The organism is Ottowia massiliensis (assembly GCF_900240305.1).
GTDB classification, from domain to species: Bacteria; Pseudomonadota; Gammaproteobacteria; order Burkholderiales; family Burkholderiaceae_C; genus Ottowia; species Ottowia massiliensis.
Map to the genome: position 1 here is coordinate 1,857,084 of NZ_LT964854.1, position 163,994 is coordinate 2,021,077.

The window sequence follows — 163,994 nt, forward strand, 5'->3', positions numbered from 1 at the left end:
GGACTACCCGCGGCGTGCGTTTGTAGGCATAAGCTCGTCGGCAGCGTCATACGTCGATAGGAGCCAGGTGCGCTATCTTTTTTGATGGTGAAAGGGCGGGGCAGGGGGCGGTTCAGAAGTAGCCGTCGCGCTTGCGCTTTTCCATGCTGGCGTCGCTGGTCTGGTCGTCCATGCGGGTGGCGCCGCGTTCGCTGACGCTGGCGGCCAGGGTTTCCACAATGATGTCGGCGGGCGTGGCGGCGGTACTGGGCACGGGGCAGGTGCAGGTGATGTCGCCCACGGTGCGAAAGCGCACGCTGCGTTTTTGCACGGTTTCGCCCGGTTTGGGCGGCGTCAGGGGCGTGACGGGCACGAGCAGGCCCCGGCGTTCGATGACGTCGCGCTCGTGGGCGTAGTAGAGGCTGGGCAGCTCGATGTTTTCGCGGCCGATGTATTGCCACACGTCCAGCTCCGTCCAGTTGCTGATGGGAAAGACGCGGAAGTGCTCGCCGGGGGCCAGGCGGGTGTTGAACAGCGTCCAGAGTTCGGGCCGCTGGGCTTTGGGCTGCCATTGGCCGAAGCTGTCGCGGTGGCTGAAGATGCGCTCTTTGGCGCGGGCTTTTTCTTCGTCGCGCCGCGCGCCGCCCATGAGGGCGTCGAAGCGGAATTCTTCAATGGCTTCGAGCAGGGTGACGGACTGGTGGGCGTTGCGGCTTTCGTCGGGGCGGGCCAGGCGCACGGTGCCGCGCGCGATGCTGTCTTCCACGCTGCGCACGATGAGTTCGGCCCCCAGTTCGGCGGCGCGCTTGTCGCGCAAGGCGGTGACTTCGGGGAAGTTGTGGCCCGTGTCAATCATGAGCAGCGGGTAGGGGATGCGGCCCGCGCCAAAGGCTTTTTCGGCGCAGCGCAGCATGACGAGCGAGTCTTTGCCGCCGGAAAAAAGCAGCGCCGGGCGGTCAAAAGCGGCGGCGGCTTCGCGCAGGATGAAGATGGTTTCTTCTTCCAGCGCGTCCAGATGGGCGGCCGAGAGGTGGTGGGCAGGTGCGTTCATGGGCGTGGGAGGCGTGAGTGGCGGTGTTGGGGAGAAAGGCCGGGCGGCGGGCGCTTGGCGCGCGGGGTTCCGTGCGGGATTCAGTGCGCCAGGTGCAGGCCGCATTCGCGGCGCTCTTCGGCTTTGGTGGGGTCGAAGTAGTCAAAGTTGTTGGGCAGGCCGTGGGTCTGGCAGTAGGCGTGCAGGTCTTTGGCGCTCCAGTGCAGCAGGGGGGCGACTTTGATGAGGCCGTCGGGGTTGAGGCTGACGGGCTGCATGCGGGCGCGCTCGTCGCTGTCGCTGGCGCGCAAGGCGGTGAGCCAGATGCGGGGGGCCATTTCGCGCAGCGCGCGCGCAAAAGGCTCCAGCTTCACTTCTTCGGTGAAGGCGGCGTGGCGGGGGTCGTCCAGCGCGGGGGCGGGGCCTTCCAGCGCTTCGCGGTGGGCGCGGGTGCGGCGCGGCAGGTAGGCGTGCAAATTCAGGCCCAGCTGGCGCGTGAGCGCGTCGGCGAACTGGTAGGTGGCGGCGGTGTTGTAGCCGCTGTCCATCCACACCACGGGCACATCGGGCTGCACGCGGCAGGCCATGTGCAGGATGACGGCCTCGAAGGGCCGGAAGTTGGTGGTGACGATGGCGCGCAGCCCCAGGCGCCGGCCCAGGCCCAGCGCCCAGGCGGTGAGGGCAGGGGCGTCATGGCCCAGCTCATCGCTCACGCGGGCCAGCTCTTCGGCGCCGGGCATGGCCGGGGCGGCTGTTGCGGCGGCGCGGTTCATTCGGCCTCCCGTGCGAAGTGGGGGCGGGGCTGCTGCGCGTCGCCCTGGTAGAACTCGTCAAACACCACGAACTGGCGCGGGGCGGCTTCGGCGTTCACGCCTGCGGCCAGCACGGCGCTGGTAAAGCCGCTGCGCTGCATGAGCAAAAGCTGGTCGATGAGCACGTCGCCCGTGGCGCGCAGCTCGCCGGTAAAGCCCAGGCGGCGGCGCAGCAGCACGGCCTGGCTGTAGGCGCGGCCATCGGTGAATTTGGGAAAGTTCAGCTCGATGCAGGTGACGCCCTGCAAAGCGCCTTCGGCGGCCAGCGCGAGCACGTCGGCGTCGTTGGCGATTTGCAAAACGCCGGGCGCGGCGCTGGCGGAAGCAGCGCTTTCAGAGGCGCTTTCAGCAGTGTTTTCTGCGGGGTTTTCAGCGGCGCTGCCCGCCGGGGCTTCGCTTTCGGCGGGGGCAACGATGCGGATGGTTTCTTTCATCGCGGCGCTTTCTTTGTTGTGCCGGGCCGCTCGCTCAGGCCACGGCGGCGGGCTGGGCCGCAGCGGGGGCGGCGGCAGGCTTGGCGGGCTTGTCTTCGGGCCGCGCGTGGCGGGCGGCGTTGGCGGCGGCCTTGAAAGGGTCATGGCCCAGGCGGCGCACGGTGTCGATGAAGTGCTCTTTGCCGTCGCGCAGTTCGCGGTAGGTGTTCAGGATGGCCTGCACCACGTCGGGCACTTCGGCGGCGGAGAAGGCCGGGCCGATGATCTTGCCCGGCCCCTCGCGGCCCGACAGGTGCGAGCCGTCGCTGCCGCCCAGGGTGATCTGGTACCACTCCTTGCCGTCTTTGTCCACGCCCAGAATGCCGATGTGGCCGCTGTGGTGGTGGCCGCAGGAGTTGATGCAGCCGCTCATGTTCAGGTCAATCGGCCCCAGGTCTTCGGCCTCGTCGATGTCTTCATACAGGGCCATGAGCGCGGCGGCAATGGGAATGGAGCGCGCATTGGCCAGGGCGCAGAAGTCGCCGCCGGGGCAGGAAATCATGTCGGTAATCAGCCCGATGTTGGGCTGCGCCAGCCGCAGTGCGCGCGCCGCTTCGTAAAGAGCGGGCAGATCGGCGCGGCGCACCCAGGGCAGCAGCAGGTTTTGCTCGTGCGTGAGGCGCACTTCGCCCGCCGAAAAACGGTCGGCCAGATCGGCCACGGCGTCCATCGTGGCGGCGTCGGCGTCGCCCGGGGCCATGCCCAGGCGCTTGAAGGAAAGATGCACCACGGCCAGGCGCGGGTCGCGGTGGGCCTGCACATTGCGCGCCAGCCAGCGCTGGTAGGGCAGGGCATTCACATCAACCGGCTGCTGCGGCGCCACGGCGGGCGCGTCTTCGCCCGCCAGCGCGGGCGGCGCAAAGCACGCGGACACGCGCTCCAGCTCGGCTTGCGGAATGGTGTGCGGCGCGCCGTCGTGCTCGACGATGGCGCGGTATTCGGCCTCCACCGCGTCAATGAAGCTCTGCCCTTCGGCCTTGACCAGTATCTTGATGCGCGCCTTCCACACGTTGTCGCGGCGGCCATAGCGGTTGTAGACGCGGATGATGGCTTCCAGATAGTTCAGGATCTGATCCCAGGGCAAAAACTCGCGCAGCACCGCGCTGATGACCGGCGTGCGCCCCATGCCGCCGCCAGCGCGCACCTTGAAGCCCAGCGCGCCCGCATCGTCTTTCACCAGTTGCAGGCCCACGTCGTACCAGCCCAGCGCCGCGCGGTCCTCGGCCGCGCCGTTCAGGCTCACCTTGAACTTGCGCGGCAGAAAAGCGAATTCGGGATGCAGCGTGCTCCACTGCCGCAGGATTTCGGCGAAGGGGCGCGGATCGGCCAGCTCATCGGGCGCAATGCCCGCCAGCGCGTCGGTGCAGATATTGCGGATGCAGTTGCCGCTGGTCTGAATGCCGTGCAGCCCCACGGTGGCCAGCAAGTCCATCACGTCGGCGCTCTTGGCCAGCGGAATCCAGTTGTATTGCACGTTGGTGCGCGTGGTGAAGTGGCCGTAGCCGTAGCGCAGCGGCGGCGCATCCAGCGTCAGCCCCGGCTGGCGGGCCTGCAAGGCGTCTTGCTGGGCCTGCGCCTCGGCAAACAGGCCCGGCTCCGGCTGATCGAACTCGCGCGCCACCCGCGCCAGCACCCGCATCTGCGCGCTGCTGATTTCGCCATAAGGCACCGCCACGCGCAGCATGGGCGCGTAGCGCTGCACATACCAGCCGTTTTGCAGCCGCAGCGGCTTGAACTGGTCTTCCGACAGCTCCCCGCGCTGCCAGCGCGAGAGCTGATCGCGAAACTGCGCCGCCCGCTGGCGGATGAGTTGCAAATCGAATTCGGTTTTGACGTACATGGTGGGCTTTGTGGGAAGCAAGCCCGCCCACGGCCTGGCCGCGAGCGGTTTTGCGAAAAAACAAGCCCCGCACTGTAGGCACGCGCCGCGCCAAAGGGAACGATTTTTTGGTTAGTGCCTTATGCGCCAAACGGCATAAAGCGCCGCCGCCTGCCAACATAGCCCCAGGGTTGGCGGACGTGGCAGCAGGCAAGGCCGGGCCGGGCGGCGGGTGCATGAGAGCCGGGCCTGAATCGCAGGCGCTGCCCGTCTGGAAGCACCAAAAAGAGGAGCTGATTCAGGGGGCCAAAAATGCCGGTTCCCGCAGTTTCCACCAGGACATCATGCTATGAATGAAGGAGCGAAAGTAGCGGCCAGCGTTCCGGCCATGCCTTGCCTGGTCAGTCTTCTTTCAGCCCGGTCAGCGGCTGGCGCTGGCGCCAGAGGACGGTGACGGGCGGATGGCGGCCCTGGCCGCGCTGCACGGCGGCGGTTTCCTGCAAGGCTACGTCATCCAGCCGCAGGCGGCCCTGCACTTCAAAGAAGCTGGAGAGCACGTCGCACCACTGGGCGGGGCATTCGCGCACTGGCTGCTGTGCGCCGCCGGCGGCCTGGGCGGCGTCGGCAATGCTTTTGAACGGCCTGGCGGCGCGCGCGGCGGCCATGCGCTGGGCGCTGGCCAGGTCGATGCCGGTGACGGCGTGGATGACTTCGGCGCTGGCGGTGTTCAGATTGACGGGCGTGCGCTGCGGCAGCAGGGTGATGTGCGGCAGCAGCGCCGCGAGCGTGGCGGGCGGCACGCCCAGCCAGCCGAGCTGATCGGCGCGCAAGGGCATGGGCGCGGCCAGCGCGGCCTGGCCTTGCTGGGCGGGCTGGGCCAGGGCGCTGGCGGCTTTGTTCAGGTGTTCGGCGAGGGCGTCCAGCTCATGCGCGGGCAGGCCCAGCAGGGCAAACAGGCGCTCGAAGCGCTGGCGGCTTTGCTGCGCCTCTTGCGGCGGGGCGCCAGCCTGGGGCACCAGGTGCAGCACGTTCATGCGGGCTTGCAAGTCGGCTATGCCGCCGGAGAGAAAGGCGTCGCGCCCCAGGTCGCTGGTGTCGGCGCCAGCGGTGAGGAAGGTGGAGATGCGCGCTTCGGCCAGCGGCACGGCCCAAGGCTCGCCCAGGTGGTCGGCCTGGCGGTCGTCGTCCACGCGCAGGATGAGCCGCCCCCAGTCGAGCGCGCCGCCCAGCAGCCAGGCCGATTGCACGCGCGCGCGCTCGGCCGCTTCCACTTCCACGCCGCGCCATTGCTGCCACATGGCGGCGGCGGCCAGCGTGGCCACCAGCGCGACGGTGAGCATGGCCGCCAGCAGCGCCGCGCCGCGCTGCGCCGCGCCTGGCCGGGAGACGGCAGCTTCGCTGGCTGTGAAAGGGCGTTTTTTCATGGGCGGACGGGTTTTTTTGCTGTTGATGGCAGGCGGGTTTCAGGATTTTTTCAAGGCGGGCGCTATTGGACTATTGGAAGCAGGGCGGGAAAACGGGGCGATTTGAAAAAAGCATTTTGAAAAAGGGCGTTTTGCGCGCGGGTTGCCGCCTTTGCTGCGATTTTTCTTTCCGGGGGTTTCAAGGGGCTGGATTCAATATTCACATGCCCGCCGTGGGCGTGAAAGTGGGCGAAAGCCAGTCCAGCATCACGGGGCCGGTCAGCGACTGCCCTTCGGCCAGGGTGAGGTTCAGGCGGATGGCTTCGGGCACGCGCGCCAGCTGCGCTTCGCCCTGGGCGGAGCTGGACAGGGGGTTGAACCAGGCGTTGTCCAGAAAGTAGTAGAGCTGCCAGTCTTGCAGCGCGGCAATGGCCACGGCCTGCCCGGCGCTGACGGGGCGCTCGGGCGTCTGGCTCCAGCCTTGCGCGGCCTGCCAGGCGCTGGCCCATTCGTTCCAGGTGCGCACGGGGTGCGATTGCCAGCGCCACCACTGGCCGCTTGTGGCGCTGGCAATCGCACCCCGTGCGCACCTGGAACGAATGGGCCAGCGCCTGGCAGGCCGCGCANGGGAGCGTGTGTGGGCGGTGACGTCGGGACGTGGCGGGGAACCGAGAGTGCAGTACAGTCTTTTGTTGTATTTTTTTGTTAAGGGAGCCGGGCCCCCCCGAACTTTACCCGGGTAGGTCGTCGGCCGCGGTAGGTTGTTTATAGGGGCCAGGATTGCCGGATGGGCTGCCGGATGGGTTGCCCGGGGGCGTTTGCGGGCTGGCCGGCGGGGCTGCGGCGGCGGCCAGTTGCTGGGGCCAGACCATCATGGCGTCCAGATCGGCGTGCCACTGCGCGAAGGCCGCTTGCAGCGCCAGCGTGCCGTCGGCATGCGCGCGCGCCCTTTCTTGCGCGCGCGTCATGCCGTCGATGGCCTGCCAGCTCATGACGGCCATGACGGCCATGATGGCCAGCGCCACCAGCACTTCGATCAGGGTGAACCCCCGGCAGGGTTGCATGCGGGCCGCCATCGCTTGCCTCAGTAACGCCCGATGAGCGTGGAAACCTGCACCACCGTGAGCTGCTGCTGGCGCACGATGGCCTCGACGCGGCGGAAGTTGGGGTTGGGCGTGGCGCGCACGGCCAGCGTGACTTCAAACGCCTGCCCGGCCTGCTCGCAAGCCAGCGTGCTGTCGCCCGCGCCGGGAAACTGGCGCGTGAGCTTGAGTTCGATCAGCGCGTTTTCGGCGCAGATTTGCCCCAGCATCACGCGACTTTGCCGCGCCGCGTTGTCCGCGAGCGCGCCGGCGGCCTTCAGCCCCGCCACCAGCGCGATGGCGGTGATGGACAGGGCCACCATCACCTCCACCAGCGTGAAGCCGCCGCAGACCGCTCTTTTGCCGCGAGTGAGGGCGAATGCAGGCATGGCCGGGCCTCGTTCAGGGCTGGCGCGCATCGGCTGGGCCGCCCAGGGCGCTCACGGCAAAGGGGCGCAGCCCGTCGGTGGCCACTTGCAGCGTGGCCGGGCTGCCCGCGCGGTGCAGCGCCACGGCCTGCGGGCCGATGATGGGGTCAGGCCCCAGCAGCAGCGCCGCGTTGCCCTGCGCGGCGGTGGCTGCGTCCAGCCACTGCGTGGGCCAGGGGCTGCCGCCGGGCGGCACGCCTTCAAACACAAAGCCTTGCGCGGCGGGCCGCCAGGTCACTGCCACCCCCGTGGCGCGCGAGAGGGCGCGGGCCGATTCCAGCAGCGCCGCCAGCCGCGCTGCGTCGCGCTCCAGCGCCGAAGCCGCGCTGTCGCGCAGCGCAATGGCCGCCAGCGAAACGCCCAGCGCGATCACGGCGACGGTGACCACCAGCTCGATGAGGGTAAAGCCCCGGCTGCGGCAGTGCGCGTGTTCGGCGGGCATGCGGTTGGGCATCAAGATTGGGCCTCAAAAAGAGGAGCGAATTCAGGCCGCTGAAAAGGCATCTCGCGCAGATTCCTCTAGGACATCATGCTATGGAACCAGGAGCAAAAATATGCCTTCTTACTGCCAGCTGCCAATGTCGGCGTCGCGCCCCTCGCCGCCGCTTTTGCCGTCGGCGCCAAAGCTCATCACGTCCACCTCGCCCTTGACGCCCGGGTTCAGGTACTGATACGGGTTGCCCCACGGGTCATTGGGCAGCTTTTCCAGGTACACGCGCCAGTTGCGCGGCTCGGGCGGCGCGCTGGGGCGGGCGATGAGCGCCTGCAAGCCCTGCTCGGCGGTGGGGTAGCGCAGGTTGTCCAGCTTGTAGAGCTTGAGCGCCTGCACGATGTTGTTCACGTCCGTGCGGGCGGCGGTGGCGCGCGCGTCGTCCGTGCGGTCCAGCAAATTGGGCACGATCAGCGCGCCCAGCACGCCAATGATGACCAGCACCACCATCAGCTCGATCAGGGTGAAGCCAGCCCCGCGCTGGCGGGCGCGGGAACGGGCGCTGAGATGGGCGCGGGAACAGGTGCGGGAAAGGGCGGAAAAGGCAGTGTTCATAAGCGAAAAAGCGCCGCAGCGCACGCCTGGAGCAGGGCGGAAGTGCACCCAAAGCGGGCCGGGAATCAGCCGGAAACGGATCAGAAAAGAAGGCCGCGAACAGACGGCGGACGGGCCGCCATCAAGAGTGCGCTCAATGATAATCGGCGCATGTCTTTGCCCCTGTTCAGGAGCGCCGCCCGCCGGTCTCCGTATTTTTCCTGATGGCACGCCCGGCGCTGAACCGATTCGCCCCCGCCCTGGCCGCGCTGCTGCTGTGGGCGCTGGCCGCTGGCAGCGCGCTGTACTGGGCGCTGCACGCTGCCAGCAGCGCCCCGCCCGCTGCGGCCGCCACAGCCGCGCCCGGCCTGCCCCCGCTTGACGCGCAGGCCGTGGCCCGTGGCCTGGGTGCGGCAGATGACGCCCCGCCAACGGTTCAGGCCGCGCCGCCTGACGCCCGCTATGCGCTGGCGGGCGTGGTCGCTCACGGCAGCGAACGCGGCGCGGCGCTCATTGCCGAACAGGGCCAGCCCCCCAAGCCCTACCGCGTGGGCGCGAAGCTGCCCGGCGGCTGGACGCTGCAAGCCGTCTTGCGCCGCAGCGCGGTTCTGGACGCGGGCGATGGCCGCCAGATGCGCCTGCAAATGCCCGAACCCGCCCCGCCCGCGCGCCGCGCGCCCTGACGCCCCTTACGGTCAGATCATGAACAGGCGCCTGGCCCGCAGGCCATGGTGAAATGGGCGCAGGCCGCTATTGATTCAAGAGCGAAACGCATCTGCCGGGCCGGGCGCAGGGGCGCGGCGGCCTGGGGAAAAGCGGCGGCCGGGCGCGCCTGATAATCCGCCGCCATGCGAGTGCGCTTTACCAAAATGCAAGGGGCGGGCAACGATTTCGTGGTGCTTGACGAAACGGCCGCGCCGCTGAACCTGACGGCGGATCAATACCGTTTTCTGGCCGACCGCCACTTTGGCGTGGGGGCCGACCAGATTCTGAGCGTGCGGCCCGCGCCCGCGCCGGACGTGGATTTCGAATACGTCATCCACAACGCCGATGGCGGCGAGGTGGAGCACTGCGGCAACGGCGCGCGCTGCTTTGTGCGCTACGTGCGCGGGCAGGGGCTGACGGCCCGCAACCCTGTGCGCGTGAAAGTGAAAAACGGCGTGATCGAACTGGCCGAGCAGCCTGATGGTCGCGTGCGCGTGAACATGGGCGCGCCGGTGTTTGATCTGCCCCGCGTGCCTTTCGATTCCGCAGGACTGACGCCGCTGGCCGAGGGCGGCTGGCAGGTGTGGCCGCTGGCGCTGAAGCAGGCGGGCGGGCGCGGCGCGGCGTGCATGGTTTCTGTCGCCGTGCTGTCCATGGGCAATCCGCACGCCGTGCAGGTGGTGGCGCAGGCAGATACCGCCCCCGTGGCCGAGCAAGGCCCGCTGATTGAAACGCACCCGGCCTTTCCGCGCCGCGTCAATGCAGGGTTCATGCAGGTGCTGGATCGCCGCCAGATCCGTCTGCGCGTGTGGGAGCGCGGCGCTGGCGAAACGCTGGCCTGCGGCACCGGCGCTTGCGCCGCCGTGGTGGCGGGCCGCCGCCTGGGCCTGCTGGATGAGCGGGTGGATGTGCACGCGCGCGGCGGCCTGCTGACCATTGAATGGGCAGGCGGCGAGCGCGATGCCGTGTTCCTGACCGGCCCGGCGCAAACCGTGTTTCACGGCGAAATCGATCTTCCCGGCGCGCCGCAGCCGCCCGCGCGCTGACGGGAAAAAAGGAAAACCCGAGATGACCGAAAACCACAACCCCCATCCTGAAGTGCATGACGGCGTGGACGAAAACGCCATCGCCCAGTACCTGCTGGCCGAACCCGGCTTTTTCGAGCGCCATGCCGAGCTGCTCACCCGCGTGCAGCTGGCCAGCCCCAACGGCGGGCGCACCATCAGCCTGCAAGAGCGCCAGGCCGAGGCCCTGCGCGAAAAAATCGCCCTGCTGGAGCGCCGCCTGATGGAGATGGTGCGCTACGGCAACGAAAACATGCTGATTGCCGACAAGCTCCAGCGCTGGGCGCGGCAGCTGTTTCTCGCGCACCGGCCCATTGATCTGCCCGCCGTCATGGTCAGCGAGCTTCAGGCGCAGTTCGGCGTGCCCCAGGTCGCCCTCAAGGCGTGGGAGGTGGCCAGCGTCTATGCGGGCGAACCTTTCGCGCAGGGCGTCAGCGATGACGTGAAGAGCCTGGCCGCCTCGCTGGCCGCGCCTTATTGCGGCGTGAACACCGGCTTTGATGCCGTGCAGTGGCTGCCCGCGCCGCAGGAAGCGGCCTCGCTGGCGCTGCTGCCGTTGCGCAAGCCAGGCGCGAGCCAGGGCGCTTTTGGCTTGCTCATCCTCGCCTCGCCCGACAGCCACCGCTATGAAGCGGGCATGGCCACGGATTTTCTGGAGCGCATCAGCGAAATTGCCAGCGCAGCGCTCTCGCGGCTGCGCGATGAGGACTGACGGGCGCGTGCGCCAGGCAGCGGCCCGGCGCGTGAACCCGCCCGCCCGAAGGCCCGCCCGTGCGGCAGGCAGTTTCTGCCGGGCGGCATCAGAAACAGGAGCGAATTTGTAGGGGTCAAAAGGCCACTCCGCGCTGCATCCACCAAGACATCTTGCTACGAATAGCGGAGCAGAAATGGCGCGGCGCGTTCAGCCCCGCGCGCATGCCGCCTTGCCATGAAGGGCTGCAGGCCGGGGGCGCACTTTCGCGCCATGGACAAACTGTGAACAGGTTCTCAAGTCTTTGCTCCCAAATGTGACAATCGCCGCTTTTCACTGCAACCGATGAAAGGGAAATGCCTATGACGACTCTGACGTTCAACGCGTACTACACGCTGATTGCGGCAGTGCTGGTGCTGCTGCTGGGCAGCTGGCTGGTGCGCAAGATCAAGTTCTTGCAGGATTTCAACATTCCGGAGCCGGTGGCTGGCGGCCTGGTGGCTGCGCTGGTGCTGTTTGGCGTGCATACCGTGCAGGGCGTGAATTTCCAGTTTGAAAAGCCCTTGCAGGATGCCTTCATGCTGGTGTTTTTCTCGTCCATTGGCCTGTCCGCCGATTTCGCGCGGCTGCGCCAGGGCGGCAGGCCGCTGGTGATTTTCATCATCGTGGTGTCGGCTTTCATCATCGTGCAGAACGTGGTGGGAACGGTCATGGCTTCGATGCTGGGGCTGGATCCGCGCATCGGCCTGGTGGCCGGCTCCATCACGCTCACGGGCGGCCACGGCACGGCGGGCGCCTGGGGCAAAGACCTGGAAGCCGCTGGCGTGCAAGGCGCCATCACGCTGGGCATGGCCTGCGCCACGTTTGGCCTGGTGATGGGCGGCCTGCTGGGCGGCCCTGTGGCACGGCGTTTGATTCGCGGCAAGCCCACGCCGGGCCTGGCGGGCATTGATGACAGCAAGCCTGCCGTCGGCGATCAGGAAGTGGTGTTCGAGCGCCCGCACCAGCAGCGCCTCATCACGGCGGAGTCGGGCCTGCAAACGCTGGCCATGTTCGCCGCCTGCCTGGCGTTTTCCGACATCATGTTCAAAGTGGCGCAAGGCACGTCCTTCCAGTTGCCGCAATTCGTGTGGGCGCTGGCCGGCGGCGTGCTGGTGCGCAATGGCCTGGTGCTGATTTTTGGCGTGAACATGTTTGATCGTGCCATTGACGTGTTCGGCAACATCGCGCTATCGCTGTTTCTGGCGATGGCCCTGCTTTCGCTCAAGCTGTGGGAGCTGGCTGGGCTGGCCGTGCCGGTGATGTTCATTTTGGCCGTGCAGACGGTGGTGATGGCGCTGTACGCCACGTATGTGACCTACCGCGCCATGGGCAGCGACTACGACGCCGCCGTGCTGGCTGCCGGCCACTGCGGCTTCGGCCTGGGCGCCACGCCCACGGCGGTGGCCAACATGCAGGCGCTGACCGACCGTTTCGGCCCCTCGCACAAAGCCTTCCTGATCGTGCCGATGGTGGGCGCGTTTTTTGTGGATATCGTCAATGCGCTGCTGCTGCAAGGCGCTCTCAAAGTCATTGCCTGGGTGAGCTGAACGCCCCGCAAGCGGCCTCAGCCGCTGAAAGAAAAACGGCGCGCCAGATGGCGCGCCGTTTTTGTTTGCCGTGGATGAGGCCGGGGGCGCCTTCAGCCTGCCTTGCGGCGCAGCGCCAGCGCCAGCAGCAGCACTGTGCAGAAGGCAAACCACATGAAGGACCAATTGGCGATGCTGCCGCCCAGCAGCGTCCAGTCCACGGCGGCGCAGTCGCCGCTGCCTTTGAAGATGGATGGCAGCAGACGGCCAATGGGCATGGATTCGATCATGCCGTAGAGGTCGCCTCGCCCGCATGCGGAAAACGCGGGCGGATTCCATTGCAGCCAGCTTTGCCGTCCGCCCGTGAAAGCGCCCAGCACGGCAAACAGCAGCGCCAGCACGCCAAAGCCGCGCTGCCAGCCGCCCGGCTTGCAAGCCGCCGCCAGGGCGCTGAACACCGCCACGGCAATCAGCGCCTCGCGCTGCACGATGCACATGGGGCACGGTTGCAGGCCCACCATGCCCTGGAGGTAGAGCACGCCAAAGGCCAGCATGCCCAGGCAGGTGGCGCTGATGGCCAGGTAAAGGCGGCGCGGAGCGGCGAGGATTTGTCGGATGAGGTTCATGGTCATTCAAAGCGAGTGTGAAGCGTGGCGTTTGGAGCGGGGGCCTGGCAGCGGGTTCCGCCAGCCTGGCTGGTGCGGCGCTTGCGTTTGCCCATCGCAGCCTTCTGCTCGGCCCTCCGCCATCTCAAGCTTGCGCGCACCAGACAAGGCAAACCGAACTTGTCGAAAAGAGACGTCTTTTTGCTCTTTTAATCACGCATAAAAGAACGGAATCAGGCGTGTAAACAGAACGGGAACGCAAGCTCAAGGAGCGCAGGAGGTTTTCTGAACAGGCGCTCACGCTCCTTCGCGGCTGGCGCGCTTGCGTTCGTGCTCTTTGAGGTGGCGCTTGCGCAGGCGGATGCTTTTGGGGGTGATTTCGACGAGTTCGTCGTCTTCGATGAATTCCACGCCGTATTCCAGCGTCAGCTCGATGGGGGGCGTGACTTTGATGGCGTCTTCCTTGCCGCTGACGCGGAAGTTTGTGAGCTGCTTGGTGCGCGTGGCGTTGACGACGATGTCGTTGTCGCGGTTGTGAATGCCCACGATCATGCCTTCATAGACCGGGTCGCCCGCTTTCACGAACATGCGGCCCCGGTCATCGAGCTTGCCCAGGGCGTAGGTGAAGATTTCGCCGTCGTCCATGCTGATGAGCACGCCGTTTTTGCGGCCGCCCACGTCGCCCTTGAAGGGTTCGTAGCCGTCGAAGATGTTGGAAATCAGCCCGCTGCCGCGCGTGAGGTTGAGAAATTCGTTGGAAAAGCCAATGAGGCCGCGCGCCGGTATGCGGTATTCCAGCCGCACGCGGCCGCGCCCGTCAGGCTCCATATTCACCAGCTCGCCCTTGCGCTCGCCCAGTGCCTGCATCACGCCGCCTTGGTGGCCTTCTTCAATGTCGGCTGTTACCAATTCGATCGGTTCGCACTTCTGTCCATCAATCTCGCGAAAAACCACGCGCGGTTTGCTTACGGCCAGCTCGTAACCTTCGCGGCGCATGTTTTCCAGCAGGATGGTGAGGTGCAGCTCGCCCCGGCCCGAGACTTCAAACACGCCGTCTTCGGCCGTTTCCCGCACGCGCAGGGCCACGTTGCTTTGCAGCTCTTTTTGCAGGCGGTCCCAGATTTGGCGGCTGGTGACGTATTTGCCCTCGCGCCCGGCCAGCGGGCTGGTGTTGACGCAAAAGTTCATGGTCAGCGTCGGCTCGTCAATCTTGAGCATGGGCAGCGGCTGCGGGCTGGCCGGGTCGGTGACGGTGGCGCCAATGTTGATGTCTTCAATGCCGTTGATGAGCACGATGTCGCCCGGGTAGGCCTCTTTCACCTGCACGCGGTCCAGCCCCTCGAAGGTGAGCACCTGGTTCACGCGGCCCTTGGTTTGCCTGCCTTCCGGGCCTTCCATGACCAGCACGTCCATGCCCGCCCGGATGGTGCCCGCGTTCACGCGGCCCACGCCAATGCGGCCCACGAAGGTGGAATAGTCCAGCGCCGAAATTTGCAGTTGCAGCGGCGCGTTGCGGTCGCCCTCGTGCGGGGGCACGTGCTTGAGAATGGTCTCGAACAGCGCCGTCATGTCTGGCCCCCACTGCTCGCCGGGCGCGCCTTCTTCCAGCGAAGACCAGCCATTGATGCCGCTGGCATACACCACGGGAAAGTCCAGCTGCTCGTCCGTGGCGCCCAGCTTGTCGAACAGGTCAAACGCGGCGTTGATCACCTTGTCCGGATCGGCGCCGGGCTTGTCCACCTTGTTGACCACCACGATGGGTTTCAGCCCCAGCGCCAGCGCCTTTTTGGTGACAAAACGCGTTTGCGGCATGGGGCCTTCCTGCGCGTCGATGAGCAGCAGCACGCCATCGACCATGCTCAGGGCGCGCTCCACCTCGCCGCCAAAGTCCGCGTGGCCGGGCGTATCGACGATGTTGATGTGCGTGCCCCGCCAGGAAACGGCGCAGTTCTTGGCCAGGATGGTGATGCCCCGCTCGCGCTCGATGGCGTTGCTGTCCATCACGGTATCCACCACTTTTTCGTGGTCGGCAAAGGTGCCCGACTGGCGCAGCAATTGATCAACCATGGTGGTTTTGCCGTGGTCCACGTGGGCGATGATGGCGATATTGCGAATTTGGGAAGACATGAATCAGAACTCAATCAAAAGAAAATAAAGCGGCGATTGGACGCAAAAATGAATCAAGAATCAGGCGCGCCCTGCCGGAATGAAAAAAACGGATCCATCATGCCCGCGCTTGCCGCGATCCACATGAAGAAAATAGGCGATATGGCGAATGATGCGAAGCATGAAAATCTCTTCAGAAAAATCAAATCAGCCGCTGGTAAATCGCCAAATCGACCGGGCTGAAACAGCAGAAAATGATTTCGTGTAGCTGCTCCAGCGCCGGATGGGCGCGGACGGCCTGAAGGGCGATTTCGGCGGCCGCTTCTTTCGGATAGCCATAAACGCCGGTGCTGATGCACGGAAAAGCCAGGGTTTTGAGGCCGTGCTGCGCGGCCAAATCAAGGCAGTGCGTGTAGCAGCTGCGCAGTTTTTGCGCCTCGCCCGCATGGCCGCCATGCCAGACCGGCCCCACGGTGTGAATGACGTGGCGGCACGGCAGGCCGTAAGCGCCGGTGATGCGGGCCTGCCCCGTGGGGCAGCCGCCCAGCTGGCGGCACTCTTGCAGCAATTCAGGCCCGGCGGCGCGGTGAATGGCCCCATCCACCCCGCCGCCGCCCAGCAGCGACGAATTGGCGGCATTCACAATGGCATCCACGGCCAGCGTGGTGATATCGGCCTGGAGGGCGCGGATTTTCGGGCTGGTTTTCATGAGGGGTTCACTTTGCGGGTTCATGGCAGGCGTTGAAAATGAAAAACGCTTTTTCCACATTTGCTCCGCGTCTGCGCGGGCATGGTCAGCGGGCAAGGGCGTGCCTGGGCAGAAAGAAGGGCTGATTTAGCTCCTGTATCAATAGCATGAGGTCCTAGTGGAAAGAGCGCGAAAGCCGTTTTGACGCCCTTGTATTTGCTCTTGCTATTGAAGCATGTGCATGCCCTCTCCGGCCAGGCGGCCCGCGGGCTTCGGCCCTGAACGCTCTTCAGCCGCACGCATGACGCCAGATATTCATGGCTTTTTCGAGCATTAACCTTTTTGTTTTGATTCAAGGCATTTTCAAGACAGGCCTTCCGATAGGCGGCCGGCGCAGATTGATTCAATGCATCCATTCAAATGCTCCCAAACATTTGCGCGCCTGGCTGGTTCAGGATTTGCCCGATTTCCACGGGCGAGAGCAAGCGGGTTGCGATCAGTTCGCCTGCTTTCACGCGCGCCGTGCCGAGCAGGGCGCGGGGGCGGTCGCCATAGACGGCGATGTGTTCGGCGTCGGGCCAGGGGCCCCGGCGGCGCAGGCCGGTCAGAAAGCGGGCGGCGTCGTCATGGCCGAGGGTGATGGCGGCAAAGCCGGGCAGCAGGGCTTGCACGGGCAGCAGGGCAGCGAGGCGCTGGTCTTCGGGCAGGGCTTGCAGCGCTTCCAGCGTGATGCACTGCGCGAGCGTGAACGGGCCGGTGGCGATGCGGCGCAGGGCCGTCAGGTGGCCGCCGCAGCCCAGGGCGGCGCCGATGTCTTCGCCCAGGGTGCGGATGTAGGCGCCTTTGCTGCATGTCACTTCCATTTCAATGGCGGCCCGGCCTTGTTCATCCAGCGACAGGGCCAGGTTCAAGACATGCACTTGCACTTCGCGCGCGGCGCGCTCCACTTGCACGCCCGCGCGGGCGTATTCGTAAAGCGGCTTGCCGTCTTTTTTCAGCGCGCTGTGCATGGGGGGCACTTGGGCGATGCGGCCCAGAAAGCGCTGGCGCACGGCTTCGAGCTGCGCTGGCGTGATAGCGGGCACGGGGCGGCGGGCGGTGATTTCGCCTTCGGCGTCGCCCGTGGTGGTGGTGGCGCCCAGGCGCAGCGTGGCGGCGTAGGACTTGTCGGCGTCCAGGTGCCCGGCGCTGAATTTGGTGGCTGCGCCAAAGCACAGGGGCAGCACGCCGCTGGCCAGAGGATCCAGCGTGCCGGTGTGGCCGGCTTTTTCGGCGCGCAGCAGCCATTTGGCTTTTTGCAGCGCCTGGTTGCTGGACAGGCCCAGCGGTTTGTCAAGCAGCAGCACCCCGTGCACGGGACGCCGCTGCACCCGTGCGCGTGGGGCGGCGGTCATGGCGTGTCGTCTTCCTTGGAACGCGAGGCCACCGCCTTGGCGATGAGGGCGTTCAGATCGGCCGCGTGTTCGGTGGTGCGGTCAAAAATGAAATGCAGCGTGGGCACGGTGTGGATGTGCAGGCGCTTGAAGAGCAGGTTGCGCAGGTGGCCGGCGGCGTGGTTGAGGGCGTCTTGCGTTTGCTGGGCGTCGCCGGTGAGCAGGCTGAAATAGACCTTGGCGTGGGCGTAGTCGGGCGTGATTTCCACGGCGTTGAGCGTGAGCATGCCAATGCGCGGGTCTTTGACTTCGCGCGCGATCAGCTCGGCCAGGTCGCGCTGAATCTGGTCGGCGATGCGAAAACTGCGGTTGGGTGTGGAGTGTTTCCGGTGCATGGCTGGATGCGCGTGGCGGGCGCGTTAAAAGTCAAAGGGCAAGAAGGCAAGCGCCTCAGCCTGTTTGCGGCCTGGCTGCGGGTTGATTATTTGAGAGTGGCTGCCGTACGTTCTCTGATCGCTGCCGCCGTGCATTTTCAAAGGCTGGCGCCGGTTTCCAGCCTGCTTCAGGGCGGACAGATTCCGGCCTGGAATCCCTTCAGGGTCTGTCCGTGGGCGCAAAAGCGCAAACCGGATACGGCCTTGTGCGCAGCACTCTGTTTTTGAGAGCAAATTGAGGGCCTTGAAAATGCCTCCATCGCACAGTTTTATAGGACTTCCCACTATCAAACTGGTAGCGAAATAAACGGTGGTTTCCAGGGCAAGGGCAGCTGCAAGAACCGGTGCACGGGCGGATTCTGGACAGGTTCTTACAGCGTGCGCGCGATTTCCTTGATTTCAAAGAATTCGAGCTGGTCGCCTTCGCGGATGTCGTTGTAGTTCTTGAGCTTGATGCCGCACTCGAAGCCTTCCTTGACTTCGCGCACGTCGTCTTTCATGCGCTTGAGCGATTCAAGCTCGCCGGTGTAGATCACCACGTGGTCGCGCAGCAGGCGGAAGTGGGCGTCGCGCCGCACCACGCCGCTGGTGACGTAGGAGCCGGCGACGGTGCCGATCTTGGAGGCCACGAACACGGTGCGGATTTCGGCAGAGCCGATGACTTCTTCCTTCTGCTCGGGCGCGAGCATGCCGCTCATGGCGGCTTTCAGGTCGTCCACCGCGTCGTAGATGATGTTGTAGTAGCGGATTTCGACGTCGTTGGCCTCGGCCAGCTTGCGCGCGCCCGCTTCGGCGCGGACGTTGAAGCCCAGCACGATGGCATTGGAGGCAATGGCCAGGTTCACATCGCTTTCGCTGATGCCGCCCACGGCGGCATAGACCACCTGCACTTTGACTTCATCCGTGCTGAGCTTGAGCAGCGAGGCGGACAGCGCTTCCTGCGAGCCTTGCACGTCGGCCTTGATGATGATGGGCAGCTGCTTGACTTCATCAGCCGACATGTCGGCGAACACGTTTTCCAGCTTGGCCGCCTGCTGCCGCGCAAGCTTGGTGTTGCGGAACTTGCCGGCGCGGTAGGTGGCGATTTCACGGGCGCGGCGCTCATCGGCCAGCACCATGAATTCGTCGCCGGCCTGCGGCACGTCGGCCAAGCCCTGGATTTCGACTGGGATGGAGGGACCCGCTTCTTTGACGGGCTTGCCGTCTTCATTCAGCATGGCGCGCACGCGGCCGGAGGTTTGGCCGGCCAGCACCACGTCGCCCACTTTCAGCGTGCCGGACTGCACGAGGACCGAGGCCACGGGGCCGCGGCCTTTGTCAAGCCGCGCTTCGATCACCAGGCCCTTGGCGGCGGCGTCCACCGGGGCCTTGAGTTCCAGCACGTCGGCTTGCAGCAGCACGTTTTCGAGCAGGTCGTCAATGCCCATGCCGGTTTTGCTGGATACGGCAATGAAGGGCGAGTCACCGCCGTAGCTTTCGGGCACGACTTCTTCGGCCACGAGTTCGCTGGTCACGCGCTCCACATTGGCTTCGGGCTTGTCGGCCTTGGTCAGCGCCACGACGATGGGCACGCCCGCCGCCTTGGCGTGCTTGATGGCTTCGCGCGTTTGCGGCATCACGCCGTCGTCGGCGGCCACCACCAGGATCACGATGTCGGTGGCCTGCGCGCCGCGTGCGCGCATGGCCGTGAAGGCTTCGTGGCCGGGCGTGTCCAGGAAAGTGACGATGCCGCGCGGCGTCTTGACGTGGTAGGCGCCAATGTGCTGGGTGATGCCGCCCGCTTCGCTGGCGGCCACCTTGGCGCGGCGGATGTAGTCAAGCAGCGAGGTCTTGCCGTGGTCCACGTGGCCCATGACGGTGACCACGGGCGCACGCGGCAGGGCCTCGGCGGACTGGGCCTGCACTTCTTCGTCGGTGAAGGCCTCGGGGTCGTCCAGCGCGGCCACCACGGCGGTGTGGCCCATTTCTTCGACGACGATCATGGCCGTGTCCTGGTCGAGCGGCTGGTTGATGGTGACCATCTGGCCCATCTTCATCAGCGTCTTGATGACTTCGGATGCCTTGACGGCCATCTTGTGCGCCAGCTCGGCCACGGAGATGGTTTCCGGCACATGCACTTCCAGCACGCGATGCTCTGCGGGCGCTGCTTGGGCGGCCTGCTGGCTGTCGCGTTCGCTGCGGCGGCTTTTTGGGCCGCTACGCCAGTTGTTGCGGCCCACGCCGCCGGAAGCATCGCCGCGCGTGGGAATGCCTTTTTTCTTGCCAGGCTCGCCCGCCCAGCTGGAGGACAGCTTGGCGGATTTGACTTCCTTGCTGCCGCCTGCGGGCGCGCTGCCCTGGCGGGCCGAGCTGGCGCCGCCTGTCTTGGCAGGCTTGCCGCCGTCTTTGGACGCTTCAGCCGCTTTCTTGGCGCTTTCGGGCTTCTTGGCCACCAGCACTTTGCGCGGCTTGTTCATCATGCTGCGAATGGCTTCGGCTTCAGCCATGGCCTTGCGGCGGCGCTCTTCCTGCTCGCGCTGGCGGGCGGCTTCTTCTTCCGGGCTGGGCTTGGCGGGTTCTGCTACTGCGGCGGGCGCTGTAGCAGATGAAGAGACAGGCTTGGCCGCGCCGCCTGTTGCAGCCTTCCGGGCCGCAGGAGCGGCGGTTTCCTTGGCCAGAGCAGACCCGGAAGCGGGTGCAGCGGAGGAGACGGTTTCGGGAGCGGTTTCGGAAACGGTCTCGGGTTCAGCCGTCTTGGGCGGCTTGGTCTGGGTTGCGGCGGGCGCGGAGGGCGGCACGGAATCCGCAGCCGGCGCTTGCGGCGCAGGCGTTTGCGGGGCGGCCGGCGTTTCTTGCGGCTTGGCTTCTTCCGGGCCAGGCTGGGCGGCTTCAGCCTGGCGGCGCGCATCCTGCTCTTCGCGCAAACGGCGTTTTTCGGCAGCTTCGGCTTCCTGGCGGCGCAGCAGCTCGGCGTGGCGGCGCGCTTCTTCCTCGCGGCGGGCAGCTTCAGCCGCGCCAATCACTGGCGACGCGGGAGCAGCGGCCGCAGCAGGTCTTGCAGCCTCGGCAGCGGGGGAGGGTGAAGGTGTTTGGGGCGCGGCGGCCGGCTCGTCATCGCGCTTGATGAAGGTGCGTTTTTTGCGCACTTCCACCTGAATGGTGCGGGCTTTGCCGGTGGCGTCAGCCTGCTTGATTTCGCTGGTGGTTTTTTTGGTCAGCGTGATTTTCTTGCGGGCGGGCGCGACGGTGCCGTGGCTGCTTTGCAGATGGTCCAGCAGCTTTTTCTTGTCCGCTTCGGTCAGGACGTCGCCGCCCGAGGATTTTTTGACTCCGGCCGCCTGCAACTGCTCCAGCAGCTTGCCCACGGAGCGTTTGAGTTCATTCGCCAATTCAGCGACTGTGATGTTCGACATATTCTGTGACTGCCTCCATGCCCGTTACGCTTCATCGCTGAACCAGTGCTCACGCGCCTTCATGATGAGGGCGCGGGCTTCGTCCTCCGTCTGGCCGGTGATGTCGGTGAGTTCGTCTACGGCCAGATCGGCCAGATCGTCGCGCGTGCGCACGCCCGCTTCGGCCAGCGCGGCCAGCAGCTCGGCGTTCATGCCTTCCAGCCCGCGCAGGTCTTCGGCCACGGCCTCCACCTTTTCCTCGCGCGCGATTTCAAGGGTCAGCAGCGCGTCTTTGGCGCGGGCGCGCAGCTCATTGACGGTGTCTTCATCGAAGGCTTCAATATCCAGCATTTCCTGCAAGGGCACGTAGGCCACTTCTTCCAGGTTGGTGAAGCCTTCCTCGATCAGGATGTCGGCGATTTCCTCGTCCACATCCAGCTTTTCCATGAACAGCTGGCGGATGGAGCCGGTTTCGGCCGCCTGCTTTTCGGCGGATTCGGCGGCGTCCATGATGTTGATTTTCCAGCCCGTGAGTTCGGAAGCCAGGCGCACGTTCTGGCCGCCCCGGCCAATGGCGATGGCCAGGTTTTCCTCGTCCACCACCACGTCCATCGCGTGCTTTTCCTCGTCCACCACGATGGAAGAAACATTGGCCGGAGCCAGTGCGCCGATGACGAACTGCGCCGGGTCTTCGCTCCACAGCACGATGTCCACGCGCTCGCCGGCCAGCTCGTTGGTTACGGCCGTCACGCGCGAGCCGCGCACGCCCACGCAGGTGCCGATGGGGTCAATGCGCTTGTCGTGGCTCACCACGGCAATCTTGGCGCGGCTTCCGGGGTCGCGCGCGCAGCTCTTGATTTCCAGCAGCCCCTGTTCGATTTCGGGCACTTCCTGGCGGAACAGCTCCACCATGAATTCAGGCGCGGCGCGGGAAAGCAGAATGGGCGCGCCGCGCAGCGTCAGGTCCACTTCCATGATCATGGCGCGCACGCGGTCACCATTGCGCAGGTTTTCCTTCGGAATCATCTCGCTGCGGCGAAGACGCCCTTCCACCCGGCCGGATTCGACCAGGATGTCGCCCTTGTCCATGCGCTTGACGGTGCCGGAAAAAATCTTCTCGCCCCGGCTCATGAAGTCGTTGAGCAGCATCTCGCGCTCGGCGTCGCGGATTTTTTGCAGGATGACCTGCTTGGCCGCCATCGCGCCAATGCGGCCGATGGAGACGGACTCCACAGGCTCCTCGATGTATTCGCCAACCTCGATGTCAGGAATCTGCTCGCGCGCCTCGAATTGCAGGATTTCCTGATCAGGCAATTGCAAGCCCGCTTCATCCGGCACCACGTGCCAGCGGCGGAAGGTTTCGTAGTCGCCCGTTTCGCGGTTGATGGCCACGCGCATGTCCACATCGCCCTCGTACAGCTTTTTGGCGGCCTGCGCCAGCGCGGCTTCCACCGCGCCAAACACCACGTCGCGATCCACGTTTTTCTCGCGCGAGATGGCTTCCACCAGCATCAACAGTTCACGGTTCATGATTCATCCCCAGTCCTTGGGCGCTTGCCCTTGAAATCCACCACCGGAGCCAGCCGCGCCTCGCGCAGCTCCTCCAGCGCAAAACCCATCACGTTCAACGGCAGCGCCGCCAGTTTCCTGGCGCTCACGCGCTGGCCCGGCTTGGCGGGCGCCGGTTCGTCGCGCCACGCAATTTGCCATCCGCCGCTTTCGGCGCGTTGCAGCTGGCCGCGAAAGCGCTTGCGATTGGCGCTGATCTGCCCTGTGGCGGCTGCGCCGATGGGCGCTTTCAGCGTCAGATCCACCATTTCGCCCTCAAACCGCTCGAAATCCGCCGCATTGCGCAGCAGCCGGTCGATGCCGGGCGAAGACACTTCCAGCCGCCTGTAATCCACGCCTTCCACTTCCAGCGTGAATTGCAGCTGGCGCGTCACGCGCTCGCAGTCATCCACCGTCACGGGTGGCGCAGGCGGCTGCCCTGGCGCCCAGGGAAAGTCGATCGTCACCCGCAGCAGTCCGCCTGCGGAGCGCTCCAGCTCCACCAGCTCATAGCCGAGGCCGCTGACGGTGTCTTCAATGGTCTGATGCAGTGTCACGCCTGAGAACGAAAAAGCAAAAAAAAATGGGCGGTTGGTGCAACCGCCCTTTTTTGGTCGTTGTAAGAGTGCGGATTATAGCGCAAAGCTTTGTAAAAACCGCGCTGCGGCTTGCGCGATTTCAGGTGCTGATCGCCCGCAAGTCCTGATGAAACGGGCGCTGGCAGCTATCTTTTCAGGAGCTAAAGCGGCTGGGCTGCAAACGGCTCCGAACTTGCTCAGAGTCTTTTGAGAGGCATGGCCAAGAAAGAAAAGGATGGTCTGCAAAACCCAGGCTAACGCGGCCGTTGTCGATTGATATTCCAGATGACGAGATTTTTCGGCTTTCAAAGGGTGAATCCGGGCGAGATTCAGTTTCGCTTGTGTCCGCTGCTCTGGCAGGCCCTGCGATAATTTCGCCCGACCCGCGCCCGCCGTGTTTTTACTTGGCGGGCGCTTTTCCATCCGCTCAACACACAAGGAACCGCCATGGCCGAGCAGCAACAAGAACCCGTTTTCCAGATTCAGCGCGTCTATCTGAAAGAAGCCTCGCTGGAGCAGCCCAACTCCCCTGCCATCTTGCTGGAGCAGGAAGCGCCCACGGTGGATATCCAGCTGCAAATCAGCTCCGAAAACGTGGCCGACGGCATTTATGAAACCGCCGTCACCGCCACCGTGCAGACCAAGATCAAGGACAAAACCGTGTTTCTGGCCGAGTGCCGCCAAGCCGCCATCTTTGAAATCCGCAACCTGCCCGAAGACCAGATGGGGCCTGTGCTCGGCATCGCCTGCCCGCAAATCGTCTATCCCTACCTGCGCGGCAACCTGGCTGACCTGATCACCCGCGCGGGCTTTCCGCCCGTGCATCTGGCGGAAATCAACTTCCAGGCCATGTACGAGCAGCAGCAGGCCCAGCAGCAGCAAGAAGGCGGCGATGCCTCCGCCGCGCCCGCCGCGCAGTAATCAAGGCTGCCGCCCCGGCAAAAGCCGCGCCGCATGCTGCCCGTGCCGCGCGGCTTTTTCATGCCCTGGCGCAAGGCGCTCGAAATACACAATCCGCCCGCACCGCCTGGCCGCCAACGCCAGCGGCGGCCAACGCCGTTTCCGCCCCCTCAAATCCGCCCCTTTTTCTGATGCCACCTCGTTTGCCCGCCCCGGCCATCGCCCGCCCGCGCCCTGAGCTGCTTGCCCGGTGCGGCCTGCTGCACAACCTGCCGGGCCGCGCGTCATGAACATCGTCATCTACGGCGCAGGCGCATGGGGCACGGCCCTGGCCATCAGCGCCAGCCGCAGCGGCCACGCCGTGCAGCTGTGGGCGCGCAGCAGCGGGCAGGCGAGCGCCATGCAGGCCGCACGCGAAAACGCCCGCTACCTGCCCGGCTGCGCGCTGCCGCCCACGTTGCAAGTGCGCGCGGGCGATGCAGTCCATCTGGCTGAACATCTGGCGGCCTGTCTCGCCGCGCGCTCCACCCTAGCCGCGCCGGGGCCGGAAATCGCGCCTGATCTGCTGGTCATCGCCACCCCCACCGCCGCCCTGCGCGACACGCTGGCCGCCTTGCGCCACAGCCCTGCACCCGTAGCCTGGCTTTGCAAAGGCTTTGAAGCGCCGCGAGCGCCTGATGCCTGCGGCCTGCTGCCGCATGAAGTGCAGCGCCAGGCCGCTCCCGCCTTGCGGGCCGGCGCCCTGAGCGGCCCCAGCTTCGCGCAAGAAGTGGCGCGCGGCCTGCCTGCCGCCCTCGTAGCCGCCAGCGCTCATGCCAGCGTGCGGCAGGCGCTGGTGCAAGCCTTTCACGGCCCCGCCCTGCGCGTGTATGCCAATGACGATTTGCCCGGCGTGGAAGTGGGCGGCGCGGTCAAAAACGTGCTCGCCATCGCCACCGGCCTGGCCGACGGCCTGCAACTGGGCCTGAACGCGCGCGCCGCGCTCATCACGCGCGGGCTGGCCGAAATCACGCGCCTGGGCCTGGCGCTGGGCGCGCGCGCCGACACTTTCATGGGCCTGTCGGGCCTGGGCGATCTGGTGCTCACCGCCACGGGCGATTTGAGCCGCAACCGCCAAATCGGCCTGCGGCTGGCGGCAGGCCAGTCCCTGTCCGAAGCCGTGCAGTCCCTGGGCCACGTGGCCGAAGGCGTCTATAGCGCCCGCACCGTCTGGCAGCGCGCCCAGTCGCTGGGCGTGCCCATGCCCATCACCGAGTGCGTGGTGGCCCTGCTCGATGGCCGCCTGCGCCCGGCCGATGCGGTGGCTGCCCTCATGAGCCGCCTGCCGCGCAGCGAGCCGGTGTGAGGGCCTGCCCCCAAAGTCTGTCCGCGCTTTCGCGCCTGCGCACAGGCATTGGCGGCTTTTAGCACGGGTTTGTTTAGCCCGGCGGCGGTTCAAGGTGTTTTGCCCGGCGCGACATAATCGCCGCGGATGATGGCCGAGTTAAGATAAAGGCCGTCTGAAAAAAGCGTAGGTCGGGCATTGATGCCCGACGATAACGGTTTATAATGCTTTGTCGGACATCAATGTCCAACCTACAAGCTCAAATTAGGAGGAGACCATGAACCAAAAAGTAAAAAATCTGCTGGATGATTGGCAAATTAGTAATCCTGCCTTGTATGAAATAGCCAATAGTGTGCGCACGAAAATACGGCAACTGGTAGATACAGTAGGCGAAGAAGTGAAATATGGCGGTATTTTGTTTGCTGCACCCGAACCGTTTTGCGGCATTTTTGTTTATAAGCACCATATAACTGTGGAATTTGGTCATGGTGCCGAGATGGCAGACCCGCACGGTTTATTGGAAGGCAAAGGTAAAGGCCGTCGTCATTTGAAATTACATACGCTTGAAGATATAGAAAATAAGCATTTGACGGATTACTTACGATTGGCGCAAAAAGCAGCAGAATAAAATGCAGTCTAAAAGAGCAAGCTGTAGTTTAGCTCCTCTATCCATAGCATGAGGTCCTAGTGGAACGAGCGCAAGGGCGGTATTTCAGCCTCCCAAATTCGCTCCTGTTTTTGATGTTTTCCGGCCTGCGCGGGAGTCTGTCTGCGGGCTGGCTGCAAGGCGCTGGCGAAGCTCACGCCGCGAAGTGGTCAAAGCCGCGCGTTTCGGCGGGCAAGGGGCACAGTGCGCCGCTGGCCGCGCGCAGGAAGATGGATGCGGGCGCGGCGGCTTCGGCCCGTGTGACGCGGCCTGCGCGCGTCACGGGCGTTTGCGCCGCTGCGGCGGCGGCCAGCACGGCCTGGCGGGCGCCGGGCGCGGCGGTAAATAGCAGCTCGTAGTCATCGCCGCCCGCCAGCGCGGCTTGCAGGCGGGCCGCCGCGTCCAGCGCGCTTTTGCCGCATGCGGGCTGCGTTTCTTGCTCCTCCTGTGCCTCTTGCGCCCAGGGCGCCGTCAGGCCGATGAGCGCTTGCTCGTCCAGCTCTGCGCCCAGCGGCTGGCCTGCCGCCTGGCTGCTGGCTTGCAGAACGTGGGGCAGATCGCCCGCCAGGCCGTCGCTGAGGTCGATGGCGCTGCGGGCCACGCCGCGCAGCGCCAGGCCCAGCGCCACGCGCGGCGCGGGGCGCTCCAGCCGCTGGCGCGCGGCGGCCAGCGTGGCGGGCGGCAGGGTGATCCGGCCTTGCAGGGCGTGCAGCGCCAGGCGGGCTGCGCCCAGGCTGCCGCTGATCCAGATGTCGTCTCCGGCTCTTGCGCCCGCGCGCGTGAGCGCCTGCCCGCGCGGTGTTTGCCCGAAGATGGTGATGCACACGTTGAGCGGCCCGCGCGTGGTGTCGCCGCCCACCAGCGGGCAGCCGTGCCCGCCCGCCAGCGCCAGCAGCCCCTGGCTGAAGGCGGCCAGCCAGGCGTGATCGGCCTGCGGCAGCGCCAGCGCCAGCGTGAAGGCCAGCGGCTGCGCGCCCATGGCCGCCAGGTCTGACAGGTTCACGGCCAGCGCCTTGTGGCCCAGCGCGGCGGGGTCGGCGTCTTCAAAAAAATGGCGGCCCGCCACCAGCATGTCGCTGGAGACGGCCAGCAGCATGCCCGGCTGCGGCGCGAGCAGGGCCGCGTCGTCGCCAATGCCCAGCTCTACGCCGCCGCCAGACGGTGCAGGCGGCGCAGACGGCAGGAAGTAGCGGCGGATCAGGTCGAATTCGCCGCAGGGGCGCGGGGCATGGGCGGCAGGCGCGGCGGCGGACGTGGCGGCAGGCATGGCGGCAAGGGGCGTGAATGGGCGCAGGCGGCTTTCAGCGCGCGGCGGCGAAGCCTTCGGCCAGCGCCTGCGTGATGTGCGCTGCGGGGGCGCTGCGGCAGGCGCTGGCGTTTTCGCCGCACCAGAAGAATGAGAAATCGGCGCGGCCCTGCTTTTCAGCGGCGGCGCGCAGCCAGGCGGCGGCGGGCGCGGCCAGTGGAAAGGCGGGCGCGGCGGGGTTCAGCGGCCCCAGCTCGCGCGTCAGGCGGTTGGGCAGGCCGCGCGCAGGGCGGCCCGTCATCAGCGTGGTCAGTGCGGTGTGCGCCTGCCCGCTGGCGGCGGCGGCCAGCAAGGCGGCGCGGTACAGGGGCGAAGTGGCGGCCTCATCCGCGCACAGGTAGGCCGTGCCCGCCTGCACGCCCGCCGCGCCCAGCGCCAGGGCGGCGCGCACGCCCGCCGCCGTGGCAATGCCGCCTGCGGCAATCACCGGCACGCGCACGGCGGCCACCACTTGCGGCAGCAGGGCGAAAAGGCCGGCCTGCCGCGTCAGATCGTCAGACAGAAAGTGCCCCCGGTGGCCGCCCGCTTCCAGCCCCTGGGCGATGATGGCGTCGGCCCCGTGCGCTTGCAGCCACAGCGCTTCTTCAACCGTGGTGGCGCTGGAGAGCACGAAAGCGCCCGCGCGCTTGATGCGCTCCAGCGCCTGCGGCGCAGGCAGCCCGAAGTGAAAGCTCACCACCGGCGGCCTGAATTCGGCCACCAGTGCGGCGGCTTCGCCGTCAAACGGCTGGCGGCCCGGGCCGGATGGAATGTGCGCCGCATCCAGCCCCAGCTCGTCGAAATACGGCTTGAGCAGCGCGTGCCAGGCGGCCTGCCTTGGGGCGTCAGGCTGCGGCGCGGCGTGGCAGAAGAAGTTGGCGTTCCACGGCAGGCCGCTGCCCCGCATGGCCTGCATTTCTTCACGCAGCCTGGCTGGCGGCAGGGCTGCCGCCGGCAGCGAACCCAGCCCGCCCGCGCGGCTGACGGCCAGCGCCAGCGCGCTGCCTTGCGCGCCCGCCAGCGGGGCCTGAATGAGGGGGTAGCGGATGTTCAGCCGGGTGTTCAGCGGTGTGGCGGGCATGGCTTTTTCTTCTCTCCAGTCAATGGGGCGCAAGCGGAGCTAAGCGAAGGGCGGCATTGTGGCGGAAGGGGCGCAGCGGGCGCGCCGCATCAGAATTCACTAGGACATGATGCTATTGATAGAGTAGCGAAACTGAAGGCTACGGCGCTTTGCCCCTTCATCCGCTCGCCCGGCCCGGCGGGCGGAGGCCGTCTCTATCATCCTTGGCCTTTTTGCAAGGAGAGATGTGACATGACCGCCCCGGAAATCGTGCTGCCCGTGCTGTTCACGGATGAGGATGGGCGCGCCCGCTGGAGAGAGCAGGCCGTCAGCCTGCGGGCGGACTCGCCGCAAGTCTGGCTTTCGGCGCTGGCGGCGGCCAGCGGCGTGCAGTGGCGCGAAAGCCCGGTGGGCTTTGCCAGCGGCTTTCACTGCACCACGCAGCCGCAGTGGCTGGTGGTGCTGCAAGGCGTGATGGAGATTGGTCTGCGCGACGGCTCATGGCGGCGCTTCGGGCCAGGCGAATGCTTTTATTCCGGCGACACGCTGCCGCCCGGCGCCGCGTTTGACGAAACGCTGCACGGCCACCGCAGCCGCCAAAGCGGCAGCGAGCCGCTGCGCACGCTGTTCGTGCGCGGGCCGCTGGCGTGATGAGGGCTGTTTTTGCTCCCTGATTGATAGCATGAGATCCTGGTGGAAAGGGCGCGGGAGCTGTTTTTCATCCTTTGAATTCGCTCTTCTTTTTGATGCGCTTTATGCCTTTGTCCTCGCCTTTGTTTTCAGCTTGCGGGCAGCGCGCGCCTCATGGCAGAAAAAGCTGCTGCAAGTCGCTCAGGAAATCAAAGCCTTTGGGGGTGGGGCGGATGTGGCTGCCCTGGCGCTCGATCCAGCCTTTTTGCGCGGCCTGCTCCAAAAGCGCGGCGATGGCGCTGATGGGCTGGCCGGTGCGGGCGGCGTAGTCGGCCAGATCAAAGCCTTCGCGCAGGCGCAAGGCGCCCAGCATGTATTCAAAGGGCAGGTCGGCGCGGGGCACATCGTTTTCTTCGGCCACGGCGTAGCCGGCCAGGGCGCGCTCCATGTAGTGCTGGGGGTTTTTGGGGCGGCTTTGGCGCACCACGCGCTGCGGGAAGCTGATCTTGGCGTGCGCGCCCGCGCCGATGCCCAGGTAGTCGCCAAACTGCCAGTAGTTGAGGTTGTGCACGCACTGGTGGGCGGGGCTGCGGGCGTAGGCCGAGACTTCGTAGCGCGGCAGCCCCGCTTCGGCCGTGAGGCGCGTGAGGGCGTCGAGCATGTCCCAGGCGGTGTCTTCGTCGGGCAGCGCGGGGGGGCGCTTGGCAAAGTGCGTGCCCGCTTCGATGCTGAGGTGGTAGATGGACAGGTGCGGCGGCGCCCAGGCCAGGGCGGCGCGCACGTCGGCCTCCAGCTCGTCCAGGGTTTGGCCGGGCAGGGCGTACATGAGGTCGAGGTTGAAGGTCTCGAAAACGCGGGCGGCTTCTTCCAGCGCGGCGCAGGCCTGCTGGCTGCTATGCACGCGGCCGATGGCTTGCAGGTGGCGGTCGTTGAAGCTTTGCACGCCGACGGAAAGGCGCGTGACGCCCGCTGCGCGGTAGGCGGCAAAGCGCTCGCGCTCGAAAGTGCCGGGGTTGGCCTCCAGCGTGATTTCGGCAGCGGGTGCCAGCGGCAGCAGCGCGCGCACGCCGCCCAGCAGGCGGTCAATGGCTTCGGGCGAAAACAGGCTGGGCGTGCCGCCGCCCATGAACACGCTGATGACCTGCCGGCCCCACACCAGCGGCAGGCAGGTTTGCAAATCGGCCAGCAGGGCGTCCACATAGCGGCCTTCGGGCAGGCCCTGGCGGCTGTGCTCGTGCGAGTTGAAGTCGCAATAAGGGCATTTTTTGAGGCACCAGGGAATGTGGATGTACAGCGCCAGCGGCGGCAGCGCGGCCAGTTGCAGCAGGCCGGGCCGCATGTAGTGGCGAATGTCGGCGGGCGCGAGCGGATCGAGCGGGTTGCGCGCCTGCGGCTCGCTGGCGGGCTGATGGGGGCGGATGGGTATCACAGCCAGCGCTCGCGCATGAGCGCCAGCATGGCCTGCGCGGCGCGGCCCCGGTGGCTGTGGGCGTTTTTCACTTCGGCGGGCAGCTGGGCGAAGGTTTGGCCGAATTCGGGCAGGAACATGACGGGGTCGAAGCCAAAGCCGCCATCGCCCACTGGCTCGCGCGTGATTTCGCCCGCCACGCGGCCCGTGGCAATGAGCGGCTCCGGGTCGTCTGCCGAGCGCAGGGCGACGAGGGTGCTGACCATCGCGGCGCGGCGGTCTTGCACGCCCTGCATTTGCTCCAGCAGGGCGCGCACATTGTTGGCGTCGCTTTTTTCGTAGCCGAAGCGGGTGGCGTAGTAGGCGGTGTCCACGCCGGGCTGGCCGCCAAAGGCGTGCACGCACAGGCCCGCGTCGTCAGCCAGGGCGGGCAGGCCGCTGGCGGCGGCGGCGTGGCGGGCCTTGGCCAGGGCGTTTTCCACAAAGGTGCGGTGCGGCTCCGGGGCCTGCCCGATGCCCAGCTCGGAAAGCGGCAGCAGCGTCATTTGCAAAGGCGCCAGCAGCGCCTGCAATTCAAAAAGCTTGCCGGGATTGCCGGAAGCAAGAACGATTTTCTGCATGGTTGGATTTCAAATCATGAAAATCAGCGGCGAAATGAATGGGCGGACAGGAACAGAAATATCCTGAAATGCGGCAAAGCGCATAGGCTCGATTGAATGGCCGGAGTATGTGAGCGGAGAAACAAAAAACCCACGGGCCAGCCGTGGGCATTTTGTTTTCAGGCGCTGATGGCCGCCTGGATGGCGGCTGCCTCATTGCAGCCGCCTTATTGCAAGCGCACCTCCACGCGGCGGGCGGCGGCGTCGCTGCCGCTGGCATTGGCCTCGGCGGCTTCGGGTTTTTGCAGCGTCACCTTGTCTTCGCCCACGCCCAGCTCCAGCAAGGCGGCGCGCACGGCCTCGGCGCGCTTTTTGGCCAGCTCGGCATTGAAGGCGGCGTTGCCCGTGGCATCGTGAAAGCCGCTAACCACGGCGGTCTGGCCGGCGGCCACGCCGCGCACGATGTCGGCCAGCGCCTCTTTCGCGCCTTCGGCCAGGTCGGCCTTGCCGGTGGCGAAATAAAACTTCACCACGCCTTCTTGCACCTGCACGGCGGGGCCGTCGCCGATCACAACCGTCTCTTGCACCACGGCGGCCGCAGGTTCGGCCTGGGGTTCAACCGGCCGGGGCGCCGCGCCCGCGCCATCCACGCGCGCCTGCAAAACGGGGCGCCCCAGGGCGGCTGCATCGGCCTTGCCGCGCTGCCAGGCGCGAGAGGCCAGCACGCCGGCCGTCATGAGCACGGCCAGCGCCAGAGCGCCAAAAATGACGATCCAGGCCACGATACGGTCCTGCCGGTCGCTGAAGCGGCTGTCTGCAAAGCCAGGCTGGCGCGTTGGCCGTATGGGTATCGGCAAAATGGGTTTTTCCCGCTCGTCTGGTGTGCTCATGAAATCGGTACTCCGTCAAATGAATGCCAAAAGAGCGCAAATTGTAGACTTTGCCCTCTTTGCCCCGCGATGGAGGTTTTGCATTCATGAACCAGGATATTGCCAGCCTGCGCAAAAGCTATGAGCGCGCCGAGCTGAATGAATCGGCCAGTGAAGCCGATCCCTTGCGCCAATTTGCCCGCTGGTTTGACGAAGCCCGCAAAAGCGGCGTGCCCGAGGCCAACGCCATGACGCTGGCCACCGTGGGCAGCAACTTGCGCCCCAGCACGCGCGTGGTGCTCATCAAGGATTTCGACGAGCGCGGCATCGTCTGGTACACCAACCGCCAAAGCCGCAAGGGCCGCGAGCTGGCGGGCAACCCCTGGGCGGCCCTGCAATTTCACTGGGTGGAGCTGGAGCGCGTGGTGCGCATCGAAGGCCGCGTGCGCGAAGTGGACGACGCCGAAAGCGACGCCTACTTTGCCAGCCGCCCGCTGGACCACCGCATCGGCGCCTGGGCCAGCCCGCAAAGCCAGCCCATCCCGGGCCGCGCCTGGCTCGTGGCCGAAGCCGCCAAATACGCCGCGCGCTTCATGCTGGACCCGCCCCGCCCGCCGCACTGGGGCGGCTACCGCCTGGAGCCAGACTGCTGGGAGTTCTGGCAAGGCCGCAAAAGCCGCCTGCACGACCGCCTGCGCTACCGGCTCGAAAGCGGCCAGTGGATCCGCGAGCGGCTCTCGCCTTGAGAACCGGTTCAAAGTGCCAAGCATGGGCGGCTGAATTTTGCTCCTTTACCAATAGCATGAGGTCCTAGTGAAATGGGCGCGGAAGCCCTTTTCAGGCCTCCATATTTGCTTCTCTTTTTGATGTTTCCCGGCCGCCGCTGAACCTGCTCATGGCCTGCGCGGCGCAAAAAATCAGGATTCGCCGCAAGAGACTGGGCGGAGCCTTTCATTTTTTTGACGCCGCCCGCTGCACACCATCAATCGAAAGCAGCGCCAGCGCAAAGCCCAGCAGCGATTTGCCATCCATGCCTTGCCCCAGAAACAGCCAGCCCAGCGCGAACGCGCATACCGGGCTGAGCAGCCCCAGCGACGACACCACGGCAGGCGACAGCCGGGCAAGCCCGCTGAAAAACAGCACATAATGTTTTTTGGGCTGCTGATGCGGCAGCCTGCACGTTAGGAACAGGGTGCAGGCTGCTTTTCAGGCAGTCCGACAAGCCTGCCCCCGTTTGGAGAACGAACGGATTGCCGCCGACCCTAAAGCAGCCTGCACCCGCATAAAAAGATTTAAGCTGCCTGAAAACGAGGTTTCCGAAGGAAGCCGAGTTTCTGCGAAGCTAAAACGCAGGCGGCAACGGGGATTAAAACAAAGTTGCCCAAGTAAGCGGGATTTCGGTGCAGCGGAAACGCAAAAAGCAGCCTGCACCTTTTCAGGTAGCCCGTTATCCCCCAAGGAGACCCGATGAACCACCAAACCATTATGCAGAACGCCGAAGCGCGCCGCTCCGTGTACGCGCTCAACCGCAACCTGCCCCTGCCGCCCGAAGAAATCGCCGCCATCGTCCGCCACGCGCTGCAATACAGCCCCTCGCCGTTCAATTCCCACTCCGTCCGCCTGCTCGTCCTGTTCGGCGCGGAACATGAAAAACTGTGGGACATTGCCGCCGAAGTGCTGCAAGCCGCCGTGCCGCCCGAAACCTTCGCCAAGCAGACCGCGCCCAAGCTTGCCGCCTTCCGCGCCGCCGCAGGCAGCATCCTGTTTTACCAGGACACGGACGTGGTTTCAGACTTGCAGCAGCGCATGCCGCTTTACGCCGACACCTTCCCCGTGTCCGCCGACAAAGAATTCGCCATGATGCAGTACGCGATTTGGACCACCTTCGCCGCCGCCCAAATCGGCGCGAACATCCAGCATTACAACCCGCTGATTGACGAAGCCGTCGCCCGAGCGTGGCAGGTTCCCAGCCACTGGCGGCTGCGCAGCCAAATGGTGTTCGGCGGCATTGCCGCACCCGCCGCCGAACGCAAATACGCCCCCATCGAACCGCGCCTGCGGATTTTCGGGCTGGATGGCGGCAACTGACGAAATTGCTGTTTCAGGCAGCCCGAACGCACGGGCGGCAATGGCGGTAAAACGAAATCCCTGCGAAGCGGAAATGCAAAAGCAGCCTGCACCTTTTCAGGCAGCCCGTCCGCACGCCAGCACTGCGCCAAACAAACAGAGATAGAGGTAGCCGCCAATGTTGGCCAGCGTCAATGCCGGCAGGGGCGGCTCCGCCAAAAGCGCGGCGGGCAGCAGGCACAGGCCGCCAACCAGCAATTGCCAGCCAGCGAATGCCAGCACCGGCAGGCTGGTTCTGCGGTGTTTTGACAAATACACGCCCAGGCTCATGGAGGCCGCGCCCGACAGGGCAGCAGCGATTCCCCAGGCGTCATAACGGGCCTGCGGCGAAAGCACCATGAGCGCAATGCCCGCAACGCCTGCCGCTGCCCATAACCAGGCCGCTTTGGGTGGCATGGTTTTGCCAATCAGCCACGTCAGCAATAAAACCATCAGGGTTTGCGTGGAACTGAGCACAGCCGCCAGACCGCCCGGCAGCCGGTAAGCGGCCACAAACAGCATGGCCTGGAAAAAGCCGATATTGAGAATGCCCAGCAAAATCACCGTGCCCCATTCGCTGCGCCTGGGCAGCACGCGTGCGTACATCAGCAGCAACAGGCCCGCAGGCAGCACGCGCAGCAGCGCTGCGGTCAATGGCCGGTCCGGCGGCAGAAATTCGGTGGTGACAAGGTAGGTGCTGCCCCATATCAGGGGAGCGCAGGCGGTGGTGAAAATGGCTGCGGCGCGGGAATGGGCCATGAGAATCTGTTCAGAAAATAGGCGGAAGCGGCGTTTTTCAGCGGGGATTCAGCCCGAAAGCCGGTTTCCAAAAGTGAAAACCAAATGCGATTCGCCGGAATATATCCACTGCAATCGCGAAACGCCGCGCTGGTACAAAACCATGAACGAATATCCGGTGAAAATGCAATGAACGCGCAATAAACATGCGGCGCGTGCTGAATCAATCTCTTTTTTCCGTGCCCGGCCATGCGGAAAAACCTGCGCGGGCCGCCGCATAATTTGCGCCTTCTTTTTTTCTCGCACGACGCTGGCTGCCATGTCTTCCGCCGCATTCAATCCTGCTTTTGTCCCGTGGTTTCGCGCCGTGGCGCCCTACATTCACATGCACCGGGGCAAGACGTTTGTGGTGGGCGTGGAGGGCGAGGCCATTGCGGCGGGCAAGCTGGGCGGCATCGTGACCGATTTGGCGCTGATTCAAAGCATGGGCGTGCGCATCGTGCTGGTGCATGGCTTTCGCCCGCAATTGACCGAGCAGCTGGCAGCCAAGGGGCATGAGGCGCGGTTTTCGCACGGCATGCGCGTGACCGATCCGGTGGCGCTCGATTGCGCGCAGGAGGCGGCGGGGCAGCTGCGCTACGAAATCGAGGCCGCTTTCAGCCAGGGCCTGCCCAACACGCCCATGGCGGGTGCCACGGTGCGCGTGATTTCGGGCAACTTCATCACGGCGCGGCCCGTGGGCATCATCGACGGGGTGGATTTCAGACACACCGGCCTGGTGCGCAAGGTGGACGTGGCGGGCATCACCCGCTCGCTGGACGCGGGCGCGCTGGTGCTGCTCTCGCCCTTTGGCTTTTCGCCCACGGGCGAGGCGTTCAACCTGACCATGGAAGAAGTGGCCACGCGCGTGGCCACCAGTTTGCAGGCTGACAAGCTCATTTTTCTGACGCAAAAACCCGGCGTGGCCATACGCCCCGAGGAGCCGGTGAGCGAGGGCAACCCGGTGGATACCGAAATTCCGCTGGCCGAAGCGCGCCGCATCGTCGCGCGCCTGCCCCGGCCTGAAACGCCGCTGGACACGGGCTACTACCTCAGCCGCTGCATCACCGCCTGCGAGCACGGCGTCGAGCGCAGCCACATCCTGCCCTTTGCCGTGGACGGCGCGCTGCTGCTGGAAATTTATGTGCACGACGGCATCGGCACGATGGTGGTCGATGAAAAGCTGGAAAGCCTGCGCGAGGCCACGGCCGACGATGTGGCAGGCATCCTGCGGCTGATCGAGCCTTTCGAGCAGGACGGCACGCTCGTCAAGCGCAGCCGCACTGAAATCGAGCGCGACATTGGCAACTATTCCATCGTCGAGCACGACGGCGTGATCTTCGCCTGCGCGGCGCTCTACCCCTACCCCGAGGCGAAAACGGGCGAAATGGCCGCCGTCACTGTTTCGCCCCAGAGCCAGGGCCAGGGCGACGGCGACAAGCTGCTGCGCCGCATCGAGCAGCGGGCCAGGGAAATCGGGCTGGGCAGCATCTTCGTGCTCACCACGCGCGCCATGCACTGGTTCATCAAGCGCGGTTTCCGGCAGGTGCCGCCCGACTGGCTGCCCGAAGCGCGCATCCGCAAATACAACTGGGACCGCAAAAGCCAGGTGCTGGTCAAGCAACTATGAAAACCATAGCGGCCTGCGCTGATTCCACGGGGGCTTGCGGCCCATCTGGCTGGTAAACGCCCCGCAAACGCCCCGCAAACGCCCCGCCTTTTCATGTCCGCCCCGCCGCCTGCCATGCCGCACGCCTTCGCCCCGCCCGCCGCCATCGCGCAACTCGCGGCCCCGCCCGCGTGGCGGGCCGTGGACTTCATTGCCGATCTGCACCTGACCCCTGCTGAACCTGCCACCGTGGCCGCCTGGCAGCGCTACATGCTGGGCACGGCAGCCAGCGCCGTCTTCATTCTGGGCGACCTGTTTGAGGCCTGGGTAGGCGACGACGCCGCCCGCCAGCCCGGCCTTGAAGCCCAGTGCGCCGCCACACTGCGCGCCGCCGCCGCCCGCCGCCCCGTGCACTTCATGCGCGGCAACCGCGACTTTCTCGTCGGCCCCGCCTTTCTGGCCGCCTGCGGCGTACAGGATTTGCCCGACCCCGTCACGCTCATTTTTGGCGGCCAGCGCTGGCTCCTCTCGCACGGCGACGCCCTGTGCCTGGATGACGCGCCCTACCAGCAGTTTCGCCAGCAAGTGCGCCAGCCCGCCTGGCAGCAGCAGTTTCTGGCCCGCCCCCTGGCCGAGCGGCAGGCCATTGCGCGCCACATGCGCGGCCAAAGCAGCGCCCGCCAGCAGGCAATGAATCAGTGGGCCGATGTCGATGCCGACGCCGCCCGCGCCCTGCTCGCCGCCGCGCGCGCGCCCGTGCTCATTCACGGCCACACGCACCGCCCGGCCAGCCACACGCTGGGCGCGGGGCTGAGCCGCGTCGTCCTCTCCGACTGGTGTCTGGACGCCCCCGCGCCGCGCGCCGAAGTTCTGCGCCTGCGGCCCGGCCAGCTCCCCGCCCGCATCAGCCCGCAAGCCGCCCTGACGCCCGAGGCCTGAAAACCAGCCCCGCGCCTTCCAGCCCCTCTCTTTCCGCTAGCACGCTGCTCTTTGGCTGCGCAGGGCCTTATTCATCAAAAGCAATAGCAAATTGAAAGGCCAATAAAACGGCATTTGCGCACGTTTCACTAGGACATCAAGCTCTACTTTCAGGAGCTGAAAAAGGCCTCACAGGCAGTTCTTTCGCCTGGCCGGGCCTGTTGCGCAGAGGCGATTCAGTGGTTATGAATTCACGCCAGCTTTGACTGAAGCGTTCCCCAGGACTGCCCGCATCCGGCGCGTAGGCAAGGCGCTGGCTTGAGCCTGGCGGCAGATAGGGCGCCTGCCGGGCCTCGCGCCCTACACTGCCCGTCCATGCGAAGCAATCCTTTTTTGGCGCCGCAAGCGCCTTGGACTGACCGGTGGAAGCGCTTGCTGGGGCAGGAGCGCCTGGCGGCCATTGCGCCGCTGGCGGCGGTGCTGCTGTTTTTGGCCACGATTGCGGCGGCGTTTTGGTATCTGAGCGCGCAAGACGCTCAGCGCGAGCTGGCGGCGGCGCGGCATGACCTGGAGTTCAGCCAGCAGCAGTTGCGTTTGCACTTGCAGGAGCAGGCGGGGGAGCTGGAGCGGCTGGCGCGCGCCGTAAGCGGCGGCAACATGGGCGCGGCGCAGTTCGCGCAAAGCGCGCGGGCGCTGGCCGGGCGCTGGCCGGAAATGCGCGATATGCGCTGGCTTGATGCGCAGGGGCGAACCGTGGCGCGCCTGCCGCCCGAAGGCAGCGCGGCCGGGTTTGCCGGGCCGCAAAGCGAAGGCGCTGACGAGTCTGAAAACGCCAATGAACTGGGCCAGGCAGGCCAGATGCATGGCGCGCCGTATGCCGTGCCCCTGCCAGCGGGGGCTGGCGAGGCGGGCAGCCTGCGGGTTTATGTGCCGTTGATGAACGAAGGGCGGCTGGAAGGGGCCTTGCTGATCGTGTATGACGCCAGCCAGCTCCTGCACCACGGCCTGCCGCAGCGGCTACAGGAGAAATACGCCTTCAGCCTGCTGGATGAAACAGGCGGCGTGCTGGCGGGGCTGGCATCCGCCAGCGGCCGCCCGCAGGCGGATGAAGGCTGGCCCTGGGCGGACCGCCGCTCGCAGGCGCGGAGCCTGCCGCTGGCGCTGCCCTGGGCCGGGGGGGCGCTGACGCTGCAAGCGCAGGTGTGGCGTGCGCCCGAGGGCGTGGTGGGGCGGGCGCTGTTCTGGCTGGCAGCGGCGCTGTCGGCCATGACGGTGTGGATGCTGGTGGTGAACTGGCGTTTCGTGCGCTGGCGGCAGCAGGCGCAGGCGGCGCTGACGGCGGAAACAAGCTTTCGCCGCGCCATGGAAAACTCCATGCGCACCGGCATGCGCGCGCTGGATTTGCACGGGCGCATCACGTATGTGAATCCGGCCTTTTGCCGGATGACGGGCTGGAGCGAGGCCGAGCTGGTGGGCCAGATGCCGCCTTATTCCTACTGGCCCGAGCAGGAACATCAAACGCTGATGCGCGTGCTGGCTGACGAGCTGGCGGGCCGCGCACAGGCGGCGAGCCGCCAGATTCGCGTGCGGCGCAAGAGCGGCGAGCTGTTTGATGCGCGGCTGTACATCGCGCCGCTGATGGACGGGCATGGGCAGCACAGCGGCTGGGTGGCGTCGATGACCGATATTTCGGAACCCAACCGCGTGCGCGCCGAGCTGGCGGCGGCGCGCGAGCGCTTCACGCTGGTGCTGGAGTCTCTGGAGGCTTCCGTCTCGGTGGCGCCGCTGGGCAGCAAGGAGCTTTTGTTCGCCAACAAGCGCTACCGCCGGTGGTTTGGCGACACCACGCAGGGCCACCTGGGCATGGTGATCAGCGCCAGCTCGCTGCGCACGGCCCCTGGCGAAAGCGGCGAAAAAATGCGCCCCGACAACGCTGAAATCTATTTGCCCCCGCTGGACAAATGGCTGGATGTGCGCTCGCGCTATCTGACCTGGGCCGATGGCCGCCTGGCGCAAATGGTGATTGCCACCGACGTGACGGCCCGCCGCGCCGCCGAGGCCCGGGCCGAAGAGCAGGCCCGCCTGGCCGAAGACGCCAGCCGCCTGATCACCATGGGCGAAATGGCCTCCAGCGTGGCGCACGAACTCAACCAGCCGCTCACGGCCATCAGCAACTACTGCACCGGCATCATCTCCCGCGTGCAAGCGGGCGGCCTGGCGCAAGAAGACTTGCTGGGCGCGCTGCGCAAGACGGCGCGGCAGGCGCAGCGGGCGGGGCAGGTCATTCAGCACATCCGCAACTTCGTCAAGCGCAGCGACCCGAAGATGCAGCTGGGCACGGTGGCCGCCATCATCGAGCCGGTGCTGGAGCTGGCCGAAGTGGAAGCGCGCCGCCGCCAGGTGCGCCTGGGCAGCAACGTGGCCCCGAATCTGCCGCAAGTGCTGGCCGACCCCATCCTCATCGGGCAGGTGCTGCTGAACCTCATCCGCAACGCCGCCGAATCCATAGAGGCCGCGCAGCGCCCGCCCGATGAGCGGCGCATCACCTTGCTGGCCAGCCTCATCCTGATTGAAGACCAAAGCGCCGTGCAATTTGCCGTGGAAGACACCGGCTGCGGGCTGCCGCCGGGCGTGCAAGAGCGCCTTTATGAAGCCTTCTTTTCCACCAAGCGCGAAGGCATGGGCATCGGGCTGAACCTGTGCCGCTCCATCATCGAGGCGCACCAGGGCCGTTTGCGTGCGGTCAATCTCTACAATGGCGGACAAACCGTGGGATGCCGTTTTTCCTTCTGGATACCGGCCGCTGCGGCCGCCGCGCCAGCGCAGGCGCGACCCCTCAACCCTGAAGAAACCTGATCCCATGAGCCTGATTCCCCCCAAAGGCGTCGTTTATGTGGTGGATGACGATGACGCCGTGCGCGACTCCGTTCAATGGCTGCTGGAAGGCAAGGGCTACCGCGCCCGCTGCTTTGAATCAGCCGAAGCCTTTCTCAAACGTTACGACCCCCGCGAAGTAGCCTGCCTGCTGGCTGACGTGCGCATGGACGGCATGAGCGGCCTGGAATTGCAGGACAAACTGGCCGAAAGCCACTCGCCCCTGCCCGTGGCCATCATCACCGGCCACGCCGACATCGCCCTGGCCGTGGACGCCATGAAAAAAGGCGCGCTGGACTTCGTGCAAAAGCCCTTTTCCGAAGAGCAGCTGCTGCCCCTGGTCGAACGCCTGCTGGAGCAGGCCCGCGCCTCCTTCGCCCAGCACGCCCAGGCCGCCAACCGCGAAGCCATGCTGGCGCGGCTCACGGGCCGCGAGGCGCAAGTGCTCGAACGCATCGTCGCGGGCCGCCTGAATAAGCAAATAGCCGACGATTTGGGCATCAGCATCAAAACCGTGGAAGCGCACCGCGCCAACATCATGGAAAAACTGCACGCCAACACCGTGGCCGACCTGCTCAAAGTGGCGCTGGGCGCCGACGCCCCCAGCCAGGAGCGCTGAGAACCCGCCTGCACCCTCCTTCGCAACCCTTCATCCGCCTTCCCATGACCGCCCAACTCATCGACGGCAATGCCCTTGCCGCCCAAATCCGCGCCGAAGTCGCCGGCCGCACCGCCGCCCTCAAGGCGCGCGGCATCCAGCCGCACCTGGCCATCATCCTCGTAGGCGACAACCCTGCCAGCCAGGTCTATGTGAAAAGCAAAGCGGCCGACAGCGAGCAAACCGGCCTGAAAGCCACGCTCGAGCGCTACCCGGCCAGCCTGCCCGAAAGCGCGCTGCTGGAGCGCATCGCCGCGCTCAATGCCGATGCCGGCGTGCACGGCATCCTGGTGCAGCTGCCCCTGCCCGCGCACCTGAACGCCAGCCGCGTCATCGAAGCCATTGCCCCGGAAAAAGACGTGGACGGCTTTCACATCGCCAGCGCCGGCGCGCTCATGACCGGCCAGCCCGGCTTTCGCCCCTGCACCCCTTATGGCTGCATGAAGATGCTGCAAAGCATCGGCATGAATGACCTGCGCGGCAAAAACGCCGTCGTCATCGGCCGCAGCAACATCGTCGGCAAGCCCATGGCCCTCATGCTGCTGGCCGCCAACGCCACCGTCACCGTCTGCCACAGCGGCACGGCCAGCCTGGCCGCCTTCACCCGCCAGGCCGATGTGATCGTGGCCGCCGCCGGCCAGCGCAAGGTGCTCACCGCCGACATGGTCAAGCCCGGCGCCGTCGTCATCGACGTCGGCATGAACCGCGACGAAAACGGCAAGCTCTGCGGCGATGTGGACTTTGAAGGCGTCCGGCAAGTCGCCGGCTGGATCACCCCCGTGCCCGGCGGCGTCGGCCCCATGACGCGCGCCATGCTGCTGGTCAACACCATCGAAGCAGCGGAGCGCGCCAGCCAGAGCGCCAGCCGCTGAACCGCCCCAGGCCGGGCAAAAGACCGCTGCAAACGGAAGGAGCAGGCTGCGCCATCTTGCTCCTCAACCAATAGCAATACGTCCTAGTGGAATGGGCGCTGAGCCGCATTTCTGGCCATTCAATTTGCTCCTGTTTTTGAGATTCCAGGGCCAGTCCAGCCCCCACAGGCTCGCCGGTTTCATGCGCATCTGCCGCGTCCGCCTTCGGGCCTGCGGGGCGGGCTGGCTCCGCTTTCGCGGCCCGCCAGCGCCCACGCGCCGCCTGCGCACAGCAAGGCCGCGCTGGCCAGGCACGCGCCGTAGCCCATGCGCTGGGCCAGCCAGCCGGCAGCCAGGCCGGCGGCGGCGGCAATCAGTGCGTCGGCGCTCTGAAACAGGGTGAAATCCACACCCGGCTGCAAGGGCGAAGCGGCCTCCATCAGCGCCGAATACAGCGCCACCCACAGGCACCCGGCAGTGGCAAAGAGCAGCCCCGTAAAGACGGTCAGCGCTGTCACGGCCAGGCTGGCGGGTAAAGCAGCCGGCACGGCAGCGGGCATGGCGGATGGCACGGCGGCTACGGCCATGGCGGTCAGCCCCGCCAGCACGGCGGCCAGTGCCGCCAGCGCCAGCTGCGCCGCGCGCCAGCCGGGAGCCAGCCGCGTGAGCCAGCCGCCCGCCAGCGCGCCCGCCAGGCCTGCCAGCAGGCTGAATGCGCCCAGCACCCAGCCCAGCCGCTCCAGCTCCATGCCCGCATCCAGCAGCAGGGGGCCGGGCAGGCCCATGGCCAGCCGCAGTCCGGCCATGCACAGCGCCACGCGCCACAGGCCCTGCTGCACGGCGGGCCTGCGCAGCGCGTGCAGCAGGCCGGGCCGGTGGGCGGCTGGCCCGCCGTCTGTTTTCGCTGAAGGGCCTGCCGCCGCATCTGCCGCATTCGCCGCGCATGCCGCCTCTGGCCTGGGCGGCTCGCGCACGGCCAGCAGGGGCAGCGAAAGCAGCGCCATCACGCCCGCCGCGCCCGCCAGCGCCAGCGGCCATCCCACGGCTTGCGCCGCCAGCAGAAAGCCGCCGCCGCCCAGCATGGCGCCCACGTAGCCGCCGCCCACTTGCGCCACGTTGCCCCAGCCGCGCTGGCGGCGGGCGAGCTGGTCGATGACAAAGCCGTCACAGGCCACGTCGCCTGCCGATGACACCAGCGCTGCCAGCATGAGCAGCGCCAGCGCCCACGCGCCGCCTGCCAGCGTGAGCGCGCGGCCTTCGCTGGCCAGGCCCGCTGCGCCCATCGTCAGCAAAAGCAGCGCCAGCGCCCATTGCGTGCCCAGCAGCAGCGGGCGGGAACGCCGCTCGCGCCGCCCCGGCGGCAGCCGCAGGCGCTCCACCCATGGCGCCCAGACGAATTTCAGCCCCCAGGGCAGCCACCACAGCGCCGCCAGGCCCACGGCTTGCAGGGAGGCGCCCGCTTCGCGCAGCAGTGCGGGCAGCGCCTGCGTGGTCATGGCCGTCAGCAGCGTCTGGCTGATGTAGATGCCCGCAATGGCAGGCAGCAGCAGATGCAATGGAATGTGTGTGGGCATGGTCTTGGCTTGCACTTTCAAAAAAGGATTCGGAGCGCCGCTTGTGCGCCCCGGCCGGGCGCTGGGCTGCATCAAAAACAGGAGCCAATTCAGCGGGCGAAAAAAGCCGTCTGCCGCAGCTTCCACGGGGAGTGCACGCTATTGGAAAAGGAGCAAATCTGGCGCGCCCCGTGACCCGTTGGCCCGCTGTTGAGCGCGTGAGTTGCGCCGCCTTCGCCGTGCGGCTGGCAGCGGGCCGTCTGCTCAGTACATGAATTCCACCGACACCCCCGCCGCGCGGCCGGCGGCCAGTTGCGCCAGCGGCAAGCCGCCAAAGGTGAAGCCGTAGTTGCGCACGGTTTTGCCCGTGAGGTTGCTGACCCAGGCGCGCACTTGCACGGTGGGCGCGGGCTGCCAGGCCAGGGAGGCGTCCAGCAGCGTGTAGCCGCCCTGGCGCAGGGTGTTGGCGTCGTCAAACCAGTGCGCGCCCACGTAGCGCGCGGCAATTTGCGGGCGCAGCACATGGCGGCCCGCCTGAAAGCGGCCCGTGAGGGTGGCGTTCAGCCCCGCGCGGGGCGTGTGGGGCACGCGCTTGCCCGCGCAAGCGGTGCAGCCTGCGGCGTAGTAGGCGGTGTAGGTGGCGCGATTGACGAAGCCGCCCGCGCCCAGCTGCCAGCGCGGCGACAGCGCCCATTGCGCCTGCGCTTCCACGCCGCTGGAGCGGGCGTGGCCTACGTTGCGCAGCACCTGCTGGCCGATTTCGCTGGTGTATAGCTGCACGTCGCGCGTGCGGATGCGGTAGATGGCAAAGCTGGCCTGCACGCGCGGCGTGTTCAGGCGCACGCCGGCTTCGTAGCTGAGGGCGCGCTCGCGCCTGAAGCCTTGCGTATCCAGCGGGTTGGACGGAGCGAGGTTGTAGCCGGCCGGTTTGTAGCCCTGCGCCACATTCACGTAGCCGCGCCACTGCGGGCTGAACTGCCAGCCGGCGGCCAGGCGGGCCTGCCAGGTGTTTTGCGCCTGCCGCGCCGCGCCCGCGAAGGCCGATGCGCCTGCGCCGCCCGCAAAGCGCGTGCGGCTTTCGTCGCGCGAGAGGCGCACGCCCGCGCCTGCGTCCAGCCGGGGCGTGAGGCGCCATGAGACATCGCCATAGGCGGCCAGCGACTGGCGGTCGTTGCCCGAGCGCGTGGCGGGCATGGAAACGGGCACAGTGGCCATCGTGAACTGGCTGGCGCGCTGCTGCTGCGCGCGCTGGCGGAACAGGCCGAAAACGGCGTCCCACGGGCGCGTGCGCCCCGCTCCATCGCCCGCTTCGCCGCCCAGCGTGGACAGGCGCACTTCCTGCGTGTTCTGCTGCCATTGCTCCGGCTGGCTGGAGTGATAGGGGCCAATGGGAAAGCCCCGCTCGAAATGCAGGCGCTGGCTGCTGGCGGTGGCCGTCAGCCGCCAGCCGTTGCCTGGGCTGCCCCAATCGCGCTGGCCCTGTGCAGCCACGCTGTTGGCGCAGCGGCGCATGTGAAAAAAGCGCCAGGGCGCGGCCACGCGTGCGTCGGCATAGGCCTGGCGGGGGCGGATGTCGGCAAAGGGCACATACACATCTTGCGGGCCGCTCGTGCATTCGCGCGCGGCCCACGCGCTGGCCTCCCAGGGCTGGCCTTGCGGGGCCAGGCGCAGGCGAAAGCGCCCCAGGCCGTCTCGTGCGCCGCCCAGGCGGCTTTGCGCCAGCGCGGCGCTGCTCACATCGCCCGGCGCGCTGCGCTTGCTGACCATGGCCGAGCCATACAGCAGCCCCGGCGACAGCGGCCCCGCCGCCTCGGCCTGCGCCACATGCCCGCCACGGCTGGACAGGCCCGCCAGCAGCGAAAAATAGGGCGCATCGTCCGGCGTGCGCGTGCTCACGTTCAGCACGCCGCCCAGCGCGCTTTGGCCATACAGCGTGCCTTGCGGCCCCTTGAGCAGCTCCACGCGCGCCGCGCCCGCCAGCGACTGCGCCGCCATCACGGGCAGCTGCGGCACGCCATCCACATACACCGTCAGCGCGGGGTTGTAGAAGTCTTGCGCCGAAGTCATGCCCCGCACGGTGAAGATGGGAAACATCACATTGGCGCCGTAGCCCGTGTAAAGCCCCGGCAGCGCCTTGTCCAGCGCCAGCGTGCCGCCCGCGCCCGCATCGCGCAAAGCCTGCTCGTTCGCCACCGCCGCCGCGCCATTGAAGCGCGCCAGCGGCTGCGCCCGCTTGGACGAGGTAATCACCACTTCCGGCAGAGCGTTTTCGCTGGCGGCATGGCCGCCGCTGGCCAAAGCGCCATCCGGGCCGTGATTCACGCCGTGATGCGGGCTGCGATCCGGGCGGTGATACGCGCCGCTTTCCGCGCCGCCAGCTGGCGCGCCAGCCAGCAGCAGGCACGCCGCCGCGCAAGCTGAAACAAGAAAAGGGGCGGCCCCGCCGCGCCGCCAGATGCAGGGTGCTTGTGCGCGCATCCGAAGTCTCCTTGGCAAATGAAATTTTGTTGAGAGTTCCTGTCAATCAAAATCATTGGCCAGCGCCCCTGCGAAAACCGGCGGTTTTCAGCCGCCGCACGCGGTTCCGGGAATTTTTTGCAGGGCGAGACGGCAAGCTGATGGGGCTCCTGAATCCATCGCGTGATGTCCTGATGGAACGGGCGCAAACGCCGTTTTTTTGTTGGTTGAATTTGCTCCCTTTTCTCAATACCGAGGCCTTGCCCATGACGACGACGCGCCCTGTTTTGCGGATGGAATCGCTGCTGCGCCAGCCTGGCTTGCACCTGCCCGAAGAGTGGGCTTGCGGCATGCGGCTGCACGCGCCAGGCACGGGGCTGCGGCTGGCCTGCCTGGATGTGCGCGCCAGCCGCCCATGGGAGTGCGAGGCGGAAGGCCCGCCTGCCACCAGCCTGTGCGTGTTGCTGGAGGGCCGGATGGAAACCGCCTTGCGCGGCGGCCCCATGCTGCGCGCAAGCGGCGGCATGTGCGTTTTCATGCACGGCAGCGGCGCGCGCAATGCAGGCTTTCACTGCATGCACGCGCAGCAGCGCCTGCGGCTGGTGGAGATTCGCCTGACGCCACAGGCGGCGCGGGCGCTCAGGCCCGCGCTGGCCGCGCATTTACCCGGGCATCCGTCTGCGCAAGAGGGCGAGGGCGGCGGCGCTGGCTCCAGCCTGGCGGCAGCGCATGCCCCGGCGGCGCTGCTGCGCGCGGCGCGCGACATCCTGGCCTGTCCGCTGCCAGACGGCGCAGCACGCGCGCTGTGGCTGCGCGCCAAGGCGCTGGAAGCGCTGGCCGTGTTCGCCAGCCAGCCGCCCAGCCCTGCCGCGCAGGCGCCCTGCCACGCGCCGGTCCACGCGGCCGATCTGCCCCGCCTGCGCCGCGCCCATGCCTTGCTGCAACGGCACTGCGGCCAGCCGTGGACGGCCGCCGCGCTGGCGCATGAGGTGGGCCTGAATGAAAAACGGCTGCAAGCGGGCTTTCAGCATCTGTATGGCCAGAGCGTGCACGCGCGCCTGACGCATTGGCGCATGCAAACCGCCCGCGCCCTGCTGGCAGCGGGCCGCCCCGTGGCTGAAGTGGCCTGCGCCGTGGGGTTTGCCAGCGCCAGCCATTTCGGCAAAACCTTCCGCCAGCACGCGGGCGCCGCGCCCAAGGCCTGGGCGCTGGCCAGCGCCCAGCAGGATGAGCGCGAGGCAAGCCGCATAGGCCATTTGCCCGCATGAGCGCTTTGGGTGAGGCCGGGCGCGGCATTGGCCGGGCGGCCTTGACCGAGCTGTTTCACTGATGGTTTCTGATGACGGCCCGCTCCGGCGCGAAGGCGCGCCTGCGGCTTGCGGCAAGGGGCGCTTCCGGAACCGGTTCAGAGTCCGTTTGAGCCAATCCTCGCCGGGCGGCAAACAGCAAGCCCCGTCTGCGCCTTGCAGCCCATCCCGATCCGCGCTGGGCCGACGCTTGAGCACTCTGCAGCGTTGCTGCGCCAGCTTTCTTGCGCGCCCTCACGCCCGCTTGCAGGCAGGAGCATGCCGCTTGGCCCAGCCGCCAGCGTTCGGCGGCGGCAAGGCATGGGCGCGGCTTCGGGCGCAGGCGGCTTCCTAGAATCCGCCCCCTTTGCCTGTTTCCCCGGACCGCTTCCGGTTTTTTCCCCTTGCGCCTGCCATGAACCTGCCCGCCTACACCCGCGCCCAAGACTTGCCTGCCACTTTGAGCAAGCGCCTGGTCATTCTGGATGGGGCCATGGGCACCATGATTCAGCGCTTCAAGCTGGACGAGGCGCAGTACCGGGGCGAGCGCTTCAAAGACTTCGCGCGCGATGTCAAGGGCAACAACGAGCTGCTCTCGCTCACCCGCCCGGATGTGATTGCCGGCATTCACGACAAATACCTGGCCGCCGGCGCCGATCTGATTGAAACCAACACCTTCGGCGCCACCAGCATTGCGCAGGAGGACTACGGCATGGCCGATCTGGCCCGCGAGATGAGCCTGGCCTCTGCCCGGCTGGCGCGCGCCGCGTGCGATCGCCACGCCACGCCCGAACGCCCCCGCTACGTGGCCGGGGCGCTAGGCCCCACGCCGCGCACCGCCAGCATCAGCCCCGACGTGAACGACCCGGGCGCGCGCAACATCACGTTCGAGCAGCTGCGCGCCGCTTATCTGGAGCAGGCGCTGGCGCTGATTGAGGGCGGCGCGGACGTGCTGCTGGTGGAGACCATCTTCGACACGCTCAACGCCAAGGCTGCGCTCTTTGCCATCGAGCAGGCGTTTGACGCCACGGGCGAGCGCCTGCCCGTCATCATCAGCGGCACCGTCACCGACGCCTCGGGCCGCGTGCTCTCGGGGCAGACCGTCACGGCTTTCTGGCACAGCGTGCGCCACGCCCGCCCGCTGGCCGTGGGCCTGAACTGCGCGCTGGGCGCGGCGCTCATGCGCCCCTACATCCAGGAGCTGGCCAAGGCTGCGGCCGACACCTTCATCAGCTGCTACCCCAATGCGGGCCTGCCCAACCCGATGAGCGAAACCGGCTTTGACGAAACGCCGGAAGTCACCAGCCGCCTCGTGCACGAATTTGCCGCCGAAGGGCTGGTGAACATTGTGGGCGGCTGTTGCGGCACCACGCCCGATCACATCAACGCCATTGCCCGCGCCGTCATGCCGCTGGCGCCGCGCGGCGTGCAGGCGGCGCGCTTTTACGCGGCGCAGGCGTGAGAGCCTGCTCTCGGGCAGCGTGGTGAACAGGCCCCAGGCAGGCGTCCGCAGGGGCGCGGCCCCGATCAGCCCATGCGTGAATGGCGGCCCGCAAGAAGAAGCCGCCTTTCAGGCGTGCGGCCTCCGGCTTCTGTTTTACAGCAAAAACAGGAGCGAATTCAAGGCATTGAAAAGTGGCTTCTGCGCAGATTCCACTAGGACGTATTGCTATGTAAAAAGGAGCTGAACAAGGCGGTCTTGCCTTTTGCTTTCATTCCGTCTTCGTTCTGCCTTTGCGGCGCAGAAAAGCGGCGCCCAAGCCGCGCGGCGCTTCAGCTGCACCTGTCTGCCTGGCGCATTGGGCCGTGCCTGCTTTCCATTCACCCGCCCGTTTGCCGCCGTGGGCACGCTTGCCGCCGGGGCCTGTCCGTGGCCAGATGGCGGTTACTTGATCAGGGCCTGCCAGTCGCGGAAATGCGGGTGTTCGGCGCTGCGCAGCCATTCAAAGCCGACCATTTCGGTCGTTGCCAGTTCCGCGCCTGCGGCGGCCAGGCGGTCGTAGGCGGCGTCGCGGTTGCGCTCGGTGCGCGAGGCGCAGGCGTCGGTCACGACCCAGACGTCCCATTCCTCATCCAGCAGCGCCAGGGCTGTTTGCAGCAGGCACACGTGCGCCTCGCAGCCAGCGATGACGATGGAGCTGCGCTGCGGCGCGGGCGGCTCGGCGGGCTTTTGCAGGTGGCGGGGCAGGCTGCGGGCATTGCCGCCGCGCGCGGCGGGCTGGGGCGGGCGCGGCGGGTTGAGCAGGGGCGCGAGTTCGGCTGCGCCGCCAAAGGCGGTTTTGGGTACGGCGCGGTCCAGCAGGCCAGCCAGCTCGGGGGCGCTGCCGCCAAGCTTGGCAGGGCATTGCTCGGTGGCCCAGACGGGCACGCCCAGCAGGCGGGCGAGCTTGGCCAGGCGCACGGCGTTGGTCAGGGCGGCGTCACCCTCGAAAAGCGCGGCCATCAGGCGCGGCTGATAGTCGATGAGCGCCAGTTGGGAGTCAGTGGCTTCAAGCAGCATGGCGGTGGTTCCTCATGGGAAGAAGGGAAAGCGTGTTCAGATGACGGGTTGCAGCGGGGCTGGGCTTTTGCATCAGAAAGAGGAGCAAATTCAAGCCATAGCAAAATGGCTTTCGCGCTCATTCCACTGGGACATCATGCTATTGATACAGGAGCATGCAAAGGGTGGGCGCGGGTTGCGTGCATCGGGGGCTTGTCATGGCTCAAGCCAGCTCGCGGAAGGCGGCGCGGGCGGCTTGCAAGGTGGCGGCAATGTCGTCTTCGCTGTGGGCGGCGCTGACGAAGCTGGCCTCATACAGCGCCGGGGCCACGTAAACGCCGCGCGAGAGCAGGCCGTGGAAAAAGCGGTTGAAGCGCGCGGCGTCGCTTTGCATGACTTCGCGGTAGTTTTGCGGCAGGCGGGGCAGCAGGAAAAAGCCGAACAGGCCGCCTTCGCTGTCGGCGCAAAAGGGTACGCCTAGTTCTTGCGCGGCGGCCCGAAGGCCATCCACCAGCGCGCGGGTGCGGGCCGAGAGGGCTTCGAAAAAGCCGGGCTTGCGGATTTCGCGCAGGGTGGCCAGGCCGCAGGCGGTGGCGATGGGGTTGCCCGAGAGCGTGCCGGCCTGATAGACGGGGCCGAGAGGGGCGAGCTGCTCCATGACATCGCGCTTGCCGCCAAAGGCGGCCAGGGGCATGCCGCCGCCTATGACTTTGCCCATGACGGTGATGTCGGGCGCAAAACCCGCAATGGCCTTGGCGTGCAGGCTTTGCACGCCGCCCAGCGCGGTGCGAAAGCCGGTCATCACTTCGTCATAGATGAGCAGCGCGCCGTATTGGGTGCACAGCTCGCGGCAGCGGCGCACGAAATCAAGGCTGGCGCGCACGAAGTTCATGTTGCCCGCGATGGGTTCGATGATGAGGCAGGCCAGATCGCGCCCGTGCAGGGCAAAGGCTTCTTCCAGCTGGGCGAGGTTGTTGTATTCGAGCACCAGCGTGTGCTGCACCACTTCGGGCGGCACGCCCGCGCTGGTGGGGTTGCCAAAGGTGGCCAGGCCGGAACCGGCCTTGACCAGCAGGGCGTCGGCGTGGCCGTGGTAGCAGCCTTCAAATTTGATGATCTTGCTGCGGCCCGTGGCGCCGCGCGCCAGGCGGATGGCGCTCATGCCCGCTTCAGTGCCCGAGGAGACGAGGCGCACCATGTCCATGCTGGGCATGAGCGAGAGGACTTCTTCGGCCAGCTCCACTTCGCGCTCGGTGGGCGCGCCAAAAGACAGGCCGTCTTGCGCGGCGCGGCGCACGGCTTCCAGCACGGCCGGATGGCCGTGGCCGAGGATCATGGGGCCCCAGGAGCCGATGTAGTCGATGTAGCGCTGGCCATTGGCGTCCCACAGATAGGCGCCCTGCGCGCGCTGGATGAAGCGTGGCGTGCCGCCAACAGCGCGGAAGGCGCGCACCGGGGAATTGACGCCCCCCGGAATGACGCGGCGCGCGCGCTCCATCAGGGCACCATTACGATCGTTTACAGAATTTGTCATGAGAGGCTGGGTAAATGTTCACGCTGGAAAGTTGAGACAAGGCCGCCTGTGTGTTGCAAGTCTGTCACGGCGGCATTGACTTTCTCTCCCAATTTTGCCAGAGCGCCCTTGGACGGCTGCGGCCCGCCCGGGCCATTGGTTTTTGAGATGGCTCAGGTAGAGTGCGTATAACTTATAGATACAATCGTTGCACTCCATGCGACATTGGCATAAGCTTGCACCGTCTCTATGCCCTTTGTTTCATGAGGGCGGCGTGGCTGACTGCCGCATTGAATGGCAGCGGGCAAGCCGCGCGGAGAGCTTTGCTTGTGGGCGGCGCGCCCGCAGGCAGGAGAGAAAACAGACTTTCCGGGTTTGCTTCCCGGCTTGAAAACAGTTTCGAGAAAATCATCCATGAAAGTACTGATCATTGACGATAGCAACACCATCCGCCGCAGCGCCGAGATTTTTCTCAAGCAGGGCGGCCATGAGGTCATGCTGGCCGAAGATGGTTTCGACGCGCTCGCGAAAATCAGCGATTTCCATCCGGATCTGATTTTCTGCGACATTTTGATGCCGCGGCTGGACGGTTACCAGACCTGCGCCATCATCAAGCGCAATGAAAAATTCTCGACCACGCCCGTGATCATGCTGTCTTCCAAGGACGGCGTTTTCGACAAGGCGAGGGGCCGCATGGTGGGGTCGCAGGAGTACCTCACAAAGCCCTTCACAAAAGACCAACTGCTGCAAACCGTGCGGGATTTCACTGGACAAGCCAATTAAGGAGAACATGATGGCCATCCGTAACGTGCTGATCGTGGATGATTCCAAGACCGAACTGATGTTTCTCAGCGAATTGCTGAAGAAAAATGGATTTTCCGTGACAACGGCTGAAAATGCGGAAGATACCTATAAACGCCTGGCCGAGGCCATTCCAGACTTGATTCTGATGGACGTGGTCATGCCCGGACAAAATGGTTTTCAGCTGACGCGCGCCATTACGCGCGATCCGAAGTACGCCAATGTGCCCGTGATCATGTGCACGAGCAAGAACCAGGAAACGGACCGCGTGTGGGGCATGCGCCAGGGCGCGCGCGACTACATCACCAAGCCGGTCAATCAGGCCGAGCTGCTGGCCAAGATCAAGGCGCTGGGATAAGCGGTCATGTCCGACAAACAAGCTTTGCGCGACTTCCAGGGGCGCCTGGCTGAGCGTTTGCAGGCGGCGACTCAGGCCAGCGGCGCAGAAGCCTCGTGGCTGGCCGTGGAAGCTGGTACGGCCCGGCTGCTGTTTCCCCTGGATCACGCGGGGCAGATTTTTCCGTGGTCGGCCATGCAGCCGGTGCCTTACGTGCGCGCGTGGTTCATGGGTGTGACCAACCTGCGCGGCAATCTGTGCGGCGTGGTGGACTTGGCTGCATTCATGGGTACGGCTCCCGCCAAGCCGCGCAGTGAAATGGCGCTGGCCCAGTGCTGGCTGGTGGCCTTCAATCCTTTGCTGGAAACCAATTGCGCCTTGCTGGCGGATCGTCTTTCCGGGCTGCGAACGATGGAAATGTTTACCGAATCAGCGCCCGCGCCCGACGGCGCGCCTGCGTATTTCGGGCATCTCTATACCGACAACCAGGGCGTGCAATGGCAGGAAATCAATTTGCAGGCTCTCTCGCTTGATGCGTCGTTTCTGAGCATCGGCACGACATCTTCTGAAAGCTGAACATCATGGCCTTTTCCGACTTGTTGAAGAAGAAAAATACGGACGCGGACGCATCCGGCGGAAATTCAACCCAAAGCCCCAGCGGCTTTGGCCTTTCGACGACGACCGCCATCATGGAAGGCGAGGGCGCTGCCGCAGGCGCTTCTTCTCCAAAAGATGGCGCTGCGCTGTATCTGTCTGACTCATTCCGGATGCCGGTGCTTGGGCAAGGCACGGCGGAGCGCCATCAGCGCGTGCTGTTCGTTCTGCTGGGGCTTTGCGTGGCCGTGTTGGCCGGCATGGTGGCCTGGACAGTTTTGAGCACGGACAAGGTGGCCAAGCAGGTGTCCGCCACGGGCAATGCGCTGATGCAGTCGCAGCGGCTGGCCAAGTCGGTTTCGCAGGCCGCCGTGGGCAATGCTTCTGCGTTTGCCGAAGTAAAGGAAAGTGCAGACGAGCTGGATGCCTCGGTTGCCGGTTTGCAAAAAGGCAGTGAAACCGTGCCCCGGCTTGGCGCGGGCTATGCGGAAAGCATGAACCAGATCGTGCCTCTGGTGGAGCGCGCCCACAAGAACACGCAGATCGTGCTGGGCCAGGAAAAAACGCTGACGCAGGTGGGCGTTTCCCTGCGCAAGATGAGCAGCAACTCCACGGAGCTGCTGTCCATTGCGGAAAATATTTCTTCTCTCAAATTGCAGGCCAATGCCCCGGCGGCAGAGATGTCGGCCACGGGTCAGCTGGTGATGCTGACGCAGCGCATCAGTAAATCCGCCAATGAGTCGCTCACGCTGGACGGCATCAACCCCGAAGCCGTGTTTCTGCTGGGCAAGGATTTGAATACCTTCAAGGAAATTGCCGAGGGCTTGCTGAACGGCAACGCGGATCTGCGCCTGGCGCCCGCGCGTGATGACCGCGTGCGCGAGAACCTGCAATCGCTGCTGAAGGTTTATGAGCAGACCCGCGCGGATGCCAGCGGCATTCTGGGCAATTTGCAAGGCCTGGTGGCCGCCCGCGAGGCGCAAAACAGCATCGTGGCTGACAGCGAACCCCTGCGCAAGAGCTTGCAGGCGCTGGAAGGCAAACTTTCGTCCACCTCGGGCCTGCGTCCCGAGCACTTGCTGGGAATGATCATTCCAGGCCTGCTGGCCTTGCTGGCTGCGGCCGGGCTGGGCTACGTGCTGCTGCATGAAAGCCGCCAGCGCCAGTCGCTCGCTGAAGAGCAGCGTCATCTGGCCGAACTCCAGCAGCAGGAATCCAAGCGCGTCAATGACGCCAACCAGGCGGCCATCTTGCGGCTGATGAACGAACTGCAAACGGTGGCCGAGGGCGATTTGACGCAGGAAGCCACGGTGACGGAAGACATCACCGGCGCAATTGCCGACTCGGTGAACTACACGGTGGAAGAGCTGCGCTCGCTGGTGGGCAACGTGCAAAGCACGGCTACGCGCGTGGCGCAGACGACGAGCAAGGTGGAAAGCACTTCCAACGAGCTGCTTAACGCCTCCACGCAGCAGCTGCACGAAATCCGTGAAACTGGCCAGTCCGTGCTGGACATGGCGGCCCGCATCAACCACGTTTCAACGCAGGCGCAGGAATCGGCGGCCGTGGCGCGCCAGTCGCTGGTCGCTGCGGAATCGGGCCTGACGGCCGTGCAAAACACAATCGGCGGCATGAACGCCATTCGCGACCAGATTCAGGAAACGTCCAAGCGCATCAAGCGGCTGGGCGAGTCTTCACAGGAAATTGGCGAAATTACCGAGCTGATCGCCGACATTACCGAACAGACCAACGTGCTGGCGCTGAACGCCGCCATTCAGGCCGCTTCCGCTGGTGAAGCAGGCCGGGGCTTTTCCGTGGTGGCTGAAGAAGTGCAGCGACTAGCGGAGCGCTCGGCCGATGCCACGCGCCAGATCGCTTCGCTGGTGAAAGCCATTCAGACCGACACGCAGGACGCGGTGGCCGCCATGGAGCGCTCCACGCAGGGCGTGGTCGAAGGCGCGCGCCTGTCCGACAACGCCGGAACGGCCCTGTCGGAGATCGACAGCGTGTCGCGCCGCCTGGCCGAGCTGATTGAGCGCATTTCCGCCTCGGCTTCCAAAGAGGCGCAGCAGGCCAATGAAGTGGCGCGCAACATCCAGCATATCTTTGCCGTGACGGAGCAAACAGGCGAAGGCACTCGCTCCACAGTGGCGCAGGTGCGCGATTTGACCCGCATGGCGGATGAACTGCGCCAGTCCGTGGCGCGCTTCAAGATTGCCTGATCGCCGGGCCAGAGGAGTCGTCAATTCATTTCCCGGCTGCGGCGGACACGATCCGGCAGCCGGGGCCGCGCCTGATAAGAAGGGCGCGGCCCTCAAAACAGAACAATCTTGGGAGTTCACATCGTCATGGCACTGAACCCGGCTGAGGCCAGCGCAGGGACCCACATCAATACTGGCGACCTTGGGCCGCTGGCATGGGTTCTTGACGAAACCAGAAAATCGCTCGAAGCAGTTACCAAGGCGCTCAGGCGCTTCGTCAGCGATGCGGAAACCGCGCGCGGGGTTGATTTGTCCACCATCGACAGCGGCCCACTGCGCCTGGTGCGCCAGCAGCTGCACCAAGTGGTTGGCGCGCTCGAAATGGTGGGGCAGGACGTGGCGGCGCACATGGTGCGCGGCATGGAGGGCGTTGCCCAGCAGTTTGTCCAGCATCCCGAAAAATGCACGGAAAAGGCTGTATCCGTTGTCGAAAACGCCGGATTCGCCCTGGTTGAGTATCTGGAAGGGCAGCTGGGAGAAAACCCGCGCCCGGCGCTGGGACTGTTCCCCCAGTTTCAGGAAGTGCAGCAGCTGGCGGGCGCTGACCGCATTCACCCGGCAGATTTGTGGCCCGTCAGTTGGCGCTGGGTCAATCCGGCAACTCCGGCGGCCCTGCAAAAACTGCATTACGACACGGCGGTGCGCCAGCGCGTGGATCACGGCACGCTCAAGATCATGAAGACGGCCGATGCCAACGCCGCAGAGGAGCTGTGCGTGGTCAGCCTGGGGCTGGCTGACGGCGAAACGGCGCTGCATCCCGGCATTTTCTGGAAGCTGTCATCGGGCTTTTTCGAGGCATTGGGGCATGGCCTGCTCAAGCCGGACGTGTATATCAAGCGCGCGGCCTCGCGCATTCTGGTTCAGTACACCGCGCTGGCGCGAGGCGAGCGCTCCGTTTCCGAAAGGCTCGCGCAAGACCTGCTGTTTTTCTGCTCGCAAGCCCAGCCGAAGGGCGAAGAAACCCCGGTGCTGAAAGCCGTCCGCGCGGCATGGGGCTTGCAGGACAGCGAGCCTGTCGATTACCAGACAGCCGTCTTCGGCTTGTTTGACCCTTCGGTGCTGGCGCAGGCGCGCCGCCGCATTGACACGCTCAAGGAAGCATGGTCTGGCCTGGCGGGCGGCGATCTGGCGCGGCTCAAGAGCAGCGTGGACCAGTTCGGCCTTGTGGCCGATTCGCTGCGCCGCCTGCACGCGCATGGCAAACCCCTGGCAGACGCCTTTGTTCATGTGGCCCGTCATGTGGCCAAGTCCGCCGCCGTTCCGTCCCCCGACCTGGCGATGGAAGCGGCCACGGCCGTGCTGTTTCTGGAAGCGTCCTTCGTGGATTTCCGCCCTGGCGATACGGTGTTCGCCGCGCGGACGCGGCAGCTTGCTGACCGTCTTGAGGCCATCTTGCATGGCGGCGTGCAGCAGCCTCTGGACTCCTGGATGGAAGAGCTTTACCGCCGCATCAGCGACCGCCAGACGCTGGGCACCGTGGTCAGCGAGCTGCGCGTGACGCTGGGCGAAGTCGAGCAGCAGCTCGATCAGTTCTTCCGCAACGTGACCGACCGCGCGCCATTGAGCACGGCGCTGACGCAGATGGTGCAAATGCGCGGCGTGCTGCTGGTGCTGGGGCTGGATCAGGCAGCGCAGGCCGTGGCGCGCATGCGCGATGTTGTCGAAAACATCACGCAATACGATGGCGAAGACATCCAGCAGGCGCACGCGCAAGACTTCGAACGGCTGGGCAACAGCCTGGGGGCGCTGGGTTTTCTGATCGACATGCTCAGCTACCAGCCCGTGCTGGCGAAAAAGCTGTTCACCCTGGACGAGGAGACGGGCGAGCTGCGCCCTATCATGGGCCGTACTGCGCCGGCCCACCTGCTGCAAAGCGCAGACGAAGCGCCATCGCTGCCAGCTTCGGACGATGATGGCGCGCAGCCCGCCATTGCCGACCTGATCGACGACGTGCGGGCTTCTTCCGAAAGCACCCCGCACACATTGCCGGGCCAACTGGAGCAAATTGCCCTCTCGGCGGCGCTGGATGACAAGACGGCGCTGGCCAATGCCGCCAAGGAGGCTGCGCGCGCCGCGCGCGCCAACGACGCCGAGGGCCTCAAGGGCGCAATGGACAAGCTCACCACCTTGGCCAGCCCCACACCGGCTCCCGTGGCGGCGCCAGCTGCCGCCGAGCCGCAGGTGGATGACGACCTGCTCGACATCTTTCTGGAAGAAGCGCGTGAAGTGATCCAGAACGGCCAGCAGGCCATTCAGGCGCTGGAGCAGCGCTCTGACGACATGGAGCAGCAAACCACGCTGCGCCGCGCCTACCACACGCTCAAGGGCAGCTCCCGCATGGTGGGGCTGAACGAGTTTGGTGAAGCGGCCTGGGCCATGGAGCAGCTCATGAACGCCTGGCTGGCCGAGCAAAAGCCCGCCAGCGCCGAGCTGCGCGCCTTGGCTGCCGAGTCCATGCTGGCTTTCGGCAACTGGGTGGAGGCCATTGCCGCCAAGCAGTCTGGCCATTGGCAGGCCGGGCCTTTCCGCATCAGCGCCGAAGCCATGCGCACCGGGCAGGAGCGTGTTCCGCTGCCTGCCATGCCAGTGGCAGCCGAAGAACCTGCGGCGCAAACGGCAGCTCTCGCAGAAGAAATCATTGACGTTGCTGAAGCGGAGCTGCCTGCCCAGATGGATGCGCCGCTTGAAACTGCGGCCGAGTCTGCGCCTGAACCGGAGGCTGACGCCGTTCCGGCAGATGAACCAGCCACGGCGGAGCCTGCGGCCGCTCTGGGCCTGGCGGATCTCGACCTGCCCGACCTTGCCCTGCCAGAGCTGGCCAATGACGAGGCCGTGCCGCCGGCCATTGAAGCGGAGGCAACCGGAGAACCGCCGGCAGCCGAGCCTGAGCAAGCCCAGACGGTTGAAACCAGCGAGGGCGCTTGCGCAGATGATTTGGCGCTGTTTGAGCCGCCCCCGGAAGAATCGCCCGCGCCTGAAATCATCGAAATCGACAGCCTGCTGCCTGATCTGGAACTGGGCGGCCAGGGGCAAGAAGCGGGAACGCCAGAAACGGAGCTGCCGCCCGTTGAAGACTTCGCCCCCGATACGCTGATTGCCATTGAAGAAGCGGATGACGTGGATTGGTCTGATTTCGGCTTCACGCAAGAAGAGCAGCAGCCGCAGCCAGTGGAGTCCGGTGCAGACGCCGCAGCGGCGCAGGAACAAGTGGCCGAGCCGGTTCAGGACCCGGCCGGGCAGCCCGCTGCCGCAGGCGAAGGCCAGGCAGCCCCGCAAGAAGAGGCCAGCGCCGAAGACCTGCCCGTGGTCATTGGCCCCCTGAGCATCAGCCGGCCGCTGTACAACGTGTATTTGAGCGAGGCCGATCCGTGGTCACGCAGCCTGGTGGAAGAGTTGGACACTTGGGCCAGCCATCCCAACCAGACGGTGCCTGAGCGCGCCATTGCCTGCGCGCACTCTTTGGCGGGCGCGTCGGCCACAGTGGGGTTTGAAAGCCTCTCCGTCTTTGCGCGTGCTGCCGAACACGCCATGCAGCGCCTGCATGGCCAGTTGCAGGGTTCGGCCCATCAGGTTCGCACTTTGCAGGCTGCCGCCGCTGAAATTTCGCGTGTGCTGCACCAGTTCGCTGCGGGCGCGCTGCAAGAACCCGGCTCGGCCTTGCTGGCGGACATCAATGGCTTGGAGCCTGAAGGCCAGACGATCATTGCGCTGCCGCCCGAAACAATGCCTGCCACACTGCCGGCTCCGGTTGAAGAAGCGCCTGCGCCCGTTGCCCAGCCGGTCCAGCCAGCCGCTTTTGCTTCGCCTGCGGCTGTCAGCCCGGCCGCGCCTTCGCACGCGCACGCGCCTGCCGTGTTTTCCTATGTGGCCGAGCCTTCCGTTCCGGCTGCAGCTGCCGCTTCGCGCACCACGGTCCAGATTACCGATGCGCCCACGCACCCCGTGGCCGACGGCATTGACGTGCAGGACGCCATCGACGAAGACCTCTTTCCCATCTTTGAAGAAGAAGCCGAGGAGCTGCTGCCCCGCCTGGGCGAAGCCCTGCGCGAATGGACGGAAAACCCCACGGATGCCAGCGTGCGCGCCCGCGTGCAGCGCGGCCTGCACACGCTCAAGGGCAGCGCCCGCCTGGCTGGCGCGCTGGTGCTGGGCGAAATGGCGCACCGCACCGAATCGGCCATTGAGCAGCTGGGCGCCGTTGAAAACCTGAAGCAGGCGGACGTGGAGCCGCTGCTCGAATACCTGGACGAGCTGGAAAACACCTTCATCCGCTTGCAGGCGCAGGCGGCTGGCGAGGCCTACGAGCCGCAGGCGCACCAGCAGCCAAGGCCCGCTGCCGCGCCTGCGGCCATGCCTCCGGTTCAGGTGTCCGTGGCTCCGGCGGCAGCGCCCGCCTTAGCCGCGCCTGCCCCAAGCGCCGCGCGGGCAGCTGCAGCGCCCGCGCCGCAGGCCAAGGCGCCCGCTCAGCCAGCCGTGCCGGCCCAGCGCCCCGCCAGCGGCAAGGTGGCGCCGCCCGCGCCGCTTTCGCTGACGGCTTCGCGCGCGGCGGCCAATCAGGCAGTGCGCGTGCGCTCGCAATTGCTGGACCGCCTGGTCAATCAGGCCGGCGAGGTGATGACCTCCCGCGTGCGGCTGGAAGCGGCGCTGGGCCTGTTGCGCAACTCGCTGGGCGACCTCACCGGCAACCTCGACCGCCTGCGCCAGCAGCTGCGCGACGTGGAGCTGCAAGCCGAAACCCAGATGCAGTCGCGCCTGGCGCTCACCAAGGACGCCCAGCAAAACTTCGACCCGCTGGAGTTCGACCGTTTCACCCGCATGCAGGAACTCACCCGCATGATGGCCGAGTCCGTGAACGACGTGGCCACCGTGCAGCGCACCTTGCAGCGCGCGCTCGACTCCAGCGAAGACGATCTGGTGGCGCAGGCGCGCCAGTCGCGCGAACTCCAGCGCGATCTGCTGCGCACGCGCATGGTGGAGTTCGAAGGCATCTCCGAGCGCCTGTACCGCGTGGTGCGCCAGGCCGCCAAGGAAACCGGCAAGTCCGTCAAGCTCGAAATCACCGGCGGCTCCATTGAAATGGACCGAGGCATTCTGGATCGCATGACGCCCGCCTTCGAGCACCTCTTGCGCAACTGCGTGGTGCACGGCATTGAGCAGGCCGCCGTGCGCGCCAGCCGGGGCAAGGAAGCCACCGGCACCATCTCCATTGACGTGAGCCAGTCCGGCAACGACGTGTCCGTGGCCTTCCACGACGACGGCGGCGGGCTGGATGCCGCGCGCATCTGCGCCCGCGCCGTCGAGCGCGGCCTCATCAAGGCCGGCCAGCAGCTCAGCAATGAGGAAATCGCCAGCCTCATCTTCGCGCCCGGCTTTACCACCATGTCGCAGGTCACGGAGCTGGCGGGCCGTGGCGTGGGCATGGACGTGGTCCGCACCGAAATCCAGGCGCTGGGCGGCCGCATCGAAACCACTTTCACCGAAGGCAAAGGCTCCACCTTCCGCCTCGTCATGCCGCTGACCACCGCCGTCACCCACGTGGTGATGGTGCGCGCGGGAGCGCTGTCCATTGGCGTGCCTTCCAACCAGGTGGACATCATTCACCGCGCCGGCCCCGAAGTGCTCCAGCAGGCCTACGAAAACGGCACTTTCATGCACGAAGGCCAGGCGCTGCACTTCTATTGGGCAGGCGCGCTGCTGCAAAACTCTCCGCGCAGCACCGAGCCGCCTTCGCGCAGCACGCCCGTGGTCATCTTCCGAAGCGCCGACCAGCGCATTGCCGTGCACGTGGACGAAGTGCTGGGCAACCAGGAAGTGGTTGTGAAGGGCCTGGGGCGCCAGCTCTCGCGCCTGCCCGGCCTGGTGGCCGTTACCGCGCTGGCTTCCGGCGCCGTGGCGCTCATCTACAACCTCGTGGCGCTGGCCACGGTGTACGGCGCGCAGGCCAAGGCTTTCAGCGCAAAGGGCGCAAAGGGCAGCGAAGACAAGAAGGCGGCCGCCGCGCAGTCCGGCATTCCGCTCGTGCTGGTGGTGGACGACTCCATCACCGTGCGCCGCGTCACCCAGCGCCTGCTCCAGCGCGAGGGCTACCGCGTTGCCCTCGCGGCCGACGGCCTGCAAGGGCTGGAGCGCCTGCGCGAAGAACGCCCGGCCGTGGTGCTCTCCGACATCGAGATGCCGCGCATGGACGGCTTTGACTTCGTGCGCAACATCCGCGCCGACGCCAGCCTGAAAGACCTGCCGGTCATCATGATCACCTCGCGCATCGCCGAAAAGCACCGCGACCACGCCGAAGAGCTGGGCGTGAACCACTACCTGGGCAAGCCCTATTCGGAAGACGACCTGCTGCATCTCATCAAGGAATACGCCTTGGTGACAACGCCCGCCGAGGGCGCTTGACTGCGGGCCGCCCGCAGCCCGCGCGAAGACAGGCCCATCCGTGCGATGGGCCTGTTTTTTTTATGGCCTTGCAAGGGCATGCCTCTGGCTCCGGGGCCTGCCTGCGGCCAGCCCCGTGGGGCAGGAAGGCGGCTTTGGGCGGCTGGCGGGGCAGGGCAGGGCGGGACAAAAAATGAAGCGCACTTCAAAGCCGCCTTGCGCTTCGTCCTGAATTGCTGCGCCGGCGTCTTGAGGCGCGGGAGCGGTTGATGTGGGCGGAGCGGGCCTTCAGACGGATCCATTTCACCGGGTTGGATCAAAAACAGGAGCGAATAAAAGGGGCAAGAATGCCGTCCCGCGCAGTGTTCACTAGGACATCATGCTATTGATAGAGGAGCTAAACAAGGCTTTGCCAGCCAGGGCTGAAGCCGCGCGGGCGCGGAGCCTGAGAACCGGTTCAGAGACGGCTGCCCCCAAGGCCAGGTTTTCATGCTTTGCCTCCGGGAGCGGAGCCGTTTTTCGCGGCTTGCGTCCGGCGCTTTTTTTGGGAGCATCCGGCGTTTGCGTTCGCGCTGACGCGTCTGGCAATTCCGCTATCCTTTGCCTTCTGTTTCAACTGCTGCATGACCCACCGTGCCTGACCCACATTCAGCGCCTCACGCGGCCCGCGCGCATGAGCGCCCAGGGCGTTCTGAAGACAAGCGGAGTTTTTTCCGTCGGCTCATTGAATTTCTGAACCCGGGCGTGGATTCGACGCATGAGCTGATTGACGCGCTGGCCGAGGCCGAGGACAAGCAGCTGATTGACGCCGACAGCCGCGTGATGCTCGAAGGCGTGCTCCGCCTGGCGGAGATGACGGCCAAGGAGGTGATGGTGCCCACGCCGCGCATGGACATGCTCGACATTGACGCGCCTTACGAAGCGCTGCTGCGCACGGTGATTGACACGGCGCATTCGCGCTTTCCCGTCTATCAGGGCGAGCGCGAGAACGTCACCGGCATCCTGATGGCCAAGGACTTGCTCAAATTGCAGCGCGCCCCCGAGCTGAGCGTGCGCACGCTGGTGCGCCCGGCCATGTTCGTGCCCGAGAGCAAGGGGCTGAACGATCTGCTGCGCGCTTTTCGCATCAACCGCAATCACATGGCCATCGTGGTGGACGAGTTTGGCCGCATGGCGGGGCTGATCACGATTGAAGACGTGCTGGAGCAGATCGTGGGCGAAATCGAGGACGAGTTCGACGGCGAGGCTGAAACGGGCGACATCTTCGCGCTGGCCGATGGCACTTGGCGCGTGGCCGGGCACACGCCGCTGGAGAAGGTGAACGAGGCCTTTGGCGTGCATCTGGGCACGGTGGCGGACGCAGACTTGCCCGTGGCCTTTGACACCATCGGCGGCCTGGTGGCGCATGAAATGGGCCGCGTGCCCGTGCGCGGCGAGCAGTGCACGCTGGGCGGGCTGCAATTGCGCGTGCTGCTGACCAAGGGCGGCGCAGTGCGCTGGTTTCGCGTGCTGCCGCTGGCGCGCCCTGCATTGAAGGATGAGGCGTCATGAGTGCTTTTTCTCCCCGCGCGTGGGCGCTTTCTGGCGGTCTGGCCGTGCTGGCCGGGCTGACGCAAGCCGTGGCGCTGGCCGATCCGCTGGGCGGCCAGCCCCACTGGTGGCTGCAAATGCTGGGCCTGGGGGCGCTGGCGGCGCTGCTGGCGCGCGTGGCGCTGCGCCTGGCCGTGCAGGCCCCGCGGCAGGCCACCAACCGCATGACGGCGCGCATGGCGCAGCCGCCCGCTGGCGCCCGCCCGGCCGTGCGCTTTGGCGCGGGCTTTGCGCTGGGCTGGCTGTTCGCGCTGGGCTGGCTGACGGGCACGTTCTGGTGGCTGTTCATTTCCATGCACACCTACGGCGGGCTGGCCGCGCCGCTGGCGGTGCTGGCGGTGCTGGCGCTGGCGGGTTTTCTGGCGCTGTATTACGGCGCGGCGGCCGGCCTGTTCGTGGCCTGCATGCCCCTTGCGCACGAGAAAGAGCGCGAGAAAGAAGATGACAACGCGCCAGGCGCGCCGCCGCGCATCAAGGCGCTGCGCGCCGCGCTGCTGTTTGCCGCGCTGTGGACGCTGGCGGAGCTGGCGCGCGGCACGCTGCTGACGGGCTTTCCGTGGGGCGCGGGCGGCTATGCGCATGTGGACGGGCCTTTCGCGCCGCTGGCGCGCTGGGTGGGCGTGTATGGCATTGGCTTCGTGGCCGCCTGGCTCATGGCCTTCATCGCCCTGTATGCCATGCAAAAGCACGACGGCGAAGAAGCCACGCAAGTGGCCCTGCTGGTGCTGGGGCTGGTGTCGTGGACGTGGTGGCTCAACCAGGAATCGCAAACCGCCACGGCCAACCCCCTGCCGCCCATGCAGGTGGCGCTGCTGCAAGGCAATATTCCGCAAGATGAAAAGTTCGTGCCCGGCACGGGCGTGATTGACGCGCTGCGCTGGTACGGGCAAGAGCTGCGCGAGGCCCGCGCCACCCTGGTCATCGCGCCCGAAACCGCCATTCCCGTGCTGCCGCAGCAGCTGCCCGACGGCTACTGGCAGGGCCTGCTGCGGCGCTACGGCGCAGCGCGCGAAGGCCAGAGCGCGCAAGCCGCCCTCATCGGCGTGCCGCTGGGCAACGCCAGCGAGGGCTACACCAACTCCGTCATGGGCCTGGCGCCCGGCCAAAGCGCGGCCTACCGCTATGACAAGCACCACCTGGTGCCCTTTGGCGAATTCATTCCGCCGCTGTTCAAGTGGTTCGTGCAGCTGATGAACATTCCGCTGGGCGACTTCAACCGGGGCGCGCTGGCGCAGCCCTCTTTCGCCTGGCAAGCGCAGCGCCTGGCGCCCAACATCTGCTACGAAGACTTGTTTGGCGAAGAGCTGGCCGCCCGCTTTGGCGACCCGGCGGCCGCGCCCACCGCCTTTGTGAACCTGAGCAACATCGGCTGGTTTGGCGACGGCGTGGCCATCGACCAGCACCTGGCCATCAGCCGCATGCGCGCGCGCGAATTCGAGCGCCCCATGCTGCGCGCCACCAACACGGGCGCCACCGCCATCATCAACGCGCACGGCCAGGTCACGCACATGCAGCCGCGCACCACGCGCGGCGTGCTCACGGGCGAATTCGAGGGCCACACCCACCTCACCCCTTACGCCGTCTGGACGGCCCGGTGGCGCTTGTGGCCCCTGTGGGCCGCCTGCGCGGCGCTGGCGCTGCTGTGCGCCAGCTGGCGCAAGCGGCATGGGCGCTGATTCGCTCCTGAATCCATAGCGTGATGTCCTAGTGGAAAGTGCGCAAGACACACTTTTATACCCCTGAATTCGCTCCTCTTTTTGGATTGAAAAGAGCCTGCTTCCGGCCAGGGCGTAGCGCCCGGCCCCTGCGCGAAAACCATGTTCACCACTGAATTTCTGGATGTCCCCGCCCTGCGCGCCGTGCAGGGGCGGGTGCGGCTGCCTGGCTCCAAGAGCATTTCCAACCGTGTGCTGCTGCTGGCGGCCTTGAGCGAGGGCGCGACGCGGGTGCGCGGCCTGCTCGATAGCGACGACACGCGGGTGATGTTGCAGGCGCTGGCGCAGATGGGCTGCGGCGTGCGCCGCGCCGATGGCCGGGCTGATGAGGTGCTGATTGAGGGGCTGGGCGGGCGCGCGCCGGCGTCGCCCACGCGGCTTTTTCTGGGCAACGCGGGCACGGCGATGCGGCCGCTGACGGCGGCGCTGGCGCTGCTGGGCGGCGAGCATGAGCTGTCGGGCGTGGCGCGCATGCACGAGCGGCCCATTGGCGATTTGGTGGCGGCGCTGCGGCGGCTGGGCTGCCGCATTGAGGAGCTGGGGCAGCCGGGTTTTCCGCCGCTGCGCATTGCCGAAGCGGAGGGCGTGCCGCCGCTGGCGCTGGATGCGCCGGTGCGGGTGCGCGGCGATGTTTCCAGCCAGTTTCTGACGGCGCTGCTGTTGGCGCTGCCGCTGGCCGCGCGTGAGCGCGAGGTGACGGTGCAGGTGGAGGGCGAGCTGATTTCGCGGCCTTACATCCACATCACGCTGGCGCTGCTGGAGCGCTTTGGCGTGGCGGTGCAGCGGCAGGGGTGGGAGCGTTTTGTCATTCCCGAAGGCAGCCGCTATCAGTCGCCGGGTGAAGTGCTGGTGGAAGCGGATGCGTCTTCGGCCAGTTATTTCATTGCGGCGGGGGCGCTGTCGGCGCCGGAGGGCGGCGAGGGCCTTGTGATTGAAGGGCTGGGGCTGGATGCGGTGCAGGGCGACATTCGCTTTGTGGAGGCGGCCCGCCTGATGGGCGCGGATGTGCAGGGCGGCAGCGGCTGGCTGCGCGCACGGCGCGGGGCCTGGCCGCTGAAGGCGGTTGATCTGGACTGCAACCACATTCCCGATGCGGCGATGACGCTGGCCATGATGGCGCTGTATGCCGATGGCCCCAGCACGCTGCGCAACATTGCGAGCTGGCGCGTGAAGGAAACCGACCGCATTGCCGCCATGATGGCCGAGCTGCGCAAGCTGGGCGCGGCGGTGGAGGAAGGGGCCGATTTCATCCGCATCACGCCCCCGGCGCTGGCGGGCGGCTGGCGCGCGGTGAGCATTTGCACTTATGACGATCACCGCATGGCCATGTGCGCGAGCCTGGCGGCTTTCAACCCCGCCGCGCTGCCTGTGCGCGTGCAAGACCCGAAGTGCGTGGCCAAGACGTTTCCGGACTATTTCGAGACGCTGTTTGCCGCCGCGCGGCCCGCGCGCGCCGTGCCCGTGATTTGCATAGACGGCCCCACGGCTTCCGGCAAGGGCACGCTGGCGGCGGCGCTGGCGGCGCGGCTGGGCTGGCATTACCTGGACTCTGGCGCGCTGTATCGCGCCACGGCGCTGGCCGCGCGCCAGGCCGGCGTGGCGCTGGATGACGAGGCGGCGCTGGCCCGCCTGGCCGCCGCGCTGCCTTTGCGCTTTGAAGCGGGCCGCGTTTGGCTGGACGGGCGCGATGTGAGCGAAGCCCTGCGCAGCGAGCAAACGGGCATGGATGCCTCGGCCCTGGCGCCGCTGCCTGCCGTGCGCGCCGCCTTGCTTAACTTGCAGCGCGGCATGGCCCGCTTGCCGGGGCTGGTGGCCGACGGGCGCGATATGGGCACGGTGGTGTTTGCCGATGCGCCGCTGAAAGTTTTTCTCACGGCCAGCGCCGAAACGCGGGCCGAGCGCCGCTACAAGCAATTGGCCGCAAAGGGAATTTCGGCTAACATCGCCCGCCTTCGCGACGACCTTCAGGCGCGCGACGCGCGGGATGCTTCCCGCGCCGCCGCACCGCTCAAAGCCGCGCAAGACGCCCTGGCGCTGGACAACTCCTGCTTGAGCATCGAGCAATCGGTGCAGCAGGTGCTGGACTGGTGGCAGGACAGGCAGCCTTTTTAGCCCCGCAAGGCCAGCAAGGCCGCCGCAAGCTCCGCTGGCGCTGCAAGGCGCTGGCGGTTTTTTTAAACCTCAACCTCTTGCGGGCCAGCCCGCAAACCCGGACGCAGCGCGCTTTTTCCAGCGCTGCCGCGTCCAAGAAAGCATCTTTAATGTCTGAATCTTTTGCCGCCCTGTTTGAAGAGTCGCTCCAGCGCACCGAAATGCGCTCTGGCGAAGTCATCACCGCCGAAGTCGTGCGCGTGGAGCACAACTTCGTGGTCGTGAACGCCGGTTTGAAGTCAGAGGCCTACGTGCCCATTGACGAATTCAAGAACGACCAGGGCGAAGTTGAAGTGCAGCCGGGCGACTTTGTCTCGGTGGCCATCGGCTCCATCGAAAACGGCTATGGCGACACCATCCTCAGCCGCGACACCGCCAAGCGCCTGGCCTCCTGGCTGGCGCTGGAACAGGCGCTTGAATCGGGCGACTTCGTCACCGGCACCACCACGGGCAAGGTCAAGGGCGGCCTGACCGTCATGGTCAATGGCATCCGCGCCTTCCTGCCCGGCTCGCTGATTGACACGCGCCCCACCAAGGACCTCACTCCGTATGAAAACAAGACGATGGAGTTCAAGGTCATCAAGCTCGACCGCAAACGCAACAACGTGGTGCTCAGCCGCCGCGCCGTGGTGGAAGCCAGCATGGGCGAAGACCGCGCCAAGCTGCTCGAAACCCTGAAGGAAGGCGCCATCGTGCAAGGCGTGGTCAAGAACATCACCGAATACGGCGCGTTCGTTGACCTGGGCGGCATTGACGGCCTGCTGCACATCACCGACATGGCCTGGCGCCGCGTGCGCCACCCCAGCGAAGTGGTGCAGGCCGGCCAGGAAATCACCGCCAAGATTCTCAAGTTCGACACCGAGAAAAACCGCGTCTCGCTGGGCATCAAGCAAATGGGCGACGACCCGTGGCTGGGCGTGGCGCGCCGCTATCCCGCCGGCACCCGCATGTTTGGCCGCGTGACCAACATTGCCGACTACGGCGCGTTCGTGGAGCTGGAGCCGGGCATCGAGGGCCTGGTTCACGTCTCCGAAATGGACTGGACCAACAAGAACGTGGCGCCCGGCAAGGTGGTCAGCCTGGGCGAAGAAGCCGAAGTCATGGTGCTTGAAATCGACGAAGACAAGCGCCGCATCAGCCTGGGCATGAAGCAGTGCAAGCCCAACCCCTGGCAGGAATTCGCGCAGAACACCAAGCGCGGCGACCGTGTCAAAGGCCCTGTCAAGTCCATCACCGACTTTGGCGTGTTCGTTGGCTTGTCTTCCGGCATTGATGGCCTTGTGCACCTATCCGACCTTTCCTGGAACGAGCCGGGCGAAACCGCCGTGCGCAACTACAAGAAAGGCCAGGAAGTGGAAGCCATCGTGCTGGCCGTGGACGTGGAGCGCGAGCGCATCTCCCTGGGCATCAAGCAGCTTGACCAGGACCCCTTCACCACCTTCGTTTCCGTGAATGAAAAAGGCCAGACCGTCACCGGCAAGGTCAAGAGCGTGGACGCCAAGGGCGCTGAAATCGAACTGGGCGAAGACGTGACCGGCTACCTGCGCGCCAGCGAAATCAGCCGCGACCGCGTGGACGACGCCACCACCGTGCTGAAAGTGGGCGACGAAGTCACCGCCGTGGTGACCAACATCGACCGCAAGAATCGCAGCATCCAGCTGTCCGTCAAGGCCAAGGACGCGGCCGACCAGCAGGAAGCCCTGGCCAGCCTGAACCAGGACGCAGGCCACGCCGGCACCACCAGCCTGGGCGCCTTGCTGCGCGCCAAGCTCGACAGCGACAAGTCCTGACCGGCCCGGACCGCTGCCCCGCCGCCGCCTGCTGGCGCCGCCATGCCCTCCGGGCGTGACAGCTGCCCAGGCGGCGGTTTTCCATTCAGACATGCCGCAACAACAACCAGAAAAACGCCACCATGACCCGCTCCGATCTTGTTGAACTGCTGGCCGAGCGCTTTCCCCGGCTCACCCAGAAAGACGCGGATGCCGCCGCTCGCGCCTTGCTGCAAGCCATGAGCGACGCCCTGGAACAGGGCCAGCGCATCGAAATTCGCGGCTTTGGCAGCTTTGGCGTGACGCGCCGCAACCCGCGCCTGGGCCGCAACCCCCGCACTGGCCAGAGCGTTGCCATTCCCGAACGCCGGGTGCCCCACTTCAAGCCCGGCAAGGCCCTGCGCGACGCAGTGGATGCCAGCCGCTCCTGATTGCCGGGTTTTCAAAACCCGCCTTCAAATCAAGCTCTGCCCAGTTGGGCCAAAGTCCTCTCCTCCAGCGCTTGTTAGTACCCTGGAGCCATGCGCTGCTCATGGCGTTTGATCACGTGTGTTCCAGTCGAACATTGCCATACCCGCACGCATCGCCGCCATTGGCAAGATGGCCCGCAAGCGTTCAAGGCGCAATGAACAGGTTGGTCTGCAACGCCCTGACTTCCCCTGTTTTTAGATACAGGCTGAATGCACCATGTCGCGCTAACGTCGGCAGCAGAAATAAATTAGTTTTTAATGGTAATAACCAATGGTACAACGGCCTTGTTTAAATGACGAAGAAAGATTTCCGGAAGCCTGGAAATGATTTAGTCCAAATCCTTGTCTAGATTCATCGTCATACTGGCTTTGAATTTACGCAGACGCGGAAAAAGAGAAAATAACATTCGAAGATACTAGCGTTTAATTATCGAATATAACGACAACGATCTTGTATCTCATCGCTCCGCTGACCTTGCCCGCCGAAATCTTGCCGCCCAGCTCATTGCACGGTATTGATTCAAAGCGAATCGGCTTTATTTTATAAATCCGGTCAGTTATCCATCGAATCGCCGACTTTTAATATACCGCCGCCAAAGTCTCGCGCGTTTAGGCAGATTTAGTTCATTTGATTCTCTTTTTTACACACAGCCGTCCGAAGGCGGCTGCCTGAAAATGCGGGCGCGGTGTATGTTGGTGTTTATGTTTCAACACACAGCCGCCCGAAGGCGGCTGCGCGATATGCGCCATGAAAAACGAAGCAAAAGAGGTTTCAACACACAGCCGCCCGAAGGCGGCTGCTCCCTGCTTGAAAACTCTTTAAAAATCAGACAATTAGAAGTTAATTTTCGCTGACCTATCTGATTCCCAGGGAGTTAGGGAAGTATAGCGGTCGTCCTCGCACCATACAAACTGCGGAAATTCGTCTTAATAGTTGAAAAACCGAAGCGTTCGCTAACCTGCCAGTGTTTTCATGGGAGCAAGCCATCAGCGATCACTAAATAATCAGCGTGCTCCTAAACACGTCCACCGCTGGCCGAGCTCCATAATGTTCTACCTTGCCCCGCCATTTGCTGCCTAGATAGTAGAAGCGCAAGCTGTCAACTGCTGGGTTGAAAACATCAAGCAACCCGATTTTTAGCTTCACCCATTGATCGGGCGATATATCACATTCAAAAACAGAGAACTGCACACGCACGCCATAATCTTGGCACAATTTCGCTATCCTGCGCAGCCGGACCGGGCCTTGCGGATCCTCAAAGGAAATGTCATAAGTAATCAATATCAACATGAAAATTTTCCGCGCATCACCTCATCAAAAATGGCGGATATCCCGCTAAATCCCCGCGCAAATGGCGTGCCAACAGCATTGCCTGAATATACGGCAACAGCCCGATTTCCACTTCCTCCCCAAAAAACGGATGAACGATTTTTTCCTGCTTTTTCGCCTGCAAAGCTTGGAACAACAGCTTACGCGCCTCGGCTTTCAGGTTTACCGCACCGCTTGCCTCGGTAACAAGATCCTGCGGTTTGATTTGCCCACGGTTAATCAAGGAAAGCACCCACCATGCGCGGAATTCTTCCAAAATATCTTGCGCCAAACTGTCGCGCCCCGGTCGGTCGGCGTGCAGAAAGCCCACCTGAGGATCGAGCCCCACGCCTTGCAGCGCGCCGCTAATGTCCTTGCCCAAGATGCTGTACACAAACGACAGTAGCGCGTTCACCCCGTCTCTGGGCGGACGGCGGTTGCGCCCGTCAAAAGAAAAGCCGCTTTTTTCGCTCAAAAGCTGCCCGAATACGCCAAAATAATGCGCCGCCGCATCGCCCTCAATGCCGCGTACCACGTCCAGCTCCGCCGCGCCCTTCAACTGCCGCAGCGAAATATTCAAAGCATTGACCGCACTTTGAATCGCCGCATTCTCGCCATAATTGCGAATCTGCCGCTGAAGCACCCGCTTACTCGCCTGAATCTTCGCCGCGATGATATTGCGCGCAATCGGCACGGGATTTTGCTCCGACACCCGATACTGCGCCCGACGCAGCAGCACATTGCCGCTCTGCCGCCCCTGAAGCCGCCCCAAGAAACGTCCGTTTTCGGTAAAAAACGCCCCAAATTCACATTATTTTCGCCGCAAAACCCCAGCAAAAACGGTGACACCAGCACATTCCCAAAACAGAAAATATGCCCGATGGAATGCACCGGCAACTGCGCTACCTTCTTACGCTCCTGCTCTACCACCAGCGTTTCCCGTTCCTTATGCAGATAGCTGCCTTGGGTGGTGATGTAGAGTGTGTTTTGCAGTTTGCGCATGGGGAGGCTCCTTGGATTTTGATCGCAGTTGTAGATTAGTGGATGTACCCAAATAGTGACTATGTACAAGCATTAAATGATTAGTGGAATATCCCAAGAAGTCCATTTTGATGTAAAGAAGGATCTATTCATGCAACGAATAGATGTGTTAAACATGAATAAAACTCTTGCACCATTTAACATTTCCCACTCTTTGGCTGGACCAAGGGAGCTACCTTGATTATCATAAGATTTCTGAATTTCTTTAATTAAATAATCTTGAACATTCATAATATCTGAGAAGTCAATTAAAGCATTATCATAAATTATTTGATTAAAGTCACCATTTTCAAAAGATGACATACTTCCCTGGAGAAGATTTCTAAAAGTATTCCATTCATACATTGATATACCATTTTTAGTACACATATCAAGATTTTCAATAGAATGTAACAAGATAAATCGACAATTCCTTTCTATATCTATCTTCCCAATAATTTTTTTACCCAATCTAGATACAAGACGCTCCCTAACTCCTGAAGTTAATATATTTGATCTTAGATGACATAACTGATCAATACCATGATTTAGCGATTCATTTCTGCAATATTCATTAAATTCATCACTAAAAAATGGATGTATTGTGGTTATTCTATGTTTAATTTGGCAGAAATAAATTAGATTAGATGCCTTGTCATAAATAATCATATCTGCATCATATTTCTCTTTTGGATTGTTTATGCCATCTGTTACAATAAATCGATTACTATTGAGTTTATCTTTCAGATACTTTTGAATATATCCATTCTCAAACCACTTACCTATTTTTTTCATATTAGTTAAATAACCAGATGAAACTGTTCTAATTGCAAACTTTAAATTAATATCATTTATTCTTATTTGGTCGTAATTTAATTCCGTTGCTATCCTATCATGCTCACGTACTCCTAACTCATTCATGGTGTTAAAAAGGAATTTAATCTCATCTTTAGAAAATCCAAATTTATGTAGCTTACACTTGTCAATAGTTACTTGCTGATCAAATACATCTTCAATACTATGCTGCTCAATATCATGTTGAAAAGATAGAAAAGAAATTAATTCAACTAAACTTCTCATATTTGAAAAAATTTGACTATCATTAGAATCTAAAAACCTTATATAATTTGGATGAAAGCTTATATACTTATCTAATATTACATCTACATAACCTTGAAATAGTTCAGAGTTTCTTGAGTTTACATGTGCGCTAATTCCTTTTCTAAAAATTAAATCAGAAAGATGGCTTTGCTTGGTAAAATATCTCGAAAACCAAATCATTTTATAATGATCCATATATTCTTCATTTATTTTATACCTTCTGTTGTCAATTTTTTCTATAACTCCTAATAAAATATAGAAAACAAATTCACTAAACGCATAAAATGCATAAAGATTAACTATTTTTTTATAGGATATTTTATCCAGGCCAGTGAGATGATTTTTAACTAAATCATCCTTGATCCTTTCACGATAATCATTTTCTATAAATTTATAATTATCAATGATTAGTTCTTTTCCTCTGTTATTTAATACATACAACTTAATCCCAAAATTTTCAACTCCCTTATTGATAAAGAAATTTTTATCTTCTAAACTAAGTAATGCATACTTTTTAAGTGTACATAAAACCTTTGCTAAATTACTCGGAAGGTATTTTCTAACATCTGTTTCTGAGATATTAATAGGATTGTTAATAAGTGATAAAACAAACATGCTTCTTTTCCTATCCATCCTGTTTAAAATATTTATTAAACATTCAAACCAATGCATATTCTAGTTCCTCGCATTAAATAATCAGATAATCAGAATGGTTGATTCCCCAAACAATCCCGCCACATACCCCACACTCCTATCCCGTTTCCCCAACAACTCCGGCTGGCAAATCTCCATCACTGAGCAGATGGATACAAGCTACAAGCTTGCTACTTAAAGCTTAACTGCACTTTTAGGGCAATGGCTTGTGCAGGCTACCTGAAAAAAATGGACAGGTTGCTGAACTTATGAATATAACTTACCTCTATCATATGGCGAACACATTGCCTTACGCCAAAAAACCATCACAATTACCGCCGCGATGATGATAATTCCGTATGGAATCATGCCGTCGCCGTTTTCATATGCCGCCCGTCCGCCCGGAAAGCCCGTACGCGCGGTATTGGCAACCGTGTGGCACGCAATCAATACAAATACCGAACCGCCGCTGCCGTTATACAGCCATACATAGATAATCCTCACGGCAACCGTTCCTGCCAGCCCCCACGCGATCAGTTCAGCAGACTGCCCCACGGCAATCATGGACGGCAAATGCCACAATGCCCACGGTACCCCGATAATCAGCGCCGTAACAAGCGGAGTAAAACGCCGTTGCAGACTCTCCGTAGCGTAGGATGCATAGCCCAATTCCTCGGCAACTGCTGCGATAAAGAACATGACGAATGCCCCGGCAAGCGGCGCAAACGATACGGATAAGGCAGGTATGGTTTGTCCTGTTTGGCGTATCGCGATATAAGTTAGTAGATAAAGCAGGGGAAAAATCAGTATCGCCGTCCAAAAATAGGCAGAATGCTTTATCCGCCCGTAATCAAACACACGCCCAAACAGTCCGCGCACCGCTGCCATTCCGCCCTCGCGGTAACGCAGCAACGCAGCGGCAACCGTCGGAGTGAGCGCCGCACCGATGTCGGTCAGCGGCAGATTATCAGGTAGGGGACTGTGTTTGAGAAACAAAGACAGCAGCCAAAACGGCGCGCTCAAAGCGTACACCAGTAGAAAATATTGCCACGGATGCGAATAATTGATGTCCAAACTTCTTGAATGCTTGTCTTGCATATTACCTCCATTTATTCAGCAAACAACCTCGCCACATGCCCCACACTCCTATCCCGTTTCCCCAACAACTCCGGCTGGCAAATTTCCACCAGCGAGCAGGCTTTGCAACGTTTGCCGTAGTCGGGCGGCGGGGTTTGTCCGCTGTTTAGGAGTTCGCGGACGGCGGCGATGGTGGCGAGTGTTTGGGTGCGCAGGTCGTCTGAAAATACGACGGGGGCGCGGTGGCGGGTTTGCATATACCACAGCGCGCCCTCGAAGATGGTTTGCCCCGTCATTTCTTCCAAGCACAAGCCTTGGGCGCAAAGCTGGATTTCGTCCATTGGGTCGGGTTTGGGCTTGCCGCGTTTGTATTCCACGGGTTTCAGACGACCTGTTTTCGTTTCCACTTCCACCAAATCCAACACGCCGCTGATGCCCAATTTTTCCGCCGAAACATGCACCGTCCGCTCAAAGCGCACGCCTTTGCGCGTTTCCGGCTCGCCCGAATCCCCCCGCTCATGCAACGCCTTGCCCTGCGCGGTCAAATAGTTCTCTGCCCACGCCTGCTCGTTGTGAATCAACGCGCATTGGCGCGGGCAGAAGGCGTAGTGTTGCAGGGCGGAAAGGGGAATCAGGCGCGAGTCCTGATTTTCCCCTTGGCTCTTGATTGAAAGCAAAACTATCTTTCTGAGTGTTTTCAGAAGCCGTCAATTTCTTGCGGAATTAAACCATCAGGATTCTTCAGCTCGTAACTGCCATCCGGACGAACTGTCAGACAGCCGTGAACTTTAGCGGATGAATATTGCCCTGCTTTGCAGTTGTGTTCCCACCAAATAAGTTTCATCACTTGCATGCTACCTGCAGGACGGGCTGATGATTCATCACCTTCAAAAAGTTTGATAAGTACGGCTTTGATTTTTTCGGCATCGCCATCTGAAAAGCCGGTGCGCTCGGCAAGCTGCGGCGACATCGCGCCGAATGCAACGTACACGCCGTGATCGACGCGGTGTTTCATGCCCATGGTATCGGAAGATTTTTTCGTGCCGTCGCCTTCGCCACTGACGCTTTTGGTGATCTGGGTGCTGGTGATGTTAATCGGCTCAACGCTGAATGCGGATTGAATGGTAACGGGCCCACGCACAGCAATGGAAATGCCGCTGCTGCCGTCGCCGCTGAATGCGAAGACTTGTCCGAAGCTACGTACATCCAGCCATTTTTCACAGGCTTTCTTGGCGGTGTCGTCTTTGTTGGCTTTTTTGGCGTTAAAGGCATCCGCACCCAAGCCGACATCTTTGTCTTTGGCGCGGTTGGCCAGGCTGGTCATGCCGTCGGTTTTCTTTTCGTCCGATTGAACGAAGATGCTCTCGCCGCTGTCTTGCAGGCGGTCACGGATTTTGCGTTTCAGGCACACGTCGGTCATTTCGCCAAAACCTTGGAAATCGGCACGCGGGCGGTTGCCGTTCAAAGGGTCGCCGTTGGGGTTGGCGTTGGTTACTTTCAGGATTAAGGCGAAGTCGATTTTTTTGGTCAAGCTCGTTTTGGTTCTCCTTTAAATGGGTTGCTCGTCAGTTTTGGATTTGTTGACTGAAAACTCAGCAATACGGCGGGCGATTCCTATTTTTTGGCAATGGTAGCCCAAGAGAAATTCGCCGCTTAATTTGTCGTCGCAGGTGAAATCATCGGTAGCAAATAATTCCATGATTTCGCCAATTGCCTGTGCACCGGTATCCTTGCCGTTGTTGCGCAGGCGTTCTTGATAGGGTTTCAACGCTAGCTCAATATTGCGCCATGTGGCAAACGGGTGTTCGGCGAAACGCTGCATATAGCGTTCGGCGGTGGTGGCGCGTTTTTCGCCTGTCAAATACAGGGCGTAGGATTCGGTGTTTTCGGCGACGGCAAGCAGCCTGCCGTATAAGTAGTCACGCGAGCGGTTTTGGGTATCCAAGCTCATAGGGTAAGTTCTCCGTTGTGATAAATCGTGATGACGGGCGCGCCAGCCTTTGTATAGGGCGCAGGCGACGCCGATGTTTCTTTGCCACTCCCAGTTTTCGCAGCCGTTCGGGTTGCAGGCTGCCTGAAAACTCTTTTGCACCAAATCTTCGGGAATCGGCACGGATGTTCCGCCTGCGATAACGGGCAGAAGTCGAGCGTAAAGCTGTTTTTTGAGCGTGTCGGATAAGGATTTGCCGTACACGGTATCGGCAATGCTGTAAGGCGACGGCGGGACGAAGCGCCATTGGGTGCGCTTGTCGGTTTTTTTGCCGTTTGGGACTTCAATGCTGTAACGCTGATACCAAGAAAAATCGTCAATCCATGCGTCTAAATTGGTGAAATAGTCGGCGGGCAGAAATTCTTGGTAATAAATTAATGCCATGCGCCCCGGCGTGGCAGAATCGAGCATAATCAGGGAGATTTGTTCGTGCTCTTTCAATTCTGCCTGATAGCCGTGCAGTTTCTTGTTGATGATTCGCGCAGCAGCTTGTCCGATATTTGTCGACCAATCGGGGGACGGTTCTGAGTTTTCAGACGATATTTGCTTGGCAATTTCATCAGAATCTTCAACCGCACCTATGTCCAAATTATCCCAATCAATTTCGCTGGAAATGTCTTTCATCGGCGATGGAACGGGCTTGCCGCTGATTGCCCAGGCGACGGTAACTTGGTCGCCGTTTCGGATGCCTTGGCGGGAAATCAGCCAACGCAGCGCGCTGTGTGCCTTGGCGGATACGTCTGCCGATACGCTGGCGGCTTCTTCGGCGGTGGCAAAACGCCCGCGAAAGGTGTAGCCTGATTTGTCGTTTGATGAAATTAATTTTGCTTTATCACCAGTATGACGTAATTTTGCTGGATGAAGCGTAGAGACGATGGCTTCTTTTCCCTGAATAAAGCAGAAGCCTCTTTCTGAATCTCCCTCAGATACATAATCAATCCAAGATTGGCGTACAGACGAATCCTCCCATGTTCTACTTTGAACATCACCTGATATTTCTACTTGCCAGCAAACCAGTGCCGCACCGAATTCAATTTCGCCTTTAGTTTTCGGCAGCACAGAAAAAATCGGCGGCGCATCGCCTTCGGCTTCCCACTTGTTTAATACTTTGCCATCCGAATCAAGCATTAACACACCTGCCTTTACTAAATCAGAAATTACATTGCCTTTGGCAACATAATTCAATACAGCCACTACTTTGGGATGGCAAAATTCAGAATCACACCATTGTTTTAACTGAGTGAAATATTCTTTAAAGAAAGCTGATTTACTACCACTGTAATCAATATAATCTCTCGCAACATATTGAATTTTATCTGCTAATGGATGTGGCGGCGGTTTAGTGCCAGACCTACTTTCTGATGACTCTGTTACAGGCAGCAGAATTGCTGTTTTCGGCGGCATAACGCGTGCCGTCTGAAAATTACCCTGACCGTCAATCACGATGACGATGTGCGCATTTTGGATGGTATGCCCAACCGGTGTCAGTGGCTCGGCATCATCGGTAACACACTGCTCCAAAATGTTTTCATGCGTCCGATAAAGTTTCTGCATCCAGCTCATAATTCCAGCTCCTTGGCTTCGTCTTCCACAGGCTTGACGTTTTCGCCGCGCTTGAACGGTTTTTCAGGCTGCATTTTGCGGATAAATCGAGTTTTCAGACGGCCTTCTGTATCGTTGACACTTGGAAACTCAATCACACCGTTTTGCATATTCGCCATCCAAAAACGACTGACCAATTCGGGCTTTCCAGTTTCTTCGGGATAGCCGAAACTGTGGAACATCAGGCCAAAATCCAAATTATCGATTTCATCGTAAAACCCTTCGCCTTCGCCGAAAGTGCACGGCTCGACATAGCCTTGGCAATCGCGCGTGCCGAGAAAAATATCCTGCCGCCCACCGCGTTCCAACATTCTTCTGGCAATGGCGATATGTTTGCCGAAATTGCGGTCGCCTGCCAATTCTTCCCAATGCTCATTCCATTCAAAATGGGCTTCCACTTGGTATTCCACGTCCTGCAAAAAGGTGTAAATTGCCAAAGTGTTGCCGCTGTTCCAGTCCAGCGGTTTGGTGGACTTGCTTTGGGTACGGACGGGTTTCATCACACGAATGCGGTCGATATGCCAAATCAAGGTGGGTTTCCAATAAATGCTTTTGACGATGCCTTTAATGGCTTCGTATGTCGGCACTTGGTAGCTGAATTTTTCGCCGCCGATTTTGGTAACAGGGTCGGTAAACAAGGCTTGCCGCCCCCATACGCGGAAACTGATTTTGCTGTTCATATTTCTCCTATAAATCGTAAAAAGTCATTCCACTTGTTTCATCTAAAGACAAGCCGAATTCATCGTTGTAATGGCGTTCATCCAAATAATAAATGTCCGAACCTTCAATGGTTTCGTGTAAGGCATTTTCTTTTTGCAATTTATCCCAAACGTTGGGGAATACGTTTACGCTGTAACGCTGGGCTTTTTGCAAAGTTCGGCGCATTTCTTTCGGATCCCATTCCCCGCAGAGTTTGGCAATGAGTTCCGCACCTTCGCCATACGGCACAATCACAGCGTGTGTCGGCGCGTCTATGGCTTGGAAAGCACGCCCTGCGCTTTTGAAGGATTGCATCAGCAACGGCAACGGTTTGCTTCTTTTATTGTTTTTTTCTCCATAAGGATTCAGCGCGTTATCGCTCAGCCAATCCAGCAGTGAACCCGTTGCGCTGTTTTTGACGGAATACGACATTTCATCGCTGCGCTGGTAAAAATAGTATTCAAAATAACGTTCCATCGCGGCAGGCTGCAAAATATCCTGTCCGATAAAATCGCGAAACACGCGTTCGGTATGGGTTTTGCCTGCCTGAATATCGGGCAATATCTGCGTAAAATCCTGTTCCTGCAAATTCAACACCCAAACCTGTCCTTTACCTTTCTTCTCACCCTGCCGGTTACAACGTCCCGCCGCTTGGGCAATACTGTCCAGCCCACCCAAAGCGCGAATTACGCAAGCCATGGAAATATCCACACCGGCTTCAATCAACTGGGTGCTGATGCAGATAACGGGTTGTTTGTTTTTCAGACGAGCTTTGATGGTGTCAAAAATCGCTTTGCGGTGCGCCGCGCATTGGTTGGTACTTAAATGAAACAGGGCTTCAGGCGGTACGTTCTGCGCCTTGCAATATTGATAAAGCTCCTGCGCCCATTTTTTGGTATTGACAATAAACAGGCAGCTTGGGGTCGTCTGAAACTGTTCCAGCAAAAACGCGCCTGCTTCTGCCACATTCCAGCCACCTGCTTTTTCGTTGAATCGGATTTTCACGCGCGACAAATCAGCAAACAATTTGTCCAAATCCTGATGCTTGCCCATGATTTCGGCATTTTCTGACAGCCTTAATAAACCACGTGCAGAGATACTTTCTCTTTTTCCTTCAGGAAAATTCTGCAAACCCAATTCGCCGAGCAAAGGTTGCGTCGCCGTGCACAAGACCACCGTGCTTATGCCGAATGCCGCCAACCAGTTCAGCACATTGCAAAACAAATGCACGCATTTCACGGGCAGGGTTTGGATTTCATCAAAAATCAGCACCGCATTGGTCATCGGGTGGATATAGCGTGCGCCGCGCGTACCGCCGCCGAACCATGCGTCCAAAAACTGCACCATCGTGGTAAACACAATGGGCTTGTCCCAGTTTTCGGATAGCAGTTTGTCCTGCCAGCTTTGCTTTTCGGGTTCTAAATTGGAATGGTGTTCGAGCACCCAATCTTCGCCGAGAATTTCGCGCACGGCTTGGGCATTTTGGTCGATGATGGAAGTATAGGGAATGATGTAGATAATACGGTCGAGATTGTGCTTTTGCGCATGATGGAGGGCATAGCGCAGACTGGCCAATGTTTTACCGCCACCGGTCGGCACGGTCAGCGTATAAATACCTTGAGAATCGGCTGCTCTTTTTAGGCAGTCGTCTGAAATTCGACGGCGGATTTCGTCAATGGGATAACGGTTTTCAAAACCTGCTAATTTGGCTTCCAATTTATCAATCGCCGGTTGCCAATTTGGTTTTTCAGTCAAGCGGCGTACTTCTTTTTGCGCTTCCCGCTCAAAATCCGAGCTGTTGATACGGTCGGCATCAATCAGGCAACTGAATAGGAAACGGGTCAGGCAGCCAAGATAAAATTCTTTGATTTTTTCATTGATTCTTGAGTCGGAAAGAATCGGCTTCACCGCTTTGAGCAGGCTGCGAATCAGGTTTTCTCCTGCCAATTCATCTGCCTTTTGCTGAACAGCTTTATCGGCATTTTGCTCGCATTCCGCCAAATGCGTCAATTCGTCCTCTTTTTCAAACCGTTTTTTCCATACGGCGTTGCCTTCGCCGTCCAAACAGTCAATCAAACCTTCGCCGTGGTGCGATGCAATGCACAACCCCAGCATTTGCCCGAACAATTCGCCGATGCCCTGCGCTGCACCGAATTTTCTCAATTCGCGGTAAACCCATTGCGCACCGGCGGTGGAGTGGTCAATTTTTTTGCCGCCTGGAAGTGCGTCTTCCATATCAATATCAGGATTGATGCCCGCTGCTGATTCAATATATTTCTGAAATTTCTGGGAATACTTGCCGAAGTCGTGCATTAATCCCAACAGCTCGCCTGCCAGCTCCAAGCCCAGCTTCCCCGTCAAACATTTTGCAATGGCAGCTGTTCCCATCAAATGATCTTGAACAGACTGAACGACGCCATCTGTTTTGCGAATATGGGCGATATAATCTCGCTTCATGATATGCGCTTTAATAAATCTATGGCGCTGTTTCCAATGTTTCCAGCCATTTTGGATTGAAAATATGATCTTGCATTAAAAAGCAATTTGCCAGCAGGAGCAGCTCACCCCTTCAAGGATTCTGCTACAGCCAAGGTAACAGAATGGTTTGATTGTATCTATATGCTGACAAGCCGCCGGCTTGGTAAATACCCTGATTTTTGTTTTCCGGTCAGGGTATTTGCTTGCCACGGGCATTCACTCGACCAGCGCCTGTTGCTGGAGTACGGTGAGTTCGGCGACGCCTTGGGCGGCAAGAGCGAGCAGGGCGTCCATTTCGGCGCGGGTAAAGGGGGCGCCTTCGGCGGCGCCCTGGATTTCGACGTAGCGGCCGTCGGCGGTCATGATGACGTTCATGTCGGTGTCGCAGGCGGAGTCTTCGGCGTAGTCGAGATCCAGTCTGGGCTGGCCGCCGACGATGCCCACGGAGACGGCGGCCACTGATTGGCGGATGGGGCTGGCGGCGATGAGGCCGCGCTCCAGCAGCCAGGCGGCGGCGTCGTGCGCGGCGATGAAGGCGCCGGTGATGCTGGCGCAGCGGGTGCCGCCATCGGCCTGGAGCACGTCGCAGTCCAGGCGCAAGGTGCGTTCGCCCAGCGCTTTGAGGTCAAAAACGGCGCGCAGGGCGCGGCCGATGAGGCGCTGGATTTCCTGGGTGCGGCCGCTTTGCTTGCCCTTAGCAGCTTCGCGCTCGCCCCGGGTGTGGGTGGCGCGGGGGAGCATGCCGTATTCGGCGGTGACCCAGCCTTCGCCGCTGCCGCGTTTGTGGACCGGAATTTTTTCTTCAATGGAGGCCGTGCATAAAACCTGGGTGTGGCCCATTTCAATCAAAACGGAGCCTTCGGCGTAGCGGGTGTAGTGGCGTGTGATGCGCACGGGGCGCAGGGCGTTAAGGGGGCGGTTCTGGCGGATGGGCGGGGTGTTCATGGCAGGGAGGTCTGCGAAGGTGGATGGAGCTGCGCGAGGGGCGGCTTTTTCAGCCGTTTTGCCTGTTTTGCATCAGGGTGATAGGGGCATCAGGGACGCTGAAATGAAGAAGGTGAAAAGGAGTTTTGCGCCTTTTCTCATCAGGCCGCCATGCGGCTGCTGCCTGCACCGGTGCCGCCTGGCGTTGTGGCTTGTTGTTCAGCCGCGTTTCTGAATGCGTGTTTTCAGCGCATGAGCCTATGAGTTGATGCCCTGTTTTCAAGTACGGATGCTTTTACTTTGCCGCTGCCTGGAGAGCGGCCAAGGCTTGAAGCAACGCGGCTTCATCTTCCACAGGCTCTAGCGAAGCATGCAGTGAAGACAGTGCGGCCGCGCCTTCGGTTTGCAGGCGGCGCACGGCTTGCCCTGCTTTGCGGGGCGCGATGAAGCTGCGGCTTTGCAGCAGCACGCGGCCGCCTGCGCCAGTGAGCTTGAAATAAAACAGTCCGTCTGCTTCACGGTACTGCTTGAATTGCGGCAGGGCGGTTGCGGCGGGAGCCGGCTTGTCGGGCAGCGTGGACACAGTCATGTCTAGCGAGGCCAGGCCCACGGCGCGGCGCAGGGTGTGCATGAAGGGGGTGGCCTGCGCGCGAGCTTTGGCGGCCCCTGCTTGCAAGGCGGCTTCTACTTCTTCAGGGTGCGCCATCAGGTGCTGGTAGCGCGCGCGCATGGGGGCGATTTCGGCATTGATGCGTTCGAATAGCTGCTGCTTGGCGTCGCCCCAGGCAATGCCGCTGGCGAAAGCCTTGGCGAAAGCCCTGGTTTCGGCGGGGGTGGCAAAGGCGCGGGAAAGCGCGGAGATGGCTGAATCTTCTGTGGACTTGGCCTGGCCGGGCGCGCGCGAGTCGGTGACGATGCCCATGATGGCCTTGCGCAGTTCTTCCTGCGGGGCAAAGAGGGGGATGGTGTTGTTGTAGCTCTTGCTCATCTTGCGGCCATCCAGACCGGGCAGCAGGGCTACGTGCTCATCAACCACGGCTTCAGGCGCGGTGAGGTGCTCGCCGTAGAGGTGATTGAAGCTGGCGGCAATGTCGCGCGCCATTTCAATGTGCTGGATTTGATCGCGCCCCACGGGCACCTTGCGGGCGCTGAACATAAGGATGTCGGCAGCCATCAGCACGGGGTACATGAACAGGCCCGCCGTTACGCCGTCGTCCAGCTCGCGGCCTGCGGCTTCGTTCTGGTCTTGCGCGGCCTTGTAGGCATGAGCGCGGTTGAGCATGCCTTTGCCCGTCACACAGGTCAGCAGCCAGCACAGCTCCGGGATTTCAGGGATATCGCTTTGGCGATAGAAAGTCACTTGCTCCGCGTCCAGCCCGGCGGCCAGCCAGCAGGCGGCAATTTCCAGCGTGCTGCGCTGAATGCGCGCAGGCTCATCGCATTTGATGAGCGCGTGGTAGTCGGCCAGAAAGTAGAAGCTTTGCGTATCCGCCTGGCGGCTGGCATGGATGGCGGGGCGGATGGCGCCCACGTAGTTGCCTAGGTGCGGCGTGCCCGTGGTGGTAATGCCAGTGAGAATGCGGGTGGGAGTGTGTGAGGCGGGAGTCATGATTCGACAGGTGTTCGGTTCAGCGGAAAAAAGGCGATAGCAGCATCTCAATCAACCAGTAAGTTGCGCCCATGATGGGCCGCATCCAGAGCCAGTCGAGCACATCCATCAAGATCAGTCCCATCACGATGAAAAAGCCGAAAGGCTCCACACGCGCCAGCGTCAGTGCGGCCTGCGGTGGCAGCGCCCCGGCTAGCACGCGCCCGCCATCAAGCGGCGGTAGCGGAAACAAGTTCAGCGCCAGTAAAGCCACGTTGGTGGTCATGCCGATCTGGGCCATGAGCACGAGAAACGGCTCCATTACGCTCCCTGCACGCAAGCCCAGCAGCATGGCGGCCCACAGCAACGCCATGACGAAATTGGACGCAGGCCCGGCCAGTGCAACCCAAGCCATGTCTGTTTTGGGATTGCGCAGATTGCGAGCGATGACCGGCACGGGCCTGGCATAGCCAAAAACGAAAGCGCCGCTGGTCGCGAAATACAACAGCAGCGGCATGAGCACAGTGCCAAAGAGGTCAATGTGCTTGAGCGGATTGAGCGTAAGCCGCCCCATCATGGCGGCCGTTTGGTCGCCAAAGTGGCGCGCCGCGTAGCCATGTGCCGCCTCATGCACTGTAATGGCGAACAGCACGGGCAGCGCGCCAGCGGCAATAACTTGTATTAATTGGTTGATGTCCACAGCAAAGAATTGTCTCAAACAGATATAAAGAAAACAGGCTGCTCGTCCGCCACATCTGCGGTGCACCGCAGATGTGGCCCGCATCGCCTGCTTCAAGTTCGGGCGGCCGTTTTTTGTGCCGGACGGCTGAAACAGGCGCGCTTGAGTAAAACAGCCGAATTGCATGACACTGGCGGCTTCATCGCCAGCGTGTATGCGGCAGGGAAAGCTGCTGCCTTGGAACAGGCTGGTTTGGCATTACTGTTTTTATCGTTCAGCCCGTGTAGAAACTCTCGCCTAAATTCGTGTGTGGCTTATTTGTAGATGCTGAATTTCGCCGGGCGGCAGGCGCAGAGTTGCTCTTGGAAGAGGAGCGAGAATAGAGGAGTGAAAAAGAGTCTGCCGCCTAAGAAACAAGCGCAAGATGCTATTGAAACAAGGACGTGAATCTGCCCAGTTTGTGCTTTCAGAACCTGTTCGAAGTCTGTCCGTGTACACAAAAAGTGTGGGGTCTGGCGCGCAGCTTTCCTTGGAGCTGTTGCTTGCAATTGCAAAGAAAGCGGTAAACAGTGAATGGGTCATTCTCAATGCTTTTTGCTAAGGCTACGGCGCATCGTCATCATTCTTGTAGCGGTTTGTTCGCATTTCGATGCTTAAAGTTACATATACATAACAATCTCATGTGCTTCCTACGACCAACCGCTGTACCCTTGCAGCTTCACATTGCTTGACCGTTGCTATAACCGGCTTTTACGTCAATTAGTGCACGCACTGTCGTTTGAAAGAGGCTCGCCATGAGCGCTACCGCCACTACTTCCTCTGCCCAATCCGCATCTTGCTCCGCTTCCGCTGACGCTCGCAACTCTTGTGATGCCCAAAATGTTCATGATGTCCGCAGCGCCCATGCATCTAGCCGCGTCAGTCCCAAAATGCAGCGTGATTTTGATGAAGCCTTGTTGAGAGCACGACTGCATCCCGGCGTGGAAGATGAAGAGATAGGCTCTTCTGGTGCGCAGCTTTCTGATCAGCCGGCTCCTGCTCCCCTGCCTTGGGCTGAGAAGTTGCCTTCAACGCTGTCACAAGCTCCTTTATCAGGCTTGCAAACATTTCGAGGTGAAGTAACAGCTGTCTCCGCTGGAGAGGCTATGACAGGCGCGGGCGCGCCGGTGGTTGCCACGCAGCAGCAAGCCATTACGGCGCAGTCCATTACGCCGTCTTCTCCCGCGCTATTGCAGCAGCATCAGGGAGCGGTGCAGTCTATGGCTATTAATGGACAGGGACAGCAATGGCAGTTGCAGTTGCCTTTGGCTGGTGCCACTTCTGGTGCTCTGGGCTTGCGGCTGACTCAGTCGGGCGCAGGTGAATGGCAGGTGCGCCTGCATGCCAGCGCCAGCCTGCGCCAGCAGTTACAGCCGCATATTGGACGTCTGCGTCAGCAGCTGAGTCAGTGTGGCGGCCGCCTGGAGGAAGACTTGGGATCTGAAGAGGAAGCCTGATTTCCAATTCACGCATGACCTTGTCTGCCACCCGCCCCGCAACCCCTGCCCAGGCGGCCCGCTTGGGCCAGCAAGCCTGGCTGGTTTTTGAGGATGAGGCCGTTGCCCTTTTTACGGGCGAACCCGCTCGTTTGCAATGGTGCTCTCCGCTTTTCACGGATTGGCTGGCGCTCTCCCGGAAAGACAGGCGCCAAACGTTGAATGACGTGCTAGCACAGCTGCATGGCGCTCCGGTCGACAGCGAGCAAGCGCTGGCGGCAGGTGGCTGGCAAGGCACGGTGGCGCTGCTGCTCCCGACTGAACACCAGGGTGAAAAAGGCTGCGCTGCTGTCTTGCCTTCCTCCTCGCCGCGCTGGCTGGCCAGCTTGCGTCCGTTGCCATCACATGCTGGCGGGGCTGCGCTGCGCCTGACAAAACTGACATCTGAAACGGCGGACTTATCAGTTGTGGAAAGCAGCGATAGCGCCACACGCCGTCATTTAGAAGATCGCGAACGCCTGCTTTTCACTTCACGCAACGTGGCTGTAGGCGAAATGGCCACTACCTTGGCGCACGAGTTGAACCAACCTCTGGGTGCTGTCACCAACGTGCTGCGCGGCCTCAAGGCGCGCATGGCAGCTGTCGCAGTTCAACCGTCTAACGCTGCCTTGCTGTCGATGCTGGAGCAGGGCGTGCAGCTGGCGTTGGATCAAATGCAATACGCCTCCAGCATCATCAGCCGCGTGCGCGAATTCACCCAATCGCGCCAACCCCGGAGCGAGCCTGTAAATCTGCACACCCTACTGGATGGAAGCCTGACTCTGCTGGATTGGGAACTCAAGCGCTACGCCATCGAACTGCGCATTCAGCTGCACCATCAAAATGCACAGGTGCAGGGTGATGGCGTCATGCTTCAGCAGGTGCTCGTCAACCTGCTGCGCAACGCCATTGATGCCATGCAGGAAACCCCTGCGGGTCAGCGCCGACTGCAAATCAGCAGCCGTATGGATGAAAGCGCTGGCAATGTGGAAATTGCCATCGCTGATACTGGCTGCGGTATGGGCGATGAAGCAGCTGCTCGTCTGTTCATGCCTTTTGCTTCCACCAAGCCCACAGGGCTGGGCATTGGCCTGAACATTTGCCGCAGCTTGATTGAGTTGCATCATGGCCGCCTATGGTTCAGCCGCAACGTTGAAGGCGGTTGCACTTTTCACGTTGCATTGCCCCTCAGTCGCACGGAAGATGAAGCGTCTGCACCGACCGCACTTTAGGAAGGTCTCTGATGTCTTCGCTTGTCTTTCCCACGCAGGCCGCCCCATATGCCATAGGCCGCACTATCTACGTGCTTGATGACTGCGCCGATTTTTGTGCGACGGCCAAATGGTGGCTCATCGGCTTGGGCTATCACGTACATGACTTCCAGGATGCAGAACCGGCTTTGCAAGCCCTTGCTTCGCTTGATGCTCCTGCGCGCGAACGGGCCTGCCTCCTGCTTGACGTTCGCATGCCCGTCATGAGTGGCCTGCAAGTGCACGACATCCTTATCGAACGCCAGATATCCGGTCCCTTGGCGCGGCCTTCCTTGCCCGTCATTTACATGACAGGCCACGGTGACGTTCCCCTGGCCGTGCAGGCCATGGAAAAAGGTGCCGTCACTTTTTTGGAAAAACCCTTCCAGGAAAACGCACTGGAAGTCGCTCTCGCGCGCGCCTTTAACCGCACCTCTTTGTCTCCTGCGGCTTCTGCTTCTGTGTCAGCTCCAGAACCTGCGCCTTGTCCGGAATTCGAGCGCCGCCTGGCATCGCTCACTCCGCGCGAGGCGGAAGTCATGCAAAACGTTCTGGAAGGCCAGACCAGCAAGCTTATTGCCCGCAAGCTGAATGTCAGCATCAAAACCATTGAGCAGCACCGCTCCCACATCATGAGCAAGATGCAAGCTACTTCCGTAGTTCATCTCACGCGCATGGTGCTGGCACGTCGCGCTCTCTGAAGCTCTATCAGGAGCCGATATACACAAACCCTGTTAGGGCTTGTCATCAATCATCAAGAGCCGAGCCTGAAGCCTGCGGGCGAGAGCCCAGAAGAGGGGCCATGACCAGAAGATACGCGTTGCGCGACGATCAGTGGGAGCGCATCAAGGATTGGCTGCCCGGACGTGCCGGCCAGCCAGGAGCACAGGACAACCGCTTGTTTGTCGATGCCGTGCCGCTACCGGGCCGGTATCCCCTGGCGCGATCTGCCGGCACGTTTCGCAGACTTCCGGGTGGCGCACCTGAGCCACAGTCGCTGGAGCCATAGCGGTGTATGGCAACGGGTCTTCGAAGCCCTGGCGCAGCAGGCCGGCAACGAGTACACGATGATCGGCGCGGCCATCGTGCGAGTGCACCAGCACGGTGCAGGGATAAAAGGGGGCGCCGCAAGCCATCGGACGCAGCCGCGGCGGGCTGAGCGCCAAATGCCAAGGCAGGCGAACGGCCTCGAAGGGGCCGACGTGCTCTTGGCTCAAACAGCGGCCGAAACCGTGATCACCAACAAGGGCTATGACGCCCAAGCTCTAGTGCTCGAGCTGCTGCCGGCCCAAGGCAAAGGCGTTGTCATTGCCTCATGCAGCTGCAAGAAGGCGGCTCGGGACTACGCCCCGCATTTTTACCAAGCCCGCCATCTGATCGAAAACTTCTTTGCCAGGCTCAAGCAATGCCGGGCCATCGCCACGCGTTATGACAAGACGGCTCTCAACTTCCTGGGCGCTGTCCATCTGGCAGCGACTGGCGTATAGCTCGCCTGATTGATGACACGAGCTATCAAAAACGCTTTTCGTGCAATAATCACTCCTTCCTTTACGGCCCACCAGTTTGCCGCAGGACAGCAGTCTGCTGAGGCTGCGGGCTGATCAGGAATGGCCCGCCTTTGCCTATTTGACCAACCAACCGGCTCTCAACTGGCCTGCCGCGCTCGTCAATACACATGATGGCTCGGCAGATTGGGCTGGTTCGTGATGCCCCCTTTTCCAAAAAGCGGGGCGCTCCGCTTTCAGAATGAACTTTGAAGATCTGAAACTGGCGCCGGCCATTGTGCAGGCCGTGCAAGAACAGGGCTACACCGCCCCTACCCCCATTCAGGAACAAGCCATTCCCGCCGTGCTGGCGGGGCACGATTTGCTCGCTGGCGCGCAAACCGGCACGGGCAAAACCGCAGGCTTTACTTTGCCCATGCTGCATCGCCTGTCCGAATCGGCCACCGCGCCAGCCAAAGGCGCGCCCCGGCCCATCCGCGCCCTGGTGCTGGCCCCCACGCGGGAGCTGGCCGCGCAGGTTGAGGAATCCGTGCGTGCTTACGGCAAGCATCTCAAACTCAAATCCGCCGTCATTTTTGGCGGCGTGGGCATGAACCCGCAGATCGAGCGCATCAAAAAAGGCATCGACATTCTCGTGGCCACGCCGGGCCGCCTGCTGGATCTGGCGGGGCAAGGGCATGTCGATTTGTCTGCCGTTGAAATTCTGGTGCTGGACGAAGCCGACCGCATGCTGGACATGGGCTTCATCCACGACGTGAAAAAAGTCCTGGCCCTGCTGCCCGAGCAAAAACAGAGCTTGCTGTTTTCCGCCACCTTCAGCGATGACATCCGCGCCCTGGCGGCCAGCCTGCTCAAAAACCCGCTCAGCATCCAGGTCACCCCGCCAAACACCACGGTTGAACGCATCCGCCAGGTCATCTATCCCGTGGGCCGCACGCGCAAGAAAGAAGTGCTGGCCCACCTCATCAGCCAAAACGGCTGGAGCCAGGTGCTGGTATTCACCCGCACCAAATACGGCGCCAACCACGTGGCCGAATATCTGACGAAACACGGCATCAAGGCCATGGCCCTGCACGGCAACAAGAGTCAAAGCGCGCGCACCCAGGCGCTGGCCGATTTCAAAAGCGGCGAACTGCGCGCCCTGGTCGCCACCGACATTGCCGCGCGCGGCATTGATATTGACGAGCTGCCGCACGTCGTCAATTACGAAATCCCCAACGTGCCCGAAGACTACGTGCACCGCATTGGCCGCACGGGCCGCGCGGGCGCCAGCGGCGAAGCCGCCAGCCTGGTGTGCATGGACGAAGAAGGCTTCATGCACGAAATCGAGAAATTCACCCGCCAGCAGATTCCGGTGCAAATTCTCGAAGACTTCGGCCCTGAAGAAGGCGAAAAAGCCGAGCCCATTGCCATGGGCCGCCAAACCCTCTGGGGCGGCCTGGGCAAGCCCCCCGGCCGCGAAGTCATGCAAGCCGCCGCCCGCGCTGCGCGGCAAGAAATGATGCAGCGCATCCGTGACAACAAGGCCGCCCTGGCCCAGCGCAAATCTGCGGTCAAGCCGGCGCAATCCTTCGCTGCCAAAGCGGCCGAAGACGCCAGCCCCGCCGAGGGCGCGGAAAACTCCGGCGAACAGGCTGCAGCACCAGTAGCCGTAGGCAAGCCTGCGCCTGGCAAAAGCCGCAACCGCTACCGCAATCGCAACCGCCGCAGCGGCGAAAGCCGCAGCGTCCAGCCGCGCCCCAAAGCGGATCGCCCCGCGCGCGACAGCGACGATGACGACGACCGCCTGCCGCGCCACATCAACCCCCTTCAGACCAATCTGCATGGCCGCCGCAACAACAATGGCCCCAGCCACGGCGCGCCCGGCCAGCCCGACCCCATGCGCACCAGCATCGACATGATGAGCCGTAACAAAAAGCGCCGTGACGGCGGCGACGGCTTCAAGGGTTACCGCTGATGATGGTCCAGGCTGCGTACTGAGAAACTGCTCAAAATCTGTCCGTAGGTGCGAAAGAGTGGAATCGGGCAACCTGCGGCGTTGTAAATCTTTACCGGGCTGCAAGGCTAGTCTGTGGTTAGCTGCCTTGCCGCCTATCTCGATTCGTTTCTCATTACTCACAGCCAAACATGCTCAGCGCCCAATTGATCAGGCTGCCCGAGTAGCTGCCATCGACAAAGATGGTCTTGAGACCCTCAAAGTGCAAGAACAGCCTGATCAGCAAAGCTCTGGCTCCTGCTCGGTCTTGAATACCAGCCGAGTGCACCACCACGGCCAGCAGCAGCCCCATTGTGTCTGAGGCTATGTGGCGCTTGCGCCTTTGACTCTTTTGCCTGCGTCATATCCGTGCTGCCCCCTTTTGAGACGGTCTTGACTGATTGAGAGTCGATGATGGCTGCGCTGGGCCTGGCCTGCCTTCCTGCCTTGCGCGCACTTGCTGACGCAGCAGCGCCAGCAGCACCTCCCACACGCCGCGCTGGCCCCAGCGGGTAAGGGTGTTGTAGACCTGTTTCCAGGGCGGGTAGTTCTTGGGAAGCGCAAGTCACTGGCAATCTGTGGCTTGCACATGGAAGATGGCGTTGATCATGTCCCGGGCGCTGTGCGCCCGGGGTCTGCTTGCGCGTTTACCTGTCGGAAAGCGCTTTTGCATTCCACTGTTCATCGGTCATGTCACTTGGATACATGACGATAGTTTGCTGCAAATTCTCTCTTTGAGGAAAGCCAAAAGTTGTTGGACAAGGCTCTCCACTGGCAGTCAATGCGCTGCAGCTACAGTGCAAAACGCATCGTACAGCCCCAATTCACTGCGTGGCACTGTTTTCTTGCAAGCGCTCTTCCTCTCCAAATCAATTACTATTTTTTTGATAGTAATGACGGAGTGTGTTTCATCGCCAGAGATAGCGATTTGCCCATCTGACGCCTGCTGCTCACATGCCACAATCGCCCGCCATGTTTCTCACGATTCCCACCCTGCTGACTTGGGCGCGCATTTTTCTCATACCGCTCATCGTAGGTGTGTTCTATCTGCCGCTGTCGGAAGCTGTGTGCAACCTGCTGGCTACGGGGCTGTTCATGCTGTGTGCCTTCACCGACTGGCTGGACGGCTTTTTGGCCCGCAGGCTGGGGCAGACCTCGGCTTTTGGCGCTTTTCTCGATCCGGTCGCGGATAAATTCCTCGTATGCGCCTGCGTGCTGGTGCTGGTGCATTTGCAGCGAGCCGACATTTTCATTGCGCTCATCATCGTGGGCCGTGAAATTGCCATTTCCGCCTTGCGTGAGTGGATGGCGCAAATTGGCGCGAGCAAAAGCGTGGCCGTGCACATGGCAGGCAAGCTGAAAACGGCCGCGCAAATGGCCGCCATTGCGCTGCTGCTGTATGACGGCGCGCTCTGGAGCTTGAACGCCCGCTGGTGGGGCACGCTGCTGCTCTGGGCAGCAGCGGTGCTGACCATCTGGTCCATGGCCTACTACCTGCAACGTTCCGTGCCCGAAATCCGCAAGCGCGCGTTGCAAAACGGCCAACACAAGAACACATAAATATACGTTCTGAAGCAAATAATTGAAGTTGCGTCATGAGGTCTGAAGCCTGCGTCTAGAATCAGTTTGACTGTCTGCCAGCCCCGCCACAGGGCCAGTGCAAGGGCAGGAAAACGCGATGGCGCGGCCCCTTTGCGGCCCCGCGCACCCACCAAACAAACCATGCCATCTGACCCAGAGGTCGTCCGTGAACAAGACAGAACTGATTGAGCACATCTCGCAGCATGCAGATATTTCCAAGGCAGCAGCCACCCGCGCCCTGGAAGCCACGGTAGATGCCGTGCGAGCCACCTTGCGCAAAGGCGACACGGTTTCGATCGTGGGCTTTGGCACTTTCGCCGTGGGCAAGCGCGCCGCGCGCACGGGGCGTAACCCAAGAACCGGCTCCGCCATCAAGATCAAGCCAGCCCGCGTGCCCAAATTCCGTCCGGGCAAGGCGCTCAAGGACGCGCTCAATTAACGCGCGAAAAAACGCGCATATTTCAGGCAGAATACGCCGTTTCCTTCCTGCAAGCGGGGGTGCTTAGCTCAGTTGGTAGAGCGGCGCCCTTACAAGGCGTAGGTCGGGGGTTCGAACCCCTCAGCACCCACCACCCGCATTCACACAAAGGCGAACACCCCCGTTCGCCTTTTTTGTTTCAGATCCAGCTCCAGGAATTTCCGGCCATGTTCGACTTTTTCAGGCATCACATGAAATTTTTCATGTGGCTGCTGTTCATCCTGATCATTCCTTCGTTCGTGCTGTTCGGCATTGAAGGCTACACGCGCTTCAATGAAAACGCGCGGGTGGTGGCCACGGTCGATGGGCACAATATCACCCAGCAGCAATGGGACCAGGCGCATCACCAGCAGGTGGACCGCATCACTTCAGCCAACCCCAGCGTAGATGTCAGCCTGCTGGACACGCCGCAGATGCGCCGCATCACGCTGGAGCAGATGCTGCGCGAGCGCGTCATGGCCGTGGCTGCGCAGAAAATGCGCCTGGTCACCACAGACAAGCGCCTGGCCAGGCAGCTTCGTGAAGACCCCTTCATCGCTTCCCTGCGCTCAGCGGATGGCCAGCTTGACATGGCCCGCTACCGTGAGGTGCTCGCGCGCCAGGGCATGACGCCAGAAATGTTCGAAAACAGCGTGCGAGCCGACCTTTCCGCCCGCCAGGTGCTGGCGGGCGTGACGCAAAGCGGCTTCGCGCTGCCCGCACAGGTTGCTCCCGTGATGGATGCCTTCCTGGAGCAGCGCCAGGTGCAGATTCTCAGCCTGCCCGCTTCCGGCTATGCCAAGCAGTTTCAGCCCACGGAAGCCGAGTTGCAGGCCTTCTACGACAGCCACCTGAGCGACTACCAGGCGCCCGAAGCGGTGGACATCGAATTCGTGGTGCTGGACGCAGACGCCATGAAAAAGCAGGCCAGCATCAGCGATGACGACCTGAAAGCCTATTACGACAACAACCAGGCCACACTGGGTTCGCCTGAAGAGCGCCGCGCCAGCCACATCCTTGTCGCCGCCGACAAGAGCGCGCCTGCCGCCGAGCGCGAAAAAGCCAAGGCCGAAGCCGAAAAGCTGCTGGATGAAGTGCGCAAGAACCCCGCCGCCTTCGCTGAAGTAGCCAAGCGCGCCTCGCAAGATGATGCCAGCGCCGCCCATGGAGGCGACCTGGGCTTCTTCCGCAAAGACAGGGGCATAGAACCCGCGATTGCCGAAGCCGCCTTCGCGCTGGCCCACAAAGGCGATATCAGCAGCGTGGTGGAAAGCGACTATGGCTACCACATCGTTCATCTCACCGATCTCAAACCCGCCGACGTGCCAGCCTTCGACAAGGTGAAAGACCAGCTCAAGGAGCAGCTGCTCGCCGAGCAGGCGCAAAAACTGGCCGCCGAGCATGGCGAAGCCTTCCGCAACGACGTGTACGAGCAGCCCGACAGCCTGCAACCCGTGGCCGACAAGCTCAAACTGAACATCCAGACGGCCACCAACGTCACCCGCACCGTGCAGCCAGACGCCATCGTCAAGCCCCTGGCCAATGCCAAATTCCTCTCCGCCCTCTTCGCGCCTGATTCGCTGGAGCGCAAGAACAACACCGAAGCCATCGAATTCGCTCCTGGCCAGCTTGTGGCAGGCCGCGTCGTCAAGCACACGCCCGCCCATCCACGCCCGTTTGACGAAGTGAAAACCGCCGTGCGCGAGCGCCTGATTGCCGAACGCGCCGCTGAAGCCGCCCGCAAGGAAGGCACGGAAAAACTTGCCGCCTGGAAAGCCAAGCCCGAAGAAGCCAAGGGCCTGCCCGCCGCCATCACCCTCTCGCGCGAAGAAACGCACGATCTGCCCGCCGCCGTGGTTGAAGGCGTGCTGCGCGCTGATGCCAGCGCCTTGCCAGCCTTCATCGGCGTCGATCTGGGCGAGCAGGGCTACACCCTGGCGCGCATTGAAAAAATCGTGCCCCGCTCGGAAACCAAGACTGAAGTTGCCCAGCAGATGCGCCAGCAATACGACATAGCCTGGGGAGCGGCGGAAGCGCTGGCCTATTACGAGCTGCTCAAGCAGCGCTTCAAGGCCCGCATCCTGGTGGAAGAACCCAAGAGCGCTGCGTCAGAAGAAGCCGGGCGTTGAAACCCCCGCTATAATTTGCCGTTTTACGTGGTGGCTGTAGCTCAGTTGGTAGAGTCCCAGATTGTGATTCTGGTCGTCGTGGGTTCGAGTCCCATCAGCCACCCCAGCCTTTCATCAAAACGCCGCCTTCGGGCGGCGTTTTTTTCGTCCAGACGCTAGGCCGAATCGACATTCATCCGGTATCTCCGGCGGACGTCCGAGACTAGGCATCCGCGGCCCAGCCGCTACGAATTGACCCAAACCCAATGGGAGCGGATCGAAGATCTGCTCCCTGGCAAGGCCAGTGACCCTGGGCGTACGGCAGCGGACAACCGCAGCTTCGTCAATGGCGTGCTGTGGGTGTTGCGCTCCGGGGCGCGCTGGAGTGATCTGCCGACGCGCTACGGAGCCTGCAAGAGCGTGCACAAGCGCTTCACCCGCTGGGCGGCCAGGGGCATCCGGGAGCGGGGGTCCCAGTCCCTGATTCAGGATCGAAGCAACGAGTATCTGATGATCGGCAGCAGCATTGTCCGGGCGCACGCACAGGCGGCGACCGGAAAAGGGGGGCAACGCACCCGGCTCTGGGGCGTTGCCCAGGAGGCCTGAGCACGAAGATCCACATGGCGGTGGATGGCCAGGGCCGCCCGGTGCGATTTATCCTCACTGGCGGCCAGCGTAACGACATCACGCAAGCGCCAGCGCTGCTGGCCGGGTTCAAGCCCAAGTGCGTCTTGGCCGACAAAGGCCATGACAGCCGGCAACTGGTGGCGCAGATCCACTCGCTCGGCGCCCAGCCGGTGAACCCGCCTCGCAGCTGCCAGCAACCGCGTGCCTGCGACAAGGNGGCCGGGTTCAAGCCCAAGTGCGTCTTGGCCGACAAAGGCCATGACAGCCGGCAACTGGTGGCGCAGATCCACTCGCTCGGCGCCCAGCCGGTGAACCCGCCTCGCAGCTGCCAGCAACCGCGTGCCTGCGACAAGGCACTGTACCGACTACGCAATCGCATCGAACGTTGCTTTGCCAGGCTCAAACAGTTTCGCTGCATCGCCACTCGCTTCGACCGCAAGCCCTCCCACTTCCTGGCTTTCCTCTACCTCGCATCGATTCCCTTGTGGGGTGGGGTGAATGTCGATTCGACCTAGGACATAACGCTATGGATCGAGGAGCATAGATCCCGCTGCTTCACGGCACCCGTCACCCGCCCCTGCCGCGCTTGGCGCCTCAGATCCGGACCGCAACCATCTCCGCGCGTTCCAAGGGGCGAGAGCCTGTTTGCCGTCTGGCCGTGAAGCGCAAAAGCCAGGAAATCGGGATGGGCCGCAAGGCCCAAAAAGCGCCTGTGTCCGCGTTTTCGCGTCCGCAGACGGCTTGCGAACAGCTCAAGGCTGGCGAAACGCCGCCTTGAGCGCGGCCGCGAGATCGGGATGCTCAAGCGCAAAGCGCTCCGGCGCGGTGAAATGCGCCTCGCAGGCCACCGCAAAAAACTCTGGCGGCGAGTGCGCCGCATAGGCATCCAGCCAGGGCGCGGGCGCGCCAAAGCGCTCCGCCAGCGCCAGCCGCTCGCAAAACCGTTCATAGGCGCTTTGCCACACCGCATGCCAGTGCAGGCGGCCTTCGCGCGCTGAACGCGCGCCCATGAAGCCTGCGGGCAGGGGCGGGCAGCCATCAGCCGGGCCGGCGTGCATGTCGATCTTGTGGGCGAATTCATGGATGACGACGTTGGAGCCGCGCAGGGCCTGCGCGTCAGCGGCGGCCACGTCGGGCCAGCTCAGCATCACCGGGCCGCCTGGCATGGCCTCGCCCAGCAGCGTCTCGGCGTAGCGGTGCACCACGCCGGCCTCGTCCCGCCGCTGGCGCGGGGCAATGGCCGGCCCCGGCTGGAGCACGATGCCCACAAAGTCGTCATACAGCGCCAGCGCCTGCTCTGGCCGCCGCGCGCCGCCCAGATGCAGCAGCGGCAAACAGGCCTGCGCCGCCACGGCCACGGCCATGCCGTCCGTCACTTGCAGGCCATGCGCGCCCGTGAACTCTTTTTGCGCCAGAAAATGCGCGGCCAGCCGCCGCAGCCGCGCCTGCTCATGCGGCAGCAGCCGCGCCAAAAAGCGGTGGCCCAGCAGCGTGGCCTGCCAAAGATCGTCAGGAATAGGCGCTGGCTGCCCCAGCCTGCAAAGCCGGGCGGCCAGCCGTGCAAGCCAATGGGGCATGAGCGGCAAAACGCGGGAAAACGCGGCAATGGAAACCCCGGCAGGTGCGAGCGCCGCGCGCGGCTTCAAGAGGGCTGGCGCGCCGCAAAAGGCCGCCGCAAAAGGCCGCCGCGAACGTTCCTCCGCCGCACCCGGGCGCGCCTGTCTTCAAAAAAGTTCAGAGAGCGCCCAGCGCTGGCATGCGCGGAGCCAGCGCTGCCGGGGCCTTTTTCACCTTCCGGCCTGCGCCCCAGCCATCAGGAACACGCCGCTTTGGCAGGCGTGAATTCAGCTCCTTGATTCGTAGCATGAGGTCCTAGTGAAATAAACGCAGGAGCCATTTTCAATGCCTTTGAATTCGCTTCTTTTTTTGAAGCGTAACACCCGCCCGCCTTCCCCTTTGAACAGGTTCCCAGAACCTGTACAGAGCCTGGCCGTGAGGGGCAAAAGTGCGGATCGGGATGAGCTGCAAGGCACAAGCCGCAGACGGGCCTTGTGGCCCGGCGAGGATTTGCAACGCCGCAGACCGCCCGAGACCGCGCTTTTTGCACCCGCGGGCAGACTTTGAACAGGCGCTCAAACCCGCAAGGCGGGAAAGCGCTCGGCCAGCAAAGCCTCCAGGCCAAACTGCGCCAGCAGCGCTTGCAGGCGCTCGGCGGCGCTGCGCTTTTTGTGGCCCGTCCACGTCGCGATGATCAGCTCGTTTTTCATGCTGTGCTCCCAGCCGACCAGCTCGGTCACCGTGACGGCGTAGCCCTGCGACTCAAGGTAGAGGCAGCGCAGCACGTTGGTGAGCTGGCTGCCCATCTCGCGCGTATGCAAGGGGTGGCGCCACAGCTCGGCCAGCGGCGTGCGCGCCAGTTGCAGCGCCTTGTTCATGCGCAGCCGCGCAGCCACCTCGGCCTGGCAGCAAGGGGCCAGCACGATGGCGCGGGCCTGCTTGCGCAGGGCAAACGCAATGGCGTCATCCGTGGCGGTATCGCAGGCGTGCAGGGCCGTCACCACGTCAAACACATCCGGCAGCGCGGCGCTGGCCGCAGACTCGGCGGCGCTTGTGTTGATGAAGCTCATGCGCTCAAAACCCAGGCGCGCGGCCAGCTCGCGCGAGCGCTCCACCAGATCAGCGCGGGTTTCAATGCCATACAGATGCCCCAGTTCGCGCCCCGGCTCGTGCCTTGTGCGCCACAGGTCATACAGCATGAAACCCAGATACGACTTGCCCGCGCCGCGGTCGGCCAGCAGCAGGCCGCCTTCGCGCGGCGGCAGCTCTTGCCGCACTTTTTCAATGAATTGCAGCAGGTGATTGACCTGCTTGAGCTTGCGCCGCGAGTCCTGATTGAGCCGCCCATCGCGGGTCAGGATGTGCAGCTCCTTGAGCAGCTCGATGGACTGGCCGGGGCGCAAGCCCAGCTGGGCATGCAAATCAGGCGCGGCCTGAAGCGCCGCCTTGGTTTTGCGTGATGAAGTCATGGTGTGCGCGGGAAGGCGTTCTTGGGCGTTTTTGGGCGTTTTTGCTCTTGGTTCCAGAGCATAAAGTTCTGAAAACCTGTTCAAAGTGGCCGTTCACAAAGTGGCGGCCGGATGGGATTGCGGGCTGTCACCCACCGCGCAGCTGCCCCAGTTCGGCCATGAGCTGGCGGTAGGCCTGCATGTCGCCGGCGGCCAGGGCGGCGTCCATGCGGCGTTTGATGTCTTCCACGCGCGCGCCGCGCAGCACGCTTTGCAAGTCGTCGCGGTCGCTGGCGATGCCTTCGAGCGCGAGCAGGGTTTGCACTTCGTGCACGGCGGCCGCTTCCAGCGGGTGGCCGTGCAGGGCCTGGCGCAGGGCGGCCCAGGGCTGGGGGCCGTGTTCGTGAAATTGCCTGTCGAGCCAGGCAAAAAGCGGGCCGTGGGGGGCGGGCTGGCTGCAAAGCAGGTGCTGGTCTGGCTCGCCCAGGGCGGGCCAGGCGGCGGGGTCGGTGAGCACGATTTGCAGGGCGCGGCTGGCGCGGCTGGCCGGGGCAGCGCGAAGGCGGGCGGCGCTGTTTGGCCAGCCGTCATTCCAGCCGTCATTCCAGCCGTCATGCCAGCCGTCATTGCGGCGGTCATGCCAGCGCTCATCCGGCCCGCCTGCGCTGCCGCGCCGGGGGCGCTGGCCCGGCCCAGGCGATGGGGCGCTGCGGGCGTGTGTGCCTGATGCGCCTGATGCGCTGCGGCTCTGGCCCCAAAGCTGGGCCAGCTCGCGCGCGTCGATTTGCGTTTGCTGGGCGATGTCGGCCAGGATTTGCTGCGCCAGCGCCCCGGCGGGCAGTTGCTGCCACAAGGGGCGGGCCTGGGCGGCAAAGCGGGCGCGCCCTTCGGCGCTGCTCATGTCGCAGTCCTGGGCGGCGGTTTGCAGCAAAAAGCGCGAGAGCGGCTCGGCGGCGGCCACGGCGGCGGCAAAGGCCTGGGCGCCTTCGGTGCGGATGAAGCTGTCGGGGTCGTGACCGCCGGGCAGAAAGAGAAATTTCACGCTGCGCGTGTCGCTGGCGTAGGGCAAGGCCGCTTGCAGCGCCTTGTGCGCCGCGCGCTGGCCGGCGGCGTCGCCGTCAAAGCTGAAGACCACGCTGGCGGTGAAGCGAAAGAGCTTTTGCACGTGCTGCGGCGTGCAGGCGGTGCCCAGCGTGGCCACGGCATTGGCAAAGCCCAACTGGGCCAGCGCCACCACGTCCATATAGCCTTCCACCACCAGCGCATAGCCTTTTTCGCGCAGGGCGGCGCGCGCTTCATACAGGCCATACAGCTCGCTGCCTTTGTGAAAGACGGGGGTTTCGGGCGAGTTGAGGTATTTGGGCTTTTCGTTGCCCAGCACGCGCGCGCCAAAGCCGATGACTTCGCCTTTGACAGAGCGGATGGGGAACATGATGCGGTCGCGAAAGCGGTCATACCGGCGCTCTGGCCCGCCTTCGCCTTCACCGGCGATGACCAGGCCGCTTTCCACCAGCAGCGGATCGGCGTAGTCGGGAAAAACGCCCGCCAGCGTGCGCCAGCCTTCGGGCGCGTAGCCCAGGGCAAAGCGGCTGGCAATCTGGCCGGTGAGGCCGCGTTGTTTCAGGTAGCCGATGGCGCGCGGCGCGTCTTTCAGGCGCTGGCGGTAGGCCTGGCTGGCGCGCGCCAGCACTTGCGAGAGCGTGGCGCGGCGCTGGCTTTGCTGCGCGTCGCGCGCTTTTTCTTGCGGGCTGCGCGTGTCTTCGGGCACGGACAGGCCGCATTGCTGGGCCAAGTCGTGCACGGCCTCGGTAAAGCTCGCGCCGGTGTGCTCCATCAGAAAGTTGATGGCGTCGCCATGCTTGCCGCAGCTGAAGCAGTGATAGAACTGTTTGGCGGGGCTGACGCTGAAAGAGGGCGTTTTCTCGGCGTGAAACGGGCACAGGCCCATGAAGTTGGCGCCGCTTTTTTTCAGCTGCACGTAACGGCCCACCACCTCCACCACGTCGGCGCGGGCCAGCAGCTCCTGAATGAATGACTGGGCAATGGCCATGCTGCGCCTCAAGCCGTGCCCGGCGCCGATTCAGCCGCAGCCAGATTCAGCCGCTGCGCCGCCGCCAGCAAGGCCGCCGCGCTGCCCGTGGCCAGCAGCCGCACCGTGCCGGGGGCCGGGCCGGGGTTGAGCAGGCCGGCCGCTGCCAGCAGGCGGCGCGCGTGGCGGGCCACGGGCGGGCCTGGCTCCAGCAGCGCCACGGCATCCGCGCTTTCGTTTTCGCCTTCATCCGCCTTTGCCTTCAGGCCCGCGTGCCGCCGCCAGGCGGCCTCGGCCAGCGGGTAATGCGTGCAGCCCAGCACCAGCGTGTCGATCGCGCCGGGCTGCGGCCCCAGCGGCCCCAGCGCGGCCAGGTAGCGGGCGATCAGCGCATCCGTGCGGCCTGCATGCAGCCCGCCATCGGGCAGGATGGCCTCTTGCTCGATGGCATCGGCCAGCCCGTCGCACGGCTGCAAAACAAAGCGCACTTGCGGCGGCTGCGCGGCCAGCAGGCGCGCAAAGCGTGCGCTTTGCAGCGTGCCGCGCGTGGCCAGCACCCCCACGCACTGCGTGCGCGTGCGCGCCGCCGCCGGTTTGAGCGCCGGTTCAATGCCCACGATGGGCCACTGCGGCCAGCGCGCCCGCAGTGCATCAGCGCCCGCCGCCGTGGCCGTGTTGCATGCAATCACCAGCGCCTTGGCGCCGTGGTCTTCCACCAGCTCGCGCGCAATGGCCAGGCAGCGCGCGGCCACGAAGGCGCTGCCTTTTTCACCATACGGGGCGTAAGCGCTGTCGGCCACATAAATGAAGTGCTCATGCGGCAGCTGCGCGCGCAAGGCGCGCAAAACCGAAAGGCCGCCCACGCCGCTGTCAAACACCCCGATGGGCTGATGGCACTGGGCCGGAAACGTGGCGGAAGGCATGACGAAAAGACGGGGGAAAAGGCGGAGAAAAAGCGGGGCAGGAAGGCCAGGGCGCGCGCGCAGCCTGGCAGTTTACGAGCGCTGCGCTTGGAGCCGGCATGCCGCGCTGGCGCATGAGAACTTGTCCAAAGTCTGTCCGTGAGGGCGGAAAGCGCGGACGGGGCCTGGTCTCGGGCGCTCTTGGGCCTTGCAACCCATCCCGACTCCTGAGCTTTTGCCTTCACAGCCAAGCTCAGGTTCTGAGGCCAGCAGCAAACAGGCACGCGGAGAAGCCACGCACGCGGAGAAGCCACGCAGAGAGAGCAGGCTCGCAGCGGTTCGCGCCTTGCTCCGGACCGTACACGTTTGACTAGGGCCTGCTAATGACCGAGTGACCGAGACTGAATCACAGCCAAAGCCAGTTCCGGATCAGTTCTTGGCCCCCTTTGCTGGCATGCCGCTGGCCCGTCATCAGAGCGGACTTGAGCAGATTGCTGGCGCATCGCACAAGGCCCGTATCCTGGCGCACACGCCCCCCGAGTGAGTGGCCTATGGCCTGGCTTTGAGTCCCGCGCCCGGGCCGTGACGGTGCACTTTCACGATCGTGGCGTCGGCCATGGCGCATTCCATATCCGGCTGGCCGCTGACCGCATTAAAGCGTTCTTGCCAGATACCGGCCTTGACCCCGTCGCGAAAGCGCTTGAAGACGGTGTTGCATTTGCCAAATTCTTCGAGCCAATCGCGCCAGGGGCTGCCTGTGCGCACGATTCACGGCATGGCCTCTGCAAACCAAGCGCCTGTTCGCGCCTCTTGACCCTGCATCGCCAGGCTTGCCCAGACAGTGCGAGGCCATCAGTACCCACTGCTTGTCGCTCAATACTCATCTTTTCATGGCGGAATTGCTGCACAACAGGAAGATTCTCAACAGGCCCTAAACGAAAGCGGCTTGTGCGGCACGCCTGCGGGCTGGGCCTGTCTGGATATATCAAAAACAGGAGCAAATTGAAGGGCTTCAAATACCGCTTTGCGCTCGTTTCACTAAGACGTTACGCTATGAATTAAAGAGCGAAATAGAGGCTGGCTCGTGAACGGAACGCGTGCGCTGGCGGGCTTGGCGCCTGTTCAGAGCCTGGCCGTGAGGGCGGCAGATCGGGACAGGCTGCAAGACGCAAACCGCAGACAGGCCTTGCGGCCCGGCGAATTTGCAACGCCGCAGACCGCCCGAGTCCGCGCTTTTCTTTTGCATCCACGGACAGGCCCCTACTGATACAGCGCGCCATTGATGCCGATGGTCTGGCCGCTGATGTAGGCGGCGCGGTCGCTGGCGAGGAAGGCGACGAGGTCGGCCACTTCCTGCGGCTGGCCCGCGCGCTGCATGGGCACGAGGCGGCGGATGGCGTCTTCGTCAAAGGCGCGGGCGGACATGTCGCTGGCGATGATGCCGGGGGCAACGGCATTGACGGTGACGCCCCGGCTGGCGCATTCGAGGGCGAGGGTTTTTACGGCGGCGTGCAGCGCGCCTTTGGCGGCGGCGTAGTTGGTCTGGCCGCGGTTGCCGGCCTGTCCGGCCACGGAGGTGATGGCGATGATGCGGCCCCAGCGCGCGCGCAGCATGGGCAGCATGAGGGGCTGGGCCACGTTAAAAAAACCGTTGAGGTTCACGTCGATCACGCGCTGCCACTGCGCGGCGCTCATGCCGGCAAAAACGGCGTCGTCATGCGCGCCTGCGTTGCTGATGAGCACCTGAATGGGGCCGCTCGCCAGCGCCTGTTGCAGCGCGGCGGCGCTGGCGGCGGCGTCGGTTACGTCAAAAGCCAGGGCTTCGGCGCTGCCGCCTGCGGCGCGGATGCTGGCGGCCAGCGCTTCGGCGGCGTCCAGGCGCGTGTTGGCGTGGGCCAGCACGTGCAGGCCCTGTGCGGCCAGGGCGCGGGCGATGGCGCTGCCGATGGCGCCGCTGGCGCCGGTGACGAGGGCGCGGCGGGGTGTGGATGAGACGGCGGATGAAACGGCGGCGGGAGTGCGGGCGGCGGTCATGGAGGTGTCAGGGAACGCTGGGGGCGCGCGGCGGCGTCAGCTGCACCACGGCGCGGCCTTGCAGCAGAAGCGGGCCGTTTTCGGCCTGAATGTTTTCGGCATGGAGGGTGAAGCGGTACAGGCGCGTGGGGCCGCTGACGGCGTCAGAAAGCACGTTCACGAGCAGGCGGGCGGCCACGCCGTCCAGCCGCGCGGCGTGGAAGGTGACGGCGCGCACGCTCACCAGCATGCCGCCAGCGGGCGCGGCATGGCCTTGGGCTTCGGCCAGCAGCGCGCCGTGCAGGGCCATGGCCTGCCCGGCGTATTCAATGCCGCAGGCTGCGCCCAGGCGGCCTTGCTGGCGCAAGGGGTTGCCGAGGTCGCGGTGGCTGCCGGCGGCGCACAGCAGGCCGTTTTCGCTGGCTTGAAGCACGCTGTCCAAGAGGCACATGCGGCCCTGGTGGGGCACGCGGGCGGCGATCCAGCCGTGGCCCTGGCCTGCGGCGGCGTTGAAAAAGCGGCCGGTGCTGTCAGTGTTCATGGCGCGGCGGGGCTGGCAGCCAGCGGCGTGATCTCAACGCGCAGCACTTGCGGCGGCAGGTAGGTCAGCGCCACGGGCTGGGCTTGGGGTTGGACGTGGGGCCTGGTGCGGCCTGCCGCAGCGGGCGCGGCCAGCGCCGCCAGCAGCGGCAGGCCCAGCCAGGGCGGCAGGGCGGCGGCCATGCTGGATAAGGCTTGCAGGCGGGCGGCCAGCGCGGCATCGGTGCGGGCCGTGACGGATTGCACGGTGTCGGCAACGCCCTCGACCAGCGCGCCCCGGCAGGGCAGGCTGAGGCGGGCCAGCGCGCACGGGCCAGGCGCAGGGGCCAGCACCAGCGCCAGCGCGCTGGCGTCGGGCACGGGGCGGCAGGCGCGCAGCGGCTCGGGGTGGTCGCTGTCGCTGGCCAGCAGCAGTACGGGCTGGCCGCCGGTGGCCACTTGCGCCATGGCTTCCAGCAGGCCGGCGGCAAAGCTGGCGTCGTGGGTGCTGAGCGTTTGCGAAGCGGGCGTGGCGCCAGTGGCGATCGACCAGTAGCCAGCGGCGGCGTTGTGCACCGAGTTGTGAAAGCGCGTGGGCGAGACCTGCCGGTCTTCGCCTGCCAGCAGCTCGCAGATGGCGTGGCAGTTGTGGCCGTCGCCGCCGGAGCTGGCGAACACGCCGGGCAGGCTGGCGGGGTCGCGCCCGGCCTGGCGGCAGGCTTGCAGGCCCGCCGCCAGCGTGGCCTTGACGATGCGGCTGGCGCGGCGGCGCTCGGCGGCGGGCAGCAGCTCGGGCGCGGGCAGAGCGGCGGGCGCATTGGCCCAGCCCGCCTCGCCGCGCAGCACGGCCAGCGCCTGCGGCCAGCCGTCCAGGCCGGGGCCGAGCAGGCCGATGCCTTCAATCCACGCATTCAGCATGCGGCCTCCCCGTCAGGGCGTGAAAGAGAAAAAACCAGGCTGGCATTGCTGCCGCCAAAGCCGAAGGAGTTGGATAGCGCGTGGCGCAGCCCGGGCGCGGGCGCGGGCTGCATCACCACGTTCAGCGCCAGCGCTGCATCAGGCTGGCGCGTGCCCACGCTGGCAGGCAGCAGGCCGTGGCGCAGGGCCAGTGCGCAGATCACGGCTTCCACCGCGCCGGCCGCGCCCAGCGTGTGGCCCGTCATGCCCTTGGTGGAGCTGCACGGCACGCCGCTGCCCGCGTGGCCGGGACCGAACAGCGCGCTGATGGCGGCGGCCTCGGCGGCGTCGTTGGCCTGCGTGGCGGTGCCGTGCAGGTTGATGTAGCCGATGTCGGCGGGCCGCAGTCCCGCGCGCTCCAGCGCCTGCTGCATGGCTGCGCGCGCGCCCGCGCCTTCGGGGTGGGGAGATGACATGTGGTGCGCATCGCTGGATTCGCCCCAGCCGGCGAGCATGACGCCGCCCGCGCCATCCGCATCGCCGCTGGCCGCGCCGGGCCGCTCCAGCAGCGCGAAGGCCGCCGCCTCGCCGATGGACAGACCCTGCCGCTGCGCGTCGCACGGGCGGCAGGGTTCGGGCGCCGTCAGCTGCAAGGAGGCAAAGCCGTACAGCGTGGTCAGGCACATGGAATCCACGCCGCCCACAATGGCCGCATCCGCCAGCCCGGCGGCCATCATCCGCTGGGCGGCGGCGAACACCTTGGCCGAAGAAGAGCAGGCCGTGGAAAGGGTGAGCGCCGGGCCGCGCAGGCCCAGCGCCTCGCGCACGAAGGCCGTGAGCGACCCCGTGTTGTGCGTGGCGCGGTAGTCGAACCAGGCGGGCAGCGCGCCATCGGCCCCGCGCTCGCGGTAGGCCAGCTCGGTGGAAAGAATGCCGGAGGTGCTGGTGCCCAGTGCCAGCGCCACGCGGTCCGCGCCGTAGCGGGCGATGGCCGCGCGCGCCGCTTGCAAAAAGCCATCGGCTTGCAGGCCCAGCCAGGCCAGGCGCTGGTTGCGGCAGTCGTAGGCGGCCAGCGCGGCAGGCAGCGTGGCGCCGTCGATGCCCGGCGCTTCGCCTATCCAGGTGGGCAGGCGGGCGGTTTCAAAGTCGCACGGCTTCAGGCCGCTGCGCCCGGCCCGCAAGGCGGCCAGCAGCGGCTGGCAGCCCGCACCCAGGGCGGTGGTGGCCGTCATGGCGCTCACGGCCAGCGGCTTAATGGGAGAAAGGGCTTGCGTCATGCTGGAGAAGCTGGCGCGCGGGCGATAAGAAAGGTGTTGGCAAAAGGCAGCCCGCCCGGCGTAGGCGCGGTTTGCACCGCAAGGCCCAGCGCGCGCAGCGCTGCCGCCCATTCGTCCAGGGGCCGCGCGTGCAGGCGCGCCAGGCCGTGGCCGCGCGCCAGCGTCACCAGCTGGTCGGCCCACAGGCTGAGCCTGAAGCGCAGGCCGCCTGCCGCGTCGCCCACGCGCAGCGCCAGCGTGCCGCCGGGGCGCAAGGCGGCGCGCGCGCGGCGCAGCACATCGTCTTGCTGCTGCAAGGGCATGTAATGCAACACGTCAAGAATGGTCACCACGTCCACGGCGGCCTCGCCGAAAGCGGCCTGGCAGATATCGGCCTGCTCCACGCTCACGCGCTCCTCGTCGCCTGACGCGCGGAAGGCGGCCTGCCCGCGCGCCACGTCGGCGGGCATCAGCTCCAGCGCACGCAGGCGGCGCACGCGCGGCGGCTCGGGCCAGCCTGCGGGCCACGCGCCGGATTCAAAGCGGTCGCGCGCAGCCAGCAGCCACGCAGCCAGCACGGCCTGGCCGCAGCCCAGATCCAGAAAGTCTTGCGCCTGCGGCGGCAGCGCGCCCATGCGCAGCAAGGCCAGAAACATGGGATCGCCGCCCAGCTTGCCGCGTGCGAAATGCCAGGCAAAGCGCCCGCCTGCGCGAAAACGCTGGCTGGCCGCATCCACCAGCGCGCGCTGCAAGGCGCGCTCGTCTGGCGTGAAGGCATCATGCAGACCGCTCATGCCGCCACCTTGTCCAGCGGGCAGACGGCTTCGCCGCCCTTGAAAGCCTCGTTCAGCGGCACGCTGCGCAGGCGCTGGCCGCGCAGGGCCTGCAACAGGCGCGGCAGCACGGCCAGCACCACGGGCCGCCCGTCGGGCGCAAGGGCGGAGTTGCCGTCATGCAGCAGCAGCACGTCGCCCGCAGCCAAACCGCGCGTCAGGCGCGCCGTGACCACGCCAGCGTCGGCGCAGCGCGTGTCGTAGCCACGGCGCGTCCATGAAGCCAGCAACAGGCCCTGCCGGTGCAAGATGGGGTCCAGCAGCGGATTGCGCAGCCCCGCCACGGCGCGGAAGAACTGCGGCGCACGCCCCGTCACCGAGCCGATGCTGGCCTGCGCCTGCGCCACCTGGCGCGACATGCGCCGCCAGCCGTAAACGGAAAAAGCATGCGGGTGCGTTTCGGTGTGGTTTTCAATGACATGGCCGCGCCGCGTCATCTCGCGCGCCAGGGCGGCATGGCGGCGCACGCGCTCGCCCACGCAAAAGAAAGTGGCGCGCATGCGCGCTTCGTCCAGCAAATCCAGCACGCGGGGCGTGACTTCCGGATGGGGGCCGTCGTCAAACGTCAGCGCCACTTCGCCGCGCGCGGCGGCCTGCGGCGGCAGGCGCGTGAGGTTCGGCCCCAGCCCCTGGCTGCGCGGCCACAGCCCCACGCCTGCCAGCGCCGCATGGTTGGCCAGCAGCACGCCCAGCCAGGCGGGCCAGCTCTGCGGCAGGGCCGCCACGGCCCCCAGCCCCAGCAGATGCAGCCAGGCCGAGGCTTGCAGCGCAGGCGCGGGTTTCCACGGCCCTCGCATGCGCCTGATGGGCCTCACGGGCATTTCTTCTGTTGCGTTCGCACTCATGGCGGCAATTATGTTTCAGCCCCCTTGTTGGACCAGGGCGCGAAGGCGCGTGGAAACCGCTTCAGAAAAGGAGCCGCGAAGCCAGCCTGCGCCAAGGCTCCGGGGCCGGGAGCCTCCGTCCGCAACTTGCTTGCGGAATGGATGAAGCGGCGGGTTCCTGCCCGCCCGCGCCACAAACCTGGCATGCCTCACGGGCCATGCGGCATCAAAAACAGGAGCTAATTGAAGCGGCGAAAATGCCATTCAGCGCAGTTTCCACTAGGACCTATTGCTATGGATAAAAGAGCAAAAATGGCTTCGCGCTTTCGTCCTCTGGTATTCAGTCTTGCGCATTCGTTGGCAGCGTCTTGCCCGTTCCGGACTCATTGCATGGACAGACCGTGGCCAGACGCTAGGCTGAATCGACATTCATCCGGTATCTCCGGCGGATGTCCGAGACCAAGCATCCGCGGCCCAGCTGCTACGAATTGACCCAAACCCAATGGGAGCGAATCGAAGATCTGCTCCTAGGCAAGGCCAGTGACCCTGGGCTTACGGCAGCGGACAACCGCAGCTTCGTCAATGGCGTGCTGTGGGTGTTGCGCTCCGGGGCGCGCTGGAGCGATCTGCCGACGCGCTACGGAGCCTGCAAGAGCGTGCAAAAGCGCTTCACCCGCTGGGCGGCCAGGGGCATCCGGGAGCGGGGGTCGCAGTCCCTGATTCAGGATCGAAGCAACGAGTATCTGATGATTGACAGCAGCATTGTCCGGGCGCACGCACAGGCGGCGACCGGAAAAGGGGGCAACGCACCCGGCTCTGGGGCGTTGCCCAGGAGGTCTGAGCACGAAGATCCACATGGCGGTGGATGGCCAGGGCCGCCCGGTGCGATTTATCCTCACTGGCGGCCAGCGTAACGACATCACACAAGCCCCAGCGCTGCTGGCCGGGTTCAAGCCCAAGTACGTCTTGGCCGACAAAGGCCATGACAGCTGGCAACTGGTGGCGCAGATCCACTCGCTCGGCGCCCAGCCGGTGATCCCGCCTCGCAGCTGCCAGCAACCGCGTGCCTACGACAAGGCACTCTACCGACTACGCAATCGCATCGAACGTTGCTTTGCCAGGCTCAAACCGTTTCGCCGCATCGCCACTCGCTTCGACCGCAAGCCCTCCCACTTCCTGGCTTTCCTCTACCTCGCATCGATTCCCTTGTGGGTGGGGTGAATGTCGATTCGGCCTAGTGAAACGGGCGCAAAAGCCATTTTCAGCCCCTTGAATTCGCTCCTTTTTCAGAAGCGAAAAGCCGCCTGCCTCAGCCTGGGTCAGCCTTGGGTCTGGCCCGCTTGCTGGTGGTAGCGCGTGACGCGCTCCACTTCGTTTTTGCTGCCGAGAATGACGCTCACGCGCTCGTGCAGCTTTTGCGGCTGCACGTCAAGAATGCGCTGGCGGCCATTGGTGGCCGCGCCGCCGGCCTGTTCGATGAGCCAGGCCATGGGGTTGGCCTCGTACATCAGGCGCAGCTTGCCGGGCTTGTCCGGCTCGCGCTGGTCCCACGGGTACATGAAGATGCCGCCGCGCGTCATGATGCGGTGCACGTCGGCCACCATGCTGGCGATCCAGCGCATGTTGAAGTCCTTGCCGCGCGGGCCGTCTTTGCCTTGCAGGCATTCGTCGATGTAGCGGCGCACGGGCGCGTCCCAGTGGCGCATGTTGCTCATGTTGATGGCGAATTCGTGCGTGTCTTCGGGAATGCCCAGGTTGTCTTGCGTGAGAACGAAGCTGCCTTGCTCGCGGTCCAGCGTGAAGGAGGCCACGCCGTCGCCCACGGTGAGCACCAGCGTGGTCTGCGGGCCGTAGATGCAGTAGCCCGCCGCCACCTGGCGGCAGCCGGGCTGGAGAAAGTCTTTCTCTTGCACGCTGCGGCTTTCTTCGGGCATGTGCAGCACGCTGAAGATGGTGCCAATGCTCACGTTCACCTCAATGTTGCTGGAGCCGTCCAGCGGATCGAACAGCAGCAGGTATTCGCCCTGCGGGTAGCGGTTGGGCACCACGTGAATGCTCTCCATCTCTTCGCTGGCCATGGCGGCCAGGTGGCCGCCCCATTCGTTGGCCTCAATCAGCACTTCGTTGGCGATGATGTCGAGCTTTTTCTGCACTTCGCCCTGCACGTTCTCGCTGCCTGCGCTGCCCAGCACGCCGCCCACGGCGCCTTTGTTGATGGCCAGGCTGATGCGCTTGCACGCGCGCGCCACCACTTCGATCAGCAGGCGCAAATGCGCGGGAATGTGCCCGTCCACCCGCTGCTTTTCAACGAGATAGCGGGTCAGGGAAATGGTCTTGCTCATGGTTGGGATTCCTCAGGTTGTGCGGAGCGGGCCGCCAGGCAGCGCTCCAGTTCGTTCAAGCCGGTTTCGGTCTGGCGCTGCTGTGCCAGCACGCCCGGCTGAGACTAGGTCCAACGCCAGCTCGCCCGCCCGCGCGCAACGCCTGCACCTCAAAGCCGCCGCGCCGCTGCCGAGACGGTCAGCGGGCCAGCAAGGCAATGCTCCAGCGGGCAGCAGATAAGCAGGCATGGAAAAAACAGGTAGCAGAAGACAGGCGAAAAGTCGGACGATTTTGCAACGGCCGCAGCGGCGGCCCGCGCTGCCAGCAAAGAGCAAATGGCCCCAAAGCGCCTGCCGCCTTGGGCGCTTCAGCGCAGGAGCTGCGTGCGCACGCCCCGCCAGCGCGGCAAACGCGGTGAATGGGCATGCCGCTCCATCAATCAAACAAGGCCAGCATATTGGTTGATGTGGACGGGCTGTTTTAAAAGCGGCCTGAATTGAAAACGGTCTGAAAGGCGTTGCGCTCCATGCGGAAAAACAGTTTCCGATCTTCAGAAAACGCATATTCCAATGGCTTCCGCCTGTCAGCGCTAATGGCAATATATTCTTGCGGGCCGCAAATCACGAGAATGACAAGCTTTCTGGGTATTTATCTGCGAACACTGTGTTTCCAGATAAAGCATGACGGCGATCCTGAATGCCATTTCTGGCGCTTGCCAGCGGTGGAGTCTGATCCGTCAAACTGTGTGGGCATTACTAACGCAACGGGCGTTGCAGAGGGCAGCGGCGAATTTGGGAAACGAGGCGCTCAATTGATATTGCAAAGACTGCCATGCTCGGCTTACGATGGATTCCGCTATTTAAACGAGTGACCACTTACGGAAAGGAGCGAAGCGATGCAACTGGAACATTTGTCAATCGACGGGCGGCGCAAGCTGCCGTTTTGCGGCTTTCATGCGCTGCTGGGGCGCTGGCTCCGGTGGGCCTTGCTGGCCATGCTGGCGCTGGGCTGGCAGGCGGCAATGGCGACGCCGCCTGCGATGGAACCCATGGCTGAAATCGTGGTGGATGTTCCCAATCCACAGCCGGGCATACCGGTGGATGAATTCGAGATGAAGTTTTCATTCATCCGATTGGAAAAGGGCCTGCATGGCAAGATCAAATTCAAGGTAGTTGGAGCCAATCACCGGGATTTGACGGGCATTGAGGTGCCAGCGGAGTTGCCGCTGGATAGCCCGGGGCCGACGGCAGAGGCTAAATTCAGGCCAAAATTTTTGAAAGCTGGTTGGTATCATATTTTAGCTGATTTTGAATCCAATGAATTCAATGGCGGAATACAATTCAGCATCTTACTGCATAATGGGAAGGTTTATTACGACTGGCTTGGAACAAATCTGCTGCATTCAATAGCCAGATTCAGTCTCAGGAACCACGATGAATACCAGTCATTGGTCTCTAAAGTCAATAAAAAGCATGAGCAATGGAAAAAACCATCCAGGGGAAGAAGAACCACTTCCTTTTGAAAGATGGCTGAGCTGATTGCTTATGGCCGGTCGGATGAAAATGGGGAGCTTAAATTCATATCTCCCGTTGATGACTTGAAATACCAGGTGCAGCTTCTTGGCAAGCACGATAGATTTAATATTGGTATTTTTAAAGATGCCGATAATTTTACCCCCTTGATATCGCTGTTTGATCAAAAAGAAGAAATAAACATCAAACCTGATGATGCACATAAAGATAACAAATACCACATCAGCGAAGCCGAAGCCAACTCCTGATCTGTTTTCCAGGCCCTGTATGAACTGACGGAGCATGTCAAACCCATCGCAGGCATTCCCTAAGCGCCCGTTTTCAAGAAAGTCGTCACCAACCGTCCCACGCCAAGAGAGGCTTTTCACAGGGCTGGCAGCGATGGAGGAAAAAAGGTGTCTGAAATGCACCTGGGTTCTCTCAAGTCTTTTGACTGGGACGTGATGGCGCACGAATACGGCCATGCCGTGGCTTACCTGCAAGGCGCAACCAGGGCGGAAGGCGGCTTTCATGACGGAAGCAATCNAAAAAAGGTGTCTGAAATGCACCTGGGTTCTCTCAAGTCTTTTGACTGGGACGTGATGGCGCACGAATACGGCCATGCCGTGGCTTACCTGCAAGGCGCAACCAGGGCGGAAGGCGGCTTTCATGACGGAAGCAACCAGTACGACATTGAAAAGAATCCGTCTGGCGAGGCCCTTAACACCTATCGGAACAAGGAGCTGTCCAACGCGCTGGCGCTCAATGAAGCCTATGCCACGTGGTTTGCGCTGAATTTTTGGAAAGAGCGCCGGTATTCCAGTGAAATTGCGTGGCTGGGCGGCCACCGGCTTGATCAGACCTGCGAAGCGAATCAGATGGGCAATCCGATGGATCTGGAAAGCAACGCAAAACCTTATGGCGCGAGACCGTGCCTTGCGTTTCGGCCAGCGCCTTTACCCTGGCGGCAAGCGCGGCATGGCGCCTCTGGGCGGGTTCTTGCAGCATCGTGCTGCGGCAAACCGTCACGCCGTCCGCGCCAGCGGGCCGGATCACTCGCGCCCTGCCTGCCGTGGCTCTTCTGCTCTTCTGATATGGCGTTCGCGCGGGCGGCGCTTTTTGGGTGCTTTGAGGCGTTTTGGAATGGCGCTTTGGAACCAGCGTTCAGGGGCGCGCCATTAAACTCATCACCCTTTCGTTTGCACAGGAAAAAACCGTCATGTCCCTGCGTTCGCTGCTGCTGTTGCTGGTTGGTATTGCCATTTTGGCCTTTGTGGGGGCCAACTGGGGGGTGATGATGGAGCCGACGCATCTGTCTCTGATCGTCGCTGACGTGCAGGCCCCGCTGGGGCTGGTGATGCTGGGGCTGCTGGCGGGGGTGTCGTGCATGTTTGTGCTGATGATTGCCTACATTCAGGGCACGGTGCTGGTGGAAACGCGCCGCCACGCCAAGGAGCTGGCGGCGCAGCGCGAGCTGGCAGACAAGGCCGAGGCTTCGCGTTTTACCGATTTGCGCGCGCATCTGGATCAGGAAATGCACCGCCTGAGCGAGACGCTGGAAAAGGTGAGCCAGGAAACGCTTTCGCGCGTGGATCGCGCCGAGATGGGGCTGCGCGAGCATTCCGCCCAGCCGGAGCTGAGCAAGCTGGCGCAGACGGTGGAAGGCTTCAACCGCGAGCTGCACATGCGCATTGACCGGCTGGAGATGGGGCTGGGCGAGCGCATTGCCCATCCGCCGCAGCCGCCCGCGCTGCAAGCGCCTGCTTCCGCGCCCGTTTACACGCACGCTGCGGGCGACGCTTACGTGGATGTGGACGACGCCACGCCGCGCTGATGCGGAGGCCGGCGCCGCGCTGGCGGTGCGGCGGCCCGATTTTTCTGAAGAAAAGCCCTTGGCCTGCTGCGGCCAAGGGCTTTTTTTCAGAGCCTGTTCATGGCCTGGCCGTGAAGGGCGAAAGCTCGGGAAGCGGGATGGACGGCAAGATGCAAACCGCAGGCGGGCCTTGCAGCCTAGCGAGGACTTGCAACGCCGCAAAGCGCCAATCCACGCTTTTTGCGCTCACGGACGCACGGGTGAGCCGCCTCTCACATGAGCAGGCAGCGCCACAGCACGCGCGGCGCGTCGCGGCGGCGCAGCACGGGGCGCGTGGCCAGGGCGCGCGGGCCGAGGGCGCGGGTCTGCGCCAGCACGCTCAGGGCGGCTTGCACCACGGCGCGCAATTCCCAGCCCGCGCGGCCCGGCACGCTGGGCGGCCCAGTAAGCGGCCTGTTGGGCGGCTTGTTGTGCGGCTTGTTGTGCGGCTTGTTGTGCGGCGGCTTGCTGCGCGGCGCTCCATTGGTTCCAGTCGCCCTGCTGGGCGTTGTTCTGGAAGGTTTGCTGGGTGTTGTCGCGGTTAGGGCCTGTTGAGAATCCCCTCTTATGCTGCAATCCCGCCATGGAAAGAAGAGTATTGAGCGACAAGCAGTGGGCACTGATGGCCCCGCACTGCCTGGGCAAGCCTGGCGATGCAGGGCCAAGAGGCACGGACAACCGTTTGTTTGTAGAGGCCGTGCTGTGGATCGTGCGCACAGGCAGCCCCTGGCGCGATTTGCCTGAAGAATTCGGCAAATGCAACACCGTTTTCAAACGCTTTCGTGACTGGGTCAAGGCCGATATCTGGCAAAAACTCTTTGATGCCGTCAGCGGCCAGCCGGATATGCAATACGCCATGGTCGATGCCACNGATTTGCCTGAAGAATTCGGCAAATGCAACACCGTTTTCAAACGCTTTCGTGACTGGGTCAAGGCCGATATCTGGCAAAAACTCTTTGATGCCGTCAGCGGCCAGCCGGATATGCAATACGCCATGGTCGATGCCACGATCGTGAAAGTGCACCGTCACGGCCAGGGCGCAGGACTCAAAGCCAGGCCATAGGGCACTCGCGTGGGGGCGTGAGCACCAAGATACTGGCCCTGTGCGATGCGCTGGGCAATCTGCTCAAGTTCGCTCTGATGCCATGCCAGCGGCATGACAGCAAAGGAGTCGAAGAGATGATCCGGAACCAAAAGTTTGAGGCGCTGCTGGCAGACAAAGCGTTTGATGTTCAATGGCTGATAGAGCGATTGCAAGCACAAGGCGTGCCAATCGTGATCTCGCAAAGATCCAATCGACGTCGGCCTTTGGCCATTGATGAGCACATGTACCGCTGGCGTCACCTCATAGAAAACTTCTTTGGCAAGCTCAAGGAGTTCAAGCGCATAGCCATGCGCAGTGACAAGACCGATGCCAGCTTCAAGGCAGCGATCTATCTGGCTTCGGCTGTGATTCAATCTCGGTAATTCTCAACAGGCCCTNTCATAGAAAACTTCTTTGGCAAGCTCAAGGAGTTCAAGCGCATAGCCATGCGCAGTGACAAGACCGATGCCAGCTTCAAGGCAGCGATCTATCTGGCTTCGGCTGTGATTCAATCTCGGTAATTCTCAACAGGCCCTAGGACTTGTAGCTATCACTTAATGAGCGAAGCTCAGTCCCCGCCTTCCTTTATCGCCTCTTGGCTTGTGCCTTGCCTCTTCATTGCCGCTACCCTGCATCCGGCTGGAGGTCTCCGCGCGCCATTGTCAGAGCCTTTTCCGGTCCTTTTCATACGACTATTAATACGAATGATTCGTATCCAGAATGTAGAATTGCCATTTTTTGTTTCAAGCTCCGGCCGGCCATGCCGCTGCCCGCCTTGCAGGGTACACGCCAGCCGCTTTTCTGTTTTTTTGTACTGGCAACTGAAATGGCAACGAACGTTTCTTCTTCTCTTTTTGCCCGCCGTCTGCTGGCGCTGGGTGTTCAGGGCGCATGCCTGGTGATGGCGCAGCAGGCGAGCGCCATATCGGCGGGCGAGCAGGCGCAAAGGGCAGCGCAGAAGGCCGCTCAAAAGACAGCGCCGAAAACAGCCGGAGCGGCGGCGGATGCCCCGCGTGAAGCGCCCTCGCTGCCTGCCGTGCAGGTGAGCGCTTCTGCCGAGCTGGAGCCTGGCGCGGCGGCGCGCGTTCAGGGCCGCGCGCTGGAGCAGGCGGGCAGCATGGCCGATGTGATGCGCTATCAGCCGCTGGTGGAGGCGCCTTCGCTGGTTTCGGGCACGGCGCGCAGCGGCATGGACAACACGCGCTACAACCGGGGCGGCTCTTCGGGCTACAACGTGCGCGGTGTGGAGGGCAACCGCGTGGCCATCGATCTTGACGGCGTGGAGCTGCCCGATGCCGTGGACCGCATTGCCTGGTCAGGCCGGGCCGCCAGCACCGGCACTTTCAGCATGGGGCGCGATTTCATTGACCCGGAGGTGTATGGCGGCGTGGATATTCAGCTGGGCACGACGGGCAGCCGCCGATCGGCGGGCGGCATTGGCGGGGCCGTGAGTTTTCGCCCCAAATCGGCGCGCGACTATCTGCGCGAGGGCAAAAACAGCTATCTGGGCCTGAAAGCGGGCTACGCCAGCGCCAATCGCATGTGGACCGAGGCCGTGACGGCCGCCGGGCGCAGCGGCGCTTTTGACGGCTTGCTCAGCTACGTGCGCCGCGATGGGCGCGAGGCCAAAAACAGCAGCCCTTTAGGCATGCGCAGCGAGCCGGAAGACATCACTTCCAACGCCCTGCTTTTGAAGGGCGACTGGCGCGCCAGCGCCGGGCATACGCTCAGCCTCACTGCCGATTTGCTGCGCCGCCGGCACCGCTCGCAATACGAGTCTTCCTGGCTGGCCAGCAACTTGCGCGGCACCGAAAGCAGCTTTTCCTGGCAGAACGCCAAAACCGCGCGCGACACCTTGCAATTGACCCACTTGTGGACGCCTGCCGGCGGCTGGTTTGACCAGCTTGAAACCCGCGTTTACGGCCAATACACCCTGATGGATGACACCACCGACACCCTCACCAACACCAGCCGCACTGCCTTTACCGAAAGGGCGCGCAACCGCAACCGCAGCTTTGGGCTGGCCAGCACGCTGGAAAAAAGCTGGGGCAGCCACCGCTTGCGCGCGGGCGTGAGCGCCTCGCGCAACGCCAACGAACACCCGCTGGAGAGCACCGAGTCCTATCACAACTCCCCCACCGATTTGCAGCGCCCATTTCCTGACAACACCACCACCCGCCTGGGCGTGTTTGCCGAAGACGCCATCACCTTGCGTGCTGGCAGTCAGCGCCTGGTGCTCACCCCCGGCCTGCGCATCGAGCGCGTGCAAAGCCGTTTGCGCAATCTGGCCAACATGGTCAGCCCCTCCATGACCCTGGCGCAGCTGCAAAGGCTCTACGGCTCATCAAGCGCCGCCACCACCCTCATCAGCCCCAGCCTGAGCCTGAGCTGGTATTTGCAGCCGCAGTTTGCCGCCTACGTGCAATGGCGGCGCAGCGGCCGCGCGCCCACCAGCAGCGAACGCTACGGCCTGTGGCGCAGCGGCATCTACCGCTGCAACTGCATCGTCGTGGGCGACGCTGGCCTCGAGGCCGAAACCAGCAACACTTTCGATATCGGCGTCAAAGGCAGCCCCGCGCCCGGCGTGCGCCTGAACGGCTCGGTGTTCTACACGCAATACAAGAACTTCATCGGCGTGACCCGCTACCCGCGTGACCGCTACCCCGGCATGTTTGCCAACGCCCCCGCGCACCTGGTCACCATCTTCAAGGCTGGCAACCGCGACAACCGCCGTATCGCGTCCTGAAAAAAAATTCATCGTGGCGACCGATTTAGGCATCCTGCACGAAATGCAAAAGCAGGCGCCCGACAAAGAATTTATCGCCGCCCCGACGGCGGGCAACGGCGGAAGCTGCAAAAGCTGCGCGTTCTGCCCGTGGATGGCGATGAATTCGCTGGGCGGCATCAAATACGCCCTGACAAGCGGACACAACGAAATCCTGTTGGACAGAAAGCTGGGCGAAGCCGCCAAACTGCCTTTGCAGCGTATGCTCGACTTCGCGGCAGGACTCAAACGCGGGGATGTGTTCAACGGCATGGGACCCGCCTGATTTGCCGTTCGTAATGGGTGCAGCCTGAAAATACCGCCCGCCTGCTTTCCCAAGACGGGGTTTGCGCACAAAAAATCTTTAAAAACAAGACTGTTTTTTATTTTATTGCATTGATATAATTATACTTTCTTTCATTTATCAGGTAAAAACATGCAAATGCACTGGCTCTTTCTGACTGTAGCAATTTTAAGCGAAGTCTGCGGTTCTTCCATGCTCAAACTGAGTGGCGGGTTTAGCAAACTGTGGCCTTCTATTGGCGTGGTAGTCAGCTTTTCGGTGTGTTTTTGGGCCTTGTCTATGACACTGAAAACCATGCCGCTGGCTACAGCATACGCCATTTGGGCAGGCGTGGGACTGGTTTTAACGGCTTTAGTCAGCGTGGTGTTTTTCGGTGAGAAAGCTGATTTCATTGGGATTGTCAGCATCGGTTTGATTTTGCTGGGCGTGGTGCTGCTCAATACCATGTCGCATATGTCGGGGCATTGATTAATCCACTATACCGTTTCAGACGACCTCTCAAACAAGGACAACACCATGCAAACCGATTGCGACGTATTGATTGCCGGAAACGGGCTGGCAGCACTGACGCTCGCCCTATCGCTGCCTGAATCGTTCCGCATCGTCATTTTGTGCAAAAACCGGCTGGACGACACCGCCAGCCGTCATGCGCAAGGCGGGATTGCGGCGGCGTGGTCGGGAGAGGACGACATCGAAAAACACGTTGCCGATACTTTGGAAGCGGGCGCGGGTTTGTGCGACGAAGCGGCCCGCATCTACGGCCTGGAGCTGGGCACGCGGCTGGAGCACGGCACGTGGACGCCCGCCCTCAAGGGCCTCTACAGCAGCCTGGCCTTCGGCTACAGCAAGGGCGAATCACGCTCCAGCTACGAAGGCGACAAATACGTGCCGCTGGACACCGTGCAGCCCGCCAAACTCATCGCCGGCATCGGCTACGACGCCCCCGGCAAAACCTGGGGCGTGAACCTGCTGGGCACCTTCGCGCGCGGCAAACAGGCCCAAAGCACCAACCGCAACAGCTACCGCAACACCGGCAGCGGCTTGACCGAATCCAGCGTGGAATTCATCCGCGTGCCCGGCTTTGGCCGCCTGGACCTGTGGGCCTACTGGCAAATCACCCCCGCCCTACGGCTGGATGCGGGCGTGCAAAACCTGGCCAACAAAAGCCACTGGCTCTACAGCAACGCCCGCAGCTACGACGCCAGCTCCGCCGCCGACTGGCGGCGCTTCCAGCTGGCCGCCCAGCCCGGCCGCAGCTTCAATATTTCGCTGATCGCCACGTTCTGAAAACCGGCCGTAAGGCGGGCCGCGCGCCAGCCGCGCAGCCTCCATGCCTTGCAAACCGCCCGTTTATTCCGCCGCCGTTTTGATAGCAGTAAATCCAGTCGAACCGTGCGAGAAAGGCGTTTTCCGCGCCTGAAATTCGCTTTCGCAAACAGAGTGAAATGTGCGGCTTGCGGGGCGCATTCATTTCACCGGCCGCATGATCTAAACCGCCAGCCGTGCGTGTTTGCAGGTTGCAGCCCGGGGGCTTTTCATGTTTGTTTAAAAAACCGTTCAGCGTCTGGCCGTGCTGGCAAAATCATTTGCCCGTATCTGAACCCCAAGGTCTGCCCGAATGATCAAAAAGAAATGCCCCTTTTGTTCTTTCAACATTGAATTTCCGTTGCGCGTATGGCTTTTCCGGTCTTTAGATTATGAACCCGGATGGCCTTTGACCCCTCATTCGCGAGTGCCCCGCCGCATTCTTTGCCCGTACTGCAGAAAAAGATCCTATTTCTCATCAGAATACATATGGATTTTGATGCTTTCTATAACATATATCATGGTTCATGATAGTCTATGCCAGCGCCGGAATACTATATCATGATGCAATCGGAATGTTATGTGTATTTGCATCATGCCCGGCGCTATACCTTGTATTTAAGATTATCCATCTATACTGCGTCAAACTCATTCCGAACGATAAACCCTGACAGCCCGCATCAAAATAATCCCGCATGAGGAATCTTGTCATCAGGATAACGCCTCGGATTTTGAGGGATGAATTCGCATGCGTATCTTGCCGGAATACGGAATGTGGATTTTCGGTCAAGCGCGAAAAAAGAACGGAGAGAAAAAGGGTTGGCCTGAAACTGGAGGGCTGTTCATGATCTGGCCGCGAGGGGCGAAAGCCTGGGAATCGAGATGGGCTGCAAAACACAAACCACAGACGGGCCTTGTGGCCCGTCAGGGGTTTGCAACACCGCAGAGCGTCCGGGGCCGCGCCCAAATCCACACTTTCTGCACTCGCAGACGGATTGCAAGCAGGTTCCAAAGCGTCACCCTCGCCCTTGTATGTCAAAAAAAGGAGCGAATTCGAGGGGGTTAAAGCGCCATTCGGCGCAGTTTCTACTAAGACGATTTGCTATTGATGTAGGAGCGAAATAACTGTGGTGCGTTCGCTCATTCGCCTGCCTCGCGGCCAGCGGCGCTGGCGTGCAGGCAGATGGCGGCGGCGGCGGCCACGTTCAGCGATTCTTCGCCGCCGGGCTGGGTGATGCGGATGTGGGCGCTGGCCTGGCGGGCGAGCGCGGCGCTGACGCCCTGGCCTTCGTGGCCCATGAGCCAGGCGCAGGGCCAGGGCAGGGCGGTGCGGTGCAGCCACTGGCCCTGGTGCGAGCTGGTGGCCAGCAGGGGCACGGCCAGCTGTTCGATGTCTTCGGGCTGCAGGCCCTCGAACAGGTGCAGTGCGAAGTGCGCGCCCATGCCCGCGCGCACTACTTTCGGCCCCCAGAGGGCGGCGGTGCCTTGCAGGGCCAGCACTTGGGTGAAGCCGAAGGCGGCGGCGCTGCGGAGCATGGAGCCGGTGTTGCCTGCGTCTTGCACGCGGTCGAGCACGAGGGTGGGCGCGCCGGGCGCGAAGCGGGCGGGTTGCGCGGGCAGGGGCAGTTCGATGACGATGCCCATGCGGGCGGGCGATGGCAGCGCGCTCAGGGCGGCAAAGAGGGGGTCGGCCAGCACGATGTTCTGGCGCGCCAGGCCAGCCCATTCGTGCGCGCTTTGCTGCCAGCTGCTTTCGGCGAACACGGCCAGCGCCGGGCGCACCTGGCGCGCGCGGGCGGCGCGGGCCAGGTGGTCGCCTTCGAGCCAGGCGCGGCCTTGCTTGCGGCTGGCGGCGCTGTCTTGCGCCAGGCGGCGCAGGTCTTTGAAAAGAGGGTTGGCGGGCGAGTGGATGTGCTGCGCGGGGGCGGGCATGGGCGGGCGGCGGGGCGGCGCGAGAAGGTGGAAAGGGCGGATTGTCTTGCGCTGGCGCGGTTTTTCCGGCGCGCGCGGCGTTTGTCACGCCTGCGGGCGGCAATGAAGCAGCAATGAAGCAGCGATGAAGCAGCAATGGGGGCGGTCATACTGCGCCGTCTTTGCCATCATTCACAGGAAAGGAACGACACCATGACGCCACAGGAAAATCTCGCCCGCCTGGGCATTGCCTTGCCCGCCGTCAGCGCGCCAGCCGCCGCTTACCTGCCTTTTGTGCGCACGGGGAATCTGGTTTATTTGTCTGGCCATATCGCCCGCCGCAACGGCGCGGTGTGGACGGGCCAGCTTGGCGCAGGCATCAGCACGCAAGAGGGCCAGGCCGCCGCGCGCGGCATTGGCATTGATCTGCTGGGCACGCTGCATGCGGCCGCTGGCGGGCTGGAGAAGGTGCGCCGCATTGTCAAGCTCGTCAGCTTCGTCAGCTCGGCCCCGGGCTTTGTGGAGCAGCACTTGGTCACCAACGGGGCCAGCGAGCTGATGATGGAAGTGTTTGGCGAGCGTGGCGCGCATGCCCGCAGCGCCGTTGGCGTGGCCCGGCTGCCGCTGGACGCCTGCGTGGAAATCGAGCTGATCGCCGAGGTGCAATGAGCCGCCGGAGCCAAGCCCGGCCGCCCGCCGCTTGCCCGCCCTGTTGCCGCCATGTCTGAAAACACGCCTGCTTCTTCCTCTGCCTCTGCCGCTTCAGCGGCGGCGCCTGCCAGCCTGGGCCTGGGCATGGCGCTGGCCGTGCTGGGCGCGCTTGCCTTCAGCGGCAAGGCCATCGTGGTCAAGCTCGCCTACCGGCACGGGGCGGATGCGGTCACGCTGCTGATGTACCGCATGCTGCTGGCGCTGCCCTTTTTTGCTGTCATGGCTTGGTGGGCCGGGCGCGGGCGGCCCGCGCTCAAGGGGCGCGACTGGCTGGGCGTGCTGGGGCTGGGGGGGTCGGGCTACTACCTGTCGAGCCTGCTGGACTTTCTGGGGCTGCAATACATCAGCGCCAGTCTGGAGCGGCTCATTCTGTATCTCACGCCCACGCTGGTGATGGCGCTGGCCTGGGCGCTGCGCGGCCAGCGGCCCACGCGCCGGCACTGGCTGGCGGTGGCGGTGAGCTACAGCGGCGCTTTGCTGGTGTTCGGGCGCGAGATGCAGCTGCCCCACACGGCGGGCACGGCGCTGGGCGCGGCGCTGGTGCTGGCGGGCACGGCCAGCTACGCCACCTATCTGTTTTTCAGCGGCGAATTCGTGCGCCGCCTGGGCGCCATGCGCCTGGTGGGGCTGGCCACGGTGGTGGCCTGCCTGTGCTGCATCGGCCACTTTCTGATCACGCGCCCGCTGGCTGCGGCCGCCGTGCCCGCGCCGGTGCTGTGGCTCTCGGTTTTGAACGCCACGCTGTGCACTGCCGTGCCCGTTCTGCTGCAAATGATGGCGGTGGAGCGCCTGGGCGCCAGCCTGGCGGCGCAAATCGGCCTGATCGGCCCGCTGGCCACCATTGGCATGGGCGTGCTCATTCTGGACGAGCCTTTCACCCCCTGGCTGGCAGCGGGCACGGCGCTGGTGCTGGCGGGCATCGGCCTGTTCAGCCGGGCGCGGTGAGCGGTCAGGGCCGGCAGCCCGAGAGGGCGGCCAGGGAAGGCAGGCGGCTTTTGCTTCGCAAGAATTTCGCTCCTCAAACCATAGCGTTAGGTCCTAATGGAATGAGCGCAAGAGCCATTTTCAAGCCCCGAAATCAGCTCCTGTTTTTGATGCGGCCAGGCATTTTTCATGGACTGCCCCAAGAGGCGAAAAGACATGAAGGCAAGGCCGGGGGCAGGGCGCAACGCGGGCCAGCCGGTTTCTCCGAATCCACCCTCCCATGAGGGCCTGCTCACGCCCTGTCTCTCATACACATCCGACGCTGCCGCCCTGCCTACGCGTCCAGTCCTCCTCATGCCACCTCCCGCTCCCGATCGACTCTGTGTTCGGATCTGTCTGACGCGCAACGATCGTGTTCCGTGCTGTGTGCCCTATCTCCTCCGCCGATAGTCCTCCCTGACGTCACCTGTCNCGTGGGGCAGGCCCTGGGGCTGGTTGATGGCCGGGCGCGTGTTGTCCAGCGCGGCGGCTGCCGGGGCGGGAGCGGCAGGGGTGGGCGGGGGGGCCGGGGGTTCCCTTTTGGTTGCCGGTGGGGGCTGTATTGGGGGGGCCGGGGGCCGCGTTTGTGCCTTTTTTCGGGCGGGGTGCGGGCGGGGGGCGGCGGTTTGGGGCCTGGCTTTCCGTTTCCGGGTGAAAGCGGCTTTTCAGCCTTGCGCCGCCTTGCCGCAGGCGTAAAAAAACGCCGGGTGAGGCGGTCGTTTGCGCATTGCGCGCGGTTTGAAAAAGCGGCTGGCGGGCGGAGCCTGGGGCCGGGGTCAGATGGCCGCTTCATCCTCCTCGCCTGTGCGGATGCGCACCACGCGCTCCACGTTCGAGATGAAGATCTTGCCGTCGCCAATCTTGCCGGTGCGCGCGGACTTGAGGATGGCGTCCACGCAGCGGTCCACCAAATCGTCGGCCACCACCACGTCAATGCGCACTTTGGGCAGAAAGTCCACCACGTATTCAGCGCCCCGGTACAGCTCGGTATGGCCCTTCTGGCGGCCAAAGCCCTTGACTTCCGTGACCGTCAGGCCCGTCACGCCCACATCGGCCAGCTCTTCGCGCACTTCTTCCAGCTTGAAGGGCTTGATGATGGCGGTGATCTTCTTCATGTCGTTTTTTCCTTTTTGCGAGTTTTTGTCGGAACGCGGCGATTCTGATGCGTTGCAGCACGAAGGGAAAGTGGATGAAACCCTGAGAACTTGTTCACGGTTTGTCTGCGGACGAGAAAAGCGCGGACTCAGGCGCCCTGCGGCCTGGCAAATGCCTCGCTGGGCCATGCAGATGGCATCAAAAACAGGAGCGAATTCAAGGGGTCCTGAATGCCTTCTTGCGCAATTTCCACTAGGACATCATGCTATGAATGAAGGAGCGAGAATAAGCGAGGCCCAACGCCTTGCCCGGCAGAAATCAGCTTCTTTTTCCCTTGCGCTGGCAGATGAGGCGCGAGCCTCTTGCATGCCTTGAAGCGGCGTTCGGCGGCTTGTGACCGTTTTGATCGCGCCTGGCGGCTGCGCTGTCTGGCGAGCCTGGTGTGCTAACTTGCCCGGCCATGACTGAATCCACACATGAATCTGGCCGCAAAGCGGATTGCGAACCCGCCCACGAACCCGGCCGCGAACCCGCCCGCAAACCCATTCTCTGGAGCATCGCCGGCAACGACAGCGGCGGCGGCGCGGGCCTGGCAGCCGACCAGCGCGCGGCGCTCGCTTTCGGCGTGCACCTGTGCCCGGTGGTGGCCGCCGTCACGGCGCAGAACTCGCAGGCCGTTACCCGCGTCACCCCCTTGCCTGCGCAAGAGCTGGAGGCCCAATTGGCCGCGCTGGCAGGCGACATGCCGCCCGCCGCCATCAAAACCGGCCTGCTGGGCAGCGTGGAAAACGTGCAAACCGTGGCCCGCTGGGTAGATGCCCTGCGCCAGCGCGCGCCCGTGGCCCTGGTGATCGACCCCGTGCTCGGCGCCAGCACCGGCGCGGCCTTTGCCAGTGACGCCGTGCTGCGCGCCTATTGCGAGCTGCTCGTGCCCCGCGCCACGCTCATCACCCCCAACGCCGCCGAAGCCGCCCGCCTGTGCGGCGAAGGCGGCCCAGACCGCCCGCGCGGCATGGCCGCCGCCGCGCGCCACGCCCGCCGCCTGCTCGACATGGGCGCACAAGCCGTCTGCGTGACCGGCGGCGACGCCCTGGCGGCCGATGAAAACGGCGGCCTGGCCGCATCCGCCGCGCCAGACGAATGGCCCGGCTGGGCGCTGGACTGGATGGACACCCCCCACGCCAGCGGCTGGCTGGCCCTGCCGCGCCTGCGCCAAGCCCGCCACACCCACGGCACCGGCTGCACCTTTGCCAGCAGCGCCGCCAGCGCCCTGGCGCTGGGCTTCGTGGCGGCCGATGCCCTCGTGCTCGCCAAGGCCGCCACCGCCCACGCCATCGCCCACGGCTACGCCGCCGGGCAAGGCGCAGGCCCCGCCGCCGCCGCCCCCGGCTTTGCCAGCGGGCCGCGCTACATGCCGCTGCTCACCTTCGGCCACGAAGACCCCGCCCGGGCCTTCAGCGCCGCCTTGCAAGCCGAAGCGGCCGCCAGCCTCTTTCAGCCCGCCAGCGGCCATCAACCCAACCCGCCGGACATCGGCCTTTACGCCATCGTGGACAACGCCCCCGCCCTGCAAGCAGCCCTGGCCGCTGGCGTGCCCACCCTGCAACTGCGCATCAAAACCCCGTCCGCACCCGACGAAGCCTGGCGCGCCGCCCTGCGCGACACCCTCGCCCAAGGCATGGCCGCCTGCGCCCGGGCCGGCGCGCGCCTGTTCATCAACGACCACTGGCAACTGGCCCGCCAGCTCATCAGCGCACACCCCGGACACGCCGCCCGCACCGGCCTGCACCTGGGCCAGGAAGACCTTGCCGCCCTCACCACCGAACAGCGCCAGGGCCTGGCCGCCAGCGGCCTGCCCCTGGGCATCAGCAGCCACAGCCTGTGGGAGCTGGCCCGCGCCCGCAGCCTCGCCCCCGCCTACATTGCCTGCGGCCCCATCTGGCCCACCACCACCAAAAACATGCCCTGGCGCCCGCAAGGCCTGGGCAACCTCGCCTTCTGGGTAGCCACCGCAGGCCGCCCCGTCACCGCCATCGGCGGCATCCTCACCCCCGAACAAGCCGCCGCCGCCGCCCAAACCGGCGCCAGCGGCATCTGCGTGGTCCGCGCACTGGGCTGCGATCCGCAAGCGGCGGCGCCCGCTTATCTGGAAGCGGTGAAGCGGGGGCGGTTGAGTGAAAAGGCAGCGGCGCCGGATATGCCAAAAAGCGCCTTGTGAACAGGATGAACAGGACAAAGCGCCCGCCAATATCTTCATGGCGCTTTGTCAAAAAGGCATTTGACGGTTTTATTTGCGATATTCATGTTTCATGAATAAGCCGCAACCGGGTGATTCATTGCGCGCATCATTCAAGCAATAGCCGCCTCTGTCAGCGCAGGCGCATTGAATTACCCTAATTACCCTAATTCGCTGCGCCCCAAATGCGTCTCCAGCTTGCGCAGCCCCAAAGTCAGCACGAAAGTCATCAGCCAGTAAATCAGCGCCACGGCCAAATAAGGCTCCCAATAGCGGCCATAGGCTCCGGCCACGGTGCGGGCGGCGTAGGCCAGTTCGGCCAGGCCGATGGCTGAAACGAGCGAGGTGTCTTTCAGCAGGGCAATCATGTTGTTGCCCAGCGGCGGCAGCATGCGGCGAAAGGCTTGCGGCAGCACAACGTAGCGCATGACTTGCGCGGGCGTCATGCCCAGCGACATGCCGGCAAAGCGCTGGCCGCGCGTGATGGACTGAATGCCGGCGCGAAAAACTTCAGAAATGTAGGCGGCTGAATTGAGCGTGAGCGCGGCCACGCCGGAGAGCAGCGCGCCGTGGCTTTGCTTGAGTTCGCGGGCCAGCTCGCCGGAGATCAGCAGGCCGTTTGCCGGGTGAACCAGCAGCGGCATGACGGCAAAGTGCATCAGCAGAATCTGCACGAATAGCGGCGTGCCGCGAAAAAAGCTCACGTAAACCGTGGAAGGCCAGCGCAGCAGGTATTTGCAAAATGCTTTCCAGGGCTGATGCCGGGCATGGGCCAGGCGCGCCAGCGCAATCAACAAGCCCAGTGTGCAACCCATGAGAATGCAGGCCACGGTCATGCCGACGGTGACCAGCATGCCTTCCCAGAACAGTTGCCGGTATTCAACCAGAATGTCCGGGCGGAACCACCCGAACCACATGACCGGTGCGTTTTCTTCCATGCGATGGCGCTTGTGCGCTGTTGATTGATTCAAATAGGGGCCTGATGAAAGCGGCTGCCGTTTCCGTTGAATGGAAATTTCAGGCGAATGGCTTTGGCCAGGCAAAATGGGGCAAAACAAATGCGGGGCAAGATTCATCAAAAATCTTGCCCCGTTTTGCTTTTGCCGTTTTATGCCCGGGCAGGCTTATTGCGGCGCATATTCCTGATGGAACCACTTTTTGTAAATGGCGCCGTAGCTGCCGTCTGCCTTGATGGCGGCCAGGCCGGCATTGACTTTGTCGCGCAATTCCTTGTCGCCCTTGCGAAGCACGATGCCGAAATATTCTTTCGGGAAATGAGGGTCTTCCACGGTTTTCAGGCCCTGGGTTTGCGAAACGCGGTAGGCAATCACGCCGTTGTCGCCAATGGCGGCATCCACGCCGCCCGATGCCAGCTCGGAGATGATGAGCGGCGTGCTTTCAAAGCGGCGGATGTTGGGGCTGGCCTTGCCGAATTCGCGGCTGCTCACATCGTCAGCCGTGGAGCCGCTCACAACGGCCACTTTCTTGCCCGCAATGTCTTTGAGCGAAGCGATGCTGCTGCCCTGGGCCACGGCGATGAGCTGCCGCGCATCAAAGTAGGGGTCGGAAAAATCGTAGCTTTGCTTGCGCTTGTCGTTGATGGTGACGCCTGAAATCACCAAATCCACATCGCCATTGCCCAGCGAGGCGAAGATGCTGGAAAACGGCGTATTGACGATGCGCAGCGCCAGCCCTTGCTTTTTGGCAATGGCGTTGATGATGTCGATGTCAAAGCCGACGATCTGCTTGTCCTTGTTTTCAAAGGCAAAAGGCGCATATGTGGCGCTGGAGGCCACCACCAGGGTTTTGGCCTGCGCCAGCGCAGCGGCAGGAAGCAGAAACGCGCCAGCGACGGCGCCGAGCAAAACGCGGGAAAACGAACGCTTGTTCATATTGCAAGAAGTGGTTGAAAGACGGCGATTGTCGCAAGGCTGAACGCAGGTTGGCTCCCGCTCAATCGACGCAGGCTGCTTGTGCTGGCAACGCCACGCGTCATGCGCCAGATGGCCGCGCATTTCGCGGGTGATGCGCCGCCCGGTTTTTCAGCAGCGCATACGGCAACTCAGCCCCATCAGCGGTCATGAAATCGCTGGCCAGTACGGCGCGCAGGGCCGCCACGTAGCCGCAGGCGCGGTCATCGCCATGACGCCGACGGATTGGAGCGGCAGGAAGGCGGTGAGGGCATTGCTGGCGAGGTCGTATCCGTTTTTGCCGCTGTGGGGGGATGGCAAAGTGCAGCTTTTCAATGGAGAAGGCGTCAGTCTGGCGCAGCAGGGCGGTGCATTCATTCTTGATTTCGCCCGGGATGCGTACGTCAAGGCCTGAGCCGGGGAAGGGGTGGCGCTGCGTGCCAAGCTAGCGGTCCCATACCTACTGCCTGAGCCTGCACGTCCGAATGCAGCCAGTTGAAAAGCAATTGCCCCTGCTGAGGGCGCTGTGGCTTGGTTCGCTCGCCTGCTGCAAGAACCTGTACTGCGCCGCACGGCGACCGAAAGCGCCAAGACGCAAGACATCCTGTTTGATTACCTGCGAGACATTGACGCCACCAGCTGCGCCCACCTCGCCTGCAACGTCACCGACATTTATGGTGAGGGGCGGAACACTTATAGGAGCATCAATAACAAGGACAAGGCGGAGGAGTGCGCACCGTTGTCAGTGATCGAATTAGTTAAAAATACAATTATAAATCACCAATTATTTAAGGAAAGCATGGAAACTTTCTTATAATCTTATCAAATTCGCATTATTGATGATTTCACATCACTAATTAAATCTTTCTCAAAATCAGTTAAATCAAAACTATTCATCTCTATATTGATTAAATTTGATAGTGCCTTATCAAGGAGACCATCAGACGCTAAAGCATTCTCTAGTTTTTTCGCTAAAGGAAAAGGGATCCCATACTCATCTAATGCTATCAGCGAGGGATCAGAAAAAAGACTTTCCACCTGCCCTGCAAACAGAGTATAGTCAGACTTTGGAAGATTTCCCCCCAATTTTTCTAAGACTGCATTATGAATTCTACAAACAACCATTGCCAATTTAGGGAAGCGATATTGTGGCCATTGTCTAATAAATTCCAATAACTCTTCAACTACATAATCTGGATCTTTTCCTTTATCAACTTCTTGTAATATTATAGATTTCAATGGCGTTCTCTGCATTTGTTTGATCTTAAAAGCAAGCTGTTCTCCTGAACTAACCCCTCCAACCCGACCATTTGATTTTATGAAGAAATCCCATATCTTTTTACAAAGATAGAGCAATTGCTCCCACTTAGGATAGTCAGTCCAAGATAGTCTGCAAAGCTCTTCTCGGCCCTCTGCCACCAAATGGTGAGCCAACGCGATCTGATCCCTCGGTTCAATACCAGCATTCTGACGAATAACATCAATGTCAAGAATCTGCTGCTGATAATATGGCTCCAGTCGCTTTCGCGACTCGTCCTGCAGATCATCTTCATCAAGTTGAATTAATAAACTCTCACTGGTATTTTGGGAATCTTGAGAAAAAACAGGAATTTCCACGAATGGAAGTTCTTCATGGGGTGGTTCATGAAAAACATAGACATTGCCAATAAAATGCTTAAACATTCTTCCAGACCGCCCTCTAATATTATTGAATGTGAAAAAATCATACTTCTTTCTTGCAATTTTGTTGTCGAAAATAATCACATTTTTTGCTTTAGTATTTACGCCTTCAATAAGAGTTGATGTGCAAACAAGAATTGGAAGCAGTCCTTCATTGAATCCTTTTACGCAAAGTTGTGCAAGTGCTCGCGGCATTCGGCCATGGTGCATCCCAATCCCACTTTGAAGTCCTCTAACCAAAGTCCATTCTGGATGATAGTTTTCTCCAACCCATTGAGCAGCATCCGGCATACCTACATTTGGCCTGTTTAATTTTTCAGACAACATTTGCACAACCCGACGAGCCTTATTTGGTGAAGCACAAAAAATTAGTGTAGGGCCATCAATTTCACCACATAAATTGAGTAATTCTTCCATCTCTTCATTTTTCTTTGGTCGAACTGGAATTAACTCTGTCACTACAGTAGCAAAATCTGTTTTAATGAATCTGCATCTAAATTTTTCGGAGAAACCCTTGGGGATGTTTTGTATATTTGGTCCCAAGAGATAAAATTGTCGGGATTTTTTTGTAATCTTATAGAATGCATGATTGAGCGTCATTGCACGTTGTGAATCTTCACGAGGATCAAGTTTATAAAATTCATCCAGTACAAAAAGATCAATATTTTCAGGTAGATTGGGGAAGTCCACTGCACGCTCTTGCGTTAATACAAAAATATTTTTTTTCTTAATTTCTTGCGACGCATGCGTAATTATTTTGTGAGTTTCTGTAATCCTAAAAAGGCGACGCCTTGTTTCATCAATAAGTGCAATTGTTGGCACTACAATCACAACATTATCAAATCGACCGCTTTCTATTAGTGCATCAACTAAAGCACTTTTTCCGAAACTGGTTGGCGCACTCAACACGACACTCTCACCATCAAGGAGGATGCGCCTAAAAATTTCCGCTTGAACCCTATGAAAAACTAGCCCCTCATCTTTTTCAAAATTTTCCAGAATCTGAATTTCAGATGCCGCAATGAGACTTGGGCGATGAAGCTCTCTAGCTAGAGCATCCTTTATTTTTAATGATTTTGTATTAAGGTATGGATAAAGACCATAATGGCGGATTAATCCATTCAGTATTTCATCAAATTCATCAAATTCTCTACGTCTATCTAATACACGTAAAATTAATTCCTGTATGGAGCTGCCATTATCACCTTGGGATTGATTGGTAAGCACACAAATAGATTGAAGAATTTCAAATGCCTTAGTATTATCAATTTGATTTTGCTCTAATAATTTTTTAATTTCATCAGGATTTAACATCACTGAAACCCCTTCAAGCTTTCATCCAAATATTTAATAAGCACTTTCTTTTCATTTAGTGGAATTAAAAAAAGATGAATTCTAACCGGCAGTGACAGGCTGGATAGCTTGTTTTTAAAAGTCTCCCTAATAGACATCACTTCATTTTGAAGTTCCTTATTATATTCGCTCGTTACTTTTCTATGCTTTTTCAGAGCAGAACTGTTATAAGTAATCAGTGCCGGAATACATGCAACGTCAAAAACTTCATCCAATGAAGTATTTGTATCAAGCAGCTTGCTGAGCTTTGAATAGTGAGATGAATTTCTATCCAGCTTGTTTGCGATCAAAGCGACTTCATTTTTCATGTAGTCCATTTTCGTGTGGCAGTCAATTTCTTTAACGACATCTCTTATTGCATCATTTGCATCTTCATAGAATTTAACCTCACCAAGCCAAAGCTGTAACTCGCCATCAACTTCTACTACATGAACGGCGTCATAACCTTTAATCGTATTATTAATTGAGTCTTTCCAGTAAATTTTACTGATAGCAGGAATTGATTTATGAACTTGACGCAACGCGATATGCAAAAATAGCTCCCCAAATTCTCCGCGCGACTTGTATTTATCAGTTTGATAGACGAGTCTCGCAGCTTTTCTAATCATTTTAACTGCCGTACCAGGCCTGAAGTCTTCCAACTCTTCTGCTGTTAAGCAAAACTCAGGAAGCCATTCCATAGTATGTTCGGCAAATGCTCTGGCACGCCATTCTCCTCCTTCATAACCTGCACATAATGCACATACGCTGGGACATATGGAGATGTCATGAATCTTTACCTCTAAAAATGGAGCAGGCGGATCTGGAAACGACATAAATTACTCATGGTCATATTTTGTGAGAATGAATTCAGTCATTCACTCCCACTCAATCGTCGCAGGCGGCTTGGAAGACACGTCATACGTCACCCGATTAATCCCCCGCACTTCATTAATGATTCTTGAAGAAACTTTTTTCAGCAGCGCATACGGCAATTCCGCCCAATCGGCCGTCATGAAGTCGCTGGTTTGCACGGCGCGCAGGGCGACGACGTAGTCGTAGGTGCGGCCGTCGCCCATCACGCCTACGCTTTTAACGGGCAGAAAGACGGTGAAGGCTTGGCTGGTGAGGTCGTACCAGCTTTTGCCGCTGTTGGGTTCGATGGTGGAGCGCAGCTCTTGCATAAAGATGGCGTCGGCCTGGCGCAGCAAGTCGGCGTATTCCTTTTTCACTTCGCCCAAGATGCGCACGCCCAAGCCCGGGCCGGGGAAGGGGTGGCGGTAGACCATGTCGTGCGGCAGGCCAAGGGCTACGCCGAGTTCGCGCACTTCGTCCTTGAACAAATCGCGCAGCGGCTCCAGCAGTTTCAGGCCCAGTTGTTCGGGCAGGCCGCCGACGTTGTGGTGGCTTTTGATGACGACGGCTTTTTTGCTCTTGGCGCCGCCGCTTTCGATGACGTCGGGGTAAATGGTGCCTTGGGCCAGGAAGGTGGCGCCTTTGCGTGTGGCGTCGCTGGCTTTGAGTTTTTCGGCTTCGGCCTTGAAAACATCGACGAAGAGCTTGCCGATGATTTTTCGCTTCTGTTCGGGGTCGCTCACGCCTTTGAGGGCATCGAGAAAGAGCTGGCTGGCATCGACGCGCACCACTTTGGCGTGGAGCTTGCCCGCAAACATGTCCATGACCATGTCGCCTTCGTTCAGGCGCAGCAGGCCGTGATCGACGAACACGCAGGTGAGCTGGTCGCCAATGGCGCGGTGAATGAGCGCGGCGGCCACGGATGAATCGACGCCGCCTGAGAGGCCCAGGATGACTTCTTCGCTGCCCACTTGCTGGCGGATGGATTCCACGGCTTCGGCAATGTGGCCTTGCATCACCCAGTCGGGTTGGGCGCCGCAGATATCGAGCACGAAGCGCTCTAGCATGGCCCGGCCTTGCACGGTGTGCGTGACTTCAGGGTGGAATTGCACGCCGTAAAAGTGCCGCGCTTCGTCGGCCATGCCCGCAATGGGGCAGGTGGGCGTGCTGGCCATCAGCGCAAAGCCTGGCGGCAGTTCGGCCACTTTGTCGCCGTGGCTCATCCACACCTTGAGCATGCCGTGGCCTTCGGGGCTGGAGAAGTCTTGCAGGCCCTTCAAAAGCGCGGTGTGGCTGTGGGCGCGCACTTCGGCGTAGCCGAATTCGCGCTTGTGCCCGCCTTCCACCTTGCCGCCCAGTTGCTGGGCCATGGTTTGCATGCCGTAGCAAATGCCCAGCACGGGCACGCCCAGCGTGAAGATGGCTTGCGGCGCGCGGTCGGTGCTGTCTTCATAGGCGCTGGCGTGGCTGCCGGAGAGGATGACGCCCTTGAGCTGCCCGTCAGCCGCGTATTGGCGCACCCATTCGTCGCTGACGTCGCAGGGGTGGACTTCGCAATACACGTGCGCCTCGCGCACGCGGCGGGCAATGAGCTGGGTGACCTGGGAGCCGAAATCGAGGATGAGGATTTTGTGATGGGCCATTTTTTGAGAAAACGTGGAGCGCCGCAGCGCGCGGCGCGAAAAAAGGCAGGGGCGAATGGTACGGCTGGGGCGTACGGCTGGGGCGGCGCGCGCTTGCCGCGCGTCAGGCGGTGAAGTCGTGCGGTGAAGTCAGCGGTGAAGCCGGGCGGTGGAGTCAGGCAATGGAGCTGGAAGCTGGCGCGGTGTTTTGTGGGCGCAGGCCGGGTTTGTTTCCGCCGCCGCCAGCCGGGCGGCGTTATTTCGCTCCTTTATTCATAGCATGATGTCCTAGTGCAGAATGCGCAGAGCGGCATTTTTACCTGCCTGAATTTGCTTCTGTTTTTGATGCTGCCTGGCGGGTGCGGCGGATGGGTTCCCGGGCGTTGAACAGCCTTTCAGGAGCCAGCCACCTTCATGCGGGCGATGAGCACGGAGCCGCTGGTTTTGGCGCCGTAGGTGTAGGCGTCGGCGCCAATGGCTTGCAGGTTCAGGAACATCTCGCGCAGGTTGCCGGCGATGGTGACTTCCTGCACGGGGTAGGCGATCTGGCCGTTTTCCACCCAGTAGCCGCTGGCGCCGCGCGAGTAGTCGCCGGTCACGTAGTTCACGCCGCTGCCCATGAGTTCGGTCACGAACAGGCCCGTGCCCAGCTTTTGCAGCATGGCGGGCAAATCGTCTTGCGCGCTGGTCTGGCGCGAGTACAGGCGCAGGTTGTGCGAGCCGCCCGCGTTGCCGGTGGTTTTCATGCCCAGCTTGCGCGCCGAGTAGCTGCCCAGAAAGTAGCCCGCCACGCGGCCGGCCTGTACCACCTGGCGCGGCGTCACGCGCACGCCTTCGCCGTCAAACGGGGCGCTGCCACGGCCGCCGGGAATGAAGGGGTTTTCGGTGATTTCCACGTGTCCGGCGAACACGGGCTGGCCCAGCGAGCCGGCCAGGAAGGTGTTTTTGCGGTAGAGCGCGCCGCCGCTGACGGCTTGCACGAAGTGGCCCAGCAGGCCCGCCGCCAGGGGCGCCTCGAAAAGCACGGGGCATTCGCGCGTGCTGATTTTTCGCGCGCCCACGCGGCTGAGCGCGCGCTCGGCGGCGTAGCGGCCCACGGCTTCGGGGCTGGCCAGGCGGGCGGCGTTGCGTTCGGCGCTGAACCAGCCGTCGCGCTGCATGGCATCGCCCTGGCCCGCGATGACGGAGACGGAAAAGCTGTGGCGCGAGCTGGCGTAGCCGCCGCGAAAGCCGTGGCTGTGGGCGCTGAAAAAGTGGCTTTGCTGGGCCGAAACGCCGGCGCCTTCGCTGTTGCTGATGTGCGGGCTGGTTTGCAGCGCGGCCTGCTCGCAGGCCAGCGCCAGGGCCAGGGCTTGTTCCACGGAAGGGTTCCAGGGGTGGAACAGATCGAGGTCCAGGCTGGCGGCCTGCGGGCCGGCCACGTCGGCTTCGTCGGGCAGGCCGCTGGCCGGGTCTTCGGTGATGTAGCGGGCGATGTCGTAGGCGGCCTGCACGGTTTGCCGCACGGCCTGGGGCGAGAAGTCGCAAGTGCTGGCCGAGCCGCTTTTGTGGCCGATGTACACCGTCACGGCCAGTGATTTGTCAAGGCTGTGTTCCACCGTTTCCAGCTCGCCCTGGCGCGCGCTGACCGACAGGCCCGCGCCTTCGGAAACGTCGGCGGCCACGTCGCTGGCGCCCAGCTTGCGGGCATGGCTCATGGCGGCGTCCGCCAGTTCTTCAAACTGGGCGCGGCTGTGGGTAAAGCCGGGCAGCGTTTGCGCGCTGGCGGCAGGCGCAAAAGAAGAAGCGGCGGAAGCGGTTTTTTCGGGTTTGTTCACGGGTTTGCGCATGGTGCGGCTATCATACTTGCGGTTTCTCATGGTTTCTTTTGGCGAAAGTATTGCCGCAGGCATTTATGCAATGGGTTTTTCCGGGGGCGGGCATCATTAACGGGCATACACGCTTTTCATGCGGAAGGCGGGCGCGCGCCCTGCCGAATTTCAGCCGTTGCGGGGCCTGTTGCAACAGCGCTGGCAAACATGATGTTTCTGGCCGGAGAGTGCATGCAAACAGGCTTTTCGGCATGGGTTTCATTCTGCCCCGGGAGATTATTTTGAATACCCTTTCAAAAATGAATGGAAACTGATTTTTAAAAATGGCGAGAAAACCGAAAAAAGGCTATTTTGTGCGCGGCCAGTTCGTGGCCGAAGGCAGCGAGCTGGACGAGCAATACCGGCGCGCCCTCAAAGGCGGCGACGCGCCCAGCAAAACCGAGCTGAAGGCGCAAAGCGCCCAGTTGCAGGCGCTGGGCGAGGCGCTGCTGACGCTGCGCCCGGCGCTGCGCGAGGCGCTGGCGCTGCCCGCGCGCCTGGAAGATGCGCTGGCGGAGCTGGCGCGCATCACCGACTTTGAAGGCCGCCGCCGCCAGAGCCAATACGTGGGCAAGCTCATGCGCCAGCTGGATGAAGACGGCATTGCCGCCATTCACGCCGCGCTGGAGCAGCAGCGCCAGGGCGCGGCGCAAGACACGCTGCTGCTGCACGCCGCCGAAGACTGGCGCGAGCGCCTTGCCGCCCCGGATGCCGCCGCCAGCCAGGCCGCGCTGAACGAGTGGATGGCGCGCTTTGCGCAGACCGACGCGCAGCAGCTGCGCGCCCTCATCCGCCAGGCCCGCAAAGACCGCGCGCAGGCCGCCGCCGTGGCCAGCGCGCCCGGCCAGGGCGTGCGGCAGGGCCGCGCCTGGCGCGAGCTTTTCCAGCTCATTCGCGGCATGTTGAACGAAGAACGCGCGTGATGAGCACAGCGCCTGCTTTTGCGCCTTTTCGCTGCGCGGCCCTGGTGGGCAAGCACCATGAATCAATCAGCGGCAGCGCCCTGCACGCCTCGCGCGCGGCGCTGCTGGACGTGCACGCCTTTTTGCAAGAGCTGGGCCTGCACGTGCTGGTGGAAGCCGAATGCGCCCGCGCGCTGTGGCTGGAAGCCGTGGGCTGCGACGTGGCCCGCGTGGACGAGCTGGGCCGCCGCGCCGATGTGGGCGTGGCCGTGGGCGGCGACGGCACCATGCTGGGGCTGGCGCGGCAGATGGCGCCGTTTGGCATGCCGCTCATCGGCATCAACCAGGGGCGGCTGGGCTTTGTGACCGACATCGCGCTGGATCAATACCGCCACCTGCTGCCGCCCATGCTGCTGCAAGGGCGCTACGAGAGCGACGAGCGCGCGCTCATGCACGGCCGCGTGCTGCGCGAAGGCGCTTGCGTGTTCGAGGCGCTGGCCGCCAATGACGTGGTCGTGCACCGGGGCGCGGCCGCCAGCATGGTGGAGCTGGAAGCGCATGCCGACGGCCGCTTCATCGCCCGCTACCGGGCCGACGGGCTGATCGTGGCCACGCCCACGGGTTCCACCGCCTACTCGCTGGCGGCGGGCGGCCCCATCCTGCATCCGCAGCTGCCGGGCTGGGTGCTTGCGCCCATTGCGCCGCAGGCGCTCTCCAACCGGCCCGTGGTGCTGGCCGATCCGGCGGAAATCGTCATCCGCGTGGTCGGTGGCCCGCAAGCCAGCGCCAGTTTTGACACCCAGTCGGTCGCCGCCTTGCAGCATGGCGACAGCATCGTGGTGCGCCGCTCGCCGCACCAGGCCCGTTTTCTCCACCCCGCAGGCTGGAGCTATTTCGACACCCTGCGCCACAAACTCCACTGGAACCAAGGAGCCGTCTGACCTATGGCACTGCGACACCTGAGCCTGCGCGATTTCGTCATCGTCAAGCAGCTGGAGCTGGACTTTTCAGCGGGCTTTACGGCGCTCACCGGCGAAACCGGCGCGGGCAAATCCATCCTGCTCGATGCGGTGCAACTGGCCCTGGGCGCGCGCGCCGACGCCCTGGCCGTGCGCGAAGGCGCCAGCCGCTGCGAAGTGGCCGCCGAATTCGATACCCCCGCGCCCCTGGCCGCCTGGCTGCAAGAAGCGGGCTTTGAGCCAGAAGCCACGCTGCTGCTGCGCCGCACCGTGGACGCAGGCGGCAAAAGCCGCGCGTGGATCAACGGCTCGGCCGCCACCGCCGCCCAGCTGCGCGAAGCCGCCGCGTGGCTGGTGGACATTCACGGCCAGCACGCCTGGCAAAGCCTCACCCGGCCCGCCGCCACCCGCGCCCTGCTGGACGCCTACGCGCGGCTGGACACCGCGCCGCTGGCCGCCGCCTGGCACGCCTGGCGCGCCGCCGCCCGCCAGCTGGACGAAGCCCGCGCCGCGCAAGAAACCCTGGCGCAAGAGCGCGAGCGCCTGCAATGGCAAATCGGCGAACTCGAAAAACTCGCCCCCGGCGAAGGCGAATGGGCCGAACTCAACCAGCGCCACGAGCGCCTGGCCCATGCCCAGGCCCTCATCGACGCCGCGCAAACCGCCCGCGAAGCCCTGCAAGGCGACAGCGACAGCGGCGGCAGCAACGCCCTGGCCGCGCTGGAGCAGGCGCAAGCGGCCTTGCAGGCGCAAAGCCACATCGAGCCTGACTTCGCCCCCCTGGCCGAGCTGCTGGAAGCGGCCATCGCCCAAGCGGGCGACGTGGCCCACTCGCTCAGCGGCTGGCTGGCCCGCGCCGAAACCGACCCCGAAGCCCTGCGCGAAGTCGATGAGCGCCTGAGCCAATGGCTCTCGCTGGCCCGCCGCTGGCGCCGCCCGCCAGAAGAACTGCCCGCCACCCTGGCCGCCTGGCAGGCCGAACTGGCGCGGCTGGACAGCGCCGCCGACCTGGCCGCCCTGCAAGCGCGCGCTGAAGCTGCCCGCGCCGCCTGGTTGCAAGAAGCCCGCCGCGCCAGCGCCGCGCGCGCCGAAGCCGCCCCCCGGCTGGCCGAAGCCGTCACCCAGGCCATGCAGCGCCTGGGCATGCCCGGCGGGCGCTTCGTCATCGAACTGCCCCCCCTCGCGCCCGGAGAAGCCGCCGCGCACGGGCTGGAAAACGTGGCCTTTCTCGTGGCCGCCCACGCGGGCGTCAGCCCCCGGCCGCTCGAAAAAGTGGCCTCCGGCGGCGAACTCTCGCGCCTGGCGCTGGCCATCGCCGTCACCACCAGCCGCCTGGGCAGCGTGCCCACGCTGGTGTTTGACGAAGTGGACTCCGGCGTGGGCGGCGCCGTGGCCGTCACCGTCGGCCAGCTGCTGCGCCAGCTGGGCGCTGACCGGCAGGTGCTGTGCGTCACCCACCTGGCGCAAGTGGCCGCCTGCGCCCACCAGCAGCTGGTCGTCAGCAAGCAAAGCAGCGCCGAAGGCGCCAGCAGCCGCGTGCAAGCCGCCGAAGGCGACGCGCGCGACGCCGAAATCGCCCGCATGCTCGGCGGCGACCCCCAATCGGCCGCCACCCTGGCCCACGCCCGCGAAATGCTGGCCGCCGGGCAGGCCCCGGCCGCTGCGGAGCTTGCAGCGCCTGAAGCGGGCGGCGTGCGGAAAACAGCCCGCGCCCGAAAGGGCAGGGCGGAAGGCGGTGCGGCGGATAGGGTGGCGGATGATGCGGCCTGAATTCGCTCCTTGTTCGATAGCATGATGTCCTGGTGGAAACTGCGCAGATGCCGTTTTCTGATGCCCTGAATTCGCTCCTTTTTTGATACGGAAAGGCTCCCATGTCCGCCGCTTCTGATGCTCCCGCCGCTGCCGCCGCGCTTGATCTGGTGCTCATCACCGGCATGTCCGGCTCCGGCAAATCCGTGGCCCTGCGCGCGCTGGAAGACGCGGGCTACTACTGCGTGGACAACCTGCCGCCCGAGCTGCTTCAGGCTTTTCTGGCCCTGCCCGCCATGCAGGGCACGGGGCGCGTGGCCGTGGCCATTGACGCGCGCAGCCGCACCTCGCTGCCGCAGCTGCCCGCGCTGCTGAAAACGCTGGGCGGGCAGGCGCGCGTCATCTTTCTGGACGCCAATGACGAAACGCTGACGCGGCGCTTTTCCGAAACGCGCCGCCGCCACCCGCTCTCGGCCATCCACCCTGCCGACGCCGACGCCCTGCCCGCCCTGGCGCAAGCCATCACCCGCGAGCGCGAAATGCTGGACGGCCTGCGCAGCCGCGCCCATGTGATTGACACCAGCCACATCCGCCCCGCGCAGCTGGCCTCGGCGGTCAAAAGCGTGATCGCCGCGCCCGCCGCGCACCTCACGCTGGTGTTCGAGTCTTTCGGCTTCAAGCGCGGCGCGCCGCTGGACGCCGACTACCTGTTTGACGTGCGCATGCTGCCCAACCCCTACTACGAACCGGCCTTGCGCCCGCTCACGGGCCGCGACGCGCCCGTGGCCGGTTACCTGACGCGCCAGCCCGAAGTGGCGCAGATGCAAGAGCACATCGCCAGCTTCTTGCAAACCTGGCTGCCGCGCCTGGCCGCAGACCACCGCAGCTACGTCACCGTGGCCATTGGCTGCACGGGCGGGCAGCACCGCTCCGTCTATCTGGCCGAGCAGCTGGCCCGCCAGTTCGCCCCCCGCTGGAGCACGCTGGCGCGCCACCGTGAGCTGGGCTGAAACCCGGCCTTTCTTCTCCCCAAAAACACCCACGAAAACCATGCCCTTTGAAACCGCCCTGACCGAAGAAGACCTGCGCCGCAACATCGCCGCCATACGCGCCCGCATGGACGCCGCCTGCCAGCGCAGCGGCCGCAGTCCGCAAGACGTGCGCCTGCTGCCCGTGAGCAAAACCGTGCCCGAGGAGCGCCTGCGCCTGGCCTGGGCCGCCGGCGTGCGCGAAATGGGCGAAAACAAAGTGCAGGAGGCCTACGGCAAGTGGCAGGCCATGCGCCAGGACATGCCCGGTTTGCGCTGGTGCCTGATTGGCCACCTGCAAACCAACAAGGCCCGGCTGGTGGCCGAATTCGCCAGCGAATTTCACGCGCTCGACAGCCTGCGCGCGGCCCGGGCGCTGGACGCGCGCCTGCAAGCGCTGGGCCGCAGCCTGGACGTGCTGGTGCAAATCAACACTTCCGGCGAAGCCAGCAAATTCGGCCTGGCGCCGCAAGAGGCGCTGGCCTTCATGCGCGAGCTGCCCGCCTTCGCCAGCCTGAACGTGCGCGGCCTGATGACGCTGGCCATGCACACCACCGACGAGCCGCAAGTGCGCCAGTGCTTTGCGCTGCTGCGTGATCTGCGCGACCGCCTGCGGCAAGACGCCCCGCAAGGCGCGGCCCTGGCCGAGCTGTCCATGGGCATGTCGGGCGACTTTGAATGGGCCATTGAAGAAGGCGCGACCACCGTGCGCGTGGGCCAGGCCATCTTCGGCGCGCGCAGCCTGCCTGACTCGCACTACTGGCCCGAAGGCAAGGCGTGAGAAACCCTTCTGTTCGCAGCGTCCGCCCGTGAACGCGAAAAAAGCGGCTCCGGGCAGCTCCTGCGGCCTTGCCAATCCGCGCCGGGCGGCCAGCTCCGCCCGGCAGGCTGCTGAAACGCCGTCTCCCGTGGGAGGGCAGGGCGCAGGGGCAGGGCGGGCATGACAGCCCGGCGCCAGGCATCCGCCAGCAAGCCATTCCCCCCCCTTGCTGGCCCCTTATTCCGCTCCTTGTTTCATAGCATGAGGTCCTAGTGGAAAGGGCGCAAGCGGCGTTTTAGGCCGCCTGAATTCGCTCCTTTTTCTGATGCCTTCCGGCAGCCCTCGGGGCCGGGACTGGGGCGGGCGCCCGGGGCCGCGCACTCACGGAAAGGCTTTGAACGGGTTTTCAGGAAGCGCCCGCGTCATACGCCCAGCGGCAGCGCGCGCTGCCGCCAGCGGTTTCGTGGCGGGCCATGTCGTAGGTGAATTCGCCCTCGCAAAACTGGCCGCGCGCAAGCGCGTCGCGCAACTCGGGCCAGCGGGCCTGCAAATCGCTGCGCTGCGCCCAGTCGGGCGGGTGGGGGTAGGTGCGCAGCAGGCGGTAGCGAAAGTGCGGCAGCAGGCCGTAAGAGGCGCTGGGGGGCGCGATGTCAAGGTCGATGATGTCCAGTTTGGGTTCGCCCAGGGGCAGGCACCAGGCGTAGTCGCGGTGCTGGGCGGGCTGCATGGCGGGGGTGAGTTCGTACACGTCGGCTTCCACCATCTGGCCGGCCTGCGGGCCGCGCCGGGCGCTGATGCTGCGGCGCTCGCTGTGCAGCACGCCCAGCTCCTTGAGGCGTTGCAGGTAGGGCAGGGTGCGCGTGACGACGCGGCTTTCGGGCGCGCGCTCGGCCTGGGCGTAGAGGGCGACGCTGTAGCGCGCGGGCTGGGCGCTGAGTTCTTCATCCACCGGCCAGTCAGGGTGGCCGGGCAGGTGCAGGCAGCTCTGGGCGTCAGCGCTGGCGGCAGCCGCGCCGTGGATTTTTTCGATGGCCTGGCGCGCCTCGGTCTGGCTGGGCGCGCCGCCGCCGCGCAGGGCGATCCAGGCCAGCAGGAGCTGGCGCTGCGCCTTGCCGCAGAGGATTTCCAGCTCGCGCTGCCAGTATTTCCAGCCGCTTTCGGAGCGGGCGGCGCGCCCGCGCGTTTGCTGGCCGGCCCAGCCGCTGGCTTCGCGCACGAGGACGATTTGCCGGATTTCGGGCCGCAGCGCCCGGCCCAGGGTGTCGGCAAAGGCGCGCTGCACGGCGGGGTGGCTGGCCCAGTAGGGCGTCTGGCTGGCGCTGGGGCCGGTGCGCACGCGCACGGCGTAGTAGCTGCGCTCCAGGTTGCTGTCGGGCGTTTCGCTGTGCCAGCCGGTCAGGCCCAGGTAGTGGCGCCAGCCGAGTTCAAAGCAGTGCGGCTGGCTGTCCCAGCCGCTGCTGGCCCAGCCCTGGCGGCTGAGGCGAAAGCGCGTGGCGGGGTAGAGCGCGCCATTGAGCGGGATGTTGATGCGGGTGCGCTCCAGCACGCCCGCGTCGGCCAGCGCGCGCAGCTGCTGGAGGCGGCGGCCCGGGGCGGCGGCGCTATCAGGCAGGGCCGCGCCGCCGTCGCCAGCGGCGCTGGCCGCGCCGGCCTGGCCGGCTTGCCGGGCCTGGGCCTGGGCTTGCGGGCGGGCGGCTTCGTCAATGAAGTCTTCATGCCAGGCCATGCCGCCCGGGCTGGCGGAGCGGCCATCGGGCCGGGGTTCGTCATCCAGCGGCAGGCAGACCGGCCCCAGGCCGGCATCCAGCGACTGCGGCCCGAAGGGCGAGGCCTGGCGGGACTGCTGGGCCAGCGTCTCGCGCACGGCGTTGTCAAAGCTGGGCGCAGTGGGCAGCCAGGCCAGCGCCACCCACCACAGCAGGGCCGTGAGGGCCAGCCAGGCGTTCAGCCACAGCAGCAGGCGCGCGCGCCGGGGCGGCGTGGTGGAGGCGGGAGCGGGCAGGTTGTCTTCGACTTCCACGAAGGAATCGGTGGCCTGCATGAGCGTGCTCTGCCGCGTGAGCCGGGCCATGTGCCGCAGGCCGCGGCGCAGCTTGTCGAAAGCCTTGCCGGTGGGCAGCATGGCGTGCGGCAGCCGCACGATGCCGCCCTCGTATTCCACGCGCAGCCACTGGTAGCCCGCGCGGCGCAGCAAGTTGATGGAGCGGATCCAGGCGTAAGGCACCACCAGCGTCTGCCCGGCGTGCTGCACGGTGAGCGCGTTTTCATCCAGGATGACGCGGCCCTTGCGGCAAAAGCGCAGCACCCACAGCAGCCACAGCAGGGCCGCAGCCGCCCCCAGCGCCCATAGCGGCAGGCTCCAGGGCGACACGGCAACAGGCGCCTCGCCTTCCTGCGGCGCTTGCAGCAGCTGCCACAGCTGCCGCCCGGCCAGCGCCAGCGGCAGCGCAGCGGCCAGGAAAGCGCGATGCCAGGGCAGGCGAAAGGGAAAGGCCAAGCGGCGGGAGGACATGGGCGGCGGTTGTCGGGCGTTTTTGGCAGACGGCGATGGCGCGTCAAGCCTGTGAAGCATGCAATTTTCATGCTTGGCGCCGATTCTGCGGCCATTTCCGGCGCCTCAAAGACACGTTGCCAAGCGCCTGAGCGGCTTCAACGCGGGCGGCTCTGGCGGGCGGAGGCGGGCATGAAAAAGGCCGCTGCCGGAGGAGGCAGCGGCGTTGCGGCGTTCAGCCAGCGGCCGGGGCTGCTGGCCTTGCGCGTCTGGCGCGGGCTGCGTTTTTGGCTTCCTGGGCGTTTTGGGCCTGGCTGGCCAGTCCGCCGCGCAGGGCGTTGAGCAAGATGGCGATGGTGCTGCCGTTGTGCAGCACGGAGGAGGCCACGGGGGTGAGCCAGCCAGCGGCGGCGGCGGCGAGGATGCTGGTGTTGGCGGCGACGGTGAATTTGAAGTTGCCGTCGATGCGGCGCATGGTGGCGGCGGCCAGCGCCTTGGCGTCGGCCACGCGGCCTACGTCGTCTTCGAGCAGGGCGATGTCGGAGGTCAGGCGCGCCAGGTCGGCGCCGCGCTGCATGGCGATGCCCACATGCGCGCCGGCCAGGGCGGGGGCGTCGTTCATGCCGTCGCCGATGAAGGCGATTTTTGCGCCCTGCGCTTTCATTTGCGAGAGCAGGGCGGCCTTGCCTTCGGGCAGCAGCTGGGCGTGGTATTCGTCAAGCCGCAGGTGGCGGGCGAGTTCGGCGGCGCGGTCTTCGTGGTCGCCGGTGAGCATGACGATGCGCCTGGCGCCCAGCGCGCGCAGGCGCGCGACGGTTTCGGCGGCGTTGTCGCGCACGGTGTCTTTCAGGCCGATGATGCCCAGCAGCTTGCCGCCAAAGCCGATGTAAAGGGGCGTTTTGCCTTCTTGCATGAGGCGGTCGATGTCGTCCAGATAGGCGCTCATGTCGATGCCTTCGTCTTCTTCGACGAAGTGGCGCGAGCCGACGACGATGCGCTTGCCCTGCACCACGCTGGCCACGCCGTGGGCGGCGATGAAGCGCACTTCTTCATGGTCGAAATGGCGGCCGCTTTGGCGGCGGGCGGCTTCCACCACGGCTTGCGCCAGGGGGTGGAAGTAGTGCTCTTCAACGGAGGCGGCCAGGTCGATCAGGTCGGCCGGGCCGAAGTTGGGGTCATACGCGAAGGTGTCGGTCACAGCCAGGCGGCCCGTGGTGAGGGTGCCGGTTTTGTCGAAGACGAAGGTGTCGGCTTCGGCCAGGCGCTCCAGCGCGTCGGCCCCCTTGAAGAGCAGGCCCTGGCGGCCGGCGGCGTACATGGCGGATTTGAAGGCCACGGGCGTGGCGAGCTTGAGGGCGCAGGCGTAGTCGGCCTGGAGCACGGCGGCGGCGCGCCGCCAGTCGCCCGAGAAAAGCCAGGCCGCGCCCGCCAGGCCCAGCACGCCGGGCACGAGCTTGTCGGCCAGGCGGCTGGCGGCCAGTTGCGTGCCGCTTTTGACTTGCAGGGCGTGCTGCACGTAGTTGGCGATACGTGCGCTGGCGGTGCCCGCGCCCACGCGCTCGGCGTACACGCGCACGCGGCCTTCTTCGACCACGGTGCCGGAGAGCACGGTGTCGCCCCGGCGGCGCACGACGGGCATGCTTTCGCCGGTCATGCTGGCTTCGTTCACGGTGGCTTCGCCGCCGAGCACGGTGCCGTCCACGGGGATGAGGTTGCCGGCGGCGCAGATGACGGTGTCGCCCACTTGCACGTCGGTGGCGCTCACTTGCACTTCGTTGCCTTCGCGCTCGACCCAGACGCTGCCCGCGTCAGGGTGCAGCAGGTGCTTGAGCAAATCATCAGAGCGGCGGGCGATGGAGTGCTCCAGGTATTCGCCCAGCGCCAGCATGAACAGGGTGGTGTTGGCGGCGAGCTGGTCGCCGCTGGCGGTGGAGATGGCCACGGCCAGGGCCTCAAGCACGTGGGAGTTCAGCCCTTCGGTGAACAGGTCTTTGAGCGCGTCGGCATACAGCGGCAGGGAAACGGCCAGGGTGGCGGGGCGGCCCAGCGACTGGGGCATCTTGCGCGTGGTCAGCAGCAGGGCAGCGCTGGCGAGCACTTCGCCGCCCGCGCCCATCAGGCCCCCGCCTTCGCCGTGGCTGCAATCGGCCGCCAGCGCCGTGCCGCAAGCGCCGGTGGCAGCCAGCGCGGGCAGGCGCAGCAGGGCCTGGGCGATGGCTTCGGGGCCGGTGCGCCCCGGCTCATAGTGCAGGGCGATGGAGCGGGCCGCCGTGTTCAGGCGCACGCGGGTGACGCCCGGTATTTCTTGCGCCATGCGCTGTAGCGCGTGCGGCGCGAGCGCGGGCAGGCCGGGCGTGAGGCGGTAGCGGTAGCGCACGCGGCCGCGCCCCTGGTGCGCGGGCGTGAGCGAGGCGAACAGGCGCGCGGCTTGCGCGGGCAGGTTTCGGGAGGCGGGGCTGGANGGTCGGCAGGGGTGGGTGAGGGCCGCGCAGGCGGGGTGGCAGAAGGCGGAAGGCGCGGGCCAGCGGCGGCGGCCTTTCAGACGGGCGAAACGAACACCAAAAAAAGGAGCAAATTCAAAGGCGCCCAAAAGGCCGTTGCCGCTTTATTGGCGGCGAGGTCTTGCTATCAATCAAGGAGCGAAAACAGCCTTTGCCTTGCCTTTGCAGGCCTTGCCAGGGCCAGCGATGCGCCTGTGTGGAACGGCGGCGGGCGCGGGGGCGGGCTGGAGCCGGGCCGCAGGCAGCGGGCCAGATGCGGCAGGCCGCCTGCGGGGCGAACGGGATCAGTCTTCGTCGGCAAAGCCGCCATGTTCGGCGGCCACTTCGGCCTTGAGATCGGCGATTTGCTCCTTGAACTCTTCCACGCTGCCGGCCACGCCGGCATAGAGCTTCATCACCATGCGCAGCAGGCGCGCGCGCTTGTCCGCGTCGCCCAGCACGTAGGCGGCCGCGCCGCCGAGCACGAGGCCGATGATGAATTGCTCCATCTGGCGGTTGCTGAGCCAGCCCAGCCAGCCCGTGCCGTGCGTCTGGGCGGCCGCGCCAGCGGGGAAAGCGCCCGGATAAGCTCCCGGATAAGCGCCCGGGGCGTAGCCGGGTGCGCCTTGCGCCCAGGCGGCGTCCCAGGGCTGCTGGCCCCACGGCTGCTGGGGCTGGCCCCAGGGCATCTGGCCTTGCTGGGCGGCCCAGTAAGCGGCCTGTTGGGCGGCTTGTTGCGCGGCGGCTTGCTGCGCGGCGCTCCACTGGTTCCAGTCGCCCTGCTGGGCGTTGTTCTGGAAGGCTTGCTGGGTGTTGTCGCGGTTAGTCTGGTTCTTGGCCATGAGCGGTTTCCTGGTTGGAAGGGTGAGGTGTTTGCAGAAAGTATTCGGCAGCGGCCACGGCGGCAGCGCCTGCGGCGACGCTGAGCAACGCCTGGGCATATTGCGTGCCGCGCAGGGCGCGCATGGCGGCCACGCCGCTGGCCAGCGCCGTGCCGCCTTGCACGGCCAGGCGCAGCGTGCGGCAGTCCAGCCGGGGCTGGCAGCCTTGACTTTGCAGGGCGGCGAGCAGGCCGCTGGTGACGAAGCCGCGCACGAATTCATCGGCAAGGGTGCGCTGCTCGACGGCGGCGGGCGCGCCGCCTGTCTGCGCAGGCTGGGCCTGCCACGGCGCGGGCCATGCGGGCGCAGGCCACGCGGATGCGGGCCATGCCGCCAAGGCAGACGCGGGCCAGGGCGCGCCTGCGGCGGCATCCGCAGCGGGCCAAGGCGCGGCGAAGGCGCGGGCAAACGGGGCGGCGGCCATCATTCAGCAGCAGAGTCCGGGGCGGCAGCCTTTTTGCGCGGCGGGCGGCGGCGGGCGGGCTTGGCGGCGCGCGCCGGTTCGCTGGCGGCTTCGGGCGCGCTGGCTTCGGCGGCGCTTGCTGCAGGCTTGGCGGCGCGCTTGCCAGCCGCCCTGGGCTTGCGGGCGCCGGGCCGCGCCGCCTTGTCCGCTTTGGCGGGCTGGCGGGCCTGGGCTTCGGGCGCGGGCAGGGCGGGTATGGCAGCGGGCTGGGCCGGGTCGGCCTGGCCGGCCTGCTCCTGGCCGTGCTTGCCGCCGCGCAGGGCCTGCCATTTGTCATGCAGGGCGTCGGCCACGGTTTCGCGCAGGTTGGCGCTGCTCTGGCGCACGCTTTCGAGGCCGCTGGCGGCGCTGGCGCGCAGCTTGCCGCTGGCGGCCTGAACGGCGCTTTGCACTTTGCCGCGCCGCCACAGCTCGGTGGCCGCGACGCCGGCGGCTGCGCCTGCGATGAAGGGAATCAAAGGCAACATGAGTCAGTTCTCCTGGTTGTGGGGTTGCGGTGGGTGGGCTGGGGTGCGCGCGTGTCGCATCCCCTGGACGGCGGCGCTGCCGGTGAACGCCCCCGCCAGCAGCGCCGGATGGGCGGCGCGCAACAAGGCGCCCGCCAGGCCGAACAGGCCGCCCTGGCGGGAAAGCAGGGCCAGCAGCTGCTCCACGGTGTCGCCAATGAGGCCGTGGCGGGTGTGGGCCTGGGCGGGCGCAATGCCTTGCAGGGCGTGGTAGCGCTCCAGGTCGGCGGCGGCCTGCCAGGCGCGCTGCAAGGCGGGCAGGTGGCGCGTGAGCAGATCAGACTGCGCGCGCTGGAACAGGCGGGCGGCTGCGCTGCTGACGGGAGCCGTTTGCAGGCGCTGGTAAAGGCCGGCGCTGGCAATGCAGCCGTTCATGGCGCGCTCGATGCTGGCGCGCCAGCCCGCGCCCAGCTGGGGCGGGGCGATGGGCGCAGTCATGGGCGCGATGCCCGCAGGCTGGCCCAGCGCGGCAAGGGCCCCCGCAAGCGACTGGATGCGCTGCCCGCACGCCTGGTGCAGCGCGGGCCAGGGCGCGTAGCTGCCAAAGGCGGCCAGGGCGGCGCTGTAGTAGGCGTAGGCGGCCTGCTCGTCTTGCAGGGCGGCGCGCAGCGCGGCGGCGGTGGCCGGCCAGGCCGCTGCATCAGGCGTTGGCGGCGCAGCGAAGGCTGGCATGGGTTTCTTCAAGAATGGCGTGCAGGGCCTGGGCGGCGGCGCTGTCCGCGCCCGCGAGCAGGTCGGGCCAGGCTGCATCAGGGATGATGGCCGTGTCGTATTCCACGGTGCAGGAGCGCGCCAGCAGGTTCCATTTGATGGCGCGCACGCCGCGAATTTGCCCCAGCACGGCGGAGAAAGCGTCGGCGCTGCTTTCCAGCGCGCTGAAATTGATGCCGTCCAATGCTTTCATGCTCAGTTTCAGGCGCACGCGCCCGGGAAGCTGGTGGGCGATTTTCAGATGCGGCGCGAAGTGCGCCAGCAGCGCGGCCGGCGGGGTGTCGGCGGTGATTTCGAGGGCGGCGGAACTCATGAGAGCGGGGAAGGGCAGAGAAATTACTGGCGGCCCAGCAGCAGGTATTCCAGCAGGGCCTTTTGCACGTGCATGCGGTTTTCGGCTTCGTCCCACACCACGGATTGCGGGCCGTCGATGACTTCGGCGGTGACTTCTTCGCCACGGTGCGCGGGCAGGCAGTGCATGAACAGGGCGTCGGGCTTGGCCATGCGCATCAGGCTTTCGTCCACGCGCCAGTTGGCGAAGGCTTTGCGGCGCGCCTCGTTTTCGGCTTCGTAGCCCATGCTGGTCCACACGTCGGTGGTGACGAGATCAGCGCCCGCGCAGGCCTGGCGGGGGTCGGCGAAGTTCTGCCAGCCCTTGCCGCCGCCGTCCAGCGCGGCCAGCGCGGTGTCCACTTCATAGCCGCGCGGGGTGGACACGCGCAGCTCGAAGCCCAGCAGCGCGGCGGCCTGCGCCCAGGTGTTGGCCATGTTGTTGCCGTCGCCTATCCAGGCCACGGTCTTGCCGCAGATGGAGCCGCGATGCTCGGTGTAGGTGAAGATGTCGGCCAGGATCTGGCAGGGGTGGTATTCGTTGGTCAGGCCGTTGATGACGGGCACGCGCGAGTGCGCGGCAAAGCGCTGCAGGCGCTCTTGCTCGAAGGTGCGGATCATCACGGCGTCCACCATGCGGCTGATGACGCGCGCGGTGTCTTCAACCGGCTCGCTGCGGCCCAGCTGGCTGTCGCCCGAGGTCAGATGCACCACGCTGCCGCCCAGCTGGTACATGCCCGCCTCAAAGCTCACGCGCGTGCGGGTGCTGGCTTTTTCAAAGATGAGCGCCAGCGTGCGGTCGGTGAGCGTGTGGTGTTTTTCGTAGGCCTTGAATTTGCGCTTGATGAGCGCGGCGCGCTCCAGCAGGTAGGCGTATTCGTCCGCCGTGAAATCGGAAAACTGAAGGTAGTGCCTGATGGGGGCGGGTGCGGTCATGGCGCGGCTTCTTCTTTCAGAAAGGTTTTGATCAGCGGAACGAGGATGGAGACGATTTCGTCCGCCTCGGCCTGCGTGAGGATGAGCGGCGGCGCCAGGCGCACCACGCGCTCGGCGGTCACGCTGATGAGCAGGCCCGCCTGCAAGGCGCGCAGCGCCAGCGCGCCGCAGGGGCGGTCCAGTTCGATGCCGATCAGCAAGCCTTGGCCGCGCACTTCTTTCACGCCCGCCGTGCCGCCCAGCGCCGTTTGCAGCGCCTCTTTCAGATGCGCGCCCACCTCGCCGGCATGCGCCACCAGGCCCTCTTCTTCCATGATGCGGATGGTTTCCACGCCCGCGCGCATGGCCAGCGGGTTGCCGCCGAAAGTGGTGCCGTGATTGCCGGGCTGGAAGATGTGGGCGGCCTTGGGGCCAGCCACCACCGCGCCGACGGGCACGCCCGAGGCCAGGCCCTTGGCCAGCGGCATCACATCAGGCGTGATGCCAGCCCACTGGTGCGCGAACCACTTGCCGGTGCGGCCCATGCCGCACTGCACTTCGTCAATCATCATCAGCCAGCCGCGCTCGTCGCAAAGCTGGCGCAGCTGGCGCAGGTATTCGGCGCGCGCGGGGTTCACGCCGCCTTCGCCCTGAATCGTTTCAAAAAACACGGCCACCACATCCGGATGGCCTTCAGTGGCTTTTTTCAGCGCCTCAATGTCATTGAGCGGCACGCGGATGAAGCCGGGCAGCAGCGGCTCGAAGCCCTTTTGCACTTTCGGGTTGGCCGTGGCGCTGAGCGTGGCGATGCTGCGGCCATGAAAGGCTTTTTCGCACACCACGATTTGCGGATTGGCAATGCCTTTGTCGTGGCCGTATTTGCGCGCCAGCTTGAGGGCGGCCTCGTTGGCTTCCAGCCCGCTGTTGCAGAAAAAGACGTTGGTCATGCCCGAAAGTGCGGCCAGCTTCGCCGCCAGCCGCTCGGCATCGGGCACGTGGTAGTAATTGCAGCAGTGAATGAGCTTGCCCACCTGCTCCTGCAAGGCGGGCACCAGCTTCGGATGGGCGTGGCCCAGCGTGTTCACGGCAATGCCGGCCAGCGCATCCAGATAGCGGTTGCCGTTCACGTCCCACAGGCGGCAGCCCGCGCCGCGCTCCATGGCCACCGGCAGGCGGGCGTAGGTGTTCATGGTGTGAGGCGAGGCCGCTTCGGCAGGGGCAGACATGGCAACGATTCCTTGCAAAAAAAAGATGCCGGGCCGCTTGCAGCGCGGCCCGGCGCGTGAATTCTAGGGCAGGCCCGATTCCTTGGCTTGCCGCGTAAAATCCGCCGGTTTTGCACCTCTGCTACACCCATCGCCACATAAAACAACAGGCGAACAACAGGCGGCAGCGCCCGTTTGCCGCCGCAACCGCATACGCAATGGCACCCCCCCGCTCACCCGACAGCCAGGTTTTCATTCAGGGCATCACCAGCTCGGGCCGCGCTTTCAGGCCCAGCGACTGGGCCGAACGCCTGGCTGGCGTGATGAGCCAGTTCCGCCCCAAGGGCAGCGCGCCGTCTGACGCGCGCCTTTGCTACTCGCCCTGGTGCGTGCCGACCACCATGAACAACATCAAATGCGTGGTTCTGAGCGCCGCCCTGCGCCAGCATGAACCTATGGCCTGGGATTTCGTGATGAATTTCGCCAAGGACAATGACTTGCAGGTGGTGCAAGCCTGCCTGGTGCCTGAAGACTGAGGCGCCAGCCAGCCAGCCATTGCCGCAGCGCCTTGCCATGTGCTTGAGCGGGGCGGCGCCCGCGCTCCGCACACCCTTTGTGCCGCGCTCCTGTCACACAGCCCGTCATGCATGCATTGTTTGATCCGCGCCAGATTCCGGTGTGCGGGGTGGACACGCACCTGCCCACCGTGGCAGCCGCCCGGCTGACGCCGCAGGCGCTGCGCCAGCGCTTTGCCGCGCCGCCCGCCTGGCAGCCGGAAGTGCGGCGCGAACCTGACCTGCCCGGCGCCAGCCGCCCGCTGGCGGCAGCGGCGGTGCTGATGCCTCTGGTACAGCGCCCGCAAGGGATGACAGTGCTGCTGACGCAGCGCACGGCGCACCTGTCCAGCCACGCCGGACAAGTGGCTTTTCCGGGCGGCAAGGCGGATGCGGAAGATGCCAGCGCGGCGGCCACGGCGCTGCGCGAGGCCGAGGAAGAAGTGGGCCTGGCGCGCCGCCACGTACAGGTGCTGGGCGAGCTGGCGGCGTACGTGACGGGCACGCGCTACGCCGTCACGCCCGTGGTGGGGCTGGTGCAGCCAAGCTTTGCGCTGCGGCCCAACCCGGATGAAGTGGCGCAGGTGTTTGAAGCGCCGCTGGCCTTTTTGATGAACCCGGCCCACCACCGCCGCCACCAGATGGCCGATGGCCGCCAGTGGTTTTCAATGCCGTACACGGACGAAGCGGGGCGCGAGCACTACATCTGGGGCGCAACGGCAGGCATGCTGCGCAACCTGTATCGCTTTTTGATGGCCTGAGAGCCTGTTCAGAGCCCGTCCGTGGGCGCGCAAGGCATGGGACAGGCGGCGTTATTTCGCTATTTTCTTGATAGCATGAAGTCCCGATGGAATGTGCGAGGTATGGCATTTCCGACCCCCTGAATTTGCTCCTTTTTCAGGTGTAGCCGGACATGCGGAGCGGCTTGCAGGCTGCGCCTTGTTCATCGGGCGCGCGCATTTGGGAGGGCAGCGTCGCGCGGGCATTTGGCATGAGGCGGCTCAGATTGGCGCGTTTGCCAGACAGGGCCTGCGCATCAGGGCGGAGGCTTCATCCAGAAAGAGCAGGGCAGGGCGGCGCAGAGCGCGAGCCAGGATCAGGCGCTGCTGTCTGCCGCCGCAGAGCTGGCGATGCCATTCGCGCGCCGTTCACGCTCTTTTGCCCCTCACGGCCAGACGCTGAACAGGTTCCCGGATGAGCGCGCCAGCGCGCATGCGGCGGCGTTCGTCCGGATTTTGCTTTCGTTTAAATAGCGAAAAATCAGCCTCGAAAATGACGATGGTCCTAGTGGAACGTGTGCGGGCAGCTATCGGAAAAGGAGCGAATGAGCCGCAACTGGAAGGTGCTGGCGCGCAGGTTTCTGAGGAGGCGGCGAAGAGCAGGCGAAGGCGGGGCCGGAAAGAAAGAAGCCAGCGCCTTCGCGATGAAAGGCGCTGGCTTGCTTGGGCGATGAGGCGAGGGTCAGCCCTGGACAACTTCCACGGGGCCGTGGTCATCGCAGTGGTCGCCGTGCGGGTGGTGCAGGCGGCCATTGACGAGAAAGTCGATGTGGTTGCCGTGCGGCACGGCTTCGTGGCCGCAGCCGGGGCCGTGCACATGGCCCGGCTCGTGGCCGGCGCAAGGGGGCGTGCAGCCTTCGGGGTTGGTGTCGGAGACGGCGATGGAGTGCTCTTGCACGCGGCCTTCATGCGGGTGGTGCAGGTGGCCTTCTTGCAGGTAGTCCACGTGGCCGTTGTGGCGGATGGCGGTGTGGCCGCAGCCGGGGCCGTGCTGGTGGGGCGGCTGGTTGGCGGCAGCGGCGGCGGCCGCAGCGGCGGCGCAGGCGCAGGTGCTCATGGCGTTTCTCCTTTGATGTTTGAGGCGGGAAAATGAAGGTTTCTGGCGCCCGGTTTTCTGGCGCTTAATTCAGGGGAATGTCTTCTTCGTACAGCCGCAGGGTTTTCGCGGCTGAAACAAGGGCGCTGGAGGGAAAATAAAAGGTGTATTTGATGGCGGCGCTTTTGGGCACCGTGATGTCATTGTCCACGGAGCCGGAATAAGCCACGTATTTGTCTTGGTCCAGCAATTGCAGGTTTTTCTGTTCCATCAGGTTGGTGAGGCGGACGATGCGGTCGGTTTTATTTTTGATGCCGATATTCACGGTGTACACGCCAGCATCAAGATTGACGGAGAAAATCCTGATTTCCACGTAATCCTTGAATTTGCGGTCGTGGATGATGACGGCGTCGTCCAGGCTGGTGCCGCCCTGGCGGCCTTCATCCCAGCCTTGTTTGACGCCCTTGATGATGTCTTTGCCGCTTTGCACTGCGCCAGAGACGGCGCCGGAAACGCTTTTGATGAGGCCGCTGTTTTTCTCGCCATCCTGCGCCTGCCCCAGCATGGGCAGCGAAAGCAGCAGGGCGAGCGCCAGTGTTTTTTTCATGGTGTTTTCCGAAAGGCAATAGTGAATGGGGGCGGATTTTAGCGGGGCCGAATGCTAGGCGGGCAATAAGCGGAAAAAGGGGAGAAAACCGTTTTTCATTCCAGCGTGAGCACCACGGGCGTGTGGTCGCTGGGGCGCTGCCATTTGCGCGGGGCGCGGTCAATGGCGCAGGCGCGCGCTTGCGGTACAAGCGCCGCGCTGATGAGAATGTGGTCAATGCGCAGGCCACGGTTTTTCTGAAAGCTCAATTGGCGGTAATCCCACCATGAAAAGCTTTGCGGCGGCTGCTCGAACAGGCGGAAGGCGTCTTGCAGGCCCAGATTCAGCAGGCTGCGAAAGTGCGCGCGTTCTTCCGGGGTGTGCAGGATGGCGCCTGCCAGGCCTACGGGGTCATGGCTGTCGCGGTCTTCGGACACGATGTTGAAGTCGCCCACCAGCGCCAGGCGCGGGTGGCGCGCCAGCTCCGCTTGCAGCCAGCCGTGCAGGGCGGTGAGCCAGCGCATTTTGTAATCAAACTTGTCGCAGCCTGGCTCTTGCCCATTGACGAAATAGCCATTGACCAGGCGCAGCGGCCCGCCCGGCGCGGGCACGGTGGCGGCAATGAGGCGGGCGTTGTCGTCGGCAAAGCCGCTGATGCCGCGCGTCACGTCTTCAGCCGCCAGCGGCTGACGCAGCAGCAGCGCCACGCCGTTGTAGGTTTTTTGCCCGTAAACGGCGGCGCTGTAGCCAGCGGCGGCCAGCGCGTCGTGCGGAAATTTTTCGTCGGCCATCTTCAGCTCTTGCAGCGCCAACACTTGCACGGGGTTGGCGGCCAGCCAGTCGAGCACGTGGGGCAGGCGGGCGGTGAGTGAATTGACGTTCCAGGTGGCGATTCGCATGGCGCGGGCGGGGCGGGGCAAAACGGCGTTTTTAACGGATGCGGCGTGCAGGCGGAGCAGGGCGGATGGGCCGCGCTGGCGGCAAGGCTGGCTCTGGCGCTGGGTTTCAAGGCCAAACCGGCCACAAGTCCCCGTGGAATCAGCGCGGGCAGCTATCAAAAATGAAGTGAAATGGAGTAGGCTAGGGGCGTGATGGATTCAGGGCCTGCCGCTGCGGCGGGCCGTCAGCCTTGCCATGTCTGCCTACATTGCCAAACGCCTGCTGCTGATGCTGCCCACGCTGCTGGGCGTGCTGCTGCTGACTTTCATCGTTTTGCAGTTCGTGCCGGGCGGGCCGGTGGAGCAGTACCTGGCCGAGGCCAAGGCGGCGGGCGGCGCGGCCGAAGGCGGCGCGCTCACTTACCGGGGCGGCCAGGGCGTGGATGAGGCGCGGCTGGCGCAGATCAAAAAGCTCTATGGCTTTGACAAGCCCACGCACGAGCGCTTTTTCATCATGCTGCGGCAGTTCGCACGCTTTGATCTGGGCACGAGTTTTTTCCAGAACAAGGATGTGTGGCAGCTCATCCGCGAGAAGCTGCCGGTTTCGGCCAGCCTGGGGCTGTGGACGTTTTTCATCTCTTACCTGGTGAGCGTGCCGCTGGGCGTGGCCAAGGCGGTGCGCGCGGGTTCGCGCTTTGACTTGGCGACCACCGTGCTGCTGCTGGCTGGCTACGCCATTCCGGGCTTTGTGCTGGGCGTGGCGCTGCTGGTGGTGTTTGGCGGGCAGTTGCAGTGGTTTCCGCTGCGGGGGCTGACGTCGGCCCACTTCGACGAGCTGTCTCTTTGGGGCAAGGTGGCCGATTACCTCTGGCACGTGACCCTGCCCGTGACGGCCATGGTGCTGGGCAGCTTTGCCACCACGGCCATGCTCACGCGCAACAGCTTTCTGGAAGAAATCCGCAAGCAATACGTGCTCACGGCGCGCGCCAAAGGGCTGGGCGAGCGGCAGGTGCTCTATGGACACGTGCTGCGCAATGCGCTCATTCCCATCGTCACGGGCTTTCCGGCGGCGTTCATCGGCGCGTTTTTCACGGGGGCGCTGCTGATTGAAACGCTGTTTTCGCTCGACGGCCTGGGGCTGCTGAGCTATGAAAGCGTGATCCGCCGCGACTACCCGGTGGTGCTGGGCACGCTGTATTTGTTTACCCTCATCAGCTTGGTGACGCGGCTGGTGTCTGACCTGTGTTACGTTTGGGTGGATCCGCGCGTCAAATTCGACTGAGTTGATGAAGGCAAGGATTGTTTTTTCCATAACCTTTCAAGGAGACAACCATGAGCTTTGAAGCTTTGTATGCCCAAAAACGCCTTTCTGCCCATGACGCCGTGCGCGTCGTGAAAAACGGCGATGCCATCGTCGTGCCCACGGGCGTGGCCGAGCCGCCCACGCTGCTCAAAGCGCTGAGCGATCAGCGCCGCGAGTTTGAAGGCGTGACGGTGGGCCAGATCCTGCCCATCCAGAAATACGATTACTTCGATCCTGAAACGAGCCGCAACGTGCGCCACCTGGCTTACTTTGTGGGCGGCCCTTCGCGCGCAGGCGCGCAAGCGGGCTGGATTGACTACGTGCCGGCCTACTTCTCCGAGCTGCCCGCGCTGATCGAGCAGGGCCTGGTCAAGTCCGACGTGGTGTTCAGCATGGCCTCGCCCATGGACAAGCACGGCTGGTTCTCTTTGAGCCTGGGGCCTGACTACACGATGGCCGCCATCAAGAAAGCGCGCGCGGTGGTGCTGGAAGTCAATCCCAACGTGCCCTTCGCCGCTGGCAACTGCCACATCCACATCTCGCAAGTCACGGCCCTGACCGAAAGCGAAGACCCGGTGCTGGAAGTGGGCCTGCCCAAGATCGGCCCCGTGCAGGAAGCCATTGGCAAATACGTGGCCGACATGATCGAAGACGGCGCCACCTTGCAAATCGGCTACGGCGCCATTCCTGACGCCGTGGTGATGCAGCTCACCCACAAGAAAGACCTGGGCGTGCACACCGAAATGATCGGCGACGGCATCATGACCCTGGTGGAAGCGGGCGTCATCACCAACCGCCGCAAGAACTACCTGCCCGGCAAGATGATCGCCACCTTCGGCCTGGGCAGCAAAAAGCTCTACCAGTTCATGGACCGCAACCCCGCCGTGGAAATGCACCCCGTGGACTTCACCAACGACCCCTACCTGGCCGGACAAAACGACAAGCTCATTGCCATCAACGCCACCATGCAGATTGACTTTCTGGGCCAGTGCGGCTCTGAATCGCAAGGCATCAAGCCCTATTCGGGCACCGGCGGCCAGGCCGACTTCGTGCGCGCGGCCAACCGCAGCCGTGGCGGCAAGGCCTTCATCGTGCTGCCCTCCACCGCCAAGGACGACACCATCTCCCGCATTGCCCCCACGCTCACGCCCGGCACGCATGTGACCACCAGCAAAAACGACATCGACTACGTCGTCACCGAATACGGCGTCGCCCAGCTGCGCGGCCAAAGCGCCCAGCACCGCGCCAAGGCGCTCATCAGCATCGCCCACCCCAAATTCCGCGATGAACTGACCGAAGCGGCCAAGAAGATGAATCTGCTGTAAACCGCTCCACCCGAAAGGCAGGAAGCCAGCCCTTGCAGGGCGGTTTCCTGCCTTTTTATTAAAAGACGCAAAAGCTGCCAGCGCTCAATAATGGAACAACGCCACGGTCAGAAAATGGCAGTTTGAAAACATGATGTAAACGACAGGCGCCTTCAAAACCTCTGAAATTATCAATGCCAATTTGAGCAAGCTATTTGATGAACTTGGAAGGCTTCGTGAGCAATCATGGCATCTTCACAATTGAATAAAACAGTTTGGAAATAAACCTTGAATCCGTTTTGGATAATTCGGATAAGAATGTCTTGAGGAATAAGCGGCCCGCATTTGACTCATGCCTGATTTCGCCTCGCTTTCCCCTGCCCGCCGCGCATGGCTGCGCTTCAAGCGCCACCGGCTGGGGTATTGGAGCCTGATGGCTTTTGCCGTGCTGGTGGCCCTCAGTCTGCTGGCGGAGCTGCTTTCCAACGACAAGCCGCTGATATTGCGCTACGAAGGCGCTTATTACTTTCCAATATTCAAAAGCTATCCGGAAACGGTTTTTGGCGGCGATTTCCACACGGAAACCGATTATCTTGATCCCTATATTCGCCAGCAATTTGAAAAACCCGGAAATTGGGCCATTTATCCGCCCAATCCGTATGGCGCGCAGACCATCAACTACTTTTCAGACGCGCCCGCGCCCGCCGCGCCTTCGCGCGAAAACTGGCTGGGCACCGATGATCGCGGACGCGATTTGCTGGCGCAGCTGCTGTACGGCTTTCGCGTCAGCGCGCTCTTTGGCCTGGCGCTTACCGCCCTGGGCGTGGCCCTGGGCGTAGCGGCAGGCGCTGCGCAGGGCTTTTTTGGCGGCAAGGTGGATTTGGCGGGCCAGCGCTTCATTGAAATCTGGAGCGCCATGCCGGAGCTGTATCTGCTCATCATCTTCAGCGCCGTGCTATCGCCCAGCGTGAGCCTGCTGATCGTGCTGCTGGGCCTGTTCGGCTGGATGGGGCTGTCGGACTACGTGCGCGCCGAATTCCTGCGCAACCGCCAGCTGGACTACGTGCGCGCCGCCCGCGCGCTGGGCGTATCGCGCTGGCGGCTGGTGTGGCGGCACCTGCTGCCCAACAGCCTGACGCCCGTAGTCACCTTCCTGCCCTTTCGCATGAGCGCGGCCATTCTGGCATTGACTTCGCTCGACTTCCTGGGCCTGGGCGTGCCGCCCGGCACCCCTTCGCTGGGCGAGCTGCTCAGCCAGGGCAAAAACAACATCGACGCCTGGTGGATCTCCCTTTCCACCTTCGGCGTGCTGGTTGTCACCCTGCTGCTGCTCACCTTCACGGGCGACGCCCTGCGCGACGCGCTGGACCCGCGCAAGGCGCAGGCGTGAACCAGGGAAACACTGATCTTGCTTTAGTTTCTGAAGCGAGTTTGAGGAGTCTGACGACTGAGACGTCCAGGTACGGGCTGGATAGCTTGGCAAATCTGTGTTTTGGGATTTGCGTAATGGTTGGACGAAGCTCTTTTATTGCCTTGCAGATTTCTGAATCGCTGAATTCATTCACTGCTTTCGCAGTCTGGCACAATCCCGGAAATGCTTCTTGTAACGTTTGGCCGGCAGATGAATCTGGCTCGTCTAAAGCCAGTTTCTGATAAGCTTTGAGGTAATTCTCTCGAATGCGATGGAATGGTGCAGAAGGTGCTGCATACATTCGATGCAATCAAAAATAAGAATCTCAATGCTGCCAGTTTTCGTAAAACGTTGCGATGTATTCAGTCACCATAGGGTTGATTGCATCCGTGGTGACAAACAGGCGGTTGTGAATTCTGGTTGGCGCTCTGGTTATTTTGGCTACAGCCGCGCCAATGTCGTCTTGCGTGACGCGCTTCATTTTCATTTCGTAGGTTGTAATGACTGGATTCTCGCCTACAAAACAGATTGCTGTGTCACCTAATGAGCCAGTCTGGAGGCCGGCTGCATTATGCGAATTCAGAGGCAGCATGCTTTCAAACGATTGAGTCTCTGCGATCTTGTAGGCAGCAACAACCCAAACTGGTAAACGGCGGGCGTTATTGCAGGCGGCGGGCGCTGAAAGAAGCCTGAATCAGCTATCAAATACATAGCTGCTGGTCCTAGTGGAACGGGCGCAAACGGGATTTTTATACCCGCTAGATTTGCTCCGGTTTTTAATACGCCTGAGCGACACTGGGCCGCACGGTTGTTACCTGAGCGGGATGAATTCAGGGATGCCCGGCTTGCAGCCAGACGCAGGCGGCCATGCGGCCCGTGACGGGGCGGGCGCGATAGGAGTGAAAAAGCTGCGGCTGGCTGAAGGTGCACCAGGCGGGGCTGCCGTCGTTGCCCCAAGCGGGGATGCCCAGCGCGGCCAGCCGCTGGCGGGCGAGGGCGGGCAGATGGGCCAGCCATTTGCCGCCGGGGCGAGGGGTGAAGCAGGCGGCGGCTTCAGGGCGGGCGGCGGTGAAGGCAGCGCGCACTTCAGGGCCGACTTCAAAGGCGTCAGGGCCGATGCAGGGGCCTAGCCAGGCCACGACTTCGACGGCGGATGTGGCGGACGCTGCAGATGCGGGCGGGTGCGGCCCCAGGCGACGCACGGCCTGCGCCGCAGCTTCGATCACGCCGCCCGCCAGCCCGCGCCAGCCCGCATGGGCGGCAGCCACTGCTGCGCCATCCGCGCGGGCCAGCAGCACGGGCAGGCAGTCGGCCACCATGACGGTGCAGGCTACGCCGGAGCTGGCGGTAACGGCGGCATCAGCAGGCTGGCCGTCAGGCGCGTAAGCATCAAGTTCCGCCACGCGGCAGCCATGCACCTGCTCCAGAAAAACAGGCCGCGCGCCCGTGCAGGCGGCCAGCGCGGCGCGGTGTGAGGCCACGGCCTGCGGTGCGTCGCCGACGTGATCCGCCAGGTTGAAGCCGCCCCAGGGCGCGGCCGAAGGCGCGTCACCTGCTGGACAAGAGCGTGTGGTGCAGACGGCCCGCACGCCGGGCGGGGCGGGCCAGTCCGGCACGAGCCAGTCTGCGGGCAGCGGGAGGCGGCTCATGAGGCCTCATCAATTCATGGGAGTGCCGACGGGAGTGGAGTAGCCGGGCTGCTGCTGATACGCGGGTTGCTGATGTGTTGGCTGCTGGTAGGCGGGTTGCTGCTGGGCGCGTTCGGCCAGGAAGATTTCCACGCGGCGGTTGCGCGCACGGCCCTCGGCGGTGGCGTTGCTGGCGATGGGTTCGCGCGAGCCGCGCCCTTCGGTCTGGATGCGGGCGCTGCTGACGCCGCGCGAGACGAGGTAGTCGCGCACGCTGGCGGCGCGGTTGCGGGCCAGGGGGTCGTTGATGGCGTCGTTGCCGCTGCTGTCGGCATGACCGACGATGACGATTTCCAGGCCCGGCTGCTGGCTCAGGCCGTTGGCAAAGGTGTCCAGCACAGGGCGCAGGCTGGAGACGATTTGCGCGCTGTTGGTGGCAAAGGAAATGTCGCTGGGCACGCTGAGCTTGAGCTGGTTGTCGGCCGTCTGCTCCACCCTGACGCCGGTGCCTGCGGCCACGCGCTCCATGTCGCGGCGCTTGTTTTCCATGTACTGCGTCCAGGCGTAGGTGCCCAGCGCGCCTACGGCCGCGCCAATGGCCGCACCCCGGCCATCGCCAATGAGGCCGCCTGCCGCCGCGCCCACGCCGGTGCCGATCATGACGTTGCGCTGCCCTTCAGTGACGTTGGCGCAGCCAGCCAGCACGGCGGCGGCGCAGGCGGCGGCCAGCAGGCGGGCGGCGCAGGGGCTTGGGGATGAGGTCATGGCAAATCTCCTTTGCGAGTGAAACAGGGGCGGGCATGCTAGCAGGGCAGGGCGCTGGCGTATCGGCCCGGCGCATGCTGCTCAGGAAGGCCAGGCGCATGGCCTTTCGCGGAAAAAGCGCCACAAATGCGTATATCGCGGCGGGAGGAATTCATCTCTTTATTCCAAATGAGAATTGTTATTATCAATATAAATTTCCCCTTCAGAGACCGAACCGATGGAAATCCGGCGTATTTGACTTGTTTCAAGGATGGGTTTTTGAGATTCGCTATGCTCCACCGTCGTTTTTCAACCTCGGAGAAATTGAACCATGAGTTCAGGAGCATCAAGCGGGTTCACCAAGCAGATGGCCCGCAACATCTTCTACGGTGGGTCGCTGTTTTTCATTTTCATCTTCATCGGGCTGGTGTTTGATTCCGAACGCCGCATTCCTGAGCGCAGCAACCAGTCGCAAATGAGCGAAGCGGTGGTGCGCGGCAAGAAAATCTGGGAAACGCGCAACTGCGTGGGCTGCCACTCGCTGCTGGGCGAGGGCGCGTATTTCGCGCCGGAGCTGGGCAACGTTTACAAACGCCGTGGCGGAGACGATGGCGGCGCCGAGTTCATCAAAGGCTGGATGCAGGCGCAGCCGCTGGGCGCAAAGGGCCGCCGCCAGATGCCGCAGTTCAACCTGACGGATGAGCAGCTCGACGACCTCGTCGAGTTCCTGAAATGGACCGGCGAAATCGATACTGAAAGCTGGCCGCCCAATATCGAAGGCTGATCGCCGCACGAGAGGATTCATCCATCATGAGCAATACCACCTTTACCCTCAAATACAAGTCGCAGGCGGTCGCCAAGCCGTATTTCATTGCAGCGCTGGGCCTGTTTGTGGGCCAGATCATTTTTGGTCTGGTCATGGGCGTGCAGTACATCTATGGCGACTTTCTGTTTCCGCACATTCCGTTCAATGTGGCCCGCATGGTGCACACGAACTTGCTGATCGTGTGGTTGCTGTTCGGCTTCATGGGCGCAGCCTACTACCTGGTGCCCGAAGAAGCGGAAACCGAGCTTTACAGCCCGGGGCTTGCGCTGCTGATGTTCTGGATTTTTCTGGTAGCAGGCGCAGCCACCATCCTGGGCTATCTGCTGGTGCCCTACGCCCGGCTGGCGGAGCTGACCGGCAATGACCTGCTCATGACCATGGGCCGCGAGTTTCTGGAGCAACCGCTGCCGACCAAGGTAGGCATCGTCATCGTGGCGCTGGCCATGCTGTTCAACCTGAGCATGACCTATCTGAAAGGCCGCAAGACCACCGTCACCACCATCCTGATGATTGGGCTGTGGGGCCTGGCGCTGATGTTCCTGTTCTCGTTCTACAACCCGCACGATCTGGTGCGCGACAAGATGTACTGGTGGTTCGTGGTTCACCTCTGGGTGGAAGGCGTGTGGGAGCTGATTCTGGCTTCGCTGCTGGCCTACGTGCTCATCAAGACCACTGGCGCTGACCGCGAAGTGGTGGACAAGTGGATTTACGTGATCATGGCCACGGCCCTGTTTTCGGGCATTTTGGGCACGGCTCACCACTATTACTTCATCGGCCTGCCGGGCTACTGGCACTTGGTCGGCAACATTTTCTCCTCGCTGGAGCCGATTCCCTTCTTCCTGCTGACGCTGTTTGCCTACCGCATGGTTCAACGCCGCCGCCGTGACCACGCCAACCAGGCTGCCGTGGTGTGGGCGCTGGGCTGCACGGTGCTGGGCTTTTTGGGCGCTGGCATCTGGGGCTTCCTGCACACGCTCTCGTGGGTGAACTACTACTCGCACGGCACGCAGCTGACGGCTTCGCACGGCCACCTGGCTTTCTATGGCGCTTATGCGTTGGTGGTGATTTGCCTGATCAGCTACGCCATGCCCACCCTGCGCGGCCGCGTGGCCAACAGCCGCGCTTCGCAGACGGTGGAAATCTGGTCGTTCTGGATCATGAGCGTCGGCATGGGCGTGATTACCCTGGCGCTGACGCTGGCCGGCGCGGTGCAGATCTACCTGCAACGCTTCCCGACCGATGGCGCCATGGCCTTCATGGCCGCGCAAGACCAGATCGTCTTCTTCTACTGGGTGCGCCTGTTTGGCGGCGTGGCCTTCCTGATCGGTCTGGTGCTGTATCTCGCCAGCTTCTTCATCGGCGGCGAGCCGGTGGAAGGCAACTGGTATGGCCGCCGTGGCGGCGTGATGCCCGGCGTGGCCCAGCGCGTGCGCCACGGTGAATAAAACCGCAGTGCGCCAGCAATGACAGATGTGCGGAGCGTTGAAAAACCCGTGATGCGCCCCCCATCTGTCTGACGATCCCGATCGCCGCAACCTGCAAGAGGGAGCGGCGATTTTTTTTCAGCCTTTTGTCGTTTCATCAAGAGAGAAAGCCGATGTCCGCAACCGATCAGGCCCAGGCCGCCATTCCGTTTTATGCCGAACAGGCCGATGAATGCCGCGTGTTTGAACACGCATTCCGGCAGCGCCTGCCAGTGCTGCTCAAAGGCCCCACGGGCTGCGGCAAAACGCGGTTTGTGGAACACATGGCCGCCCGCTTGGGCCGCCCGCTGATTACCGTGAGCTGCCATGACGACCTGACGGCCGCCGACCTCGTTGGGCGCTTTCTCATCGGCGACGGCAACACCGTCTGGTCTGACGGCCCGCTGGCGCGCGCCGTACGCCAGGGCGCCATCTGCTATCTGGATGAAGTGGTGGAAGCCCGCAAAGACACCACCGTCGTGCTCCACCCGCTGACCGACGACCGCCGCATCCTGCCCATCGAGCGCACGGGCGAGCAGCTGCAAGCGCCGCCCGGCTTCATGCTGGTCGTCTCCTACAACCCTGGCTATCAGAACCTGCTCAAAAACCTCAAGCCCAGCACGCGCCAGCGCTTTGTGGCCTTGGGCTTTGACTACCCCGTGGCTGATGTGGAGCAGCGCATTATCGAAAAAGAAGCCCATGCCAGCCCTGAGCTGGCTACGCGCCTGGTGCGGCTGGCCACGGCCTTGCGCCGCCTGACGGATCAAGACCTTGAAGAAACCGTCAGCACGCGCTTGCTGGTGGTGGCAGGCCGCCTGATCGTGGCCGGGCTGGACGAACGCACAGCCTGCCGCGCCGCCATCGTCGATGCCCTCACCGACGACCACGACACCGCCGCTGCCCTTGACGAAGTGGTGCAGGCCGTGTGGGCGCCGCAAGACTGAACGCGTTCAAAAAGCCGCAACAACGGAGCAAGCATCATGGAAGAGTGGGTGGGCGAACGCTGGCACCGCCTCATCATGCGCGTGGCGGACCCTTCCTTCATGGAAGCGGCCGTGCCGCTGGAGGACGTGACCCGTGCCGTTGAATTGCTGTTTCGCGCAGCCGGGGGCGACGCTGCCGTGCGCGTGGCGACCGCTTCGGCACAAAAAATCGGCGGGCGGCGCAGCTGGGTTCAGAAAATCGCGGGCTATGGCGAGCGCGCCGCCGTCACCTCGCTGGACGGCGAAACCCTGGCTTTGCCGCCAACCATTGCCGTGTTCGACAGCCGCGAACTCAACCGTGCCCTTTACCTGTGGCTGGCCGCTCTTGCCGCCAGTCATGAAACCACGTCTGCGGGCTGGCTGGCCGACAACGTGGCTGCTGCCCGCCGCGCCCTGCGCACCTACCCCGGCCTGCGCGAGCGCTTTTGCTGCTTGGTGGATGCCCACCTGGCCCAGCGCACCCCGCCCGAAAAAATAAAAAGCACGGCAGGCCAGCGGGCCGAGCGCGCCATCGTGCAAACGCTCAAGGCCCTGCGCGACTTTGCCGCCGCCGGCCCCCAATCGCCAGCCTGGAGCGACCCGGCCCAGCCGCTGCCCGGCGTGCCGGAAAACACGGCCATCGTCCACGCCGTCGATACCGCGCCCGTCTGGCTCTGGCTGCCTGTCTCTTATACCCATCCGACCCTGCCGACGAACCTACACGTGCTTACTCAGGATCGTCCTCGTCCGCCTCAGACAGACTTTCCATTTATATCAACCGTGTCTCATATA

Annotated in this window: 146 protein-coding genes, 2 tRNA genes and 6 pseudogenes; 70 read left to right on the forward strand and 84 right to left on the reverse strand. The window is 63.4% G+C overall.

Annotated features, from left to right (window positions below):
* Positions 1–112 precede the first annotated feature (112 nt).
* From cysD to gspG, 10 genes are all read right to left on the reverse strand, one after another.
* A complete protein-coding gene (cysD, locus tag C1720_RS08330; RefSeq protein ID WP_102283878.1) occupies positions 113–1,030 on the reverse strand; it encodes a sulfate adenylyltransferase subunit CysD in 918 nt (305 codons plus the stop codon).
* Positions 1,031–1,110: 80 nt separating this feature from the next.
* Positions 1,111–1,782, reverse strand: a complete 672-nt coding sequence (locus C1720_RS08335) for a phosphoadenosine phosphosulfate reductase domain-containing protein (protein ID WP_233199873.1) — start codon at positions 1,780–1,782, stop codon at positions 1,111–1,113.
* Complete coding sequence (locus tag C1720_RS08340; RefSeq protein WP_102283879.1) at positions 1,779–2,255, reverse strand: DUF934 domain-containing protein; 477 nt, start codon at positions 2,253–2,255, stop codon at positions 1,779–1,781. The genes C1720_RS08335 and C1720_RS08340 overlap by 4 nt, the downstream gene beginning before the upstream one ends.
* A gap of 34 nt (positions 2,256–2,289) precedes the next feature.
* Entirely contained in the window at positions 2,290–4,134 is a 1,845-nt protein-coding gene (locus C1720_RS08345; RefSeq protein WP_050716373.1) for a nitrite/sulfite reductase, read from the reverse strand.
* Positions 4,135–4,514: 380 nt separating this feature from the next.
* Positions 4,515–5,537 carry a type II secretion system minor pseudopilin GspK gene (gspK, locus tag C1720_RS08350; protein WP_102283880.1) on the reverse strand — a complete coding sequence of 341 codons (1,023 nt, stop codon included), beginning with the start codon at positions 5,535–5,537 and terminating at the stop codon, positions 4,515–4,517.
* A gap of 199 nt (positions 5,538–5,736) precedes the next feature.
* On the reverse strand, positions 5,737–6,042 hold the full coding sequence (locus C1720_RS08355) for a hypothetical protein (protein ID WP_102283881.1): 306 nt from the start codon (positions 6,040–6,042) through the stop codon (positions 5,737–5,739).
* Positions 6,043–6,247: 205 nt separating this feature from the next.
* Positions 6,248–6,580 carry a PulJ/GspJ family protein gene (locus C1720_RS08360; RefSeq protein WP_233199875.1) on the reverse strand — a complete coding sequence of 111 codons (333 nt, stop codon included), beginning with the start codon at positions 6,578–6,580 and terminating at the stop codon, positions 6,248–6,250.
* A gap of 20 nt (positions 6,581–6,600) precedes the next feature.
* Positions 6,601–6,987, reverse strand: coding sequence for a type II secretion system minor pseudopilin GspI (gspI, locus tag C1720_RS08365; RefSeq protein WP_050714778.1), 387 nt, complete (start codon positions 6,985–6,987; stop codon positions 6,601–6,603).
* Positions 6,988–7,000: 13 nt separating this feature from the next.
* Positions 7,001–7,480 (reverse strand): prepilin-type N-terminal cleavage/methylation domain-containing protein, encoded by a 480-nt coding sequence (locus C1720_RS08370; RefSeq protein ID WP_102283883.1) that lies wholly within the window; start codon positions 7,478–7,480, stop codon positions 7,001–7,003.
* A gap of 108 nt (positions 7,481–7,588) precedes the next feature.
* Positions 7,589–8,071 (reverse strand): type II secretion system major pseudopilin GspG, encoded by a 483-nt coding sequence (gene gspG / locus C1720_RS08375; protein WP_050714776.1) that lies wholly within the window; start codon positions 8,069–8,071, stop codon positions 7,589–7,591.
* Positions 8,072–8,274: 203 nt separating this feature from the next.
* Between gspG and C1720_RS08380 the strand changes: the two genes are divergently transcribed.
* From C1720_RS08380 to gltS, 4 genes are all read left to right on the forward strand, one after another.
* A complete protein-coding gene (locus tag C1720_RS08380) occupies positions 8,275–8,733 on the forward strand; it encodes a type II secretion system protein N (RefSeq protein WP_102283884.1) in 459 nt (152 codons plus the stop codon).
* A gap of 165 nt (positions 8,734–8,898) precedes the next feature.
* On the forward strand, positions 8,899–9,801 hold the full coding sequence (gene dapF, locus C1720_RS08385) for a diaminopimelate epimerase (RefSeq protein WP_102283885.1): 903 nt from the start codon (positions 8,899–8,901) through the stop codon (positions 9,799–9,801).
* A gap of 22 nt (positions 9,802–9,823) precedes the next feature.
* Entirely contained in the window at positions 9,824–10,531 is a 708-nt protein-coding gene (locus tag C1720_RS08390; protein WP_050714773.1) for a DUF484 family protein, read from the forward strand.
* Between the two features lie 341 nt (positions 10,532–10,872).
* Positions 10,873–12,099: a sodium/glutamate symporter gene (gene gltS / locus C1720_RS08395; protein ID WP_050714772.1), complete on the forward strand. Its 1,227-nt coding sequence runs from the start codon at positions 10,873–10,875 to the stop codon at positions 12,097–12,099.
* Positions 12,100–12,191: 92 nt separating this feature from the next.
* On the opposite strand, the gene C1720_RS08400 is transcribed toward gltS, so the two are convergent.
* The 6 genes from C1720_RS08400 to rbfA form a co-directional block, all read right to left on the reverse strand.
* Positions 12,192–12,704 (reverse strand): disulfide bond formation protein B, encoded by a 513-nt coding sequence (locus C1720_RS08400; RefSeq protein WP_233199877.1) that lies wholly within the window; start codon positions 12,702–12,704, stop codon positions 12,192–12,194.
* Positions 12,705–12,980: 276 nt separating this feature from the next.
* Positions 12,981–14,810, reverse strand: coding sequence for a translational GTPase TypA (gene typA, locus C1720_RS08405; RefSeq protein ID WP_050714770.1), 1,830 nt, complete (start codon positions 14,808–14,810; stop codon positions 12,981–12,983).
* Positions 14,811–14,991: 181 nt separating this feature from the next.
* On the reverse strand, positions 14,992–15,498 hold the full coding sequence (locus tag C1720_RS08410; RefSeq protein ID WP_102284591.1) for an O-acetyl-ADP-ribose deacetylase: 507 nt from the start codon (positions 15,496–15,498) through the stop codon (positions 14,992–14,994).
* A 20-nt stretch (positions 15,499–15,518) separates the two neighbouring features.
* Positions 15,519–15,893, reverse strand: a complete 375-nt coding sequence (locus tag C1720_RS13010; RefSeq protein WP_146006934.1) for a hypothetical protein — start codon at positions 15,891–15,893, stop codon at positions 15,519–15,521.
* Positions 15,894–16,871 carry a tRNA pseudouridine(55) synthase TruB gene (gene truB, locus C1720_RS08415; RefSeq protein WP_102283886.1) on the reverse strand — a complete coding sequence of 326 codons (978 nt, stop codon included), beginning with the start codon at positions 16,869–16,871 and terminating at the stop codon, positions 15,894–15,896.
* Complete coding sequence (rbfA, locus tag C1720_RS08420; RefSeq protein WP_050714767.1) at positions 16,868–17,245, reverse strand: 30S ribosome-binding factor RbfA; 378 nt, start codon at positions 17,243–17,245, stop codon at positions 16,868–16,870. The genes truB and rbfA overlap by 4 nt, the downstream gene beginning before the upstream one ends.
* On the opposite strand from rbfA, the gene C1720_RS13015 reads away from it, so the two are divergent.
* Positions 17,240–17,512, forward strand: coding sequence for a hypothetical protein (locus C1720_RS13015; protein ID WP_146006935.1), 273 nt, complete (start codon positions 17,240–17,242; stop codon positions 17,510–17,512). The two genes, rbfA and C1720_RS13015, sit on opposite strands and share 6 nt — an antisense overlap.
* Before the next feature lie 143 nt (positions 17,513–17,655).
* Here the strand turns inward: C1720_RS13015 and infB are convergent, their stop codons facing one another.
* The 4 genes from infB to C1720_RS13020 all read right to left on the reverse strand — a co-directional run bounded on the left by infB (position 17,656) and on the right by C1720_RS13020 (position 23,246).
* Entirely contained in the window at positions 17,656–20,676 is a 3,021-nt protein-coding gene (gene infB / locus C1720_RS08425; protein ID WP_102283887.1) for a translation initiation factor IF-2, read from the reverse strand.
* Positions 20,677–20,700: 24 nt separating this feature from the next.
* A complete protein-coding gene (gene nusA, locus C1720_RS08430) occupies positions 20,701–22,185 on the reverse strand; it encodes a transcription termination factor NusA (protein WP_050714765.1) in 1,485 nt (494 codons plus the stop codon).
* A complete protein-coding gene (gene rimP / locus C1720_RS08435; protein ID WP_050716372.1) occupies positions 22,182–22,760 on the reverse strand; it encodes a ribosome maturation factor RimP in 579 nt (192 codons plus the stop codon). Before rimP ends, nusA begins: the two co-directional genes overlap by 4 nt.
* Before the next feature lie 75 nt (positions 22,761–22,835).
* Entirely contained in the window at positions 22,836–23,246 is a 411-nt protein-coding gene (locus C1720_RS13020; protein WP_146006936.1) for a hypothetical protein, read from the reverse strand.
* On the opposite strand from C1720_RS13020, the gene secB reads away from it, so the two are divergent.
* From secB to C1720_RS08450, 3 genes are all read left to right on the forward strand, one after another.
* Complete coding sequence (gene secB, locus C1720_RS08440; protein ID WP_050714764.1) at positions 23,229–23,702, forward strand: protein-export chaperone SecB; 474 nt, start codon at positions 23,229–23,231, stop codon at positions 23,700–23,702. The two genes, C1720_RS13020 and secB, sit on opposite strands and share 18 nt — an antisense overlap.
* A 265-nt stretch (positions 23,703–23,967) precedes the next feature.
* Positions 23,968–25,026: an NAD(P)H-dependent glycerol-3-phosphate dehydrogenase gene (locus tag C1720_RS08445; RefSeq protein ID WP_102283888.1), complete on the forward strand. Its 1,059-nt coding sequence runs from the start codon at positions 23,968–23,970 to the stop codon at positions 25,024–25,026.
* A gap of 256 nt (positions 25,027–25,282) precedes the next feature.
* Positions 25,283–25,633 (forward strand): DUF1801 domain-containing protein, encoded by a 351-nt coding sequence (locus C1720_RS08450; RefSeq protein WP_102283889.1) that lies wholly within the window; start codon positions 25,283–25,285, stop codon positions 25,631–25,633.
* A 172-nt stretch (positions 25,634–25,805) separates the two neighbouring features.
* Here C1720_RS08450 and thiL read toward each other — a convergent pair whose 3' ends face one another.
* Together thiL and C1720_RS08460 are read right to left on the reverse strand one after the other, a co-directional pair.
* Positions 25,806–26,918, reverse strand: coding sequence for a thiamine-phosphate kinase (gene thiL, locus C1720_RS08455; protein WP_102283890.1), 1,113 nt, complete (start codon positions 26,916–26,918; stop codon positions 25,806–25,808).
* A gap of 34 nt (positions 26,919–26,952) precedes the next feature.
* On the reverse strand, positions 26,953–28,017 hold the full coding sequence (locus C1720_RS08460) for an NAD(P)H-dependent flavin oxidoreductase (protein WP_102284592.1): 1,065 nt from the start codon (positions 28,015–28,017) through the stop codon (positions 26,953–26,955).
* 231 nt (positions 28,018–28,248) lie between these two features.
* On the opposite strand from C1720_RS08460, the gene C1720_RS08465 reads away from it, so the two are divergent.
* Positions 28,249–28,647, forward strand: a complete 399-nt coding sequence (locus tag C1720_RS08465) for a cupin domain-containing protein (protein ID WP_050714760.1) — start codon at positions 28,249–28,251, stop codon at positions 28,645–28,647.
* 151 nt (positions 28,648–28,798) lie between these two features.
* Here the strand turns inward: C1720_RS08465 and hemW are convergent, their stop codons facing one another.
* The 3 genes from hemW to C1720_RS08480 form a co-directional block, all read right to left on the reverse strand.
* Positions 28,799–30,061, reverse strand: coding sequence for a radical SAM family heme chaperone HemW (hemW, locus tag C1720_RS08470; RefSeq protein ID WP_439650772.1), 1,263 nt, complete (start codon positions 30,059–30,061; stop codon positions 28,799–28,801).
* Entirely contained in the window at positions 30,052–30,654 is a 603-nt protein-coding gene (rdgB, locus tag C1720_RS08475; RefSeq protein ID WP_050714759.1) for an RdgB/HAM1 family non-canonical purine NTP pyrophosphatase, read from the reverse strand. Before rdgB ends, hemW begins: the two co-directional genes overlap by 10 nt.
* Positions 30,655–30,860: 206 nt before the next feature.
* Entirely contained in the window at positions 30,861–31,370 is a 510-nt protein-coding gene (locus C1720_RS08480) for an OmpA family protein (RefSeq protein ID WP_082203353.1), read from the reverse strand.
* A gap of 239 nt (positions 31,371–31,609) precedes the next feature.
* On the opposite strand from C1720_RS08480, the gene pdxH reads away from it, so the two are divergent.
* Positions 31,610–32,248: a pyridoxamine 5'-phosphate oxidase gene (gene pdxH / locus C1720_RS08485; protein WP_102283891.1), complete on the forward strand. Its 639-nt coding sequence runs from the start codon at positions 31,610–31,612 to the stop codon at positions 32,246–32,248.
* A gap of 205 nt (positions 32,249–32,453) precedes the next feature.
* Here the strand turns inward: pdxH and C1720_RS08490 are convergent, their stop codons facing one another.
* Positions 32,454–32,645 (reverse strand): EamA family transporter, encoded by a 192-nt coding sequence (locus C1720_RS08490; RefSeq protein WP_233199882.1) that lies wholly within the window; start codon positions 32,643–32,645, stop codon positions 32,454–32,456.
* 324 nt (positions 32,646–32,969) lie between these two features.
* Here C1720_RS08490 and C1720_RS08495 point away from each other — a divergent pair, with 324 nt between their 5' ends.
* Positions 32,970–33,590, forward strand: coding sequence for a nitroreductase family protein (locus C1720_RS08495; protein WP_102283892.1), 621 nt, complete (start codon positions 32,970–32,972; stop codon positions 33,588–33,590).
* 96 nt (positions 33,591–33,686) lie between these two features.
* Here C1720_RS08495 and C1720_RS08500 read toward each other — a convergent pair whose 3' ends face one another.
* Together C1720_RS08500 and C1720_RS13025 are read right to left on the reverse strand one after the other, a co-directional pair.
* On the reverse strand, positions 33,687–34,367 hold the full coding sequence (locus C1720_RS08500) for an EamA family transporter (RefSeq protein ID WP_102283893.1): 681 nt from the start codon (positions 34,365–34,367) through the stop codon (positions 33,687–33,689).
* A 48-nt stretch (positions 34,368–34,415) separates the two neighbouring features.
* Complete coding sequence (locus C1720_RS13025; protein ID WP_146006937.1) at positions 34,416–34,667, reverse strand: hypothetical protein; 252 nt, start codon at positions 34,665–34,667, stop codon at positions 34,416–34,418.
* On the opposite strand from C1720_RS13025, the gene argA reads away from it, so the two are divergent.
* The 5 genes from argA to C1720_RS08525 all read left to right on the forward strand — a co-directional run bounded on the left by argA (position 34,666) and on the right by C1720_RS08525 (position 41,316).
* Entirely contained in the window at positions 34,666–36,015 is a 1,350-nt protein-coding gene (gene argA / locus C1720_RS08505; protein ID WP_102283894.1) for an amino-acid N-acetyltransferase, read from the forward strand. The genes C1720_RS13025 and argA overlap by 2 nt on opposite strands.
* Before the next feature lie 93 nt (positions 36,016–36,108).
* A complete protein-coding gene (locus C1720_RS08510; RefSeq protein ID WP_233199884.1) occupies positions 36,109–36,933 on the forward strand; it encodes a UDP-2,3-diacylglucosamine diphosphatase in 825 nt (274 codons plus the stop codon).
* A 354-nt stretch (positions 36,934–37,287) separates the two neighbouring features.
* A complete protein-coding gene (locus C1720_RS08515; RefSeq protein ID WP_146006938.1) occupies positions 37,288–39,768 on the forward strand; it encodes a PAS domain S-box protein in 2,481 nt (826 codons plus the stop codon).
* 4 nt (positions 39,769–39,772) lie between these two features.
* Positions 39,773–40,405 carry a response regulator transcription factor gene (locus C1720_RS08520; protein ID WP_050714754.1) on the forward strand — a complete coding sequence of 211 codons (633 nt, stop codon included), beginning with the start codon at positions 39,773–39,775 and terminating at the stop codon, positions 40,403–40,405.
* 44 nt (positions 40,406–40,449) lie between these two features.
* Positions 40,450–41,316 carry a bifunctional 5,10-methylenetetrahydrofolate dehydrogenase/5,10-methenyltetrahydrofolate cyclohydrolase gene (locus C1720_RS08525; protein ID WP_102283896.1) on the forward strand — a complete coding sequence of 289 codons (867 nt, stop codon included), beginning with the start codon at positions 40,450–40,452 and terminating at the stop codon, positions 41,314–41,316.
* A 179-nt stretch (positions 41,317–41,495) separates the two neighbouring features.
* On the opposite strand, the gene C1720_RS08530 is transcribed toward C1720_RS08525, so the two are convergent.
* On the reverse strand, positions 41,496–42,869 hold the full coding sequence (locus C1720_RS08530; RefSeq protein WP_158241680.1) for an MFS transporter: 1,374 nt from the start codon (positions 42,867–42,869) through the stop codon (positions 41,496–41,498).
* Positions 42,870–43,112: 243 nt separating this feature from the next.
* A complete protein-coding gene (locus C1720_RS08535) occupies positions 43,113–45,326 on the reverse strand; it encodes a TonB-dependent receptor (protein WP_102283898.1) in 2,214 nt (737 codons plus the stop codon).
* Between the two features lie 245 nt (positions 45,327–45,571).
* On the opposite strand from C1720_RS08535, the gene C1720_RS08540 reads away from it, so the two are divergent.
* Positions 45,572–46,573, forward strand: coding sequence for a helix-turn-helix transcriptional regulator (locus C1720_RS08540; RefSeq protein ID WP_158241681.1), 1,002 nt, complete (start codon positions 45,572–45,574; stop codon positions 46,571–46,573).
* A 433-nt stretch (positions 46,574–47,006) separates the two neighbouring features.
* Positions 47,007–48,053, forward strand: coding sequence for a homocysteine S-methyltransferase family protein (locus C1720_RS08545; RefSeq protein ID WP_102283900.1), 1,047 nt, complete (start codon positions 47,007–47,009; stop codon positions 48,051–48,053).
* A gap of 423 nt (positions 48,054–48,476) precedes the next feature.
* Here the strand turns inward: C1720_RS08545 and C1720_RS08550 are convergent, their stop codons facing one another.
* From C1720_RS08550 to C1720_RS13030, 3 genes are all read right to left on the reverse strand, one after another.
* Positions 48,477–49,091, reverse strand: a complete 615-nt coding sequence (locus C1720_RS08550; protein ID WP_102283901.1) for an isochorismatase family protein — start codon at positions 49,089–49,091, stop codon at positions 48,477–48,479.
* 202 nt (positions 49,092–49,293) lie between these two features.
* Positions 49,294–50,604 carry a glutamate-1-semialdehyde 2,1-aminomutase gene (gene hemL, locus C1720_RS08555; protein WP_102283902.1) on the reverse strand — a complete coding sequence of 437 codons (1,311 nt, stop codon included), beginning with the start codon at positions 50,602–50,604 and terminating at the stop codon, positions 49,294–49,296.
* A gap of 152 nt (positions 50,605–50,756) precedes the next feature.
* On the reverse strand, positions 50,757–50,999 hold the full coding sequence (locus C1720_RS13030; protein WP_146006940.1) for a hypothetical protein: 243 nt from the start codon (positions 50,997–50,999) through the stop codon (positions 50,757–50,759).
* Here C1720_RS13030 and C1720_RS08560 point away from each other — a divergent pair.
* The 10 genes from C1720_RS08560 (at position 50,998) to C1720_RS08605 (ending at position 68,607) form a co-directional block, all read left to right on the forward strand.
* Positions 50,998–51,366, forward strand: a complete 369-nt coding sequence (locus C1720_RS08560; RefSeq protein ID WP_050714748.1) for a response regulator — start codon at positions 50,998–51,000, stop codon at positions 51,364–51,366. The genes C1720_RS13030 and C1720_RS08560 overlap by 2 nt on opposite strands.
* A gap of 10 nt (positions 51,367–51,376) precedes the next feature.
* Positions 51,377–51,742 carry a response regulator transcription factor gene (locus tag C1720_RS08565; protein ID WP_050716365.1) on the forward strand — a complete coding sequence of 122 codons (366 nt, stop codon included), beginning with the start codon at positions 51,377–51,379 and terminating at the stop codon, positions 51,740–51,742.
* Positions 51,743–51,748: 6 nt separating this feature from the next.
* Positions 51,749–52,297, forward strand: coding sequence for a chemotaxis protein CheW (locus tag C1720_RS08570; RefSeq protein WP_050714747.1), 549 nt, complete (start codon positions 51,749–51,751; stop codon positions 52,295–52,297).
* Between the two features lie 5 nt (positions 52,298–52,302).
* Complete coding sequence (locus C1720_RS08575) at positions 52,303–54,537, forward strand: methyl-accepting chemotaxis protein (RefSeq protein ID WP_102283903.1); 2,235 nt, start codon at positions 52,303–52,305, stop codon at positions 54,535–54,537.
* Positions 54,538–54,663: 126 nt separating this feature from the next.
* A complete protein-coding gene (locus C1720_RS08580; protein ID WP_102283904.1) occupies positions 54,664–60,972 on the forward strand; it encodes a hybrid sensor histidine kinase/response regulator in 6,309 nt (2,102 codons plus the stop codon).
* A 612-nt stretch (positions 60,973–61,584) separates the two neighbouring features.
* Complete coding sequence (locus C1720_RS08585) at positions 61,585–62,502, forward strand: CorC family transporter (protein ID WP_102283905.1); 918 nt, start codon at positions 61,585–61,587, stop codon at positions 62,500–62,502.
* The gene (lnt, locus tag C1720_RS08590; RefSeq protein WP_102283906.1) at positions 62,499–64,217 is read left to right on the forward strand and encodes an apolipoprotein N-acyltransferase; all 1,719 of its coding nucleotides are present in this window, start codon (positions 62,499–62,501) and stop codon (positions 64,215–64,217) included. The genes C1720_RS08585 and lnt overlap by 4 nt, the downstream gene beginning before the upstream one ends.
* A gap of 141 nt (positions 64,218–64,358) precedes the next feature.
* Positions 64,359–66,368, forward strand: coding sequence for a bifunctional 3-phosphoshikimate 1-carboxyvinyltransferase/cytidylate kinase (locus C1720_RS08595; RefSeq protein WP_102283907.1), 2,010 nt, complete (start codon positions 64,359–64,361; stop codon positions 66,366–66,368).
* Positions 66,344–68,197, forward strand: a complete 1,854-nt coding sequence (rpsA, locus tag C1720_RS08600) for a 30S ribosomal protein S1 (protein WP_255397817.1) — start codon at positions 66,344–66,346, stop codon at positions 68,195–68,197. The genes C1720_RS08595 and rpsA overlap by 25 nt, the downstream gene beginning before the upstream one ends.
* 122 nt (positions 68,198–68,319) lie before the next feature.
* Positions 68,320–68,607, forward strand: coding sequence for an integration host factor subunit beta (locus tag C1720_RS08605; RefSeq protein WP_050714739.1), 288 nt, complete (start codon positions 68,320–68,322; stop codon positions 68,605–68,607).
* Positions 68,608–69,643: 1,036 nt separating this feature from the next.
* Here C1720_RS08605 and cas2 read toward each other — a convergent pair.
* The 13 genes and pseudogenes from cas2 to C1720_RS08665 form a co-directional block, all read right to left on the reverse strand.
* Positions 69,644–69,937, reverse strand: a complete 294-nt coding sequence (gene cas2, locus C1720_RS08610) for a CRISPR-associated endonuclease Cas2 (RefSeq protein ID WP_102283908.1) — start codon at positions 69,935–69,937, stop codon at positions 69,644–69,646.
* Between the two features lie 16 nt (positions 69,938–69,953).
* Complete coding sequence (gene cas1 / locus C1720_RS08615; RefSeq protein WP_255397818.1) at positions 69,954–70,727, reverse strand: CRISPR-associated endonuclease Cas1; 774 nt, start codon at positions 70,725–70,727, stop codon at positions 69,954–69,956.
* An 89-nt stretch (positions 70,728–70,816) separates the two neighbouring features.
* Positions 70,817–70,957 (reverse strand): annotated as a pseudogene (locus tag C1720_RS14435) (CRISPR-associated endonuclease Cas1); the annotation flags it as partial.
* A 72-nt stretch (positions 70,958–71,029) separates the two neighbouring features.
* Positions 71,030–72,748 (reverse strand): hypothetical protein, encoded by a 1,719-nt coding sequence (locus C1720_RS13035; RefSeq protein ID WP_199170980.1) that lies wholly within the window; start codon positions 72,746–72,748, stop codon positions 71,030–71,032.
* A gap of 228 nt (positions 72,749–72,976) precedes the next feature.
* Positions 72,977–73,807: a CPBP family intramembrane glutamic endopeptidase gene (locus C1720_RS08625; RefSeq protein WP_102283909.1), complete on the reverse strand. Its 831-nt coding sequence runs from the start codon at positions 73,805–73,807 to the stop codon at positions 72,977–72,979.
* An 11-nt stretch (positions 73,808–73,818) separates the two neighbouring features.
* On the reverse strand, positions 73,819–74,463 hold the full coding sequence (gene cas4 / locus C1720_RS08630; RefSeq protein ID WP_233199886.1) for a CRISPR-associated protein Cas4: 645 nt from the start codon (positions 74,461–74,463) through the stop codon (positions 73,819–73,821).
* 20 nt (positions 74,464–74,483) lie between these two features.
* Positions 74,484–75,317 (reverse strand): type I-C CRISPR-associated protein Cas7/Csd2, encoded by an 834-nt coding sequence (gene cas7c / locus C1720_RS08635; RefSeq protein ID WP_102283911.1) that lies wholly within the window; start codon positions 75,315–75,317, stop codon positions 74,484–74,486.
* An 18-nt stretch (positions 75,318–75,335) separates the two neighbouring features.
* Positions 75,336–77,339 (reverse strand): type I-C CRISPR-associated protein Cas8c/Csd1, encoded by a 2,004-nt coding sequence (gene cas8c / locus C1720_RS08640; protein ID WP_102283912.1) that lies wholly within the window; start codon positions 77,337–77,339, stop codon positions 75,336–75,338.
* The gene (cas5c, locus tag C1720_RS08645) at positions 77,336–78,058 is read right to left on the reverse strand and encodes a type I-C CRISPR-associated protein Cas5c (protein ID WP_102283913.1); all 723 of its coding nucleotides are present in this window, start codon (positions 78,056–78,058) and stop codon (positions 77,336–77,338) included. Before cas5c ends, cas8c begins: the two co-directional genes overlap by 4 nt.
* A 7-nt stretch (positions 78,059–78,065) precedes the next feature.
* Positions 78,066–80,534: a CRISPR-associated helicase/endonuclease Cas3 gene (locus C1720_RS08650; RefSeq protein ID WP_102283914.1), complete on the reverse strand. Its 2,469-nt coding sequence runs from the start codon at positions 80,532–80,534 to the stop codon at positions 78,066–78,068.
* Positions 80,535–80,771: 237 nt separating this feature from the next.
* Entirely contained in the window at positions 80,772–81,500 is a 729-nt protein-coding gene (gene rph / locus C1720_RS08655; RefSeq protein WP_102283915.1) for a ribonuclease PH, read from the reverse strand.
* 274 nt (positions 81,501–81,774) lie between these two features.
* On the reverse strand, positions 81,775–83,088 hold the full coding sequence (locus C1720_RS08660) for a tryptophan--tRNA ligase (protein ID WP_102283916.1): 1,314 nt from the start codon (positions 83,086–83,088) through the stop codon (positions 81,775–81,777).
* A gap of 19 nt (positions 83,089–83,107) precedes the next feature.
* A complete protein-coding gene (locus C1720_RS08665) occupies positions 83,108–83,767 on the reverse strand; it encodes a site-2 protease family protein (protein WP_102283917.1) in 660 nt (219 codons plus the stop codon).
* Between the two features lie 773 nt (positions 83,768–84,540).
* Here C1720_RS08665 and C1720_RS13040 point away from each other — a divergent pair.
* The 5 genes and pseudogenes from C1720_RS13040 (at position 84,541) to C1720_RS08690 (ending at position 89,972) form a co-directional block, all read left to right on the forward strand.
* Positions 84,541–85,242: a hypothetical protein gene (locus C1720_RS13040; protein ID WP_146006942.1), complete on the forward strand. Its 702-nt coding sequence runs from the start codon at positions 84,541–84,543 to the stop codon at positions 85,240–85,242.
* Between the two features lie 14 nt (positions 85,243–85,256).
* The gene (locus tag C1720_RS08675; protein ID WP_102283918.1) at positions 85,257–86,492 is read left to right on the forward strand and encodes a sensor histidine kinase; all 1,236 of its coding nucleotides are present in this window, start codon (positions 85,257–85,259) and stop codon (positions 86,490–86,492) included.
* Between the two features lie 11 nt (positions 86,493–86,503).
* Positions 86,504–87,211, forward strand: a complete 708-nt coding sequence (locus C1720_RS08680; RefSeq protein WP_050714733.1) for a response regulator transcription factor — start codon at positions 86,504–86,506, stop codon at positions 87,209–87,211.
* 101 nt (positions 87,212–87,312) lie between these two features.
* A pseudogene (locus C1720_RS08685) lies at positions 87,313–87,997 on the forward strand (transposase).
* A 259-nt stretch (positions 87,998–88,256) separates the two neighbouring features.
* On the forward strand, positions 88,257–89,972 hold the full coding sequence (locus C1720_RS08690; RefSeq protein ID WP_102283919.1) for a DEAD/DEAH box helicase: 1,716 nt from the start codon (positions 88,257–88,259) through the stop codon (positions 89,970–89,972).
* 154 nt (positions 89,973–90,126) lie between these two features.
* Here C1720_RS08690 and C1720_RS13045 read toward each other — a convergent pair.
* Positions 90,127–90,330: pseudogene (locus C1720_RS13045) on the reverse strand (transposase); the annotation flags it as partial.
* A gap of 632 nt (positions 90,331–90,962) precedes the next feature.
* Here C1720_RS13045 and pgsA point away from each other — a divergent pair.
* From pgsA to C1720_RS14280, 6 genes and pseudogenes are all read left to right on the forward strand, one after another.
* On the forward strand, positions 90,963–91,550 hold the full coding sequence (pgsA, locus tag C1720_RS08700) for a CDP-diacylglycerol--glycerol-3-phosphate 3-phosphatidyltransferase (protein ID WP_102284595.1): 588 nt from the start codon (positions 90,963–90,965) through the stop codon (positions 91,548–91,550).
* Between the two features lie 118 nt (positions 91,551–91,668).
* Positions 91,669–92,010, forward strand: a complete 342-nt coding sequence (locus C1720_RS08705; RefSeq protein ID WP_158241682.1) for an HU family DNA-binding protein — start codon at positions 91,669–91,671, stop codon at positions 92,008–92,010.
* A gap of 57 nt (positions 92,011–92,067) precedes the next feature.
* Positions 92,068–92,143: transfer RNA gene (locus C1720_RS08710), tRNA-Val, on the forward strand.
* Positions 92,144–92,216: 73 nt separating this feature from the next.
* Positions 92,217–94,157 carry a SurA N-terminal domain-containing protein gene (locus C1720_RS08715; protein ID WP_102284596.1) on the forward strand — a complete coding sequence of 647 codons (1,941 nt, stop codon included), beginning with the start codon at positions 92,217–92,219 and terminating at the stop codon, positions 94,155–94,157.
* A gap of 30 nt (positions 94,158–94,187) precedes the next feature.
* Positions 94,188–94,263, forward strand: a tRNA-His gene (locus tag C1720_RS08720).
* Positions 94,264–94,331: 68 nt separating this feature from the next.
* Positions 94,332–95,278: pseudogene (locus C1720_RS14280) on the forward strand (IS5 family transposase).
* Positions 95,279–95,515: 237 nt separating this feature from the next.
* On the opposite strand, the gene C1720_RS08735 reads toward C1720_RS14280, so the two are convergent.
* From C1720_RS08735 to C1720_RS08785, 11 genes are all read right to left on the reverse strand, one after another.
* A complete protein-coding gene (locus C1720_RS08735) occupies positions 95,516–96,340 on the reverse strand; it encodes a M90 family metallopeptidase (protein ID WP_102284597.1) in 825 nt (274 codons plus the stop codon).
* A 555-nt stretch (positions 96,341–96,895) separates the two neighbouring features.
* Positions 96,896–97,789 carry a class I SAM-dependent methyltransferase gene (locus C1720_RS08740; RefSeq protein ID WP_102283924.1) on the reverse strand — a complete coding sequence of 298 codons (894 nt, stop codon included), beginning with the start codon at positions 97,787–97,789 and terminating at the stop codon, positions 96,896–96,898.
* A 127-nt stretch (positions 97,790–97,916) separates the two neighbouring features.
* Positions 97,917–99,818: a DNA primase gene (gene dnaG / locus C1720_RS08745; protein WP_102283925.1), complete on the reverse strand. Its 1,902-nt coding sequence runs from the start codon at positions 99,816–99,818 to the stop codon at positions 97,917–97,919.
* A gap of 8 nt (positions 99,819–99,826) precedes the next feature.
* Positions 99,827–100,720, reverse strand: a complete 894-nt coding sequence (gene murI, locus C1720_RS08750) for a glutamate racemase (RefSeq protein WP_102283926.1) — start codon at positions 100,718–100,720, stop codon at positions 99,827–99,829.
* A gap of 528 nt (positions 100,721–101,248) precedes the next feature.
* The gene (locus C1720_RS08755) at positions 101,249–101,464 is read right to left on the reverse strand and encodes a hypothetical protein (RefSeq protein ID WP_158241684.1); all 216 of its coding nucleotides are present in this window, start codon (positions 101,462–101,464) and stop codon (positions 101,249–101,251) included.
* 495 nt (positions 101,465–101,959) lie between these two features.
* Positions 101,960–102,733 (reverse strand): 3-oxoacyl-ACP reductase FabG, encoded by a 774-nt coding sequence (fabG, locus tag C1720_RS08760; protein WP_102283928.1) that lies wholly within the window; start codon positions 102,731–102,733, stop codon positions 101,960–101,962.
* Positions 102,734–102,740: 7 nt separating this feature from the next.
* Positions 102,741–103,253, reverse strand: coding sequence for an ApeP family dehydratase (locus C1720_RS08765; protein ID WP_102283929.1), 513 nt, complete (start codon positions 103,251–103,253; stop codon positions 102,741–102,743).
* Positions 103,250–104,149 (reverse strand): beta-ketoacyl synthase chain length factor, encoded by a 900-nt coding sequence (locus tag C1720_RS08770; RefSeq protein ID WP_102283930.1) that lies wholly within the window; start codon positions 104,147–104,149, stop codon positions 103,250–103,252. Before C1720_RS08770 ends, C1720_RS08765 begins: the two co-directional genes overlap by 4 nt.
* The gene (locus C1720_RS08775) at positions 104,143–105,405 is read right to left on the reverse strand and encodes a beta-ketoacyl-[acyl-carrier-protein] synthase family protein (RefSeq protein WP_102283931.1); all 1,263 of its coding nucleotides are present in this window, start codon (positions 105,403–105,405) and stop codon (positions 104,143–104,145) included. The genes C1720_RS08770 and C1720_RS08775 overlap by 7 nt, the downstream gene beginning before the upstream one ends.
* On the reverse strand, positions 105,402–106,178 hold the full coding sequence (locus C1720_RS08780; RefSeq protein ID WP_102283932.1) for a class I SAM-dependent methyltransferase: 777 nt from the start codon (positions 106,176–106,178) through the stop codon (positions 105,402–105,404). The genes C1720_RS08775 and C1720_RS08780 overlap by 4 nt, the downstream gene beginning before the upstream one ends.
* The gene (locus tag C1720_RS08785) at positions 106,175–107,062 is read right to left on the reverse strand and encodes a polysaccharide deacetylase family protein (protein WP_233199888.1); all 888 of its coding nucleotides are present in this window, start codon (positions 107,060–107,062) and stop codon (positions 106,175–106,177) included. The genes C1720_RS08780 and C1720_RS08785 overlap by 4 nt, the downstream gene beginning before the upstream one ends.
* A 428-nt stretch (positions 107,063–107,490) precedes the next feature.
* Between C1720_RS08785 and C1720_RS08790 the strand changes: the two genes are divergently transcribed.
* A protein-coding gene (locus tag C1720_RS08790; protein WP_102283933.1) for an IS5 family transposase occupies positions 107,491–108,262 on the forward strand; the annotation gives its coding sequence in 2 pieces (ribosomal slippage) (positions 107,491–107,846 and positions 107,845–108,262; 774 coding nt in all).
* 98 nt (positions 108,263–108,360) lie between these two features.
* Here the strand turns inward: C1720_RS08790 and C1720_RS08795 are convergent.
* Positions 108,361–109,383 carry a class 1 fructose-bisphosphatase gene (locus C1720_RS08795; protein WP_102283934.1) on the reverse strand — a complete coding sequence of 341 codons (1,023 nt, stop codon included), beginning with the start codon at positions 109,381–109,383 and terminating at the stop codon, positions 108,361–108,363.
* Between the two features lie 875 nt (positions 109,384–110,258).
* Between C1720_RS08795 and C1720_RS13050 the strand changes: the two genes are divergently transcribed.
* The 3 genes from C1720_RS13050 (at position 110,259) to C1720_RS08805 (ending at position 112,708) form a co-directional block, all read left to right on the forward strand.
* Positions 110,259–110,885 (forward strand): hypothetical protein, encoded by a 627-nt coding sequence (locus C1720_RS13050; RefSeq protein WP_146006944.1) that lies wholly within the window; start codon positions 110,259–110,261, stop codon positions 110,883–110,885.
* Between the two features lie 3 nt (positions 110,886–110,888).
* Positions 110,889–111,143 carry a hypothetical protein gene (locus C1720_RS13055; RefSeq protein ID WP_146006945.1) on the forward strand — a complete coding sequence of 85 codons (255 nt, stop codon included), beginning with the start codon at positions 110,889–110,891 and terminating at the stop codon, positions 111,141–111,143.
* Between the two features lie 950 nt (positions 111,144–112,093).
* Entirely contained in the window at positions 112,094–112,708 is a 615-nt protein-coding gene (locus C1720_RS08805) for a LapA family protein (RefSeq protein ID WP_146006947.1), read from the forward strand.
* A 251-nt stretch (positions 112,709–112,959) separates the two neighbouring features.
* Here C1720_RS08805 and C1720_RS13750 read toward each other — a convergent pair whose 3' ends face one another.
* Positions 112,960–113,118, reverse strand: coding sequence for a hypothetical protein (locus tag C1720_RS13750; RefSeq protein WP_156303989.1), 159 nt, complete (start codon positions 113,116–113,118; stop codon positions 112,960–112,962).
* A gap of 191 nt (positions 113,119–113,309) precedes the next feature.
* On the opposite strand from C1720_RS13750, the gene C1720_RS08810 reads away from it, so the two are divergent.
* From C1720_RS08810 to C1720_RS13755, 6 genes and pseudogenes are all read left to right on the forward strand, one after another.
* Positions 113,310–113,789: a transposase gene (locus C1720_RS08810; protein ID WP_102283937.1), complete on the forward strand. Its 480-nt coding sequence runs from the start codon at positions 113,310–113,312 to the stop codon at positions 113,787–113,789.
* 17 nt (positions 113,790–113,806) lie between these two features.
* Positions 113,807–114,193, forward strand: a complete 387-nt coding sequence (locus C1720_RS08815; RefSeq protein ID WP_233199890.1) for an IS5 family transposase — start codon at positions 113,807–113,809, stop codon at positions 114,191–114,193.
* A 734-nt stretch (positions 114,194–114,927) separates the two neighbouring features.
* Positions 114,928–116,556 (forward strand): TonB-dependent receptor domain-containing protein, encoded by a 1,629-nt coding sequence (locus tag C1720_RS08820; protein ID WP_439650773.1) that lies wholly within the window; start codon positions 114,928–114,930, stop codon positions 116,554–116,556.
* A pseudogene (gene nadA, locus C1720_RS08825) lies at positions 116,540–116,860 on the forward strand (quinolinate synthase NadA); the annotation flags it as partial. The gene C1720_RS08820 and the pseudogene nadA, both read left to right, overlap by 17 nt.
* Before the next feature lie 156 nt (positions 116,861–117,016).
* The gene (locus C1720_RS08830) at positions 117,017–117,346 is read left to right on the forward strand and encodes a DMT family transporter (RefSeq protein ID WP_065424158.1); all 330 of its coding nucleotides are present in this window, start codon (positions 117,017–117,019) and stop codon (positions 117,344–117,346) included.
* Between the two features lie 48 nt (positions 117,347–117,394).
* A complete protein-coding gene (locus C1720_RS13755) occupies positions 117,395–118,165 on the forward strand; it encodes a TonB-dependent receptor domain-containing protein (protein WP_158241686.1) in 771 nt (256 codons plus the stop codon).
* Positions 118,166–119,323: 1,158 nt separating this feature from the next.
* Here the strand turns inward: C1720_RS13755 and C1720_RS08840 are convergent.
* Positions 119,324–120,115 (reverse strand): TrmH family RNA methyltransferase, encoded by a 792-nt coding sequence (locus C1720_RS08840; protein ID WP_102283940.1) that lies wholly within the window; start codon positions 120,113–120,115, stop codon positions 119,324–119,326.
* A 192-nt stretch (positions 120,116–120,307) separates the two neighbouring features.
* Between C1720_RS08840 and C1720_RS08845 the strand changes: the two genes are divergently transcribed.
* Both C1720_RS08845 and C1720_RS08850 read left to right on the forward strand, forming a co-directional pair.
* Positions 120,308–120,763, forward strand: a complete 456-nt coding sequence (locus C1720_RS08845) for a RidA family protein (protein WP_050714715.1) — start codon at positions 120,308–120,310, stop codon at positions 120,761–120,763.
* A 51-nt stretch (positions 120,764–120,814) separates the two neighbouring features.
* The gene (locus tag C1720_RS08850) at positions 120,815–121,750 is read left to right on the forward strand and encodes a DMT family transporter (protein ID WP_233199892.1); all 936 of its coding nucleotides are present in this window, start codon (positions 120,815–120,817) and stop codon (positions 121,748–121,750) included.
* A 794-nt stretch (positions 121,751–122,544) separates the two neighbouring features.
* On the opposite strand, the gene glnK is transcribed toward C1720_RS08850, so the two are convergent.
* The gene (gene glnK, locus C1720_RS08855) at positions 122,545–122,883 is read right to left on the reverse strand and encodes a P-II family nitrogen regulator (protein ID WP_050714713.1); all 339 of its coding nucleotides are present in this window, start codon (positions 122,881–122,883) and stop codon (positions 122,545–122,547) included.
* On the opposite strand from glnK, the gene C1720_RS13065 reads away from it, so the two are divergent.
* Positions 122,864–123,238: a hypothetical protein gene (locus C1720_RS13065; RefSeq protein ID WP_146006948.1), complete on the forward strand. Its 375-nt coding sequence runs from the start codon at positions 122,864–122,866 to the stop codon at positions 123,236–123,238. The genes glnK and C1720_RS13065 overlap by 20 nt on opposite strands.
* A gap of 85 nt (positions 123,239–123,323) precedes the next feature.
* Positions 123,324–125,081 (forward strand): bifunctional hydroxymethylpyrimidine kinase/phosphomethylpyrimidine kinase, encoded by a 1,758-nt coding sequence (locus C1720_RS08860; protein ID WP_102283941.1) that lies wholly within the window; start codon positions 123,324–123,326, stop codon positions 125,079–125,081.
* 179 nt (positions 125,082–125,260) lie between these two features.
* Here C1720_RS08860 and C1720_RS08865 read toward each other — a convergent pair whose 3' ends face one another.
* The 3 genes from C1720_RS08865 to C1720_RS14730 form a co-directional block, all read right to left on the reverse strand.
* Positions 125,261–126,037 (reverse strand): amino acid ABC transporter permease, encoded by a 777-nt coding sequence (locus C1720_RS08865; RefSeq protein WP_102284600.1) that lies wholly within the window; start codon positions 126,035–126,037, stop codon positions 125,261–125,263.
* 186 nt (positions 126,038–126,223) lie between these two features.
* A complete protein-coding gene (locus C1720_RS08870) occupies positions 126,224–126,991 on the reverse strand; it encodes a basic amino acid ABC transporter substrate-binding protein (RefSeq protein ID WP_050714710.1) in 768 nt (255 codons plus the stop codon).
* 100 nt (positions 126,992–127,091) lie between these two features.
* A complete protein-coding gene (locus tag C1720_RS14730) occupies positions 127,092–127,217 on the reverse strand; it encodes a hypothetical protein (protein WP_439650751.1) in 126 nt (41 codons plus the stop codon).
* Between the two features lie 24 nt (positions 127,218–127,241).
* On the opposite strand from C1720_RS14730, the gene C1720_RS14735 reads away from it, so the two are divergent.
* On the forward strand, positions 127,242–127,424 hold the full coding sequence (locus C1720_RS14735) for a hypothetical protein (protein WP_439650752.1): 183 nt from the start codon (positions 127,242–127,244) through the stop codon (positions 127,422–127,424).
* A 111-nt stretch (positions 127,425–127,535) separates the two neighbouring features.
* Positions 127,536–127,826, forward strand: coding sequence for a hypothetical protein (locus C1720_RS08880; RefSeq protein ID WP_102283942.1), 291 nt, complete (start codon positions 127,536–127,538; stop codon positions 127,824–127,826).
* A gap of 5 nt (positions 127,827–127,831) precedes the next feature.
* Here C1720_RS08880 and C1720_RS08885 read toward each other — a convergent pair whose 3' ends face one another.
* The 4 genes from C1720_RS08885 to pmbA form a co-directional block, all read right to left on the reverse strand.
* Positions 127,832–130,003, reverse strand: a complete 2,172-nt coding sequence (locus tag C1720_RS08885) for a DEAD/DEAH box helicase (RefSeq protein ID WP_102283943.1) — start codon at positions 130,001–130,003, stop codon at positions 127,832–127,834.
* A complete protein-coding gene (locus C1720_RS08890; protein WP_102283944.1) occupies positions 130,003–130,857 on the reverse strand; it encodes a HamA C-terminal domain-containing protein in 855 nt (284 codons plus the stop codon). Before C1720_RS08890 ends, C1720_RS08885 begins: the two co-directional genes overlap by 1 nt.
* 42 nt (positions 130,858–130,899) lie before the next feature.
* Positions 130,900–132,519, reverse strand: a complete 1,620-nt coding sequence (gene guaA / locus C1720_RS08895; protein WP_102283945.1) for a glutamine-hydrolyzing GMP synthase — start codon at positions 132,517–132,519, stop codon at positions 130,900–130,902.
* Between the two features lie 374 nt (positions 132,520–132,893).
* Positions 132,894–134,327, reverse strand: a complete 1,434-nt coding sequence (gene pmbA, locus C1720_RS08900; protein ID WP_102284601.1) for a metalloprotease PmbA — start codon at positions 134,325–134,327, stop codon at positions 132,894–132,896.
* Positions 134,328–134,632: 305 nt separating this feature from the next.
* Between pmbA and yjgA the strand changes: the two genes are divergently transcribed.
* From yjgA to C1720_RS08925, 5 genes are all read left to right on the forward strand, one after another.
* Positions 134,633–135,271: a ribosome biogenesis factor YjgA gene (gene yjgA / locus C1720_RS08905; RefSeq protein WP_102283946.1), complete on the forward strand. Its 639-nt coding sequence runs from the start codon at positions 134,633–134,635 to the stop codon at positions 135,269–135,271.
* Positions 135,271–136,191 (forward strand): NAD kinase, encoded by a 921-nt coding sequence (locus C1720_RS08910; protein WP_050714664.1) that lies wholly within the window; start codon positions 135,271–135,273, stop codon positions 136,189–136,191. The genes yjgA and C1720_RS08910 overlap by 1 nt, the downstream gene beginning before the upstream one ends.
* Before the next feature lie 3 nt (positions 136,192–136,194).
* Entirely contained in the window at positions 136,195–137,979 is a 1,785-nt protein-coding gene (recN, locus tag C1720_RS08915; RefSeq protein ID WP_102283947.1) for a DNA repair protein RecN, read from the forward strand.
* 101 nt (positions 137,980–138,080) lie between these two features.
* Positions 138,081–138,968, forward strand: a complete 888-nt coding sequence (gene rapZ, locus C1720_RS08920) for an RNase adapter RapZ (RefSeq protein WP_102283948.1) — start codon at positions 138,081–138,083, stop codon at positions 138,966–138,968.
* 40 nt (positions 138,969–139,008) lie between these two features.
* Positions 139,009–139,767, forward strand: coding sequence for a YggS family pyridoxal phosphate-dependent enzyme (locus C1720_RS08925; RefSeq protein ID WP_102283949.1), 759 nt, complete (start codon positions 139,009–139,011; stop codon positions 139,765–139,767).
* 385 nt (positions 139,768–140,152) lie between these two features.
* Here the strand turns inward: C1720_RS08925 and C1720_RS08930 are convergent, their stop codons facing one another.
* The 9 genes from C1720_RS08930 to C1720_RS08970 all read right to left on the reverse strand — a co-directional run bounded on the left by C1720_RS08930 (position 140,153) and on the right by C1720_RS08970 (position 149,749).
* Positions 140,153–142,258 carry a hypothetical protein gene (locus tag C1720_RS08930; RefSeq protein ID WP_102283950.1) on the reverse strand — a complete coding sequence of 702 codons (2,106 nt, stop codon included), beginning with the start codon at positions 142,256–142,258 and terminating at the stop codon, positions 140,153–140,155.
* Positions 142,259–142,472: 214 nt separating this feature from the next.
* The gene (locus tag C1720_RS08935; protein ID WP_439650774.1) at positions 142,473–144,551 is read right to left on the reverse strand and encodes a heavy metal translocating P-type ATPase; all 2,079 of its coding nucleotides are present in this window, start codon (positions 144,549–144,551) and stop codon (positions 142,473–142,475) included.
* Between the two features lie 471 nt (positions 144,552–145,022).
* On the reverse strand, positions 145,023–145,559 hold the full coding sequence (locus tag C1720_RS08940) for a hypothetical protein (RefSeq protein WP_102283951.1): 537 nt from the start codon (positions 145,557–145,559) through the stop codon (positions 145,023–145,025).
* Positions 145,540–146,025, reverse strand: coding sequence for a hypothetical protein (locus tag C1720_RS14005; protein WP_199170982.1), 486 nt, complete (start codon positions 146,023–146,025; stop codon positions 145,540–145,542). Before C1720_RS14005 ends, C1720_RS08940 begins: the two co-directional genes overlap by 20 nt.
* Positions 146,022–146,528: a hypothetical protein gene (locus C1720_RS08950; RefSeq protein WP_146006949.1), complete on the reverse strand. Its 507-nt coding sequence runs from the start codon at positions 146,526–146,528 to the stop codon at positions 146,022–146,024. Before C1720_RS08950 ends, C1720_RS14005 begins: the two co-directional genes overlap by 4 nt.
* Before the next feature lie 3 nt (positions 146,529–146,531).
* Positions 146,532–147,239 (reverse strand): hypothetical protein, encoded by a 708-nt coding sequence (locus C1720_RS08955; protein ID WP_102283953.1) that lies wholly within the window; start codon positions 147,237–147,239, stop codon positions 146,532–146,534.
* Complete coding sequence (locus C1720_RS08960) at positions 147,208–147,591, reverse strand: hypothetical protein (RefSeq protein WP_199170983.1); 384 nt, start codon at positions 147,589–147,591, stop codon at positions 147,208–147,210. Before C1720_RS08960 ends, C1720_RS08955 begins: the two co-directional genes overlap by 32 nt.
* A 23-nt stretch (positions 147,592–147,614) precedes the next feature.
* Positions 147,615–148,544, reverse strand: coding sequence for an ornithine carbamoyltransferase (gene argF / locus C1720_RS08965; protein WP_102283954.1), 930 nt, complete (start codon positions 148,542–148,544; stop codon positions 147,615–147,617).
* Entirely contained in the window at positions 148,541–149,749 is a 1,209-nt protein-coding gene (locus C1720_RS08970) for an aspartate aminotransferase family protein (protein WP_102283955.1), read from the reverse strand. Before C1720_RS08970 ends, argF begins: the two co-directional genes overlap by 4 nt.
* Before the next feature lie 197 nt (positions 149,750–149,946).
* Between C1720_RS08970 and C1720_RS08975 the strand changes: the two genes are divergently transcribed.
* Both C1720_RS08975 and C1720_RS08980 read left to right on the forward strand, forming a co-directional pair.
* A complete protein-coding gene (locus C1720_RS08975) occupies positions 149,947–150,264 on the forward strand; it encodes a DUF3579 domain-containing protein (RefSeq protein ID WP_102283956.1) in 318 nt (105 codons plus the stop codon).
* Positions 150,265–150,371: 107 nt separating this feature from the next.
* The gene (locus C1720_RS08980) at positions 150,372–151,043 is read left to right on the forward strand and encodes a CoA pyrophosphatase (RefSeq protein WP_102283957.1); all 672 of its coding nucleotides are present in this window, start codon (positions 150,372–150,374) and stop codon (positions 151,041–151,043) included.
* Between the two features lie 700 nt (positions 151,044–151,743).
* Here the strand turns inward: C1720_RS08980 and C1720_RS08985 are convergent.
* The 3 genes from C1720_RS08985 to xth form a co-directional block, all read right to left on the reverse strand.
* Entirely contained in the window at positions 151,744–152,118 is a 375-nt protein-coding gene (locus C1720_RS08985) for a hypothetical protein (protein ID WP_102283958.1), read from the reverse strand.
* 64 nt (positions 152,119–152,182) lie between these two features.
* Positions 152,183–152,704: a hypothetical protein gene (locus tag C1720_RS08990; protein ID WP_102283959.1), complete on the reverse strand. Its 522-nt coding sequence runs from the start codon at positions 152,702–152,704 to the stop codon at positions 152,183–152,185.
* 95 nt (positions 152,705–152,799) lie between these two features.
* A complete protein-coding gene (gene xth, locus C1720_RS08995) occupies positions 152,800–153,582 on the reverse strand; it encodes an exodeoxyribonuclease III (protein ID WP_050716353.1) in 783 nt (260 codons plus the stop codon).
* A gap of 235 nt (positions 153,583–153,817) precedes the next feature.
* Here xth and C1720_RS09000 point away from each other — a divergent pair, with 235 nt between their 5' ends.
* From C1720_RS09000 to C1720_RS09010, 3 genes are all read left to right on the forward strand, one after another.
* Complete coding sequence (locus C1720_RS09000; RefSeq protein WP_102283960.1) at positions 153,818–154,843, forward strand: ABC transporter permease subunit; 1,026 nt, start codon at positions 153,818–153,820, stop codon at positions 154,841–154,843.
* Positions 154,844–154,893: 50 nt separating this feature from the next.
* Complete coding sequence (locus C1720_RS09005; RefSeq protein ID WP_050714649.1) at positions 154,894–156,189, forward strand: acetyl-CoA hydrolase/transferase family protein; 1,296 nt, start codon at positions 154,894–154,896, stop codon at positions 156,187–156,189.
* A gap of 331 nt (positions 156,190–156,520) precedes the next feature.
* The gene (locus C1720_RS09010) at positions 156,521–157,558 is read left to right on the forward strand and encodes an ABC transporter permease (RefSeq protein ID WP_050714648.1); all 1,038 of its coding nucleotides are present in this window, start codon (positions 156,521–156,523) and stop codon (positions 157,556–157,558) included.
* A gap of 346 nt (positions 157,559–157,904) precedes the next feature.
* On the opposite strand, the gene C1720_RS13070 is transcribed toward C1720_RS09010, so the two are convergent.
* From C1720_RS13070 to C1720_RS09020, 3 genes are all read right to left on the reverse strand, one after another.
* Positions 157,905–158,171 (reverse strand): hypothetical protein, encoded by a 267-nt coding sequence (locus C1720_RS13070; protein ID WP_146006950.1) that lies wholly within the window; start codon positions 158,169–158,171, stop codon positions 157,905–157,907.
* 238 nt (positions 158,172–158,409) lie between these two features.
* Positions 158,410–159,228: a peptidoglycan editing factor PgeF gene (pgeF, locus tag C1720_RS09015; protein WP_102283961.1), complete on the reverse strand. Its 819-nt coding sequence runs from the start codon at positions 159,226–159,228 to the stop codon at positions 158,410–158,412.
* A 9-nt stretch (positions 159,229–159,237) separates the two neighbouring features.
* A complete protein-coding gene (locus tag C1720_RS09020) occupies positions 159,238–159,972 on the reverse strand; it encodes a YiaD family glycine zipper/OmpA-like lipoprotein (RefSeq protein ID WP_102283962.1) in 735 nt (244 codons plus the stop codon).
* Positions 159,973–160,007: 35 nt separating this feature from the next.
* On the opposite strand from C1720_RS09020, the gene C1720_RS13075 reads away from it, so the two are divergent.
* The 5 genes and pseudogenes from C1720_RS13075 to C1720_RS13080 form a co-directional block, all read left to right on the forward strand.
* Complete coding sequence (locus C1720_RS13075; RefSeq protein WP_146006951.1) at positions 160,008–160,286, forward strand: hypothetical protein; 279 nt, start codon at positions 160,008–160,010, stop codon at positions 160,284–160,286.
* A complete protein-coding gene (locus C1720_RS09025) occupies positions 160,283–160,735 on the forward strand; it encodes a c-type cytochrome (RefSeq protein ID WP_050714645.1) in 453 nt (150 codons plus the stop codon). Before C1720_RS13075 ends, C1720_RS09025 begins: the two co-directional genes overlap by 4 nt.
* A gap of 26 nt (positions 160,736–160,761) precedes the next feature.
* Complete coding sequence (locus C1720_RS09030) at positions 160,762–162,222, forward strand: cbb3-type cytochrome c oxidase subunit I (RefSeq protein ID WP_102283963.1); 1,461 nt, start codon at positions 160,762–160,764, stop codon at positions 162,220–162,222.
* 152 nt (positions 162,223–162,374) lie between these two features.
* A complete protein-coding gene (locus C1720_RS09035) occupies positions 162,375–163,184 on the forward strand; it encodes a CbbQ/NirQ/NorQ/GpvN family protein (protein ID WP_102283964.1) in 810 nt (269 codons plus the stop codon).
* Positions 163,185–163,220: 36 nt separating this feature from the next.
* A pseudogene (locus C1720_RS13080) lies at positions 163,221–163,994 on the forward strand (hypothetical protein); the annotation flags it as partial.

What these genes read in the sequence shown, in the direction of transcription:
- C1720_RS09000 (WP_102283960.1), top strand. Translation starts at nt 153,818, where the DNA reads ATGTCTGCCTACATTGCCAAACGCCTGCTGCTGATGCTGCCCACGCTG.
- C1720_RS08515 (WP_146006938.1), top strand. Translation starts at nt 37,288, where the DNA reads ATGCGAAGCAATCCTTTTTTGGCGCCGCAAGCGCCTTGGACTGACCGG.
- secB (WP_050714764.1), top strand. Translation starts at nt 23,229, where the DNA reads ATGGCCGAGCAGCAACAAGAACCCGTTTTCCAGATTCAGCGCGTCTAT.
- C1720_RS09020 (WP_102283962.1), bottom strand. Translation starts at nt 159,972, where the DNA reads ATGACCTCATCCCCAAGCCCCTGCGCCGCCCGCCTGCTGGCCGCCGCC.
- C1720_RS08550 (WP_102283901.1), bottom strand. Translation starts at nt 49,091, where the DNA reads ATGCTGCTTGAAGCCACTGACTCCCAACTGGCGCTCATCGACTATCAG.
- C1720_RS08380 (WP_102283884.1), top strand. Translation starts at nt 8,275, where the DNA reads ATGGCACGCCCGGCGCTGAACCGATTCGCCCCCGCCCTGGCCGCGCTG.
- argF (WP_102283954.1), bottom strand. Translation starts at nt 148,544, where the DNA reads ATGACCGCACCCGCCCCCATCAGGCACTACCTTCAGTTTTCCGATTTC.
- C1720_RS08525 (WP_102283896.1), top strand. Translation starts at nt 40,450, where the DNA reads ATGACCGCCCAACTCATCGACGGCAATGCCCTTGCCGCCCAAATCCGC.
- gspG (WP_050714776.1), bottom strand. Translation starts at nt 8,071, where the DNA reads ATGAACACTGCCTTTTCCGCCCTTTCCCGCACCTGTTCCCGCGCCCAT.
- argA (WP_102283894.1), top strand. Translation starts at nt 34,666, where the DNA reads ATGTCTTCCGCCGCATTCAATCCTGCTTTTGTCCCGTGGTTTCGCGCC.
- rbfA (WP_050714767.1), bottom strand. Translation starts at nt 17,245, where the DNA reads ATGCACCGGAAACACTCCACACCCAACCGCAGTTTTCGCATCGCCGAC.
- C1720_RS08990 (WP_102283959.1), bottom strand. Translation starts at nt 152,704, where the DNA reads ATGAAAAAAACACTGGCGCTCGCCCTGCTGCTTTCGCTGCCCATGCTG.
- glnK (WP_050714713.1), bottom strand. Translation starts at nt 122,883, where the DNA reads ATGAAGAAGATCACCGCCATCATCAAGCCCTTCAAGCTGGAAGAAGTG.
- C1720_RS08580 (WP_102283904.1), top strand. Translation starts at nt 54,664, where the DNA reads ATGGCACTGAACCCGGCTGAGGCCAGCGCAGGGACCCACATCAATACT.
- C1720_RS08480 (WP_082203353.1), bottom strand. Translation starts at nt 31,370, where the DNA reads ATGACGGCCGGCGTGCTGGCCTCTCGCGCCTGGCAGCGCGGCAAGGCC.
- C1720_RS08460 (WP_102284592.1), bottom strand. Translation starts at nt 28,017, where the DNA reads ATGCCCGCCACACCGCTGAACACCCGGCTGAACATCCGCTACCCCCTC.
- C1720_RS08545 (WP_102283900.1), top strand. Translation starts at nt 47,007, where the DNA reads ATGAACCTGCCCGCCTACACCCGCGCCCAAGACTTGCCTGCCACTTTG.
- C1720_RS08870 (WP_050714710.1), bottom strand. Translation starts at nt 126,991, where the DNA reads ATGAACAAGCGTTCGTTTTCCCGCGTTTTGCTCGGCGCCGTCGCTGGC.
- C1720_RS13075 (WP_146006951.1), top strand. Translation starts at nt 160,008, where the DNA reads ATGCTAGCAGGGCAGGGCGCTGGCGTATCGGCCCGGCGCATGCTGCTC.
- C1720_RS08765 (WP_102283929.1), bottom strand. Translation starts at nt 103,253, where the DNA reads ATGAACACTGACAGCACCGGCCGCTTTTTCAACGCCGCCGCAGGCCAG.
- C1720_RS08570 (WP_050714747.1), top strand. Translation starts at nt 51,749, where the DNA reads ATGTCCGACAAACAAGCTTTGCGCGACTTCCAGGGGCGCCTGGCTGAG.
- C1720_RS08690 (WP_102283919.1), top strand. Translation starts at nt 88,257, where the DNA reads ATGAACTTTGAAGATCTGAAACTGGCGCCGGCCATTGTGCAGGCCGTG.
- C1720_RS08345 (WP_050716373.1), bottom strand. Translation starts at nt 4,134, where the DNA reads ATGTACGTCAAAACCGAATTCGATTTGCAACTCATCCGCCAGCGGGCG.
- rapZ (WP_102283948.1), top strand. Translation starts at nt 138,081, where the DNA reads ATGTCCGCCGCTTCTGATGCTCCCGCCGCTGCCGCCGCGCTTGATCTG.
- C1720_RS08890 (WP_102283944.1), bottom strand. Translation starts at nt 130,857, where the DNA reads ATGTCGTTTCCAGATCCGCCTGCTCCATTTTTAGAGGTAAAGATTCAT.
- C1720_RS09010 (WP_050714648.1), top strand. Translation starts at nt 156,521, where the DNA reads ATGCCTGATTTCGCCTCGCTTTCCCCTGCCCGCCGCGCATGGCTGCGC.
- C1720_RS08975 (WP_102283956.1), top strand. Translation starts at nt 149,947, where the DNA reads ATGGCACCCCCCCGCTCACCCGACAGCCAGGTTTTCATTCAGGGCATC.
- C1720_RS08930 (WP_102283950.1), bottom strand. Translation starts at nt 142,258, where the DNA reads ATGTCCTCCCGCCGCTTGGCCTTTCCCTTTCGCCTGCCCTGGCATCGC.
- C1720_RS13040 (WP_146006942.1), top strand. Translation starts at nt 84,541, where the DNA reads ATGAGCGCTACCGCCACTACTTCCTCTGCCCAATCCGCATCTTGCTCC.
- C1720_RS08335 (WP_233199873.1), bottom strand. Translation starts at nt 1,782, where the DNA reads ATGAACCGCGCCGCCGCAACAGCCGCCCCGGCCATGCCCGGCGCCGAA.
- truB (WP_102283886.1), bottom strand. Translation starts at nt 16,871, where the DNA reads ATGACCGCCGCCCCACGCGCACGGGTGCAGCGGCGTCCCGTGCACGGG.
- C1720_RS08520 (WP_050714754.1), top strand. Translation starts at nt 39,773, where the DNA reads ATGAGCCTGATTCCCCCCAAAGGCGTCGTTTATGTGGTGGATGACGAT.
- C1720_RS09030 (WP_102283963.1), top strand. Translation starts at nt 160,762, where the DNA reads ATGAGCAATACCACCTTTACCCTCAAATACAAGTCGCAGGCGGTCGCC.
- C1720_RS08465 (WP_050714760.1), top strand. Translation starts at nt 28,249, where the DNA reads ATGACCGCCCCGGAAATCGTGCTGCCCGTGCTGTTCACGGATGAGGAT.
- C1720_RS08530 (WP_158241680.1), bottom strand. Translation starts at nt 42,869, where the DNA reads ATGCCCACACACATTCCATTGCATCTGCTGCTGCCTGCCATTGCGGGC.
- pgsA (WP_102284595.1), top strand. Translation starts at nt 90,963, where the DNA reads ATGTTTCTCACGATTCCCACCCTGCTGACTTGGGCGCGCATTTTTCTC.
- cysD (WP_102283878.1), bottom strand. Translation starts at nt 1,030, where the DNA reads ATGAACGCACCTGCCCACCACCTCTCGGCCGCCCATCTGGACGCGCTG.
- C1720_RS08735 (WP_102284597.1), bottom strand. Translation starts at nt 96,340, where the DNA reads ATGCCCCATTGGCTTGCACGGCTGGCCGCCCGGCTTTGCAGGCTGGGG.
- C1720_RS08780 (WP_102283932.1), bottom strand. Translation starts at nt 106,178, where the DNA reads ATGAGCGGTCTGCATGATGCCTTCACGCCAGACGAGCGCGCCTTGCAG.
- dnaG (WP_102283925.1), bottom strand. Translation starts at nt 99,818, where the DNA reads ATGGCCATTGCCCAGTCATTCATTCAGGAGCTGCTGGCCCGCGCCGAC.
- C1720_RS08675 (WP_102283918.1), top strand. Translation starts at nt 85,257, where the DNA reads ATGACCTTGTCTGCCACCCGCCCCGCAACCCCTGCCCAGGCGGCCCGC.
- C1720_RS08970 (WP_102283955.1), bottom strand. Translation starts at nt 149,749, where the DNA reads ATGTCTGCCCCTGCCGAAGCGGCCTCGCCTCACACCATGAACACCTAC.
- C1720_RS14735 (WP_439650752.1), top strand. Translation starts at nt 127,242, where the DNA reads ATGACGCCGACGGATTGGAGCGGCAGGAAGGCGGTGAGGGCATTGCTG.
- C1720_RS08860 (WP_102283941.1), top strand. Translation starts at nt 123,324, where the DNA reads ATGACTGAATCCACACATGAATCTGGCCGCAAAGCGGATTGCGAACCC.
- C1720_RS14005 (WP_199170982.1), bottom strand. Translation starts at nt 146,025, where the DNA reads ATGATGGCCGCCGCCCCGTTTGCCCGCGCCTTCGCCGCGCCTTGGCCC.
- rph (WP_102283915.1), bottom strand. Translation starts at nt 81,500, where the DNA reads ATGAACACCCCGCCCATCCGCCAGAACCGCCCCCTTAACGCCCTGCGC.
- C1720_RS08565 (WP_050716365.1), top strand. Translation starts at nt 51,377, where the DNA reads ATGGCCATCCGTAACGTGCTGATCGTGGATGATTCCAAGACCGAACTG.
- C1720_RS08650 (WP_102283914.1), bottom strand. Translation starts at nt 80,534, where the DNA reads ATGAAGCGAGATTATATCGCCCATATTCGCAAAACAGATGGCGTCGTT.
- C1720_RS08370 (WP_102283883.1), bottom strand. Translation starts at nt 7,480, where the DNA reads ATGCCCAACCGCATGCCCGCCGAACACGCGCACTGCCGCAGCCGGGGC.
- C1720_RS08830 (WP_065424158.1), top strand. Translation starts at nt 117,017, where the DNA reads ATGCACTGGCTCTTTCTGACTGTAGCAATTTTAAGCGAAGTCTGCGGT.
- cas2 (WP_102283908.1), bottom strand. Translation starts at nt 69,937, where the DNA reads ATGTTGATATTGATTACTTATGACATTTCCTTTGAGGATCCGCAAGGC.
- C1720_RS08705 (WP_158241682.1), top strand. Translation starts at nt 91,669, where the DNA reads ATGGCGCGGCCCCTTTGCGGCCCCGCGCACCCACCAAACAAACCATGC.
- C1720_RS08390 (WP_050714773.1), top strand. Translation starts at nt 9,824, where the DNA reads ATGACCGAAAACCACAACCCCCATCCTGAAGTGCATGACGGCGTGGAC.
- C1720_RS13050 (WP_146006944.1), top strand. Translation starts at nt 110,259, where the DNA reads ATGCAACTGGAACATTTGTCAATCGACGGGCGGCGCAAGCTGCCGTTT.
- C1720_RS08955 (WP_102283953.1), bottom strand. Translation starts at nt 147,239, where the DNA reads ATGCCAGCCTTCGCTGCGCCGCCAACGCCTGATGCAGCGGCCTGGCCG.
- C1720_RS08950 (WP_146006949.1), bottom strand. Translation starts at nt 146,528, where the DNA reads ATGTTGCCTTTGATTCCCTTCATCGCAGGCGCAGCCGCCGGCGTCGCG.
- C1720_RS08820 (WP_439650773.1), top strand. Translation starts at nt 114,928, where the DNA reads ATGGCCGATGTGATGCGCTATCAGCCGCTGGTGGAGGCGCCTTCGCTG.
- pmbA (WP_102284601.1), bottom strand. Translation starts at nt 134,327, where the DNA reads ATGCGCAAACCCGTGAACAAACCCGAAAAAACCGCTTCCGCCGCTTCT.
- C1720_RS08885 (WP_102283943.1), bottom strand. Translation starts at nt 130,003, where the DNA reads ATGTTAAATCCTGATGAAATTAAAAAATTATTAGAGCAAAATCAAATT.
- C1720_RS08715 (WP_102284596.1), top strand. Translation starts at nt 92,217, where the DNA reads ATGTTCGACTTTTTCAGGCATCACATGAAATTTTTCATGTGGCTGCTG.
- gltS (WP_050714772.1), top strand. Translation starts at nt 10,873, where the DNA reads ATGACGACTCTGACGTTCAACGCGTACTACACGCTGATTGCGGCAGTG.
- C1720_RS08840 (WP_102283940.1), bottom strand. Translation starts at nt 120,115, where the DNA reads ATGCCCGCCCCCGCGCAGCACATCCACTCGCCCGCCAACCCTCTTTTC.
- C1720_RS13010 (WP_146006934.1), bottom strand. Translation starts at nt 15,893, where the DNA reads ATGGATGCATTGAATCAATCTGCGCCGGCCGCCTATCGGAAGGCCTGT.
- C1720_RS08445 (WP_102283888.1), top strand. Translation starts at nt 23,968, where the DNA reads ATGAACATCGTCATCTACGGCGCAGGCGCATGGGGCACGGCCCTGGCC.
- C1720_RS09025 (WP_050714645.1), top strand. Translation starts at nt 160,283, where the DNA reads ATGAGTTCAGGAGCATCAAGCGGGTTCACCAAGCAGATGGCCCGCAAC.
- C1720_RS08775 (WP_102283931.1), bottom strand. Translation starts at nt 105,405, where the DNA reads ATGACGCAAGCCCTTTCTCCCATTAAGCCGCTGGCCGTGAGCGCCATG.
- recN (WP_102283947.1), top strand. Translation starts at nt 136,195, where the DNA reads ATGGCACTGCGACACCTGAGCCTGCGCGATTTCGTCATCGTCAAGCAG.
- C1720_RS13030 (WP_146006940.1), bottom strand. Translation starts at nt 50,999, where the DNA reads ATGGATGATTTTCTCGAAACTGTTTTCAAGCCGGGAAGCAAACCCGGA.
- C1720_RS08960 (WP_199170983.1), bottom strand. Translation starts at nt 147,591, where the DNA reads ATGAGTTCCGCCGCCCTCGAAATCACCGCCGACACCCCGCCGGCCGCG.
- C1720_RS08360 (WP_233199875.1), bottom strand. Translation starts at nt 6,580, where the DNA reads ATGCAACCCTGCCGGGGGTTCACCCTGATCGAAGTGCTGGTGGCGCTG.
- C1720_RS08535 (WP_102283898.1), bottom strand. Translation starts at nt 45,326, where the DNA reads ATGCGCGCACAAGCACCCTGCATCTGGCGGCGCGGCGGGGCCGCCCCT.
- C1720_RS08510 (WP_233199884.1), top strand. Translation starts at nt 36,109, where the DNA reads ATGTCCGCCCCGCCGCCTGCCATGCCGCACGCCTTCGCCCCGCCCGCC.
- C1720_RS08560 (WP_050714748.1), top strand. Translation starts at nt 50,998, where the DNA reads ATGAAAGTACTGATCATTGACGATAGCAACACCATCCGCCGCAGCGCC.
- C1720_RS09035 (WP_102283964.1), top strand. Translation starts at nt 162,375, where the DNA reads ATGTCCGCAACCGATCAGGCCCAGGCCGCCATTCCGTTTTATGCCGAA.
- nusA (WP_050714765.1), bottom strand. Translation starts at nt 22,185, where the DNA reads ATGAACCGTGAACTGTTGATGCTGGTGGAAGCCATCTCGCGCGAGAAA.
- C1720_RS08925 (WP_102283949.1), top strand. Translation starts at nt 139,009, where the DNA reads ATGCCCTTTGAAACCGCCCTGACCGAAGAAGACCTGCGCCGCAACATC.
- C1720_RS09005 (WP_050714649.1), top strand. Translation starts at nt 154,894, where the DNA reads ATGAGCTTTGAAGCTTTGTATGCCCAAAAACGCCTTTCTGCCCATGAC.
- C1720_RS08845 (WP_050714715.1), top strand. Translation starts at nt 120,308, where the DNA reads ATGACGCCACAGGAAAATCTCGCCCGCCTGGGCATTGCCTTGCCCGCC.
- guaA (WP_102283945.1), bottom strand. Translation starts at nt 132,519, where the DNA reads ATGGCCCATCACAAAATCCTCATCCTCGATTTCGGCTCCCAGGTCACC.
- typA (WP_050714770.1), bottom strand. Translation starts at nt 14,810, where the DNA reads ATGTCTTCCCAAATTCGCAATATCGCCATCATCGCCCACGTGGACCAC.
- C1720_RS08805 (WP_146006947.1), top strand. Translation starts at nt 112,094, where the DNA reads ATGTCCCTGCGTTCGCTGCTGCTGTTGCTGGTTGGTATTGCCATTTTG.
- infB (WP_102283887.1), bottom strand. Translation starts at nt 20,676, where the DNA reads ATGTCGAACATCACAGTCGCTGAATTGGCGAATGAACTCAAACGCTCC.
- C1720_RS13065 (WP_146006948.1), top strand. Translation starts at nt 122,864, where the DNA reads ATGGCGGTGATCTTCTTCATGTCGTTTTTTCCTTTTTGCGAGTTTTTG.
- C1720_RS08770 (WP_102283930.1), bottom strand. Translation starts at nt 104,149, where the DNA reads ATGCTGAATGCGTGGATTGAAGGCATCGGCCTGCTCGGCCCCGGCCTG.
- gspK (WP_102283880.1), bottom strand. Translation starts at nt 5,537, where the DNA reads ATGAAAAAACGCCCTTTCACAGCCAGCGAAGCTGCCGTCTCCCGGCCA.
- C1720_RS08400 (WP_233199877.1), bottom strand. Translation starts at nt 12,704, where the DNA reads ATGAACCTCATCCGACAAATCCTCGCCGCTCCGCGCCGCCTTTACCTG.
- thiL (WP_102283890.1), bottom strand. Translation starts at nt 26,918, where the DNA reads ATGCCTGCCGCCACGTCCGCCGCCGCGCCTGCCGCCCATGCCCCGCGC.
- C1720_RS08850 (WP_233199892.1), top strand. Translation starts at nt 120,815, where the DNA reads ATGTCTGAAAACACGCCTGCTTCTTCCTCTGCCTCTGCCGCTTCAGCG.
- C1720_RS13055 (WP_146006945.1), top strand. Translation starts at nt 110,889, where the DNA reads ATGGCTGAGCTGATTGCTTATGGCCGGTCGGATGAAAATGGGGAGCTT.
- C1720_RS13035 (WP_199170980.1), bottom strand. Translation starts at nt 72,748, where the DNA reads ATGCATTGGTTTGAATGTTTAATAAATATTTTAAACAGGATGGATAGG.
- pgeF (WP_102283961.1), bottom strand. Translation starts at nt 159,228, where the DNA reads ATGAGCCGCCTCCCGCTGCCCGCAGACTGGCTCGTGCCGGACTGGCCC.
- C1720_RS08935 (WP_439650774.1), bottom strand. Translation starts at nt 144,551, where the DNA reads ATGGCGCAAGAAATACCGGGCGTCACCCGCGTGCGCCTGAACACGGCG.
- C1720_RS08940 (WP_102283951.1), bottom strand. Translation starts at nt 145,559, where the DNA reads ATGGCCAAGAACCAGACTAACCGCGACAACACCCAGCAAGCCTTCCAG.
- C1720_RS08660 (WP_102283916.1), bottom strand. Translation starts at nt 83,088, where the DNA reads ATGACTCCCGCCTCACACACTCCCACCCGCATTCTCACTGGCATTACC.
- C1720_RS08410 (WP_102284591.1), bottom strand. Translation starts at nt 15,498, where the DNA reads ATGAAAACCAGCCCGAAAATCCGCGCCCTCCAGGCCGATATCACCACG.
- gspI (WP_050714778.1), bottom strand. Translation starts at nt 6,987, where the DNA reads ATGCCTGCATTCGCCCTCACTCGCGGCAAAAGAGCGGTCTGCGGCGGC.
- C1720_RS13025 (WP_146006937.1), bottom strand. Translation starts at nt 34,667, where the DNA reads ATGGCAGCCAGCGTCGTGCGAGAAAAAAAGAAGGCGCAAATTATGCGG.
- C1720_RS08740 (WP_102283924.1), bottom strand. Translation starts at nt 97,789, where the DNA reads ATGACTTCATCACGCAAAACCAAGGCGGCGCTTCAGGCCGCGCCTGAT.
- yjgA (WP_102283946.1), top strand. Translation starts at nt 134,633, where the DNA reads ATGGCGAGAAAACCGAAAAAAGGCTATTTTGTGCGCGGCCAGTTCGTG.
- cas8c (WP_102283912.1), bottom strand. Translation starts at nt 77,339, where the DNA reads ATGAGCTGGATGCAGAAACTTTATCGGACGCATGAAAACATTTTGGAG.
- C1720_RS13070 (WP_146006950.1), bottom strand. Translation starts at nt 158,171, where the DNA reads ATGCTGCCTCTGAATTCGCATAATGCAGCCGGCCTCCAGACTGGCTCA.
- fabG (WP_102283928.1), bottom strand. Translation starts at nt 102,733, where the DNA reads ATGACCGCCGCCCGCACTCCCGCCGCCGTTTCATCCGCCGTCTCATCC.
- C1720_RS08450 (WP_102283889.1), top strand. Translation starts at nt 25,283, where the DNA reads ATGAACCAAAAAGTAAAAAATCTGCTGGATGATTGGCAAATTAGTAAT.
- C1720_RS08575 (WP_102283903.1), top strand. Translation starts at nt 52,303, where the DNA reads ATGGCCTTTTCCGACTTGTTGAAGAAGAAAAATACGGACGCGGACGCA.
- hemL (WP_102283902.1), bottom strand. Translation starts at nt 50,604, where the DNA reads ATGACAAATTCTGTAAACGATCGTAATGGTGCCCTGATGGAGCGCGCG.
- C1720_RS08985 (WP_102283958.1), bottom strand. Translation starts at nt 152,118, where the DNA reads ATGAGCACCTGCGCCTGCGCCGCCGCTGCGGCCGCCGCCGCTGCCGCC.
- C1720_RS08495 (WP_102283892.1), top strand. Translation starts at nt 32,970, where the DNA reads ATGAACCACCAAACCATTATGCAGAACGCCGAAGCGCGCCGCTCCGTG.
- C1720_RS08625 (WP_102283909.1), bottom strand. Translation starts at nt 73,807, where the DNA reads ATGCAAGACAAGCATTCAAGAAGTTTGGACATCAATTATTCGCATCCG.
- C1720_RS08910 (WP_050714664.1), top strand. Translation starts at nt 135,271, where the DNA reads ATGAGCACAGCGCCTGCTTTTGCGCCTTTTCGCTGCGCGGCCCTGGTG.
- dapF (WP_102283885.1), top strand. Translation starts at nt 8,899, where the DNA reads ATGCGAGTGCGCTTTACCAAAATGCAAGGGGCGGGCAACGATTTCGTG.
- murI (WP_102283926.1), bottom strand. Translation starts at nt 100,720, where the DNA reads ATGCCTTCCGCCACGTTTCCGGCCCAGTGCCATCAGCCCATCGGGGTG.
- C1720_RS08680 (WP_050714733.1), top strand. Translation starts at nt 86,504, where the DNA reads ATGTCTTCGCTTGTCTTTCCCACGCAGGCCGCCCCATATGCCATAGGC.
- C1720_RS08785 (WP_233199888.1), bottom strand. Translation starts at nt 107,062, where the DNA reads ATGAGTGCGAACGCAACAGAAGAAATGCCCGTGAGGCCCATCAGGCGC.
- lnt (WP_102283906.1), top strand. Translation starts at nt 62,499, where the DNA reads ATGAGTGCTTTTTCTCCCCGCGCGTGGGCGCTTTCTGGCGGTCTGGCC.
- cas5c (WP_102283913.1), bottom strand. Translation starts at nt 78,058, where the DNA reads ATGAACAGCAAAATCAGTTTCCGCGTATGGGGGCGGCAAGCCTTGTTT.
- C1720_RS08980 (WP_102283957.1), top strand. Translation starts at nt 150,372, where the DNA reads ATGCATGCATTGTTTGATCCGCGCCAGATTCCGGTGTGCGGGGTGGAC.
- xth (WP_050716353.1), bottom strand. Translation starts at nt 153,582, where the DNA reads ATGCGAATCGCCACCTGGAACGTCAATTCACTCACCGCCCGCCTGCCC.
- C1720_RS08605 (WP_050714739.1), top strand. Translation starts at nt 68,320, where the DNA reads ATGACCCGCTCCGATCTTGTTGAACTGCTGGCCGAGCGCTTTCCCCGG.
- pdxH (WP_102283891.1), top strand. Translation starts at nt 31,610, where the DNA reads ATGAACCAGGATATTGCCAGCCTGCGCAAAAGCTATGAGCGCGCCGAG.
- C1720_RS08500 (WP_102283893.1), bottom strand. Translation starts at nt 34,367, where the DNA reads ATGGCCCATTCCCGCGCCGCAGCCATTTTCACCACCGCCTGCGCTCCC.
- C1720_RS08540 (WP_158241681.1), top strand. Translation starts at nt 45,572, where the DNA reads ATGACGACGACGCGCCCTGTTTTGCGGATGGAATCGCTGCTGCGCCAG.
- rdgB (WP_050714759.1), bottom strand. Translation starts at nt 30,654, where the DNA reads ATGCAGAAAATCGTTCTTGCTTCCGGCAATCCCGGCAAGCTTTTTGAA.
- C1720_RS08595 (WP_102283907.1), top strand. Translation starts at nt 64,359, where the DNA reads ATGTTCACCACTGAATTTCTGGATGTCCCCGCCCTGCGCGCCGTGCAG.
- C1720_RS08795 (WP_102283934.1), bottom strand. Translation starts at nt 109,383, where the DNA reads ATGAGCAAGACCATTTCCCTGACCCGCTATCTCGTTGAAAAGCAGCGG.
- C1720_RS08340 (WP_102283879.1), bottom strand. Translation starts at nt 2,255, where the DNA reads ATGAAAGAAACCATCCGCATCGTTGCCCCCGCCGAAAGCGAAGCCCCG.
- C1720_RS08865 (WP_102284600.1), bottom strand. Translation starts at nt 126,037, where the DNA reads ATGGAAGAAAACGCACCGGTCATGTGGTTCGGGTGGTTCCGCCCGGAC.
- C1720_RS13755 (WP_158241686.1), top strand. Translation starts at nt 117,395, where the DNA reads ATGCAAACCGATTGCGACGTATTGATTGCCGGAAACGGGCTGGCAGCA.